The sequence below is a fragment of the Rufibacter sp. XAAS-G3-1 genome (genome assembly GCF_013623775.1).
In the GTDB taxonomy this organism is placed as follows: Bacteria; Bacteroidota; Bacteroidia; order Cytophagales; family Hymenobacteraceae; genus Nibribacter.
In genome coordinates this window covers 173,015-403,700 of sequence record NZ_JABFAM010000004.1, presented here as the reverse complement: position 1 = coordinate 403,700, position 230,686 = coordinate 173,015, and the positions used below count along the sequence as shown (strand labels likewise).

General features: G+C 51.2%; 170 protein-coding genes, 6 tRNA genes, 1 pseudogene, 1 riboswitch and 1 other annotated feature (2 of these 179 cut by a window edge). Of the genes and pseudogenes, 120 read left to right on the top strand and 57 right to left on the bottom strand.

Translation table 11 applies throughout. The features are described from left to right. The 13 genes from nuoD to HHO50_RS04125 form a co-directional block, all read left to right on the top strand. Positions 1–797: the 3' portion of an NADH dehydrogenase (quinone) subunit D gene (gene nuoD, locus HHO50_RS04185; protein WP_181304738.1), read on the top strand. The gene continues 418 nt to the left of window position 1, outside the view; only the last 797 of its 1,215 coding nucleotides appear in the window; the start codon falls outside the window, past its left edge; it ends in the stop codon at positions 795–797. Positions 798–809: 12 nt separating this feature from the next. Next, positions 810–1,103: a nucleotidyltransferase family protein gene (locus HHO50_RS04180; protein ID WP_181304737.1), complete on the top strand. Its 294-nt coding sequence runs from the start codon at positions 810–812 to the stop codon at positions 1,101–1,103. Next, positions 1,093–1,452, top strand: a complete 360-nt coding sequence (locus tag HHO50_RS04175) for a DUF86 domain-containing protein (RefSeq protein ID WP_181304736.1) — start codon at positions 1,093–1,095, stop codon at positions 1,450–1,452. Before HHO50_RS04180 ends, HHO50_RS04175 begins: the two co-directional genes overlap by 11 nt. Before the next feature lie 35 nt (positions 1,453–1,487). Next, entirely contained in the window at positions 1,488–2,027 is a 540-nt protein-coding gene (nuoE, locus tag HHO50_RS04170; protein ID WP_181304735.1) for an NAD(P)H-dependent oxidoreductase subunit E, read from the top strand. After that, positions 2,009–3,352 carry an NADH-quinone oxidoreductase subunit NuoF gene (gene nuoF / locus HHO50_RS04165; protein WP_181304734.1) on the top strand — a complete coding sequence of 448 codons (1,344 nt, stop codon included), beginning with the start codon at positions 2,009–2,011 and terminating at the stop codon, positions 3,350–3,352. Before nuoE ends, nuoF begins: the two co-directional genes overlap by 19 nt. A 334-nt stretch (positions 3,353–3,686) precedes the next feature. Further along, positions 3,687–4,691 carry a 2Fe-2S iron-sulfur cluster-binding protein gene (locus HHO50_RS04160; protein WP_181304733.1) on the top strand — a complete coding sequence of 335 codons (1,005 nt, stop codon included), beginning with the start codon at positions 3,687–3,689 and terminating at the stop codon, positions 4,689–4,691. After that, positions 4,691–5,746 carry an NADH-quinone oxidoreductase subunit NuoH gene (gene nuoH, locus HHO50_RS04155; RefSeq protein ID WP_181304732.1) on the top strand — a complete coding sequence of 352 codons (1,056 nt, stop codon included), beginning with the start codon at positions 4,691–4,693 and terminating at the stop codon, positions 5,744–5,746. The genes HHO50_RS04160 and nuoH overlap by 1 nt, the downstream gene beginning before the upstream one ends. A 119-nt stretch (positions 5,747–5,865) precedes the next feature. Then, positions 5,866–6,327, top strand: coding sequence for an NADH-quinone oxidoreductase subunit I (locus HHO50_RS04150; protein ID WP_219921432.1), 462 nt, complete (start codon positions 5,866–5,868; stop codon positions 6,325–6,327). Between the two features lie 33 nt (positions 6,328–6,360). Beyond that, the gene (locus tag HHO50_RS04145; protein ID WP_181304730.1) at positions 6,361–6,876 is read left to right on the top strand and encodes an NADH-quinone oxidoreductase subunit J; all 516 of its coding nucleotides are present in this window, start codon (positions 6,361–6,363) and stop codon (positions 6,874–6,876) included. A 412-nt stretch (positions 6,877–7,288) separates the two neighbouring features. Next, positions 7,289–7,618 (top strand): NADH-quinone oxidoreductase subunit NuoK, encoded by a 330-nt coding sequence (gene nuoK / locus HHO50_RS04140; RefSeq protein WP_181304729.1) that lies wholly within the window; start codon positions 7,289–7,291, stop codon positions 7,616–7,618. 59 nt (positions 7,619–7,677) lie between these two features. Further along, positions 7,678–9,633, top strand: coding sequence for an NADH-quinone oxidoreductase subunit L (gene nuoL / locus HHO50_RS04135; RefSeq protein WP_181304728.1), 1,956 nt, complete (start codon positions 7,678–7,680; stop codon positions 9,631–9,633). Between the two features lie 11 nt (positions 9,634–9,644). Continuing rightward, positions 9,645–11,093: a NuoM family protein gene (locus HHO50_RS04130; protein WP_181304727.1), complete on the top strand. Its 1,449-nt coding sequence runs from the start codon at positions 9,645–9,647 to the stop codon at positions 11,091–11,093. A gap of 41 nt (positions 11,094–11,134) precedes the next feature. After that, positions 11,135–12,511, top strand: a complete 1,377-nt coding sequence (locus HHO50_RS04125; RefSeq protein ID WP_181304726.1) for an NADH-quinone oxidoreductase subunit N — start codon at positions 11,135–11,137, stop codon at positions 12,509–12,511. Between the two features lie 381 nt (positions 12,512–12,892). Here the strand turns inward: HHO50_RS04125 and HHO50_RS04120 are convergent, their stop codons facing one another. The 4 genes from HHO50_RS04120 to aspS form a co-directional block, all read right to left on the bottom strand. Continuing rightward, a complete protein-coding gene (locus HHO50_RS04120) occupies positions 12,893–13,609 on the bottom strand; it encodes a LytTR family DNA-binding domain-containing protein (protein WP_181304725.1) in 717 nt (238 codons plus the stop codon). Further along, complete coding sequence (locus HHO50_RS04115) at positions 13,590–14,648, bottom strand: sensor histidine kinase (RefSeq protein WP_181304724.1); 1,059 nt, start codon at positions 14,646–14,648, stop codon at positions 13,590–13,592. The genes HHO50_RS04120 and HHO50_RS04115 overlap by 20 nt, the downstream gene beginning before the upstream one ends. A 15-nt stretch (positions 14,649–14,663) precedes the next feature. Next, positions 14,664–15,527 (bottom strand): alpha/beta fold hydrolase, encoded by an 864-nt coding sequence (locus HHO50_RS04110; protein ID WP_181304723.1) that lies wholly within the window; start codon positions 15,525–15,527, stop codon positions 14,664–14,666. A gap of 421 nt (positions 15,528–15,948) precedes the next feature. After that, complete coding sequence (gene aspS, locus HHO50_RS04105; RefSeq protein ID WP_181304722.1) at positions 15,949–17,748, bottom strand: aspartate--tRNA ligase; 1,800 nt, start codon at positions 17,746–17,748, stop codon at positions 15,949–15,951. Between the two features lie 210 nt (positions 17,749–17,958). Between aspS and HHO50_RS04100 the strand changes: the two genes are divergently transcribed. The 7 genes from HHO50_RS04100 (at position 17,959) to HHO50_RS04070 (ending at position 23,312) form a co-directional block, all read left to right on the top strand. Beyond that, positions 17,959–18,612, top strand: coding sequence for a carboxypeptidase-like regulatory domain-containing protein (locus HHO50_RS04100; protein WP_255478585.1), 654 nt, complete (start codon positions 17,959–17,961; stop codon positions 18,610–18,612). Then, positions 18,569–18,952: a hypothetical protein gene (locus HHO50_RS04095; RefSeq protein WP_181304718.1), complete on the top strand. Its 384-nt coding sequence runs from the start codon at positions 18,569–18,571 to the stop codon at positions 18,950–18,952. Before HHO50_RS04100 ends, HHO50_RS04095 begins: the two co-directional genes overlap by 44 nt. An 895-nt stretch (positions 18,953–19,847) precedes the next feature. Then, positions 19,848–20,504, top strand: coding sequence for a hypothetical protein (locus HHO50_RS04090; RefSeq protein WP_181304716.1), 657 nt, complete (start codon positions 19,848–19,850; stop codon positions 20,502–20,504). 157 nt (positions 20,505–20,661) lie between these two features. Continuing rightward, entirely contained in the window at positions 20,662–21,150 is a 489-nt protein-coding gene (locus HHO50_RS21490) for a hypothetical protein (protein WP_370457517.1), read from the top strand. A 52-nt stretch (positions 21,151–21,202) separates the two neighbouring features. Continuing rightward, positions 21,203–21,487 carry a hypothetical protein gene (locus HHO50_RS04080; protein ID WP_181304715.1) on the top strand — a complete coding sequence of 95 codons (285 nt, stop codon included), beginning with the start codon at positions 21,203–21,205 and terminating at the stop codon, positions 21,485–21,487. A 713-nt stretch (positions 21,488–22,200) separates the two neighbouring features. Then, the gene (locus HHO50_RS04075) at positions 22,201–22,809 is read left to right on the top strand and encodes a hypothetical protein (RefSeq protein WP_181304713.1); all 609 of its coding nucleotides are present in this window, start codon (positions 22,201–22,203) and stop codon (positions 22,807–22,809) included. A gap of 110 nt (positions 22,810–22,919) precedes the next feature. After that, on the top strand, positions 22,920–23,312 hold the full coding sequence (locus tag HHO50_RS04070) for a hypothetical protein (protein ID WP_181304712.1): 393 nt from the start codon (positions 22,920–22,922) through the stop codon (positions 23,310–23,312). A gap of 542 nt (positions 23,313–23,854) precedes the next feature. Here the strand turns inward: HHO50_RS04070 and HHO50_RS04065 are convergent. Next, entirely contained in the window at positions 23,855–24,400 is a 546-nt protein-coding gene (locus tag HHO50_RS04065) for an RNA methyltransferase (RefSeq protein WP_181304787.1), read from the bottom strand. Positions 24,401–24,819: 419 nt separating this feature from the next. On the opposite strand from HHO50_RS04065, the gene mutS reads away from it, so the two are divergent. From mutS to HHO50_RS04045, 4 genes are all read left to right on the top strand, one after another. Then, positions 24,820–27,405, top strand: a complete 2,586-nt coding sequence (gene mutS, locus HHO50_RS04060; protein ID WP_181304786.1) for a DNA mismatch repair protein MutS — start codon at positions 24,820–24,822, stop codon at positions 27,403–27,405. A 42-nt stretch (positions 27,406–27,447) separates the two neighbouring features. Then, complete coding sequence (locus HHO50_RS04055; RefSeq protein ID WP_181304711.1) at positions 27,448–27,672, top strand: hypothetical protein; 225 nt, start codon at positions 27,448–27,450, stop codon at positions 27,670–27,672. 424 nt (positions 27,673–28,096) lie between these two features. Then, a tRNA-Gly gene (locus HHO50_RS04050) sits at positions 28,097–28,172 on the top strand. A 71-nt stretch (positions 28,173–28,243) separates the two neighbouring features. Continuing rightward, positions 28,244–28,327, top strand: a tRNA-Leu gene (locus HHO50_RS04045). Positions 28,328–28,398: 71 nt separating this feature from the next. Here HHO50_RS04045 and HHO50_RS04040 read toward each other — a convergent pair. The 3 genes from HHO50_RS04040 to HHO50_RS04030 form a co-directional block, all read right to left on the bottom strand. Beyond that, entirely contained in the window at positions 28,399–29,256 is an 858-nt protein-coding gene (locus tag HHO50_RS04040; RefSeq protein WP_181304710.1) for a hypothetical protein, read from the bottom strand. Between the two features lie 572 nt (positions 29,257–29,828). Continuing rightward, the gene (locus tag HHO50_RS04035) at positions 29,829–31,319 is read right to left on the bottom strand and encodes a PAS domain-containing sensor histidine kinase (RefSeq protein WP_181304708.1); all 1,491 of its coding nucleotides are present in this window, start codon (positions 31,317–31,319) and stop codon (positions 29,829–29,831) included. 246 nt (positions 31,320–31,565) lie between these two features. After that, positions 31,566–32,753 (bottom strand): PAS domain S-box protein, encoded by a 1,188-nt coding sequence (locus HHO50_RS04030; protein WP_181304707.1) that lies wholly within the window; start codon positions 32,751–32,753, stop codon positions 31,566–31,568. A gap of 495 nt (positions 32,754–33,248) precedes the next feature. Between HHO50_RS04030 and HHO50_RS04025 the strand changes: the two genes are divergently transcribed. Further along, positions 33,249–34,007, top strand: coding sequence for a sterol desaturase family protein (locus HHO50_RS04025; protein WP_181304706.1), 759 nt, complete (start codon positions 33,249–33,251; stop codon positions 34,005–34,007). Between the two features lie 90 nt (positions 34,008–34,097). Here the strand turns inward: HHO50_RS04025 and HHO50_RS04020 are convergent, their stop codons facing one another. After that, positions 34,098–35,024, bottom strand: a complete 927-nt coding sequence (locus HHO50_RS04020) for a glycoside hydrolase family 43 protein (RefSeq protein ID WP_181304704.1) — start codon at positions 35,022–35,024, stop codon at positions 34,098–34,100. A 313-nt stretch (positions 35,025–35,337) separates the two neighbouring features. After that, the gene (locus tag HHO50_RS04015; protein ID WP_181304703.1) at positions 35,338–36,879 is read right to left on the bottom strand and encodes an alpha-N-arabinofuranosidase; all 1,542 of its coding nucleotides are present in this window, start codon (positions 36,877–36,879) and stop codon (positions 35,338–35,340) included. A 635-nt stretch (positions 36,880–37,514) separates the two neighbouring features. On the opposite strand from HHO50_RS04015, the gene HHO50_RS04010 reads away from it, so the two are divergent. The 14 genes from HHO50_RS04010 (at position 37,515) to HHO50_RS03945 (ending at position 61,553) form a co-directional block, all read left to right on the top strand. Then, positions 37,515–40,574 carry a TonB-dependent receptor gene (locus tag HHO50_RS04010; protein WP_181304702.1) on the top strand — a complete coding sequence of 1,020 codons (3,060 nt, stop codon included), beginning with the start codon at positions 37,515–37,517 and terminating at the stop codon, positions 40,572–40,574. Positions 40,575–40,610: 36 nt separating this feature from the next. After that, a complete protein-coding gene (locus HHO50_RS04005) occupies positions 40,611–42,164 on the top strand; it encodes a RagB/SusD family nutrient uptake outer membrane protein (RefSeq protein WP_219921431.1) in 1,554 nt (517 codons plus the stop codon). A gap of 190 nt (positions 42,165–42,354) precedes the next feature. Further along, on the top strand, positions 42,355–43,632 hold the full coding sequence (locus HHO50_RS04000; RefSeq protein WP_219921430.1) for an arabinan endo-1,5-alpha-L-arabinosidase: 1,278 nt from the start codon (positions 42,355–42,357) through the stop codon (positions 43,630–43,632). A 161-nt stretch (positions 43,633–43,793) separates the two neighbouring features. Next, positions 43,794–46,163, top strand: coding sequence for a glycoside hydrolase family 127 protein (locus HHO50_RS03995; protein ID WP_181304699.1), 2,370 nt, complete (start codon positions 43,794–43,796; stop codon positions 46,161–46,163). Positions 46,164–46,239: 76 nt separating this feature from the next. Further along, entirely contained in the window at positions 46,240–48,264 is a 2,025-nt protein-coding gene (locus HHO50_RS03990) for an alpha-L-arabinofuranosidase C-terminal domain-containing protein (protein ID WP_181304698.1), read from the top strand. 298 nt (positions 48,265–48,562) lie between these two features. Continuing rightward, on the top strand, positions 48,563–50,437 hold the full coding sequence (locus HHO50_RS03985; RefSeq protein WP_255478584.1) for a glycoside hydrolase family 97 protein: 1,875 nt from the start codon (positions 48,563–48,565) through the stop codon (positions 50,435–50,437). Between the two features lie 150 nt (positions 50,438–50,587). Then, positions 50,588–51,643: an arabinan endo-1,5-alpha-L-arabinosidase gene (locus HHO50_RS03980; RefSeq protein ID WP_181304695.1), complete on the top strand. Its 1,056-nt coding sequence runs from the start codon at positions 50,588–50,590 to the stop codon at positions 51,641–51,643. 84 nt (positions 51,644–51,727) lie between these two features. Further along, positions 51,728–52,915 carry an aldose epimerase family protein gene (locus HHO50_RS03975; RefSeq protein WP_181304694.1) on the top strand — a complete coding sequence of 396 codons (1,188 nt, stop codon included), beginning with the start codon at positions 51,728–51,730 and terminating at the stop codon, positions 52,913–52,915. 352 nt (positions 52,916–53,267) lie between these two features. Beyond that, on the top strand, positions 53,268–53,975 hold the full coding sequence (locus tag HHO50_RS03970) for an NUDIX hydrolase (RefSeq protein ID WP_181304693.1): 708 nt from the start codon (positions 53,268–53,270) through the stop codon (positions 53,973–53,975). Between the two features lie 340 nt (positions 53,976–54,315). Continuing rightward, positions 54,316–56,112 carry a ribulokinase gene (locus HHO50_RS03965; protein ID WP_181304692.1) on the top strand — a complete coding sequence of 599 codons (1,797 nt, stop codon included), beginning with the start codon at positions 54,316–54,318 and terminating at the stop codon, positions 56,110–56,112. A 6-nt stretch (positions 56,113–56,118) separates the two neighbouring features. Beyond that, entirely contained in the window at positions 56,119–56,817 is a 699-nt protein-coding gene (locus tag HHO50_RS03960; RefSeq protein WP_181304691.1) for an L-ribulose-5-phosphate 4-epimerase, read from the top strand. A 76-nt stretch (positions 56,818–56,893) separates the two neighbouring features. Then, a complete protein-coding gene (gene araA / locus HHO50_RS03955) occupies positions 56,894–58,393 on the top strand; it encodes an L-arabinose isomerase (RefSeq protein WP_181304690.1) in 1,500 nt (499 codons plus the stop codon). Between the two features lie 545 nt (positions 58,394–58,938). Then, positions 58,939–59,649 (top strand): 3'-5' exonuclease, encoded by a 711-nt coding sequence (locus HHO50_RS03950; RefSeq protein WP_181304689.1) that lies wholly within the window; start codon positions 58,939–58,941, stop codon positions 59,647–59,649. Next, on the top strand, positions 59,646–61,553 hold the full coding sequence (locus HHO50_RS03945; RefSeq protein WP_181304688.1) for a DUF294 nucleotidyltransferase-like domain-containing protein: 1,908 nt from the start codon (positions 59,646–59,648) through the stop codon (positions 61,551–61,553). The genes HHO50_RS03950 and HHO50_RS03945 overlap by 4 nt, the downstream gene beginning before the upstream one ends. A gap of 607 nt (positions 61,554–62,160) precedes the next feature. Here the strand turns inward: HHO50_RS03945 and HHO50_RS03940 are convergent. The 3 genes from HHO50_RS03940 to HHO50_RS03930 all read right to left on the bottom strand — a co-directional run bounded on the left by HHO50_RS03940 (position 62,161) and on the right by HHO50_RS03930 (position 64,894). Next, positions 62,161–62,841, bottom strand: coding sequence for an HAD family phosphatase (locus HHO50_RS03940; protein ID WP_181304687.1), 681 nt, complete (start codon positions 62,839–62,841; stop codon positions 62,161–62,163). A gap of 128 nt (positions 62,842–62,969) precedes the next feature. Continuing rightward, the gene (locus HHO50_RS03935) at positions 62,970–63,938 is read right to left on the bottom strand and encodes a transketolase family protein (protein WP_181304686.1); all 969 of its coding nucleotides are present in this window, start codon (positions 63,936–63,938) and stop codon (positions 62,970–62,972) included. Between the two features lie 92 nt (positions 63,939–64,030). Further along, positions 64,031–64,894 carry a transketolase gene (locus HHO50_RS03930; protein WP_255478583.1) on the bottom strand — a complete coding sequence of 288 codons (864 nt, stop codon included), beginning with the start codon at positions 64,892–64,894 and terminating at the stop codon, positions 64,031–64,033. A 278-nt stretch (positions 64,895–65,172) separates the two neighbouring features. On the opposite strand from HHO50_RS03930, the gene HHO50_RS03925 reads away from it, so the two are divergent. Beyond that, positions 65,173–65,631 carry a GNAT family N-acetyltransferase gene (locus tag HHO50_RS03925; RefSeq protein WP_255478582.1) on the top strand — a complete coding sequence of 153 codons (459 nt, stop codon included), beginning with the start codon at positions 65,173–65,175 and terminating at the stop codon, positions 65,629–65,631. Between the two features lie 886 nt (positions 65,632–66,517). On the opposite strand, the gene HHO50_RS03920 is transcribed toward HHO50_RS03925, so the two are convergent. Beyond that, a complete protein-coding gene (locus tag HHO50_RS03920) occupies positions 66,518–67,903 on the bottom strand; it encodes an aldehyde dehydrogenase (protein WP_181304685.1) in 1,386 nt (461 codons plus the stop codon). A 280-nt stretch (positions 67,904–68,183) separates the two neighbouring features. Between HHO50_RS03920 and HHO50_RS03915 the strand changes: the two genes are divergently transcribed. Then, complete coding sequence (locus HHO50_RS03915; RefSeq protein WP_181304684.1) at positions 68,184–68,660, top strand: hypothetical protein; 477 nt, start codon at positions 68,184–68,186, stop codon at positions 68,658–68,660. 502 nt (positions 68,661–69,162) lie between these two features. Here HHO50_RS03915 and HHO50_RS03910 read toward each other — a convergent pair. Beyond that, positions 69,163–75,501: a T9SS type A sorting domain-containing protein gene (locus tag HHO50_RS03910; protein WP_181304683.1), complete on the bottom strand. Its 6,339-nt coding sequence runs from the start codon at positions 75,499–75,501 to the stop codon at positions 69,163–69,165. 890 nt (positions 75,502–76,391) lie between these two features. Here HHO50_RS03910 and HHO50_RS21485 point away from each other — a divergent pair. The 19 genes and pseudogenes from HHO50_RS21485 to recO all read left to right on the top strand — a co-directional run. Then, a pseudogene (locus HHO50_RS21485) lies at positions 76,392–76,532 on the top strand (hypothetical protein); the annotation flags it as partial. A gap of 124 nt (positions 76,533–76,656) precedes the next feature. Beyond that, positions 76,657–76,857: a hypothetical protein gene (locus tag HHO50_RS21480; RefSeq protein ID WP_370457516.1), complete on the top strand. Its 201-nt coding sequence runs from the start codon at positions 76,657–76,659 to the stop codon at positions 76,855–76,857. Further along, positions 76,817–77,809, top strand: coding sequence for a MoxR family ATPase (locus tag HHO50_RS03900; protein WP_181304682.1), 993 nt, complete (start codon positions 76,817–76,819; stop codon positions 77,807–77,809). Before HHO50_RS21480 ends, HHO50_RS03900 begins: the two co-directional genes overlap by 41 nt. 1,060 nt (positions 77,810–78,869) lie before the next feature. Beyond that, positions 78,870–80,261 (top strand): hypothetical protein, encoded by a 1,392-nt coding sequence (locus tag HHO50_RS03895; RefSeq protein ID WP_181304681.1) that lies wholly within the window; start codon positions 78,870–78,872, stop codon positions 80,259–80,261. 94 nt (positions 80,262–80,355) lie between these two features. Then, entirely contained in the window at positions 80,356–83,220 is a 2,865-nt protein-coding gene (locus HHO50_RS03890) for a TonB-dependent receptor (protein WP_181304680.1), read from the top strand. 339 nt (positions 83,221–83,559) lie between these two features. Next, a complete protein-coding gene (locus HHO50_RS03885) occupies positions 83,560–84,201 on the top strand; it encodes a heme exporter protein CcmB (RefSeq protein WP_181304783.1) in 642 nt (213 codons plus the stop codon). 44 nt (positions 84,202–84,245) lie between these two features. Then, a complete protein-coding gene (locus HHO50_RS03880; RefSeq protein ID WP_181304679.1) occupies positions 84,246–84,821 on the top strand; it encodes a GIY-YIG nuclease family protein in 576 nt (191 codons plus the stop codon). Between the two features lie 7 nt (positions 84,822–84,828). Continuing rightward, positions 84,829–85,494 carry a cytochrome c biogenesis protein CcsA gene (gene ccsA, locus HHO50_RS03875; protein WP_181304678.1) on the top strand — a complete coding sequence of 222 codons (666 nt, stop codon included), beginning with the start codon at positions 84,829–84,831 and terminating at the stop codon, positions 85,492–85,494. After that, a complete protein-coding gene (locus tag HHO50_RS03870; RefSeq protein ID WP_181304677.1) occupies positions 85,481–85,759 on the top strand; it encodes a CcmD family protein in 279 nt (92 codons plus the stop codon). Before ccsA (HHO50_RS03875) ends, HHO50_RS03870 begins: the two co-directional genes overlap by 14 nt. Before the next feature lie 144 nt (positions 85,760–85,903). Beyond that, positions 85,904–86,332, top strand: a complete 429-nt coding sequence (locus HHO50_RS03865) for a cytochrome c maturation protein CcmE (RefSeq protein ID WP_181304676.1) — start codon at positions 85,904–85,906, stop codon at positions 86,330–86,332. Positions 86,333–86,484: 152 nt separating this feature from the next. Further along, entirely contained in the window at positions 86,485–89,091 is a 2,607-nt protein-coding gene (ccsA, locus tag HHO50_RS03860; protein WP_181304675.1) for a cytochrome c biogenesis protein CcsA, read from the top strand. Positions 89,092–89,273: 182 nt separating this feature from the next. Further along, the gene (locus HHO50_RS03855; RefSeq protein ID WP_181304674.1) at positions 89,274–90,077 is read left to right on the top strand and encodes a Rossmann-like and DUF2520 domain-containing protein; all 804 of its coding nucleotides are present in this window, start codon (positions 89,274–89,276) and stop codon (positions 90,075–90,077) included. Between the two features lie 94 nt (positions 90,078–90,171). Continuing rightward, positions 90,172–90,501, top strand: coding sequence for a 2Fe-2S iron-sulfur cluster-binding protein (locus tag HHO50_RS03850; protein ID WP_181304673.1), 330 nt, complete (start codon positions 90,172–90,174; stop codon positions 90,499–90,501). Positions 90,502–90,653: 152 nt separating this feature from the next. Continuing rightward, positions 90,654–90,893 carry a Fe-S cluster assembly protein IscX gene (gene iscX / locus HHO50_RS03845; RefSeq protein WP_181304672.1) on the top strand — a complete coding sequence of 80 codons (240 nt, stop codon included), beginning with the start codon at positions 90,654–90,656 and terminating at the stop codon, positions 90,891–90,893. 79 nt (positions 90,894–90,972) lie between these two features. Beyond that, positions 90,973–91,467, top strand: a complete 495-nt coding sequence (locus HHO50_RS03840; protein WP_181304671.1) for an HAD family hydrolase — start codon at positions 90,973–90,975, stop codon at positions 91,465–91,467. A gap of 112 nt (positions 91,468–91,579) precedes the next feature. Further along, complete coding sequence (locus HHO50_RS03835; protein WP_181304670.1) at positions 91,580–91,774, top strand: cold-shock protein; 195 nt, start codon at positions 91,580–91,582, stop codon at positions 91,772–91,774. A 109-nt stretch (positions 91,775–91,883) separates the two neighbouring features. Next, a complete protein-coding gene (locus tag HHO50_RS03830; protein WP_181304669.1) occupies positions 91,884–92,729 on the top strand; it encodes a geranylgeranylglycerol-phosphate geranylgeranyltransferase in 846 nt (281 codons plus the stop codon). A gap of 103 nt (positions 92,730–92,832) precedes the next feature. Continuing rightward, positions 92,833–95,148 (top strand): two-component regulator propeller domain-containing protein, encoded by a 2,316-nt coding sequence (locus HHO50_RS03825; RefSeq protein ID WP_181304668.1) that lies wholly within the window; start codon positions 92,833–92,835, stop codon positions 95,146–95,148. A gap of 84 nt (positions 95,149–95,232) precedes the next feature. Further along, on the top strand, positions 95,233–95,943 hold the full coding sequence (gene recO, locus HHO50_RS03820; protein WP_181304667.1) for a DNA repair protein RecO: 711 nt from the start codon (positions 95,233–95,235) through the stop codon (positions 95,941–95,943). A 481-nt stretch (positions 95,944–96,424) separates the two neighbouring features. Here the strand turns inward: recO and HHO50_RS03815 are convergent, their stop codons facing one another. Genes HHO50_RS03815 through HHO50_RS03805 form a run of 3 tightly spaced genes read right to left on the bottom strand, consistent with a single transcriptional unit; the run spans position 96,425 to position 99,002 of the window. Further along, entirely contained in the window at positions 96,425–96,946 is a 522-nt protein-coding gene (locus HHO50_RS03815; RefSeq protein WP_181304666.1) for an FKBP-type peptidyl-prolyl cis-trans isomerase, read from the bottom strand. A gap of 11 nt (positions 96,947–96,957) precedes the next feature. After that, positions 96,958–97,959 (bottom strand): FKBP-type peptidyl-prolyl cis-trans isomerase, encoded by a 1,002-nt coding sequence (locus HHO50_RS03810; RefSeq protein ID WP_181304665.1) that lies wholly within the window; start codon positions 97,957–97,959, stop codon positions 96,958–96,960. A gap of 32 nt (positions 97,960–97,991) precedes the next feature. Then, complete coding sequence (locus HHO50_RS03805; protein WP_181304664.1) at positions 97,992–99,002, bottom strand: bifunctional oligoribonuclease/PAP phosphatase NrnA; 1,011 nt, start codon at positions 99,000–99,002, stop codon at positions 97,992–97,994. 195 nt (positions 99,003–99,197) lie between these two features. Here HHO50_RS03805 and HHO50_RS03800 point away from each other — a divergent pair, with 195 nt between their 5' ends. Further along, positions 99,198–99,617 carry a nucleoside-diphosphate kinase gene (locus HHO50_RS03800; RefSeq protein ID WP_181304663.1) on the top strand — a complete coding sequence of 140 codons (420 nt, stop codon included), beginning with the start codon at positions 99,198–99,200 and terminating at the stop codon, positions 99,615–99,617. A gap of 947 nt (positions 99,618–100,564) precedes the next feature. On the opposite strand, the gene HHO50_RS03795 is transcribed toward HHO50_RS03800, so the two are convergent. The 3 genes from HHO50_RS03795 to HHO50_RS03785 all read right to left on the bottom strand — a co-directional run bounded on the left by HHO50_RS03795 (position 100,565) and on the right by HHO50_RS03785 (position 103,234). After that, the gene (locus HHO50_RS03795) at positions 100,565–101,056 is read right to left on the bottom strand and encodes a DUF4199 domain-containing protein (RefSeq protein ID WP_181304662.1); all 492 of its coding nucleotides are present in this window, start codon (positions 101,054–101,056) and stop codon (positions 100,565–100,567) included. 356 nt (positions 101,057–101,412) lie between these two features. Then, a complete protein-coding gene (locus tag HHO50_RS03790; RefSeq protein WP_181304661.1) occupies positions 101,413–102,474 on the bottom strand; it encodes a lysylphosphatidylglycerol synthase transmembrane domain-containing protein in 1,062 nt (353 codons plus the stop codon). Continuing rightward, positions 102,458–103,234 (bottom strand): segregation/condensation protein A, encoded by a 777-nt coding sequence (locus HHO50_RS03785; protein WP_181304660.1) that lies wholly within the window; start codon positions 103,232–103,234, stop codon positions 102,458–102,460. The genes HHO50_RS03790 and HHO50_RS03785 overlap by 17 nt, the downstream gene beginning before the upstream one ends. Before the next feature lie 758 nt (positions 103,235–103,992). Between HHO50_RS03785 and dxs the strand changes: the two genes are divergently transcribed. Further along, complete coding sequence (dxs, locus tag HHO50_RS03780; protein ID WP_181304659.1) at positions 103,993–105,909, top strand: 1-deoxy-D-xylulose-5-phosphate synthase; 1,917 nt, start codon at positions 103,993–103,995, stop codon at positions 105,907–105,909. A gap of 545 nt (positions 105,910–106,454) precedes the next feature. Then, the gene (locus HHO50_RS03775) at positions 106,455–107,270 is read left to right on the top strand and encodes an alpha/beta fold hydrolase (RefSeq protein ID WP_181304658.1); all 816 of its coding nucleotides are present in this window, start codon (positions 106,455–106,457) and stop codon (positions 107,268–107,270) included. 26 nt (positions 107,271–107,296) lie between these two features. On the opposite strand, the gene HHO50_RS03770 is transcribed toward HHO50_RS03775, so the two are convergent. Further along, the gene (locus tag HHO50_RS03770) at positions 107,297–107,752 is read right to left on the bottom strand and encodes a hypothetical protein (RefSeq protein WP_181304657.1); all 456 of its coding nucleotides are present in this window, start codon (positions 107,750–107,752) and stop codon (positions 107,297–107,299) included. Between the two features lie 529 nt (positions 107,753–108,281). Here HHO50_RS03770 and HHO50_RS03765 point away from each other — a divergent pair. Further along, positions 108,282–111,215, top strand: a complete 2,934-nt coding sequence (locus HHO50_RS03765; RefSeq protein WP_181304656.1) for a glycosyl hydrolase — start codon at positions 108,282–108,284, stop codon at positions 111,213–111,215. A 533-nt stretch (positions 111,216–111,748) separates the two neighbouring features. On the opposite strand, the gene HHO50_RS03760 is transcribed toward HHO50_RS03765, so the two are convergent. Next, positions 111,749–112,189 (bottom strand): response regulator, encoded by a 441-nt coding sequence (locus HHO50_RS03760; protein ID WP_181304655.1) that lies wholly within the window; start codon positions 112,187–112,189, stop codon positions 111,749–111,751. A gap of 313 nt (positions 112,190–112,502) precedes the next feature. On the opposite strand from HHO50_RS03760, the gene HHO50_RS03755 reads away from it, so the two are divergent. After that, a complete protein-coding gene (locus HHO50_RS03755) occupies positions 112,503–113,561 on the top strand; it encodes a hypothetical protein (protein WP_219921429.1) in 1,059 nt (352 codons plus the stop codon). Between the two features lie 334 nt (positions 113,562–113,895). Here the strand turns inward: HHO50_RS03755 and HHO50_RS03750 are convergent, their stop codons facing one another. Next, a complete protein-coding gene (locus HHO50_RS03750; protein ID WP_255478580.1) occupies positions 113,896–115,500 on the bottom strand; it encodes a RagB/SusD family nutrient uptake outer membrane protein in 1,605 nt (534 codons plus the stop codon). Positions 115,501–115,522: 22 nt separating this feature from the next. Continuing rightward, complete coding sequence (locus HHO50_RS03745) at positions 115,523–118,618, bottom strand: TonB-dependent receptor (protein ID WP_255478579.1); 3,096 nt, start codon at positions 118,616–118,618, stop codon at positions 115,523–115,525. Positions 118,619–120,178: 1,560 nt separating this feature from the next. On the opposite strand from HHO50_RS03745, the gene HHO50_RS03740 reads away from it, so the two are divergent. From HHO50_RS03740 to HHO50_RS03730, 3 genes are all read left to right on the top strand, one after another. After that, positions 120,179–123,382, top strand: a complete 3,204-nt coding sequence (locus HHO50_RS03740) for a TonB-dependent receptor (RefSeq protein WP_181304654.1) — start codon at positions 120,179–120,181, stop codon at positions 123,380–123,382. 116 nt (positions 123,383–123,498) lie between these two features. Continuing rightward, entirely contained in the window at positions 123,499–125,214 is a 1,716-nt protein-coding gene (locus tag HHO50_RS03735; protein WP_181304653.1) for a RagB/SusD family nutrient uptake outer membrane protein, read from the top strand. Positions 125,215–125,429: 215 nt separating this feature from the next. Beyond that, positions 125,430–127,013 carry a calcineurin-like phosphoesterase family protein gene (locus HHO50_RS03730; protein ID WP_181304779.1) on the top strand — a complete coding sequence of 528 codons (1,584 nt, stop codon included), beginning with the start codon at positions 125,430–125,432 and terminating at the stop codon, positions 127,011–127,013. 155 nt (positions 127,014–127,168) lie between these two features. Here the strand turns inward: HHO50_RS03730 and HHO50_RS03725 are convergent, their stop codons facing one another. Continuing rightward, positions 127,169–128,158, bottom strand: coding sequence for an aspartate-semialdehyde dehydrogenase (locus HHO50_RS03725; protein WP_181304652.1), 990 nt, complete (start codon positions 128,156–128,158; stop codon positions 127,169–127,171). A gap of 178 nt (positions 128,159–128,336) precedes the next feature. Here HHO50_RS03725 and HHO50_RS03720 point away from each other — a divergent pair, with 178 nt between their 5' ends. The 7 genes from HHO50_RS03720 to HHO50_RS03690 all read left to right on the top strand — a co-directional run bounded on the left by HHO50_RS03720 (position 128,337) and on the right by HHO50_RS03690 (position 142,731). Beyond that, positions 128,337–131,009, top strand: a complete 2,673-nt coding sequence (locus tag HHO50_RS03720) for a lamin tail domain-containing protein (RefSeq protein WP_181304651.1) — start codon at positions 128,337–128,339, stop codon at positions 131,007–131,009. A 10-nt stretch (positions 131,010–131,019) separates the two neighbouring features. Then, positions 131,020–131,775, top strand: a complete 756-nt coding sequence (locus HHO50_RS03715) for a TSUP family transporter (RefSeq protein ID WP_181304650.1) — start codon at positions 131,020–131,022, stop codon at positions 131,773–131,775. Between the two features lie 189 nt (positions 131,776–131,964). Then, positions 131,965–132,996, top strand: a complete 1,032-nt coding sequence (locus tag HHO50_RS03710; RefSeq protein ID WP_181304649.1) for a DUF6588 family protein — start codon at positions 131,965–131,967, stop codon at positions 132,994–132,996. Positions 132,997–133,639: 643 nt separating this feature from the next. Next, positions 133,640–136,771: a TonB-dependent receptor gene (locus HHO50_RS03705; RefSeq protein ID WP_181304648.1), complete on the top strand. Its 3,132-nt coding sequence runs from the start codon at positions 133,640–133,642 to the stop codon at positions 136,769–136,771. 14 nt (positions 136,772–136,785) lie between these two features. Next, entirely contained in the window at positions 136,786–138,276 is a 1,491-nt protein-coding gene (locus HHO50_RS03700; protein ID WP_181304647.1) for a RagB/SusD family nutrient uptake outer membrane protein, read from the top strand. A 348-nt stretch (positions 138,277–138,624) separates the two neighbouring features. Further along, complete coding sequence (locus HHO50_RS03695; protein WP_181304646.1) at positions 138,625–140,298, top strand: amidase; 1,674 nt, start codon at positions 138,625–138,627, stop codon at positions 140,296–140,298. 42 nt (positions 140,299–140,340) lie between these two features. Next, entirely contained in the window at positions 140,341–142,731 is a 2,391-nt protein-coding gene (locus HHO50_RS03690) for a prolyl oligopeptidase family serine peptidase (RefSeq protein WP_181304645.1), read from the top strand. 78 nt (positions 142,732–142,809) lie between these two features. Here the strand turns inward: HHO50_RS03690 and HHO50_RS03685 are convergent, their stop codons facing one another. Together HHO50_RS03685 and HHO50_RS03680 are read right to left on the bottom strand one after the other, a co-directional pair. Then, positions 142,810–143,652, bottom strand: a complete 843-nt coding sequence (locus tag HHO50_RS03685) for a phosphatase PAP2 family protein (RefSeq protein WP_181304644.1) — start codon at positions 143,650–143,652, stop codon at positions 142,810–142,812. Further along, entirely contained in the window at positions 143,652–144,461 is an 810-nt protein-coding gene (locus tag HHO50_RS03680; RefSeq protein ID WP_181304643.1) for a phosphatase PAP2 family protein, read from the bottom strand. The genes HHO50_RS03685 and HHO50_RS03680 overlap by 1 nt, the downstream gene beginning before the upstream one ends. 311 nt (positions 144,462–144,772) lie before the next feature. On the opposite strand from HHO50_RS03680, the gene metK reads away from it, so the two are divergent. Then, a complete protein-coding gene (gene metK / locus HHO50_RS03675) occupies positions 144,773–146,077 on the top strand; it encodes a methionine adenosyltransferase (RefSeq protein WP_181304642.1) in 1,305 nt (434 codons plus the stop codon). Between the two features lie 483 nt (positions 146,078–146,560). Here the strand turns inward: metK and hpf are convergent, their stop codons facing one another. The 4 genes from hpf to HHO50_RS03655 all read right to left on the bottom strand — a co-directional run bounded on the left by hpf (position 146,561) and on the right by HHO50_RS03655 (position 149,256). Beyond that, positions 146,561–146,860, bottom strand: a complete 300-nt coding sequence (gene hpf / locus HHO50_RS03670) for a ribosome hibernation-promoting factor, HPF/YfiA family (protein ID WP_181304641.1) — start codon at positions 146,858–146,860, stop codon at positions 146,561–146,563. Between the two features lie 25 nt (positions 146,861–146,885). After that, positions 146,886–147,764 (bottom strand): tyrosine recombinase XerC, encoded by an 879-nt coding sequence (xerC, locus tag HHO50_RS03665; RefSeq protein WP_181304640.1) that lies wholly within the window; start codon positions 147,762–147,764, stop codon positions 146,886–146,888. Positions 147,765–147,838: 74 nt separating this feature from the next. Beyond that, complete coding sequence (rpsU, locus tag HHO50_RS03660) at positions 147,839–148,033, bottom strand: 30S ribosomal protein S21 (protein ID WP_123127797.1); 195 nt, start codon at positions 148,031–148,033, stop codon at positions 147,839–147,841. An 83-nt stretch (positions 148,034–148,116) separates the two neighbouring features. Then, complete coding sequence (locus HHO50_RS03655; protein ID WP_181304639.1) at positions 148,117–149,256, bottom strand: acyl-CoA dehydrogenase; 1,140 nt, start codon at positions 149,254–149,256, stop codon at positions 148,117–148,119. Between the two features lie 486 nt (positions 149,257–149,742). On the opposite strand from HHO50_RS03655, the gene HHO50_RS03650 reads away from it, so the two are divergent. From HHO50_RS03650 to uvrB, 13 genes are all read left to right on the top strand, one after another. Beyond that, positions 149,743–150,618, top strand: coding sequence for a polysaccharide biosynthesis/export family protein (locus tag HHO50_RS03650; protein ID WP_181304638.1), 876 nt, complete (start codon positions 149,743–149,745; stop codon positions 150,616–150,618). Between the two features lie 4 nt (positions 150,619–150,622). Beyond that, positions 150,623–153,055, top strand: coding sequence for a polysaccharide biosynthesis tyrosine autokinase (locus HHO50_RS03645; protein ID WP_181304637.1), 2,433 nt, complete (start codon positions 150,623–150,625; stop codon positions 153,053–153,055). 80 nt (positions 153,056–153,135) lie between these two features. Further along, positions 153,136–153,813 (top strand): tyrosine-protein phosphatase, encoded by a 678-nt coding sequence (locus HHO50_RS03640; protein ID WP_255478578.1) that lies wholly within the window; start codon positions 153,136–153,138, stop codon positions 153,811–153,813. A gap of 19 nt (positions 153,814–153,832) precedes the next feature. After that, positions 153,833–154,807, top strand: a complete 975-nt coding sequence (locus tag HHO50_RS03635) for an NAD-dependent epimerase/dehydratase family protein (RefSeq protein ID WP_181304635.1) — start codon at positions 153,833–153,835, stop codon at positions 154,805–154,807. 75 nt (positions 154,808–154,882) lie between these two features. After that, entirely contained in the window at positions 154,883–156,283 is a 1,401-nt protein-coding gene (locus tag HHO50_RS03630; protein WP_181304634.1) for a lipopolysaccharide assembly protein LapB, read from the top strand. Positions 156,284–156,290: 7 nt separating this feature from the next. Further along, positions 156,291–157,073, top strand: coding sequence for a phosphosulfolactate synthase (locus HHO50_RS03625; RefSeq protein WP_181304633.1), 783 nt, complete (start codon positions 156,291–156,293; stop codon positions 157,071–157,073). A 26-nt stretch (positions 157,074–157,099) separates the two neighbouring features. Then, complete coding sequence (locus HHO50_RS03620) at positions 157,100–157,744, top strand: DedA family protein (protein WP_181304632.1); 645 nt, start codon at positions 157,100–157,102, stop codon at positions 157,742–157,744. A gap of 32 nt (positions 157,745–157,776) precedes the next feature. Next, the gene (locus tag HHO50_RS03615) at positions 157,777–158,514 is read left to right on the top strand and encodes a shikimate dehydrogenase (RefSeq protein ID WP_181304631.1); all 738 of its coding nucleotides are present in this window, start codon (positions 157,777–157,779) and stop codon (positions 158,512–158,514) included. A 391-nt stretch (positions 158,515–158,905) separates the two neighbouring features. After that, a complete protein-coding gene (locus HHO50_RS03610; RefSeq protein WP_255478577.1) occupies positions 158,906–159,481 on the top strand; it encodes an RNA polymerase sigma factor in 576 nt (191 codons plus the stop codon). Continuing rightward, complete coding sequence (locus HHO50_RS03605; protein WP_181304630.1) at positions 159,462–161,060, top strand: outer membrane beta-barrel protein; 1,599 nt, start codon at positions 159,462–159,464, stop codon at positions 161,058–161,060. The genes HHO50_RS03610 and HHO50_RS03605 overlap by 20 nt, the downstream gene beginning before the upstream one ends. 90 nt (positions 161,061–161,150) lie before the next feature. Then, positions 161,151–161,345 (top strand): hypothetical protein, encoded by a 195-nt coding sequence (locus HHO50_RS03600; RefSeq protein ID WP_181304629.1) that lies wholly within the window; start codon positions 161,151–161,153, stop codon positions 161,343–161,345. Between the two features lie 65 nt (positions 161,346–161,410). After that, entirely contained in the window at positions 161,411–161,779 is a 369-nt protein-coding gene (locus tag HHO50_RS03595) for a hypothetical protein (protein ID WP_181304628.1), read from the top strand. A gap of 176 nt (positions 161,780–161,955) precedes the next feature. After that, on the top strand, positions 161,956–163,992 hold the full coding sequence (gene uvrB / locus HHO50_RS03590) for an excinuclease ABC subunit UvrB (RefSeq protein WP_181304627.1): 2,037 nt from the start codon (positions 161,956–161,958) through the stop codon (positions 163,990–163,992). Positions 163,993–164,207: 215 nt separating this feature from the next. Here uvrB and HHO50_RS03585 read toward each other — a convergent pair whose 3' ends face one another. From HHO50_RS03585 to HHO50_RS03575, 3 genes are read right to left on the bottom strand one after another with little or no spacing between them, the layout of a single operon-like run. Continuing rightward, entirely contained in the window at positions 164,208–166,463 is a 2,256-nt protein-coding gene (locus HHO50_RS03585) for a xanthine dehydrogenase family protein molybdopterin-binding subunit (RefSeq protein ID WP_181304626.1), read from the bottom strand. Between the two features lie 12 nt (positions 166,464–166,475). Beyond that, positions 166,476–167,459, bottom strand: coding sequence for a xanthine dehydrogenase family protein subunit M (locus HHO50_RS03580; RefSeq protein ID WP_181304625.1), 984 nt, complete (start codon positions 167,457–167,459; stop codon positions 166,476–166,478). Continuing rightward, complete coding sequence (locus HHO50_RS03575) at positions 167,456–168,109, bottom strand: (2Fe-2S)-binding protein (RefSeq protein WP_181304624.1); 654 nt, start codon at positions 168,107–168,109, stop codon at positions 167,456–167,458. The genes HHO50_RS03580 and HHO50_RS03575 overlap by 4 nt, the downstream gene beginning before the upstream one ends. A gap of 233 nt (positions 168,110–168,342) precedes the next feature. Between HHO50_RS03575 and HHO50_RS03570 the strand changes: the two genes are divergently transcribed. After that, the gene (locus HHO50_RS03570; RefSeq protein ID WP_181304623.1) at positions 168,343–168,876 is read left to right on the top strand and encodes a GNAT family N-acetyltransferase; all 534 of its coding nucleotides are present in this window, start codon (positions 168,343–168,345) and stop codon (positions 168,874–168,876) included. 313 nt (positions 168,877–169,189) lie between these two features. Here HHO50_RS03570 and HHO50_RS03565 read toward each other — a convergent pair whose 3' ends face one another. Beyond that, the gene (locus HHO50_RS03565; protein WP_181304622.1) at positions 169,190–171,397 is read right to left on the bottom strand and encodes a radical SAM protein; all 2,208 of its coding nucleotides are present in this window, start codon (positions 171,395–171,397) and stop codon (positions 169,190–169,192) included. Between the two features lie 257 nt (positions 171,398–171,654). Between HHO50_RS03565 and HHO50_RS03560 the strand changes: the two genes are divergently transcribed. The 3 genes from HHO50_RS03560 (at position 171,655) to HHO50_RS03550 (ending at position 177,203) form a co-directional block, all read left to right on the top strand. Beyond that, complete coding sequence (locus HHO50_RS03560; RefSeq protein WP_181304621.1) at positions 171,655–172,707, top strand: DUF748 domain-containing protein; 1,053 nt, start codon at positions 171,655–171,657, stop codon at positions 172,705–172,707. Positions 172,708–173,093: 386 nt separating this feature from the next. Continuing rightward, positions 173,094–174,044 (top strand): manganese catalase family protein, encoded by a 951-nt coding sequence (locus tag HHO50_RS03555; RefSeq protein WP_181304620.1) that lies wholly within the window; start codon positions 173,094–173,096, stop codon positions 174,042–174,044. A 507-nt stretch (positions 174,045–174,551) separates the two neighbouring features. After that, a complete protein-coding gene (locus HHO50_RS03550; protein ID WP_181304619.1) occupies positions 174,552–177,203 on the top strand; it encodes a cation-translocating P-type ATPase in 2,652 nt (883 codons plus the stop codon). An 860-nt stretch (positions 177,204–178,063) separates the two neighbouring features. On the opposite strand, the gene HHO50_RS03545 is transcribed toward HHO50_RS03550, so the two are convergent. From HHO50_RS03545 to HHO50_RS03535, 3 genes are all read right to left on the bottom strand, one after another. Further along, positions 178,064–179,503: an alpha-amylase family glycosyl hydrolase gene (locus HHO50_RS03545; protein ID WP_181304618.1), complete on the bottom strand. Its 1,440-nt coding sequence runs from the start codon at positions 179,501–179,503 to the stop codon at positions 178,064–178,066. A gap of 187 nt (positions 179,504–179,690) precedes the next feature. After that, entirely contained in the window at positions 179,691–180,533 is an 843-nt protein-coding gene (locus tag HHO50_RS03540) for a transglutaminase family protein (RefSeq protein ID WP_181304617.1), read from the bottom strand. Beyond that, positions 180,530–181,273, bottom strand: coding sequence for a peptidase (locus HHO50_RS03535; RefSeq protein ID WP_181304616.1), 744 nt, complete (start codon positions 181,271–181,273; stop codon positions 180,530–180,532). Before HHO50_RS03535 ends, HHO50_RS03540 begins: the two co-directional genes overlap by 4 nt. 811 nt (positions 181,274–182,084) lie before the next feature. Between HHO50_RS03535 and HHO50_RS03530 the strand changes: the two genes are divergently transcribed. Further along, complete coding sequence (locus tag HHO50_RS03530) at positions 182,085–183,644, top strand: YdiU family protein (protein ID WP_181304615.1); 1,560 nt, start codon at positions 182,085–182,087, stop codon at positions 183,642–183,644. A 251-nt stretch (positions 183,645–183,895) separates the two neighbouring features. Here HHO50_RS03530 and HHO50_RS03525 read toward each other — a convergent pair whose 3' ends face one another. The 5 genes from HHO50_RS03525 to HHO50_RS03505 form a co-directional block, all read right to left on the bottom strand. Continuing rightward, positions 183,896–184,450, bottom strand: coding sequence for a hypothetical protein (locus HHO50_RS03525; RefSeq protein WP_181304614.1), 555 nt, complete (start codon positions 184,448–184,450; stop codon positions 183,896–183,898). A 298-nt stretch (positions 184,451–184,748) separates the two neighbouring features. Beyond that, on the bottom strand, positions 184,749–184,961 hold the full coding sequence (locus tag HHO50_RS03520) for a heavy-metal-associated domain-containing protein (protein WP_181304613.1): 213 nt from the start codon (positions 184,959–184,961) through the stop codon (positions 184,749–184,751). An 83-nt stretch (positions 184,962–185,044) separates the two neighbouring features. Beyond that, entirely contained in the window at positions 185,045–187,288 is a 2,244-nt protein-coding gene (locus HHO50_RS03515; RefSeq protein WP_219921428.1) for a heavy metal translocating P-type ATPase, read from the bottom strand. A 325-nt stretch (positions 187,289–187,613) separates the two neighbouring features. Then, positions 187,614–187,982 carry a four-helix bundle copper-binding protein gene (locus HHO50_RS03510; RefSeq protein WP_181304611.1) on the bottom strand — a complete coding sequence of 123 codons (369 nt, stop codon included), beginning with the start codon at positions 187,980–187,982 and terminating at the stop codon, positions 187,614–187,616. Between the two features lie 104 nt (positions 187,983–188,086). Next, the gene (locus HHO50_RS03505; RefSeq protein ID WP_181304610.1) at positions 188,087–189,022 is read right to left on the bottom strand and encodes a cation diffusion facilitator family transporter; all 936 of its coding nucleotides are present in this window, start codon (positions 189,020–189,022) and stop codon (positions 188,087–188,089) included. Positions 189,023–189,366: 344 nt separating this feature from the next. Between HHO50_RS03505 and HHO50_RS03500 the strand changes: the two genes are divergently transcribed. Continuing rightward, complete coding sequence (locus HHO50_RS03500; RefSeq protein ID WP_181304609.1) at positions 189,367–191,061, top strand: amidohydrolase; 1,695 nt, start codon at positions 189,367–189,369, stop codon at positions 191,059–191,061. Between the two features lie 860 nt (positions 191,062–191,921). Further along, the gene (locus tag HHO50_RS03495; protein WP_181304608.1) at positions 191,922–194,363 is read left to right on the top strand and encodes a penicillin acylase family protein; all 2,442 of its coding nucleotides are present in this window, start codon (positions 191,922–191,924) and stop codon (positions 194,361–194,363) included. Between the two features lie 108 nt (positions 194,364–194,471). On the opposite strand, the gene HHO50_RS03490 is transcribed toward HHO50_RS03495, so the two are convergent. The 5 genes from HHO50_RS03490 to HHO50_RS21190 form a co-directional block, all read right to left on the bottom strand. Continuing rightward, positions 194,472–194,801, bottom strand: a complete 330-nt coding sequence (locus HHO50_RS03490; protein ID WP_181304607.1) for a four-helix bundle copper-binding protein — start codon at positions 194,799–194,801, stop codon at positions 194,472–194,474. Between the two features lie 165 nt (positions 194,802–194,966). Continuing rightward, entirely contained in the window at positions 194,967–195,536 is a 570-nt protein-coding gene (locus HHO50_RS03485) for an AraC family transcriptional regulator (protein WP_181304606.1), read from the bottom strand. A gap of 68 nt (positions 195,537–195,604) precedes the next feature. Beyond that, complete coding sequence (locus HHO50_RS03480; RefSeq protein WP_181304605.1) at positions 195,605–195,919, bottom strand: hypothetical protein; 315 nt, start codon at positions 195,917–195,919, stop codon at positions 195,605–195,607. Between the two features lies 1 nt (position 195,920). Further along, entirely contained in the window at positions 195,921–196,550 is a 630-nt protein-coding gene (locus tag HHO50_RS03475; protein WP_181304604.1) for a thioredoxin family protein, read from the bottom strand. 171 nt (positions 196,551–196,721) lie between these two features. Then, positions 196,722–197,267, bottom strand: a complete 546-nt coding sequence (locus HHO50_RS21190; RefSeq protein WP_255478575.1) for a hypothetical protein — start codon at positions 197,265–197,267, stop codon at positions 196,722–196,724. A 238-nt stretch (positions 197,268–197,505) separates the two neighbouring features. On the opposite strand from HHO50_RS21190, the gene HHO50_RS03465 reads away from it, so the two are divergent. Further along, on the top strand, positions 197,506–197,835 hold the full coding sequence (locus HHO50_RS03465; RefSeq protein ID WP_181304603.1) for a hypothetical protein: 330 nt from the start codon (positions 197,506–197,508) through the stop codon (positions 197,833–197,835). Positions 197,836–198,091: 256 nt separating this feature from the next. On the opposite strand, the gene HHO50_RS03460 is transcribed toward HHO50_RS03465, so the two are convergent. From HHO50_RS03460 to HHO50_RS03450, 3 genes are all read right to left on the bottom strand, one after another. After that, a complete protein-coding gene (locus HHO50_RS03460) occupies positions 198,092–199,150 on the bottom strand; it encodes a DUF5074 domain-containing protein (RefSeq protein WP_181304602.1) in 1,059 nt (352 codons plus the stop codon). A gap of 174 nt (positions 199,151–199,324) precedes the next feature. Next, a complete protein-coding gene (locus tag HHO50_RS03455) occupies positions 199,325–200,380 on the bottom strand; it encodes a YncE family protein (protein ID WP_181304601.1) in 1,056 nt (351 codons plus the stop codon). A gap of 27 nt (positions 200,381–200,407) precedes the next feature. Beyond that, positions 200,408–202,354: a TonB-dependent siderophore receptor gene (locus HHO50_RS03450; protein WP_181304600.1), complete on the bottom strand. Its 1,947-nt coding sequence runs from the start codon at positions 202,352–202,354 to the stop codon at positions 200,408–200,410. Positions 202,355–202,458: 104 nt separating this feature from the next. After that, positions 202,459–202,660, bottom strand: a riboswitch (cobalamin riboswitch). A 640-nt stretch (positions 202,661–203,300) separates the two neighbouring features. Here HHO50_RS03450 and HHO50_RS03445 point away from each other — a divergent pair. The 3 genes from HHO50_RS03445 (at position 203,301) to HHO50_RS03435 (ending at position 205,220) form a co-directional block, all read left to right on the top strand. Next, a complete protein-coding gene (locus tag HHO50_RS03445; RefSeq protein WP_181304599.1) occupies positions 203,301–204,026 on the top strand; it encodes a DUF4919 domain-containing protein in 726 nt (241 codons plus the stop codon). Positions 204,027–204,132: 106 nt separating this feature from the next. Beyond that, positions 204,133–204,588, top strand: a complete 456-nt coding sequence (locus HHO50_RS03440; RefSeq protein ID WP_181304598.1) for a hypothetical protein — start codon at positions 204,133–204,135, stop codon at positions 204,586–204,588. Positions 204,589–204,599: 11 nt separating this feature from the next. Then, positions 204,600–205,220: a DNA-3-methyladenine glycosylase gene (locus HHO50_RS03435; protein WP_181304597.1), complete on the top strand. Its 621-nt coding sequence runs from the start codon at positions 204,600–204,602 to the stop codon at positions 205,218–205,220. A 400-nt stretch (positions 205,221–205,620) separates the two neighbouring features. On the opposite strand, the gene HHO50_RS03430 is transcribed toward HHO50_RS03435, so the two are convergent. Next, complete coding sequence (locus tag HHO50_RS03430; RefSeq protein WP_181304596.1) at positions 205,621–206,808, bottom strand: class I SAM-dependent methyltransferase; 1,188 nt, start codon at positions 206,806–206,808, stop codon at positions 205,621–205,623. A gap of 162 nt (positions 206,809–206,970) precedes the next feature. On the opposite strand from HHO50_RS03430, the gene ahcY reads away from it, so the two are divergent. Further along, positions 206,971–208,278: an adenosylhomocysteinase gene (ahcY, locus tag HHO50_RS03425; RefSeq protein ID WP_181304595.1), complete on the top strand. Its 1,308-nt coding sequence runs from the start codon at positions 206,971–206,973 to the stop codon at positions 208,276–208,278. A 294-nt stretch (positions 208,279–208,572) separates the two neighbouring features. Here the strand turns inward: ahcY and HHO50_RS03420 are convergent, their stop codons facing one another. After that, entirely contained in the window at positions 208,573–210,108 is a 1,536-nt protein-coding gene (locus HHO50_RS03420) for a glycosyltransferase (RefSeq protein ID WP_181304594.1), read from the bottom strand. A gap of 167 nt (positions 210,109–210,275) precedes the next feature. Between HHO50_RS03420 and HHO50_RS03415 the strand changes: the two genes are divergently transcribed. From HHO50_RS03415 to HHO50_RS03395, 5 genes are all read left to right on the top strand, one after another. Further along, the gene (locus tag HHO50_RS03415) at positions 210,276–210,872 is read left to right on the top strand and encodes a sigma-70 family RNA polymerase sigma factor (protein WP_181304593.1); all 597 of its coding nucleotides are present in this window, start codon (positions 210,276–210,278) and stop codon (positions 210,870–210,872) included. Between the two features lie 29 nt (positions 210,873–210,901). Further along, the gene (locus HHO50_RS03410) at positions 210,902–211,177 is read left to right on the top strand and encodes a hypothetical protein (RefSeq protein WP_181304592.1); all 276 of its coding nucleotides are present in this window, start codon (positions 210,902–210,904) and stop codon (positions 211,175–211,177) included. A gap of 21 nt (positions 211,178–211,198) precedes the next feature. Beyond that, positions 211,199–211,783 carry a guanylate kinase gene (gene gmk / locus HHO50_RS03405; protein ID WP_181304591.1) on the top strand — a complete coding sequence of 195 codons (585 nt, stop codon included), beginning with the start codon at positions 211,199–211,201 and terminating at the stop codon, positions 211,781–211,783. Positions 211,784–211,785: 2 nt separating this feature from the next. After that, on the top strand, positions 211,786–212,364 hold the full coding sequence (gene nadD, locus HHO50_RS03400) for a nicotinate (nicotinamide) nucleotide adenylyltransferase (protein WP_181304590.1): 579 nt from the start codon (positions 211,786–211,788) through the stop codon (positions 212,362–212,364). A 999-nt stretch (positions 212,365–213,363) separates the two neighbouring features. After that, complete coding sequence (locus HHO50_RS03395; protein ID WP_181304589.1) at positions 213,364–213,768, top strand: hypothetical protein; 405 nt, start codon at positions 213,364–213,366, stop codon at positions 213,766–213,768. 466 nt (positions 213,769–214,234) lie between these two features. Then, positions 214,235–214,353: a sequence feature (Thr leader region), on the bottom strand. On the opposite strand, the gene frr is transcribed toward HHO50_RS03395, so the two are convergent. The 3 genes from frr to HHO50_RS03380 form a co-directional block, all read right to left on the bottom strand. Continuing rightward, positions 214,316–214,879 carry a ribosome recycling factor gene (frr, locus tag HHO50_RS03390; protein WP_181304588.1) on the bottom strand — a complete coding sequence of 188 codons (564 nt, stop codon included), beginning with the start codon at positions 214,877–214,879 and terminating at the stop codon, positions 214,316–214,318. (Overlaps the previous feature by 38 nt.) Positions 214,880–214,995: 116 nt before the next feature. Further along, a complete protein-coding gene (gene pyrH / locus HHO50_RS03385) occupies positions 214,996–215,703 on the bottom strand; it encodes a UMP kinase (RefSeq protein ID WP_181304587.1) in 708 nt (235 codons plus the stop codon). 87 nt (positions 215,704–215,790) lie between these two features. Next, complete coding sequence (locus HHO50_RS03380; protein ID WP_181304586.1) at positions 215,791–216,285, bottom strand: acetyl-CoA carboxylase biotin carboxyl carrier protein subunit; 495 nt, start codon at positions 216,283–216,285, stop codon at positions 215,791–215,793. An 81-nt stretch (positions 216,286–216,366) separates the two neighbouring features. Here HHO50_RS03380 and HHO50_RS03375 point away from each other — a divergent pair, with 81 nt between their 5' ends. The 14 genes from HHO50_RS03375 to rpoC form a co-directional block, all read left to right on the top strand. Next, positions 216,367–218,898, top strand: a complete 2,532-nt coding sequence (locus tag HHO50_RS03375) for a M1 family metallopeptidase (RefSeq protein WP_181304585.1) — start codon at positions 216,367–216,369, stop codon at positions 218,896–218,898. A gap of 115 nt (positions 218,899–219,013) precedes the next feature. Further along, positions 219,014–219,096, top strand: a tRNA-Tyr gene (locus HHO50_RS03370). Between the two features lie 74 nt (positions 219,097–219,170). Next, a tRNA-Gly gene (locus HHO50_RS03365) sits at positions 219,171–219,243 on the top strand. Positions 219,244–219,285: 42 nt separating this feature from the next. After that, positions 219,286–219,357: transfer RNA gene (locus HHO50_RS03360), tRNA-Thr, on the top strand. A gap of 75 nt (positions 219,358–219,432) precedes the next feature. After that, positions 219,433–220,620: an elongation factor Tu gene (gene tuf / locus HHO50_RS03355; protein ID WP_181304584.1), complete on the top strand. Its 1,188-nt coding sequence runs from the start codon at positions 219,433–219,435 to the stop codon at positions 220,618–220,620. A gap of 108 nt (positions 220,621–220,728) precedes the next feature. Continuing rightward, positions 220,729–220,801, top strand: a tRNA-Trp gene (locus tag HHO50_RS03350). 23 nt (positions 220,802–220,824) lie between these two features. Beyond that, positions 220,825–221,016, top strand: a complete 192-nt coding sequence (gene secE, locus HHO50_RS03345) for a preprotein translocase subunit SecE (RefSeq protein WP_062543968.1) — start codon at positions 220,825–220,827, stop codon at positions 221,014–221,016. Positions 221,017–221,031: 15 nt separating this feature from the next. After that, complete coding sequence (gene nusG, locus HHO50_RS03340) at positions 221,032–221,589, top strand: transcription termination/antitermination protein NusG (protein ID WP_181304583.1); 558 nt, start codon at positions 221,032–221,034, stop codon at positions 221,587–221,589. Between the two features lie 12 nt (positions 221,590–221,601). After that, on the top strand, positions 221,602–222,045 hold the full coding sequence (rplK, locus tag HHO50_RS03335; protein ID WP_062543970.1) for a 50S ribosomal protein L11: 444 nt from the start codon (positions 221,602–221,604) through the stop codon (positions 222,043–222,045). An 11-nt stretch (positions 222,046–222,056) separates the two neighbouring features. Next, positions 222,057–222,746 carry a 50S ribosomal protein L1 gene (gene rplA, locus HHO50_RS03330; RefSeq protein ID WP_181304582.1) on the top strand — a complete coding sequence of 230 codons (690 nt, stop codon included), beginning with the start codon at positions 222,057–222,059 and terminating at the stop codon, positions 222,744–222,746. A 9-nt stretch (positions 222,747–222,755) separates the two neighbouring features. Beyond that, positions 222,756–223,283 (top strand): 50S ribosomal protein L10, encoded by a 528-nt coding sequence (gene rplJ, locus HHO50_RS03325; RefSeq protein ID WP_181304581.1) that lies wholly within the window; start codon positions 222,756–222,758, stop codon positions 223,281–223,283. Positions 223,284–223,321: 38 nt separating this feature from the next. Beyond that, positions 223,322–223,702: a 50S ribosomal protein L7/L12 gene (gene rplL / locus HHO50_RS03320; protein WP_181304580.1), complete on the top strand. Its 381-nt coding sequence runs from the start codon at positions 223,322–223,324 to the stop codon at positions 223,700–223,702. A gap of 156 nt (positions 223,703–223,858) precedes the next feature. Beyond that, positions 223,859–227,731, top strand: a complete 3,873-nt coding sequence (rpoB, locus tag HHO50_RS03315) for a DNA-directed RNA polymerase subunit beta (RefSeq protein ID WP_181304579.1) — start codon at positions 223,859–223,861, stop codon at positions 227,729–227,731. A 123-nt stretch (positions 227,732–227,854) separates the two neighbouring features. Next, positions 227,855–230,686, top strand: partial view of a DNA-directed RNA polymerase subunit beta' gene (rpoC, locus tag HHO50_RS03310; RefSeq protein ID WP_181304578.1) — the 5' portion only. It continues 1,488 nt past the right edge of the window; the window shows 2,832 of its 4,320 coding nt (coding positions 1–2,832); the start codon lies at positions 227,855–227,857; the stop codon falls past the right edge of the window.

Genomic DNA, 230,686 nt, shown 5'->3' with positions numbered 1-230,686 from the left:
GCTTCCTGTACGTTTTTCAGGAAAGAGAGAAAATCTATGAAATCTACGAGGAAATCTGCGGTGCCCGCTTGACTACCAACATGGGTAGAGTAGGCGGCATGGAACGCGATTTGTCTCCGGTAGCCATCCAGAAGATCAGAGATTTCCTGCGCGACTTCCCTAAAGTAATGACCGAGTTTGAGACCCTGTTCAACCGCAACCGGATTTTCATTGACCGGGTGGAGAACGTGGGGCCCATCACCGCAGAGCGCGCCTTGAACTACGGCTTTACCGGCCCTAACCTAAGAGCCGCGGGTGTGGATTATGACGTGCGCGTCATGAACCCTTACTCTTCTTACCAGGACTTCGATTTCGAGATTCCAGTAGGTACCAAGGGCGACACCTACGACCGCTTTATGGTGCGTAACGAGGAAATCTGGCAGAGCTTGCGCATCATCCAGCAGGCCATGGACAACCTGCCAGAAGGGCCGTTCCACGCCGACGCCCCGGAGTTCTACCTGCCGCCAAAGCAGGACGTGTACCGCAACATGGAAGCACTTATCTATCACTTCAAGATTGTGATGGGCGAGATTGACGCACCGGTAGGCGAAGTGTACCACTCGGTGGAAGGCGGAAACGGTGAGCTTGGGTTCTATTTAGTGTCTGACGGAGGCCGTACGCCGTACCGCCTGCATTTCAGAAGACCTTGCTTTATCTATTACCAGGCCTATCCGGAGATGGTGGTGGGCACCCAGTTGTCAGATGCGATTGTGATCCTTTCTTCCATGAACGTGATTGCCGGCGAGCTGGACGCATAAAATGAAATAGCCATGGAACTGACAGAACAGGAGTTGGAAAAGATTCGGGAGTACTTCAAAGAGCAGCCCGTTTTAAATGCCTACCTGTTTGGGTCTTATGCCCGTGGCGAAGCAGATGCTGGCAGTGACATTGATTTATTGGTGGACTTAGATTACTCTGTACAGATTGGGTACAAGTTCTTCGGAATGCACCAGGACTTACAGAGATTGTTGAAACGGAAAGTAGATGTAGTGCCCTCAGACGGAGTGTCGCGCCATTTGCAGCCTTTCATTGAGAAAGACAAGAAGCTTATTTATGCGAAGTAAGCTGGGTGATGTTCAGCGTCTGCAACACATCGCCGATGCTGTTTCTGAAATAGAGGCCTTCACAAAAGGTGTTACCTTTGAGGCTTTCTCAAGCAACCGCATGATGGTATTGGCCTGTGTGAAATGCTTTGAGATAATAGGGGAGGCAGCAGGCCATCTTTCAGAAGAGACAAAGGCAGAATATACCTCCATTGATTGGCGCAATGTGAAAGCGTTCCGCAATCTGATGGTGCACGAATACTTTAAAGTGAGTGACCGGTTGGTGTGGCAAATCATTGAAAGCAACCTACCTGAACTCAAACGTGTGGTCGCAAATGCGATAGCCGCATTAAATACAAACCTCGATTAATGTTCCTTTAAAGAGCATTAGGAGCAAAAAAATACATGGAGCAAACAGCAAGCGTAAATCAAGTACAGTTCTCGGAAGGGGCTATGGCCGAAATCCGGCGCTACTTATCTCATTATCCTGCTGACCGTCAGAAATCAGCCATTTTGCCCATCCTGCACATCGCGCAAGCGGAGTTCGGTGGTTGGGTAAGCCCAGAGGTGATGGACAAAGTGGCCGAAATCCTGAACATCCAACCCATAGAAGTATACGAGGTAGCCACCTTCTATACCATGTTCAACCTGAAGCCGGTAGGCAAGCACGTGCTGGAAGTATGCCGCACGGGCCCTTGCATGCTGCGGGGTTCTGACCAACTCATTGAGCACCTGGAGAACCGTCTGGGCTGCAAAGTAGGCGAGACCTCGGCTGACGGTAACTTTACCCTTAAAACCGTGGAATGCCTGGCATCCTGCGGCACCGGACCGATGCTGCAAGTTCGCGAGCAATTCTACGAAGACCTAAACCCTGCCCGCGCAGACCAGATGCTGGAAGACCTGAAAGCCTTAACCGTAAGGAAACCATGGGAAGAAAATTATTAACTGAACATATCAACGTTGAAGGCATCCACACCTTTGACGTATATCGCAAGCACGGCGGCTATGCCTCGGTAGAAAAAGCCATTAAAACCATGTCCCCTGAGGAAGTGGTGGAAGAAGTGAAAGCTTCGGGCTTAAGAGGCCGGGGTGGTGCCGGATTCCCTACGGGGATGAAGTGGAGCTTTTTGGCCAAGCCAGAAGGCAAGCCCCGCTACTTAGTGTGCAACGCCGACGAATCAGAACCGGGTACTTTCAAAGACCGGTACCTGATGGAGAAACTGCCGCATTTGTTGATTGAGGGGATGATTACGTCTAGCTACGCGCTGGGTGCCCGCACCTCTTATATCTACATCCGGGGTGAGTTATTGTACGTGCTGCGCATTCTGGAGAAAGCCATCGCGGAAGCGTATGCCAACGGTTTCCTGGGCGAGAACATCTTAGGAAGCGGTTACTCTCTGGACTTGCACGTGCACCCAGGCGGTGGCGCGTACATCTGCGGCGAGGAAACAGCGTTGCTGGAATCTTTGGAAGGCAAGCGCGGAAACCCGCGTAACAAGCCTCCGTTCCCGGCGGTGTGGGGCCTTTACGGGTGCCCGACCGTGGTGAACAACGTGGAGTCCATTGCTACTGTTCCGTGGATTATCACCAACACCGCTGCCGAATACGCGAAGTTCGGGATTGGCCGTAGCGCCGGTACCAAATTGATTTCTGCGGGTGGAAACATCAACAAGCCAGGTGTGTACGAAATTGAGTTGGGGGTTCCCGTAGAGGAATTCATCTACTCAGACGAGTACTGCGGCGGTATCTGGAAAGGCCGTGACATGAAAGCGGTCATCGCGGGAGGTTCTTCCGTTCCGATTCTGCCGAAAGAGTTAATCCTGAAAACCACCAACGGCGAAGACCGCCTGATGACCTACGAGTCGCTTTCTGACGGAGGTTTCGCCACCGGTACCATGTTAGGTTCCGGCGGATTCTTCGTGATGGATGACCAAACCTGCATTGTGCGCCATACCTGGACTTTGGCCCGTTTCTACCACCACGAGTCTTGCGGCCAATGCAGCCCGTGCCGTGAAGGAACCGGCTGGATGGAGAAAGTATTGCACCGCATTGAGCACGGCCACGGCCACATGCGTGACATTGACCTGCTGGTAAGCGTGGCCAAGCAGATAGAAGGAAACACCATCTGTCCGTTGGGTGATGCCGCTGCCTGGCCGGTTGCGGCGGCCGTTCGTCACTTCCGTGAGGAATTCGAGTGGCACGTGAAACATCCGCAGGCAGCTACGGCTCCGGGCGCGGTGTTCAACAAATCTGAATCTGTATTAGCATAAATATCTGTTTCAGACCTGTTTTGGAGAAAGCAGGCCTGAAACAGCTTCATAAAACCTCCCACCTGTCATCCTGAAAGGATCTTGTGGGCAAGCTAGAAAAGCTGACGAGAAACGTCCTTACCGTTCGCCACCAAGATCCTTTCAGGATGACAAAATGGGGAGAAGGGTGTAGTTGACAGTAAAACTTCTCAAAGGTTCTTGCTAGAAAGTTAAAAAGTGAATTGCCGTTTAGAGGCTGTTTCCTAGAAAACAGGCCTAAAACACAAGTATATATAAACAGCCATTTGTTGCGCGTCAAGAGCAATTGACAACCAGCAATCAACAATAATTTGAAATGGTAAAAATTACGTTTGATGGCATAGAGGTGGAGGTTGAGGAAGGAACCACCATCCTCAACGCAGCCCGTAAAATAGGCGGCGAAATAGTGCCCCCGGCCATGTGCTACTATACCCCTTTAAAGGGAACCGGCGGAAAATGCCGCGCCTGTATGGTGCGGGTAGCGGCCGGCTCCGCGAAAGACCCGCGCCCCATGCCCAAGTTGGTGGCGAGCTGCATTACGCCGGTACAAGACGGCATGGTGGTGGAGAACACCACCAACCCCGATGTGCTAGCCGCCCGCAAAGGCGTGGTGGAGATGCTGTTGATCAACCACCCCCTGGATTGCCCTATCTGCGACCAGGCCGGCGAGTGTGATCTGCAGAACTTCTCGTATGAGCACGGCACCTCGGCCACGCGCTACGAGGAAGAGCGCCGCACCTTTGAGAAAATCGACATCGGGCCGCTCATTCAGTTGCACATGACGCGCTGCATTTTGTGCTACCGTTGCGTGTACACCGCCGACCAGTTGACCGAGAAACGTGTGCACGGGGTGCTAGGCCGGGGCGACGCCGCCGAGATTGGGACTTACATTGAGAACGTGATTGACAACGAGTTCTCCGGCAATGTGATTGACGTGTGCCCGGTAGGCGCCTTGACGGATAAGACGTTCCGGTTCAAGAACCGCGTGTGGTTCACCAAACCGGTAGACGCGCACCGCGACTGCCCCACCTGCGCAGGCAGGGTGGTGCTCTGGATGCGGGGGAACGATGTGTTGCGCGTAACGGGCCGCAAAGACCAATACGGTGAGGTGCAGGAGTTCATCTGCAATACCTGCCGCTTCGACAAGAAAGACCCCAACGACTGGACCATTGAAGGGCCGCGCAAGATTGCCCGTACGTCGGTGATTTCCACCAACCACTACGAGTTGCCGGTGCTGAACGTGAACGTGATCCCGAACTTGCCCGGCTCAACCGAAGAAGACTTAGAATCCACTCCTTTTAACCTAGGAAGACACGTATAATGGAGTTAGACATCTTATTAATCAAAGGGCTCATCATCTTTGCCGTATTCGGTATTACGTTGCTGATTGCCACTTACTCCACCTACGCTGAGCGAAAAGTGGCTGCTTTCATCCAGGATCGGGTAGGCCCAAACCGTGCGGGCCCGCTCGGTTTGGCGCAGCCGTTAGCCGATGCGGTAAAACTGTTCTTCAAAGAAGAATTCGTGCCGGCCAACGCGAACAAGTTCCTGTTCATTGCCGGCCCTTCGTTGGCGATGTTAACGGCCTGTATGTCCAGCGCGGTCATTCCGTTTGGCGGCACGTTGCTGATTGGCGGTGAATACATCCACTTACAGGCCATTGAGGTGAACATCGGGATTCTGTACGTGTTCGGTATTGTGGCCTTGGGCGTGTACGGCATCATGATTGGGGGCTGGGCTTCCAACAATAAATTCTCTTTGTTAGGGGCCATCCGGGCGGCTTCCCAGAACATCAGCTACGAGCTGGCCATGGGGATGTCCATCATTGCGCTGTTGCTGGTAACGGGTACGCTTTCCATGCGTGACATCGCGGCGCAGCAAGGGCAGGAGATGTTTGGCGTGTCTGGTATGAACTGGAACATCTTCTATCAGCCGGTAGGCTTTTTGATTTTCATTATCTGTGCCTTCGCCGAGACAAACCGCGTGCCTTTTGACTTACCAGAGTGCGAGACCGAGTTGGTAGGTGGTTACCACACCGAGTATAGCTCTATGGGCATGGGCTTGTACCTGTTCGCAGAGTACGTGAACATCTTCGTGGCCTCGGCGGTAATGGCAACCCTTTACTTTGGCGGTTACAACTTCCCGTTCATGAACCAATTGGGCTTACCGCACAATGTGGTGACTATCTTGGGAACGGTTGTGTTGTTCGCTAAAATTTTCTTCTTCATCTTCTTCTTCATGTGGGTACGCTGGACGTTGCCGCGTTTCCGCTATGACCAGTTGATGAACCTGGGCTGGAAAATCTTGATTCCGTTGTCTATCCTGAACGTAATCGTGACCGGCGGAGCCATTCTGTTAAAGGCAGAGTTGTTCTAAGCACTGTATGAGTAGGAGAGGAGCAGGTGTAAAAGGTTGTTCCTCTGCCCAATCATTTAAAGAGTATAAGAGACATGCAATCACTTAGTAATAGAGCGAAAAAGCTGGAGAAGAAACCCATGAATTTTTCCGAGAGAATGTATCTCCCGGCCATTTTCCAGGGGTTATCTATCACCATGCGTCACTTCTTCAAGAAGAAAGCGACCATTAGATATCCGGAGGAAACCCGCCCCATGAGTACGGTGTGGCGCGGGTTGCACGTGTTAAAGCGCGACGAGAAAGGCAGAGAGCGTTGCACGGCCTGTGGTCTGTGCGCGGTGGCGTGTCCGGCCGAAGCCATTACCATGGTCGCCGGCGAGCGCAAACGGGGCGAGGAGAACTTGTACCGCGAGGAGAAATACGCCATCAGCTACGAGATTAACATGTTGCGTTGCATTTTCTGCGGCCTGTGTGAAGAAGCTTGCCCCAAAGCGGCCATCTTCCTGCAGAACGACAAAACCGCTCCAGCCCGCTACGAGCGCGATGAGTTCATCTACGGCAAAGACCGCCTGGTAGAGCCCATGCCTATTGAAAACCTATAATTCTCGGCCTCGCGCTGTATATCATTTCTAACTATGACGGGTAATTTCTTTTACTTTCTCACTTTCTTAACCTTGTTCGCGGCCATTGGGGTAGTTGCCTCCAAAAACCCCGTGTACAGCGTTCTGTTCATGATTCTGACGTTCTTCGCCTTAACCGGACACTACATTCTGTTGAATGCGCAGTTCCTGGCGGCGGTAAACTTCATTGTGTATATGGGGGCCATCATGGTGTTGTTCCTCTTCGTGATCATGTTCCTGAACATGCGCGAAGACACCGAGCAGCACAAGCCTATGTTAAGCAAGATTGCCGCGGCCATTGCCGGCGGAATCCTGTTTGTGGTGATGATTGCCGCTTTGAAAGACGTGAACACCCAGATGATGCAACCCGCCGTGTTTGACTCCCAGATTGGGATGGTGGAGAACCTGGGGAAAGTGCTTTTCAAGGATTACCTGTTGCCGTTTGAGTTAGCCTCGGTGTTGTTCCTGGCGGCCATGGCTGGTGCCGTGATGCTGGGCAAGCGTGAGCCGGGCGAGCAAAACAGATTCTAAGTCTCCTGCGGGAGGCTGAAAAAGGACAGCTTTTATGTTGTCCTTTTTTAATGTACTAAGAATGAAATTCTACTTTTGGCCTGTTTTCTGAAAAACAGGCCGTAAATGTAGGAGGAGTGAAACCTCACCCTAAATCCCTCTCCCGTGGAGAGGGACTTTCCCGCTACTACGCTTTCGCTCTGTTTTGCCAAAACGAGGCTGTAAACGCAGAAAGGTTTTGCAAAGAAGTCGCTTCAGCTGTTTTCAGCTTGTTTTCTGGAAAGCAGCTCGAAAACAGCAAGGCAGAACTTCCCTCTCCGCGGGAGAGGGGCGGGGGTGAGGTCGTGTTTTATTGTGTTTTACCAAAAAATGGGAATAACTTTGGGCGCTGTTGTCAAGCGCGTCCACCGCTTATTTCACCAACGTCTGTATCATGAATGATATTCCTGAGGTCATAAGGACCATCCCGCTGAATTATTACCTGTTCTTCAGCACCGCTCTTTTCTGTATCGGGATTATTGGGGTTCTCATCCGCCGCAACGCCATCATCATCTTTATGTGCATCGAGTTGATGCTCAACTCCGTCAATCTGTTGCTGACGGCTTTCTCGTCTTATCGCTCAGACCCCAACGGACAGATTTTCGTGTTTTTCATCATGGCGGTGGCTGCCGCCGAGGTGGCGGTGGGTTTGGCCATTATCGTGATGATTTACCGGAACGTGCGCACCACCGACATCAACATCCTGAACAAGCTGAAATGGTAAAGCGGGTTTCCTGCGCTACTGACTCTCTAAAGAATACCGTTCCATTTACGTTTTAACAAATGCAAGAATTTATTTTGCCGGCAAACAACGCTGAGATGACTTGGGTGTGTTTGCTGATTCCGCTCCTGCCGCTAATCGGGTTCCTGATTAACGGGTTGGGTAACCGGAAATTGCCGAAAGGCTTGGCGGGACTGATTGGCTGTTCCGCCGTGATAGGCTCGTTCCTGCTGTCACTGTACCTTTTCTTCGGGTTTGAAGGCTACGGCAACCGTCCGTACACCACCGATATCTTCAACTGGATTCATGTGGGTGCCCTCCGCATACCATTCTCGTTCCAGATTGACCAATTGTCACTGATTATGCTGCTGTTGGTAACGGGCGTGGGTTCAGTGATTCACATTTACTCGGCGGGCTACATGAGCCATGACGAGAACTTCGGTAAATTCTTCTCTTTCCTGAACCTGTTCGTGTTCTCCATGCTCCTGTTGGTGATGGGGTCTAACTACGTGATGATGTTCGTGGGTTGGGAAGGCGTGGGGCTTTGCTCGTACCTGCTCATCGGGTTCTGGAACAAGGTCACGCCGTACAACAACGCCGCTAAGAAAGCTTTCATCATCAACCGCATCGGGGACTTAGGCTTCCTTCTGGGGATTTTCCTGATTTTCCAGACCTACGGCAGCGTAGTGTATGGCGAGGTGTTCAACCAGGCTTCTCAATTGAGCGAAGTAAACGATGGTGTAGTAATTGCAATTACTTTGCTGCTGTTTGTAGGTGCCATGGGTAAATCAGCACAGCTGCCGCTCTACACGTGGTTACCAGACGCAATGGCGGGTCCAACTCCGGTTTCTGCCCTCATTCACGCCGCGACCATGGTGACGGCCGGTATTTACATGGTGATTCGTTCCAACGTGTTGTACACGCTGGCACCGCAAACTTTGGAAGTTGTCGCCATTATTGGTCTGGCTACGGCGTTGTTCGCGGCTACCATCGGTCTTTTCCAAAACGACATCAAAAAAGTATTGGCTTACTCTACCGTGAGCCAGTTGGGCTATATGTTCCTGGCGCTAGGCGTAATGGCGTATTCATCTTCGCTGTTCCATGTGTTGACGCACGCCTTCTTCAAAGCCCTTCTTTTCCTAGGTGCGGGTAGCGTGATTCATGCCATGAGCGGCGAGCAGGACTTGCGTAAAATGGGTGGTTTGAAAAAAGCCTTACCCATCACGTTTATCACCTTCTTAATTGGAACCTTGGCTATCTCTGGTATTCCGCCATTTGCTGGTTTCTTCTCTAAAGACGAATTGCTGGCGCACGTGTTTGTGCATAGCAAAGTGATGTGGGCGTTCGGTCTATTGACCTCGTTCATGACGGCTTTCTACATGTTCCGTCTGTTGTACCTGGCGTTCTACGGAAACTTCCGGGGCACCGAGGAGCAGCGTCATCACCTGCACGAGTCTCCGGCGGTGATGACCATCCCGTTGATTATCCTGGCCATCCTTTCCACCATTGGGGGATTTATGGGTTTACCGCCGGTTTTCAGCGAAAACCACTCATTGGGTAATTTCCTTTCTCCTATTTATGAGTTGGCCCGAAGAGCCGTGCCAAGTGCCTTCACAGAGAACCACTTGTCACATGAACTGGAATACACCTTGATGGCGGTATCGGTGGCAGTGGCCGTGGTTGCTATCATCATGGCGTACTTCATCTACGGCAAGAAACGCACTGTTCCCGCTGAGGAAGGCGCTGCTTTGTCGCCGCTGCACAAACTGGTGTACAACAAATACTACGTGGATGAACTCTACAACGGCTTGTTTGTGAAACCCGTGATGGGCCTGTCTACCGGGCTGTACCGCTTCGTGGAGAAAGGCATCATTGACCCAATTGTGAACGGGTTCGGGAAAGTCACGTTGGGCGGCGGTCGCTCGCTGCGCTATGTGCAAAGCGGAGCCACCGGTTCTTACCTGCTCCTGATGGTGCTGGGCATCACGTTAATCTTATTGCTGAACTTTATTTTCTGATACTGCCAAACATGTTAACCGCTTTAATAATCTTATGGCCCGCGTTGGCCGCACTGCTGGTACTGTTGGTAAAAGGAGACAGCGCCCGCAAAGTCGCTTTCGGGGCTGCCTTGGTGGAACTGGTACTGGGCGTATGGGCCTGGATTAACTTCGCCCCAAACGGAAGTACCCAATTCCTGCTCAATGAACCCTGGATTGCCAATGCTGGCATCATGTTCAAAGTTGGCATTGACGGCATCAGCTTACTCATGGTGTTGTTGACCGTGTTCCTGGTTCCGTTGATTATCCTGTCTACGGCTAAGCACACCTACGAGAAACCATCTTCTTTCTACGCGCTCATCCTGTTCATGCAAACTGGTTTGTTGGGGGTGTTCACCGCGCTGGATGCCTTTGTGTTTTACTTCTTCTGGGAAGTAGCGCTTATTCCCATCTATTTCATTGCTGGAATTTGGGGTGGTGAGAACCGGGTACGTGTTACGTTCAAGTTCTTTATCTACACTGTCTTCGGAAGTTTGTTCATGCTGGCTGCCTTTGTGTATCTGTATTTCCAGACGCCGGGTACGCACAGTTCTGAAGAAGTTGCCTTCTACCAATTAGTGCTGGATGCCGGTACCCAAAGCTGGTTGTTCTGGTTCCTGTTCATTGCCTTCGCGATTAAAATGCCCGTGTTCCCGTTCCATACCTGGCAGCCTGATACCTATACCACGGCTCCGGCCGCCGGGACTATGCTCTTATCGGGTATCATGCTGAAGATGGGTATTTACGGTGCCTTGCGTTGGTTACTGCCGGTGGTGCCCTTGGGCGTGAGCCAGTGGGCGAACGTGGCGCTGGTATTGGCCATCATCGGGATTATCTACGGCGCTATTATTGCCATCCGGCAGCAGGACATGAAACGCCTGGTGGCGTTCTCGTCTATTTCGCACGTAGGCTTGATTGCCGCCGGTTTGTTCACCTTAAACCACCACGGTTTACAGGGCGCCATGATTCAGATGCTGAGCCACGGCGTGAACGTGGTGGGCATGTTCTTCATCATTGACATTATCCAGAGCCGCACCGGTACCCGCGAAATTGCCGCTTTGGGCGGTATCACGCAGAACACGCCGTTCCTATCGGTGACCTTTCTGGTACTTCTGTTAGCAACCGTGGGTCTGCCGTTGACCAACGGATTTGTGGGCGAGTTCCTGCTCTTGATGGGTGTGTACCAGTACAATGCCTGGATGGGTGCCGTTGCCGGCTTAACCATCATTCTGGGAGCCGTGTACATGTTGCGGATGTTCCAGCGCGTGATGTTTGGCGAAAAGAACGAAATCACCCAAGGCTTCACCGATTTGACCTTTAACGAGAAAGCCGTATTGGTGCCGTTGGTGGTGATGGTGTTTTGGATTGGCTTGCACCCGAACACGTTCCTGAGCCTTTCTGAGCCCGCCGTTCTGAAACTACTGGACGTGATTAAACGCTAAACCCTGACGCTTTTTAAAAACCCAGGAGAAATTACCTGCTCATGATCTCAATCATTCTACTTTCCATATTCGGTATTGTGAACCTCTTCGTAGGGTTCATGAAATCTAAAAAGGTGCTTATGCCCGTGGTATTGCTGTTTTTGGCAATAGCGCTGGGGGCTACCTTGCTTGACTGGAATCAGCCGCAAAGCTATTTCAGCAACATGCTGGCCACCGACAACTTCTCCGTGGGCTTTACCGCGGTGATGGTGCTTTCTACCCTATTTATCCTGCCGTTTTCCCGCAGCTACGTAGTGGCCGAGAACTCCAACCTGGCCGAATACTACTCGCTGTTGTTGTTCGCGTTGGTGGGCGGGATCATGATGGTGACCTATGAAAACCTGTTGATTCTGTTTTTGGGCATCGAAATCATGTCCATCAGCATGTACATCATCGCCGGTTCTGACAAACGCAACATCCTGTCCAACGAAGCGTCCATGAAGTACTTCCTCATGGGCTCATTCTTTACCGGGATCATCTTGTTTGGGGTGGCTTTGCTATACGGCGCTACCGGAGCTTTCTACCTGACCGATATTGCCGCCGCCGCTGCCAACATAGATCCCGCCACGTCACCAATGTTATTGATGGGCTTACTGTTGGTGCTGATAGGTGTAACCTTTAAAATCGGTGCCGCGCCATTCCACTTCTGGACGCCAGACGTATACGAAGGAACTCCAACCGTTTTCACCAGCTACATGTCTACTGTAGTGAAAACGGCCGGTATAGCCGCTTTCTATAAGTTGATGTCGGCAGCTTTTGGCGGCGTGTATGAGCAATGGTTCCCAACCGTGGTAGCCATCACAGTCTTGACTTTGTTGATTGGAAACATCGGGGCTGTGGCGCAGACCAGCATGAAACGGATGCTGGCCTACTCCAGTATCTCGCACGCCGGTTACCTGATGATTGCCTTGACCGCCTTCAATGACCGCTCAGAGAATGCCCTTCTGTTCTATTCCCTGGCGTATGCCATCGCCACCATCGCGGCTTTTGGTGTCTTGAAGTACGTAGGCGATGCCCGGGGTACTGATGACTATTCTGCCTTCAATGGCTTGGGCAAAACCAATCCGCTGCTGGCCTTCGTGATGACCGTGGCCATGCTGTCCTTGGCGGGGATTCCGTTAACCGGCGGTTTCTTCGGGAAGCTGTTCCTGTTCTCGGCTGCCCTGGAGCAAGACATGGTCTGGCTGATTATCGTCGCCGTGCTGATGTCAGCGGTAGGTATCTACTATTACTTCCGGGTGATTATTGCCATGTACATGAGAGACGCCGAGGAAGCCCGCATTGCCGTTGACCCGTTAGCTACCTTCACCTTGATTTCTTTGGTGGTGCTGACTGTGCTGATGGGCGTAGTACCGGGTTTGTTCAGCAACCTGCTGTAAGACTTACGCAACTTGTCCATAAATGAGAAGAGGCACCCTAGGGTGCCTCTTCTCATTTATGGCGTTTCGGGGGTGTTTTGATGAAATCAGGCCTGAAACGCAACCTGGTAGCCAGGTAGGGTTCTCTCTTAAGGGGAGCGTTTACAAAGGAGGGCACAAGAAATGTAGGGGCGTATCGCATACGCCCTTTCGCATTCCCGATAAAGTTTTATCGGTTGGTTTGTGGTGGCAATACATAAAGCACAGGTCATTGCAAGGGCGTATGCAATACGCCCCTACCAGACCCAACCTCCGCTCACCTTAATAGACATTGATTCTACTATTAAAACCATACCCCGTTTCAAGCCTGATTCCATCAAAACAGCCCCGAAACGCAAAAACTTACAAACTCATCAATTCCTTGAACACCTGCGTCTGCCTGCGAGAAACTTCCACCTCCTCGCCGCCTCTCAGCTGAATCTTGATGCTGCCGCTGAACCAGGGGTTAATCTGCTCAATGAAGTTGACGTTGATGATCTGCTGTCGATTGGCCCGGAAGAAGACCTTGGGGTCTAGGCGGCTTTCCAGGTAATTCAGGGTCTTGAGGATGCACGGGCGCTCATTCTCGAAGTACAGAAACGCGTAGTTGCCGTTGGACTCCATCATGCGTACCTGTTTCAGGGACACAAACCAGCAACGTTCGCCGTCTTTCACAAACACGCGGTCTTCCTCGCTCAACTGGGAGGGAGGAGCGGCGGGTTTAAAGGCTTCCTGCTGGGCCATGGCTTTCTCCACGGCTTGGCGCAGCCGGGGTTCCTCAATGGGTTTCATGAGGTAGTCCAGCGCATTCCGCTCGAAGGCTTTGAGGGCGTATTGGTCGTAGGCGGTGGTGAAGATGACCTGCGGGGTGTACTCCAGCGCTTCCAGCAGTTCGAAGCCGCTTTTCTGGGGCAAGTGGATGTCCAGGAAAAGCAAATCGGGCCGGAGGCTTTCAATCAAGTCAATGCCTTCCTCGGCGTTTTCGGCTTCGCCGATGAGTTCCAGGTCCGGGAATTTAGCCAAGAGATGCTTCAGTTCCAGGCGGGCCAGCCGCGAATCTTCAACGATGCAGATTTTCATATTCTTTCCAGGGAAGGGTAAGCGTGGCGGTCACGCTGGTATCACTTGTTTGCGAAAGGGTGAAGGTGCCGGGTTGGTCCAGTGAATGGGCCACACGTTCCAGCAGCCGTTGCAGCCCAATGCCTTTAGAAACTGACGACGCGTCTAAAACACCGGTATTCTCTACCTGCACCTGCAAATAGCCGTTCTGCCGGTGAAGGGAAAGCTGAATCCTGCCGCCTTTGGCTTGCGTACCAATGCCGTGCTTGATGGCGTTTTCCACGAGCAATTGTATGCCCAGCGGAGGAATGGCGGCACTTCTGACCGCCTCTTCTACCTGGCAGGAGAACGTCAGCTTGTCTTCAAAGTGAATCTTCTCCAGCGCCACGTAATGGTCCAGGAAGTCCAGTTCCTCGGCTACGGGCACCAGATTATTGCGGTTGTAGCCAATCACGTAGCGCATCATCGCCGAAAGGCGCGTAATCATCTCCCGCGCCTTGTTCTGGTCCACCAGCACCAGTGACCGGATGTTGTTGAGGCTATTGAACAGAAAATGTGGGTTCAGCTGCGACCGGATGGCTTCCAATTCGGCCTCCTTCAAGGAAAGTTGCAGTTTCAGGGTTTCCACTTCCTTGGCCTTCCAGCGCTGGATGGCTTGGAACGCAAAGTAAATGGTGGACCAGAAGCTCAACATCACCAAACCGTTCGCCGAGTACATGACCAGATACCCGAAGCTGAATTCCCGCAAGGTGAACATGCCAATGCCCAGCATGAAAAGGCAAACCAGCAACTGACACGTGATAGACGCCACCGCGTTGTGGGCCAACACCAGCAAGGCCATTTTGCCCAAAGGAAGTTCCAACCAACGGTATTTGCGGTTCAGGTGGCGTTGCAGGTGGGTGCTTAAGAACAAAACGCCGGTTCCCACAAACTGCACGCTGTACATGCCGGTCTGTTTTTTGAAGAACAGGAAGCTCATCAGGAGCCCTACTAAAAGGTAGAAGGTCCAACCAATTGCTTGGCAGACCCAATACCATTTATACTGACGGGAAGTGGTCATGCGTGGCGTGTGCGATTATTTCTTCAGGAAAGCGTCCATCTGGGCCAGCATCCAGGCGGGCTCGTCATACATGATGAAGTGCTTGGCCGTGTCTGCCACTTTTATTTCAGCGGTAGGCAAGTTAGCGAATTGCATCTGAAAGGTGTTGGTGGTCATCTCTTTGGTCACGCCATAATCTTTGTAGCCGTACCAAGCCCCTAACACCAGCACCGGGCTCTTAATAGCCACAATTTCTTTGCGCAAATCTGAGGTGTACATTTCATAAATGGCCTGCCCCGTGGTGGCGTAGTCAGAGGTACGGCCCCAATCAATAATCTTCTTGATGTGCACCGAATCTTTGGCCATAGAGCCCATGTTGGCTTCCTGCTGCTTCTGCGCTACTGGGTTGGGCGTTGCCATCTGTTTCTTGATTTGGTCAGCCATGGGCTTGATGCTCTCTAGCGTAGCGGCAGGGTTTTGGGCTGCGCCGATGAACGGTAAGCCGTCTACCACCACCGTCTTCCCGAACAACTCCGGCGCTTTCACGTTCAGGGCCAACACCATATAGCCGCCCAGGCTATGCCCCACCAGCACGGGTTTCTTAAGCTTGTTTTCTTGCACATAGGCGATAATCTCGTCCCGCACGGAGTTCAGGAAATGCTCCGTCTTCACAGCAGGCTGCCCCGCAAAACCGGGCAACGTCAAGACATAGCAGGTGTAGTTTTTCTGGTAATGCGCCACCGTCTCGTCCCACACTTCGCCCGCCGAGTTCAAACCTGGAATCAAAATCATGGCGGGGCCTTTCCCCGATTTCATTACTTTGAACGACGGGGCTTTGGCCTGTACCTGAATGGCGAGGCACAAGAAGAATACGAGAATAGAGGTAATTTTTGCTTTCATGGCTTTGGTTGTTTTTTGTTACCGTGTTTGATTGAAACAAAGGTGCCACCTGAAAACCTGCAATAGAAGGGAAATATGATGAACGGTTGAAGGGAAGGGTGAATGGCAGAAAAGATTAGAAGTGCGTTTCAAGGCTGTTTTGTCAATAGCAGGCCAGAAACGAAAATGTAGCGTCGTTACCCTGTAACGACGTATCTCCATGAGAAACCTATGATGCACATCAGAACTGTTCTCAAAACAACATTGCTAAAGAAGGTTCTTAACGCCTTGAATTGTTATTGCTGCGTAGAGCCACGTCGTTACAGGATAACGACGCTATATTTCCGTTTTTAAGCTCGCTCTTACTAAATAGCCCTAAAACGAAAAAACCGGTGAGGCCTATAAGCCCTCACCGGTTTCATGCTATTTGAAAAGCTGATGATTACTTTTTCAACCGAACGTCAATCTGTAATTCATCCAGCTGCTTTTGGTCAATGGGCGAAGGCGCATCAATCATCACGTCACGGCCCGAGTTGTTTTTAGGGAAGGCGATGAAGTCCCGGATGGAATCGGCCCCGCCGAACAATGAGCACAAACGGTCAAACCCGAAGGCGATGCCACCATGTGGCGGCGCACCGTATTCAAAGGCATCCAGCAGGAACCCGAACTGCGCCTGCGCTTCTTCTTTGGTGAAGCCAAGCAAGTCAAACATGCGGGATTGCACGACACGGTCATGGATACGGATAGAGCCGCCACCTACTTCTACACCGTTAATGACCATGTCATAGGCATTGGCGCGCACGGCTCCGGGGTTGGTGTCAATCAAATCCATGTCCTCGGGCTTGGGCGAGGTGAACGGGTGGTGCATGGCGTGGTAACGGTTGCTTTCCTCGTCCCATTCCAATAGCGGGAAGTCCAGCACCCACAGGGTAGAGAACGTGTCTTTGTCGCGCAGGCCCAAACGGGTACCCATTTCCAGGCGCAGTTCACTCAAGGCCTTGCGGGTTTTATCTGCTCCGCCAGCCAACACTAACAGTAAGTCGCCGGGCTGGGCGTTGAAGGCCTGGGCCCATTGCTGTAAATCCTCCGGCGAGTAGAATTTGTCCACGCTAGATTTTACGCTGCCGTCTTCCTGCACGCGGGCGTACACCAAACCAGTGGCACCTACCTGCGGACGCTTCACAAAGTCAGTCAGCTCATCCAGTTGCTTTCGGGTAAAGTGGGCGCTACCGCTGGCGTTGATGCCCACCACCAGCTCAGCATCGTCAAATACTTTGAAGCCTTTGTTAGACACTAAATCCGTAGGCAAAGCTCCCTCTCCGTTGGAGAGGGCTGGGGTGAGGTTTTTCAGCTCCAAAAATTGCATTCCGAAACGGGTATCAGGCTTGTCTGAGCCATACAGGCGCATGGCATCGGCGTAAGTCATGCGCGGGAAGTCTGCCAGTTCTATTCCCTTTACGGTACGGAACAGGTGCTTCACCAGGCCTTCAAACGTGTTCAGGATGTCTTCCTGGGTCACGAAGGAAAGTTCGCAGTCAATCTGGGTGAACTCCGGCTGACGGTCGGCGCGCAGGTCTTCGTCTCTAAAGCATTTTACAATCTGGAAGTACTTGTCAAAACCCGACACCATCAACAGTTGCTTGAACGTCTGCGGAGACTGCGGCAGGGCGTAGAACTCGCCGGGGTTCATGCGGCTGGGCACCACGAAGTCACGGGCACCTTCGGGCGTGGATTTGATGAGCACCGGGGTTTCTACCTCAATAAAGCCTTGGCCGTCCAGGTACGAGCGGGTCTGCTGCGCCATGCGGTGGCGCAGTTCCAGGCTTTTGCGCACGGGAGAGCGGCGCAGATCCAGGTAACGGTACTTCATGCGCAGGTCATCGCCGCCGTCGGTTTCGTCTTCAATCAGGAAGGGCGGTAACTTGGCGGGGTTCAAGACCTCCAGCGCGGTTACTTTTATCTCAATGTCGCCGGTGGCGATTTTGTCATTTTTAGACTCGCGCTCAATCACGGTGCCGGTGGCTTTGATCACGAACTCGCGGCCCAGGGTACGGGCCAGCGTGAGCGCCTGCGGATCAGAAATGCCTTCCTCCAGGCTCAGCTGCGTGATGCCGTAGCGGTCGCGCAAGTCAACCCAAAGCATGCCGCCTTTGTCGCGTGATTTCTGTACCCAACCGGTCAGGGTCACTTCCTGACCAATATTCTCGAGGCGCAATTCGCCGCAGGTGTGTGAACGAAGCATGGTATCTGTTCTTTAAAAGGGAGCTGCAAAGGTACTAATTGTTCTGTGATCTGGCGAAACGCGTTTTCGGCCTGTTTTTTCTAAAACGGCTTGTAAACGAGTGGGGCTGTTTGCTGCAGTTGGTAGTGTTTGTTCCACCTGTACGGCTTTTGTGTTTTCGGCCTGCTTTTCTGAAAATAGCTGTAGAACGACTTCACTCTTCCTAACGCTATGTACGCCAAAACATTTACTTTTCTTCTAACCTGCTGGTTCGCTTGTTTGGCCAATTTGGGACACGCTCAGGCGCAGAGTAGATTTGAAATCAAGGGTACGGTCAAAGGCCCTAAAGGGGAAACCCTGGCGGCCGCTATACAGTTGGTGAAAGATTCCAGCCAGGTGCTGGTGAAAGTGGAAGTGTCTGATGCCCACGGTGCCTTCACGTTCAGCAACATCCCCGCTGGGAATTACAAGCTCATGGCGATGCATTATGACTATGCCTTGTACTCCTCGGGAGCCGTTCGGCTGCAAAGCAACACTGATTTGGGAGAGGTGGTGATGCCAAAACGGGCGGTGGCTTTGAAGGAGGTAAAGATTGAGGCGCAGAAACCGTTTGTGGAGCAGCATTTTGATAAGACGGTGCTCAACGTGGAGAACAGCATCTCGGCGGCGGGGAGCAATGTGCTCTGGAGGTGCTGGAGAAAGCCCGGGCTTAATGGTAGACCAAAACGACAACATCAGCATGCGGGGCCGCGCCGGAGTGATGGTGATGATCAATGGCAAGCGGGTGCCCATGTCAGGCACAGAATTGGCGACCATGCTGCGCAGCCTCAACGCCAACGAGGTGGCGAAGATAGATTTGATTACCAACCCTTGGGCCAAGTATGATGCGGCGGGCAATGCCGGAATCATTGATAGTAGGCTAAAGAAAGACACGCGGGTTGGTGCTAATGGCAGCATCACGTCTTCTTTGGGGCAGGGTGAATTGCCTAAAATCAACCAGGGCTTGCAACTGAACCACCGCAACAAGAACCTGAACGTGTTTGGCTCCTACAATTACGTGCACCGCAAAGACTTCAACCGGTTGAATATTTACCGCGAGTTTTTCTCCCCTAATGAAGCGCGAACGTACCAAGGGGCGTATGGCCAGCAGAACAGAATCAGGCACCAGATCAACAGCCACAACGCCTGGGTTGGGTTTGATTATAACCTTACGCCTAAAATCTAGCAGGTTCCGGAGTGGAACTCTAGCTGTTCGGGAGTTCTACTCCCGAACCTGCCTGCTGCGGAGTTCCACTCCGCCGTGAACCACGGGCAGCTTGCTTCCGGAGTGGAACTCCGAAAGAGCGGTCTGATTCTTTAGGATTCTCAGAATATAATTAGCCGCTCATTTTTCCCTGTAAGATTAGCCAAGGAGAGGGGAATATGCCTTTGCTGGGGAATAAAGGTAATGCAACTAGTAACCGTTACAGCCCCTTCCATGGCGCGGATTTACTACATTCCCCAGTTCCAGTCTTCCCCGAGCGCGCCTTGCTTTTGGCCCTGGATAGACAGCTACTAAGAGGAACAGACCTGCCAGGCCGAAAGGGCAGTGCGCGCGGGGAAGACAGGGCTCCGCGGCCATGAGCGCATACCGCCAAAGATGAAACAGCAAAGTATTTGCACCCACGCAACAAACAGCCAAACCTAGGGAACAGCATAAGGCATGCACCTGCCAATCCCTCTCCAAAGAACCCATTTCCAGACAGAAGCCAAAGCACAGTAAAGTTACCTACAGCCCTGAGACGCCTCCGTTTCAGGGCTGTTTTCTTGAAAGAAGGCTGTTTTCGGCTTACGCTGGAAGTAAGGGCGCAGTGGCCTTTGATAGAAGTTCAGCCCTATTCAATTGCATCTTAATAAGAACAGCATTGGATACTACTCTGGCAGTAAAATTTAGTTTTAGCCGAAAGAAGGAAGTTGTTATATTCTTTTAAGAAGTGTTTTGGGTACCCGTGGATAGTTGGTAACTAGCATAAGTTAAGTGAAAGATGATAAGGTGGGGTGAGCCACAGGTGAACTTAGCTTGTCAGAGTAAAAAGGTGAAATAAAGTTAATTAAAGCAATAGCATTAAAACTTATTAGAGATGTTTACTTCTGTTTGGAAAGCGTTGGTATCAGGAAAGTCTAAAAGCAGACTGGATGTGGGAGGTCAAACAAAAAAGGACTATTTTGACAGGGTGAATTATGTGCGTACCGTGGCAAGTATGCGGAATGTGCTCACTGCGCCTAAGCAGCTTCAAGCAAACACGCGGCAGGAGGTTACCTTCAGAGGCTTGGCTTTCGGGGCGACCATCCGGCAGGCGAAGCGGCTGTTGGGCAGACCTGAGTTCCGCGTGCACCAAGAGCTGGATGTGGTGGGGCATGAGGTGCTTTTCTACTTCTCTTACGTGGGGTCTGCTAAAATGACGCAGTGCCTTCACTTTCTGCACGGTAAATTCATCATGGGGCAAACCATTGTGAAAACCCCTAAGCCAGCCAGAGGGCAGGCCATCGTAAAATCAGTTCTTTCCAAGTACAACCTGTTGCCCGAAACCGGGAATGTCTCTCTTGAGGATTCCTTCCCTATTTGTGACGGGGCAAACCACCGGATTGAAATGCACCATGTTTTTGACTTGACCCTTACGTACATCACCGGCGACCCAGAGGTGCTTCCTATGATTGCCAAAGTACAGCCAGTTGAAATACCTAAAGGATCTTACCTGAGACGTGCTTTCCAAGAGCAAGTGCTTAGGCACGTGTAGCCTGGTTCGCCTACCAGATTTTGTTGAAAGCCGATGCCCTGCCTTCCCTGAAGGCAGGGCATCGGCTTTTTGGGTGTCACCAGGGGCAGGGGCGGAGTAGGCGGGTTGTTTAGGGGGTGTTTTCAGAAAAACAGGCCCAAAACAGACCCTAAAAGAAATGCGCACCTTCGCCACGCTACAGGAGGCAGACAGCGGCAGCATCAGGTTAGGTGATCTGGAGGGGTTCTGGGAAAAAGACGAGATGCGGAAAGTGCTAGGGTGTCTGCCGCAGGAATTCGGGGTGTACCCCAAGGTGAGCGCCGAGGAACTGCTGGATTATTTTGCGGTGCTCAAAGGCGTCCACAACAGCAAAGAGCGGAAAGAGACAGTGGCCTCCCTGCTCCAGCAAACCAATCTGTACGAGGTGCGCAAAAAGAACCTGGGCGGCTACTCCGGCGGCACGAAGCAGCAGTACATCCATTACCGCAAAGGCTCGGTGGCGATGTACGCCTTGGCAGATTACATTGGGGAAGACAAGCTGAACGCCGCCCTGAAGGAATACGTGCAGAAAGTGGCTTTCCAGCAGGCACCGTACACCAACTCAGTAGAGTGTATGAGGCTGCATCCGCAAAGCCACGCCAGATTTCCTGCAGTACCTGGTAGATGACATGTTCTAGAACATCACCCTTTATGAGAACAAGGCCACCCAGGCCTGGGCGGTGCAGCAGAAGGATGGCTCGTACAAAGTCACGTTCACCGTAGACGCCAAGAAATTCCGTGCCGATAGCCTGGGCAATGAGACGCTGGATCCTTTGAATGACTTTGTAGACGTGGCGGTGCTCACCCGCAAGAAGATTGACGGCAACTGGCAAGACGTGCCGCTGTACCTGCAGAAACAGCGCATAAAGGCCGGTCAGAACAAGTTGGAGGTCACGGTAAAGGTAAAAACCCCAGAAAGCGGGAGTTGGCCCCTACATCAAACTCATAGACCGAAACCCGGCTGACAACATGAAGGAGGTGACGGTAAAGTCATAGGCAGAAAGCATCTTCAAAAACAAAGGCCCGGCTACTACAGCCGGGCCTTTTTGCGTCTGGCGGGTTCTGCCAGAAATTACCGTGCTTTTAGCAAATGACGCTGTTTAGAGCGTGTTTTTATGAAAACAGCCCTAAAACCAGGTTTCTCAATAAGTTTCAGGATTACTCCTGCTTACAGGAAAAAGAGGAGTATGGTTGAAGTGATTTCAATAAGCTCTAAAACAGGCTGTTTATAAGGAAGTTGTAAGTGAATATTGGTATTGTGTTATGCAGGCTCACGCCTTGGGAAGTAATCCTGAGATAAAATATACTTGGAAAATACTAATTTTTCAGGAGGTTATCCTGTGGAGGTAAGTAGTATGTAACTATATGAATGTATTTTTGAACTGATAGCGCTGAGTTTCTGAAAAAATCATGGTGAGTTAACAAATAGTTGAAAAATTTTTGTAGGTAGAAAGTTGCATTTACAGCGTGTAAAGGCATGTTTTGAAGAAAAATTTATTATTTCATGCATTTTTTTATATCAAGTCTTGTTTTCGTTCTGAATGTTTCTCTATATTTGTCACATTCCTTTAAGCAATTGACATTTTCTGCTAGATGAAGCTGCTGGTCGTTTAAAGGGAATCAATCTGGTACAATCACTTTGTTTTAACCCGAAAGGAGAAGAATGCAACGCTTAAAGATGATAAGCATATTGGTTTTGATGGTAGCTTCTTGGCAAGCTTCCGCATTTACCTTAACTACTCCTTTCAATGCAGGCTCTAAAAACAAAATAAAGGAGCGCTCGCAGCAGATCAACCGACAGCCTGCCAATGCCCAGGCCTATGCCGAGCGCGCCGCAGCCAGAATGGAGACAAGTGATGTCTACGGAGCAATCAAAGATTATTCAAAGGCTTTGCATCTAGCAACTGACAAGAGGGCAGATTTGCTTACCAGCCGGGGAAAGGCGTTTCTGGAGATAGGGGCTTTCAAAGAAGCTTTACAGGATTTTGAGGCCGCCCTTCTGGAAAATGCCTCCTTAGAAGGCTTGTATGGAAGATCGGTGGCCAAGTACCATTTAGATGATATGTTCGGGGCCATTCGTGATCTGGATGCCGTGATTGCGGTTGCGCCGGAGCATTCCAAAGCCTTGTATAACCGGGCCGTGGTAAAGCTGGAGCTAAACAAGGTGCAGGAGAGTATCTCAGATCTGACCCGGTTTCTTGCCTATCACCCCAATCACCCCGAGGCGGAATATGCCTTACGGGTGGCAACAAACCAATTGGAGAAACGATTCGCGAGTCGCTACTAACAGACCCAACAGAAATAAAGCTTTTACACTATTAAACATTCCAGGTGCCCGTAAAAAGGTGCTGCCACTTTATCTAAACCCAAAAAACTAATTTTTAAACTTTTACACCCATGAAAAACTTTACCCTCACCCTTTGCTTTGTATTCGCGTTAGTAATGAACGTGGTTGCCCAGAATGGCCCGGCTAACCCGGCGTTGGAAAAAACCACCCATTCAGTTACCCGCCTCATGATGCAATCCATTGGCTTAAACGAGAGCGAATACATTCAGGTGAAAGCCTTGAACCATGCCCGGTTAACGAAAGCCGCCGAAGTTGCCAAAATGTACAGCAACGACGCTGCCGCCCGTGATGCCCGTCTGCAGGAAATAGATACTAATTTTGAGAATGACTTATTCAAAGTATTGAACAGCCGCCAGGTAGAGGCCTATGCCGAATTCAAAACCAAGCCAGAAGGAAACTTCCTGTCCATGGTACAGGAAGTAACCAAGACCAGCAAAAAATAAGCGGCCACCCATAAAGAAAAGAGGCCTGCCCAGTTCGGGCAGGCCTCTTTTCTTTATGAAAAGGTGCAAAACCGATTGCTCTCCCAATCATTTGTTCATTTATGCGCTTTTACATCTGCTGAAAGCAGGCTTTTTTCGAGGGAATCCCCTCTTGGGAGCCAATCTGGGAGGAAAATTTTAAAAGTTGCTGTTGGGGATTGGAAATCCCCAACAGCGGAACGGGAACTCCCTTCTTTTGCCTCAGATCGCCCTTTCGGAGTTCCACTCCGGAAGCAAGCTGCCGGGAAGTTCCACTCCCTCTCTCTTGCCCGTGGTTCCCGGCGGAGTGGAGCTCCGCAGCAGATAGGTTCGGGAGTTCTACTCCCGAACCGTAAGGAAAGAATCTTTCCCTACAAGCTCAGCTTGGGAGGGGGGTGATACGCATTCCTTAAGATAAGTAAGGAGGCAGAATTAATTTGACTTACTTTCCTATTTGTCCGCCTACTTACTTCGTCTAAAGCGCAGGAACCAGGTGATGTTGGTATCCAGTCTTTTCACGAAAGTTAAGGCAAAGAAGGGCCAGCCAGTGTTTTACTCAGAAAATCCCAGGCCACCACGCCCACCGTCACCGAGATATTCAGGGAGTGTTTGGTTCCAAACTGCGGAATCTCCAGCACGCCATGGGCGGCGGCAATCACCTCTTCCTCCACGCCCAACACCTCGTTCCCGAACACAAACGCATACTTGGCCTCGGCCGCGGGCCGAAAGTCTGCTAAAGAAGTGCTGCCCTCGGCCTGCTCCACGGCCCATACCTGGTACCCGTTCCGCTTCAGGCCTTCCACGGCCTCCAACGTGGACGCCACGTGCGCCCACTCCACTGATTCAGTAGCGCCCAGCGCGGTTTTGTGGATTTCTTTGTTGGGTGGCGTGCCCGTAATCCCGCACAGGTAAATCTTCTCCGCGGCAAAGGCATCGGCGGTTCTAAACGCCGAGCCCACATTATGCAGGCTGCGCACGTTGTCCAGCACCAACACCAACGGATTTTTTTGCTTATTTTTGAAATCCTCCACCGAATCGCGTTGGAGGTCTTCCATGCTTAGTTTACGCATCACAGAAGTAATAAGAGGTTGGGTAGAAATAACTATCTCTTTCTTTGTCATCTTAGAAAGATCTTGGTAGCGAACGGCAATAGCGTTTATTTATAGCTTTTCCAGTTCGCCCACAAGATCCTTTCAGGATGACAAAATAGATAGTTTAATCTGCCGGGTTACTTACATCGGCCACCGGCCGACATGTGCTCAAAGGTAAAGACATTGCAGGAATAGACGTGTTTTTGGTCTGTTTTTCAGGAATTAGGCCTAAAACGGCGGGAGAGCAAAGAGAAGGAGAGGCTGTTTTAAGGCTTTTTTTAAGAAATCGGCCCTGAAACGGGCTGCGTTCAAGAGGAACTTGGGGCAGTACATCAGCATATTAAAAATTAGCACATTACGCTTTGGCCAAATCAGCAGAATTCAGCGCTACGCCGCTGATGAAACAATACAACGCCATTAAGGCGAAACACCCCGGGGCGCTGTTGCTGTTCAGGGTAGGGGACTTTTACGAGACCTTCGGCGAAGACGCCATCAAGGCCAGTAAGATTCTGGGCATCATGCTCACCAAGCGCGGCAACGGCTCGGCGTCTGAGACGGCGCTGGCGGGCTTTCCGTACCATTCGCTGGACACGTACCTGCCCAAGCTGGTGCGGGCCGGCGAGCGCGTGGCCATCTGCGACCAACTGGAAGACCCCAAGACGGTGAAAGGCATTGTGAAGCGCGGCGTGACCGAGTTGGTGACGCCCGGCATTTCGTTCAACGACCAGGTGCTGGAGCAAAAACGAAACAACTACCTGGCCTCACTGCATTTCGGCAAAAGCCAGATGGGAATTGCCCTGTTGGACGCTTCCACCGGCGAGTTCCTGCTGGCCCAGGGCGATGCCGGCTACGCGGCCAAACTCCTCCAGAATTTCGGCCCGGCCGAGGTGCTTTTCTGCAAAGGCCAGAAAGAGAACTTCTTCCAGACCTTTGGGGCAGATTTTTGCCATTATGCGCTGGATGAATGGGTGTATAACTATGATTTTGCGGTAGAGGCGCTCACCAAGCAGTTCAACACCAAAACGCTGAAAGGCTTTGGGGTGGAGGCGTTGACCGAGGGCATCACCGCCGCCGGGGCCATCCTGCACTACCTGGCAGAGACCCAGCACCATGACCTGCGCCACATCACGGCCCTGGGCCGGTTGGAGGAAGACAAATACGTGTGGCTGGACCGCTTCACCGTGCGCAACCTGGAACTGATTTATCCGCAGCACCCCGAGGGCGTTCCCCTGATTGATGTGCTGGATTCTACCATTACGCCCATGGGCGGGCGCTTGCTGCGCAAGTGGCTGGTGCTGCCCCTGAAGGATGCCGCCCAGATTAAGCGCCGCTTAGATACCGTGGAGGCGTTGCAGGCCCGCCCAGATCTGTTGCAGGATATTCAACACTATTTAAAGCAGATAAGTGACCTGGAGCGTTTGATTTCCAAGGTGGCCGTACGCCGGGTAAACCCTCGGGAATTATTGCAATTGGCGCGGGCCTTGGAAGCTACGGTGCCTATTAAAGAGTTGCTGGCGGTCAGCGGCGTGCCCACGTTGCAGAAACTGGCCGACCAATTGTTGCCGTGTGCGTCCATCAGAGATGAAATTCAGCGCACGCTCAAGCCCGATGCGCCCATGCTCACCAACCAAGGCAACATGGTGCAGACCGGCATTGACGCCGAACTGGATGAACTGCGCGCCATTGCGTTCTCGGGCAAAGATTACCTGCTACAGATTCAGCAGCGCGAAGTGCAGAATACCGGCATCTCTTCGCTCAAAATCGCCTTCAACAAAGTGTTTGGGTATTATCTGGAGGTGACGCACGCCCACAAAGACAAAGTGCCCAGCACCTGGATGCGGAAACAGACGCTGGTGAACGCCGAGCGCTACATCACCGAGGAACTGAAAACCTACGAGGAAAAAATCCTGCACGCCGAAGACCGCCTGTACGTGATTGAGCAGCGCATCTTCAACGAACTGGTCTTGAGCACCGCCGAGTTTGTGCCGCAGATACAGCAGAACGCCAAAGCCTTGGGTATGCTGGACTGCCTCGCCAATTTCGCGCACCTGGCCACCCAGAACAGCTACGTGAAGCCCGAGGTCAACGAAAGCACCGTCCTCAGCATCATCCAAGGCAGGCACCCGGTGATTGAGAAGCAGCTGCCGCTGGGGGAGCGTTACGTGCCCAATGACATTCGGCTGGACAATGAGGATCAGCAGGTCATCATCATCACGGGGCCCAACATGGCCGGTAAAAGCGCCTTGCTCCGGCAAACTGCCCTCATCGTGCTCATGGCGCAGATTGGCTCCTTTGTGCCCGCCGAGGCGGCGCAAATTGGCGTCATTGACAAGATTTTCACCCGCGTGGGGGCTTCAGACAACCTGAGCCGCGGCGAGAGTACGTTTATGGTGGAAATGACTGAGACGGCTAGTATTCTGAATAATCTGTCAGACCGCAGTTTAGTTTTGATGGACGAGATTGGGCGCGGTACCAGTACGTATGACGGTATTTCCATTGCCTGGGCCATTGTGGAGCACCTGCACAACGCTCCCAAAGGCCGGGCCAAAACGCTTTTCGCCACCCATTATCATGAGCTGAACCAGTTGACCGAGGATTTCCCGCGGGTGCGCAACTTCAACGTGAGCGTAAAGGAAAGCAACGGCAAGATTCTGTTCATGCGCAAACTGGTGGAAGGCGGCAGTGCCCACAGTTTCGGGATACAGGTGGCCCAAATGGCCGGCATGCCCAACAGCATTGTGATTAGGGCGAACGAGATCATGCACCACCTGGAGCAGGAGAAAATCAGCCATCCGCACCAAGACCCACAGGAAACCCTGAAAAGCCTGCCCAAACAGCCCTACCAGCTCAGCATGTTTGAACTTAACGACCCGCAACTGGTGCGCATCAAAGAAATGTTTGAGAAACTGGACATCAACACCATTACGCCGGTAGAGGCCCTCCTAAAACTGAATGAGCTGAAGATGCTGGTAGACAAAAAATAGTTCTGAGTCTATAGTTCTGAGTCCTGAGGTAGCTCAGATCTTATGCAAGCCGTATTTGGGCTGTTTTTCATAAAACAGCCCAAATACGGCTTTTTTGTGGCCCCTTACTTTGTCGGCCAGCCGTTCTGCCTAAGAGCTTGTTTAAATTTCAGGTTTGCCGGCGAAAATGGCCAGAGAAAGGTTCTGCGGAAGCGTTTTTTGAGCCGCGTAGCAGCGCTACAGTGCGATAAAAAGGCGAACGCAGGTTCTTTTTATGGCTGTTTGTAGCGCAAAAATGAAATTTAAACAAGCTCTAAGAACTACCGACTTCCAGTGTGTGGCTGTTGGTGTGCTTTGCGGCAGGATAGCCGTACGCTTTGCTAAACGGAGCCAAAGCTTCGCCTTTAGATGGCCGGTAAGAATTAAGTATAGCGCTAGACCAGTGGTTTTCGGGCTTATTTCAGAAAAGAGGCCAGAAACGCAGCCGCTTTCCTGTAGAAGAATGACCTGGGTACGGGGAGACACCGCCCGTTTAGGAGTTGTTTTCAGAAAAGCAGGCCCTAAACAGTGGCTGTGGGAAGGCTGGTGAAAAATTTCTGGCTGATTTTCAGAGAGATTACCCTGAAGGGCTGATTTTTTTAGGGCCGATGCTTGACAAAAAGATTTTTGTGCTTACCTTTGTATCACTAATTCAAACAGCGGATTAGTAAACGCGAAAGTAGCTCAGTTGGTAGAGCGCGACCTTGCCAAGGTCGAGGTCGCGGGTTCGAACCCCGTCTTTCGCTCCAAGATAAAAGACGTTACCCCGGTAACGTCTTTTCTTTATCTGCCTATTTCGTTTCTACCCAGAGACGAGGTTGCCGGGATGGTGGAACTGGTAGACACGCAAGACTTAAAATCTTGTTTCCATTAGGAAGTGCGGGTTCGATTCCCGCTCCTGGTACTAAAAGCCGCTCATACTCTTGTATGTGCGGCTTTTTTGTTTTCAAGGCAGCGTGTAGCCCCAGCAACACACTATCTCTTATAAAAATACAGCTGCACCGCAGAGGCTAAGCCTTTCTCGCTTAACGTGAAGTACCCAGAATCGGCGGCGGCAAAGGTGACAGATTCTCCTTGGGGTTCTATGGTGTAGGGCAGAGTCGTAAAATCTTTTAATAAGTATTCTTCCAGAGATTCATTGGCTTTTTGCGCGTAGCGGTACAGCGCGCCGTAGGTCTTGATGATGGCTTCCTTTCCGTTGGGGGAGAGGGCGGCGCTTACCACGTAGGGGTGGGGCAGGTTCCCCACCAGTTTTGCCGTGGTCAGGGAGGTGGAGGCGTACGGATACGTTAGTTTGTAGAGACGGGAGAGGGTATCTGTTTTGGTGAAGATCAGGATGTCCTTGGTCTTGGGATCCACCAGAAAGGCCTCCGCGTCATGGAAGCCGTCGGGGTATTGGTATCTGATCACCGAGACGTTTCTGATGGTTTCTGTAGCGGCAGACGGTTCTTTGAAATGGTAGATAAAGTACTCCCGGGCGGTTTTACTGTTATCCCCAATGTCTGCGAGGTATAATCGGTCACCGGAAAGGGCCATGTCTTCCCAGTCCCTGTTTTCGGCTCCTTTTATGGAAATCTTCTTTAAAACGGCTCCGGTATGCGCCAGCAGATAGAGTTGGGCCGGATTCCCGCTGTCTTCCTGCACCCAAAGATGGCCCGGAACGGTTTTGCTGTCCGCAATGCCAGATGCTTCCTGAATCATGGGCGTGACCAGGGTTTTAGTAGGGGCAACCTGCTGGGTTGGAACCACGTTTGCCTCCTCCTCAGATTTCTGGCAGCCCGCCAGCCCCAGCAGGAAAGAAAAGAAAATGTCAAGCCAAAGGTATGTTCTCATCTGAAAGTCTTCATAGAAACGAGTAAAGAATGCCTGTTTACAGATTCTTTTGCCAGTTATGGGTGCAACAACTTTATAGAAGAACGGCAAGAACACTGCGCTTGTCGCTTCTAAGTAGCAGCACAAATTAAACTATCTCTTTTGTTTTCCTGAAAGGATCTTGTGGGCGAACTGGAAAAGCGGTAAATAAACGCCATTGCCGTTTGCCACCTAGATCCTTTCAGGAAAAAAAGGAGAAGAGATAGTTATTTCCGTCCAATCACTTACATGGTGTCCTTACCCAGTTCTATACGAGAAATATAATTGAGATGCTTCAGAAGTCAATGAGCTCCAAGTAAAAGATATGGCTGGCGGCGGGTTCTAATCTTAAACCCATCAACAAAGCCATGGCTGGGGAAATGAACAGGAGCGTAAGACGAATGCTCCAGATATCTGCCGCTACCAAGAACTGACCAAATTACTTCACGCAGATTGTAGACCAATATAAGCGGTGTTTTTAGGGCCTTTTCAGAAAAATAGGCCGAAAACGACCCGGAGTGTTCGTTAGGGGGCTGCTTTTACAGAAGCGGTTTTTAGGTGTAGGCCTCGTCAAACTCAATGGAGAACTCGGTTCCCTGGTTGATCTCGCTTTGCACCTGGATTTTACCGCCCAATGCTTCTACCTGCGTTTTTACCATAAACAAGCCCATGCCTTTGCCATCGGTATGGAAATGGAACCGTTTGTACAGACCGAAGATCTTGTGCTGGTGGGTTTTCAGGTCTATGCCCAAGCCGTTGTCGCGGAAGGTGATGATCTTCTTCCCGCCTTTTTTACAAGACCAAATCTCAATGGTGGGAACCTGGTGGGCCTGGCGGTACTTGATGCTGTTGGAGATAAGATTGGCGAAAATGCTGTGCAGGTAACTTTTGATGGTATAGAGACTGTCAACATCAGAGAAATTGGTGCTGATGGAGACGTTTTCTTTGGCCATTAGGCCCGAGGTCATGGTTTTTATATCTTCTACCAACTGGTTCAGGTTTACCTGTTCCTTTCGCTCGTTCACTTCCCGCCGTATCTGTAAGACGTTGTTCAGGTCATTGATCACCGCGTCCAGTTTATGGGCCGAAATCTGCAAACCTTCCATGGATTTAAAAAACGTTGGGTTTTCGGGGCCCAGGGTACGCATGAGGTTAGACAGGCCAATGATATTGGCGACGGGAGCTCTGAGGTTGTGCGAGACTATGTAGGCAAACTGCTCCAGGTCCTTGTTCCGTTGCAGCAAATCTGCCGTGATGCGCTCTTTTTCCAGTTGGGCAAGTCTTTCATTGGTCACATCCTGTACAATTCCCAATAGTTTGTCTGGCTGGCCCGGCAGGGAAGGCTCCCTGGTGAATTCATTGAAGAGGTACCGCACATCTCCATTTTTGTGAATGATTCGGCAATGATATTGGCACGATTTCTCGGTAGATCTAATGGTGCTCCTCACGGTTTCCTCCACCATGGCTACATCTTCTGGGTGCACAAATTGCAAGTACGAGGTAAATGTTGGCTGAGTCTCAGCGGGGGTGGTGCCTAAGATCCTGTATATCTCGTCTGACCAGATATTTTCCTCGGCATCAAAAGAGTATTCCCAGCTGCCCATATGAGACAGTGCCTGGGCTTCTTTAAGCTGGGCCTCGCTTTTTTCAAGTTCTTCAAAAGCCTGCCGCAAGGCCACTTCGTTGGCTTTCTGGGAGGTGATGTCCCACCTGATGGACATGTACTGGTACGGAATGCCCGTTTCGTCAAGAATAGGGACAATGGTGGCTTCTGTCCAGTAGTAGGTGCCGCTTTTGCTTTTGTTTTTGATTTCGCCCTTCCAGGTGTTTCCGCCGGAAAGCTTTTGCCGCAACTCTTCTAGTAATTCATCTGAAATGTACTCAGAAGTAGTGAGCCCATAGACACTGCCTATCAGTTCTTCTCTGCTGTACCCAGATATGGCGCAGGCGTAATCATTCGCATAAATGATCACGCCGTTTTCGTTGCCTATGGTTACTATAGCAGATTGATCCAGCGCATACTTGTAGTCGGCTGTTTCCTTCATTCTCTTCGCCACATTTTTCTCTAAGGAGATATTGAGATTCTTTATAAGCTCATCTGCTTCTTTCTTCTGCGTGATATCTGTAAACGCAGTGACCAGGCATTCCCGCCCATCCAGGTTTACTAAATTGGAGTTGATGGAGATATAGCAGATTTCGCCGCTTTTGGTTCTTGTCTCTACCTCCAGAGCCCTAACTGTACCGTTGTTGCGGAGATATCTGAGAACAGCAGGCCTATCGCCCTCTTGGGTCTATAGTTGCAGTTTAGTGCTGGTTCTGCCAATGATTTCTTCCTTCTCGTACCCAAAGAACTTGGTGAAGTTGTCGTTCACATCCAGGTAAATGCCTGTCTCCGCCTCTGAGATAGATTTCATGATGGGGCTTTTGTAGAAGATGGTAGAGAAAAGGGTTTCGCTTTCCTTCTGCTTTTTCTCAGCGGCCTTCCGGTCAGTAATGTCTTCAAAAGCTACGACAAGGCACTCTCTGTTACCTAGCACTACCTTCTCAATGTTGTAAAGAACGTCTTTTACTTCATTTTTGGCTTTTACCTGCGTCTCAAACCTCTGTACTTTTTGGTCTTGGCCCAATTGCAAGATCATCGCTGCCCTGGCAGAGGTGTCCAGAAAAATACCGGCGCTTTCTGCCGTGGTACCTATCACCTGCTCACGGGTATGGCCAAAGAACGCCAGTGCTCTTTCATTGGTGTCCATGATCCTGCCTGTTTCCGCATCTACCAGCGAAAGCATGACCGGACTTTTATAGAACAGGCCTGAGTAAAGCTGCTCCTTCTCCCTCAGGATTGTGGCGGCTTTGTTTTTATTGGTCAGGGTTCTGCTGATAAACCAGTAAGTGGTCATGAAAAAGAAGAACATAAACGCCGAGAAGGCCGCAAATGCGGAGAACGTGCGCTCCGTTTTGACAGTAGCTTCGGTATCGGCGAAATGGAGCCTGCTTCTCTCTTTTTTCTCCACGGCGTGCACCAGAATCTCAATGGCGCTTAGCTGGTTCCTCAACTGGTCTTTAGGGGGCGCGCTGGAAGAAGTGGCCGAAGGCGTACTCACCTGCGAAACCAATTGGCTTGCCACTTGCACAAAGGCTTCCGTCTGGGCGGCTATAGCACTAATCTGGCTTTGCCCCACGCTATCGGTTACACCCGCGCTTTGCAGTTCCCGCAGGCGCAGCGGGTACTGAGAGAAAGCCTCCTGATACTTTAGCAGGGCCGCCTGCTGGCGGGTAGCCCTAAACGAAGTGGCTCCTTCTTCTATGTCCTGCAAGTTCTGGAAGAGAACTTCCACTGATTTAAGTACCCGGAAAGAGACTTTTTCCTGTCGGTCAATCGCTTCGTTTTCCTTCAGGTTGAAATAAGCGACCACCGAGAAGAACAGGAGGCTGAGAAAAGCAACCAGAAAAACGCCAAACAGGCTACGTTGAATGTGCATGCGTTGAAAAGAAAGGTCTTAGCTGATATAATGTTGTTTGATTCTGTTTTGGAGAAGTTTTGGCAAAAAAGCATTCAAAACTCCAGCAGGGATGTTTAAATTGATTAGCGGAGATTCACTTATGATGCTGTAAGGTATAGGTTAGCGCTTGTTTGAATTTGAGGTTTGCCGGCGAAAATGGTCAGAGAAAGGTTCTGCGGAAGCGTTTTTTGAGCCGCGTAGCAGCGCTACGGGGCGACTCAACCGCGAACGCAGGTTCTTTTTATGGCCGTTTGTAGCGCAAAGATGAAATTTAAACAAGCTCTTAGCAGCAGCGGCGATAAATGCGGTATGTAAGTTATTTGTATAAGAATCTGATGAATGAATAAGAAGAGTTCTTGCGTTCTAAGTAGGGTATGTATCTGATATTCAGTAAACTTATCAATAGTATTTAGATGTTTCGCTATTGGCGTCAATTTATTCTGGTTTATTCCTTGATTAACTCAATCTTTTAAAATGAAAGTGCAATTTTGGCTGTTATATGCAGTTTTGGCGGCCCGGTACCTGTTTCTTGCCGGGGTGCCGTTTCTGGTATTTTATATTTTTCTGCCCCGCAAATTTGCCAGGAGAAAGATACAGGCCCTGTTTCCCAAACGGAGAGACTACGTGCGCGAAGTAGGTCATTCGTTTTTCACTTTTCTGGTGTTCGCTTTGTACGGGGTGGTTTTATCTTCTGCGTTGGTCTTGCCGCACACCCAGATTTACACCAACTTCTCTGACCACGGCTGGGGCTATTTTGTGGCAAGTGTGTTGTTGGCGTTGATCATCCATGATACGTATTTCTACTGGACGCACCGGCTCATGCACCACCCACGGCTGTTTAAGCTGTTCCATCTAACGCACCATAAATCGGTGAACCCATCGCCGTGGGCGGCTTTCTCGTTCAGCCCCTTAGAGGCCGTGGTAGAAGGCGGAATCATCTTTGTGGTGGCGCTGCTCATTCCCATTCATCCCTTGGCCATTGTGCTGTTCCTGTTTTTCATGACGGTGTACAACGTGTATGGGCACTTGGGCTACGAGATTTACCCGCAGTGGCTGGTAGAAAGCAAGGTAGGCAAGTGGCTGAACACCTCTACCAACCACAACATGCACCACAAATTCTTCAAAGGAAACTACGGGCTCTACTTCCGGTTCTGGGACGAATGGTTGGGCACCACGCACGTAAAATACCAAGAGACGCTCTCTAAACTGGTAGGCGCAGAAAAGCGCAAATGAAATCAAAAAGCCTCGCCGGATAAACCGGCGAGGCTTTTTGCTGCCCTTTTGTAAAAACAGGCTTAAAACGTCTGGTGCCGTACTGGCCTTTTACTTGGCAGGTTTCACGCCTTCAGAAGTCATGGCCACGCGTTTCATGGTGCCGTCTTTGTTGTAATCCAGGTAATCTATGCAGACCGAGCGCCTGAAGCTTCCGCCTTCTGGCTGGATGCCGCCGTTGTGGTAAATGAAGTAAGATTTGCCCTTGAAGTCAATAATGGCCTGGTGGTTGGTGTTGGAGTTGCCCGCCAATTCATTCAGAATGCCCTTGTATTCCCACGGCCCTTCTATGTTTTTGCTCATGGCGTAAGCAGTTTTCTCTGGGAATTGGTACGCATAGGAAAGGTAGTACCAATCCTTACGCTTGTGTACCCACGGGGCTTCTGTAAAGTGAGGGAGCTTGATGGTGTTGATGGGCCCGTCCAGTTCTGTCATATTCTTTTTTAGCTTGGCATAGTGCAACGTGGTGTTGCCCCAGAAGAGGTAGGCCTGTCCATTGTCATCAATAAACACGGCCGGGTCAATGTCATTCCAATTGATCTTAGTCTCAGTGGTCATGTCATTGGTGATGAGCGCCGTACCTCGGGCGTCTTTAAAAGGCCCCAGCGGACTATCAGACACGGCTACTCCTATGGCTTTCCCCCGGATAGCCGCGTGCTCTACCGTGGAGTACCAGTAGAATTTTCCGTCCCGCTCTATCACGTGCGAAGCCCAGGCCTCTCCTTTGGCCCACGCAAAATCCTTCGCTTTTAAAGGCGATTGGTGCTCCGTCCAGGTGACCATGTCGGGCGAGGAAAAGACCAGCCATTCATGCATCACGTAGCCTTCGCGCTTGGCCGGGGCTTCATCATGGCCAGCGTATAGATACACTTTGTCTTTGTAAACCAACGCCGCCGGGTCTGCGGTGTATTTGTGGGTGAAGATTGGATTGCTGGTGGCTTTGATAGTAGTGTCTGGCACGCTTGGAGCAGAAGCCATAACTGGAGTAGTAAGACAACCAACCAAGGCAGCGCCTAGCCCCAATACGTTAAGAAGGGAGAAAGAAGTGTTTTTCATTTTCGTGAAGCTACAGGTGAATGGAGAAATAAAAACTCCTGGGTTGTTTCTGGCCTGTTTTTCTGAAAAAAGGCCAGAAACAAGAGTAGGAAGGTTGACGTTTTAGGCCTTGTTTTGGGAAAACTGCTGTAAAACGGCTGGGTAGTATTGGATGTAGAAACTGCTGTTTCACAAGTAATCAGCGAGAAGCAGGATCAAAATAGTATGTCCTATCTCTGATCCTGCTTCTCGCTGATTACTTTATTTCCAGCACTACCACAGAAAACGGCGGAAGTTCCACTTTCAGGTTGTTGCCTTTCAGTTTTGCTCCTTTGAAGGCAGATGGCGTAATAAGGTTCGGCTTGGCAAAAGTGTTGTGATCCTGTAACGATTTTGACGTCAAGATTCGGCCCGACACTGATCTGTAGGTAGCGCCATCAATGTTAATGGAAACCTCTTGCTTGTTTTTGGCATCAATGTTCACCAGAGAAACGTGGGTGACACCATTTTTGTCACGGGAAGCAGATCCGTTTACGGCGGGCAATTTCTCAGTGCCCAAGGTGTAGTCGGCGCTTTTAATGGAGAAGGGGAGGTAGGTGGCATCCTGGTGTACATTGTACATCTCCATCACGTGGTAGGTGGGCGTTAACAGCATCTTCTCCTCGTCGGTAAGGATCACGGCTTGCAGCACGTTAATGGCCTGCGCCAGATTGGCCATGCGGACGCGGTCTGAGTGGTTGTTGAAGGTGTTTAAGGTGGAGCCGGCAATCATGGCGTCGCGCATGGTGTTCTGCTGGTACAGGAAGCCGGGGTTGGTGCCGGGTTCCACTTCATACCAGCCGCCCCATTCATCTACTACCAAAGCGATCTTTTTCTCGGGGTCATACTTGTCCATGATGGCGCTGTGTTTCTGCACCAGTTCCTCCATGCGAAGAGCGCTTTTCATGGTGGCGAAGTAGCCCTGCTCTGAGAAAGTAGTAGAAGGGCCTTTTTTGTTCCAGTCAATCACGGCATAATGGTGCAGCGCCACCCCCTCAATCAGGTTCTTAGGCACGTTCTTCATCAGGGTTTCAGTCCAGTTGAAATCACCGGAGTTGGCGCCCGAGGCGATCCGGAACAAACCGCCGGTGTTGGTCCAGTCAGACACGAAGGTGGCGTATTTGCGGTATTCGTTCGCGTAATACTCGGCGGTCATGTTGCCGCCGCAGCCCCAGGCCTCATTGCCGATACCCCAGAACTTCACATTCCAGGGTTTATCCCGGCCGTTTTCTCTCCGGAGCTTAGACATGGGGCTTACGCCTGCAAAGTTGGTGTACTGCACCCAGTCGGCCAGTTCCTGCACCCCGCCGGTGGCCATGTTGCCGGCCAGGTAAGGCTCGGCGCCTATCAGTTCGCACATGTTGAGGAAGTCATGCGTCCCGAAGCTGTTGTTCTCCGTTACGCCACCCCACCAGGTATTCACAATGGTAGGCCGCTGGGCTTTAGGGCCGATGCCGTCTTTCCAGTGGTACGTATCGGCGAAACAGCCGCCCGGCCAGCGCAGGTTAGGTACTTTCAGTTTCTTGAGCGCATCTACCACGTCATGTCTAATACCGGCGGTGTTAGGAATCTTGGTGTTGTCCTCGCCCACATAGAAGCCACCGTAAATACATCGGCCTAAATGTTCGGCAAAATGCCCATAAATGTGTCTGCTGATGGTTCTGTCTGGTTTGGCGGGGACGGTGATAGTGGCTGTGTTCTGCCCATAAACACCAAGGGTGCCCAAGAGGAGGAGGAAACTCAGGATTGCGTTCTTCATACTTTAAAGCTGTTTTAGAAGGGGTTCTCTGTTAATTTTTAAAGTGGGTATCTTCTTGACCGTAAAATTTTCAATAAATATAAGTGTATTTATTACATTTATACAACCAAAATTTTTATGTTTGTCATAAGAAGCTTGCCGAAAGACCACAATGGTTGCCGGCTTGCAGAAACGAGTCAGAACAGATGCACCATAAGGCTATTCTATAGAGAATAGTAAAGCCTTGTTTGTAAGTGAAGCGTGAAACGGGCTAGGAGTTGGTGCAAGACCTGCTGACACCTGTGAGGCAGACTTTGGTTCTGGTAAGAGCGGTGCCTTCCTTCTGCCGTTAATTGCCTGTCTGGTAAAGGAAGCCTTGCTAAAACAACTCCTTTTCTGGAATAGAGACCAAGACTGAGCAAAGCTGATAATGGTATGGCAGTTCTTCTACGGGTCTTTCACCGCAGAAAGACGGTAATTGCCAATTTGGCACTTTAAAAAATAAATAATCTTTTTTTGTTGCTAAAAAATTAAAGCAAGCATACATTTATGTGAAATTAATAAATGTAAAAATAACACTTAATAAAAGTTCTTTACTCCTCCTGAGTCCTGTGTATTCAAATGATTAAGTAAGATCTATCTATAATCAAACTCCTATGAAGCATAAATTACTAATTAAGAAAGGATGGGTTTTGGTGCTCTTCCTATGGTGTGGTTCTATAGTAAGTGCCATGGCGCAGGGGATAACCATAAATGGGAAGGTGACAGATGCAAGTGGAGCGGGCCTTCCCGGGGCATCTGTGGTGCTAAAAGGTACCAGCGTTGCTTCCTCTACAGACGTGGATGGAAACTACAGGCTAACGGTGCAAAGTGGTACAGGTACGTTAGTGGTCTCTTACATCGGTTTCCTTACCAGAGAAGTAGCCGTCAACAATCAAACTTCCCTCAACGTGGTTTTGGAAACAGACGCAAAGTCTCTGGATGAAGTGGTAGTGGTAGGGTATGGTACGCAGCGCAAGTCTGACATCACTGGTTCAGTAGCTGTGGTGGAAGTGGAAGAGATGAAAAAAGTCTCTACCAATGATGTAGGGGCCATGCTTCAGGGGCGCGTTTCAGGCGTAAGTGTCAACACTGACGGTCAACCAGGGGCGTTTCCGCAGGTAAGGATTAGGGGGATAGGGACTTTTGGCAACTCTGACCCTCTCTATGTAATTGATGGTGTTCCCGTAAGTACTGTCCCCAGAGAGTTTAACCCGAATGACATTGAGTCAATGCAGGTATTGAAAGATGCGTCTGCAGGGGCAATCTACGGCTCCAGGGCTGCCAATGGCGTGATCATCATTACTACTAAAAAAGGTAGAAAAGATACGCCTCTGCAAGTAGGCTATTCTGGGTATTATGGAATAGACCAGGTTTGGCAACGTATGCCGGTTACCAACCGCGCCAATTATCAGACGCTGAATAATGAGTCTCGCCTTAATTCCGGTAAGCCATTAGCACCGGCCAATGATCCAATGCATCCATCTTATATTGATGATATTGATACAGATTGGCAAGAAGAAGGGCTTAAAACAGGTGACCGGCAGAATCATAATGTGAGCTTTTCCGGTGGCGGTGCCAATAGCACGTATAACATCTCTCTGGACTACTTTGGAAATAATGGCACCTACGTTGGCAATGGGCCGTCTTATGAACGCTACACAGCCCGGGTAAACACCACCTTAGAGAAAGGCATTTTCAAGGTAGGGCAAGCATTCAACTATGCGCGTTCTAACGAAAATGGGTTGGTAACCGGAGACGGAGTGCTGGCAGGCGGCAGACCGCCTTTGATCAATGACCTGGTGTTTGCCATCCCTACCATGGCTTTGTATGATCCCTCCAATGAAGGAGGGTTTGGCGGTACTTTGTCAGAAAGAGAAGATGCCATCTCCCTTAACGGAATTGGGTACAATAGCCTTGTCAAGAATACCACAGATGTAGACCGAATTTTCGCCAGCGTCTACGGCGAACTGGAGATCCTCAAAGGGCTTAAGTATAGGTTGAATCTGGGCTATGACGCAACTAATATCCGGGACTATAATTTTATTCCTGAATTCAATCTAGGGTACTTTTTCAACAACAACATTGCAAGGTTGAATGACAACTCCAGAAGGCTTCAGACGCTTTTAATTGAAAATACCCTTAACTACGAAAAGACGTTTGGTCAACATTCCTTGGCAGTTCTGGTAGGGCAGATGTACCAGAAAGATGATGGCGTGTACAGACAAGGATCTGCCGAAGGGTTTGTGAAGCCGTATTTGCCTGTTTTATCTAACGGAGCCATAAGTGACGCCTCTGGCACCGAAGATTCCCACGTGCTGGCTTCCTACTTGGGAAGAGTTAACTATAGTTTTGCGGATAAATATCTGGTAACGGCTACGCTTAGAAGAGACGGTTCCTCCAGGTTCTCGCCAGCCAACAGATTTGGTTACTTCCCTTCTGTTGCCTTAGGTTGGAAACTCATCAATGAAGAGTTTATCAACTTGCCTAAAACCATCTTCACGGATCTCAAAATCAGAGCTAGCTGGGGTAAACTCGGAAACGAGAACATTGGGAATTACCTCTACTACCCACTTATCAACTCTAACGTGGTGTATACCTTCAACGGACAACGGGTGTTGGGAGGTCTGCAAACCAACGTGTATGATGAATCAATTAAGTGGGAAGAGAAATCTACCGCCAACGTAGGGTTTGACGCTGTTTTATTCAACGGGGCAGTAGATTTTTCTGCCGAATATTATAACAGCAAAAGCGAAGATGTCTTGGTGAATATTCCTATTCCTGCTTCGGTTGGTTCTGTGAATGCTGCGCCGGTAACCAATGCCGGTACTTTAAGAAACTCAGGGGTTGAATTATCACTTGGGTATAACAAAGAGGCAGGTGATTTCAGATACGGGATCTCAGCCAACTTCACTACCCTCCGTAATGAGGTGCTGGACTTAGGAGATAACGCCCCGGAAAGGTATGGTGTGGGTTCTATCACTGAAGTAGGAGGCGAAGTAGGCCGCCATTTTGGTTGGTTGGCAGATGGTATCTTTCAATCTCAGGAAGAAATTGCAAATCACGCTTTCCAAAAAGCTGGTACCTCTCCGGGAGATATCAAGTTTAGAGACATTAGTGGCCCAGAAGGCATTCCTGATGGTATTATTAACGAAAATGATCGCACGTACTTGGGCAGTGGCATTCCTAAATATACCTATGGCTTAAACTTCAATGCCTCTTACAAGAACTTTGATTTCACTCTGTTTATGTCAGGCAAAGCCGATTATCTCATCAATAGCAGGCTGTATAGATCTCTGATGCACACCGCGGGAGATGACAATTGGCACGAGGATATTCTGGATCGTTGGACTACTGTCAATACAGATACAGACATTCCCCGCCTGGTTCACGCAGACCCAAATGAAAACGGCAGAGACTCCAACAGAGAAGGTTGGTTACAGGACGGTACGCACCTTCGCATCAACACGGTGTCTTTAGGGTACAATTTCAAAGAAGGATTCATCAAAGGACTCTCCAGTGCCAGAGTCTATGTGACCGCTCAAAATCTGTACACCTTCCAGAAATACAAAGGGTATAATCCTGACTTTACTGCCGGTGTTTTTGAGCCTGGCTTTGACAATGGTTCTTTCCCTAGACCTAGAACGCTTATGCTAGGGGTACAAGTTGGTTTCTAAGCTGTTGGTGAAAACGAAACATAAAAGATGTTCAAAATGAAAAAGTTAAAATATTTTATAGTGGCCATGATGCTTCTTTCCAGCTGTGATGATGAACTGGAAATGACGAACCCAAATCAACGGACTACAAGCACCTACTGGGCTACCGAAGATCAAGCTTTTGCCGGAGTAGTGGCCGTTTACAATGCCTTAACTACAGACGGAACCTACCAAAGAACGTTTCCTAGCTTCAGTGACAGCCGCGGAGATGATATGTATGGAGACAGCCCGGCTACTTATCTTGAATTAGGTGGGCAGTTCGCCATCCCCAACAATGCCGGGGAAGTGCAGTGGATCTGGAGAGACCATTACATGGTGGTGTTCCGGGCAAACCAAGTGATTGAGAACGTAGCCAAAATGGACGCAGCCGTTATAAGCGAGGATGCCAGAAACCGGATTTTAGGGCAGGCTTATTTCCTGCGCGGCCTGGCCTACTACAATCTTGCTATTACTTACAAGGCCGTTCCTTTGATTACTGTTCCACCAGCAGATAAAACGGAATATTATCCGGCTACTGCGTCTGAACAAGAGTTGTGGAACCATATCTATAGTGATCTGAGGTTGGCCGAAGAGAAACTTCCTGTTTCCTATGACAATGTGGTAGGGCCAGACAGAGGGCAAAAAGGACGTGCCACCAAAGGCGCCGCTGCGGGAATGTTAGGCAAGGCTTACCTCTACCGGAAAATGTACCCCGAGGCAGAAACGCAGTTTGCCAAGTTCTTCACTGGGCCTTTACAGGGGGTTTACTCCTTAGTGCCTAACTACAGAGACAACTTCACTACCACCAATGAGAACAATGCCGAGTCTTTGTTTGAAGTACAGTTTAGTGCAACCGGTGGATCTATACCTAACTGGACGGGTGAGCCTACGGCTACCTGGCGGCAATTCATTGCCCTTCCGGTAGCCTATGGCATGGACGGCAAAGGTTGGTCAGATTATCAGCCTACCAGATGGATTTTCAATGAGTACAGACAAGAAAAAACCAAGGACGGTAAAACCGACCCCAGGTTAGCGGCAACCATTCTCTTCTATGACCAGGCAGAAGGATTCACTTCCGCTTACGGAACACCTTGGCCAGCTGACAGAAGGAATCAGATTTATCCTAGAAAGTATACCATGGAAGGGTTGGGAGTGCCTATTGAGACTCCGGAAACCGGCGGTGTAAACTACAGGGTTTTACGGTACGCCGATATCCTGTTGATGTACGCCGAAGTCCTGAATGAATTGAACCGCACGTCAGATGCTTATTCTTACATTCAGCAAGTGAGAAACAGAGCCAATTTACCTGATCTGTCTACCGTTAAGCCTGGCTTGAGTCAAGCGCAAATGCGGGATCAAATTGCGCATGAAAGAGCGTTGGAGTTTGCCATTGAAGGACAAAGAATCCAGGATATCATTCGCTGGGGATGGTTGTATGATCCTGCAAAATTGGTCATGTTGAAAGAGCATGATGATGATTTCAACACTTGGACTCCGGGCAATGAATACCTACCTATTCCGCAAACGGAGCTGGATTATAATTCAAATCTTCTACCTAATTCTGCCAACTAAAAGGGCCATGGTTAACGTTTTTAGAAAATTTCTGGTTTTTACGCTGTTGTCAGCTTCCTTCCTCAGTTCTTGCCAGCAAGATGATGATGAACCTCTAACTCAAATTGACCCGGGTATTTTTGCCCAGCCCAATGATACGTACCCTCAGCTTGCCTCTCTTGAGTCCGCAAGCCTATGGGGGCCATACAATGTGCATGATCCTTCCATTCTCAAGGAAGGGGAATGGTTCTACTCCTTCAACACAGATGTTGCTTACGGGGTTGCCCCACGGGTGGGAATTATGGTTCGGAAATCCAAAGACCTGATCAATTGGCAATATGTAGGTTGGGCCATCAATGGGTTGCCAGCGATGGGTGCGCAGTACATCACCTCTAAGGGGGCAACTCCCGTGCAAGGTTTGTGGGCTCCCTATATCATGAAGGCCGGAAGCGAGTTCAGACTGTATTACTCTCTGGCTCCAACCGCGGGCCGTACCAGCGCCATCGGCTTACTAACCTCCAGTTCTATTGATGGGCCATGGACTGAGAAAGGGTTGGCGGTGACATCAGAAAACCAGGGGCCGGGCACAAATGCCATTGACCCCTCAGTGGTAGTGACGCCAGCAGGCCAGCACTGGATGGTATATGGTTCGTCTTGGGACGGGTTGTATGAGGTGCAACTGAATCCGGCAACGGGTCTTGCCCTTACCGCAGGTGATCGGGGAACCCGCATTGCCAGAAGAGGGAGAACCAATGGCCTGGTGAACGGGAACCTGGAAGGGCCAGAAATTATCTATAACCCACAAACCCAGATGTATTATCTGTTTGCCTCGTATGACTGGCTGGCTACTAAGTACAACGTGCGGGTATTCCGGTCTACCAATCCCAATGGCCCATTCCTGGATTGGAACGGGGTAAACGTAGATAACCTGGCAGATAATGGCCCTATGATCCTGTCGCCGTACAAATTTGAGAACCATGGCGGGTGGCAAGGGGTTTCCCACCCGTCTGTTTTCCAGGATAACGGCCAATACTTCATGGCGCACCAGGGAAGACCTTCCGTTGATCCTGCCTTCATGGTAATGCACGTGCGTAAAATTTACTGGACAACAGACGGCTGGCCTTTGGTATCTCCAGAGCGCTACGCAAACGTGGAGCAAACACCTATTGCCGCTGCTGAAATAGCGGGCAATTATGACCAGATTGTTTTAACCCAAACGGTAGTGCCAGGCTTCGGGAACGAGCAAACAGATCCTAATCTTTCGGTTTCCTTCCAAACCACGCTGTCTCCCAACGGAACCATCAACGGTGATCCTAATAACACCTGGAGCTATAATGCTCCTTGGATTGAGTTGAAGTGGGGTGGAGTTTTCATAGACAAACTGCACGTGTCAAGAGAGCGCGATTGGGAAAACAAGAAGCGTAGTACCCTTGTCATGTCTGGTTTCAACGGTGGCGGTCTGGCCATCTGGATGAAAAAGAAACAATAGGCTTCAGAGAGGCAGGTGTACTGAGGATGAAGAATCTTCAGGGCGCCTGTTTCTTTGTACGTGCTGTTTTAGGGCTGTTTTTAGAAAAGAAGGCTTAAAACAAACAACGTCTTACTTGAGCGATAGCGCTGTTTTTAGTTGTTAAAGTTGTACGAATTCTGATGTTACAAAAAGCGTTGAGGGTTGTTGCGATTGCCCTGCTCCCGGTGCTGGGGCATGCCCAGGCCACTAGTAAGCTGCAGCGTTTCCCTTTGTCTTCTGTCCGTCTGCTGGAGAGTCCTTTTCAACAGGCGCAACAGACCGACCTGAAGTACATGCTGGCCTTGGACATGGATCGTTTATTGGCTCCTTTTCAGAAAGAAGCCGGAATCCGGCCCAAGGCGGAGAATTACGGCAACTGGGAAAACACCGGGCTGGACGGGCACATGGGCGGGCATTATCTAACAGCCATATCTTTAATGTACGCCTCAACGGGTAACCCCGAACTCCTGCGCCGCATCAATTACATGGTAGACCAGTTGGAAGCCTGTCAGCAGAAGAGCGGTGATGGTTATTTGGGCGGAACACCCGGTGGCAAGCAGATGTGGCAGGAGATTAAGGCCGGAAAGATAAACGCCGGAAATTTTGATTTGAACAAGAAGTGGGTGCCTTTGTACAACATCCATAAAACCTACGCGGGTCTGCGCGATGCCTACTGGTTTGCCGGTAACGGGAAGGCGAAAAACATGCTCATCAAACTCACCGATTGGTGTATGGACATCACGGCCAACCTCACCGATGCCCAGATACAGGACATGCTGCGCAGTGAGCACGGGGGCATGAACGAGGTATTTGCGGATGTAGCGGAGATTACCGGAGACCAGAAATACTTGACCCTCGCGAAGCGGTTTTCCCAGACCTCGGTGCTTAACCCCTTGCTGCAAGGCAAAGACCAACTAAACGGCATGCACGCCAATACCCAAATCCCGAAGGTGATTGGGTACCAGCGGGTGGCCGAAGTGTCAGGCGACAAAACCTGGACGAGCGCCGCTGATTTCTTCTGGAAAACGGTAGTCAACAACCGGACAGTGTCTATTGGCGGCAACAGCGTGAGTGAGCACTTCCATCCGGCCAACAATTTTGCTTCCATGATGGAAAGCAAGGAAGGCCCTGAGACGTGTAACACCTACAACATGCTCAAACTCACAAAGCAGCTGTACCTGAACAGCGCCTCGGCCAGCTACCTGAACTACTACGAGCGGGCGCTCTACAACCACATTCTTTCCTCGCAGCACCCTGCCAAAGGCGGCTTTGTGTATTTCACCTCCATGCGCCCGCAGCATTACCGGGTGTATTCCAATCCTCAGCAAGATTTCTGGTGCTGCGTGGGCTCTGGGTTGGAGAACCATGGCAAATACGGCGAACTCATCTACGCGCAGTCTGGCAAAGACTTGTATTTGAATTTGTTTATCCCGTCTGAACTGGAGTGGAAAGAGAAAGGCCTCACACTCACCCAAACTACCACTTTCCCCTTTGAAGAAAAATCTGAGGTAAAGCTGAAGTTAAAAAGAGCGAGCAAATTCACGTTCTACATCCGGAAGCCCGAATGGGTGCAGGGAAACCAGTTGAACGTGCTGGTCAACGGAAAAGAAGTACCCACCAGCACCGTCACCAACGGCTACGCAGGCATTGCGCGTAAGTGGAAATCTGGCGATGTGGTGACCGTCCTGCTGCCCATGCAAACCAAAGCCGAGTACCTGCCCGACAATTCTCCCTGGGTTTCCTTCGTGCACGGCCCTATAGTACTGGCGGCAGTTACGGGCCAAGCAGACCTGCCCGGTTTGCTAGCCGATGGTAGCCGGATGGGGCACGTGGCCAATGGCAAGCTGTATTCACTGGAAGAAGCGCCTTTGCTGGTGTCTTCCAGTAAAGACTTAACCACGCACCTGGCACCGTTGCCCGGCAAACCCTTTACCTTCACTTTGTCTGGTATAGCCGGCCAAGGCTCTGGGCAGAAGATGGAATTAGTGCCGTTTTACCAGATTCATGATGCCCGTTATATGGTGTATTGGCCGGTAACTACCCCAGAAGGGTTGGAAGCCAGAAAAGCCGCCATCAAAGCTAAAGAAAGAGAGAAACTCGCCTTGGCCGAAAGAACAGTAGACCAGGTTTCGCCCGGTGAGCAGCAACCAGAGTCAGACCACGGTTTTCAGGGTGAAAAAACCGAAACCGGGGTGCACAGAGACCGCCATTGGCGCCATGCCCAAGGCTGGTTCAGCTATAACCTCAAAAACAAAGGCCAGGGGCCGCGCAAGCTGCGGGTAACGTATTTCGGGGCAGACCGCGGCCGTAACTTCCAGATTCTGATAAATGACAAACTCGTGCAAACCGTGGAAACCGATGGCTCCGGCGGCGACAAGTTTGTGGACGTGGAATACGATATTCCCACTGAGATACTGACCAAAGCCCCTGGCAATACTTTGAACGTGAAATTCATGGCGAAAGAAGGTTCCTCCACGGCCGGTATCTACGAGGTCAGGTTGGTGAAATAATCTTCCCTTGCAAATCAAAGCAGTTTACTTGATGACTGCTTCCTACTTGAAATTGATACTCCCTAATTAGAACCCCATGACGCATAAATCCATTTCCTTTGCGGCCCTGGCTGCAGGCTGTACAATGGCTTTGAATCTGTCGGCGCAGACGGCTTCTTCTCCTAAAACGTTCCAGGTAAAAGCAGACCAGGTGTACGGCGAGATTGCCCCTACTATGTACGGAATCTTCTTTGAGGACATCAACCTGGGGGCCGATGGCGGTATCTATGCCGAGTTGGTAAAGAACCGTTCTTTTGAGTTTGATACCCCTTTAATGGGCTGGAAGGAACAGAAGCAAAACAACGCCGAGGGCAGCCTGCTGGTACACAACCAAGGAGAGTTAAACGGCACCAACCGTAGATTCTTGCGCCTAACGTCTAAGTCAGACAACGGGGGCTACGGCGTGTTGAATGAAGGCTTCCGGGGCATGGGCATCAAGAAAGGGGAGCAATACACCTTCACGGTGAAGGCGCGTCAACAAGCCGGTAGCACAATGCCCCTGGTTATAGAATTACTCACCGCCAAAGGCGAGAAATTAGGCTCAGCCACCATCACCCCAACCGGTACCGACTGGAAAAAGTACGAGGCCAGCATCACAGCCACCGCAACAGACCCTAAAGCCCTTTTGCAAGTGGTGGCCCAAGGAAAAGGCACGGTAGACCTGGACATGATTTCCCTCTTCCCAAAAAATACCTGGAAGCAACGCCCCAACGGCCTCCGTGCCGACATGGTGCAGTTACTGGCGGATATGAAGCCCGGCTTCCTCCGTTTCCCGGGGGGCTGTATTGTGGAAGGCCGTACCTTGGATGAGCGTTTCCAGTGGAAGCAGACCATTGGCGAAGTAGAGAACCGCGCCACGCTGGTGAACCGCTGGAATACCGAGTTCAAGCACCGCCACACGCCAGATTACTTCCAGACCTTCGGGCTAGGCTTTTTTGAGTATTTTCAGTTAGCCGAAGACATTGGCGCCGCGCCGCTTCCAATCCTCAATTGCGGCATGGCGTGCCAGTTCAATACCGGCGAGGTGGTGCCCTTAGACCAATTAGACCCCTACATTCAGGATGCGTTGGATTTGATTGAGTTCGCCAACGGCCCGGTTACGTCTGAGTGGGGTAAGATACGGGCTCAGATGGGGCACCCGGCTCCGTTCAATATGAAATACCTGGGCGTGGGCAATGAGCAGTGGGGCGAGCAGTACGTAGAGCGCTACAAAATATTTGAGAAGGCCCTTCGGGCGAAGTACCCAGACGTGAAGCTGATCACCACCACCGGCCCTTTCCCCGATGGCCCTGAGTTTGACTACCTGAACAAGACCCTACGCAGCCTCAACGCCGATATCATTGATGAGCACTACTACCGGGCCCCAGAATGGTTTCAGGAGAACGTGACGCGCTATGACAGTTATGACCGCAAAGGCCCCAAAATCTTCGCCGGGGAATACGCGTCACAAACCGTAGCCATTGCCAGCCCAGACAACAAAAACAACTGGAAAGGTGCCCTGTCAGAAGCCGCGTTCATGACTGGTCTGGAGCGCAACGCCGATGTGGTGGTGATGGCTTCCTACGCCCCGTTGTTCGCCCACGAAGAAGGCTGGCAGTGGACGCCGGACATGATTTGGGTCAACAATCTGCAATCCTTCGGGACGCCTAATTACTACGTGCAGAAGCTATTTTCTACCAATGTGGGCACGCATTTGGTACCCATTCAGCGTAACAACGCCAACGTCACCGGCCAGGACAAACTGTTCGCCTCGGCCAGCCTCAACCAGAAAACCAACGAGCTCATCCTGAAAGTGGTGAACACCTCAGACAAAGCGCAGGAGGGCGAGTTTGTATTAGATGGCGTGAAAAGCACCCAAAGCAAAGGCACCGTGCAGAAACTGAGAAGCAGCAACCTGGAACAGATGAACTCTTTTGCGAACCCTACGGCCATCAGCCCGGTGCAGCAAACGGTGCAGGTGAAAAACAAACGGGTGAAGCTAACGCTGGAGCCTTATTCGGTGAACGTGATCAAGGTGAAGGTGACTCCCAGCGTGGGCCAGTACTCACAAAACACGAAGTAAAAGAGGGAGCGATGGAGCGGCGTTTTTGGGCTGTTTTGGCAAATTCGGCCTGAAAACGGCCCCGCTTTCATCGCTCCCTTTCTTCTTTTTGCCTATTGCCCAACGGGGCGTTTTAGAGTTATTTTCTGAAAATCAGCTCCGAAATGTTTTGCCGGGAGTTTATCAGACGAGTGTTATACCGTTTTATTACAGAGAAAGAATGACGTCTTGTATTAAGTTTCTTACTAGTCTGTTGCCAATGAGCCTGTTTCTGCTTAGTGCCTGCTCGCAGAAAAATAGCGCTGGGTCTAGTACTGCCTTGGAAAAAGAGTATCTGGTGGAGAGCCCCGATAAAAGCATTGCGGTTACGTTCAGCTTAGCGCCAGAGCAGAGCGCCACGTACGCCATCACCCGCAACGGTGCGCCGGTGCTGCAAAACTCCAAACTGGGTGTCCGGATGGAAGACGCTGACCTGACCAAGGACTTGACGTTAGCTTCGGTTTCTAAGGTAGAATCCGTGAAAGACGATTACCAAATATTAACCGCCAAACGCAAGAACAACAGCTACCGCGCGAACAAGCGCACTTTCCATTTGAAGAACACCCAGGGGCAGCAGATGGATGTCATCTTTCAGGTGTCCAATGACGGCGTGGCGTTCCGGTACTACTTTCCGGGGCAAGGATCAGGGGTAAAGAGAATCAACCAGGAACTGACGTCTTTCAAGTTTCCGGAGAGCGCGAAAGGTTGGCTGCAACCCATGTCTGATGCCAAAACCGGCTGGAGCGAGACCAATCCCTCTTATGAAGAATATTACCTGAAAGGTATTCCGGTAGGCACACCGTCGCCCATTAAAGCAGGTTGGGTGTTCCCGGCGCTTTTTCAGAGTGGCGACAGTTGGGCGTTGATCACCGAGTCTGCTCCGGAGGGAAATTACTGCGGTACCCGCTTGGCGCCAAACGCCCCGGGCGGCGAGTACAGCATCGCGTTTCCGCAGGTGCAGGAGAAAATGCCCGGTGGCGTAGTGAACCCGGAGTCAGAGTTGCCTTGGTACACGCCGTGGCGCATCATTGCCGTGGGATCTTTGAAAACCATTGCGGAGTCTACGTTAGGGACTGATTTGGCAAAACCAGCCATTAAACTGGATCATAGCTTTATCAAACCCGGCAAATCGGCGTGGAGCTGGGCTTTGCTCAAAGATGATTCCACCGTGTATGATGTACAGAAGCGGTTCATTGATTACGCCGCCCGCATGAACTGGGCCTACACGCTCATTGACGCGGACTGGGACAAGAAAATCGGCTACGCCAAAATGAAGGAACTAGCTGATTACGCTAAAACCAAGAACGTAGGCTTGCTGCTGTGGTACAACTCGGCCGGCTCCTGGAATACGGCGCCGTACACGCCCAGAGACAAAATGCTCACGTATGAAAGCCGGATGCAGGAATTCGCCAGAATACGGGATATGGGCATTAAAGGTGTGAAAATTGACTTCTTCGGGGGCGATGGGCAGAGCGTGATGCAGTACTACACCGACATTCTGAGAGATGCCGCCGAGAACAAACTGCTGGTGAATTTCCACGGCTGTACCTTGCCGAGGGGCTGGCAGCGCACCTATCCTAACCTCATGACCATGGAGGCGATCAAAGGCTTCGAGTTCATCACCTTTGAGCAGCAAAACGCCGATGAAGAAGCCGCGCACGCCACGGTGATTCCGTTCACCCGCAACGCCTTTGATCCTATGGATTTCACGCCGGTGAACCTGGACAAAATCCCGAGAATAAACCGCAAAACCACCAAAGGGTTTGAGTTGGCTTTGTCGGTGCTGTTCATTTCCGGCATCCAGCATTATGCGGAAGTCCCGCAGGGCATGGCAAAAGCACCCGCGTACGCGCAGGAGTTCCTGCGGCAGGTGCCCGGCGTGTGGGAAGACTCTAGGTTCATTGACGGCTACCCCGGCAAGCAGGTGGTCATGGCCCGTCAGGCCAACGGCAAGTGGTACGTGGCCGGCATTAATGGTGAGAACTCCGCCAAAACCATGGAGTTAGACTTAGCTTTCCTGAAAGGTAAAAAAGGTTCTTTTATCTCTGACGGAAACGATGCCTCGGGCATGCAGCAGAAGACGGTAGAAATTGCCGCCCACGGCAAAACCACGGTGGACCTGAAACCCAACGGCGGATTTGTGATGGTGTTCTGATAGTTTAGGTTTAAAACCCACACTCGCCAGAGGCGAGCGAGAGCGAATTGTCAGGCTTTTACTTAGGATGCACTCTGGGCTACGGAAGTCTGTTTTCGGTGCATTTTGGCCAAAACAGCCACAAAACGAAAGATAATCACAATAGAAATTATGGTAAGAAACTTCATCTTCAGTATACTCTTGCTCACGGGCATTGGTTCTGTGCAGGCGCAGCAAACGCAGGGGCCACAGGTAGGAGACATTAGGCCGGTGAACAACATGACGGTACACGACCCGGTTATGGCCAAGCAAGGCAAAACGTACTACCTGTTCAGCACGGGGCACGGCATCTCGGTGTGGTCTTCTACGGACATGCAGAACTGGAAAAAGGAAGCGCCTATCTTTGCCTCGGCGCCGGAGTGGGCCACCAAGGCCGTAGCGGGCTTCAAAGATAACCACATCTGGGCCCCGGATATCAGCTTTTACAACGGAAAATATTACCTGTACTACTCCATCTCGGCCTTCGGGAAAAACACCTCGGCCATTGGCTTGGCCACGAACACGACCTTAGACCCGCAGGACAAGAACTTCAAATGGGTAGACCATGGCAAAATCATTGCCTCTATTCCGGGGCAAACCAATTGGAACGCCATTGACCCAAATATTGTGACGGATAACAAAGGCACGCCGTGGATGACCTTTGGGTCATTCTGGGGCGGACTGAAACTGGTGAAAATGAACAAAGACCGCATGAGCGTGGCCGAGGATATCTCTACAATCCCCACCATTGCCAGCCGCAGAAAAGGGTTGACGCTGCAAACCAATCCGGCCCCGCTGCCGGGCAACCCAGCCGATGCGGGCGGAAATGCCATTGAGGCCCCTTTTGTTTTCAAGAAAAACGGCTATTATTACCTGTTCGCTTCTATTGACTACTGCTGCAAAGGCGCAAAGAGTGACTACAAGATGATTGTGGGCCGGGCTAAAAATGTGCGGGGGCCTTATTTGGATAAAGGCGGCGTAGCCATGGATGCGGGCGGCGGCACTATCCTGCTGGAAGGGAACGAGAAGTGGAATGGGGTAGGGCACAACTCGGTCTACACCTTTGACAACACAGATTACATCATCTTCCACGGGTATGACGCCGCAGAGAACGGAAGGCCTAAACTCAGGGTGGAGAAACTGACCTGGGACAAAGACCAGTGGCCCGTGGTAGCAGTAGCGCAGTAATCTGGTGAATTCTTGCTCAGGGCAGAAATCCTGGGAAAAAGTCTTACATTCAAAAAATAATCCGTTTAACCCTATAACTCGTCTATGAAATACGTACTAAGCCCTGTTTCCACGTTGCTGGTAGCTTCCATGCTGCTGGTGAGCGCCTGTAATCAGAACGCCGGCAAACAGGAAACAACTGAGACAGAAAACCAAACTACAAACACTGCCAACGAAGTGAAACTACCTGCCCGCGCTGATTTCCAGAAGACCATAGACGGCAAACAGACCGACCTGTTTGTACTTAAAAACAAGAACAACGTACAGGCCGCCATCACCAACTACGGCGGTCGCGTGGTAAGCTTGTTGGTGCCCGATAAAAACGGAAAGCTAACCGATGTGTCCATCGGGTTTGCCAACGTGGAAGATTACACCGAGGGTGCCGATACGTATTTCGGCGCTACCATTGGCCGGTACGGCAACCGTATCGCCAAAGGCAAGTTCACCCTGGAAGGCAAGCAATACACTCTGGCCACCAACAACGGTGCGAACCATTTGCACGGCGGAGACAAAGGTTTCTCCCGCGTGGTGTGGGATGCGAAGCAGGTAGACGACAAAACCCTGGAACTGACCTATGTGTCAAAAGACATGGAAGAGGGTTACCCGGGTACGCTAACTACCAAAGTGACCTACACCCTCACCGACGGGAACGAACTGAAAGTGAATTATCAGGCCACCACCGATAAAACCACCATTGTGAACCTTACCAACCACACGTTCTTCAACCTGAACGGTGAGGGCAGCGGCGATGTACTGGGTCACACGCTGCAAATAAACGCTGACCGCTACAACCCGGTAGATTCTACCTTAATCCCAACGGGTATTGAGCCAGTAACCGGCACTCCGTTTGACTTCCAGCAGCCAACTGCTATTGGTTCCAGAATCAAAGAGCAAAACCAGCAGTTGCAATACGGAAACGGGTATGACCACAACTATGTATTGACCGGCGGAAACGCGGGCAAGGAGATGAAGTTAGCGGCCACCGTAACCGGTGACAAGAGCGGCATCACCATGGAAATTAGAACCCAAGAGCCTGGTATCCAGTTGTACAGCGGTAACTTCATGGAAGGCGGCCACACCCTTAAAGTCGGTAAAGATGAGTTCAGAACCGCTTTCTGCTTGGAGACCCAGCATTTCCCAGATTCTCCCAACCAATCTGCTTTCCCGTCTACCGTGTTAAAACCCGGCCAGACCTATAACACCACTACCGTGCATAAATTTTCAGCAAAATAGGTTCTTGCCTTTTGCATAACAAGAATCCCCGGATACTCCTGCTGCAGGAATACCCAGGGATTTTTCGTGATTAATGGATAGAGTTTTTGTTTAGTTATGCTGCGAGTTCTACTCGTTTTTAGCCCCTTTTCTTGAAAACAGCTTAAAAATCAGCTAGCTATTTCTTTATTTGCTTCAGAATTGGATTAGGAAAGTATTTCATTTCATACGAGTAATAGCCTCTGGTCTTTCAAAAGAAAGTCCAAAGCTTAAGCACTGGGCAATACCCGCACTGAAAGGCTACCCTAATTGGTCTCTTGGTGTTCTTGCCTCTATTTTGAACTAAGGGATTTCGTAATAAAACAGTAACAGAATGATGGAGTATTCGGGCCAGACAAGGGTTCTTGTTGCGGTAGACTGTATTGTCTTTGGGTTTGATGGAGAAAACTTCAAACTTCTGTTAATTCAAAGAGGCTTTGAGCCGGAGAAGCATAAATGGAGTTTAATGGGTGGTTTCGTGCAATCAGACGAGAGTCTGGAGGCGGGTGCCCAACGCGTTCTGAAACAACTTACCGGCTTAGAAGGGGTATACCTGGAGCAGATACCGGCTTTCAGTGAACCTAGCCGTGACCCCGTAGAGCGCACCATCGTGGTGCCGTATTTCGCGCTTATTGACATCCACAACTACGAAACTCAATTAAGCTCAGACTACCACGCCGAGTGGTTCCTGCTCAGCGAGATGCCAGACTTGATTTTCGACCATAACCAGATGGTGGAAATGGCCAAGATGCGGTTGAGATATAAAGCCGCTTTACACCCCATCTTGTTTGAGCTGTTACCCGAGAAATTCACCCTGCCCAAACTGCAGATTCTCTATGAGAAACTCTACGAAACCACTTTTGACAAGCGGAACTTCAGCCGCAAAGTCTTGTCTACCGGCCTGTTGGTACGCCAGGAGGACAAAGACAAGGAAAGTTCCCGCAAAGGTGCCTTTTATTTCAAACTTGACAAAGAGAAGTACTACGACAACTTTGAGGCTTTCCTGAAGTTTATTCCCAACCCAGAGAAGTTCCTGATGTAGGCCTCAAGCCGTAAGGCAGCGCTTTTCCCTGTTCTAACAAGCAAGAGAAGATTACCCCGATTCCCGTTTAGAGGCTATTTCACAGAAAACAGCCTCTAAACGGGAATCACTGCGTAAGATAAAGTTTAACAGCGGAGGCAAGGCTCTCTTTGACGTTCATAAGCAGGGAGTCAAACATTGGGATATTATTAAGTGTCATATTTACATTTTATAAACTTTATTGCTATACTTGTAAAGTAAATGCTTTAAGGAGTAGTGGAATTTTAAAATCCGTAAAAGTTTACTTCTGCTTATTTGGCAATAGGTAAATAAGCGTTAATTTGACAGCAATAATATAGATATGGCGCAAGATGTTTTTGTGATTGGGGTAGACTACGGCTCAGACTCAGTGCGGTCGGTGTTGGTCAATGCACTTAATGGCGAGGAAGTGGCTTCTTCTGTGTTCCACTATCCGCGCTGGAACAAAGGGGCGTACTGCGTTCCTTCTGAGAACCAGTTCCGGCAGCACCCTCTGGATTACGTAGAAGGGCTGGAGAAAACCATCAAAGAGTGTCTTCAGAAAGCCGGTGCAGACGTGGCAGGTAACGTGAAAGGCATATCCGTGGATACCACCGGTTCTACGCCCGTGGCCGTGAACAAACAAGGCACGCCTTTGGCCTTGCTGCCGGAGTTTGCCGAAAACCCGAACGCCATGTTCGTGCTCTGGAAAGATCACACTGGTGTGCAGGAAGCCGCTGAAATCAACGCGCACGCCACCAAATTTGATACGAACTACCTCAAATACGTGGGCGGCATCTATTCTTCTGAGTGGTTCTGGGCCAAACTGCTGCACGTGCTCCGCGAAGATGCCCAAGTGCGCGAAGCAGCCTATTCCTGGGTGGAGCACTGCGACTGGATTCCATTTTTGTTAACCGGCGGTACTGATGTGGATGCCATGAAGCGCGGCGTGTGCTCGGCGGGCCACAAATCGCTCTGGGCCGAGGAGTTTGACGGACTTCCTCCCAATGAATTTTTCTCTTCTTTAGACCCGGTGTTGGATGGCTTCACTTCCCGCCTGTTCAAAGAAACCTACACGGCAGACCAGGCAGCTGGTCAACTGAGCGCTGAATGGGCGGAGCGCCTGGGCTTGTCCACCGATGTAGTAGTAGGCGTGGGTGCCTTTGATGCCCACATGGGCGCTGTGGGCGGACAAATTGAGCCGTACCATTTAAGTAAAGTAATGGGAACCTCCACCTGCGACATGCTGGTAGCGCCCTTAGAGGAAATAGGTGACACCTTGGTAAACGGTATCTGCGGTCAGGTGCCCGGTTCCGTGATTCCGGGCATGATGGGGCTGGAGGCAGGCCAATCTGCTTTCGGAGACACCTATGCCTGGTTCAAGCGAATCTTGTTGTGGCCGTTGCAGAATCTGTTAGCCAATTCACAGGTAATTGACGCGGCTACCGCCGAGGCCTTGGTGGAGGAAGTATCCGCTAGAATCATCCCTGAGTTGAGCATTGCCGCCGATCAAATTCCTTTGTCTGAAAATAACGAATTCGCCATTGACTGGTTCAACGGCCGCCGCACGCCAGATGCGAACCAAGTATTGAAAGGCGCTATCTCTGGTTTAGGGTTGGGCAGTGATGCGCCGCGCGTGTTCAGAGCTTTGGTGGAAGCCACTTGCTTTGGCGCCAAGAAAATTGTAGACCGTTTCAACGAGCAAGGCGTGCCAGTAAAAGGCCTTATTGGATTGGGCGGGGTGGCGCGTAAATCGCCGTTCATCATGCAGATGATGGCCGATGTGATGAACATGCCCATAAGAATTCATAAATCAGAGCAGACCTGCGCCATTGGGGCGGCTATGTTTGCCGCTACGGCAGCCGGCATATATAATAGAGTAGAAGAGGCGATGGAAGCCATGGGCCAGGGCTTTGACTTGGAGTATTTCCCTAACCCGGAGAAAGTAGACCTGTACGCCAAGCGCTACCAGAAATACACCGAATTAGGCGGCTTCTTAGACAGCCACAGCTCGCCCGCTAAACAAACCACCTTGTCTGATTTGCCCGAGGTGAGCAGCCCGGCCCAAGACGGACAGACCAGAGCCTCCATCCAAAACCAGGAAGCGCTAGAAGGCCTTTCCTCGGTCACCGACAACTAAGCACCCATGAGTTCTTTCCAACACATCAAAGAAGAGGCGTACCAGGCCAACATGCAATTGCCCAAACTGGGGCTGGTGTTATTCACCTTCGGGAACGTGAGTGCGGTAGACCGCTCGCAGGGCGTGTTCGCCATCAAGCCCAGCGGCGTGCCCTATGAAGACCTTTCACCGGAGAAAATGGTGATTGTGGATTTTGACGGCAACACCGTAGAAGGTGCCTTGCGACCTTCGTCCGATACCAAAACCCACGCGGTGCTCTACAAGCATTGGCCCACCATTGGCGGCATTGTGCACACGCATTCTACCTACGCCACGGCCTGGGCCCAGGCGCAACGCGACATTCCCATCTACGGCACCACCCACGCCGACCACCTCACCACCGATGTCCCTTGTGCCCCGCCCATGGACGATGCCATGATTCAGGGCAACTACGAGTACGAAACCGGTTTCCAGATCATGAATTACCTGCAAGAGAAAGGCATGCGCTACGAAGAGGTGGAGATGATATTGGTAGGTAACCACGCACCGTTCACCTGGGGCAAAGACGCTAAGAAAGCGGTGTACAACAGCGCCGTGGTAGAGGAGATTGCGCGCATGGCGTTTCTCACAGAGCAGATCAGGCCGCAGGTGCCGCGCCTGCAAGATTCGCTCATTAAGAAGCATTTTGAAAGAAAACACGGGCCAGATTCTTACTACGGCCAATAACCTACACTAAAAATTAGATACAAGCAGGCCGCGAGTTTCTCCTCCCCAGGAAAATTCCGGCTTTAAACCTTATACCATGATTGACTTAAAACAATTTGAAGTCTGGTTCATCACCGGAAGCCAGCATCTGTACGGCGAGGAAACCCTGAACCAGGTAGCCGCCCACTCGCAGGAGATAGTGAAAGGACTGGACGGCGCTGAGCAGATTCCGGTGCGGATTGTCTTCAAACCTACGGTGAAAACAACCGAGGAAATCTTCCAGGTTTGCCAGGATGCCAACGTTGCCGAAAACTGCATTGGCGTGATTACCTGGATGCACACCTTCTCACCCGCTAAAATGTGGATTAGAGGTTTGTCTATCCTGAAGAAGCCGCTCATGCACCTGCACACCCAGTTTAACCGCGACATTCCGTGGAATTCTATTGACATGGATTTTATGAACCTGAACCAAAGTGCCCACGGCGACCGCGAGTTCGGATTTATGGTGTCGCGCATGCGCAAAGACCGCAAAGTAGTGGTAGGTCACTGGCAAGACCCGGAGGTAATCCAGGAAATCAACAACTGGTGCCGCGTGGCTGCTGGTTGGAACGACTGGCAAGGTGCTAAGTTCGTGCGTTTCGGGGATAACATGCGCTACGTAGCCGTAACCGAAGGCGACAAAGTAGAGGCCGAGCTGAAATTTGGTTTTGCGGTGAACACCCACGGCATCGGTGACCTGGTGCAGGTCATCAACGAAGTGTCTGACCAAGCCATTGACCAACTGGTGCAGGAGTACGAAACCAAGTACACCGTCGCCCAAGGGCTGCTGGAAGGCGGCGCCCAACGTGCTTCTTTGCGGGAGGCTGCTAAAATCGAAATCGGGTTACGTACCTTTTTGGAAAAAGGAGGCTATAAAGGCTTCTCAGATACCTTTGAAGATTTGCACGGCATGGTGCAGTTGCCGGGCATTGCCGTGCAGCGCCTCATGGCCGATGGTTACGGTTTTGCCGGCGAAGGCGACTGGAAAACCGCGGCCTTGGTACGCGCCATGAAAGTAATGGGAAGCGGACTGCCGGGCGCCAACGCCTTCATGGAAGACTACACCTACCACTTCGACCCGAACAACTCGCTGGTGTTGGGTTCGCACATGCTGGAGGTAGACGAAGCCCTGGCCATTGACAAACCTTCCTGCGAGATTCACCCGTTGGGCATTGGCGGCAAAGCCGATCCGGTGCGTTTGGTGTTCAACGCAGGTTCAGGCCCGGCTTTGAATGCCTCGGTAGTAGACATGGGCAATCGTTTCCGGTTGATCGTGAACGAAGTAGAAGCCGTAGAACCGCAGCATGATTTGCCGAACCTTCCGGTAGCCCGCGTGCTTTGGAAACCACTGCCAGATATGAAAACCGGCTGCGCCGCCTGGATTCTGGCCGGAGGTGCGCACCACACGTGCTACAGCCAGAACATCAGCGCCGAGCAATTACAGGACTTTGCGGAGATGGCTGGCATTGAGTGCGTGGTCATCGGCAGAGACACCAAGTTAAGCCAACTGAAGAACGAACTCCGGTGGAGTGAAATGTTCTACCAGATGAAAGGATAAGCAACACGGCATCGGCTCTCAGAAATGGGAGCCGAGGCTGTTTTAGGGCTGTTTTAGGGAAAATGGCTCAGAAACAGTAACAAATCCCTACCCCTCCGAGGAGGAAAATCTGCCATCAACGAAGCAATTGCGCCAAGTCAAAAGACTCTTGCTGTTCGGGAGTTCTACTCCCGAACTTGTCCTCTGCGGAGTTTCACTCCGCCGGGAGCTGCGGGCAAAAGAAAGGGAGTGGAACTCCCCGGCAGTAGGCTTCCGGAGTGGAACTCCAGAAGAGTGGTACATCGGCTCCCATAAACGGGAGCCAATGCTGTTTTGGGCACGTTTTGGCCAAATCGTGCCCAAAACAGCCCTAAGGTAATGCCGCTAACCCAAAAGACCTCGTAGTGTCTGGAAGACCTGCGAGCGTCTGCGCGATACCGTCTCAAAACGCAAGGGCAACCACAAGGGATTGCCCCTACGTTCTGCAATGCCAGCAGATTCTGCCGCAGAATCCGTAAGTTTAGGCGTCTGTTAAGGCAGATGCGCTTAGGAAGTGAGAACAGACCATGCAAGACTACCTGCTGTTTATAGACATAGAATCCTCGGGGTTGCCCCAAAACTGGGAGGTGCCGTACTCAGACGAGGAGAACTGGCCGCATACCGTGCAGGTGGCGTGGCTGGTCTATACCAAAGACGGGCAGCAGGTAAAAAGCGAAAACCACTACCTCCGGCCCGAGGGCTTTGAGGTGAAGCCTTCGTCTATTGCTGTGCATCATCTTACGCCAGAGTTCCTGCAAGCCAACGGAAAAAGCAGGCGGGAAGTGTTGTTACTACTGCAGGAAGAACTGCAGCGCTATCAACCCATGGTTATTGGGCACTTCATGCAGTTTGACTTCCATGTACTGAGCGCCGATTTCTATCGCGAGGGGTTGCCCAGTCCTTTTGAGAATCTGCCTACTTTCTGCACCATGATGGCGTCCTCTGACCTCATCCATCTGCCCCGTAAAAAGTACCTGCGCCTGGGCGAACTTTACAGCCATCTCTTCCACCAATCCCTGGAAAACCAGCATAACGCGGTGACAGATGCCCGGGCGACTGCTGAGAGTTATTTTGAACTTCGCCAACGGCGGATTGTGACGGATAAAACCATTGCCCAACAGCAGGGAAATCGTTACACCACAGACAAACAACCGCCGCCTAAACGCTCTCTCCTTTTCTGGGTAGGAGCGGGGCTAGGAGCATTCCTTTTCATCGTTTTACTTTTCTACTGGCTATGAACGACCGTCTGCAATTTCTGAAGAGCGTAAAGCCGTTCCACTTGCTGAGCGACGACATTCTGCTGGGGGTCATAGACCTGCTGCAGGAAGTGAAATACTCCAAAGACACGCTCATTTACCACCAGGAAGCCACCAAACTGCGGGGCGTAGACCTGATTGTGGAAGGCGAATATGAGTCGTTTTTCTATGACAGTGCCCAAAACAAGCGGGTGCTGGAGCCGCACGGCCCCGGCTATTGCTACGGCGGCATTTCCATGCTGCTCAACCGCAAGAAGTCGTTGCGGACGGTGATTGCCAAGAAAGGCACCCGGGTGTATTTCCTGCACCGCCGGGATTTCCGGGCCCTGGCCAAATCACACGAAGGGTTTCTGCATTACTTCACCCAGGAATTCGGGGTTAGGATGCTCAACGAGGAGTTCGCCCATTTCGTGAAGCGGCCTACGTCTTTTGAGGAAAACTACATCGCCACGGACCAACTGTACTCCCGCCGCATTGAAAGCGTGGAGTACCGTGACATCATCACCTGTCCCAGCAGCACGCCCATCTACACCGCCGCCCGCCTCATGGCAGAACACAAGACCAGCTGTGTGTTCGTGGCGAACGAGGTAGGGAAGATTGCCGGCTACATCACAGACATCACGCTGCGCGATAACGTGGTGGCCGCCCAGGAAGACGTGCGCGGCCCGGTGAAGGAAATCATGGACAACCCCATCGTGTCCATTAGAAAAGACGCGTACGTGTATGAGGCCATTTTGCTCATGTTCCGCACTAAAACCCGGTATTTGCTCATTGAGGAACACGGCGAATACGTGGGCATGATTAGCCGCAGCAAGCTCTTGAGCGACCAGGCGCAGTCGCCGTTCGTGTTCATCCAATCGGTGAAACTGGCGCGTTCCGGAAACGAGTTGCGGGCTAAATGGCAGCGGGTGCCCGAGATTGTGATGCAATTGCTCCTGCGTGGCGCTAAGTCCGAAATCATTAACCAGGTCATCACCACCGTAGCCGATACCATCGCCCAGAAAGTGATTGAGGAGGTGATGGCTATCTGCGGCCCGGCTCCGGCCAAGTTCGTGTTCATGGTGCTGGGCAGCGAAGGCCGCAAAGAACAGACCCTCAAAACCGACCAGGACAACGCCATTGTGTACGAAGACAAAGCCAACGAGCAGCGCGAACTGGTGCGCGCGTATTTCCTGCGGTTTGCCGAGTTAGTCTCAGAAAAGCTAGATTACATTGGCTTCAGTTATTGTACCGGCGGCTACATGGCCAAGAACCCCAAGTGGACGCACTCGCTCTCGCACTGGAAACGCAACTACCACGAGTGGATGCAGGAAATCGTGCCCGAAACCGCCATCCAGTTCTCCACCTTCTTTGACTGCCGCTTCATTTACGGCGACCGAACCATCATGAAAGAACTGGTTTCTTTCCTGGACGAGGAACTGCAAAAACCCATGCCGCGCCTGTTCTATCATATGGCCAACAACGCCCTGCAGTACGAGCCGCCGCTCACGTTTTTCAACAATATCAGAACGTTTACCGTGGGCACGCAGCAGGTGTTTGACATCAAGAAAGCCATGACGCCCATCGTGGATTTGGTACGCGTGTACGCCCTGCAAAACCGCATCTTCAAGACCAACACCGGCGAGCGCATTGAAGCGCTGGCCGAGGCGGGCGTTTTCACCGAGAAGCAGTGCCAGGAACTCATGCAGTCGTACTACTACCTCATGGGCCTCCGGCTCCGCAAACAGGCCAGCCAAATCATGCACGATAAAAACGAGCCAGACAATTACCTGGATCTCCAGAGCCTCACCAAGATAGAACAAGTCACCCTCAAAGAGATTTTCAAAACCATCAGTGACTTTCAGTTAGGCATCAAAGTACAGTTCACGAATAGCTTATTTGGGTAGATAGGAGGAGAGTTTTCTGTTTTCAGGCTGATTTCAGGAAATCAGCCTGAAAACAGAAAATGTAAGACTAACGTGAACTTGGGAATTAAAGGGATACGATAATCCATTTTGTTTCCATTGTTAGCCTTTCTACTAGGCTGTACACGCATTGCGTCCCCCTTTGAAGGGGGTAGGGGGATGCCAAAGGCGGAAGAGGGCGGAAATCCGCCTGTCCAATGGTACATCCTCCCCCTCTTGGAGCTTCCAAAATGCCGTATTCAGCACGAGTAATCATCCCCCTGCCCCCTTCAAAGGGGGACGGAATGCGTGAGAATTTCCGAGTTCACGTTAAGACTATGAATAATGGCAGACGGCTAGGCTTTATGGTTTGGTTCAGCTCTCACTACTCTGCTCACGCTGCTCCACTCTTACACCGCTTTACCCTTACTTTTTTGTCATCCTGAAAGGATCTTGCGGGCGAACGATAATAGCGTTTACTTCCAAGCCATTCTAGTTCGCCCACAAGTCCCTTTCAGGATGACAGAGAGGAGGAGGAGCAGAGTAACATCCGAGGTATAGAAGGTTTCAGGGCTGTTTTCGCAAAATAAGGCTTAAAACCGACCTCCGTTTACTTCTTCTCTCCGGCGAGCAGTTTCTCCAGCATGGGGTCTGTGTAATCTTCCACAAACCCGATGATGTTGTCATAGGCTGGGAACTCGTCTTGGCGGTGCATGGTGGTAATGACCAGGCAATCCATACCGGCGTTCTGGGCGGCTTCCACGCCTTTGGGGGCATCTTCCAGCACCAGGCAATCTTCAGGATTTATTCCCAGCCTTTCGGCGGCTTTCAGGAAGGTTTCGGGGTGGGGTTTGCTTTTGGACACGTCATCGGCGCTCACCAGGGCGTTGAAGTAGTGCCTGAGGTGCAGGTTGTCTACCACAAAATCAATGTTGAAGGTGATGGCGGCGGTGGCAATGGCCATCTGAATGTTCTGCTCTTTCGCTTTCTCCAGGAAACCGTCTAATCCCTTGATCAGCTTAAGGTGCGGGAGGTAGGCTTTCTGGTAGATTTTCTCTTTTTGCACCGACAATTCATCGGCCTCTTCCTGCGTGAACCGGCCTTCCCCGAAGAACCGGGCCAGGACTTCGCTGTTCTTGCCGTACATCTGGGCTGCTACTTCTTCGCGGCTAAAGGAACCCTGTAAATCGTTGTTTAGAATCTGGTGCCACGCCTCGGTATGGAAATCCATGTCGTCAATCATGGTGCCGTTCATGTCAAACAAAAATGCTTTGTAAGTGGGGGTATGCATGTAATGGAAATTAAGTCAGGTGCTGGATATGGGGTTTACGAAAAACGGGCTCTGTGAGAGCCCGCCTTCCTGAAATATTCTTTTCTGTTTCTGCACTGTTTTCCCAAATTGGGGGTAAAATCAGCGGGTTATTTCGCCAGTGCCTGCTTCCGCTCCATTACTTTCTGCACCGCTTTGATGATGTGCTCCTCATCTAAGCCGTACTTTTTCATGAGTTGCTCTGGGGTGCCGCTCTCGCCAAAGGAGTCGTTCACGGCTACGTATTCCATGGGCAACGGCGTGTTCTTGGCCAGTAGTTGCGCGATGCTGTCACCCAGGCCGCCCAGGCGGTTGTGTTCTTCGGCGCTTACCACGCAACCTGTTTTGGCCGCCGATTTCAGGATGGCTTCCTCGTCCAGCGGTTTGATGGTGTGAATGTTGATGATTTCGGCGGAAATGCCCATCTCAGCCAGTTTCTCACCGGCTTTGATGGCTTCCCACACCAGGTGGCCCGTGGCGAAAATACTCACGTCAGTGCCTTCGTTCACCATCCAGGCTTTGCCAATCACAAACTCCTGGTCAGCAGGCGTGAACACCGGAATCACCGGACGGCCGAAGCGCAGGTACACCGGGCCTTCGTACTCGGCGATAGCCATGGTGGCGGCTTTGGTTTGGTTGTAGTCACACGGGTTAATCACGGTCATGCCGGGCAGCATTTTCATCATGCCAATGTCTTCCAGAATCTGGTGGGTGGCTCCGTCTTCGCCCAGCGTTAAACCGGCGTGCGAGGCACAGATCTTCACGTTTTTGTCTGAATACGCGATGGATTGACGGATTTGGTCATACACGCGGCCGGTAGAGAAGTTGGCGAACGTGCCCGTAAACGGAATCTTGCCGCCAATGGTCATACCCGCCGCTATGCCCATCATGTTGGCCTCCGCAATGCCCACCTGCACAAAACGCTCCGGGAATTCCTTGATGAAATCGCCCATTTTCAAGGAGCCAACCAAGTCGGCGCAAAGGGCTACTACGTCTTTGTTTTTTCTACCGGCTTCTACCAGCCCCGCCCCAAAACCAGAGCGCGTGTCTTTAGATTCTGTATAGGTATATTTTTTCATTTCGATGTTTTCAGTTGAAGCCCTGTGATGAGGACAAATTAATGGGTGAGCATTTCAAGGCTGTTTTTAGAAAAGGAGCCTTAAAACGCAGCTTAGTAATCCTGCATGTTGCTGGTGAGTTGACCCAAGGCCAGAGAAAGCTGTTCATCATTGGGCGCCACGCCGTGCCATTTGTGCGACCCCATCATGAAATCCACGCCGTGGCCCATGTTGGTTTGCATCAGAATCATGATAGGTTTTCCCTTGTAGGCTTTGGCTTTGGCCAGTTCCAGCACTCTAATCACGTCTGCCAGGTCATTGCCATTCATTTCCATGACATCCCAGCCAAAGGCTTCCCACTTGGCGCGCAGATTACCTAAATCCAAGACTTTGTTAGTAGGGCCGTCAATCTGCTGGCCGTTCACGTCTATGGTGGAGATGAGGTTGTCTACTTTGTTGTGCGGGGCGAACAACGCCGCTTCCCAGATTTGGCCCTCCTGCAACTCACCGTCGCCGTGTAGCGTGAACACCAGACCTGGGTCATTGTTCAATTTTTTGGTCAACGCCGCGCCGATGGCCACCGATAAACCCTGGCCCAGTGAACCAGAGGCGATGCGTACGCCCGGCAATTCTTCATGGGTGGTGGGGTGGCCCTGCAGACGGGAATCCAGTTTCCGGAAGGTCTTCAGCTCGCTCACGTCAAAGTAGCCTGCCCGGGCCAACACACTGTACCACACCGGCGAGATGTGGCCGTTGGAAAGGAAGAACAGGTCTTCGCCCTGGCCGTTCATGTCGAAATCGGTGGAGTGGATCATAATCCGGAAGTACAGCGCCACCAGGTAATCGGTGCAGCCCAAGGAGCCGCCCGGGTGCCCCGACTGGCAACCGTGTACCATTCTTACAATGTCCCGGCGTACTTGCTTGGCCACTTGTTCCAGCTCCTCTAGCTGCATTGGTGCTTTTTCTTCTATTTGCATATCGGTTTATTTGTCGAAAAACGTTGGGAACAGCCTCTTTCTCAAGGAAAAGTAAAGATGGCTGGGGTTCTAATGGCCGAGATGGAGCCCTTGATTGTTTAATAAGTGTAATAATAACAATTAATTTAATCTTCTGAAATCCCAAGCCGTAAATAAAGATAAAAGGTTTTATGCAAACGTTGGCATAAATTTTTGGTTTTATGAAAGTGGCAAAGAGAAATGCATGGGAGGGAAGAATTATTATTGATGCTTTTGCGCGTATACCCTAGTTTAGTGGAATGATGGACTTCACAATTATCACCAAAGCGTTTGCCGGCCTTTCCCCACAGGAACTCTATGATTTGCTGCAACTGAGAAGTGCCGTGTTTGTGGTGGAACAGAACTGTGTTTTCCTAGACCCCGACGGGTTGGACGCACCCTGCCATCATTTGCTTTTTTATAGAGGCAAAACGTTGGAAGCCTATGCCCGTCTGGTACCCGCCGGTGTGTCTTATCCAGAGCTTTCCATTGGCCGTATTATCACCAGTGCCGCCGTGCGCAGAACCGGCGTGGGGCAGCAGTTGGTTCAAAAGGCCATTGAGGAAACGTACCGGTTGTTCGGGAACGGGCCAATCAAGATTGGGGCGCAGCTGTACGCGAAAAAGTTTTATGAACGCTTCGGGTTTGTGCAATCCAGCGACGTGTATGACGAAGACGGTATTGACCACATCAAAATGATCAAGCCCTATCAAACGTAACGGGGGGAAGCATGGTATGAGGGGCCTGTTTGTTTCAGGGCTGTTTTACCAAAAGTAGGCCTAAAACAATCAGGTTCTTCTATTTATACTTGGAGCACTTTTTGCAAAGTTTTGATGGCGCTTTTTAAGTGTGATGGCTGTTTTTGGCCTGTTTTTTCAAAAAGATGCCTGAAAGAGAAATTTGGCGGAAGTTGCGCTAATTCCCTTTTTGGTTCATCTCTGCGCTTTGGCCTTTGGCTGGAATTGGCTTCTTCGGGGAGGTTAGCAGGTGCACGCAGTTTGCTGTTCCCTTGGCTTTTCCGTTTGTTTCGTGGGTGCAAGTGCAGTGTTGTTCCAGCTTTGGCGGTAAGCGCTCACGGCCGCGGGGCCCCGTCTTCCCCTCGCGCACTGCCCTTTCGGCCTGGAAAGTTTTCTTCTCTTAGCTGAAGTCTATTCAAGGCCAAAAGCGAGGCGCGCTCGGGGAAGACTGGAACGGGGAAAGGAGCAAAGCCCCCTTTTTCTATGGCCCTATGGCGCGGAAGATCCTTTAGGTGATTGGGTAGTAGCTGTTTTTTCTTGCTGTTGGGGAGTTCTACTCCCCAACTTGTCTGCTGCGGAGTTCCACTCAGCCGGGAGCCACGGGCAAAAGAAGGGGAGTGGAACTCCCCGGCAGATTGCTTCCGGAGTGGAACTCCGAAAGAGCGGTATTCGGAAGAGCGGTTTGGTTTTCTGGAAGTTTCAGAAACAAAATAGCCGCTCATTTTTCCCTGCAAGGTTAGCTTGGGAGGGGTAGGTTCTGGATCTCCACCCGTTCCTTCTAAGTTGCACCAATCATCCAGTACCGGTAGGGATATAAATTCAATTCCTACTCAAACTAGCAGCCAAATTATTCCTGTCAGGCAACCGGCTACAGCCATTTGAAGGCCTTTTTTATCCAGTTTAGCTTTTTTCCGTAAGGCGGGTAGCGCAGGGGCAGGTCTGGATGGGCTGGTTTCATGAGCACGCTTTTCTGGTGCGAAAACGCGTCAAAACTGGCTTTGCCGTGGTAGTTGCCCTGCCCGCTGGTCCCCACCCCGCCAAAAGGGAGGTGTGGATTAGCCAAGTGGGAAATAGTATCATTGAGGCACATGCCGCCGCAGGAAGTCTGGTGCAGCACCAGTTCTTTGGCCTTTTTGCTTTCAGAGAAGAAATATAGGGCCAGCGGCTTGGGCCGGGCGTTTATCTGCTGAATAGCCTGGGGCAGCGAAGGATAGGTTAGAACCGGCAGCAGCGGCCCGAAGATCTCTTCCTGCATGATGGGGTGCTCCCAGGTAATGTTGGAAAGGAGGGTAGGGGCAATGTAGCGCGAAGCCGCATCGGTTTGCCCGCCGGTATACACGTTGGCGTGGTCTAGGAGGGAACTCAGGCGCTGAAAATGGCGGTCGTTGATGATGCGGGCGAAGTCTGGGCTTTGGGCGGGCAAGGGGCCGTAAAACTGCGTGATGGTTTGGGTTAGCTTTTCCAGCAACGGGGCGGCCACGCTTTCCTGTACCAGCAGGTAATCTGGGGCCACGCACGTTTGCCCGGCATTCAGAAACTTTCCCCAGACAATGCGTTTGGCGGCCACGGACAGGTTGGCGGTTTCATCTATGAGGCAAGGGCTTTTTCCGCCCAATTCTAACGTGACGGGTATCAGTTGTTTGGCGGCGGCTTGGGCTACAATCTTTCCTACGGGTACACTGCCGGTGAAAAAGATTTTGTCAAAGGGCAGTTCCAGCAGCGCTTGGCTTACCTGGGGGCCGCCCTGCACCACCGTCAGGTACTCCGGCGGAAAATGCTCCTGTATCAAGCGCGCGGTTAGTCCGCTGGTGGCCGAGGTCAGTTCAGAAGGCTTCAGGATGGCGCAGCATCCCGCGGCAAGGGCTCCCAGCATGGGCGACAGCGTGAGTTGAAACGGGTAGTTCCAGGCGCCAATCACCAGGGAAACCCCGTAAGGCTCGGCGTAGATGGCATCTGACGAGGGAAAATTCAGGAAGCTTGATTTTACCCGGCGCGGCTTCGTCCATTGGGGCAGGTGGCGCAGCATGAACTTTATCTCAGACTGCAGAATGGCAATCTCGGTGGCGTAGGTCTCAAACGGCGGTTTCCCGAAGTCTTCGGCCAAGGCCGCCATAATGGCCTCTTCTTCGCGGGCAATTGCCTCTTGCAGACGGCGCAGCATCTGTACCCGGAAGTTTAGCGGGCGGGTCTGCCCCGAGGCGAAAAATGCTTTTTGTCTCTGGACAAGCGTTTCCAGGTGCGGTGGCGAGGTCATGGACGTGGGTGCTTTGGGTTATTTTTAGCTATACTCCGCTCCTCAGAAAACGGCCGGCACCAGAGAACTAAATTCAAATAAATGGGTTCTTACCGCCTCTGTTTTCCTGCTAAGAATAGTAAGAATGGGTTTTAAGGCTATTTTTGCGGAAACAGCTCCAAAGCGGGGCACACAAGAAATTTTACTTATTTGTCGGGCACTTTTTAGAACAGACACGTAAAAAGAAGACCGGCGTACACCAGGGCAAACCACTTTTTTGACAGAATTAAACTTTAACAGTATGGCACCACGCGGCAGTTTCGATGATGAATTTGGCTATGATGAGGATGATCTCAAGAACAGCCACTTTGACGATGAGTTTTCCTTAGACGATGACGACGATGATCTGTTAGGAGACAGGGGCGGTTTTGGCGCGGACGATGACGAGGAAGTGAACCTTCCGTATGAGGGCGAACTTTTCAACGAGATGCTCAGCAAGTTGCACGGTACGCTCATCATGTACGGCGAGGATGACCCAAAACTGATGGACTTACAGGCCGAGCTCCTGCAGATTGACGCCGACAAACTAGGCACCGCCACCGATGATATGTTCTACCTGGAGGAAGCCAGCCATATTGCCAAAGTCCTGAAAAAGCACGTGGGAGAGTCGCCCAAGATCAAGGAGATCCATGACAATTTCATGAAAGACATCACCCGCTTCAGCAATGAATCTGCCGAAGGCCATTCGGGGGACTATTACTTAGAAGACGAAGAATAAAGCGTGATTTGATTCTCCAAAAAAGAGGCCCCTGATTGCGGGGGCTCTTTTTTGGAGAGCAGTGATAGCCGCGACTTGGAGCAAGCCCCAATTGCATAAAGTGCATCTGTTTAGAGTTTTGCAGTAACCGGCTTTTAAAAAAAATTGGATGGGGCAAGCGTTGGCTGGTACCGTCGTTTTTAGGCTGTTTTTATGAAAACAGGCCTAAAACTCTAAACAGGTTCAGGATCTTCTATCACCGTTTCTTCTGGCGTAAGCGTCCGCTTGGGTCTGTATGCGCTTGTGATGATGCAATGTGTGAGGATCTACTATGGCGCGGCTTTGCTTCCGTGACTTTCTAAGCATCCGTAAGCCACGGAAGTAAAGCCGCGCCATAGATGAAAGCGCAAAACCAAGTGATATTGCCTTCACTCAACTTTGTTTTTGCGCTCTTTTTCAAAAAATACCCCTAAAAGGCAGAGGCACCCCATGGGGTGCCTCTGCCTTTTAGGGTGAACTCTGGTTACTGTTTCACCACGCGGAGTACGGTCACCACATTGGCCTCTTTTAGTTTAACCAGGTAGGTGCCTACGGCTACGGTGGTCAGGTCAAGCTTCTGGAGGGAACCACCGGTTACGGTAAGTGTTTTCAGCAGGCGTCCGTTTAGGGCGTAGATGCTGATTTGCACGTCAGAAACAGGCAGTTGGGTAAGATCCAAGTTGACCACGTCTGGTGTTGGGTTAGGATACGCTTTCACCGTTATTGAGGCCGCGCTGGCTTTGGTTTCTAGGGCAACGGTCTTGCTGTACTCAAAGGCACCGTTAGCGTCTACCTGCTTCAGGCGGTAATAGACAGTGCCAGTAGCGGTGTTGCTGTCCAGGAAACGGTAGTCCAGGCGCACGGTGCTGTTTCCGGCTCCTTTTACCTGACCAATGGCGCTGAAGTTCTTTCCGTCAAGGCTTCTCTCTACCTGGAAGTACTCGTTCTCTTTCTCAGAGGCTGTCCCCCACTTCAGTTCTACGCCTCCTTTTTGCGCTTTGGCCGTGAAACTGATGAGGGTTACCGGGAGCGGGGTGACTACTTCCGAAGAGCGGTAGGAGTATTCATTATTGTCTGAGGTCTGCAAGGAGGCCTTTCTGCCGCCGCTGTCTGTGTCAAACAGGTCTACCATACCGTCAAGGTCAGAGTCATGGTAATAGCTGCTCGTTTTGGTTAGGAAGACAGGGTAGGCGTTGGTGAGTTTCAGCCAGTTGGGGACTTCGGTGCCCAACTGGTCGTTTACATAGTAGTTCTTTGCATTTACTTCCTCAAAAACCCGGGCACGTTCCATTAAATCGTCTAGTGACTTACCGTCTGCGTTGTCATCAAAGGCTTCTACATAGTCTAGGGAGAAGTCTCCGTCGCTGTCTCTGTCCAGGTAATCTGGGGTTCCGTCCTTGTCCGTATCTACTGGGATAAGGGCCTGGCCGCCAGTGGTGGCATCATAGCCGTCGCTGAGGCCGTCTGAGTCTAAGTCTATTCCAAAGCCATTGTTGAAATTTTGCGTGAGTTGCGCTTCATAGGTGTCCAGAATGCCGTCGTTGTCTGAGTCAATATCCTGGAAGTCAACAAAGCCGTCGCCGTCTGTGTCTGGGTTTGGAAGCGTGTTCTTTCCGTTGGCGTCTAAGACAGCCAGGGGTATACCAACCTCATTTACCTGGCCAGGGAAGGTGCCGGTTACCGGATCATAGCCCGCTGGCGCTTTGCCGCCGTTTGCTTCAAGCGTATTGGTGATGCCGTCTCCGTCTATGTCAATGTCAAAGCCTCTGATTAAGCCATCCAAGTCCAGGTCAAAGGCATCATGGATGTCATCATTGTTTTTGTCCTGGAAAGCTCCGTACACTGGGTGAACAAAGTCTTTGTCAAGGAAGTTGTAGATACCGTCTCCATCATGGTCGCCGGTAGGGTTTACAGCACCGGGTTCGGTGATGATGCCATCATTGTTGTCATCCCGGTCTATCACATCTGGGACACCGTCGTTGTCCCAGTCGCCGGAGATGGCGTAGGTAAGGGTGTTGCTGGAAACACCCCCTTGGGTATCGGTGGTTTCAATGGTCAGAGTATACGTTCCTGGTACCAAGGCAAACTTATTGTTTACTTCCAGGGTGCCATCGCTTTCTAAGCGCATACCGGCTGGTAAGGTGCCGCTCGCAAGACGGGCATTCTCAATGGGGCCGTCCAAATCTGTTATCTCAATGATGTGGTCACCGGTTTTATAGAAGAACATGTGTTTGCCCGTAAGGACTACCTGTGCCGTTGCTTTACGGTCTTGTATTGTGAAGCTTACGACCGTACTGTTGTTGCCGTTTTGGGTAGTGCCCCCATTAGGGTCAAACTCATTTTGTGCTGATTTGTACCCCAGGCTGTTGAGCGTACCCGTGGTAAGAGGCTCTGCCAGAAACGTGAGCGTTTTGGTTTCATTTACCCCTATGTTGCCAATAGTCCAAATGCTAGAGGCGGTGTTGACGGTTGTTCCTTCAGTTGCCACCTCGCTGTCAGGTACTATCCTTAGGCCCGAAGCTACGCTTGCCGATGAAACCACCCCTGTAGCAGGGTCAGGCCCTAGGTTGGTAGCGGTGATGGTGACCTGGTACTTGCCCCCTACATAGTAAGGGCCCGGAACAATAGAACTGCTTAAAGCGATGTCAGCGGTTTTGCCAACCGTGATGGCGGTGGTGGCACTATTATTAGCCGTGTCATTGTCAAACTCAGTTGCTGTTTTTACGGAGGCCGTAGTAGCATAGGTGACCCCGGCGGTTGGTTTCACTTCCAACACTAAAGACTGGGTTGTGCCAGGCAATACTTCCGTACCCAAAGTCCAGATTCCAGTAGTAGCATCATAGGTGCCCACGGTTGGGTCTGCGCTCACAAAGGTTAACCCGGCAGGTAATTTGTTTAAGATCTGCACTTGGGTAGCCGGATCTGCGCCGTTGTTTCTTACTTTAACTGTAATAAACGTATTCTGCCCGTTGTAGTAAGGCCCATCGGCAGCCGTGTTGGTAATTTGCAGCTCTGCTACCGGTACCACGTTGAGCAAGGCGACTGCTTTGTTGTTTTCGCTGTTCAGATCATGTTGATCTGAATAAGTGATGCTGCCCCCCAAATTGAGGCGGCCTGTTTTATTGGGCTTGCCTTTTACTAGAAGGGTTACGAACTGACCTGGGTCTAAAGAAGGAATAACCCACTTGCCGGTTACAGGGTCATAGCCTTTTCCTTCCTCGGCGTAGGTGAACTCCAGGGTTTCTGAACGGGTGTCATAGCCTACCAAATTGGTGATTTTATCGGGGCCGTTGTTGGTAACCGTCATGATAAAGGTGGCCTCGGTTACCCCATTGTAATAGACGCCATTTACATCTCCGGAAACGGCTAGCGTTACGCTTGGGTCTGCCGCTTTCTGGACGGTTAAAGTGGTAGAGGCAGTGTTGTTCGCTGTATTGGGGTCGGTCTCGTTCGCAGATTTCTTAGTTGCAGTGAAGGTATAGGACTTGTCTCCGGCAACGGCGTGGTCAGGGTTAGGAACCGCGACTACGAGTAGTTCTGTATAGGCATTAGAAGCGATGCTCCCTACTGTCCAGACACCACTGGTAGAGTTGTAGGAGCCTACTTTAGGAGTCGCGCTTTTCAGAGTGAAGCCTACAGGCACCAATGCCTCTAGGGTAACATTGGTGGCGGCATCTGGGCCCTGGTTTTCTGCTTTAACAATCAAGGTAACTTCTTTGCCCGTGTAGTAAGGCCCATCAGATTCAGTGATACTTACCTTTACATCTGCGGATATAATGCCAGTTCCGGATGTGATTGAGGTAGAGGCACTGTTATTCCCATTCACATTGTCATACTGGGCGTGGGTTTGAGTGGCCGTTGTGGTGATAATGGCGCTTTGGGTTACTTTAGCTACCAGGGTGAGGGTAGCGGAAGCTCCTTTTGCCAGAGTACCTACGGGCCAGGTGCCCGTGTCAGCACTGTAAGTTCCGGTTCCGGTAGAGTTGCTGGCGCTTACAAAGTTCAAAGAAGCGGGTAATTTGTTTGTGATGACTACGTTGGTAGCGGTGCTTGGGCCATTGTTGGTAACGGTGACAGTATAGGTAATCTCTTCGCCATTGTCGTATGTTGCTTTAGATGCCGACGTGATGACGTTGGTTACCGCCACATCTGCCGTTGGTTTCACCGTGATGGTGCTACCAGCCGTGTTGTTGTTGCTTTGGGTATCTGTTTCTGTATGCGTTTGCGTAGAGGAAAGTACCACAGTGCCGGTAACCGTTGGTTTGGCCGTGATAGTTAAGGTTTGGGTACCACCCGTCACAACGGTTCCCACTGTCCAGGTGCCGCTCTCTGAGCGAAAGGTGCCTGCGCTGGCTGTGTGGCTAAGGTAGGTTAAACCGGCGGGTAATGGGTTTGCCACCGCTACATTGGTAGCGTTGTTGGGCCCCAGGTTGTTAACTTTGATGGTGTAGGTAATAGCATCTCCCTGGCCGGGGGCCGAATTAGAAACGGAACCGGTGACCGCAACATCGGCGGCTGGTGTGACGGTGATGGTGTTGGAGGCTGTGTTGTTGTTGTCGTTTAAATCCAGCTCATTGTTTGCTCTGCTGCCTGAAGTGGCGGTGGTGGTGATATTCCCTAACTGCGATGCTCTGGCAGTTAACGTCAGGGTTTTGGTTTCATTCACCGCTAAGGTGCCTACCGTCCAGAGGCCGGTAGCAGCATTGTACCCGCTTGGTGTAGTGCTTAATGTGAGCCCGGCAGGTAGCTTGTCGGTTACCGTGACTCCGTTAGCAGCATCGGGGCCTAGGTTTAGGGCCGTTATGGTGTAGGTAACAAGTTCACCGTTGTAAAGACTGGTTTTAGACACGGTATTGCTCACGGCTATATCCGCAGAAGGCTGAACGGTGATGGTCGTACTCATGCTATTGTTTGCCGGTACATTGTCAGCTTCGGTGTGGCTTTGGGCGGCAGTGGTGGTGATATTTCCGGTTACTAGGGGTTTAGCGGTAATGGTCAGCGTTTTTGAGGCTCCCACGGCCAAGGTGCCTACGTTCCAGGAGCCGGTGCTGCTGTTGGTGTACGATGCGTCTGAAGAACTTATGAACTGTAGCTTAGCAGCATCCAGTTTATCGGTCACCACCACATTGGTGGCTGGCATGGGGCCGTTGTTGGTGACGGTGACCGTGTACGTGAATTCTCTGCCCACGGCGTAAGAACCGGCAGGCGCGGTATTCGTGACCGCCACATCTGCGCTGCAGTCATAGGTAAGGGTAGCATCTTGTTGGCTGGAAGAGGTATAGCCGTATGTCCAGGTATTCACCGTTTTCAAGTCACCGGCGGTTCTGGAGGCAGAACCCCAGGTATGAACACCAGCCGTTGATTCTATGCCGAAAAGCTCAGAACGGGTAGGGAATGATGTAGCGGCTAAGTTGATGTCATCCCAGTAAAGCAGGGAATAATCAGGTGTTGTGGTGCCCGGGGCGAGCGGACGTACATCCAGCACCCTGAAACCATCGTTCCACTCGGCATCCCAGACCGGGAAATGAACCGGCGCGCTACCATTCCGGAAGAAGTACTTGAGTGCGGTGCCTTTCGGTACCACTTTCCCTAAGCCATCCAGGCCATTCCATTCTGCAGCCCGGGTTCCTTTGTTGCCCACAGACTCCAAGAGAACATCAGAGGTGTTGGCTTGATACCCGTCTGTCCCGTTCAGGTTGATCAAGACCAGAAAGGTACTTCTCTCTGTTGTGTTCAGGTTGAACAAGGTTCTGCCGCCGCCCGTGGTGGTGTTGCAAAAAGTATTCATGCTAACCGTAAAACTAGGCGCAGTTGCACTTGGCCAGATAGCGGGGTCTGGGTCATTCACAAAGTTGAAGTACTCTGGGTAGTCTGTCTGGCTTAGCTGGCTTTTTCTTCTCTCAGATTCTGTTACTCTGTTAGAAGCAGAAGCAGACCCGGCACTGTTGGTGACAAACCGGAAAAAGTTTTGGGGGGCAATCCCCGCCAATTCAATCTTCTTCACGAAGTACTTTCCAGTTTGATCCTGGCTGGGGATAAGAGGGAACATGTTGAAGTCTTTGGAAAAGACGTTGGCAGTGCCTCCGGCAGAGAAAGACCAGAGCTTGCTGCGCAAGCGGCCTTGTCTCTCATCTCCGTTGGCATCAATCACGGTAAAGTCCCACAGGTCATAGACAGAGAACCGGCGGCCATCATCTGTCCAAGATGTTTCGCCTACCTGCGTGAATTCTACATAATAGTCATAATCTACGTCTGTAGTGTTGTGAATAGATAGGGGTTTATAGCCGTTGCTGACATTTTTGCCATTGACAGACCGGTTAGGGCCGTTTTGAGCCTCCGTAGGACTGTTTATCACTCCGTTCTGACCTGCCACCAGCAGCATGTCTCTGGTAGAAGAGGTGTTTGCTGTAAGTGTATTTGCTTGTGCATAGGCGGCGTCATCTACACCAGTGGCGACATTGGTGCGCCGTAAAGTGATAACCAAGTTTGCCTGGTTAGCGGTAGTTTGATCATGTACCGCCCTGCGTACTCCGTAAAACAGTCTTTCGCCTGCTTTTACTCTAATGTAGAGCCGGTGGTCTTTTGAGTAAGTAGCACCGTTACGGCTGAAGCCAGCTGGTTTTAAGAAACTCAAAGAGGTGATGGCTACCCCCGTTGCACTGGGTAAGTTGGCATCGTGGGCCAGATAGCCCGCCTTGTCATTGAGAGAGCTGGTTAAGGCAGCACCTGATCTGTTGGGGGTAAGTTGCTTTGAACCTTCACCATACATGGTGAGGGGGAATAGGAACAACGCGAAAGCCAGGAAGCGTAAAGTTGAAAACATAAGAACTACTGAAATTGTGTAAGCGGAGATTATTTATCTGCTATTGCAGCGGGAAATTAGATAGGAGGTAGATTTGGATAAGATTTTGATTCTCTTGTTTTTGTTGGCAGCGCAAATTTATGCAATTATTTTGAGAGGGAGCGATTTTTCGATGAAAACGGCCTTTTTAGCCATGAATAGGCTGTTAGGAGGTTGAGTGCTGATTTTTAAGGGTAAATGTAGGATTGAATGAAAGTTTGTAAGGGGTGATAATTGCATTGTTATAATATATTAAATTGATGATGTAAGGAATAGTTATAGTTTATGCGGTTTGATGAATAATATGAATTTTGCATGTTTTTACCTGTCTGTTGATTATGTGGTTGAAGTAATCTGATGCGCGTCTTGTGTTTCTGGCCTGCTTATGTAAGAAGAAGGCAAACGTAAATAGCCGCTTTACTATCCAAGAGGCATCAAGCTTTTCTGGTTAAAGTAACCGGCTTCTTCGGGGAGATGGGTAGGTGCATGCCTTTTGCTGTTCCCTTGGCTTATGCGCTTGTTGCGTGGGTGCAAGTGCAGTGTTGTTCCAGCTTTGGCGGTATGCGCTCACGGCCGCGGGGCCCCGTCTTCCCCTCTCGCACTGCCCTTTCGGCCTGTGGGGTCTGTCTCTCTTAGCTGAGGTCTGTCCAGGGCCAAAAGCGAGGCGCGCTCGGGGAAGACTGGAACTGGGGAAAGTAAAGGCAGCGGTGATGAGAGCCCGTTGAGACAAGGCATGCCTTATCTCAACCACGCATTCCTTTCTTCTTTAAAGGCGCATTCCCCTCCTTGGAGGGTGGGTTTCGTGCTCCGCCATCTTCCTCCAAGGCACACAAATCATGCAAGAGGAGTATAACTAACTTTGCAGGCACCTGATGTTGCGCTATGAAAGCCTTCTACCCCATCTACTTTCTTGCCTTTCCCACCTGTTTATGACCTTTACTTGGTACGGGCACCTGTACTTCAAGAAAATTACCTTCCTGCAGAAACTAGGATTGGTGAATGTTATACTGATAAGCTGGAGATTGGCGTTCTTTGGGTGTGTTTTTCAGATTCCGGCCAATAAACAGGTGCTGCAAGAACGGAGGGCCTTTTTCGCTTTTTGGGCGGCAGGAGGTGATTTCCCTGTCCGTTTTCACGATGGTGGCCGTCTATGTTTTCCGAACCGAGAAGCTGGCATGGAACCATTTAGTAGGGATCGCACTGTTAGTAGGGTCGGTTTTCTTTGTCTTCAAAAAGCGGCAGGCAGAGAGTGTCCAACAGAATGGTTACCTTAGCCCATTCCTAATTGAAAGAGTAAATGCAGACCGAAGAAATCTCATACCAGGAAAAAATTCGTGAGCACCAGCTAAAGATAAAGCAGGTGTTTAGAGAGATGGGCAAAGTGGTGGTGGGGCAGCAGTATATGGTGAACCGCCTGTTGATAGGTCTTTTCACCAACGGGCACATCCTGTTGGAAGGGGTGCCGGGCCTTGCCAAGACCTTGACCATTAACACGCTGTCCAAAGTGCTGCACCTCAATTTCCAGCGCATCCAGTTTACCCCAGACCTGTTGCCCTCAGACTTGGTAGGCACCATGATCTACAACCAAAGCTCCTCAGAGTTTGAGGTGAAGAAAGGCCCCATCTTCGCGAATCTGATCCTGGCCGATGAAGTGAACCGCTCCCCCGCCAAAGTGCAGTCGGCGTTGCTGGAGGCCATGCAGGAGCGGCAGGTAACCATCGGCGAGAAAACTTACCGGCTGGATCTGCCTTTTCTGGTGCTGGCTACCCAGAACCCGGTAGAGCAGGAGGGAACCTACCCGCTGCCCGAGGCCCAGGTAGACCGCTTCATGATGAAAGTCTACGTAGACTACTTGTCTAAAGCCGATGAGCTGGAGGTCATGCGCCGCATGTCTAACCTGTCTTACAGCAGCACGGTCAACACCATCCTCACCAAACAGGACATCTTCGACATCCGGAACGAGATCAACCAAGTGCAGATCTCCGAGACGCTGGAGCGCTACATCATAGAACTCGTGTTCGCCACCCGCCGCCCCGCCGATTACGACCTGACCGACTTCGCGCAATACCTACAGTATGGTGTTTCGCCCAGGGCGAGCATTGCCCTGAACCTGGCTGCCAAAGCCGTGGCCTTCTTTGATGAGCGGGATTACGTGCTGCCCGAGGACATCAAAGAAATCGCCTCAGATGTACTAAGCCACCGCGTGATCCTGAACTATGAGGCCGAGGCCGATAACATTCAAGCCAAAGATTTTGTAGACGCTATTCTTGGAAAGGTACCTATTAGTTAAGGAAGAGCCTGTTTAGGTTTTTCCTTAACCGGCTTTTAAGGCAGTTCCTCTGCCGCAAGTGTCCGCTGGTGCCATCGTTTTTAGGCTGTTTTTATGAAAGCAGGCATAAAACACGAAGCAGCTTCATGTATGATTTTAGCCAAAACAAAGAGGCAGCTTTTAAGGCTGCCTCTTTGTTTTGGCGCTGTTTTCGCGAAAATAGCACCAAAACAGCTGAAGTGATAAGCGAATCTATTGGTTCCTTTCTGCGCTTTGGCCTCTGCCTGGAACTGGCTTCTCTTGAGGGATTAGCCGGTGCATGGAGTATGCTGTTCCCTTGGCTTGTCCGTTTGTTGCGTGGGTGCAGGTGCTGCATTGTTTCATCTTAGGCGGTATGCGCTCACGGCCGCGGGGCCCCGTCTTCCCCTCTCGCACTGCCCTTTCGGCCTGGGACGCCTTTTCCGCTTAGTTTTGCCTGTTCAAGGCCAAAAGCGAGGCGCGCTCGGGGAAGACTGGAACTGGGGAAAGTAAGTAAGGGCAGCGGTGATGATAACCCGTAGAGACCAGGCACTGCCTTGTCTCTCACGCATTCCTTTCTTCTTTAAAGGCGCATTCCCTCTTGGGAAGGGTAGGGGTGGGTTTCTGGCGCCCCACCATCATGTCACAGCAGTTGTGCAATGTCTTACAGGCGGAAGAAGTGGATGTCTGTTTCAGGAGTTGGTGAAGGCTGTTGAGTTCGGCCCAGCAGGAGATTTGCCTGGCCTACAGAGTCCGGCAACTCCCATTGTTAAGCGATAAGCAGAATACAGTTCCTTCTTTATGTGTAGTGGAGCCCTGTCAGAAATGATAGGGCTTTTTTGTGCCTGTTACGCTTGGGTTTAGGTGTAAGTTAATGAAGATGACCTGTTTAAAAACATGGCTTAATGTTTCTATAACATACCAAAGAGAAAGTTAACAATAGGGTAATGAAGGGTTAATTCTCGGGTAAAGTGGCGGGTCTACTTTTGTCAAACAATACACGGGGGCAAGGTTTAGCCTTACAGTTAGAGCTGAAAACCCTTACATCTTTTAACCCATAGTCATGAAAAAGACGAGCAAATTCTTATTCTCACTGTTGATGGCAGGTTCTGTGCTTGCATTCCCATCCTGTGGTGATGATGATGATCCAATGGACGAGGTAGTAGAAGAAGGTGAAAAAATAGTGGTAGAAGCATCTGCCGGAGGGGTTGGTACCACAACCTGGACTTCAGAAAATACTTACATCTTAGATGGTTTGGTGTTTGTGAACGCAGGACAGACATTGACCATTGAGCCAGGCACCGTTATCAAAGCAAAACCGGGCGAAGGTGAAAATGCCAGTGCTCTTATTGTGGCGCGTGGTGGTAAAATCAGGGCTGAGGGTACTGTCGCAGAGCCAATCATTTTTACAGCCGAAGATGACGACCTTTCTAGTACAACTGATCTGGCCTTAGACGCTAACGGGCTGTGGGGTGGTGTGATCATACTTGGCAATGCTACCATCAACAGAACAGGTGGGGAAGCCTCTATTGAAGGAATCTCTACGCTAGAGACCAGAGGGTTATACGGCGGGAATAATGACAATGATGACTCCGGGATCTTTAAGTATGTGTCCATCAGACATGCCGGCACACTTATTGGCGCTAACAATGAAATCAATGGGTTGACCATGGGAGGGGTTGGTAGAGGTACTACCATTGAGTACGTAGAGGTGTTCGCAAATCAAGATGACGGCTTTGAGTGGTTTGGCGGGACAGTAAACACCAAATACTTAGTGTCTGCTTTCTGTGGTGATGACATGTTTGACTACGATCAAGGCTGGAGAGGTCTGAACCAGTTCTGGTTCGGGATCTACAATGACAACGCGGGTGGTACCGGTGGAGAGTTTGACGGCGGTTCAAACCCAGATGACGTTCAGCCATTTGCCATCCCTACTATCTATAATGCCACTATCATTGGAAGCAAGACCAAAGCCGGGCAGAATGCCGTAATGCTGGTAGACAATGCCGGTGGTAAAATCCATAACAGCATTTTCGCAGAGTTCACCGGGGGTATTGTGGTGGAAGATGTGGCTGGTAATGTTGGGGATAGCCGTCAGCGCCTGGAGGTAGGAGACCTTGTTTTTGGAAACAATATCTTCTATAACGTCAACAACAACACATTTGCGGGTATAGCAGGTGTGGCCGCCAACCAAGAGTATCTGCTAAGCCATCTTCAGGCTAACAATAACCGTGTTACCGCTACCAATGTGCTGGGTGGTATTAGTAGAGCAACCAACAAAGGCCTTAATCCTTTGCTTCCTACGGGTAGCGCTGCCTTAACCGGGGCTGCGGCAATGCCTGCCAATGGCAATAACTTCACCTGGATCCCTGCCAACTATGTGGGTGCCTTCAACGGCACTAGCAACTGGATGAAAGGCTGGACTTACCTAGATAAACTAGGTTATCTGCAATAACATTGCCCTTTGGGTTCAGGTGCTGAGTGGGACTTGGTTCAGCACCTGAACCTTTCTTCTTAAGATTTTTCTCACCCAATCTTTCCAATTTTTTATGTTACGAAAAGTACTAAGCTTCCTTAGCTTATACCTCCTTTTGGTAGGTACCGCCCTTGCGCAGAGCGGAATAGTCAGGGGGCAACTCAAAAGCGGCGAAAACAATGAGCCTCTTATTGGGGCGACTGTCCAGATAAAAGGAACGTCCAACGCCGCCGCCACTGACCTGGATGGTAAGTTCAATTTAACCAATCTTGCGCCGGGTACTTATGAAGTAATTGCGTCTTACCTTTCTTATGAACCTAAAACAGTAACCGGGGTTGTTGTAAAAAGCAATGAAGTAACGGTTCTGAACATCTCCTTAGGCGCAGCCGCTACTAATTTGCAAGAAGTAGTGGTGGAAGGCCGAGCCATCAGAAATTCTGAGAATACGCTGCGCAACATGCAGAAGAAATCTGCCACCGTGATGGACGGTATCTCGGCAGAGCAGTTCTCCCGAAGCGGTGACAGTGATGCCGCCGCCGCCTTGTCCCGCGTGACGGGCTTATCTGTAGAGGGAAGTAAGTATGTGTATGTGCGCGGCCTTGGTGACCGTTACGTGAAAACGTCATTGAACGGGGCCGAAATTCCGGGCCTGGATCCCAACCGCAACACGGTGCAGATGGATCTTTTCCCATCTAACCTGCTAGACAACCTAACAGTATCTAAGACCTTTACGCCTGATATGCCAGGCAGTTTCTCTGGTGGTTTTGTGAATATCACCACAAAAGATTTTCCGGACAGATTCACCCTTCAATTCTCTACCTCAATAGGAGTCAACGACCAGACCACTTTCAACAAGAACTTCTTAACCAGCAACAAAGGAAAAACAGATTGGTTAGGGTTTGATGATGGAACCAGAGCAGTACCTGGTGAAATCAACTATGAAATTCCCTTTGAGAGTGCTTCCAGCCAAACCGTTGCTGAGCGCATAGACAGAGCTACCAATGCCTTCAACACAGAGATGGCCCCCACAAGAAATGCGGCCCCTGTCAATCATTCTCACTCTTTCTCCTTAGGTAACCAGACAGAGCTGTTCGGGCGTCAGTTTGGCTATGTGGTAGGGCTTTCTTACCAAAGAGCCTTCTCCTATTATAACAACGGAACGTTTGGCCTGTGGGAATTAACCAGTGCCAATGCAAACGAGCTTCTGGTAGAAAGCCTTTTGGATGATGAAAGAGGCGTAGAAGATGTGTCACTGGGGCTTCTGGCAAACTTCTCTATGAAGTTTAATCCTAACAACAAGATTGCGCTGAACGTGATGAGAAACCAGAGCGGCCAAAACTCAAGCCGGTACCTTAACGGTATCTTCCCAGAGACATCAGGCTTGTATGGTGATGAGTCGCGCCGGAACATCTTTGAATCAAGAGCCCTCCACTATACCCAACGCGCACTTTCCAGCGCCCAGTTAAAAGGGGAGCACGTGCTGCCCGGCTTCAAGAAAAGCGTGGTTGACTGGCTTGCCTCCTTTACCCTGTCACAGCAAGATGAGCCAGACCTGCGTTTCTTTGCCAATGATTACTTTGTAACGGGTGCAGATACGGCTTACAGAATTCAGCCAGCCGCCTACACCTTGCCCGCCCGCTTCTTCCGTGATCTGGATGAGACCAACCTAGATGTGAAAGTGAATGTCACCACTCCTCTTACCGTCTGGAGCGGGTTAGAAGCAAAAGTAAAGTATGGGGCGGCAGCCTTGCGCAAAAACAGAACGTTCCGGGAGAATATTTATCGCTACAGGTTCAACAATGATTACAACTACAACGGAAACATTGCCGACTTTTTTGCTCCCCATCACTTAGGGGTAGTATCACGCCCCGGCGATCCTGAGAATGAGGGTAGGTATGCGTACGGCGTGTACTTACAGGACGGTACCCAGCGGACAAACAATTATGATGGAGAAGAGTCTGTCTATGCCGGCTACGCCATGATTGACCTGCCAATCTCAAAGGAATTGCGGGTAGTGGCAGGCGCCCGGGTAGAGACAACCGATATTTTTGTAGAAAGCTTCAACAGGAATTTAGCGCCAGGCGAGTTGAACCAGGTAGACGTGTTGCCTTCTGTTAACGCTACCTACAGCCTTACAGACAAGATGAACCTGCGGTTTGGTGTATCCAGAACATTGGCCCGGCCTAACTTTAGAGAGATCGCTCCTTATACCTCGTATGACTTTGTGGGTGAGCCAGCCTTTACAGGTAACGCCAACCTTAAAAGAACCCAGATAGACAATATTGATGCCCGGTGGGAATGGTACCCAGAACTGGGGGAGTTTATTAGTGTGAGTGCCTTCTTTAAGAACTTTAATAACCCTATTGAGCGCAGCATCAACACCCTGGCCCTGAACAATGAAATCTTCATTCAGAATGTGAACAATGCCAAGGTGTATGGGCTGGAGTTTGAGGTAAACAAGCGCCTGTCTTTCATTACACCAGCTATGAAGAACTTTTTGGTGGGTGCCAACTTGTCTTTGATTGAGTCCAGGGTAGGTATCTCTGCCAGAGAGTTGGAGCAGATTAGGGCGGTAAGGCCAGAGGCAGAGGCCACAAGACCATTGTTCGGGCAGTCTCCCTTCGTAGCCAATGCCAGCTTAACCTACCAAAATGATCCATTACGCCTCATCGCAACCGCAAACTACAGCGTTTTTGGCGACAGAATCTCGGCTATCTCTGTAGGAGGTACTCCTAATATTTATGAACGCTCCCGCCCTATGATGAGCATGGTGGTTTCTAAAGGATTAGGTCAGCACTTTACGGCGAAAGTGGCGGTAGAGAACATTCTGAACCCAGAGTACAAACACAGCCACGAGTTCAATGGCCAGGAGTTTATCTACAGCGCCTACAAATTAGGCAGAACCTATTCAGTAGGTGTGACTTACCTGGTTTTCTAAGCGCAGGTTTGAATTGCGTTTTTGCAGCGCAAAAGATGAATTTCAAACCTGCCCTAAAATGAATTTGCCGTCAAGATGAATAAATTGGCTATCAATATGGGTGAGATAATATGATAGGCCAATCACTTTGCGCATGACCTAGTCCCTCATGCGTAAAGGGGCCCGCCAGTTATGGCGGGCCTTTCTATTTTGTATGTTTTACACCTGATTTCCTAAAAGTAACCCCAAATCACGCCGCCCCAGCGGGAATAATGACGGAAATCATCTCACCAGACGCATTTGTGTTGTACCTTTGCCCCAAAATAAGAAGAAGTGCTGCTGAAAGAGGTTATCTACCTGATGCAAAAGGATTTTGTGCTGGAATGGCGGCAGAAGTATGCGTTTAACGGCATGCTCCTGTACGTGGGCAGCACCGTTTTCATTTGCTATCTCAGCTTCAGTTTGCGTTTCGGCAGCCTGGAGGTGCCGGTCTGGAACGCATTGTACTGGATTATTCTGCTTTTTACCGCGGTGAATGCCATTGCCAAAGGCTTTGCCCAGGAAAGCCGCGGACGGCTGCTCTATTATTATAGTGTGGTGAGTCCGCAGGGGGTGATTCTGGCCAAGATGATCTACAATGCGGCGCTTATGCTGGTACTGTCACTGCTGTGTTTTACGTTCTATGCAGTGGTGATTGGGAACCCGGTACAGGACGTGGGCATGTTCTTAGTCACCATTGTGCTGGGGGCCATCGGGTTTGCTTCGTCGCTGACCATGATCTCCGGCATCGCGGCTAAGGCGGCGAATACCGGTACGCTCATGGCGGTGCTGAGCTTCCCGGTAATGGTGCCCATGTTGCTCATGCTCATGAAGATGTCCAAGAACGCCATTGACGGGCTGGATCCCTCCGTGAGTCTGGACGAGGCACTGGTCTTGCTGGCGATCAATATGATTGTGGTAACCGTGTCTTATATTCTGTTCCCGTACTTGTGGCGAAGTTGAGTTTAGTAGGTAGTTGTTTGTGTTTAGTGGTTGGTATTTGAAAGATGGAGGTAGTACTGGCTAACTCTTTGAAGGCTCAGGCGGAAAGTTTGAAAAAACAGGCTGTTGCCCTTGAAGCTTTTATACCTACTGCCGAAAGTATAGAACCAAAGGTGTTTAAGTTTACCTTTGCTGATTTATCTGAGGATAAAAGAAATTCTATAGTTATCTCCCAAGTTCCCAAAAAAGGAAAATGGATATACTCATTAACAACAGACCAGCCTGAAACTATTGCTGAGATTTTCGGCAAAATGTCTAAAGAGGACAAGAAAGAATGGAAACTGCCCAGGTATAATGGTTTTAGTGGAAACAATAGCCTGTATGTGGGCAGCTCAAATTCCCTGAGGAAAAGAATTGAAGAACATTGTGGCTTTGGATACAAAGGAACGTTCTCCCTAAAGCTGAATAGATTTGTCTGTGCAGATAATATAGCGTTTGAGTTGAAGTGCTTTGAGATTGAAACCGATAATCAGACTATTTTGCAGAATATTGAAGACGGACTGTGGCGTGAATTGAAACCGATGTTCGGGAAACCGGGCTCAAATAACAGATTGAAGAGGACTTCTCTTACTAGTAACTGAATTGAAAATGAGACTAAGTTGGTGGAAATGGCTTACGATTCTCCTGTTGCTGTATACAGTAGTGGTGGGTATGCTCAGTGAGGTGCCCCGTCTGGCTATTCTGAACGAGACGATCCGCAACCTGTATTTTCACGTGCCTATGTGGTTTGGGATGATCGTGATTTTGCTCGTTTCGGTGGTGTATTCCATAAAATACCTCAGAAACCCCTTGTCCCGGAACGACATCATCGCGTATGAGGCGGCCAAGGTGGGCATTCTGTTTGGCGTGCTGGGCATTATCACCGGCATGGAATGGGCCCGTTTCACGTGGGGCGAGTTCTGGAGCAATGATCCCAAGCAGAATGCCTCGGCCATCGGGCTCCTGATTTACTTTGCTTATCTTATTCTGCGGGGTTCTTTCCAAGACCATCAGCAGCGCGCCCGTATTGGGGCGGTGTACAACATCTTCGCGTTTGCGGCGCTTATCCCGCTCTTGTTTATTCTGCCGCGCCTCACAGATTCCCTGCACCCGGGCAACGGCGGAAACCCCGGTTTCAACGCCTATGACCTGGACAGCCGTTTGCGGGCCGTGTTTTATCCGGCCGTGCTGGGGTGGACGCTCTTAGGGGTTTGGGTGGTGCACCTTCGCACCCGTTTGGAAGTTTTAAAGCAACGATTCTATGAAAATGCATAAATGGCTCCTGGTGCTGCTCCTCACGTGGGCGGCTGGCTTCTCGGTTCCTGCTTCGGCACAGACCGGTTCTGAGGCTACTTCAACGGTAGAGTTCTCTTCGCAGGCCCAAACGGCTTCATCCCCAGAGATGGCCGATGTCATGCGCCGTGACGGTAAAATCTACATTGTGGTGGCAGTGCTGGTAAGCATATTGTTGGGGGTGCTGTTCTACCTGATTAGCTTAGACAAAAAAATTGGCCGACTAGAGCGTGAGCTTCGGCAATAAAAACCGTTTTGGGCCTGTTTTACCAATAAGAGGCTTAAAGCGGTAATCTGTTGGCGGGTGCAAGAAAAAGCACGCAAGCGCGGATTTAATTTTAAATAAGTGTTGTTAAAGAGGCGGGCAAACCCGCCTATGCTTGCATAACCTATGAAAAGAATACACATCATCGGGATTTTAGTCATTGCCGTAGCTATCATGATCATTATGTCTACAGCCTCTGACGCCAGTGTTTACGTTCCTTTCTCTGAAGCGCAGGCCCGCGCCAAGGAAGGAGATGACACTAAGGTACACGTAGTAGGCCGTCTGAAGAAAGACGAAAAAGGCCACATTGTAGGCATGAAGTATGACCCTACGCTAGACCCCAACTACTTCTCTTTCGTGCTGGTAGACACCAACCGTGTGGAGCAGCAGGTGGTGTACTACAGCCCCAAGCCACAGGACTTTGACCGCTCTGAGCAAGTGGTGATTACCGGTAACATGCAGGAAAACGTCTTCGTGGCCGACAAGATTTTGCTTAAATGTCCTTCTAAGTACACCGAGAACGAGGTGAAAGTAGGGAAAACGGCAAGCCTTTAGTATAGTTCTGAGTCTTGAGTTCTGAGTCCTGAGTCTAAGATTTTGCGCAGAGCCAATTCTCCTTTAGTTAAATATCTTTTAAGAGTTTGCGGTTATAGGTTTGGGGTATTACTAACTCAAGACTCAGAACTCAAGACTCATAACTAATTGAAATGGTTAATACTCTAATTGGTGATTTAGGTCACTACAGTGTCATTCTTGCTTTTGTGACAGCGCTGGTTTCGGCCGTCGCGTTCGCGTTCGCCTCCAATGCCAAAGAGCTCTCCCCTGAGCAGAAGGACTGGAAAAAATTAGGTAGGGGTGCCTTTTTTGTGCACGTAGCCGCTGTCTTCAGCATTATCTTCTGCCTCTTCAACATTATTTACGAGCACCGCTACGAGTACCACTACGCGTGGAGCCACTCGTCAAACCACTTGCCGGTGCATTACATGATTTCCTGTTTCTGGGAAGGCCAGGAAGGTTCTTTCCTACTCTGGATTTTCTGGCATGCGTTGCTGGGCCTGGTGCTGATCAGGTTTGCCGGCAACAAGTGGGAAAGTCCCGTGATGGCTGTTTTCTCCTTCGTGCAGCTGTTCCTGGCGTCAATGATTCTGGGCGTGGTGATCGGCGACCTCAAAATTGGCTCTTCGCCCTTCATTTTGATGCGGGACTTCATGACCGATGCGCCAGTCTTCCAGATGGATCCTAACTTTGTGCCGGAAGACGGTACCGGTTTGAACCCACTTTTACAGAACTACTGGATGGTGATTCACCCGCCGGTGTTGTTCCTGGGTTTTGCCGCTACCTTGGTGCCGTTCGCCTTCGCTATTGCCGGTCTCTGGAAAAAAGATTTCTCCTCCTGGACGAAACCTGCTTTGCCGTGGGGCTTGTTTGCGGCCGTGGTGTTAGGCATAGGTATCATGATGGGTGCTTACTGGGCCTATGAAACCCTCAACTTTGGAGGCTACTGGAACTGGGATCCGGTTGAAAACGCCGTGTACATTCCGTGGTTGATACTGGTTGGCGCTATTCACACCTTGCTGGCGTACCGCAAAAGCAGAACTGCTTTACGGGCCACCTTTATCCTGTTCATCACTTCGTTCCTGTTAGTACTGTATGCTACCTTCTTAACCCGTAGCGGTATTCTGGGGAACGCCTCTGTGCACTCCTTCACTGACCTTGGCTTGTCTGGGCAGTTGTTTACGTACCTGGCCGCCTTTGTGGTATTGTCCATTGGTTTGCTGGCCTACCGCTGGAAGAACATTCCGGCTACCGAGAAAGAGATTGCGACCTACTCCGGCGAGTTCTGGGTGTTCATTGGGGCGGCCGTGTTGTGCTTGGGTGCCTTCCAGGTATTGGTGACCACGTCTATTCCGGTGTATAATGCCTTTATGGGCTTCATTGGCGTGAAAACCAACGTGGCCCTTCCGGCCGACCAAATTGCGCACTATACCAAGTTCCAGATGTGGATGGGCATTGCCATTGCCATGCTGTCGGGAACCGGCCAATTGCTGTGGTGGCGCAAAAACAGCGAAGGAAATAAGTTCTCTGACCTGTTCATGGTGCCTTTGATGCTGACGGCTCTGTTTGCCGCGCTTATCTTGTTGGTGAGCAAAATGGGGTACATTGAGCGCATTGACAACCCAGTGTACATCCTGTTGCTGCTGGCGTCTCTGTACGCGGTGTTCAGTAACCTGGCTATCCTGTTGGGTGTGCTCCGTAAAAACGTTTCCATTGCGGGTGGGGCCGTGGCGCACATTGGCGTGGCCTTGATGCTCATTGGGGTTCTGTTCTCCTCTGGGTACTCTAACATCATCTCCAAAAACATGTCTGGTATGGTGTACGCCCGCGAGTTTGGCGATGACATTAACCGGGACAACGTGCTGTTGTGGCGCAACGCCGGCACAGACATGGGGCCTTACAAGGTAACCTACAAAGGACAGTACTTAGAAGTGGAAGGTCTGCCAGACTATGTGAACAAACAACGGCTGTTCCGCATTGAAGACGAGTACAAAGCCATTGCCCGTGGGCCGCTGAAAGACGGTGACAAGGTGCTGTACACCGCCGGCGATACCGTGAACATCTCTCCTGAGAACACTTACTACGAAGTGGAGTTTAAGAACCGCGAGTCTGGCGAGGTCTTCACCTTGTACCCTCGGGCGCAGGTGAACCCAGAGATGGGCTTGCTGGCCTCACCAGATGTCAAGATGTTCGTGACGAAAGACCTCTACACCCACGTCTCCACCATCCCAGACCCTAACGAGGAAAAGGAGTGGGGTGAGTTGAAAGAGTACCAGGTGAAGATTGGCGATACCATCTTCGTGAACGATTACGTAGCGGTGCTGCACGGCATTGAACAAGCCAAAGACACCCTGCTGCTGAACCTGAAACCCGGTGACGTGGCCGTACAAGCCGATATGCAGGTGTTAGGCGAGCGCCACACGTATCACGCCCACCCTATTTATGCCATCAGAGACCGCATGGTAGGCCGCGTGCCCGAAGAGATTGAAGACCTGGGCCTCCGGATCATGCTCATGAACATTGACCCAGAGAAAGGTGCTTTCACCATCGGGATCAATACCACCCAAAAAGACTACATCATCCTGAAGGCGATGGAGAAACCGTTCATCAGCATTCTCTGGATCGGGACTTTGATCATGAGCCTCGGGTTTGTGATGGCCATTGTGCGGCATTACAATGACGGCAAAGGCGGCAATGGCCGTACCCCTAAAGACCCGGCCGGAAAAGTAGCCGTGAAGCGCGAAAAGCAACTGGCGTAATTTCCTGCATGATTTTACAAGCCGCGGAAGAAAACTTCCGCGGCTTTTTTGTGTCCTGTTTTTGGCCTGTTTTAAAGAAAATAGCCTTAAAACGAACTCTGGTAAAGAGGCTATCAACAGAAAGGGAAAGGCCTTCCGGCGAAACCCGCTAACTTAGATTTCTGATCACAGAAAGAGAGAAAATGAAAGTAGGAATTGTGGGCGCGGGCAACGTAGCCACCCATCTGGTGAAAGGCCTGACCCAAGCAGGCCTGGACATCCCGGTTATTTACAGCCGAACACTGGCCTCAGCAGCGGGACTTGCGCAATACGCATCCTCGGCTACGGTCACCAATGCAACAGATTTCAGAGGCTTGCCGCAGGCCGAGGTGTATCTGTTGGCTATTCCAGACCAGGCTCTTTCCTCTTTTCTGCAAAGTGCCGTATTCCCGGAGAAGGCGCTTGTAGCCCATACTTCCGGCACGCAGCCAATAGAGGTGTTAGCTTCTTTGGCAGGCGTTGAAACTGGCGTTTTTTATCCGTTGCAGACCTTCAGCAAAGAGAAAGACGTGGACTGGAAGCGAATTCCCATCTGCGTGGAAGCTTCTTCGGCCAAGGCCGAACAAACGCTTTTGAAACTAGCCAAGGTGCTGAGCGGGCAAGTGGTGCCCATGAACAGCGAAACCAGGCGCAACCTGCACGTAGCGGCGGTGTTCGCCTGTAATTTCACCAACCATTTGTGGGGCGTGGCGCAGGACTTGCTGCAGAAAGCAGAGTTGCCGGTCAATCTGCTGGAGCCGCTGGTGCAGGAGACGGTGCAGAAAGCGTTTCAGTTTCCGCCTTTTACGGTGCAAACCGGCCCCGCCCAACGGGGAGATCAGAACACTGTTCAGGCGCACTTGAAGTTGTTGCAAGATGAACCGCTTTACCGGCAATTGTACCAGACGCTCACAAAAAGCATTCAAACTATGACTGAAAATGAGCCGTTTTCAGGAAAACAGGCGTAAAACGGGTGGTGTCTTGGAAGGAACTGCTTCAAACCGTTCGCGTTTTGTTTAGGGCGGTTGTATGCCTACCTTTGCACTTTAACAATCCACAGGAATGAAAGTAGTAAATATCACATATAAGTTCATGGACGGTAAGCCCGACGAAACCCACCTGGGGGCCGAAGGAGAATCTGTGCTGGACGTTGCCTTGAATAACGGAATTCAGCTGCAGCACAACTGCGGGGGCGTGTGCGGTTGCAGCACGTGCCATATCTACGTAGAGACCGGCATGGATGACCTCCCCGAAATCACCGACGCCGAGGAGGATTTCATTGACCGGGCCGTAAACCCCCGTATCAATTCCCGCCTAGCGTGCCAGTGTGTGGTGCAGGGCGGTCAGGACTTGGTGATCACCATCCCTAAACAAGATTTCTTAGGCCATTAATTTTTATAGTTGTTAGTTGTCAGTTTTTAGTTGTCAGAGGTAGAGAGAAATCTGAAAGCCCTTATCCAGTCTTTGATTCACCGCTTTCCACTACCAGACAACTTTCAAGAAAAACTAACAACTGGCAACTAACAACTGACAACTATACTACAATGAGTAATCTATACGAGCCACCTATGAAGTGGAGCGACCATGAAGACATTGCCATGGCGCTATATGAGAAATTTGGGGATGAGTTTGGCGAAAGCAAAATCTACCGCATCCGGTTCACAGATCTGCTGGAATGGGTGTTGACCCTGCCCAACTTTGAAGGAACCCGCGAGCAAGCCACCGAAGGCCACCTGGAGCAGATTCAGGCCAAGTGGGTGTACGAGTGGCGCGACAACCAATAATCTTTTAGGCGTTTCAGCCTTGTTTCAGCTAAAACAGCGTAAAAACGGAATTTGAGTTTCTTTTCCTGATGTCCTAACCATGCAAGCACTCCCTGATTTCAAGAATATCACCACGTTCATCTTTGACGTGGATGGCGTTTTGACAGACGGCAGCCTGCTGTGCTTCTCTACCGGGGAGCAGGCGCGGGCGTTCAACATCAAAGACGGCTACGCCATCAGGCATGCCCTCAAGAACGGCTACCGGGTGGCCATCATCTCGGGCCGGAACGAGCCGGGCGTACGCAAACGGCTGGAGTCTCTGGATGTGAAAGATATCTACCTGGGCTCAGAAAACAAGCTGGACACCTTTCAGAATTACGTCTATTATTACGGAATTGATCCCGAAACGGTGGTGTTCATGGGCGATGACATGCCCGACCTGGAGGTAATGCAACACTGCGGCATTTCGGCCTGCCCCGCAGATGCGGCCATTGACATCTGTGACATTTCACAGTACGTGGCTACCGCCGAGGGTGGAAAGGGAGCGGTACGCGAGTTGATAGAGATGGTGATGAAGCTGCAGAAACGCTGGTAAGCAGAAATCGTACTTATACGCCTGTTTTTCAAAAATTTATAAATAAAGTTTGCTTTTTGTATAATAATCCTATATTTACAGAATCATTCATTCTTTCAATTTTTAAATTTTTATGAAAACAGGGACTGTTAAATTCTTCAACGAATCCAAAGGCTACGGCTTTATCACAGAAGAAGCCACCAACGAGGATTTTTTTGTTCACATTACCGGCCTCAATGGTGTCCAGATCCAACAGCACGACAAAGTAGAGTTCGACACCAAAGAAGGTAAGAAAGGTATCAACGCGGTAAACGTGAAGAAACTCTAACACTTCTACGCCTCATACTTATTTTGCATTCCCATTGAAAAGCCCCTGCTCCAGGGGCTTTTTTTATAGGTGGATTTTTAAGCGTAACTTCCGCTTTCCATAAACCCCTGTGAAGCAGTTTTTAGCCCTCATTCGGTTCCCCAACTTGATCATCATGCTGTTGGCGCAGCTCATGGTGCGTAAGTTCCTGGTCTTTCCCGAACGGACGTTTCTAGAGGCGCTGTCCTGGTCGTTTGCTATGCTGGTAGTGGCTACCCTTTGCATTGCGGCGGCGGGCTACATTATCAATGATTACTATGATGTCAAGATAGACCTAATCAACAAGCCCGCAAGGGTAGTAGTGGGCAAAGCCCTGTCCCGCCGCAAGGCCATGATGATTCACCTGTATCTGTCGGCGGCGGGAGTGCTGTTGGGAGGCTTGATAGGCTGGCGCATTGGGGCGGTGTTGTTTGGGGTGGCTATGCTGCTGTGGGGGTACTCTGCACAGTTTAAGAAGCGCCCGTTGATTGGTAACCTAACCATCGCGCTGTTGTCGGCAACTATGGTGTTGGTGGTGCCGTTGCAGGCCGGGCAACCTTCGCTGGCTGCTTGGGCCTACGGCGTTTTTGCCTTCCTTATCTCCCTGGTGCGCGAAATCATCAAGGACATGGAAGACGTGCCCGGCGATGCCTCTTTTCGGTGCCGTACGCTGCCCATTGTCTTGGGCTTGCCCCAAACCAAATGGGTGTTGTATGTAGTCATTGCGTTGTTCCTGCTCTACACGGGCTTCATTATGCTGCAGCGCCAGCATGAACCCCTGTTTCTGGTGTATCTTTTTGTAGGGGTGGTGCTGCCCACGCTGGTACTGCTCCGGCAGATTTTCTTCGCCGATAGAAAAAAGGAATACGCGCAGCTGAGTTGGCTTTGCAAGGCCATTATGGTAGTCGGGATCTGTTCCATGATGGTGCTTCGGTAAGTCTTGGCAGGTAACCAGAGCAATGGAAACGAGGCGCGGGCGTTTTCCGCGTGTTTTAGGGAAAACAAAGTAAAAACAGGCTCAATCCTGTGTACCTTTAGATATGACGCTGCCTAGAATAGTCAGGTTTGCAGTGGTGCTGAGTGCTCTTTTGGGGAGTTCAGGAGCCAATGCCCAATCCAGTCAGCTGCCGCTGGGCGGGTGGCAGGTGCATGTGCCTAACCACCGGGCCAAAGCAGTGGCAGAAACGCCTTCATCCGTGTATTGTGCCACCGAAGATGGCTTTTTCCGCTACCTCAAAGAAGACCATACGCTCCAGAAACTCTCCCGAACTAATGGTTTCAGTGACGTCAACCTCAACACGCTCAACTATGATTCAGTATCGGCTACGCTGGTAGTGGCCTACGAGAACACCAACCTTGATCTGCTGAAGGACGGAAAGGTGCATAACCTGACCGAACTGGTACGCAAGCCTATGACGGGGGCTAAGATCATCCATCACCTCTACACCCATAATAAAATGGCCTTCGTGTCTACCTCCTTCGGGCTGGTGGTGGTAGATCTGGTGAAGCTTGAAATCAAAGACACTTACAGCAATCTGGGAGCGAAGGGCGAGGCCGTGCAGGTGTTCTCTTCCACCGTATGGCATGACAGCCTGTACATCGCTTCTTCTAACGGCGTGATGTCCGCAAATCTCAACAACCCCAACCTCCTGGATTTCCGAAGCTGGCGCCGGTTTGACGCCTCTCAGGGGCTACCGGTAGGAATAAGCGCAGACGCTGTTAAAACGATTTCTGCCTTTGAGGGTGGCGTGTATGCAGGCGTAAACGGAACCGGGGTATATCGGTTCAACGGTACCACTTGGAGCAAAGCTGGTTTCTCCACGCAGGATCATCAGTTCAGGTCTATGGAAACCAACGGGAAAAGATTGCTGATAACGGGAGCCCAGGAAGTGCTGGAGGTATCTTCCACGGGGCAGGCTTCCCGCCTTCTTCAGCCGCTGTTCCAGAACCTCCGCATGGCCATTCCCGCCAGAGCGGGCGGGGTATGGGCGGCCAGTTATGAAAAAGGATTGGTGCAGGTTACTAATGCGGGGGCTATCGCGCATGTGCCCAACGGGCCTGCCTTTGTAGATGTGTTTGGGGTGTATGCAGAACGAGGGTTGTTCACCGTTTTAGGTGGCGGCTACAGCCAGGGCTATCTGCAACGTTCTTCCCCGGCGGGGTTCTACCAGTACCAAAACGGGCAGTGGACTAGCTACAACTTTGCCAGTGGCGGCCAGTTCCCCCCCAACGCCAGAGATCTGGTCATGGCCCGCCGCAACCCGGTAAATGGGAAATTATACATTGCCAGTTACGGAGCGGGCTTGTTGGAATGGGACAACCTGAACCAGGTGAAACTTTATAACAACACCAACAGTCCTCTCCTCAGCGCCCTAGACGCGAATGACCGTAATTTCATCAGGGTACCGGGCATCGCTATTGATGCCGCCGGAAGTGTGTGGGTCACCAACAGAAACCAGTTCGCCAATGCTCCGGGACTGTTCGAACTGAAGCCGGATGGCACCTGGAAGTCGCATCCTTTCACCGGCTATAGCTTAGGCAGCGGCCTGGATAAGGTGGTAGTGGATGACAGCGGCTACAAATGGGTTACCATTAGCACCAATGGCACCGATGCCGGCATGGTGGTGTATGACGACCTCACGGCTAAATACGCGTACATTGGCGGTGCCGGACAGGGCGGTTTACCGGGCAAGCAGGTATTTGCATTGGCGGTTGACCAGCAAGGGGAAATCTGGGCCGGTACTAACAGCGGGGTAGCCGTCTTCAGTAGTACCCCAGAGATTTTTACCTCTTCCTACGCCGGGGCCTATCTGCCCATCTATGAGCGCCGCCCTTTGCTGCAAGGACAAGTAATCAGAAGCATAGCCGTTGACGGCGGTAACCGCAAATGGATTGGTACCGATACCGGACTGTGGCTCTTCCATGAAACCGGCGAAGAGATGATCCTCCACTTCACCACCAAAAACAGCCCCTTGCCGTCTGATAAAATCATAGACCTCTGCGTAGATCCTTCTACCGGAGAAGTACTCATTGGTACTGAAGGCGGAATTGCGGTTTTCAGGGGAACAGCCACCCGCACCGAAACTGTGAACAAGAATTGCCTGCAGGTTTACCCTAATCCGGTTCGCATCGGGTTCTCCGGGAACATAGGTATCTCTGGGGTACCTGACAATGGGTGGGTGAAAATCACGGATGTGGCCGGGTTCCTGGTGTTTGAAGGCAAAGCAGCCGGCGGCACCTTTGCGTGGCACGGGCGTGATTACAATGGCCGCAAAGCCAAACCCGGGGTATACATCGTCCTGGCTTCCTCGGCAGATGGAACACAGACGTGCATGACCAAGATAGCCGTGCAGTAGAAGTCATTTTGCTTGTACTTGCGGGAGGATGCCATCTTCAGCCAAAGCGCTTTCGTATCAGGAATCAGAAATTAAGCCCAATCTATGCTGGTAAAAACCCGTGGCATTGTCCTGAACTTCATCAAATTCAAGGAGTCTTCCATTATTGTGCGCATTTACACCGAGGAGCTGGGGCTGCAAAGTTACATTGTGAACAGCGTAAGGAAGAAAGGCACCGCTTCCCGCATTGCTTTGTTTCAGCCGTTCACCTTGTTAGATATGGTGGTGTACCCATCGGGGAAAGGAGGCCTCACCCGAATTTCGGAATACAAATGCAGCTATCCGTTTGCCTCTATTCCTTATGATATTAGGAAGAGCAGTATTCTGCTGTTTCTTTCTGAGATGGTTTCCAGAACAGTGCGGGAAGAAGAAGAAAACCGGCCCTTGTTTCACTTTCTGCACCATGCCATGCTGCTGTTTGACCAGCTGGAGACTGGGTTTGAGAACTTCCACCTGGCTTTTCTGGTACAACTGGCCAATTATCTGGGCTTTGGCGTTCCTTCGGCCGAGGAGGTGATTACCCAGGTAGCCTTTGAAACCGGTGGCGGAGCTGGGTTAGGAAACAGCCTCATGCAATTGCAGCAATTAGAGCCTTACCTCAAAGAGGTCATCAAAGATGCCGAGACCGCTAAACTCCCCAACGGGAAAGTGCGCCGCGAACTGCTGCAATTGCTGGTGCGCTATTTCCAACTGCATGTAGACCAGCTTGGGGAAATCAGATCATTGTCCGTTTTGTCAGAAGTATTAAGTGACTAACGAAGTGGAGTCTTTGTGCTGCCGGTAAGGCTTTCTTAACGTGCGTTCTCCTATAAGAAGGCTAGCCTACACATTGATCTGACCTTACGCCCAGCCTTGCTGGTGGTTCCCGGCGAGTCCGGAGACTCGCATCGCCCCTAGGCACGAGACTAGGGTCTCGCGCCAGATGATTTTAAACCTGTGAGGGTCTCCAATACCTCACAGGTTTTCGCGTTTCCAGCCTGTTTTCCGCAATACCGCCCACTCCAAAGACCTCGTAGCGGCTTCAAACCTGCGAGCGTCTGTGCCAATACCGTTTCCTGCCTCTTTCCCGCAAAGCAGCCCCAAAACGAAAAATCACGCTTCCTTAGTAAATGAGACGAGCATAGCGCTGTACAGCATCCTTTTAGGAGAGGGGAGTAACATGCGTTCATATTTCAGCAAAAAAGAAGGGCCTCCCATGTAGGAGGCCCTTCTTTTTTGCCTTATGCTTTTACAGCTGTTAGAAGTTGATCAGGTTAACTTCAAACATGAGCGGAGTGTTTGGCGGAACCTTTCCCGATCCTCTAAGGCTATAGGCCAAACGTGAGGGAATCAGCAGCACCGCTTTTTCTCCCTTTTGCATGAGGGCGACACCTTCATCCCAGCCCGGAATCACTTGTTTCTGGCCAAGCACAAACTTAAAGGTTTGCGCCCGGTCATGAGAAGAGTCAAACTTCTGACCGCCCTGGATAAACTTACCTATATAGTGCACCTCTACCTGTTTGCCAGCAGTGGGTTTGTCGCCGGTACCTGCCTCTTTTCTTATGTAGTAAAGGCCCGAGGTAGTTTTGGTAAAGTCTGTGATGTTGTTTTGGGTAAGATAAGCCGTAATGATCTCATCTTCCAATTTAGCCTGGGCTTCATGGTCAAAGTTGGCGTAGGGGTCATAAGGGTCATACTGTTCTTCACAGGAAAAAGTGAAGAGTAAGCACACTCCCAGCATCCATTTCCACAAACTGCTTCTTTTCACTAACTGTTGCATACACGTATGAATTACATGCCAGGTACTCCTGGGCCCATAGGGCCAGCAGGGGCTGCCGGAGCATCTTTGATATCTACTAATTCCACTTCAAACCGCAGAACAGAGTTAGCCGGTAAATCTGCACCACGGGCCATAGAGCCGTACCCTAGCGGAGAAGGAATCAACAAGGTGCCTTTGCTGCCTTTGTTGAATTGCTTGATGCCATCTTCCCAGCCTTTGATCACCTGGTTCTGGCCCAACGGGAATTCAATAGGATTGCCACCGTTTGATTTGTCTGAAGAGTCAAACTCTTTACCGTTCAGCAAAGTGCCTCTGTATTTTACGCTCACTACTTTACCATCTGTGGCATTAGGGCCAGTACCTGCTTGGGTGATGGCATAGTACACGCCAGAAGGAGTTTTCTGCACTTGCAGGTTTTCTTTCTTCACGTAGTCCTGAATGAGTTTGTCATCCAGAGGAGCTTGTTTGGCGGCGCGGGCCTCCATCTCTTTCTGCTGACGCTCCATCATTTTAGGATAGTCGGCCATGGCTTCCTGCTCGGTCTGCAAGTTGATCGCTTTCACGAAGAAGGTCAGGTGGCTGCCTTTCTCAATGAACGGCGGAAGCGGGCTTTTGAACGTTTTAGCGAAAAGGGTGTCGGCGTTGATTCTGAACACCGCGCTGTCGCCTTTGTCCAGCATCAGGAACGCTTCTTCAATGCTTCCTTTGTTAGGAGACTCCACCATCTTAATCTGGATGGGCATGGCGTTGTCTTTGGTGCTGAACAGCAAAGAATCTTTGCTGTTGCGGTATTCCATCTCAAAGCTCATTACTTTGTCAAGCTTGGCTTTGTGGGCAGCAGAGTCAGTTTTAGCTTCTTTGGTTTCATATTTGCCTTCTTTGTTCAGGGAATAGAGTTTGTATTCTAACCCAGAAGGGGTCTTCACAAATTCATCTTTGCCTAAGTTGTTGCAAGAGAAGGAAAGAAGGGCCACCGCCATGGCAGGCAGTAGGTACAGTGATTTTTTGAACATTGGTTTTACGTTAGTTAAGCGTCTTTTAAAGGTTAGTTTACTAGTTGTTCCGCGTATTGCGGTAATAGACTCACAAATTTATCCACGGTTTCGTTCAGGGGGAGGTAGGAGATTCCGCCGGCGGCGTTTTTATGGCCCCCGCCGTTGAAATGCGCGCGCGCAAACTCATTCACCGAGATATCACCCACTGAGCGGAAAGAAATCTTCACCGCCTCAGAGCGGTCAATGAACAGAGCGGCAAACCGAACCCCTTCAATGGAAAGGGCGAAGTTAACCAGGCCCTCAGTATCACCGGTTTGGGAGTTGTAGGCCTTCAGTTCTTCGGCGGTCACGGCAATGTAGGCGGTGTTGAACTCCCGCACCACGGTGAGCTTGTCTTTGAGCACGTAGCCTAAAAACCGCAGGCGCGACTCTGAGTAACTGTCATAGATGTTGCGGTGCACCTTGCAGATGTCAATGCCGTTGTGGAGCAGGTCTGCAATGATCATGTGCACGTTGCGGGTAGTGCTGGAGTGCCGGAAAGAGCCCGTGTCTGTCATGATGCCGGCGTAAAGGCACTCGCCAATGGCCACGTCCACCAAGTCCTCATCGCCCATGGCACGAATCACCTCGTACACGAGCTCGGCCGTGGCGGCGGCGCTGGTGTCTGAGAACATGATGTCGGCAAATTGCTCAGGCTGAAGATGGTGGTCAATCAATACCTTGGTGCCGCTAGCCTGCTGGATGTAGTCGCCCAGTTCATTGATCCGGCTAAGGGCACTAAAGTCCAGGCAAAAGATGGCCTCGGCTTCTTTTATGATTTGTTGGGCCTGGGCATCGGTCTTGGGGCTATACACCAACACGTCTTCGTTGCCACTCATCCAGTTCAGGAAAGAGGGGTAGTCTGACGGCGTGATTACCTGCACCTGGTGCCCTTTTTTCTTCAGGTAGCCCGCCAATCCCAGAGAAGACCCCAAAGCATCTGCATCCGGCTTGTGGTGCGTGGTGATCATGATCTTCTTAGGAGACTCTAAAAGCTCCTTTAGCGCGTTGATTTGCTGCATTGTAAACTCACAGTCCGCTTTTTAAAAAATAGCGGATACAAGCTGCAAAATTCTGAAGAATTAAAGTACAAACCAAATTAAATCTGGGAACGGCCCAACGTGCGGGTAATTTTACCGTACAAAATGGGTTTTGCCTTAAAGTATGCTACTTTTGCGGGCTCAACGTCTATTTAAACCGATAACCAAATAAGAAATATGGCTGGAAACGTAACGTTCACCATGATTAAACCAGACGCCGTGCAGGACAACCACATTGGCGGGATCACCAAAATGATGGAAGAGGCTGGCTTTAGAGTAGTAGCCCTGAAAAAGACCCGCCTTACGGAGGAGCGCGCCGGTCAGTTCTACGAGGTGCACAAAGAGCGCCCTTTCTACGGCGACCTGGTGAAATACATGAGCTCTGGCCCCATTGTGGCCATGATCCTGGAGAAAGACAACGCCGTTCTGGACTTCCGTACCTTGATTGGGGCCACTAACCCAGCCCAGGCTGAGGAAGGAACCATTAGAAAGATCTACGCCAAATCAATGGAAGCCAACGCCGTGCACGGTTCTGATTCTGATGAGAACGCCCAGATTGAAGGAAACTTCTTCTTCACTGCCGACGAGCGTTTCTAAGCTCTTTTTCAGAAAAGATAGCAAAAACGCCTGGCCACCCACCAGGCGTTTTTTTGTGGGTGGTGGAGTTAAAACCTAGAAAGCATGGCATTTATGGTCGTTAGCGTTGGACGTGGTGGAGCGCCAAAACCTACCCCTCGCAGGCTAATCTTATAGGGAAACTTTTACGAACGTTGCTGTTCGGGATTTCCAATCTGAAAGAGCGGGAAGGGTAGAAAGCGCCTTTTCTTTCATTAAAATGGCTACTGTTTTTCCCCTTACAACATGATCTCCAAGGAGGGGTGTATGCCCTCGCTGTTCGGGAGTTCTACTCCCGAACTTGTCTGCTGCGGAGTTCCACTCCGCCGGGAACCACGGGCAAAAGAAGGGGAGTGGAACTCCGGAAGAGCGGGTGGTACTTTTACTGCTGCCATTACTTACTTTCCCCAGTTCCAGTCTTTCCCGAGCGCGCCTCGCTTTTGGCCCTAGACAGACCTCAGCTAAGAGAAGAAAACTTCTCAGGCCGAAAGGGCAGTGCGAGAGGGGAAGACGGGGCCCCGCGGCCGTGAGCGCATGTCGGCAGAGATGAAACAATACAGCACTTGCCCCCACGCAGGGAACGGACAAGCCAAAGCAACATCAAAAGGCGTGCACCCACCAATCTCCCCAAAGAAGTCAGTTCTAGGCAGATGCCAAAGCGCAGAATAGGGCAAGAAGCCTAGCGCCGCTAGTTTCTTGCTGGCGCAAGGTATAGAGAAGAGCTAGAGGAAGGCAGGAAAAAACGGGGCTCAAAGTTCCAGAAGTAGTCTCCATGGAATAAACCACGGCAAAGTTCAGGGAAAATGATCCCGTACCGTTGACCGCAAAGCTAAAAACCGCATCAGGGTTGCCGTAGAACACCAATGCGGGTCTGTTTTAGGCCTGTTTTTAGAAAAGCAGGCCTAAAACAGCTGCTGAAAAGGGAAGAATCAATGGTCTTGGGTGTACTTCCCGCCAGACTTATCGAAAGCCATCATGAGGATATAACCAGTCATGGCACCAACGGCCGTGCCCAGAATCACAACGGAGCCTGCCACCATCAAGAGCGGTAACCGGACGCCGTAATAGTCTTGGTTTTGAAGAACGCCGGCATAGCCCGGGTCAATGAAGATGGCGTGGATCAGGATAAAGGCCGCGAAAAGCCCAGCCCCAATCAAGCCCACCAGAAAGCCGATGGCCAGGCCGGGCAGATACGGGATTCGCTTCTGGAGGCCATCATGCTTTTTCTTGAGCGTGCCAATGGCCAGCACCACCGCCCCCAGTATGAAAATATTGCTTCCAAAACGGATAAGCTCACTGTCTTGCAGGCCAAGTAAGTTAATCACGATGTAATAGATGATCATCACCACGGCGGAAAGAACGCCATAACGAACTCCAATACTTTGGGTAGAAGTAGTTGATCTGGTTGCTGTCATGTCCATAGGAGTAATTTATAGTTTTTGAAGTGTCTGACTAGATGCCCTTTAGAAATTAGGCAATACAGTAGATACGTGAGAAATTGAGTTTTGGCTATTTGGCACCTTAAAAGCAGCGGCTACCCATAGAGAAAATCGCCCTCTCGGGAGGCCATCGCCCGCGGCGAAGAGCAGGCCTCTTCTTTTACGGAAGATAGCGCAGGGAGGTGAATGGAAAAGTAGGAGACCGCCGGGCCTCCCGCAAAACAAGGGTAGGTTTTCCGGCGGAAAAGAGACAATGGAAAGGAAGAAGCGCAGGCTATGGGGTGCCCGGCGGAATGGCATTTTGGGCCTGTTTCTGCAAAAACAGGCCCAAAACAGGGCTATTTTTCTTCCTCATCCTCTGGATGCTCGCCAAACACGCGCAGCACCCAGCGGGGCAGGAAGAAAGAACCCAGCACCAGGTACAGGTAATAGGTTACCACGCGGTACAACAGCACAATCACGGTGGTGAAGCGGCCCAGGAACTGCCCGAAGAAGGTTGGGAAAGCGACCTCGGCAATACCGGCGCCGCCCGGCGTGATGGCCACCAGCAACACAATCTTGTAGACCATGTTGCGCGAGAAAATGAGCACGTGGTCATGGAAGCTGATGTCTGTGAAGGCGGCAATGAGGCAGTTGATGACAAAGTAGCGGGCCGTCCAGACGAAGGCGGTGCTGAGGGCGGCATTTGCCCAGTACCCGAACGTGCTGCCCTTCAGTTGCTGCGAGGCCCACACCAGTTCATTCCCGTTTTTGTAGGCACCTGGTCTCCACCGGCGGGTTAATTTAAAAGACGTGGCCCGCAGGAAAAGACGTTTGACGGCGGTAGGGTTGATCAAAAGCCCGTAGGCCATGATAAAGGCGTACAGCGCAATCAGCAGATAACTCACTATGAAGGCAATCTCCAGACTTTGGGTGACAGAAAATTCCATGGCCGAGACCTCGGGGAAAATATCACCGGCGGTAATCAGGAAGACCAGCGGCACCGCAATAATGAAGTACAGGTTGTCCAGCATGGCCGTCACCATCACGTACGCCAGAGACTTGCCCAAACTCAGGCCTTCTTTGTTCAGGATAAACGCGGCCACGGTAGAACCACCCACCACGCTGGGCATCACGCAGGAGGCAAACTCCCAGAGCATGATCACGTCCAGGCTTTTGCGCCAGCTCAGGAATTTCTCGGTCACGTACCTGATGCGGTAAATATACCCGAAGTCTCGGATCACCAGTACCACAAACGTCATGACCAGCCAGAAAGGTTTGGCGTTGTAGAGCGGCGTGAAGTCCATGGAGGCGCTGTCTCTATAGAACATGTACCCAATCACGCTCAACCCAATCACCACGGGAATTAAGATGCGTTGCGGCGTGAAGTACGAGAGCAGTTTCTTACGATTCAGATCCATGGTCAGTGAGTATCAGGTGCTGGTGTTCAGAATAGGGGACAATACGGAAATTGTTGAACCCATCGGCAATCTCCAGGCCAATCTCGTTGAGCTGGAGTAAGTCTAAAATGGCCAGAAAGTTAAAGATCAACCCAATCTTGTCGGGGAAGGCCTGCAACAAGTCAGTGAAATGCACTACGCCCTGGGCGCTCACGCGGTTCTTGATGTACGTGCGTTGCTGGTCTATGGTGTAGGGGTAGGTGACCACCGTGTGCTTGGGACGGTTCTGCTCGTCTTCGTACCGCCGCATGGCCTTGTGGAACGACTGCATGAGGTGGTACAGGTTCAGGTCTTTGAGTTCGTACTCCAATTGGTGTTTGGCGGCAATCTTGCTCAGTTCTTCGTCCGTATTGCCGCGTTCTTCCTGTTGCAGGCGCACGTCTTCCAGCAGACTCAGGTCGCCCAGTACTTCTTTGAAACGCTTGTATTCCAGCAGGTGCTGCACCAATTCCTGGCGGGGGTCAATCTCATTGCCTTCTTCGTCTTTCTCAAAACGGGGCAGCAGCATCTTGGCCTTAATGCGCATGAGCGTGGCCGCGGTGAGAATGAAGTCGCTGGCTACCTCCATGTTCATGGTTTCCAAAGCCCGGATGTAGCCCACAAAATCATTGGTGATCTGGAAGATGGGAATGTCATGGATGTCCAGCTCGTCGCGCTCAATAAAGAAAAGCAACAAGTCAAATGGGCCCTCAAAGAGCGACAGCTTTATCTCAAAACTCACGTGTGGCGGTACGGCATTGGTTTAATTTCCAAAATTACGGATTAGTATCGCCATCTGCCAACGTTTGCCGCAGAAGAACCTGTTTTTGAGCTGATTTCTGAAATTCTGCCCAAAAACGGCGCATCAGTCCAGGATTTGCCAGGAGTGCCCGGCCACCTGGTACGCTGTCCCCAAGCAGATGCTCCGCACCAGTTAGTTTCAAACCTGTGAGGTCTCCAAGACCTCGCAGGTTTCTAGCGTTTCTGGCCCGTTCTCTGCGATGCCGCCCGCTCCAAAGACCTCATAGTGCGCGCAGCTCCTACGAGTGTCTACGCCAATGCCGTTTCCGGCCCATTTTCCGTAAAACAGCCCTAAACCACTGGGGCGAAATCTGCACCCACAGAAAAAACCAACCTTGGAAAGCAATGCGTGTAGGAGACAAGGCAGTGCCTGGTCTCTACCTTTAGGGTACCCCGTTTTAGGCCGGTTTTCCTAAAAACAGCCTTAAAACGCATCAGCGGGCCCCCCCTCTCCGCGGGAGAGGGGCTGGGGGTGAGGTTACAACCAAAACAGGAAGCACAAGCCCAAAAACCACAATTGTGCTGTTTTCAAGCTGTTTTTCACAATTCAGCTTAAAAATGAACGCCCAGCGGCGGGTACAAAAAATGACCTCTCAGAAAAAATCCTTAATTTTACCCTTTGACTGAGTGCGGATACGTATAAGCTAAAACTTTCAAAGGCTTACGTTGTTGCATAAATATCCACCCAAGTGCACCCCTATGATAATTGAACCCGGAGAACTGTTGGCCAAAATTGACTCGCCAGCAGATTTGCGCCAACTGACCGAAGACCAGTTGCTGCAGGTATGCCAGGAATTACGGCAGTTTATCATTGACAACGTGTCCATTTACGGAGGGCATTTCGGGGCGAGTTTAGGGGTGGTGGAGATGACCGTGGCCCTGCACTACGTGTTCAACACACCGTATGACCAACTGGTCTGGGACGTGGGCCACCAGGCGTACGGCCATAAAATCTTGACCGGCCGCCGCGATAATTTCCATACCAACCGCAAGTTTGGCGGCCTTTCGGGGTTCCCCAAAAGAAAAGAAAGCACCTATGATGCCTTTGGCGTAGGGCACTCCAGTACCTCCATCTCGGCGGCGCTGGGCATGGCCGTGGCCTCGCAGTACAAGAAAGAATTTGACCGCCACCACATTGCCGTCATTGGCGATGGCTCCATGACGGCCGGCCTGGCGTTTGAAGCCCTGAACCACGGCGGCGCCTCTGATGCTGACTTGTTGGTAGTCCTCAACGATAACTGCATGAGCATTGACCCCAACGTGGGCGCGCTCAAAGAATACTTAACTGATATCACCACCTCGCGCACCTACAACAAAGTGCGCGACGAAATCTGGAACATTCTAGGCAAAATCAGCAAGTTTGGGCCAAACGCCCAGCAGATTGTAGCCAAGGTGGAAAGCGGCATCAAAGCCACGCTCTTGAAACAGAGCAACCTGTTTGAGAGCCTGAACTTCCGCTACTTCGGCCCCATTGACGGGCACGATGTGAACCATATGGCTTCGGTCTTGAAAGACTTGAAAAAGATACCGGGCCCTAAAATCCTGCACTGCGTGACGGTGAAAGGAAAAGGCTTCGCGCTAGCCGAGAAAGAGCAAACCAAGTGGCACGCGCCCGGCTTGTTTGACAAAGTCACCGGCGAAATCTACAAGGTGCACCATACCACGCCGCAGCCACCCAAGTACCAGGACGTTTTTGGGCACACGTTGCTGGAAATGGCGGAGCAGAACGAGAAAATCATGGGGGTGACCCCGGCCATGCCCAGCGGTTCTTCCATGAACATCATGATGAAGGCCATGCCAGACCGCGCCTTTGACGTAGGCATTGCCGAACAGCACGCCGTTACCTTCTCGGCAGGCTTGGCCACCCAGGGATTGGTGCCGTTCTGTAATATTTACTCCAGCTTTATGCAGCGGGGGTATGACCAAGTGGTGCATGATGTGTGTCTCCAGAACCTGCACGTGGTTTTCACCCTGGACCGCGCCGGTTTCGCCGGGGCCGATGGGCAAACGCACCACGGGTCTTATGACATTGCTTTTATGCGCTGCATCCCTAACATGGTGGTGTCTTCGCCCATGAACGAGCAGGAATTGCGGAATCTCATGTACACCGCCAGCCAAGACGGCATGGGGCCCTTCACCATCCGCTATCCGCGCGGCGAAGGTGTGATGCCGGAGTGGCGCACCCCGCTGGAACTGATAGAAGTGGGCAAAGGCCGCGTGATTCAGGAAGGAGAGGAGGTGGCTATTCTCACCATTGGGCACATAGGGAACTACGCCGTGGAGGTCTGCCAGAACCTGAAACGCGACGGGCTGCGCCCGGGCCACTATGACATGCGCTTCGCCAAACCCTTAGATGCCAACATGCTGCACCACATCTTCCAGACATACGACAAAGTAGTAACCGTAGAAGATGGTTGCCTGCAAGGCGGCTTCGGCAGTGCCGTGCTGGAGTTTATGGCCGACAACGGCTATACTGCCCAGGTAAAACGCCTCGGGATACCAGATGTGGTTGTGGAGCACGGTTCCCAGATGGAACTGCACCGCCTCTGCGGCTTTGACCCCGCCGGCATTGAACGTGCCGTGCGTGAACTCATGGATGTGGCCGTGCGGGTGTAATTATTGATTTGATAGATAAAACAGAAAGGCCTCTCAGGTTTCAAAACCAGTGAGGGCTTTTTGTTTTTAGGCCAATTTCCAGAAAGTAGCCCTAAAGAGGAAGCGTGTATCCTAAGGAGAATGGGAGTAAGAACCCTTTTTGCCGGTAACAAATTCTAAAAAATGGGATCTTCCAGGAAATTATTTCATATTCCTGTGGCATCACCCGCAGCCCTAAGCCAGAGAAAGTCAAGATTTATGATATTTCCTGGCTGCTCGCGCTGGCTATTTACATGATCATTGATCTGCACGTGTCCGCCAAAATGCTTTTCTCCGGGAGCAGATGTCTTTCTCTGAGGAGATCACTACGTTTTATGAAAGAGAAAACCACCTTTTATGGTAATCATGGGGTTTTGATGGCCGGTAGAACCAGTAAGAAAAGAGCCGTGGCTTGTGTTGCGGCAAATTAGAACCACATAGCCTTATGATTACAAAAGGTAATTAGAAGCGGGAAATAACTGTTTTCTGCCTTCTTTCCGTAAACCAAGCTAAAAATAAAAGACCAAATGACTACTACCACCCTTGCCTATACAGACGCCGGTTCTGGCCCCGCCATCGTCTTTCTTCACGGTTTCTGCGAAAGCAAAGATCTCTGGACTGATTTCACCAAACCGCTCGTGCACCAGTTCAGGATTATCGCCCTGGACTTGCCCGGTCACGGCGAAAGCCCCATGGCCCCTGATTTCTCTATGGAGAACCAAGCCCGGCAGGTGCAGGAAACGCTGAAAGCGTTAGAGGTGGAGAAATGTCTGTTGGTTGGGCACTCCATGGGCGGTTACGTAGGAATGGCCTTGGCCGAACTGTTCCCTGACCTGTTGTATGGACTGTGCCTGTTCCACTCCAGCGCCCTGCCAGACACCCAGGAGAAAAAGGAAAACCGCGACAAAACCGCCGCCTTTGTGCAGAAACATGGGGTAGAGAAGTTTATGGACACCCTGGTAGCCCCGCTTTTCGCGGAAAGTAACCGCACTTCCTGTAAAGACGATATCCAGAGAATGCAGGCCATCGGCAAAGCCACGCCTTTGGAAACCATTCTGGGCTGTCTGGAGGCCATGCGTGACCGACCAGATAGAAGTGAGGTGCTCAAGACCACCGCGCTTCCTGTTTTCTTCCTGGTAGGCAAAGAAGACCCGGCGGTACCCCTGGAGGCCGTCTTGCAGCAGTGCCACCTGCCCCAGAACAGCATGACGTATTTTCTGGGGCACGTGGGCCACATGGGCATGTTTGAAAATACCGCCCTCACCCGCCAAGCCTTGCTCAAGTTCGCGGAGGCCTTATACCCGGCCAATACCCAGCGGTACCGGAGCGCTAATTCTTTCTAAGATACGGTGGTGGCTCGGGTAGGAGTTTATTGATAGGTGCCTTTGCCGGTAACGGTGTATTCCCCGCTTTCCACAATGCTGTACACGGTGCAAGTAAAGGTAAAGGATTTTGCCCCTGTTTTTGTGATGCTACCACCCGGTTTAGTGGCCATGAAAATATTATCTGCGTTGATAATGGCAAATGTAGTTCCAGAAGGTTGTCTCCAACCATCACTAAAAGCAACTGTGCCACTGCTGGCGGTAGGTACATTGCTCAAAACCAAAGTGTTGGTTGATGCAGTAGTGGTATGGATGGAGATATCCACCCCAAAGTTACCTATTCCTGATGCCGGTGAGCCAATACACAAACCCGTAAATGTTTTCCCGGCCAAGGTAAACTCCCCGGTGAATTCATCAGGAGTTGGTTCGTTTTCATCATCACTGCCACACTGGGTAAACACTAACAATGACAAGACCAGGAAGAATATTTTAGCTCTATTCATGCGTGTGTTTCTATGATTGAATAAGATAGTGAAGGAGTATAGGCTTTTGAAGCGGAGCAACGTAGAGGCTGCTCCTGTGAGAGAAGCCAGGCTATAGCTAGCAGTGGAAGCGCGCGGGGCAGGAAAACAATCTCCTGGGGCAGGTGGTCCAATAGCCTTAGGGGCTAAACGTAGGGTAAAAGCAAGGTAGACGCTATTTTCTGTGCGTACAATACTGCTTATTAAGTAATTATAGAAAGGACTGTTTCTGGTTGCAGGCGGGCTTACCTAAAAGAAGAAGGGGGAATGCTCCCGGCTCTGGGTAAAAGAACTGCCAGTTGAAACAGGCTTGCTACAAGATAAGCCAAAGCTGTTTTGGGGCTGTTTTCCGGAAAACAGCCCCAAAACAGCTTTCTTTTTCTAGGTGAAGTGATTTGTGGATGAAGGCAAAGACAAACCCCATACCATGTTTCGTTAACTCCCGATTTTCCGCTATTTTCAGATCTCCAAACCCAATCCTAGCTAAACAAAACTACTTCCCGTTCGCCTTATGCTACGCAAACCCTTGTACCCACTCCTGCTCATGGGGCTATTGAGCCTTCCGGCGGTGGCCCAGAAAAAAGAGAAACAGCCCGCCGCCACGCCCGCCAAGGCCCGCTTGCAGGGCTATGGGCAGCGGTTGCAACTGCAGAAAAACTCCCTGGTGAGCAACCTGCCGTTCCGCAATGTGGGCCCCGCCGTCATGAGCGGCCGCGTGGTAGACGTAGACGTGAACCCCGCAGACCCCACCAATTTCTACGTGGCTTACGCCTCCGGCGGATTGTGGCACACCTCCAACAACGGCATTTCCTTTGAACCGCTTTTTGATAATGAAACCGTGATCACCATCGGGGACATCAGCGTGGACTGGAAGACGAATACCATTTGGGTAGGTACCGGCGAATCAAACTCCAGCCGTTCCTCTTACTCGGGGGTGGGTATCTACAAAAGTACAAACGGCGGTAAAACCTGGCAGTACAAAGGCCTGCCGGAAAGCCATCACATTGGCCGCATTATGCAGCACCCCACCGACCCTAATACGGCCTGGGTAGCGGCCTTGGGTCATTTGTATTCCCCCAACCCAGAGCGCGGCGTCTACAAAACCACCGATGGCGGTACCACTTGGAAGCACGTCCTGAAAGGCGGGGACGACAACACCGGAGCGGTAGATTTGGTGATAGACCCGTCTAACCCCAATACCCTATACGCCAGCATGTGGCACCGCGAGCGCCGCGCCTGGAACTTTGTGGAAGGCGGCAGCACCTCGGGCATCTTTAAAAGCACCGACGGCGGAAATACCTGGCAGCGCATCACGGGCGGTACCAGCGGATTTCCAGCCACTGGAGGCATTGGAAGGATTGGCTTGAGCATCTTCCCGCAGAACCCCAACATCCTTTACGCCAGCGTAGATAACCAAGACCTGCGCCAAGAGGTGAAGCCCGCTGTAGCTGCCGGTAACAGACTGCGCAAAGAGCAATTCAAGGACTTCTCCAAAGAAGATTTCCTGAAACTGGATGATGCGGCCATCAATACTTTTTTAAGCGAGAACAACTTCCCGCGCCAGTACACGGGCAGCACCGTGAAAGAGATGGTGGGTTCAGATAAGATCAGACCGGTGGCGTTGTCAGATTTTCTGGTAGATGCCAATTCCATGATGATTGAAACGCCGGTGACGGGTGCGCAGGTCTACCGGTCAGACGATGCCGGAAAAACCTGGAAGAAAACCCACGAGGGTTACCTAGATGACCTGTATTATACCTACGGCTATTATTTCGGGGTAATAAGGGTGTCACCGTTGAACGCGAACCACGTGTACGTTCTGGGCGTGCCTTTGCTCAAATCTGAAGACGGCGGTAAAACCTGGCGTGAGATTAGCGGCGACAACGTCCATTCAGACCATCAGGATTTATGGGTGAGCCCTACCCGCCCGGGGCATTTGGTGAACGGCAACGACGGCGGTATCAACATCACCTATGACGATGGCAAATCTTGGTTCAAGGCCAATTCTCCGGCCGTAGGGCAGTTTTACTCCGTGACCGTTGACATGGCGCAGCCTTATAACGTGTATGGCGGTTTGCAAGACAACGGCGTGTGGGGTGGCCCCAGCACGTACCAAGCCAGTTCTGCCTGGACAGACAACGGCCGTTACCCGTACCAGCGCTTGGGCGGCGGTGATGGCATGATGGTGCAGGTAGATTACCGTGATAACAATACCGTGTACACCGGCTCACAGTACGGCGCGTATTTTCGCCTGAACAAAGCCACTGGGCAGCGGTTGTCCATCCAACCCAAGCACCAACTGGGTGAGCGTCCACTGCGCTTTAACTGGGAAAGTCCCATTCTGCTGTCACGCCACAACCAAGATGTCCTGTACTTCGGGTCTAACCGTTTCCACCGCTCCCTGAACAAAGGCGAGAACATGGAAGCCCTGTCCGGTGATTTGACCAAAGGCGGCCGTCCCGGCGATGTAGGCTACGGCACGCTCACCACCATTGAGGAATCGCCTAAAAAGTTTGGGTTGCTGTACACCGGCTCAGACGATGGCCTCCTCCACGTAAGCCGTGACGGGGGCTATACCTGGACGAAGATTTCTGATAAACTGCCGAAGGACATGTGGATTAGTGGGCTGGCCGCCTCGGCGGAAAACGAAGGCGCCGTTTACGCCACCTTGAACGGGTACCGCTGGGATGATTTCACGCCTTACCTGTACGTGTCACAGGACTACGGAAAAACCTGGAAGCAAATTGGCAAAGATTTACCAAAAGAGCCGCTAAACGTGGTGCGGGAAGACCCTGAAAACCCGAACATCTTGTATGTAGGCTCAGACAACGGCCTTTATGTGTCATTAGACAAAGGACAAACGTTTCAGGCACTGGGCGGTGATGTGCTGCCTGCGGTGGCAGTGCATGATCTGGCAATCCACCCGCGGGAGAATGATCTGGTGGTGGGTACGCACGGCCGTTCGCTGTACATAGGCAATGTGGCGCACCTGCGGCAATTGACGCCAGAGGTGCAGAAGAAAGGAGTACACGCCTTCCAGATTACGGCCCCGCAATATTCAGAGTGGTGGGGGCAGAAATACGGGGCCTGGAACGAGCCTTTCACGCCAGCGTTGACTATTCCGTACTTTGTGAACGCCGCCGGTACCACCACCGTGCGCGTGAAAACCGAGAAGGGGCTGGTGCTGAAGGAATTGAAAGACCAAAGCGAACGCGGCTTGAATTACGTTGCTTATGACCTCACGTTAGACGCAGCCAACACCAGCGCCTATGAGCAAGCCCTGCACGAAGGCCGCAGATCTGGCGACCCAGAAAAGGTGATGCCTGCGGCCAACCAGCTTCTGTATCTCCGCCCGGGAAAATACGTGGTGGAAATAGAGGCCAACGGAAACAAAACCTCACAGGAATTCACGTTGGGAGCCCCAGAGCGCCGAGGCAGGGAATAGTACCCCATCAGCATACCTCTGGCGCAAGCGTCCGCTTGCGCCAGACAATCAGTAAAAGCAGGTAAATACTGGTTGGTATTGGTTCTTTCCTGAAATAAAGACATCCGCTTTTGGTCTGTTTTCTGTAAAACTGGCCAAAAACGGATGTCTTGTTTATAAACAGAATATTCTCCCGCTCGCCTCCCGCGAGTATGGGCTACCTTCGGCGTCCCGCCGCTTTGAAAACACCACAAATAAGTCTGGAGACTACCTTCGTTTGGCCTGCTTCTTTGTTGTCCTCCTGGACGGATCTTGGTAGCCAACGGTAATTGCGCTTACTACAAAGATGTTCTGCCCACAAGATCCTTTCAGGATTGACAATAAGGTAGGACAGTAGAAATAGAAAGTACTCTGTCTGGGTACTTATGCCAAGAAGCGGCCAGAGGTCGCAGGTAACCCACACTCGTGGGACGCAAACGAGGGAATATTCTAGTTTATCACTACTTTTCCAAAACTACCCAAGAAACAGGGCGGTGGTTCTTGCCTTCAGGGGGCTACGATTCTAAAGGAGTGGCATCTTCGTCAGATGACCTGAAGAAGTGCTCTTTGATCAGGTGAGTGGCATCGGCTTGGGTGAGGGGCTTGGAGAGGTGGCCGTTGACATCTGGAAAGTCCTTGAGGCGGTGCAAGTCATAGAAACTGGCCGAGGAGGACAAGGCAAACAGTTTTTTCGCCTTCCGTTCAGGGGCCAGGTGTTGGTAGCGTTCCAGAAAATCAAAGCCATCCATCACACTCATTTTAATATCCACCAGAATCAAATCCAGGGGTAGGTCAGCCTGCAGGTGCTCGGGGTTGCTCAAATAGGTGAGGGCCGCCTGTCCGTCAGTGACCACATCAATCTGCCGCGCAATCTCGGCTTTGTTGAGCACGCGCGTGTTCATGTAATTCGTGATGTCATCGTCGTCAATTAACAATACACGGTTGATCTTTTCCATGGCGGGGCGCTTTGTTTCCGGTAAAGGTACTGTATACGAAAAGAAGGAAGGCAAGTAAGGAGAATATCTCCGGAAGAAAGGCGGGTTCCAGCCAATATGCCGTTTCGGGGCGCCGAATCCGATGAAAGAAGCAGCGGTTTCTGAAGGGGGCGGGTAGCCGCCAGGCAGGCAACCAGAGGCATTGGTTAGCTGTGCCTATGGGCTGAATGTAGCAAGAATGGGGCATTTTCTGTGGAGAAGCAAATGAAAAGGAGTATCTTCCTGACGATTAAAGAGGGAAACCGCCTATCTTGCTTTATCTATTTTGTACCGCATGAACTTGAAAATGATGAGAAAAGGCAACCGCCTGCCGCTATGGTGCGCCGTTGGTATTGGGTTGCTTACCGCCTGTAATTCTGAAGGGACACAAAAAGAAACAAACGGCGCCCAGGCCGCCGTGGCTTCGGCCAGCCATACCCCCGCCACAGATACGACTAAAAAAGTAGCCGCCGTTCCGGCCCCGGCAGATTCTACCGCCGCCGGTGATTCTACGGCGGCAACTGCTCCCGCCGAAGCTCCTATAAGAGATGAGGCCGCCGACAACCCGGGGGCTATTCTTCCGCACAAACGGATTGTGGCCTTCTACGGAAACCCGCTCTCCAAACGAATGGGGATTCTGGGCGAGATTGCCCCTGATAAAATGCTGGCTAAACTGGACGGTGAGGTGAAAGCCTGGCAAGCCGCTGACCCTGGTACGCCCGTGCAGCCCGCGCTTCACCTGGTCTTTGTCACCGCGCAGGGGAAACCAGGCAAAGGAGGCACGTACCGCCTAAGAATGAGCGACCACCTGGCAGACACCGTCATTGCCTGGGCCGCCAGAAGAAACGCCCTCGTGTTCCTGGACATCCAGATTGGGCGCAGCACCGTGCAGGACGAAATACCAAGGCTGGAGCAATGGCTGAAACTGCCGCAGGTACACCTGGGCATTGACCCCGAGTTCGCGATGAAGAACGGAGCGATCCCAGGCCGTAAGATTGGTACGCTGGACGCGAAGGAGATCAACTACGCCACTAATTTCCTGAATGATATTGCCGTGAAGTATAACCTGCCGCCTAAGATCCTGGTAGTGCACCGGTTCACGCAGCGCATGGTCACCAACTACAAAGACATCCAGCTTAGGCCCAACGTACAGTTTGTGATGCACATGGACGGCTGGGGCGACCGGGTTCTGAAAAAGAGCACCTACAACGCCTACATCAAAAAGGAGCCCGTACAGTACACCGGCTTCAAGATTTTCTACCACAATGACACCAAAAAGCCGGGTTCCAAGCTGTACCCCCCCAAAGAGGTGCTGGCCCTCACGCCCAAACCCATGTACATTCAGTACCAGTAGCCTTTAAGCAGAAAAGCTGAAATTGGCTTGTTTTAGGAAAAGTAAGGCAAAAACAGCAGAGGCGCTCATTGAGCGCCTCTGCTGTTTTCTGGTGAGTTCACTAGGTTCTGCGCTTAGTAGGAAGGATAAAGATGACACTGGTAGGTTGCTCTGAAGCTGAAACTGGTTAGGATTTCGTGAATTGGCGGCAACTTTATTTAGACATGTTTTTCGCGAAAGTAAGCCTAAAACAGAGCTGCCAACAACTGCTGAGGCAAAGGAATCCAAGAATTGCAATAGATACAATGGTTAACAAAACAGCCTACTAACTTAGTAGGCTGTTTTGTTAAGGAGATTAGTAGTTAGGATTCTGCTGGCCTGCTAGAACCGGATTAGCAGAGGTCTCGCTGGTAGGAATAGGCCAGATAAACCTGAAATCTTCGTAAGGCACCGCCGGTACCGCAAAGGCTGCTGCTCTCACGGTGCCACTAGCGGCAGCGTAGTCGGCGGCGGTAGTGTTGCCTTTTGTCACTTTAGCAGGAATGCCTTTGTACACATAGACACCCTCTACGGCTAACCGGAAGATGTCTTTCCAGCGTAAGCCCTCTGCCAGGAACTCTATTCTACGCTCATTCACAATGGCCTGAATGAGTTTCTGAGGAGTATTCAAGGTCGCCTCAGTATAGACATCAGTGGTAGCTCTTCCTCTTACGGCATTCAAAAGTGCCAGGGCTTTAGGAGTTGCCCCAGCAGTACGGGCAATGGCTTCAGACATGTTCAGCAATACCTCGGCATATCTGATGATAGGGGTGTTGTCGGCCCAGGTTACCTTGTCACCGTTGTACTTGGTGGTGTACAGGTAGTTGTTGGTGCTTACATCTGTCAACTGGGTTCTTCTCTTATCGGACACCGGCCAGAACGCCTGGTTCCAGATAACGGGGCTGATAGCCACAAGTGCCCGGTTTGGAGCTGATCCGTACATCTGTGGCAAGGCACCGTTGGTAGAGGCATTGTCAATGGCAGAATTAAGAATAGAGAAAATAGACTCTGTGTTATTTTTGTTGTTGGCACCAAACGGCCCAGATGGCTCAGCGGTTAATTTATACCCGCCAATTGGGCTGGTGAAAGGAGCCGCATCGCCGGTGACCAGCTTAGAGGCTTCGGTTACCACATTGGCATAATCTCCTTTGTGGAGCAATACCCGTGTTTTAAGCGCAATGGCAGCCCCTTTGGTAGCCTTGGTGATTTGGAAAGTGCCTCTGGTGGCCGGAAGCGCTGTCTCGGCGGTATTCAGATCTAACAGGATCTGGTCATATACTTCCTTTACCGTGTTGCGGCCCTGGGTTTTCGCTTCATCTACGCGGGCGGGCGTGTTTACCGCCGTTAGCCTGATAGGAACGCCCAAATGCGACGCATCTGCGGTATGGTTGTAGGGGCGGGCAAAGTTGGTGATCAACTCATGCAGCGCCAACGCTCTCAGAAATTGGCATTCGGCTACGTACTCAGCGGCTGTCTGCTCTGTGATGATGCCTGAAGTGGCGGCACCCTTGATTCCTTCAATAGCCACGTTGGCCTTGTTGATGAGCGCGTACAGCGTTTCCCACATGTACTGGTTGTTGGCTGTGGTAGGGTTGTACAGGTTCTCATAGGTGGCTTGGTAAAAGGCCTCCATGTTGAGCATGTCTTCGCCCCTGGTATCTCCCTGGGCGGTGCTTGCCGCCCCAAATGGATACCCCCTCACCGCGCCTGCGGCATAGAACCCGCTCTGGGCGGCATCATAGACACCGTTCATCACCAGTTGAATTCTGGCCGCCGACTCAAAGGCTCCCACCTCAGTATATCTGTCTGGGGCCTCCAATTCTATTACCTCGTCTTCACAGGAAGTCATTGCGAAGGACAAGGAAAACAAAGGTGCCACTAAGGCAACTTTTAAAATCCGTTTTATGGTATGATTTTTCATTTTGAAAGTTTAGATCTGAAAATTAAAACCCAAGGTTTACGCCAAGAGAGAAGACTCTTTGTTGCGGGTTTGTATTGTAGTCAACCCCAATGGAAGAAGACATTTCTGGATCCAGGCCTTTGTACCCGGAAAAGGTGAGCGCGTTTTGCAATTGGGCAAACACCCGCACTCTTTCAAGATTGAATTTCTGGGTAAACGTTTTTGGCACGGTATAGCCAAGCGTCACATTGCTTAATTTCAGGAAGTCACCGCTTTCCACAAACCGGGAAGAGGCCTCGTTCTCTGTGTTGATGATGAGTTGTCTTCCTTGTCTTAGTTTGGGAGTCTGCCCATCACCCGGGTTCTCTGCGCTTTGCCATCTGCCTAAGATCTCAGTGCCATTGTTCTCAAACAACATGGTTAAAAGATCCTGGCGGGTGCGGTTCATGATTTTGTTCCCTCCAGAGAAACGGAAGAAAACATTCAGGTCAAAACCGGCATACTTAAAGTTGTTGTCAAACCCACCAAACCAGGTTGGCAAGGCACTGCCCAACACAACTTTATCCCCCGCGCCTAAAGAGGCTGCCTGAGAAACATCTGTTGGGTTGGCTGGGTTATATACTTTGTAGGAATTGCCGTTGATATCGCCCTGTACTAGAGAACCGTTGGCTTTCTTGAAGATAGGGTTTCCGTTTGCCATGTTCACACCCTCATACACGTAGCCGTAGATAGACTGGAAAGACTCGCCCACTCTAATGATGTTGTAGGCGCCAATAATGTCCTGGCCGTCTACCAACTCTTTTACCTCATTGTTCTGGGTAGAGAAGTTCACGCTTGAGTTCCAGGTGAATCTGGAAGATTCAATCACGTTACCGCTTAACGCAAACTCTAATCCATCATTGACCATTCTGCCAATGTTTCTGTAAATAATGTTGCCGGGTACTCCTAATGACGGAGGAGTTGGAGCTCCTAACACAATGTCATCATTGTCTTTCTTCCAGTAGGCAAACTCAAAGTTTACTCGTCCGTTCAGGAAGCCCAAGTCAAGGCCGATGTCAGATATCTTTTGGGTTTCCCATTTCAACAGCGGGTTACCGGTGTTGCTGAAAGAGATACCGCTTTCTCCGCCGTATTGTACAGAGCCAAAGCTGCCCAAATAACCATAGTTACCGCTGGTAATACCGCTGTTGCCAACTTCAGCGTAGCTGCCTCTGATTCTTACGTCACTAAGGACGCTAATGAACGCTGAGTTCTTGAAGAAATCTTCCTCAGAGATTCTCCAGGCCGCAGATACGCCAGGGAAATAGCCCCAACGGTTGTCAGGAGATAGTTTTGACAAACCATCTGCCCGAATAGAACCTCCCAGGTAGTACTTTCCTTTGTAGTTGTAGTTTACCCTGGCCAGGTAAGAGGCCAAACCGTTTTCTTCCAGGTCACCAAAGATCTGCTGGGTAGTCAACGTTCCGGACTGGATGTTCTGATTGAAGAATCTGTCAGACAGGGTGGTACCGCTTGCCTGGAAGAAAGAAGAGCGGCTTTTGGTGTATTCGGCCACTAAGGTTGCGTCAAAGTTGTGGGTGTCCTGGAAAGACTTGTTGTAAGAAAGAATATTCTGCCAGTTCCAGGTGTAGAAAGGGCTGTAGGCCTGGGAAAGCGTTCCGCCGGAAGAGAGACCATCGCCATGTCTGGGGTCTGTGTAGTTGAAATCCTCAATAATACTGAAGTCCGTACCTATTAACGTTTTAAAATTCAGGTTTTCAATGATGTTCACGTTCAAAGAGGTATTTCCTACAAAGCGGTAGGTTTTACCTTTCCGGCGGTTGTTCTCCAGTACAAACATCTGGTTAGGAATGCCGTTGGCAATGGTGATGAGGTTGGATCCTCTGCCTAGGGAGCTGCGGGTGGTGGCGTCAATGTTATAACCGGTAGGGTCATTTGGGTTATACACTGCCACGTTAGGCAACATGCGGATAACAGAGAATGTGTTCGCAGACAAGCTGTTGGTGCCTACCAGAGGGCCTAAGTTATCTTGGTGCGAAAGTCCTGTCTGCACATCCCAGGTGAGCCTTTTTGATATTTTCTGGTTTAAGTTGGCTCTCAAGCTGTAACGCGCTAGGCTGTTGGCCACCGCAATTCCTTCTTGGTCAGTGTACCCTAAAGACACGTAATACTTGGTTCTGTCTGTTCCGGCACTGGCAGATAAGGTGTGGCTTTGCTGAAACGCTGTTCTGTACACGTAATCATTCCAGTTGGTGTTGGTACCGTCATAGACGGCAGGCAAAGAGGTAGAGCCTGCGTTGCGGTACTTTTCATTCTGGATCTCTACAAATTGCTCGGCATTCAGGAGATCGTGCAATTCTGTCGCTTTAGACCAACCTGTCCAACCGTCATAGTTGAATTTTACCTGGCCCTGTCTTCCTTGTTTGGTGGTAATAAGGATTACCCCGTTAGAAGCGCGGGAACCATAGATAGCGGTAGCGGCCCCATCTTTCAGAATCTCGTAGGAATCAATGTCGTTCGGGTTAATGTCTGCCAAAGCGTTTACACTGGTGAAAGCACCTACGTTGCCAGAAGAAGCAGGCACTCCGTCTATCACAATCAAAGGCGAGTTGTTTCCTGAAATGGAGTTCACCCCTCTGATTCTGATGGTGGGAGGAGCGCCAAGAATACCCGAAGGCTGCTGTACTACCACCCCCGCTGCCCGGCCAGATAACTGCTGGTCAAAGCTGGGGGTTGCCAGGTTAGCGATTGCCTCGCCTTTTACCTGAGAGATGGAGCTAGTCACATCTCTCTTTAGCTGCGTACCGTACCCAACCACCACAATCTCGTCCAGTGCCCGGGCATCTGATGCCAGGCGCACGTTAATGGTCGTTTGGGTTCCTATGGCTACCTCTTGATTTACATAGCCAATAAAGGTAAACACCAGCGCACCACCAGCCGAGGGAATACTGATGGAGTAGTTTCCGTTTACGTCTGTAGGAACAGCCGTGCTGCTTCCTCTGAGTTGGACGGTCACGCCAGGCATTCCTTCGCCGGTGGCTGCGTCCGTTACCCGTCCTGTTACAGTTCGTCCCTGCGCCCATACTTGCCCGGCAAGTGTCAGCAGCAGCACGAAGCTTACTAGTAAGTTTTTCATCATGTGGTTTTTGGTTTGTTAGGTTTTAGGAACATTTGTGTTTCTAAATATATATGTAAAAAAGTGCTCTGCAAGCGTTTGACTTTCTTGGGTTTGGAGGGGTGAGGGACTTTGTAACTTACTTTTATTTGAAGATGGTAGAATATGTGTAAGAAAATTAAGGTTTTGATAATATCTGGGTAATGTTTCTTGGCGATTTTGGAAAAAGATTAGGGAACGTTGGGGTAAAAAAAATTTGAAGGATAAAAAGAATAGATATTATAACCCTGCTATTATAAGTTGCTTATGCAGGTATATATAAAGGAGGCCTGCCGGAAGAGTAGGAGAGAGGCTGATTTATCTGCCCATGCGGCTTTACTTATCGTTCGGGTTCTACTAGGCAAAGCCTATTGGCAGGTGACCTTTCTATGCCCTCTGTCTGCTCTGCCTCCTAGCTTATTCATCCTTTGAAGAGGAGCAAATCTACCAGACTTGCGAGGTAGCCAGCCCAACGCAGGAGACTGGATGGCGGCGGGTAAAAGTGCTGGAACTGCAGTGTTTAGAGTACTGTTAGTTTATGAAAGGCGGCAATCTGAATGGCCAGCCAGTTTTGTGCTGGGCAATTGCACGCCGTACATCAACTCCATTGATCAATATATGACGGTGACGGCAGCCTGCTATGCCACGGAGGAGGTGAAACCTGCCCCGATTCTTAAACCACGCGAAAGCCTTATCCTGTTTTGGGTAAACTACATACGCTTCTAAAACCTGTGTTTTTGTCTGGGAGCGAACAATCCTTCTTCTGTTCTCCCTTTTACAAAACACCAATGCTGTCTAGCGTTTTCTGCCTGTTTTTATAAAAATAACCTGAAAACGGAGGTACAAGTGGGGGATGCTTACGCCAGTGTGCAAATAAACCTCTTGTTTTGGCCTGTTTTCATAAAAGTAGCCTGAAAGCGACAGAACAAGCGCAATTGCTTTAAATACTGGTGAATGAGAAGCTTTAAAAAAGACTCACTCCCTTAACTCCAGTCCTGTCATTTCGGCTTCTATTGCTGCTTTGATACATCAGGGCTTTGCTTCACCCTTTTCTGCGATGAGGGTGGCATTACTCCCTTGCTCCAGTTGATCCCAAAAATACTTCGTCTGTCCATCTCCTTTGGTAAGGGAAGGGCATTGTAGCCTCAACCCAGCCTAAGAGCATGTTTAGCTTTAGATACTGCCAAAGGATGGTTATGTTTTTGTTAAGTTTTTTCAGATTGCCTCCTGTTTCTTAATAGTCTCATAATATACTATAAATATTGAGGTAACCCCTGCCGCCTAGTTTTGCCTTAAATCTTACAAGGCATATGGTAGAGCCAAGCAGCGGTAGGACACTAATAAGAAATTGCGAAAAAGCCTGTACAAGTGGGCCCCATGGTTTTGGGGAACAGGCGTTCTATGGCACTAAGCCTTATTCCTTTTCCTCCTTTCTATTCCACCTTCTCCCTCTCTGTTTTCCCTGCTGTTCTTGCCTTCCTTCCATTGCTCTGGTGAGATTTCTTACGGACAAGACAACAAATTCACTTTTAATAAAGCGTAACAATGAGATTAAAATTACCAGAAAACAGCAAGAAGGGCTTCTGTTACAGGTATTCCCTGTTGCTGTTGGCAATGCTTGGGGCTTCCCCGGGACATGGGGTCGCAAAGGAATCTGAGGGTTCTGCCACCAGTGGGTCTTTTTCTGAACTCTGGAACCAAGACCGGCAGAGCAGAAGAGTGTCTGGGGTGGTGAAAGATGCCGCCGGGCAGCCCTTGGCGGGTGTGTCGGTTTTTCTGAAAGGGACTTCCACCGGAACCTTCACTGACGTGCAAGGGGCGTTTTCCATGACTATTGCCGAGATGGACGAACCGGTGTTGGTCATTTCCTACATCGGGTATGTTAAGCAGGAGGTAGCCCTGGGGAGCCAGACTTCGCTTAACATAGTACTCCAGGAAGACGCCAAGGCCTTGGGGGAGGTAGTAGTGGTGGGCTATGGCACCCAAGAAAAGGTGAATGTAACCGGGGCGGTGGAGTCCATTAGCGCCGAAGCGCTGGAAAACAGGCCTGTAACCAATGCGGCGTCTGCTTTGCAGGGCCTGGCGCCAGGCCTCACCGCCGTGAGTGCCTCGGGCTTCCCGGGGGCATCAGGCGCCACCCTGCGCATACGGGGCGTAGGCACCCTGAACAACTCTGAGCCTTTTGTGGTGGTAGACGGCATTCCAGACGTAGACATCAACTCCATCAATCCAGATGATATTGAAAGCGTGTCTGTCTTGAAAGATGCGGCCTCTGCCTCTATCTATGGGTCAAGGGCGGCCAACGGCGTGATCTTGATCACCACCAAAAGCGGTAAATTCAATCAGTCACCTGCACTCAACTATAGTGGGTACTACGGAGTGCAAACCCCCACGGCGCTGCCTAAGATGCTGGGCTCAGCAGAATACATGGAGATGCTCAATGAATCTCAGCGCAATGTGAACCTGCCCACCACGTATACCAAAGAGCAAATACAGGTGGCACGGGAGGGGTCAGACCCCAATTACTTTGCCAACACCAACTGGTCTGAGGAGCTCTTTAGAAAGTATGCCCCTCAGCAAAACCACAACCTAAGCCTGAACGGCGGATCTTCTGATTTGAGTTATTATGCCTCCTACGGACGGCTGAGCCAGGAAGGGTTGGTGGAAGGAGACCAATACTGGGCCAAACGTAATAATGCCAGGCTCCGCCTGAACGCGCAGAAGCTTTTCGGCCGGCTGGATCTGGATGCCAATTTCAATTACATAGACCGGTCGCAGAACCAACCGGCCGGGGGCACTGACCATAATTCGGGGCCCATCTATACTACGTTAACCATGTCGCCTCTTGATCCGGTAAGGTTTCAAAACGGTAACTGGGGGTACGGCGGCGGCTCCAGCAATCCCCTGGCCGTGGCTATAGATGGTGGTTACAACAACTTTACCTCCCAAGAGTTTTATGGCAGCGTGGCGGGTACGGTTCACCTCCTGAAGAACCTAAGCCTGCGGGGCCAATACGGCCTAAATTCCATCAATCAGCTCAGATCCACCTTTTCGCGCAAGATTGACTACTTCTACCCAGAAACGGGAGATTTCTGGTACAGCAACCGAACCGATAACCAGTTGGAAAACCGGGACTACAAAGAAAGGAAAGAGCTGCTGTCTGGGCAGTTGAACTATGAGGCCAACCTGGGGTCGCATAACCTGAGGGTGTTGCTGGGGTATCAGCAGGAAGAGTTCCGGTATGATTCCTGGTATGCCTCTAAAATGGGTTTCGTGAGCGATGAGGTGCCGGTGTTCAGCCTGGGAAGCATAGACCCAAGAGCCACCGGAGACGCCTACCAGTGGGCGTTGCGGTCTTATTTTGGAAGAATCAACTATAGCTTCAAAGATAAATACCTGCTGGAGGTGAATGCCCGGTATGATGGGTCGTCCCGGTACCTTCCTTCGCGGCGGTATGGGTTCTTTCCTTCCGGCTCTGTGGGCTGGCGGTTTACCCAGGAAAAATTTGTGCAGGAGAGTACCGGTCTTGCTTGGCTGAGCGAAGGAAAGCTACGGGTCTCTTACGGTGATTTAGGGGGCCAGTACGGGGCAAACGGGGCTGCCTATTCAGAGTGGTATCCTTACGTTCCGGTGCTTACCTCCGTCACCACCATGCCCATTGGCAATGCGTTGACTTCGGGGCTCGCCCAGCAAGTACTGGCGAACCCTTTGCTTGAATGGGAAACGGCAAGCATGGGCAATATTGGCCTTGACCTGGGATTCCTGAACAACCGGCTCACGTTTACGGCCGATTTGTTTGACAGAAGAACCAAGAACATCCAACTCAAAGTGCCGCAGCCAGACATTCTAGGCTTGCAAGTACCCGACCAGAATGCCGGCGAAGTTTCAAACAAAGGCTGGGAAGTTAGCCTGGGCTGGCGCGATCAGAAAAAGGAGTTCAGCTATGGATTCACGGCGCAACTGTCTGACGTGAAAAACGAAGTAGTGAACCTGGGGGGCGCACCGCCTACCGTTGGCAACCTCATTCGGCAAGTGGGTTACCCCATTGATGCGTACTATGGGTATAGAACGGCAGGCTTGGCCCAGGAAATGGATTTCACCAAGGATGAGAAAGGTGTTTTGACACCCCTGTTCCCCATTTTTGACGCTGATAAAGGCAAGGTGGGCCCCGGAGACCTGAAATTCGTGGATTTAGACGGAGATGGGAAAATCACCGCAGATAAAGACCGTACGGTAATTGGGGATGCGTTCCCCCGCTACACGTTCTCTTTCAGGGGTGACTTTGCTTACAAGGCGTTTGATTTTTCCTTCTTCCTGCAAGGCGTTGGCAAGGCGAACGGCTACATATCAGGCCCTGGTATCCATGCCTTCCACGTGAACGGAGCCTTTCCGCAGGAAGTGCACCGCGACCGGTGGACCCCGGAGAACACTGATGCGTGGTACCCCCGGTTCACCTATTCAGACACCCGCAACGCTACTATGCGCTTGTCTGAGCATTGGTTGCAAGATGCCGCCTACCTGCGCCTGAAGAACATTCAGGTAGGGTACACTCTCCCCAACCTCCTAACCACCAAGTTTAGGATTGACCACCTCCGGGTGTATGTGTCGGCAGAGAACCTGTTTACCAGAACAGACTACTTCTACGCCTATGACCCTGAAACCGCCGGTTTGGGAGGAGCCACCACCAACGGAGGCATGTACCCGCAGGTGAAGACGTTTATTGTGGGCCTTAATGTAAGATTCAAGTAATACGGCTGGCAGGGAAGCGGCGGCTAACCCAAGCGCTAAGGCAGTGCCTATTGCGCAGGCAAACCAATTAGGTGGTGCCCGCTGCCCTTTTTCCGCCCATTTTTTTAAAGAGTATCATGAGACATAAATATATTCCCAAGATTTCAAGTGCGTATCTCCGCAAGGCCTCTGCTGGGGTAACCTCCTTTGCTTTAGCGGTTGTACTAGGTGCCTCTTTGAGCAGTTGCGAAGATGACTTTCTGGAACGCAAACCCCTAGATGCCATCACAGACGTTACCTTCTGGAAAACCCAGGATCAACTGGAACTGGCCGTCAACGGCACGTACGCTTCTCTGAAAGGTAAAAACTTTGTGGACATGGAGAACCTGGGCGATAACACCATCTATCCGCCCCGGTCAGATTACCAGGCCATCTCCAGCGGTAACTTTGATTTTACGGCCGGTACCCTCAACAGTGAGTGGACGGCCCAGTATGACGGTATCAGGAGATGCAATCACTTTCTGGAAAACTACCAGAAAGCCGAAGGCGTGGTAGACCCCAAACTACTAAACCAATACGTGGGGGAGGTTAGGTTCATGCGCGCCTTTCTCTACAGCTACCTCTCTTTTTTCTACGGAGATGTACCATTGGTAACCAAAACCCTGAACATTGGTGACCCCGAAATCTACGGGAAAAGAACCCCACGGGCCGAAGTAGTAGATTTCATTCTGAGGGAACTGGACGAGGCCGCCCAGGGGTTGCCAGCTACTTATGGCGCAGCCAACCTGGGCAGAATCACCAAAGGAGCCGCCCTGGGCTGGAAAGCACGGGTAGCGTTGTTCTACGGCCGGTATGAGGTGGCAGAGGCTGCCGCCAAGGCGGTGATGGATCTTGGCGTCTACACCTTATACTCCAACGGAAACCCCACCACCAGCTACAACGAGCTCTTCACCGATGCCGGCAAACTAGCGGCGGGCAAGAACAAAGAAACCATTCTGGCCCGCATGTTTTTAGAGAACGTGTCTATGCACAACATGAGCCGCGAAACCCAGGTGCCAGACCAGACCGCCCGCTTTAGTCCCACCAAATCATTGGTAGATGCTTACCTGGCCAGCGATGGGTTACCCATAGACGTTTCGCCCTTATATAGTGAAGCTACTTACGGAGATGTTTTCAAGAACCGTGATCCCCGCATGAAGCAGACCATTCTGGCGCCGGGTGCCAAATGGGGCGGAAAAGACGACGGTGACCAGGACGACAAGCCCAGCGATGTCTTCAACCTGCCTAAGTTCAACGCCGACAAAAAAGGAACCGTGACGGGCACCGGGTTCTACTTCACCAAATACGTGGATTTAGCCGCCGTGGGCACCTATAACAAAGATGATAATGACATTCACCTGCTTCGCTACGCCGAGGTGTTGTTAACCTACGCCGAGGCCCGGTTGGAGCAAGGCAAGCTCACGCAGCAGGATCTGGATAAAACGGTCAATAAACTGAGAGACCGGGTAGGCATGGTACACATGAACATAACTACCCTGGCCGCCAACGGGCTGGAGCTGCGCACTGAACTCAGGAGAGAGCGCCGGGTAGAACTTGCCCAGGAAGGCCAGCGGTACTTTGACCTTCTGCGCTGGAAACAGGGGCACCTTCTGGCTCAGGATGTGAAAGGGGTGAAGAAGAGCCTGATCCCTAGCTGGAGCCAAACCTACGTAGCCAGTTTCCCTACTGATGAGAAAGGATACCTGATCATCAACACCGGCAGAAGGTTTGAGGAAGGTAAAAACTACCTCTGGCCTGTCCCATTCAACCAGTTGCAGCAAAACCCTAACTTAGGCCAAAACCCAGGTTGGTAAGCGTAAGAAACCTTATTCGCCTTTTAGAAGCTGGGGCCGCCTTTGGGGTGGCTTCCTGCCTTCACGCCCGGCAGCAAGTTCAGCGTTTCTGGGCACCGGGTACTTGCCTCTGACCACTTACCCGGTGGTGGCCGTGATGACTCTGAGAAAGCGAATTTTAAGCTAGCGGGCCCCCGCATAATCCCCTTTATTTCTACTCTCTTTTTATAAAAATGATGAAGAAACAGTTTTTATTGATGGCCGGTCTGTGCTTTTCCCTTACCCTGCAGGCGCAAACCACCGCCAACGGCTACGTATTTGCTGACACCAACGGAAACGGCAAGAAAGACCGAACCGAAAAAGGCATTGCCCAGGTGGCGGTCTCCAATGGCCGCGAAGTGGTGTTAACGGATAAAAATGGAGAATATGCCCTACCCGTAGGGCAGGACAACATCCTGTCGGTGATCAAGCCCAGCGGCTACCAGGTTGCCCTTAACCAGCAGAACCTGCCCCAGTTCTATTACATTCATAAACCTCAAGGTTCACCGGCCCTCAAATTCAAAGGAGTGGCGCCCACCGGTAAGCTTCCTAGGTCAGTAGATTTTGCGTTGTTACCGGTCAGGGAGAAAGAAGACTTTACGGCCCTTATTTTTGGTGACCCCCAGCCCTATACCAGAGAAGAAGTGGATTTTTTTGCCCGGGGCATTGTCTCTGAGGTAGAAGGAATCAAAGAGGTGCCTTTCGGGCTTAGCCTGGGAGATTTGGTGGGAAACGACCTCAACCTGTTCAACCCCTACATTGAGGCGGTGAAAAAGGCGGGTATCCCGTGGTATAACCTGCTGGGTAACCACGACCTGGATTTTGATGCCCCCGCCGACTCCCTGTCTGATGAAACGTTTGAGGCGCACTTTGGGCCGGCCAACTACGCCTTCAACTACGGCAAAGTCCATTTCATTGTGCTGGATGATGTGCTTTACCCAGACCCTCGGGACGGCAAAAGTTATTGGGGCGGTTTCCGGAAAGACCAGCTGGACTTTGTGGAGAACGACCTGAAATTCGTGCCCAAAGACCACTTGGTGGTGCTGGCGTTCCATATTCCGTTGAGCGAACCAGACGGAGACGCCTTCCGCGACGAGGATCGGCAACGGCTTTTTGATTTGCTCAAAGATTTTCCCCATACTCTTTCCCTTTCAGCGCATACGCATTTGCAGAAACAGGATTTCTTCACGCAGGCAGAAGGCTGGCGGCAACAAAAGCCGCACCACCATTACAACGTGGGCACTACCTCCGGTGACTGGTACTCAGGCAAGCTGAACGAAGCGGGCGTGCCCGTCTCTACCATGCGTGACGGAACCCCCAAAGGCTATGCCTTCCTCCGCTTCAAAGGCAACCAATACGTGGTGGACTACAAAGTAGCCGGTAAACCCGAAGAGTACCAGATGGAGGTTTTTGCCCCCAAAGTGGTAGAACAAGGCAGAAACACCTCGGCCGGCATCTATGTGAACTTCTTCATGGGCAGTGAGCGGGATACGGTGATGTACCGGGTAGACAACGGTGCGTGGCAAAAGATGGAGTACCAGAAACAACATGACCCTACCTTTCTGCACAGCCTGCAGGAGTGGGATTACGCAGAAGAACTGATGCCCGGCCGACGGCCCTCAAACGCCGTTCAGTCTACGCACGTATGGCGGGGCAGTATTCCCACCAAACTACCTGTTGGGGAACATACCATTGAGGTGAAAGCCACAGACATGTTCGGCAGAACCTTCACCCAGAGAAGCAGCTACAGAATTGACCTCAAGAAGACGGTGAAGCAGTAAGCTCGCCTGTTTTAAGGCTGTTTTTCCAAAAACAGCCTTAAAACAGCTCCTTGAATGAGGTGCTTTGCGTTAGTTGTTTTAAAACTTGATGGGCAGAAATAGGAAAGGCCACCCCTAAAGGTGGCCTTTCCTATTAGTTAACTAGATGGACAACGTTACACCAGTTTGTGCGCTACCAAGTATTCAGCAATCTGGACGGCATTGGTGGCGGCGCCTTTCCGAAGGTTATCAGCTACCACCCACATGTTTAAGGTGTTGGGCTGGGTTTCGTCTAGTCTGATGCGGCCTACCAGTACCTCGTCTTTGCCGTGGGCATCCATGGGCATAGGGTATTGCAGGTTGGCGGTATCGTCTACCACCACTACGCCGGGAGTTTCCTGCAGCAGGCGGTACACCTGTTCCAGGGTGAAATCCTTCTCAAACTCCACGTTCACCGATTCTGAGTGTCCGCCCATCACCGGAATACGCACGGCCGTAGCCGTTACCCTGATGCTGTCATCGCCCATGATCTTCTTGGTCTCGTGCACCATTTTCATTTCTTCCTTGGTGTATCCGTTGGCCTCAAACACATCAATGTGCGGAATCACGTTCAGGTCAATGGGGTAGGCGTACGCTTTCTCGCCTTCTTTCCCGGCGCGCTCGTTCATTAACTGGTCTACCGCTTTTTTGCCGGTACCCGTCACGGACTGGTACGTGCTGACCACAATGCGCTTGGCTTTGAGGGCCTTGTGCAGAGTGTTCAAGGCTACCACCATCTGAATGGTAGAGCAGTTAGGGTTGGCAATGATCTTGTCTTCGGGGGTCAACTCAGAGGCGTTGATCTCGGGTACCACCAGCTTTTTGGTAGGATCCATGCGCCACGCAGAAGAATTGTCTACCACGGTAGTGCCCGCCTCGGCAAACTTGGGGGCCATCTCCTTGCTCACGCTTCCGCCCGCCGAGAAAATAGCGATCTGCGGTTTCTGCGCGATGGCTTCCTCCATCCCGATCACGGTATATTCCTTGCCCTTGAAACTCATCTTCTGGCCCACCGATTTCTCAGAGGCCACTAATAACAATTCGTCTACTGGGAAGTTACGCTCCGCCAGGACTTTCAGCATTTCGCCACCCACCAAGCCGGTGGCACCTACTACAGCTACTTTCATGTAAGGGTGTGTAAATTGTAAATATCACGTTGAACCCGAAGGAAAACACAGCCGTGTCTACCCCCAGATGTCTAGCCCAAAGCGTTTTCTGCTTGTTTTCTGAAAATCAGGCAGAAAACGCTCTAGGTCAGCTGCAAAGTAAGCCAACTTTTCATGATAATTAAAGTACAGGCTATGCATGCGGCAATTGTTTCTTATATTATTTATATACTTAGCGGTTATACCGGCTCTACAGGCCCAGATACAGGAATCTTTCACCGACGGAGACATCACCCAGAACCCGGTTTGGGCTGGCGACAGGCATTTTTTCCAGGTGAACGCCGCCGGACAATTGCAGAGCAAAGGCCCGGCTGTAACGGGTACGGTGCTGCATTTGTCTACCCAAAACAGGGTAGCCGTTGGGGCGCAGTGGGAGTTCTATGTGCAACTGGGGTTTGCCACTTCCTCGGGCAATCTGGCCGAAGTCTATCTTACTTCTGACCTGCCAGATTTGGAAGGAGCGTTACGCGGCTACTTTGTACGGATAGGCGATACCCAGGATGAGGTAAGTCTCTACCGCAAAGACGGCACCTCCGCCGCCAAGATGATAAACGGGGCAGATAAAACCGTAGGCACCTCAGATAATAAAGTATGGGTAAGAGTTTCCCGTTCCGCCACCCACCAATGGACGCTGGAACTGGACATGACCGGTACCCGGCAAAAGTATGAAGTACAAGGCACTGTGCAGGACGCGCGTTACACCACTTCGGCTTACGCCGGAATTCTCTTCCGGTACTCTCAAACCAACGCCCAGCGGTTCTATTTTGATGATTTTACGGTCAAAGATATAGGGGTTGCCAGTCTGGTAAGCACCATCGCTACTGATTCCAGAACTCTGGAGGTAACCTTCTCAGAACCTATACAACAAACAGATGCCATTCAGTTGTCTAATTACCGGCTAAACGGGAGCGCATTGCCGGTTGCCGCAGATTGGGACGCCACCACCCCGCACATAGTGCGCCTACAATTCAGCCAGGATTTTACAACCGGTAGCAACCAGATAGAAATTCTGCGCGCGGTAGACGCAGCGGGCAATCTCACGCAAAACCTGACTGGTTCGTTTGTCTTTTCCCCTTCGGCCCAGCCGGGTGCTGTGCGGATCACCGAGGTGTATGCCGATGTCAACCCCTTGCAGGATTTGCCCGCCGCCGAGTTTATTGAACTTTACAACCGAAGCAACCAAGCTTTTAACCTGCAAGGGTGGCGGTATTCAGATGCCACCAACAATTCGGGTACTTTCCCCAATTATGTACTGCAGCCGGGTGCCTACCTGATTGTATGCGCCGCCACTGATACCGCGCTGTATCGGCCGTTTGGGCCGGTGCTGGGGCTTGCTACTTTTCCCTCCCTCAATGACAGCGGTGATGATATAGAGATATTCAATGCCGCCGGGCAGTTGATAGATTTGGTGCGCTATCACAACGCTTGGTACCGTGAAACCGCTAAAAGAGAGGGAGGCTGGAGTTTAGAGCTTATTAATATAGAGAGTACTTGTGCCGGTGCCTCGCAGTGGAAAGCCTCTGTGCATCCGCGCGGCGGAACTCCCGGTCAGGCTAATTCTGTGCAGGAGGTAGACCAAACGCCACCGGTTTTTCAGCAAGTAATAGCGGCTAACCCTACCAGAATTCTGCTTTCGTTCAATGAGCCGCTGGATAGCACCCAAGCCGCGCAGGTGAACAGGTACGCCATTTCCTCTGGGGTTTCCATCCAAAAAGCGGTGGTTTTGTCTCCGGGGCTAACGGAGGTAGAGCTAACCCTTTCAACGCCTTTGCGGGAAAACGAGCAATATACGGTAACGGTACAAAACCTGAAAGACTGTGCCGGGAACGCCCTTGTGCCGCAGCAACAGACGGTACTTCTCCCCGCCATTCCCGCCCCAAGCGATATGGTCATCAATGAAATCCTGTTCAATCCCAGACCCAGCGGGGTTGACTTTGTGGAACTGGTAAACAGGTCTGCCAAACACCTGAACCTGCGAAACTGGAAATTGGCAAACCGGGCAAATGGCGGTGCCGTGGCGAATGTCCGTGAAATCACCAGCCAGCATGTTCTCCTGGCGCCTGGCGAATACCTGGTGTTCACCACCAGCCGCACCACGCTGCAAAGCGAGTACCCCGCCGGGCACGCTAACCGGTTCCTTGAAATGCCTTCTTTGCCGCCCTACCCAGACGAAGCCGGTACCGTGGTGTTGCTTTTACCTGATGGCACCGTGATGGACGAGGTGAGCTACCAAGACGACCAGCATTTCAAGCTTATTTCTGATGCCGAAGGGATTTCTTTGGAACGCATTTCCCTTGCTGGGCCCTCCGTAGCGGCAAATTTCCATTCGGCGGCAACAGACGTGAAGGCTACGCCGGGCTATGAAAACTCACAGGCCCGGGAAAGCGTGACTACAACTGAAAAGCTAACCCTACAGCCCAAAATCATTACGCCAGACGGAGACGGGATAGATGATGCTTTGCTATTGCAGTTCAGGTTGCCGCAAGCGGGATTCGTGGCTTCCGTCACCATCTTTGATGCGCAAGGGCGGCACATCCGGAAACTCTCGGCCAATACCCTGTTGGGGGCCGAGAGCGTGTTGCAGTGGGATGGCCTGACCGAAGCCGGTTCCAAAGCGGCCATCGGGTATTACGTGATACTGGTAGAACTCTTTAACTTGCAGGGGCAGAAGGAAGTACTCAAGCAAACAGCGGTAGTGGGCGGGCGTTTTTCTATAAATAAGCCAAAATTGCTTCTTCCGTTGTGGACGGTTTTGATTAGCCCGTACATTTTCAGAATATTTGCGGTTTCATCTGCCCCAACGCTGGCGTAACTCTTCAACCTTGGATATCCTGTACCTGTGCCTGTTCGCTTTTCTGGCGGGCTTGATTGATTCTGTAGTAGGCGGCGGCGGATTGATCCAGTTACCGGCCTTGTTTGTGTTCTTGCCCCACGTGCCTGTCCCCACGGTGTTTGGCACGGGCAAACTCTCCAGTATTGCGGGAACCTCCGTCTCTATGTGGCGCTATTCCAGAAACGTGGAAATCAACTGGCGCGCGTTGCTGCCCGCGGCGGTGACGGCTTTCGTGTTCTCGTTTCTGGGAGCGCGGGCGCTCAGCCATTTTGATACCGCCCTGCTGCGCCCCTTGATTCTGGTGCTCCTGATCTCGGTGGCGGTGTACACGTTCTTCCGGAAAGACTTCGGGGCTATTCATGCCCCTAAGCTGGCGCAGACCAAAGAAATCTGGTACGGGGTAGGCGTGGGGCTGGTGATCGGGTTCTATGATGGGTTCTTCGGCCCCGGAACCGGCTCTTTTCTCATGTTCATCTTCGTGGGCATCTTTGGGTTCAACTTCCTGGCGGCCTCGGCCTCAGCCAAAGTAGTGAACGTGGCCACCAACCTGTCGGCCTTGCTGTACTTCGGCTACAAAGGCTACATTTTGTACCACATTGGTATTCCCATGGCCATCAGCAGCGTGATTGGTTCCATGGTGGGCACCCGCATTGCGCTCGCCAAAGGTTCTGGCTTTGTCCGGAAGCTGTTTCTGGTGGTAGTGACGGGTATCATCCTCAAGTTCGCCTATGACACGTTCCAATAAACGTCCGTTTTTGGCCTGTTTTCAGGAAAACAGGCCAAAAACGGACGTTTATTGGAAGGAAAGTCTCTCCCGATATTTGAATTATTCTTATTTATGTAGAAGTTTGAGGGTTTTCAATTATTTGAATGTATGTTGTTTGCTTATTCTTTTCCGCAGGCTCTCTTTAGATTTTGCTTAGTGGCGTTGCCGATGGCTGGTATAGTGCTGGCTCCATTGTCCGCACAGGCCCAGCAATCTTTTGGCGAGGTCATAAAAGCGGGCACCAAAGACGCCAATACCTTGATAAGGGTTTATTTTGAACCCGGCGGGAAAGCGGTGGGGCACGCGCTCAATGGCGGCTGGTTCAACTCGGGCAAAGCCATGGGCTTGGGCAGGTTTGACGTGCGTCTTTTTGCTACCGGTGTGTTTGTGCCCAAAGACCAGACTACGTTTGATATCTCTACCCTGGAGTTGGAAAAGATAAGGCTGTCACCTGGCCAATCTCCTATTGCCCCCACCATTTTTGGGGAAGACGAAGAAGGGCCGCAAATGGAAGTAGAGACAACCGGGGCGGGAGAGAAAGCAACTTTCAGAACTCCGCCGGGTATTGGCTACCGCAATGTGCCCATTCCTATGGCGCAGGTGAGCCTTGGCCTTGTCAAAGACACCGAAGTGGCGGTGCGCTATGTGCCGGAGGTGAAGTATGAAGACTACTCCACCAAACTCTGGGGCGTAGGGGTGAAGCACGGCCTCAAGCAGTGGATTCCCGTCATCAGCGCCATTCCCGGGTTTGACATCGCCGCTTTCGGCGGATATACGCAGTTGGAAGCCAACGCCGCCCTGAATTTGGAACCAGATCCTGCCGCCGCCAAAACTGCGCAGCAGCAACAGCCCGGCTATTATGATAACCAGGCTTTGGTGTTCACCACCAAAGCCTGGACTGTCAGCTTGGTCGCCTCTAAAACCTTAAGCGTCATCACCGCCTACGGCGGCGTGAAATACAGCCACGCCACCACCGATGTCAACGTGAACGGCCGCTTTCCTGTCACCACGTTCAGGGGGACGCCTCCTGCCAGAGAAATCGTTGACCTAGTAGACCCTGTTGTCTTGAATGTGGAGGACAGCCAGTTTGGGCTCACCGCCGGGTTTCGCCTGAAGCTATTGTTCTTCTCTGTCTACGGCGAAGGAACGCTCGCCAAGTCCCCTTCGGCCACGGCCGGGGTTGGGTTTGGGTTTAATTAACCGTTTGAGAGAAACAAGAGAGAACCAGGAAGCCCTCCGTCAATGAATGACAGAGGGCTTCCTGGTTTAGGACGTTTGAGTCAAGTTGCCTGCAAAGCCGGATTCTGGTCTTTTAATCTAGTGATTGGTTTTCAGGCTCCTTTTTCAAAAGTACGCCTTAAGCAAGGCTTTGGTGTCAGTCTGCTTATTCCACGCGGAGATCAGTGGCCATGATGCTGTTCAGGCTTGAGATAGAAAGGAGTTTAAGGGGTATGATTTTGGTAAGCTTTGCCAAACGCAGAATGCCGGTTAGGAGGAAGTGCCCTAATTGTTGTGCTTTGTTCCAGAACTGAAGCACAAAAGAAATCTTTAAAGAAGAAAAATAGTGTTGAGGTATTTAAATTATAATGCTTGCGGTTTAAGGTTGTAAAAGCCTTAATGCATTCATTGTTTTTATGATGGATTTGCAAATTTTTGTCTAATGTGAGCGGTTTAGATTCAAATATCTAATTTTTGGAATATGTAAAAGGGGCGCTTATACGTCCTCTGGCTTTTTTTTGTTCAATGAATTAGCTTGAAAGTAATGTTAAGAGTTTGTTAAGATATCTTTTAAGGTTATATTTGGTTATCAAACAGTAATATCTACAAACAAACTCAAAAACACATGAAGAAAACTTTACTTTTCAGCTTCGTCTTGATGCTGGCGCTTGTAACACAGGCGTGGGCACAAAGCCGGACTGTAACAGGACGGGTGACTGACGCCGCAACAGGAGAGGGAATGCCTGGCGTGACAGTACAACTCAAAGGAACCACTACTGCTGCTCCAACAGATGTAAACGGCTCCTATACGATCTCGGTGCCCAATGCGGGCGGAACCCTGGTGTTCTCTTTTATAGGCTATCTTAATCAAGAGGTAGGCATTGGTGCTCAGTCAACAATCAATGTGCGGATGGCCACTGATGCACAACAATTAGCTGAGATTGTAGTGCAGGTGCCTTACGGTACAGCAGACCCAGCCACATTTACCGGTTCAACAGCTACGATTGGTGCTGAAAAACTGGGTCAGCGACCAGTTACAAACATCACAAACGCCATTGCCGGACAGGCTCCAGGTGTGCTGGTGTCTGGAGGTAGCGGACAGCCCGGCGGTGGGCCTGACATTCAAATCAGAGGTTTCAGCTCTATAAATTTTTCAAACTCTCCTCTTTATGTGGTGGATGGCGTGCCTTATACAGCAGGTTTGTCAAACATAAACATGGAAGATGTTGAAAACATCACCATTTTGAAAGATGCTGCTTCTACTGCGCTATATGGAGCTCGGGCAACAAATGGTGTTGTCATGATTACTACCAAAAAAGGGCGGAAGGATAGAAACAGAATCAACCTTAGAGCCATGCAGGGGGTTACTTCAAGAGCTGTTCCAGAATATGAGCGGGTAAATGCATATGAGTACTACCCTCTCATTTGGGAAGGTTACCGTAACGGCTTAATCAATGCAACTACCACCAGAGAACAAGCCAATCAGAAAGCAACAGCTGATGTCAAGGGCTTACTAGGGTATAATCCTTTTAATGTGCCTAATAATCAGATTGTTCGCCCAGATGGAACCATCAATCCAGATGCCCAATTGCTATGGGAAGATGACTTGGATTGGGAGAAAAACCTGACGCGTAGCAGCTCAAGATCTGATTATACCTTAAGCTTTAGTGGTGGCACTGATAAAACAGATTACTATGTGTCTTTAGGTTACTTGAATGATAAAGGCTACTTGATTAGATCTGACTTTGAGCGCTATTCAGGTAGAGTAAACATCAATAGCAAGGTTACCAATTGGTTTAAAACTGGCCTTAACCTGACTGGTACTCTTTCCAACTCTAACCAGGCAAGTACCGGAAGTGCTACGGGATATGTCAATCCCTTCTATTTTAGCCGAAATATAGGGCCTATATATCCTGTTCACATGCATGATCCAACTACAGGAGAGTATATCCTTGATGAGAACGGAAATAAGCGATATGACATTGGGACGACCGCGGGTATGACTCGTCCTGCAGGTGCAAGTGCAGGTAGACACGTAGTTGCTGAAACGGAATGGAATAAGTTTTTATACAGACGCAATGTGGCTGGAGCAAGAACCTATGGAGAAATCACCTTCCTGAAAGATTTCAAGTTCACTACCAACCTTACAGTTGATATTACCAACTATGAAGAGCAAGGTTACGAGAATACAATTGTAGGCGATGGTGCACCTGCCGGTAGAGCTAACCGTACCATGTACAACTTGACAAGCTACACTGTCAACCAATTGCTTAACTACAATAAAACGTTAGATGCACATTCTATTGATTTATTGGTTGGGCATGAGAATTACAGCAGAACTCGTGATTACTTGTATGGGATGAAGCAAGGTGAAGTGGTGGCGAATAATACAGAATTAATAAACTTTGGTACCATCAATGATCTCTATACATATAAAGAAGAACATAAAATAGAATCATTCTTTGCTAGGGCAAATTATACCTTCAGTGACAAATACACCTTGTCAGGCTCTTTCCGTAGAGATGGTTCCTCAAGGTTCTTTGAAGATGTGCGCTGGGGTAACTTCTGGTCTGTTGGGGCTTCCTGGAGATTAGATAGAGAAACCTTCTTTGCAATGCCTGAATGGGTTGAGATGATCAAGTTAAGATCGTCTTATGGACAAGTGGGCAATGAAGATGTAGATGATTATTACGCATGGCAGGCATTATATTCACTTGGTTATGAAAATGCTTCAGAAGGAGGGTTCCTGCAATCAACTTTAGGAAACAGAGAGTTGCATTGGGAAAAAAACAACTCCTTTGACGTGGGGGTTGAGTTTGCTCTATTCAAAAACAGATTAAATGGTTCCGTTGAGTACTTCTTCCGGGAGTCTGAAGATTTGTTGTTTGCAGTAAAGCAGCCTTTATCAAGTGGTGTTGATGAGGTAATTCAAAACATTGGCTCTATGAATAACAAAGGAGTGGAACTCCGTTTGGCTGGAGACATCATTAGAACCAATGGATTTACTTGGAACCTGGATGTAAACTGGACTTCTTATAAAAATGAGATCACCAAGATGCCTCCTTTGCAACCAGAATTGGTAAGCGGAACTAAAAAATTGAAAGAAGGCGAGTCTATAAACTCTTTCTGGTTACGTGAATTCTATGGGGTTGATCCTGAAAATGGAAACAGTCTGTACCGGGCCAATACTTACAATGAGACTAACAGCAAAATCATTGGTAATGATACTGTAACCTGGATAGCTAATAATGCAAGGTTCCATTATGCTGGTACTGCAATCCCTGACTTCTCTGGAGGTATTACCAACACCTTCTCCTATAAAGGGTTTTCATTGTCAGCTTTGTTAACGTACCAAGTAGGTGGCAAAATTTATGATAGTGAATATGCCGGTTTAATGAACCCATCCTATGGGTCAGCTTTACACAGAGACATATTGAATCGTTGGCAGAACCCTGGTGATATAACGGATGTGCCTAGATTACACCCAGGTAACACTGATCTTAATACCGCTTCTGATCGGTGGTTAATTGATGCCTCTTACCTGAACTTCAGAAATGTGACGTTGAGCTATAATGTTCCAGCAACTTTTGCCTCAAAGCTTAAACTGCAGAACGTCAATATTTTTGCATCAGGAGAAAACCTGGCAATAATTTCAAAACGGAAAGGAATGAATGTTGGACAGAACTTTATAGGTACTACATCGGCGGTGTATACCCCTGCCCGGGTTCTTTCATTAGGGTTGAATCTTTCTTTGTAATAACTTAAGTAAAAATGAAAAAAGTAATATATAGTGTTTTCTTGATGGCCGGGCTGCTTACTTCTTCCTGCAGCGAGGATTATCTGGATACAGTGCCTACTAGCGATGTGACAGAGGCAGATGTATTATCAAGTACTGAGAATGCCTACGCCGCGCTGAATGGAATTCACCGGATGATGTACTCCCAGCATAATTCAAGGCAGAACCAAGGAGGTGAAGGCACCAATAAAATTTTCATGGATGCCTTGGGTGAAGATTGGGTGCAGACAGCCCAAGGGAATGGATGGTTTAATGGCGAGCATAACTGGACCTCTCACCGCAATGCTACTTCCACTACTACTTATAACCATGCTTGGTATTATTTCTACTATAGAATAATTGCTAATGCCAATATGCTTATCAATGGACTAGATAATGCAACTGGTTCTGAGGCTGAAAAAGAAATGGTGATAGGTCAGGCGTTAGTGTACCGGGCTTGGGCACATTTTCAGCTGGTACAGGCTTTTGGTGAGCGGTATGATGCCTCTAAAACTAACAGCCAGCTAGGAATACCATTGGCACTTACTAATACAACGGAAGGTCAGCCGCGTGCAACCGTTGAGGAGGTTTATGCCCAGGTTAACCAAGATCTGGATCTAGCTATCACAAAACTTGCCAATGCTCCTGCACGTGCAGAAAAGTCTCATTTTAATGTGTGGGTAGCAAAAGGCGTAAAAGCCAGAGTAGCCTTAACAATGCAAAATTGGGCCTCAGCGTCAAGCCTTGCGAAAGAAGTGATTGCGGGGAGTGGTGCTTCTTTGATGACGCAGCAAGAGTATTTAGGAGGGTTTAATAGCGTAGGTAACAGAGAATGGCTTTGGGGAAGTAAAATGATTCCAGACCAAACTTCTTACTTCTACTCCTTCTTTGCTTATATGTCGTCTAACTACAATTCTTCCTATATTAGAACTAACCCTAGAAGAATTAATTCATTGCTGTACGACAAGATTGCTGAAACTGATGTACGCAAGAAAGTATGGTCACCAACTGGAACAGGAGTAACTGTTCCTTCTGGAGGTGTTAAACCAACCTACATACAAAATAAATTCAGGGTTGCTGATACCGGATCAAGTATTGGAGATGTGCCTCATATGCGCTTAGCAGAGATGTACTTAATTGCTGCCGAGGCAGACGCTCGCAGAGGCGAAGACGCTTTAGCACTTGGAAGCCTTAATACTTTGTTAATTGCCCGCGGTGCTCCAGCCTCAACGAAGGCAGGTAAAGATTTGATTGATGAAATACTCATTCAACGCCGGATTGAGTTGTGGGGAGAAGGCTTCCGGTTCTTAGATTTGAAGCGTACTAACAGCCCGCTTGATAGAACTGGTGCGAATCATCCCGCTACATTTGCCTGGGCCATCACAACCAATAATTTTGTTGTGCCTGCAGGAGCAAAAGAATGGCAATTCTTATTTCCACAAAGGGAAATAGATACTAATAAAGCAATCGTGCAGAACCCACTTTAATTTAGCCATCTTCCTTTATAACAAAAGAGCCGTCTCTCAAGACGGCTCTTTTGTTATAAAGGAAGATGGCAGTGAAGCTGTGTAGAATTTCCGAAACATGGCTAGCACAAGCGTTTGATGGGGTCGCCTTCTGGTTGAAAATTTCTGTTTAGAAGCTGCTTTGCGGAAAATAGCCTCTAAACAGAAGGTATAGCGGCGTTTTCACCAAGGGGATGTGTGTAGCTATAGAACAAGAAAACTCTGCTCAAAACTGTAAACAGCTTCAGTTATAAACTTAAAAGTCCTTATAAGTTCATAGCATATTTGCAATAAATTGTCCTTCAAAGAAGATAATAAACGTACATAAGCATGATTAAAAGCAAGCATAAAACGTTAGTTCTCTCCAGCCTTGGAGTGGCGCTTTTCTTTACCGGTGCCTTTGTGGGGAGAAGGTTGGAGGTAGCAAAGATAACCGTGCCAATGGTGCAGAGTGCCCAGCAACTATTAGGGCTCAACTTTAAGCCAGCCCAACTAGATACCGCCTTAGCCGAGTTAACCGATCTTAGGAATAGTTACGGACGTTTAAGGACTGCTAAAATTGGAAACGACGTGCCCCCGGCGCTTATGTTTAACCCACTGCCGGTCGGCTTCACATTTGAGCGGGAGAAAGAGAAATTCAAGCCATCCTCTTTAAATAAGGTAGAGCTTCCGGCCAACAGAGAAGATCTGGCGTTTTATTCCGTGAGGGAGTTGGCAGAGCTCTTAAAGGCAAAGAAGATTTCTTCAGTAGAGTTGACGCAGTTTTTTCTGGAACGCCTGAAGAAGTACAATCCTAAACTACAGTGTGTCACCTCCTTCACAGAGGAACTGGCCATGCAACAAGCCAAACAAGCAGATGCTGAAATCAAAGCCGGAAAGTACAAGGGCCTATTGCATGGCATTCCGTTTGGGGTAAAAGATTTGTTGAGTACCAGAGGCTATAAAACCACCTGGGGCGCGGTGCCTTTCAAAGACCAGGCCATTGAGGAAGATGCCACGGTGGTTGTGAGGCTGAGAGAGGCTGGGGCAGTGTTAGTCGCTAAAATGACCTTAGGGGAGTTGGCCATGGGCGATGTCTGGTATGGTGGAAAAACACGTACCCCCTGGGATATTGCCAGAGGCTCCAGCGGCTCATCGGCGGGCTCAGCCTCGGCGGTAGCCGCAGGTCTGCTGCCGTTTGCCATTGGGACAGAAACCCTAGGCTCCATTGTCTCTCCCTCTACCGCTTGTGGTACCACAGGGCTTCGGCCCACATATGGCCGGGTGAGCCGCCATGGGGCTATGGCCTTGAGTTGGTCAATGGATAAGATAGGCCCCATTGCCAGAACGGTAGAAGACTGTGCCATTGTGTTCAATGCTATTTATGGCCCAGACGGCAAAGACCAGTCCGTCTATGACGCTCCTTTCAATTATGACGCGAAACGGAACCTCAAGAAACTGCGCATTGGGTACCTGAAAACCGATTTTGAGCGCGACTACCCAACCAAAGCGCAAGACCAGGCTACGCTAGCGGCATTGCGGAAAGCAGGGCACGAACTTATTCCTATAGAACTGCCCAAAATGCCGGTAAATGACCTGGTAATGACCATCTCAGTGGAAGGTGCGACGGCATTTGATGAAATCACCCGCAACGGAAAGGTAGATTTAATGGTGAACCAGGATAAAAATGCCTGGCCCAATACCTTCCGGAGTGCAAGGTTTATTCCTGCCGTAGAGTATCTTCAGGCCCAGCGGGTACGCTATCAGTTGATTCAGGAAATGCACAAAATGATGCACCAAGTAGATGTGTACGTATCACCAGCGTTTGCGAGCAGCAACCTGGTTATCACAAACCTGACAGGCCACCCCTGTGTGGTGGTGCCAAACGGTTTTAACAGCAGAAACCTGCCTACCACCATTACTTTTATTGGAAAGTTGTTTGGGGAAGCAGAACTGTTGGCTTTTGCCAAAGAATACCAAGATGGAACAGATTTTCACAAAAAACATCCATCTTTGAATTTCTAATCTCTTTCCTTTTTGACGTGTTTTTCAAAAATAAGCTTAAAAATGCATCTCATTAAAGCAACTTGGGTACTAATGGTGGCCTTGGTACTACCCCTATGTACCATTAACGCCCAAACCAAACCAACGCTCACGGTTGATAAGATCATGCAAGATCCCGCCCAGTGGCTTGGTACTTCGCCTAGTAACATCTATTGGTCTGATGATAGTAGAAATGTCTATTTCCAGTGGAATCCTGAGAAAGCGAAACGAGACTCTTTGTACACGGTGCAGGTAAAAGGCACAAAAGCAACCAAAGTATCGGCCGCTGCCCGCAGGAGATTATTCACGCCCGGGGGAGTGTACAACCAGAAGAGAACCCACCGGGTGTATGAGCGGGGAGGAGACCTCTTCCTGTTAGACGTAAAGAGTGGCAAGCTGAGGCAACTCACCAAAACCGTAGAACGCGAGTCGTCACCGGGGTTTGCATTTGATGAGCAGGAAGTAACCTACGTGAAAGACGGCAATCTCTATGCCTGGAACATCGCCAATGGCCAAACACGGCAATTAACCGATTTCAGGAAAGGCAGAAAGCCCGTAGATCCAGACTTGGTAAGGGACAAGCAGGAACGTTTTCTGCGCGAGCAGCAGGTAGAGTTGTTGCAGATCATCCAAAAGAGAGAGGAAGCCCGGAAACAGCAGCGCTTGGCCCAGAGAGAAACGGCCAGCAGCAGACCCAAAGAGATCTACCTCGAAGACAAATTGGTAGATAACATCATCCTGAGCCCAGATGAGCGGTTTATCACCTACCGCTTAGTGGCAAGACCCGCCAACAGCAAGATTGCACAAGTGCCTAACTATGTCACGGCATCGGGCTACACCGAAGAAATTGCCACCAGAACCAAAGTGGGCGATGAGCAGGCGACCTATGAACTGGGGCTGTATGACCTCACGCGGGATACTACCTACCTGGTTTCTTTCAAAACGTTGCCTGGCATTCAAGACCGGCCTGCTTACCTACAGACAAATCAAAAGACGGGCAAAGCGGACTCTGCACGTTCGGCCGCTGGCCAAAGGAAGATCATGATGTTTGGGCCGTATTACTCGCCCAACGGCAAGAAAGCCGTGCTGGTAGCCAGATCTCAGGATAACAAAGACCGTTGGATCATGGGTTTCGATCCCGCTACCCGGGCAATCAAACTCCTGGATCGGCAGCATGACGATGCCTGGATCAACGGCTATGGTGCCGGTGAGATTGGCTGGCTGCCAGACAACGAGAAGGTGTGGTTTCTCTCTGAGGAAAGCGGCTATGCGCACCTATATACGGTAAATGCTACAACCGGAAACAAAGCTGCCCTGACCAGCGGTAAGTTTGAGGTGCAGAGCATCCAAATGTCCAACGATAAAAAGTACTGGTTTCTCACCACCAACCAGGTACACCCGGGCGAGCAGCATTTCTACCGACTGCCGCTGAAGGGCGGAAAAATGGAGCAGATCACCAGAATGACCGGGGCGCATGAAGTAACCATATCGCCAGATGAAAAGAACCTGGCCATCCGCTACTCCTATTCCAACAAGCCCTGGGAGCTATACCTCATGGAGAACCGGCCCGGTGCCAAACCGGTGCAAATCACCAAATCTACTACCGCTGAGTTTAATGCCTATCCTTGGCGCGAGCCGGAAGTGATCACCTACAAAGCAGCAGACGGAGCCGAGGTGCATGCCAGACTGTACCGGCCAGAGAATGCCTCGGGAACAGGGCCTGCCGTCATATTTGTGCACGGCGCGGGGTATCTGCAGAACGCCCATAAATGGTGGAGTACCTACTTCAGGGAGTACATGTTCCATAATCTTCTGGCAGACAAAGGCTATACCGTTTTGGACATTGATTACCGCGGCAGTGCGGGTTACGGACGTGACTGGCGCACGGGCATCTACCGTCACATGGGCGGAAAAGACCTGAGTGACCACGTAGACGGGGCGAGGCTGCTGGTGGAGAAATACAACGTAGACCCCCAAAGAATTGGCATCTACGGCGGTTCTTACGGCGGGTTCATTACCCTCATGGCCATGTTTACCCAACCAGATGTTTTTGCCGCCGGGGCCGCCCTGCGCTCTGTGACTGATTGGGCACACTATAACCACGGCTACACCTCCAACATCTTAAATGAGCCCCAAAGCGACAGTCTGGCCTACGTGCGCAGCTCACCCATCTACTTTGCCGAAGGCTTGAAAGGAGCCCTCCTCATGTGCCACGGAATGGTAGACACCAACGTGCATTTCCAGGATATTGTGCGGTTATCACAGCGCTTGATTGAGCTGAAAAAGGAAAACTGGGAGCTGGCCGTTTACCCCATAGAAGACCACGGGTTTGTAGAGCCCAGCAGCTGGACAGATGAGTACAAGCGTATTCTCAAGCTTTTTGAGGCTAATTTGAACAAAACAGGCCCAAAATAGAATAACTGCCTCTAAAACAGGAAAGCCAGCCCCACGGGGCTGGCTTTCCTGTTTTAGAGGCAGTTTTAGAAAAGTAAGCTAAAAACGCTTTGTTAGCGCCACGCCTTGCAGAAATTCTCCCGGCAACTGCTCGGCGGCGGGAATAAGTCTCCAGCCCATCTGGTTGTTCTTCTTATGCAGTTCTGGCACCAGAATCCCGATGGTGGCCCCCACGGTATAACCTACAATATTATCGCTCAGGAAATGCTTGCCCGCCCTAAGCCTTAAATACCCTACCGTGGCCGGCACTGCGGCGGCGGCTCCCCATACCACCGGGCGCCAGGGCGAATCTGGGTGCAGGTCATGGAAGACTTTGGCCGTGAAAAAGGCAACACTGGCCGTTGCGGCGGTATGTCCCGCAAAAAAAGAGTTCTCGGCATACTTATGCAGCCTTTCCTCCAGCGGAGCGTGGGTGGCGTAGACATTGGGCCTTTTCCGGTTGGTTAAGCCAGCGGTTAAAGCATAAAGCCCCCCGGCCAAAGACACGGTTTCAGCATAAAGGAAGTAAATGTCCTTAAGGTGCGGAGTAGCGGTTTTATCAGCCAGAAAAAGCAAGGGCAGGGCGTACGACGTGTAGAAAAAGACATCGCTGGCATCTTTGGCTTTCTTGCTGTAGTTGCCGGCGGCCCATCGGTCAAACCTATTTACCTGGTTTTTGTCTAGGGTCAGCAGGTCTGCTTCCGTCAGTTGCTCTTTGTTGGTGAGCAGCAAAGAACCTGCTACCGACATGGTAACCCCTCCGGCGGTAATCAGCCCATCGCGCAGCAAATCTGTGTGGTACAGGCGGTTCACCGTGCTTTGCGCCTGTACCGGAGCAAAGGCAAGCTGGAGCAGGGTCACACACGCCAATAGGTACTGAAAGGACGTAGACAAGCGGCTCATTAGAATTTATACTGAAGGCTTACTCCGTCCAGGTTTTGGCCAAGCACCGGAATCACGGTAGGGGCTACAGAAAGCCCTATGTCTTTCTTGTGCAATTGCGGCACCAGAATACCCACTGCAGCACCTACACCATAGCCCACCAGGTTGTCGCTGAGGAAATGTTTTCCGGCCTCCAGGCGCAAGTAGCCCACCACAGCGGGAACCACGGCAGCCCCGGCCCACACAAAAGGCCTAGCTGGTGAGTCTGGGTTGTAGTCATGGAATACTTTGGCGGTAAAGAAAGAGATAGTGGAGACCGCCGCCGTATGCCCTGCGAAGAAGGAATTCTGGGAGTTAGCCCGGGTTTTCTCCCCAATTTCTACCGCTGGGCTGTAAGTCAAAGGCCGGGCTCTGGGAAACGCGGCTGAGCTCATGGTGAAGAGCGTACCGGTGATGGCCATGGTCTCTACGTAAAGCGCCAGCAACTGCCCAGTGTTATCATTGATATCAGAGTCAAACAAAAGTAACGCCGGCGCCGCTAATGAGCCATACAGCATAAAGTCGCTTACTTTTTTCGCGCTTTCACTGTGGTTACCCGCCGAGAAACGGTCAAAGCTATTCACGTCGCTTTTCCGCAGCGCCAATGCTTCTGCCCGGGTGAAAGGCTCCTTCTGCTGCATCAGGTACAAACCCAATCCGCTTAAACCCATTCCAGCCACCGTAATAGGAGCGTCTACCTTAAATGAAGTTTTATAAGGAGAAGTAGATTGGGCAAACGTCTGAGTAATAGCGAAAAAGCTAATTAAAAGAGTATAAAGGTGTTTTTTCATAGCTGGAAGGAATAGGTAAAATATGAATTATAAGATGTTTCTGAAACGGGAAGAGGTTTAAAAGGTTTCTGCCCGGGATTGTATGGCCTTCAAAGCTGTTGAGACTCAGGGGCAATCTGGTTTTTAGGCTGTTTTCTTAAAAAGTGCCTAAAAGCGGGGAGAGGCCAGATAAGCCAGATTTCTTCTAAAAGAAAAGATGGCAGAATTGCCCATTTGCAAGGTATGTTTTTGCATCTCCGCCAATTAAACTAAATTTGTCACTTGCGGGCCAAGTGCTGTGCCGCCTTGTTGTTGAAATAATAATCTAGATAATGCCTTATCTTTTTACATCTGAGTCGGTATCGGAAGGACATCCGGATAAAGTGGCCGATCAAATTTCTGATGCCCTGTTGGATGAATTCCTGAAACAGGATCCTCAGTCAAAAGTAGCCTGTGAGACCCTGGTGACCACTGGTTTGGTGGTGCTGAGCGGCGAGGTGAAATCATCGGCCTACGTTGACGTGCAGAAAGTAGCCCGTGAGGTGATCCGCCGCATTGGGTATACCAAGTCAGAGTACAAGTTTGATGCCGAGGCGTGTGGGGTGATCTCTACCATCCATGAGCAATCTGGAGACATCAACCAGGGCGTTGAGCGCGAGAACCCCGAAGACCAGGGAGCCGGTGACCAGGGCATGATGTTCGGCTATGCCACCAACGAGACGGACAGCTACATGCCGTTGGCGCTGGAGATTTCCCACCTGCTGCTGAAAGAATTGGCCGCTGTGCGGAAAGAAGGCAAAGAAATGACCTACCTGCGTCCTGATGCCAAATCGCAGGTGACCATCCGTTACTCAGATACCCACGTACCCGAGAAGATTGACACGGTGGTGATCTCCACCCAGCACGATGAGTTTGAAAGTTCAGACGCCAATGACCGGGCTGCCTCTAAGCAGGCCGAAGAGAAAATGGTTTCCAAAATCAAGGAAGACGTTTTGAACATTCTGCTTCCTAGGGTGAAAGCCCAATTGCCCCAGCGTACGGTTGATCTATTTTCCGATGATATCACCTACCACATCAACCCAACGGGTAAATTCGTGATTGGAGGCCCGCACGGCGATACGGGTTTGACGGGCCGTAAGATTATTGTGGATACCTACGGGGGCAAAGGCGCTCACGGCGGCGGCGCTTTCTCCGGGAAAGATTCTTCTAAAGTAGACCGTTCGGCCGCTTACGCCGCCCGCCATATTGCCAAAAACTTAGTGGCTGCCGGGGTGGCAGACCAGGCCTTGGTGCAGGTAGCGTACGCCATCGGCGTAGCCGAGCCCGTTGGATTATATGTAACCACCTACGGCACCACCAAAGTGAAAGGAGCCAACGGCGAAACCATGACCGACGGTGAGATCGCGAACAAAGTGAATGAGTTGTTTGAGATGCGCCCGTATGATATTGTGAAGCGTTTTGGCCTGCAGAACCCTATTTTCTCTGAGACTGCCGCTTACGGACACATGGGCCGTGCGTCTGGCGTGAAAAAAGTAGTGTACCAGGTGAACGGTACAACTGAAACAAGGGAGTTTGAGACCTTTACCTGGGAGAAATTAGACTACGTAGACAGAATCAAAGCTGCTTTCAATTTGTAAGAGGTGTGATTATCGCCTGTTTTAACGAAAAGAGCCCTAAAACGGGGCTCTTTTTCTATATAGCGGTATTTGTATTTTTGGTGCCATTGTTGGTGTTATCACCAACAATTCTTTATCGGTTCCTTTCTCAAAACTACCATCAAACTGAACTGAGTAGAAGTTGTGAGTGAGAACACCATAGCTGTCAGGCTAAGAGGGGAAACCCCCATTTTTGCAATGCCTAAAAGGCTTCTACCATACCCAAAGCCATCTTGCTTGTTGGTGAAAACACGCAACAAGGGCGGGCGGTAAAGCTTTTGTATAGGTAGACTCTTGGTAATATCCCCTTAGCCTGACAGCTATGGTGAGCACACCAACAACGGCACGGGGAATACGGCCATAAGACTTTTGTGGGTAATTTGGTGTAAGAGACTCGTTTATAGCCTGTTTTAACGAAAAGAGCCCCAAAACGGGGCTCTTTTTGTATATATGAACATCTGTATTTTAGTGAGTAGTCAGCTTGTCTTTGTACCTGATCAGCTGCTTTTTCATGTCTTCCACGGCTTTGTCGGTGGCAGTCTCAAAGGTGCCGGCCTCTTCTGAGCAGAACAGGGTAGCACCGGGCACAAACAATTTCACCTCCACTAACTTATTATCATGAGACTCTGGTTTTAGCACACGCAGAACCACTTCGCCGCTTACTATTCTATCAAAATAGGTGTCCAGCTTGTCAAGCTTTCTCTGAAGGAAATCTAACAGACTTTGGTCTGCGGTGAAGTGTACAGATCTGATTTGCAGTTTCATAGTTTACTTCTTTAGGTGTTACGAATTACGCTTTGGGATGAGCTTTCTCAAAGACGGCTTTAAGTTTTTCAATGGAATTATGGGTATAGACCTGCGTGGCCGCCAAACTGGAGTGGCCCAGCAACTCTTTGATGGCGCCCAGATCTGCCCCTCTGTTCAATAGATGGGTGGCAAACGAGTGACGGAGTACGTGCGGACTGTTCTTGATGGCAGTAGACACAGAACTCATGTACTTGGTGACCACCCGGTATACATACTTGGGGTAGAGGGGAGCCTCTTTATCCGTAACGAAGAGAAAAGGAGAATTGTTATTAGGAAAAGTAGCCCGTCTTGCCTGTAAGTAGAGGGTCAGTGCCTGTACCAAGGAAGGGTTCAAAGGCAGGATACGCTCTTTGTTGCCCTTGCCTAACACTTTCAAGGTGCTGGCAGAGAGATTGATATCCCCTAGTTTCAGGTTGGTTAATTCTGCTAAGCGCATGCCTGTGCCATACAGCAGTTCAAGGATCAATTTTTCCCGTTGGCCTTTGAAATCAGCAGAAAACTCGCTTTGATCCAAGATTTGGGTGAAAGCCTCCTCCGGAAGGAAGGCCGGCAGCTTCTTGGCTAATTTAGGTGCTTTGATGCGAACGGTGGGGTTGCTTTCCAGCACGCCGCGTTGTACCAGAAAACGAAAGTAGGAGCGTAAAGAGGCAATTTTACGGGTAATGGTACGGCTGTCCAGATCCTTCTGGACTAGAGTAACCACCCAAGACCTGATGATGGCATGGTCTGCCGCCTGAATGTCTTCCAGTTCATACACCTCCTGTAGGTACTCTTTGAACTGCTGAAGATCTGTCTGGTACGAGGTAATGGTGTGCGGGCTGAAGCGCTTCTCGTACTGGAGGTACTTAAAAAATAATTCCATAAACTAGTAAGTAGCCGCTGGTAAGCGGTACGCACTAATTTATGGAATTACCACGTAAATTCTAGGGATAAAGACTAGTAGTTGTCGTTGGCGAACAATTGTTGCTTGTAGATGGCTCTCTCTTTCTGCTTTCTTTTAGACACAGAAGGCTTCTGGAAGAAAGTTCTAGCGCGTAATTGTTTCAAGACACCAGTTCTCTCGAATTTCTTTTTGAATCTTTTTAAGGCTTTGTCTACAGACTCGTTATCCTTTACGTTGATGATGATCATATAATAGATTGATTTTAAAGTCAGTTGTTTTAAGGATTGCAAAGGTATTTACAATTATACTCCAAGTCAATACCTTTCCCTAATTATTTTAATACTGCTCTGGAGATAACAAGTTTCTGGATTTCTGAAGTTCCTTCGCCAATGGTGCAAAGTTTTGAGTCACGGTAGTATTTCTCAGCCGGATAATCTTTGGTATAGCCGTACCCGCCAAAAATCTGAACCCCTTCGTTTGCTGCCCGCACGCACACCTCAGAAGCGTATAGTTTAGCCATCGCCGACTCTTTGGTTACGTTTTCGCCCCGGTTTTTCATAGCGGCGGCCCGGTAGGTAAGCAAGGCCGCGGCCTCAATCTCGGTGGCCATGTCAGCTAGTTTAAAGGCAATGCCCTGGAACTGAGCAATAGGTTTGTTGAACTGCTGGCGTTCCTTTGCATAGGCCAAAGCGGCTTCGTACGCACCCTGCGCTATTCCTAAGCTCAACGCGGCAATGGAAATACGTCCTCCGTCCAGCACTTTCATGGACTGGATAAACCCTTCGCCTACGTTGCCTAAGATGTTCTCATGGGGTACCCGGCAATCTTCAAAGATTAATTCCGTAGTCTCAGAGGCGCGCATCCCCAGTTTGTCTTCCTTTCGGCCCGCCGAAAAACCTTGAGTGGGTTTCTCAATAACAAACGCCGTCATGCCGTGCGAATCGCCTACTTCGCCGGTTCTGGCAATCACCACGGCAATGTTGCTGGATTTTCCGTGGGTGATAAAGTTTTTGGCGCCGTTTAGAACCCAATGGTCTCCGTCTCTTACTGCTACCGTACGCATGTTACCCGCGTCTGACCCGGTATTAGGTTCGGTGAGACCCCAGGCCCCAATCCACTCAGCGGTCGCTAACTTAGGCAGCCACTTTCTTTTTTGTTCTTCACTGCCGAACTGTAGGATATGGCCGGTGCACAAAGAGTTATGGGCCGCCATAGACAAACCAATAGAGCCATCTATCTTAGACAACTCGGCAATGGCCGTCACATATTCCAGGTATCCAAAGCCAGACCCACCGTATTCTTGCGGCACCAGCACGCCCATAAGCCCCAGTTCACCTAATTGCTTAAACACGTGAACGGGGAATTCCTGAGACTCGTCCCATTTCATCATGGCAGGTTTTATGGACTTGGCACCAAAGTCACGGATCATGTCCGCAATCATTTGCTGATTCTCATTGTAGGTAAGTTGCATATAGGAGTCTGTTTTCTTAAGTCAATTTTCCATAAAATTAGCAGAAAAATAACTTCCTACCTAACGTATGTTAGGGGTTTTGGTTGGGAAGTTTCTTCTATCTGTGTAGCTTCTGAATTAGTCCTGCTTCCATTAGGAGCGGTTTGGGTTTTCGGCCTGTTTTCATGAAAATAGCCTAAAAACGGCGGTGCAAGCGGGTGCTTGTGCCAGTGCACAGACAAACCTTTTGTTTTTGGCGTGTTTTCATAAAAGTAGCCTAAAAACGGCGGTACAAGCAGAGGCTCTCAAAGACCGTGCTTACTACAAGTATATTTCAATGCCTGCGTTTAGGGGAACGAGTGAGGTGTTTGCATGGGTAACTCAATTCCTTGCCTTCTGGTTTTTGGCGTAGCCATTACTTTTGCCTTACTTTGTAGTTAGCTTTATCTGTACATAGCCCAGGTAATGTTCAGGTGTTTATTTCTAATCAAGGCTCTTCTGTTAAGTATGTCTTCTGCCTTACGCAAATCTTTTTTCTATCTGTTTCTTTTGATTGGGGTCTCGCAATTGAGTTCCTGTAATGTTTACCGGCAGAACGTGATGTTCAGGACAGATGGTGATGTAAACGCTGATTTGCTTCGGGCTTCTATGGCAGAGGCTGGGCGTAACTACAGAATTCAACCTAATGATGTTCTGAACATTAGAATTTATACCAATAAAGGAGAGATATTAATTGATCCTAACAGCTTCTTGCGGCAGGAATTAGGGTCTGGCGGTAATATAACTGGCGGCGGCGCGAACCGGGGGAACAGAGCAGGGCAGACCAATAATACCTATCAGCAAGGCGGACAACAGCAGCAGCAATACGGGCAGGAGTATACTGTGCTGCCCAATGGCGAGGTGAAAGTGCCTATGATTGGGTTTGTGCAAGTGCAGGGATTGACAGTAGCACAAGCAGACAGCGTCTTCCAAAGCCAATTTGAAACTTATTATAGAGACACCTATGTTTATTCTCAAGTAGTTAGTAGGAGAGTGGTGGTGCTGGGGGCTACGGGAGGAAGTGTGATTCCGCTTACAAACGAAAACATTAATGTGGTGGAAGTTCTGGCGTTAGCCGGAGGTATCCCAGAAGACGGGAAAGCCCAGAATATTAGATTGATAAGAGACATTGCCACAGACAAACCTATTGTGCATGTGATTGATCTCTCTACCATTGCCGGTTTGCAGAAAGCCAGCCTTAGGGTTCAGCCCAATGACGTCATTTATGTGGAGCCCGTTAAAAGGGTGTTCAATGAGTCTCTTAGGGATGTTTTAACCGTAATAGGTGCTGTTTCAAATGTGCTCACCTCCTATATCGTTATCAGAAATATAATTTCAGAGTAGTTCCATGAGTGTAAAAACAGCCAATGATCTGGATGAACTGGATCATCGTTTGGGTAGTGTTGAAGAGGAAGAGGATGATGGCGGCACAAGCATTGATTTCGTCACTCTTTTACATGTAGTTCGGCGTAGCATTCCATGGGTAATATTGCTGATCATCTTGGGCGTGTCTGCCTCTTACCTTTATTTAAGGTACACCAAAAAAGTATATGAATCTTCGTCTACCATTAAGTTAGACGAGCAGTCTGAAGCAGGGGTTCTTGGACTGGAGAACAATGGCCTGAAAGTAGAGTCTGGTATTGGAAAGCTGCAAGGCGAAGTAGACCTGATTAAGTCTAACATTGTGTATGAAAGACTAAAGGGGACAATGCCCTTGCAGGTAAGCTATTATGTAGAAGCGCGCGTGCTGGATGCGGAGCTGTACAAAGACAGCCCCTTCTCCGTGACGTATGACACTGCCAGCTTCAGCTTATACGATCAGAAGATCTACGTGACGTTTACTTCCCCAAGTAAATTTGAGATAGCGCTAGGCAAAGAAGGAAACCGTACAACCCATTCAGTGGGTGCTCCTTTACGGCTTTCTGACAACCACATCACGGTCAATACTTCCCCTTCGTTTGGCGGTGCCCAGGTAGGGGAAACCTATTACTTCATTGTGCATAGCAACGGGTATCTGAAAAGGTACATTGATGAGAATCTAACCACCGCTATCCTTAACCCAGAGTCCAAGACCATCCAGATTTCATTCAAGGATTTCAATAGGTTCAAAGCCCATGATATTGTCAATAATATTGATGCAGTTTACCTGCAGCATAAACTTGAGCGCAGCAATCAGGCCAGTAGACAGACTCTTAGTTTCTTGAATGAGCAATTAAAGGAAACAGAAGACAGCCTCAGAAAGGCTGAGAATGACATTGAGCGGTTTGTAAGGCAGAACAAGTCGTATGATATCAAGTCTAACCTCCAGGAAGCGCTGTCCCAGGTGCAGGAATTAGAGAAAGAGAAGCTGGAACTACGGTTCCAGTTATCGCTTTTGAATACAATTCAGGGCAAGGTGCAGCGGAATGAGGATTTGGCTCTGATTGTAACCGGGCTGCAGGGGCAGGAAAACCAAGACCCTCAGTTAGCGGAACAATTATCTGAGCTTAGCTATTTACAGGCCCGGCAAAGAACAACGAGCAAGACCAGCAGAGGCAATACCCTTTCTGATGCGTTAGTGGAAGATCAGTTAAGTCTTGCTCAAAGTAGAATAAACGCTATTGTCAGCAGCAGCAGAGCACTGGTTCAGACTAAGATTGAGAACATTGACAGAAACCAGGCGGAGCTTACCGGCAAGATTCTACAGGCTCCTTCCAAGGAAACAGAGCGGGCCCGGCTGGAGCGTATCTTCGGGCTCTATGAAAGCTTCTTCACCCAGATCCTGAACAGACGGGTGGAGTACGGCATCGCCATGGCCGGGACAACGCCAGACTTTCAGATCCTGTCCCCAGCCAGCCTGCCCGGGGAAGAAAGCCCTATCTCCCCTAACACGTTCATCATCTACGCCATAGGCATTGCCGGGGGCTTGTTCCTGGGTGTTGGTTTGATTGCATCTCGGTATCTGATGCATGATACGGTGACCAATGTGAGGGAGTTGGAGCGAAATACTTCCATTCCTGTGCTAGGCGTGGTGCCGTCCTATGACAAGCAGAAGATGCCTTTCTCCAAGTTGGTGGTGAATCAGAACCCAAAGTCGGCTCTAAGTGAATCCATTCGTTCTGTAAGAACCAACCTGGAGTTCATGAGTGCCTCTAAGAAGAAAAGGATTATCTCCGTTACCTCCACCATAAGCGGAGAGGGGAAAACCTTTGTGGCGGTAAACCTGGGCGGGATTATTGCCATGTCTGGGTTGAAAGTGGTTATCCTTGATTTGGACATGCGCAAGCCTAAAGTGCACATCGCCTTAGACGGGGACAATGCGAAGGGAATGAGCACCATCCTGATTGACAAGCATTCAGTGGTGGAAAGCGTGCAGAACACCACAATCCCTGACTTAGATTTTATCTCTGCGGGGCCAACCCCCCCCAACCCGTCTGAGTTGATCATGGGTGGCCGTTTTGACAGTGTTTTAGAGGAACTGCACCAAATCTATGACATCATTCTGGTAGATAGCCCGCCGGTTGGTTTGGTCACGGACGGGGTTCTGATCATGCGCAAAGCAGACATTCCTTTGTACATCGTTCGGGCCAATTATTCTAAAAAGGCCTTCTTAAAGGGCATTGATAAATTGGTGCGCACCAACCATCTTTCAAACATGGCCGCCATCTTGAACGATGTTAACGGTGGAAATATGTATGGCTACGGTTACGGGTATGGCTACGGCTATGGCTACGGGCAAGGATACTACGATGAAGAAGAAAAGCCTTCCGTTGGAAATAAATTGAAGTCTATCTTTAAATAGGATCTATGTGGGATAGCCTTCGTAAACTCTGGGGTAAGAACGAGCCAGCAATCTCTTCTTTTGCCAACTTGCAGGCGGATATGCACTCGCACCTACTGCCCGGGCTAGATGATGGGGCCGTCACCCTGGAAGAGTCCATGCAACTTCTGGAAGCCCTCCAAGCCCTGGGTTTCAGAAAGCTGTGCATGACTCCCCACATTATGGGCGATTTTTACAAAAACACCCCAGAAACGATCAGGGCAAAACTACAGGAAGTGCAAGGGGCGGCTACCGCGCGTGGTTTTGAAATGGAGCTTTCCTGCGCAGCAGAATATTACCTGGATGAATGGTTTTTCTCTAAAGTAGAGAATGGCGAAGAGCTTTTGACCTTTGGCGGGGAACGTAAGTTTCTTTTAATGGAGACCTCTTACATGAACGAGCCCGCCCATCTCAGGCAAGTGATCTTCGCTACGCAGGCTGCTGGATATACCCCGGTGTTGGCACATCCTGAGCGGTACACGTACTTTTATGGCCGGGTAGAGGCGCTCATGTCTTTAAGAGAAACGGGGGTGTTGTTTCAGGTGAACGCCAATTCATTAGCCGGGTATTATTCCAAGCAGGCCAAAGAAGTAGCCCGCCAACTCATCAAAAGAAAGGCAGTTGAGTTCCTGGGCACCGATACCCACTCCATGAAGCACATTGCGGTGCTGGAGAAAGTGGTAAAAGAGCCTTTGTTCCAGGAAGCACTTAAATTGCCGCTTTTAAACGCTACCCTATAATCCTAAGCAGAAACCTCCTTTGAAACACGTACTGGTAACCGGTGGTAGTGGCCTTCTAGGCCATTTTCTTTTGCAGCGTCTGCTGGAGGAAGGCTGCGCCGTAACGGCAATCTATAGAAAGACTGTTTCGGAACTGGCCCATCCAAATTTACAGTGGGTAGCCGGAGACATCCTGGATACGCTGTTGCTCAGGTCGTTGGTGCAGGAAGTGGAGGAAGTCTACCATTGCGCCGGTTTTGTGTCCTATGCGCCGCAGGATGCCGCATTGCTTCAGCAGATAAACGTAGACGGTACCACCAACGTAGTAGACGCCTGCCTAGCCAAACCGGGAGTGCGTTTGTGCCATGTCAGCTCCATTGCGGCTATAAACCGAAAAAGAGGCGAAAAACGCATCCAGGAAGAGGTGAAGTGGGATCCGGCGGCGGAAAGGTCAGTGTATGCGTTCTCTAAACATTACGCCGAGATGGAGGTTTGGAGAGGGATTTCTGAAGGACTGCAAGCCGTCATTGTGAACCCGTCGGTTATTCTGGGGCCCGGCGATCTGGGACGGAGCAGCACCCAACTGTTCAAATATATTGCAGACGAGCGGGCTTTCTATACGCAGGGGTATGCTAACTTCGTAGACGTGCGGGACGTGGTAGAGGCCATGCTGCTTTTAATGAACGGAAACCATTGGGGCGAACGTTTCATCATCAACGCCCACCAGACCACTTACCAGCAATTCTTCCAGCGTGTAGCGGTGTTGATGGGTAAAAAGGCCCCCTCTGTCAAGGTGCCGTACTGGGTGGCCGAAATAGTGTGGCGGCTGGAAAGTGTGAGAGGCAAACTAACGGGGGTGAAGCCGTTGATAACCAAAGAAACCGCCAGAATTGCGAAAGAGGAACACTTTTACTCCAATTCAAAAATAAAGGCGGCAACTGGCATCATGTTCCGGCCGTTGGAAGATACCCTGCGTTGGAGCTGCGAAGGACTTGCGAAGACAAGAACCACCTAAGGCACTTCTTGGCAGGGTAAATGTGTTGTACAGAGAAGGGCTATTTGCTTAGCCCGTGTTGAGATTTACTTGTAGATGAACGATAATTTTGAAGATTTCTCCAGCGAAGACCTAGACCTTGTGCAAAGGTTTGAAAGCATGCTGGAGGCTAATACCACCGTATTTTTTGATCTCTCAGATTACGAGAGTATCATTGACTATTATGCCAATAGCTTTAACTACAGCCAAGCCCTGAAAGCCTGTGATGTAGGCATTACGCAATATCCTTTCTCTACCGAACTGTTGATTGACAAGGCGCAGGTATTGGCCATGCTGGGAGCCTTTGATGAGGCACTGCATTTAGTAGAGGAAGTAGCCCAGATGGAGCCAGACAATGAGGATATTCCCTTAACCAAAGGCATTATCTTTAACCAGAAAGGCGATTTCGCTTTAGCCATTGATTGTTTCAAGCAGGCCGTTGACCAGTCTGAGATAAAGGATGACATCTATTTCAACATAGGTCTCTCTTACCAGAGTTGGGGTAAGTTCAAGGCGGCCATGAAGTACTACAAGAAGAGCCTGCTCCTGAACATGGAGAACGAGTTAGCGCTTCAGGAACTGCTGTATTGCCTGGAAATCACCGGCGAGGGCGACGATGTCATTGCTTTCTTCCAACGGTTTGTAGACGAAGATCCCTATTCGGCCATGGCTTGGTTTAACCTCGGGCTAGCCCAAAGCAGGCTGGGTAACCACGAGAAGGCCGTGGGAGCGTATGAATATGCCACGCTTATTCAGCCAGACCTGGCCCCGGCGTATGTGAACCTGGCCAACAACTATGTGTATTTAGGCGAATTCACCAAAGCCATTGAGTCTTTTCAGGCCGCTTTGGAGCAAACAGAACCTAATGCAGACATCCTTTGCAACATAGGGGAGTGCTATGAAAAGCTCTCGCAGTGGGACTTGTCTCATAAGTACTACCAGAAAGCCATTGATCTTTCTCCCGAAATGGATGAGGCGTGGTTTGGGATTGGCGTGATCTTAGACCTGCAGGAAAAATGGATGGAAGCCGTTCATTTTTACCGCAAAGCCATCTCGTTTTACGCCGATAACTCAGAATACTGGTTGGCTCTGGCCGCCGCCGAATACCAGATGGGAAACATTATCTCCAGCGTAGAGGCGTATGAGCAGGCCAGCGTGCTAGCCCCAGAGAACAAAGATATCTGGCTGAACTGGTCTATTATTCTGTACGAGCAAGGCAATTTTGAAGGAGCTATCGACCTTCTTCTGAATGCGTTAGAGCTACAGCCAGACGAAGCAGAGCTCCAATACCGGCTCTGCGCGTACAGCCTGGCGGCAGGAAAGTATAAACAGGCATACAATTATTTAGAAAATGCCTTAATTTTGGACTTCGATAAGCATAGGCTTCTCTTTGATTTCTTTCCTGAACTGGAATCGCAGCGGGCACTGGCCCGGCTCATTGACCAGTATCGCAAATAACCATTTCATGAACTACGAACTTTCCCACCTTCCCCAACGCACCTCTAAACCTAGAGAGAGCGGTTTCACCATGGCCATGGACAAAGGCCTGAGCTTAAGAGAAACAGAAAATTTTGTGGAGGTAGCCGGAGAGTACGTAGACATTGTCAAGTTGGGCTGGGCTACCTCTTTCGTGACCCCGCACCTAGACAAGAAAATCGATATTTACCGGGCCGCCGGTATTCCGGTGTACCTGGGTGGTACCTTGTTTGAGGCCTTTATCGTGCGTGGTCAGTTTGACGACTACCGCCGCTTACTGGATAAGTACCAACTCACCTACGCCGAGATTTCTGACGGGTCTATTGAAATGGATCATGACCTGAAGTGCCAGTACATCCGCACCCTGGCCGAGCAAGTGACCGTACTTTCTGAAGTAGGATCCAAGGACGATCAGAAAATCATTCCGCCCTACAAGTGGATTAGCCTGATGCAGGCCGAATTGGATGCTGGAGCCTGGAAAGTGATTGGCGAATCCAGAGAAGCCGGAAACGTGGGGCTGTTCCGGTCTACCGGGGAAGTGAGAAGCGGCCTGGTAGAGGAAATCCTGACCAAGATCCCGTTTGAGCGAATCATCTGGGAGGCTCCCCAAAAATCACAGCAGGTTTTCTTCATTAAATTACTAGGGGCCAATGTGAACCTGGGGAACATCTCGCCTAATGAGATTGTGCCGCTGGAAACCATCCGTCTGGGCCTGAGAGGGGATACCTTCACCCACTTCCTTGACAAAGATTTATTAGGCAAACTGATCTAACCTCCCTTAGCTACACGTTACACTTCATGGAGTTACTCCGCCAGTTCATCGACTTATTCTTGCACCTGGACCAGCACCTCAGCCAGATCATCTCTGACTACGGTACCTGGACTTACGTCATCCTCTTCCTTATCATTTTTGTGGAAACGGGGGTGGTAGTCATGCCTTTTCTGCCCGGAGATTCCCTTTTGTTCGCCGCCGGTGCCTTTGCCGCTACCGGAGTGCTGAATGTCTGGGTCTTGCTGGTCTTACTTTTCATAGCCGCTTTTCTGGGCGACACCCTCAACTACCTCATCGGCGATTACTTCGGCCCCAAGGTGTTTAAACGGGATTACCGGTTCCTGAAGAAGGAGTACCTGCTTAAAACCCAGGGCTTCTATGAGAAACACGGCGGCAAAACCATCATCTTTGCCCGGTTCATTCCCATCATCCGTACGTTTGCCCCGTTTGTGGCGGGCGTAGGAACCATGAAGTACAGTAAATTTCTGTCTTACAACATCATAGGCGGTCTTCTGTGGGTGGTTGGCTTTGTGGTGGCGGGCTTTGTCTTCGGGAACATTCCGGCCGTGAAGAGCAACTTCTCCTTGGTGATTTTCGGCATTATCCTGATTTCCATCATTCCGCCTATCATTGAGATTGTAAAGCAAAAGATGGCCCCTAAAGGGCAATAAACGAAGTAACATAGCCAACCCAAGCTGCCTATATGGAAAATGTGTACGGACTAGTTGGTTATAAACTAAGCCACTCTTTCTCTCAGAAATACTTCACAGAGAAATTTTTGTCAGACGGCATCAAGGACAGTGTGTACCATCTTTTTGAGTTGGACAGTATTTCTGAACTACCCGCGCTGCTACAGGCGCATCCTAACCTGAAAGGGTTAAACGTTACTATTCCGTACAAAGAAGTAGTCATTCCTTTTCTGGATGAGCTGGAACCGGTGACCGCTAAAATTGGGGCGGTAAACGTGATTAAGTTTGAGAATGGCCGTCTTGTGGGCCATAACTCAGATTACCAGGGGTTCATGCAGTCGCTCCAGAACTTCTATCCCTGTTACTCCCAGTCGCAGGCGTTGGTGCTGGGAACGGGCGGAGCGGCGAAGGCAGTGATGGCGGCGCTGGAGTACCTGAACATTGGCTTCAAGGTAGTTTCCAGAGAGAAAAAGCCGGGTTTTCTGACCTATCAGGAGCTCACGCCCAACTTCATGTCCTCGGTCTCCCTTATCATCAATGCCACGCCGGTAGGCACTTTCCCCAAGCAAGACGAAGCCCCGCCAATCCCTTATGAGCGGCTTTCATCGCACCATTACCTCTATGATTTGGTGTACAACCCCGCCGAAACCCTTTTCATGAAGCGCGGGAAAGAAATGGGGGCCAAGACCATCAACGGCTATGAAATGCTCTGCCTTCAGGCCGAAGTAGCCTGGCAGATCTGGCACAGCTAATCGCGTTTTAGGCGTGTTTTCTGAAATTCAGCCTTAAATCAAAAGGCTACTCCTCTATTTATTCCCGTATTTACTCCCGCTTCCCCGGCCTATTGCCAGACAGGACGGAAGAAAAGCGTCTCAGCCTGCCCTTTATATACGTTGGCTTGTCAGGGGACAAGCCAAGGAAAGGACTTTCCAAGTACGAAACAAGTTCTCTGTTTTGCCCCTGTTTTTCAAATTTCAGCCCTAAAACAGGGCTCCTCCTTTCTAGTATCCAGATGATTTTCCAGGTATCTTTCTTCTGCGCCTAAGTTGGTGAAAAGAATTTTATCATCTTAGGGGAAGGCGATGCAACCTTTGTGGCACGGCAAGGCTCTTACCGGTAGAAAATAATACAAGTGGCCCATTGTTGAAGATTCTGAAACCTAAAAATCCCACTGAGGCAGACCTGGTCAAAAGGGCTGTTGACGGGAAGCGGGACGCCCAGCAACTGCTGTACCAACAGTACGCAGGCAAGATGCTGGCCGTGAGTAAACGCTATGCCCGTACGGATTTTGAGGCCGAGGATATTCTGCAGGACTCTTTCGTGAAGGTGTTCCTGTACCTGAAGAACTTCAAAGGAGACTGTCCGCTGGAGTTCTGGGTGAAACGCATTGTCATCAATACGGCCCTGAAGTACCAACGCACCAACCGGCACCTCATGGTCACCGGCCAGGACGAAGAGTTAGACGATGTCTCTGAGCAGGATAACCTGGACAGCCAGTTTGCCTATGAGGAACTGCTGGAGCTGGTTCGAGGGCTACCGCCCCGCTACCAGGCCGTTTTCAACTTGTATGCCATTGAGGGCTTCTCCCACAAAGAAATAGGCGAGATGCTGGAAATAACCGAGAGTACCTCCAAATCACAATATTCCCGCGCCCGCGCCAGCTTACGGCAGGCGTTGCTGCGGCTAAAACAGCAGAACCATGAAAAAGTCACCGGCTGAGAAAAAGCAAGGCCAGTCTGTGGAAGATGTCTTCCGGAATGGCTTTGCTGAGGCTGAGAGCACCCCGTCTCCCCGTGTCTGGGAGAACGTAAACCTGGAACTGGAAAACCATGAACTGCACCGTTACCGCAGACAAGTGAAATGGTACCGTTCTATGGCGGCGGCTTTCCTGTTCCTGTTGGTTTCTGCGGGGATCATTCTGTGGCGGCAGGATTCTGCTTTGGTGGGGCCGCCGGAAACCGGATTCGCTACGCGGCAAGAGACCACCAGCAGAACTGCGCCCGGCGGTTTGGCGGCCAAAGAACCTGCGGCAGCGTCTTCTGTGGAAAAAGAGCCGTTCAAAGAGAAAGCACCTGACCCGCTCGCTGCCGTTTCAAGGGTGTTTTCAGAAAACCAGCCTGAAAACAGAAACCAGAAAATTACTTCTTCAAGGGCCAGAAACCAGCACTTGGCGCAGAATGAAGAAACTCCGGAGGCACGCATCGCGCAGCAAAACCCCATGGCCGGGGCTTCCCATACAGAATCCACCGCTGCGCTTGCCAAGTTGGAAGAAAAGAAAGTGACGGGCGGAGAGGCAGTAGAAAGTCAATCTGTTTTTCCAGGGAACATAGAGGCGAAACCTTTTCCCGGGTCCTTGGCCAATAGCTTGGCTGCCTCCCAAAGTTTGCCCTCGCTGCTAGATTCTCTTCCGCCGGCACCTAAAAGAAGTATTCTGGTGCAGAAAGAGGCCGAACCAGCCCTGGCACCGGCACCGCCAACTGAGAAAGGCCATGAAAGCGAAACCGCTCACGGGAGCAAGTGGAGTGTGACCATGGCCTATAGCCCGCAGTACGCGTACGCGCCGGTTAAAATAGGGAACAATGCTGCCATGAACGAAAGAGCCTCCCTGAGCCAGGCACCACAAGCGTATCGGCAGTATCAGGAAGCGGTAGAGGAATACAACAGCAGTTACGCGCCTGCTTACTCCTATTCTGCCACGGTGGGTGCCAGTTATAAAATCAACGATAAATGGCAACTGGAAAGCGGGGTCATGTACACGCAGAACGAAGCGACTACCACGCAATCTTATCTGTTTTATGATGGCTACATGGCAGGAGGGGCACCAGTGAACTTTGCATATAGCAAGAGTACCCCCTTGGTAGCCAACGCCTTTGTGGCCGAAGCTGCGGGGCAGGCTATCTCTGTGGTTAGGACAAACGAATACAGCACCAAGTATAAGTACCAGAAGATAGGCCTTCCGCTGCGCTTGGCGTACCGTCTAGATCTGAGAAAGGTGTACGCTCTTTTCTCCGGCGGAGTGAACATGAATTTTCTGGTGCAGAACGCCATTGTGCCCGAGACAAACCAGGTGCAGGCCGTGAAGTTCGGGCTCAATGACAAAGACTCTCCCTTCAGAACGTTGCAGTGGGCCACCACTACCTCTATTGGGGTTGGTTATCACGTGACCAGCAAGATGAGCATTCTAGTCGCCCCTGAGTTCACGTACTCACTCTCGCCCCTACTGCGGGAAGAACAGCACCAGGAGAATACCTATCAACTTGGCGTGAGTATAGGCGGCAGATGGCGCCTGACTAAATAAATAGCTTATTTTTTACAAATGAGAATAGGGGTAAGCCTGCGTGGAGCGGTCTCTCTATTCGGCATCCTCTTACCCTGTTCGTTTACCATTATGAACAAAACGTGCTCTCTCCCCAAAGTAGTAAGAACATGGGCGTTGCTGTTGTCTATTCCGTTGTACGTTGGCACTTCGGCCTTATGGCTCAAAGAAGAAATTAAGGAAGTAGTCAGCGAAAAGGAAGAAAACATGATGGCCGCCATGAAAGAGCAGTTGCGCAACGCACTGGCGAACAATAAGATGAGGTGAATTTTTTGTATTCCCCTTGCTTGTTTTTTCCTGGTAAATAGTAACTTCATTATTCCAAACACTAAGTGATAGGATTCATGCAAAGCGGAAGGCTCGTTTCTCTAGGGCTTGCTGGTGTACTCGCTTTTACCAGTTGTGAAGACGAGGAAGTAGTAAGTGCTTGTCTGGAGGCCGTAGTGTTAGACCAAGGCTGTGGCACCGTGTTGGCTGTGTTGGACACCGCCGCCGCCAACATTGTAAATGCGAAACCCAGCAATGACACCGTGTACGTGAACACGTTTAACCTGCACCCGGTCTACCAGGTGCCCGGCAAGAAGCTCTACATTACCATGCAGTCTGTGCCTGAGAATGAAGCCCCAGACTGCCCCGGCTTTATTCCCGTCATTTATCCGCATATAAAAGTGCTCTCGGTAAGTGAGTCGCCTTGCCAGTAATCAGAAGATTGTACAGCATCCTATGAAATCCGGAAACGCCGCTTTGCTACAAGCGGCGTTTTTTGCTTTGTTTTAGTAAAGTAGCCGTAAAACACCAGTATATTTAGCCGCTTGCTAAACTCTCTTGCGCCGCTTGGTGTTATAATACGTTACCTTTGATCGTATTTATTTCCGCTATGGATTTTCAATTAACCTCAGAATTCCAACCTACCGGCGACCAGCCCAAAGCCATCCAGGAACTGGTACGCGGCATAAGAACCGGGGAACACGCCCAGGTGTTGCTGGGGGCCACCGGTACCGGTAAGACCTTCACCGTGGCCAACGTGATACAGGAGGTGAAAAAGCCTACGCTGGTGCTGTGCCACAATAAAACCCTGGCCGCGCAGCTTTATGGCGAGTTCAAGCAGTTCTTCCCCAACAACGCGGTGGAGTACTTTATCTCGTACTATGACTACTATCAGCCGGAGGCCTACATTGCTTCTTCTGACGTGTTCATTGAGAAAGACTTGGCCATTAACGAGGAAATTGAGAAGCTCCGGCTGCACTGTACCTCAGCACTGCTCTCGGGCCGACGTGATGTGATTGTGGTGGCCTCGGTGAGTTGTATTTACGGTATCGGGAATCCCGAGGAGTTCGGGAAGAACGTGATTCCGCTGGCCCCGGGCATGAAAGTGAGCCGCAATAACCTGCTCTACCAGTTCGTATCCATTCTCTACAGCCGCACCGAGGTGGAGTTCACACGTGGAACGTTCCGGGTGAAGGGCGATACCGTGGACATTTATCCGGCGTACGCCGATTTCGCTTACCGCATCTACTTCTGGGGCGATGAGATTGAATCCATCCAGCGCATCGACCCGGAGTCCGGTAGAAAAATTGCCGACGAGGAAGGCATTTCGCTGTTCCCGGCCAACCTCTTCGTGACGGGCAAAGACACTTTGAACCAAGCCATTAACGAGATTCAGTTTGACATGGTGGCCCAGCACGAGTATTTCCTGAAAGAAGGCCGCGACAACGAAGCCAAACGCATTAAGGAGCGCACCGAGTTTGACCTGGAGATGATCCGGGAACTGGGCTACTGCTCCGGTATTGAGAACTACTCCCGTTACTTTGACCGCCGTGAGCCCGGCGCCCGCCCCTTCTGTCTGCTGGACTATTTCCCCGATGATTTCCTGATGGTCATTGACGAGAGCCACGCTACTCTTCCGCAGGTGCGCGCCATGTGGGGCGGTGACCGCTCGCGTAAAACCGCGCTGGTGGAATATGGTTTCCGGTTACCTGCGGCCATGGACAACCGCCCGCTTACGTTCAACGAATTTGAGGGCGTGATGCACCAGGTATTGTTCGTGAGCGCCACGCCCGGCGACTATGAGATTCAGAAATCTGAAGGTGTGATCGTAGAGCAAATCATTCGGCCCACCGGCTTGCTAGACCCAGAGATTGAGGTAAGGCCCAGCCAGAACCAGATTGATGATTTGCTGGACGAGGTGGACAACCGCATCAAATCCGGCGACCGTATTCTGGTGACCACGCTCACCAAACGCATGGCCGAGGAACTCACCAAGTACATGGAGCGCCTCAACATCAAGGTCAAATACATCCACTCTGAGGTGAAAACCCTTGACCGGGTAGAGATTCTGCGGGAACTGCGCCTGGGAATTATTGACGTGCTCATTGGCGTAAACTTGCTTCGCGAGGGGCTTGACTTACCCGAGGTGAGCTTGGTAGCCATTCTGGATGCCGACAAAGAAGGCTTCCTGCGCGACCAGCGTTCCCTCATCCAGACCATCGGCCGCGCCGCCCGGAACGAGAAAGGGAAGGTCATCATGTACGCCGATAGAATGACCGGTTCCATGCAGCGCGCCATTGACGAGACCAACCGCCGCCGCGCCACGCAAGTGGAATATAACCTGGAGCACGGCATCACGCCTAAAACCATCTTCAAGTCCAAGGAAGCCATCATGGAGCAAACCTCCGTGGCCGACTCTAACCGCCCGAAAGAACCGAAAGCCTACGCCGGCCCAGACGAGAGCCTCATGTCCGTCGCCGCCGACCCCGTGGTGCAGTACATGAAGAAGGACGAACTGGAGAAAGTCATCAAGAAAACCGAGAAGCAGATGGAAGCCGCCGCCAAAGAACTGGACTTCCTGCAAGCCGCCAAGTTCAGAGATGAGCTGGCCGAGCTGCGCAAGTTGCTCAAGAGCAAGAAGGATTAACGCAAGCGCCTGTTTTAAAGTCAAAATTTGGAAATCGGCTCAGAAACGGTATCGGCAGCTCCTACGAGTGTCTCCGCCAACAGCTACAAAAAGACCTCACAGGTTTTCAAAACCTGTGAGGTCTAGTCCCCCATTTTCAGCCTCTTTCTCTGGAAACAGCCCATAAACGGAAAAGCCGCTCTGCACAGTAGAACGGCTTTTCTGTTTTCTAGGATTTACACCATCATCAGCTTATCCGGCGTAATCGGTAATTCCCGTATCCGTTTACCAGTGGCGTTGAAGATGGCGTTGGCAATGGCCGGGGCTACGCCGATGATCGCGATTTCCCCGATGCCTTTAGTGCCGTTCGGGTTATTGATCAAATCGGGTTTGTTCACGAACGCAGCCGAAATATTTGGCGCATCGGCGTGAACTGGCACGTGGTATTCGGCGAAGTCTTTGGTCACGTACCGCCCGAACCGGTGGTCTATCACGCCTCCTTCCGTAAGAGCCATACCTAGACCACCTACCGCGCCGCCAATCATCTGGTTACCGGCGGTCTTGGCGTTGATGATGGTGCCGGCATCGGCGCACGCCACCATGTTGGTCACGCGAACCTGACCCGTTAACGGATGCACCTGCACCTCGGCAAAATGCACTGAGAAAGAGTACATGGAGTATTTAGACCGGAGACTGGCGTCAGGAGAGGATTCTTCCGTTACTTCCAGTTCGGGTAAATTCTGCTGTTTCAGGACATCAGCGAAAGAAAGTCTAGCCGAAGGAGAGGCAGTTACGGAAACATATCCGTCTTTGAACGTCAGGTTCTCCACGGTGGCACCCTTAAAGCTGGTGTCTGCATTACCCGCTACCATGCCAGCTATCCGTTGCTTCAATGTCTGGCACACGGCATGCACCGCCGAACCCACCGTAGCCACCGTAGCGGAACCACCTTGGCTGGGCGAAGGCGGATACAAAGAGCTACCCAGCTCAAATACTATTTTTTCCGGTGGTAAGCCCAGGTTCTGCGCCGCAATCTGCACCATGGCCGTCCCGGTTCCGGGGCCAATATCTGTAGTGGCGCTTTGCATCACCAGTGTACCATCTTTGTGCAGAGTGGCTTTTACCTTGGCGCGGCCGCGGTTCGCCCCGAAGGTTCCCACGCCCATGCCGTAGCCCACCAGCCACTCGCCGTTCTTTACCTGTCCGGGTTTCAACTGGCGTTTGCTCCAGCCAATCTGTTCGGCGCCCATTTGCATGGCTTCCTTCAGATACTTGGTAGACCAGGGCAGGTTTTTCTCGGGGTCTTTGTCGGTGTGGTTAATTAAGCGGAACTCCAGCGGGTCTATTCCTAGTACGTAGGCCATTTCGTCCATCGCACTTTCCAGGGCAAAAGCACCCGTTGCCTCGCCGGGGCCGCGCATCCAGATGGGCGTACTTACGTCTAAGGGCAGAATGCGGTAACGGGTGGTCACGTTAGGGCTGGTGTACATCATGCGCGTCTGCTGCAAGGTAGACTCGGTGAACTCCTCGTAGGTGGACGTCTGCCCAATGGCCTCGTGCGTGATGGCAGTAATCTTTCCGTCTTTGGTGGCGCTCATGCCCACTTTCTGCCAGGCGTGCGGCCGGTAGCCCACCATGGTAAACATCTGCTCGCGCGTCAGCATCAACTTCACGGGACGGTTCACTTTCTTGGCGGCAATAATGGCGGCAGTCTCGTGGGGCCAGGTGTGCAGCCCGTTCCCAAAGGCGCCGCCCACAAACGTGGCAATCACCTTCACGTTCTCCACCGGAATTTTCCAATCCTTGGCAAAAGCGTTCTGGGTTCCGATTACCGCCTGCGTTTTGTCATAAACCGTGAGTTTGTCAGCGGCTTCCCAGTGCGCGATGATGGACTGCAACTCCATGGGGTTGTGGAACTCCGTAGGGATCACGTATTCGCTTTCAATCTTAAGCGCCTCGTTTTTGTACGCGTCTTCTTTGCCCCTAGTGTAGTCATTCAGTCCGTGCTTGGGATTGCGTTTGGCGGCCGTGGGAAGGAAAGCCTTGGGCACATTCTTATCAAAGTCGGTGGCGTGCTCGTCTACGTTGTACTGCACCTTCACCAAACGAGCCGCGTACACGGCTCGCTCCAGGGTATCGGCCACTACTATGGCAATGGGCTGGTCGTTGAAGTGAATCTGGTTATCAATGAACACCTGGAGGGGCTTGCCCGCCGGTTTCGGCTCGGTGGGGTGCGCCTCTTGGGCATAGCCGGGCACCTTGGGTGAGTTCTGGTAATGTAGCACCGCCAACACACCCGGGGCGTTCTCGGCTCTTTTGGTATCAATGCTTTTGATGCTGCCTTTGGCGATGGTGCTGCCCACCAATATGCCGTGCGCCATGTTGGGTAACTCGTACTCGGCAGAGTATTTGGCGGCACCCGTCACTTTCTGGCGGCTATCTACCCGATCCATCGGCTTACCAACGGTATCTTGGAAGAAATAATCTTTCATAAGGAAGGAGGGTTAAACGGCGCCTGCCGCGTTTTTCAAGGCCTGCACAATGGTGTTAGGGCCCATCTGTAATTTAAATTTATTGTGCTCAAAAGCTTTCGCGCCGCGCATGGCAATCTCGGCGGCCTGCCGAAATGTTGCTTCATTGGCAGTTTTACCAGCCAAGAACTGCTCTGCTTCGTTCAAACGCCACGGTTTGTGCGCCACGCCACCCATGGCTAATCTAGCCGATTTAATGGTACTGCCGTCCATATCCAGCGCCGCGGCCACCGAAACCAGGGCAAAGGCATAAGAAGTCCGGTCGCGTACTTTGAGGTAATGGACGTGTTTGGTGTAAGGATTCTCCGGAATCTCTACCGCCATAATCAACTCGCCTTGCTGCAGGTTCGTGTGGATTTGCGGCGTATCGCCGGGCAGCCTATGGAACTCCGCAAACGGGATTTTCCTGTCGCCTTTAGGGCCGGAAACCAGCACTACGGCATCCAGCGCCACCAAGGCTACGTTCATGTCGCTGGGGTTCACGGCAATGCACTTTTCGCTGTGCCCGAAGATGGCGTGCATGCGGTTGAAGCCTTGCAGCGCTCCGCAGCCGGTGCCGGGTTCACGTTTGTTGCAGGGCATGGCGGTGTCATAGAAATAAGGGCATCGCACACGCTGCATGATGTTTCCGCCCACCGTGGCCATGTTCCGCAGTTGCGCACTGGCCCCCGCGTTCAACGCCTGGGACAGCAGCGGATGTTTCTCCATGACCAACTTGTCCTCCGCCACGGCTCCGTTCAACGCCAAAGCGCCAATCCGGACATTGCCGTTTTCTCGTTCTATTTTCCGGAGCGGAAGCTTGTTAATATCCACCAGCTTCTCGGGCGTCATCACGCCGCGCTTCATGAGGTCTACCAAGTTGGTGCCTCCGGCGATGAACATGGCCGTTTGGTCTTTGGCTACCGTGTCAATGGCGGCCTTGGGTTTGCTGGGCTTTACGTATTGGAAGGGAATCATACGCGCTGTCCTCCGTTTTTAACTTCTTTGATGGCGTTCACAATGTTGGGGTAGGCGCCGCACCGGCAAATGTTGCCGCTCATGTATTCTCGGATTTCGTCTTCAGAATCGGCGTGGCCTTCTCTGATGCACGCCACCGCACTCATAATCTGGCCCGGGGTGCAGTACCCACACTGGAACCCATCGTGCTTGATGAAGGCTTCCTGCATGGGGTGCAGTTTTTCGCCGTCGGCGAGGCCTTCAATGGTGGTCACTTCTTTGCCGTCTGCCATGGCTGCCAAGGTGAGGCAGGACAGCACGCGCTGCCCGTCTACGTGTACCGTGCAAGCGCCGCACTGGCCGTAGTCGCAGCCTTTCTTGGTACCGGTGAGGTGCAGTTGTTCGCGCAGCAAATCCAGCAGCGTGGTACGCGGCTCCACGGAAAGCTTCTGCTTTTTGCCGTTGATGCCCAGGGTGACCTTCACCTGCTCGAACACCGCCGCCACTTTCTCCTCATATTTCAGCTCGGCGGCTTTGAGGGCCGCGCTGGGAGCCAACGCCAACGCCGTTAACAGCGAGGACTGCTTTAGAAAGGTGCGCCGCGCATCTGAATGCGAGGAGCCGCTCTTCTCTTCCGGAAGGTCTGGGTTGGGGAATTTACTTTGACACATATAAAAGGTCGTTGGATTTCTGATTCACCTACTAGTATACGCACATACCCAATTAGAAAGTATCTAAATAAGGGGGGAGCCTCGGGTTTCATCGTGCAAAGGAAGTTTTGCTTTTTTGGGTTTTAAGGGCTGATTTTAGAAAAACAAGGATAAAACGTTTTGCTTTGGAGGTTTAGTTGAGGCCAGAACCAGGGCTGAGGTTCTTCTTCGTATCTTTGCTTCAAAAACGCTGCATGCCCGCTTTCGCCACTGATACATTCACCTTCCGCCGGGGAACTCCCGCTGATGCTGCATTACTCGCCGATTTAGGCTGGCGCACCTTTGACGAGACGTTCGCCGCCTATAATACCCCCGAGGACATGGCCGCTTTCAAGCCCACCATGTACACCCCAGCCCTGCAAGCCGCCGAGTTAGCCGACCGCCACACGGAGTTCCTCATTGTGGAAGCAGCAGGGGAAGCGGTGGCTTACGTGAAATGGAACACCAGCCCGGCTCCCGCCGAAATTACCGGTCAAAAGCCTTTCCAGATTAGCCGTTTGTATTTGCTCCAAGCTTGTACAGGCCGCGGGTTAGGAGATACGTTGATGAAAATGAGCCTGGAACGCGCGAAGCAAAACGGCCATGACGTGGTGTGGCTTACCGTGTGGGAAAGCAACGAACGCGCCATTCGGTTCTACCAGAAGTACGGCTTTAGAGAAGCGGGTGAGTTGACCTTTGTCTTAGGCGAAGACGTGCAGCGCGATTTGTACCTGCAGCGGGAGGTTTAAGCCTGTTTTAGGCCTGTTTTCCAGAAAATGGGCTGGAAACGGCATTGGCGCAGACACTGGTAGGAGCTACGCACACTACGAGGTCTTTTGAGTAACAGACAATGGTAAATCTAAACTGATAATAGACTTAACTTCATCTAGGGTAGGTTCTGTCTCTTATTCAAATAAAAACCTCACAGGTTTCCAAAACCTGTGAGGTTTAATGCAGCAATACCGCTTACTCAAAAGACCTCGTAGTGCCTGCAAGACCGGCGAGTGTCTCTGCCAACGGTCGCTTTTAACCTGCTTTCTGCGAAACAGCCCATAAACGCTTTTACACCACCAACAACCCCCGCTCCCGCAGATCCAGCCACGTATCGGTAATCAGGAATTCCTGGAAGGTGAACATTTGGCTTTCGGGGTAATCAGCGGCCATGTCTTTGAGCAGGAACTTGGTGCCGTAATCCTCTGAAAGGCGGGTGAGCCAGGTGTGCAGCCATTGGCCTACCTCCGGGGAGGTTCTGATTTCGTATTCCTCCGTTTTCTCGGTGAAAGTGAGAACGGCGTTGTGGAACGTGCGGCCTTTCTTGGTTTTGGTCACCACTTCTACCTCCGGCGCATTGCCCAGCCACAAAACGCGCAGGTTCTGTTTCTCAGAATCGGGTTTCCCGAGGGCTTCTACCGCTTGCGCGATCAGGTTTTTGGGCAGCGAAACGCGCGGCACCTTGAAGTCAAACCAAAACGAAAGCGGCTCTTCCAGCCCGATGCCGTGCATGTAGTTGTACAGCGCCTTCGCCAAACCAGCCCCGAAAAGTTCATGGTCAGCGCCTTGCGGGTCGTCGTGCCACAAATCATTATCGGCAAAAAGGCCGGGTGCGGGGCCTGTTTTCACCACGCCGTATTTCTCCGGGTTCTTGCCCACCGGGCTGTGCGCCGTCATGGAGAAGCGGTGCCAGTACCCAGACTGGATCACGTTCTGGGCAAACAACTGCCGTACCACTTCCAGGGAGTCCATGGTTTCCTGCGCCGTCTGCGTTGGGAAGCCGTACATGAGGTACGCGTGCACCATGACCCCGGCGGCGGTGAAATCTCTGGTCACTCTTGCCACCTGGGCAATGCTCACGCCTTTCTCCATCTTCGCCAGCAGGCGGTCAGACGCCACTTCCAACCCGCCGGACACGGCAATGCAACCGCTGGCCGCCAGCAGACGGCATAAATCAGCGGAGAAGGTTTTCTCAAAGCGGATGTTGCCCCACCAGGTAATCTTCACGCCCCGGCGCAGCAGTTCAATGGCCAAATCACGCAAAGCCAGCGGTGGTGCGGCTTCATCCACGAAGTGGAACCCGGTCTGGCCGGTCTGTGCGATAATCTGTTCAATGCGGTCTACCAGCAGGGTGGCGGGCGCGGTCTCGTAGCGGGAAATGTAATCTAAGGTGATGTCACAGAAGGAGCAGCGTTTCCAGTAGCAACCGTGCGCCACGGTGAGCTTGTTCCAGCGGCCGTCAGACCAGAGGCGGTGCATGGGATTGAGCACTTCCACCACGCTCAGGTACTCATGGATTTTTAAATCTGAATAGTCGGGCGTGCCCACTTCGATGTGCGGAATATTAGCATCGGCAGCGCCGTTGAGGAATTGCACTTCGCCGTTCAGCAGCAGGAAGGTGCGTTGCAGTTGCGCTACTTCGCGCTGGCCTTGGAAGTATTCCAGGAGGCGCAACCACGGGCCTTCACCGTCATCTAAGGTGATAAAATCAATGTAGTTGAAAATGCGGGGTTCGCGCAGAGTCCTCAACTCAGTATTAGGGTAGCCGCCGCCCATCAATGTTTTCACGTGCGGGTACTTCTGCTTAATGAACTGCGCCAGCCGCAAGGCCCCGTACAGGTTGCCGGGGAAAGGCACGGTGAAACCCACCACCTCGGGCTGTGCTTCCTGCAGGCGCTGGTTTAAAATACCCAGCAATATCTGGTCTACCAGATTGGGCTTGGTTTGCAGTTCCTCTTCTAGCGGGTCAAAAGACGTGGCACTCATGGCCAGTTTATCTGCGTAGCGGCTAAAGCCGAAGTGCGGGCACACGGTTTCCTTGATCAGATCGGCTAAATCCTCTAAATATAAAGTAGCCAAGTGACGTGCTTTGTCAGAAATGCCCATGGTACCGAAGGCTTCCTCCAAATCTGCCAGCTGTAGAAACCGGCTGGCTTCCGGCAGAAAAGAACCCAGGGCAATGGGGTGCGCCAAGGTGCTGTCGCGGCCCTGCAGGAACTTGATGACCGGCTCAATGGTGTCCAGGTACGATTTGCGCAGGCGCAGCATCCGTTGGCTGTTCTCCGATAATTCATAGGTGCCGTCCAGAATAGCCTGAAACACCTGAGTTAACCCTTTTCTTGAAAATAAACGCAAAACCAGTTCCAGCCCGAAATCGGCCTGCGTGACGTCAAAACCTCGGCCGCATAGAAAACCTTTGAGGTAGGCCGTGGCCGGATAAGGCGTATTCAACTGCGTGAGCGGCGGGGTAATGAGCAGGATTTTGGGCGCGGTGTTCAAAGGATTCGGTTTTGGGCAAAGGTACTAAATGGAGTTCTGAGTCTTGAGTCCAGAGTTCTGAGTTTGCGTTTTGGGCGGGTTTTTAAAAAAACAGGCCCAAAACGCAGCTCTAAATGGTAAGGAAGAAACAGCCTTTGCCGGTGATGAGTTCAGTAGGGAGAAGGACGGCCGATAGGCTATTCTAACTGTGGCAGTAGCCTTGCGTATTAAGATGGCAGGAAAAGAAAAATGACTGTTCCAAATTTATATGGGTTGTTATGGCTATCACACTCACAAAACCATTGAAGATAGGGCTCACGGTAGTGGCACTGCTGCTGGCCTTCCGGATTGCGCTCCCGTACATTGTGAAGAATTACGTCAACAAGACGCTGGATGAGTTGCCGGGCTATACCGGGCACGTGGAAGACATTGATATCGCCCTCATCAGGGGGGCGTACCAGATTGACGGGTTGATCTTGCGGGAAGAGAAAGGAAATCCCAAATACCCGTTCCTGAGCATCCCCGAAACCGATTTGTCTATTGAATGGAAAGCGTTGTTCAAGGGCAAACTGGTAGGCGAGGTAGTCATGGCCAGCCCCGTGCTGAACATGGTGGCCGGCGCTTCCTCGGGTTCACAGGAAGACCCTACCATGGATCACTGGACGGACGTGGTGAAAGACCTGATGCCCATCACCATCAACCGCTTTGCCGTGCATAACGGAAAGCTGGCCTTCATGGATTTCAGCGCCTCGCCCGACGTGAAGCTGGACATTCACGCCATGGAACTGGTGGCCTTGAACTTAGCCAACGTGGAGAAAGTGGCCAAGAAACTGCCATCCTCGGTGACGGTGACCGGTAAGTCCATTGGCGGCGGAACGCTGAAGGGCAAGATGCAGGTGAACGCCCTCAAGGAAATCCCCGATTTCGACTCAGATTTCCAACTGACGGGCGTAGACCTCACCAGCCTGAACAGTTTCATCAAAGCCTACGCCAAGTTTGACGTGGAACGCGGTAAGCTGGACATGTACGCCGAACTGAAGTCCACGGACGGTAAACTGGACGGCTACATCAAACCTTTCTTCGAGGAAGTGAAAGTGCTGAACTGGAAGAAAGACAAGAAGGAAGGCGGGGTGCTGAGTGCTGTGAAAGAAGCCGTGATCGGGATCTTCGCAGAAGCCGCCGAAAACCAGAAGCGTGACCAGATAGCCACCCATGTTCCCATCAAAGGTGATCTCAGCAACCCGCAAACCAACGGCTGGAAGACGTTTATCAATGTGCTGAAGCACGCCTTTATCAATGCCTTTAGTAAAGGAATAGAAAACAGTCTGTAATAAGTGCTGAGTCTTGGGTTCTGAGTCCTGAGTGGGGAATGGTTTGGGCCTGTTTTCTGTGAAATGGCTCCGAAAGGCATTTCAGACTAGGAGGAATACTGGAAGACTTTAGGATAAGAATAGGAACTTTCGTAGAAGGGGAGAAAAGCTCGCGCATTGCTTAGGTTAAGAATGCATTTGTAAGCTGCTACTGCAGAAAGGGATAGGTTTATTTTGCGTGTGTAACCGCTTTGCCGCGTGTGTATAGCAGGGCAAAACGAAAGGATCTGACTTGAACATACCTCAGTAGAAACCGTTTCAGAATAGAGAAAAGTACTGTGTTTTGCCTTGTTCTTTATGTGGAAGATACGTAGCAAAGCATGGTCTAACCTCCTAAACCTAGAAACATGTTTCATCACTCAAAAGACCTTCAGTTTAATGCCCGGGTGTCTAAACCAGACCCTCGCTTTGCCACGTTGCTGCTAGAGCAGTTTGGCGGCGAGAACGGTGAATTAGCCGCGGCCATGCAATATTTCAGCCAGGCCTTTGCCGCCAAGCAGCCCTTCCCAGACAAGTATGACCTGCTCATGGACATCGCCACCGAGGAGTTCAGTCACCTGGAGATTGTGGGTGCCACCATCCAGATGCTTTTGAAAGGCGTGAACGGTGAGTTAAAAGATGCCGCTGACCAATCTGAAATCATGGGCGTGCTGGACGGAAAGGCCGCCAAAGAAAACATCATCCACCAAGCCATGTCTAACCCGCAGTTCGGAGTGTTGAGCGGTGGTGGCCCAAGGTTAACCAACAGCCAGGGCGTGCCGTGGTGTGCCTCTTATATTCACTCCAATGGTGATTTAACGGTTGATCTACGCTCCAACATCGCGTCTGAGTCGCGGGCGAAACTGGTGTACGAGTACCTGATGCAGTTCACCGACGACCCTTACGTGAAAGACACGCTGTCATTCCTGATGACCCGCGAGGTAGCCCACTTTGAGATGTTCCAGGCGGCCCTGGCCACCATTGAGCCCAACTACCCCCCGGGAGTGCTGCAGGCCGACCCGCGTTTCACGAACCAGTACTTCAACCTGTCGCAAGGCGAAAGCGCCCGCGGCCCTTGGAACGAAGGCAACATGCCCATCACCGGCAAAAGCTGGGATTACATCGCTGAGCCCCTTGCCCACGTGAAAGAAACCCAAGGTCTGCAAGACCGCGAGAAAGGCATTGAGAAGGAAATGAAGCTCACTGAGAAAATGAACAAAGAGCTCAGCAAAATCAAAAGCGCCGAAATCACCAGCGCCGAGCCCAAGGGAGTAGCCCAGTGGAGCAACTACGACGGCAACGGCCAGGAGAAAAGCTAGTCTACCCTCTCCAGACCCAGTAGAACACAGAAGCGGCTGCCAGGTGCAAAAACCTGGCAGCCGCTTCTGTGTTCACGTAAAGGCGAAAGAGGGAGAAACCGGGTTTTTGCCGTAGATTTAGGAACTGCCGATACGCAGAAAGCCTCACCCCCTCTCCCGGCGAGAGGGAGGCCCCGCTGATGCGTTTCCAGGCTGTTTTACGGAAAACAGCCTGGAAACAGCCCGGGTGCATCTCCTGCGAGTGTCTGCGCCCCAGGCTGTCTCTGCCTGCGGTTTTCCTGGTGGGGCTAACCGCGGCCTGAGTCGCGTTTTACGGCTGTTTTCAGGAAAACAGGTGCAAAACAGAGAAAGGGAAGCACGCGCATCGCACCTCAAAAGAATTTTATGGGCGTTTTTCAGAAACAAGCCCAAAATCTTCGTAGAAGCAGTAACGTTCAAAAAAGAGAAGCCAAGAAGGGAGACTTCAGTTGAAGTGCTTTCTGGAATCATTAGCCAAGCCGTTGTTCCATGGAATTTTACCAGCGTTCTGCAGACCAAATTTTAGAAGAATTCAATACAACTGCCAAAGGCTTGACCAGCGCCGAGGCGCAGCAGCGGCGGGAGACCTACGGCTACAATGAACTGTCTGAGGCGGCCAAAGTCCCCGTCTGGAAGCTGTTTCTGGAGACCTTCAAAGACCCCATGGTCATTGTGCTGCTCATTGCGGCGGCGGTGCAGTTGGTCTTGGGTGAGGTCATTGAGGCGGTCATCATCTTCGCGGTGCTTGTCCTGAACGCCGTGGTAGGCGTGGTGCAGACCAAAAAGGCCGAGGGTGCCTTAGACGCGCTCCGGCAAATGTCGGCGCCGTCTGCCAAGGTGCTGCGCGACGGCGTCACGCACACCATGGCCGCGCGCGAGCTGGTGCCCGGCGACGTGGTGGTGCTGGAGGCGGGCGACTTCGTCTCGGCCGACGGCCGCCTGCTGCAAAGCAAATCGCTGCGCATAGAAGAAGGCATGCTCACCGGAGAGTCGGTGCCGGTGGAAAAACACATTGACACCATTGACGGGGAAGTGGCCCTGGGCGACCGCAAGAACATGGTGTTCAGCGGCGCGCTGGTGGTGTACGGCCGCGGGAAATTCGTGGTCACCGGCACCGCCGAGAAAACCGAGATAGGGAAAATAGCCGATTTACTGGCCTCGGCCGAAGCCAAACAGACCCCGCTCCAGCGCAAACTCGCCGATTTCAGCAAGAAACTGGGCTGGTTCATTCTGGCGCTGTGCGTTGTCATTTTCGGGGTGGAGGCTTTCCGCGTCTGGGTAGGCACTGACACTGGCGACATGACCGGTGCGCTGCTCAAAGCTTTCATGTTTGCCGTGGCTGTGGCCGTGGCCGCCATCCCAGAGGCGCTTTCTTCCATCGTGACCATTGTGCTGGCCATGGGCACCAACAAGATGGCCCGCCGCCACGCCATCATCCGCAAACTGCCCGCCGTAGAGACCCTGGGCTCCACCAGTGTCATCTGCACCGACAAAACTGGCACGCTCACCCAGAACAAGATGACCGTGGTGGATTTCTACGTGCCCGGCGAAAACACCGAGGAATTCACCGAAGACCCGGCCCAATGGTCTGTCTCTGAGCGGCGGCTCCTGCAGGTGGCCGTGCTCTGCAACGATGCCCAGATAAACGAAGACGGCTCCCAACTGGGCGACCCCACCGAGGTGGCCCTCATCGCGTACAGCAACCAGAAAAAGCAGCCGTACCAAGAACTGCGCAAACAGTACAAACGCGAGGCCGAACTGCCCTTTGACTCAGAGCGCAAGCTCATGTCTACCGTGCACACCATTGACGGGCAACGGCTGCTGCTCACCAAAGGCGGGCCAGATGTGGTGTTCTCCCGCTGCACCCGCGTGCTGGTGGAAGGCGAGGAGAAACCCCTCACGGCAGAACTGTTAAACGACATCCAGAACCAGAACGAGGATTTCTCTGACCGGGCCCTGCGCGTGCTGGCCTTCGCCTACAAGCCGCTTCCCGCCGCCGGCGGAGTTTCCTTTGCCGACGAGAACGATCTGGTGCTGGTGGGCCTGAACGCCATGATTGACCCGCCCCGCGAGGAAGTGTACGGCTCCATCGCCGAAGCCAAGAAAGCGGGCATCCGGACGGTCATGATCACCGGCGACCACAAAACCACCGCCCAGGCCATTGGCCGCGACATAGGGCTCATGGATGAGAACGATATCGCCTTAACCGGCCAGGAACTGGACGCCTTGTCAGAAGAGGAGTTGGACCGGAAGTTGGAGGACATTGCCGTGTACGCTCGCGTCTCGCCGGAGAATAAGATCAGGATTGTGCGCGCCTGGCAGCGCAAAGGCAAGATTACCGCCATGACCGGCGACGGCGTGAACGACGCCCCGGCCCTTAAGCAAGCCGACATCGGCGTAGCCATGGGCAGCGGCACCGATGTGGCCAAAGACGCCTCGGCCATGATTCTGACCGATGATAACTTTGTCTCCATCGTGAGCGCGGTGGCCGTGGGCCGTACCGTGTTTGACAACATCAAGAAAGCCATCGCCTACTTGTTTGCCGGAAACTTGGGAGCCATCATCGCCATTCTGTTTGCCCTGGCGCTGGATTGGGTGAACCCGTTCACGCCCATCCAGCTGCTGTTCATCAACCTGCTCAATGACTCGCTGCCCGCCATTGCGCTGGGCATGGAAAAAGCCGAGCCCAACGTGATGCAACGCAAACCCCGCGACATTAACGAAGGAATCTTCGCGGGCGGCACCCTGCGGAGCGTCATCATGCGCGGGATTCTGATTGGCGTGGCGGTGATTATCTCGCAGTACATCGGGTTGCAGCACTCTGAGGGAATGAGCATCGCGATGGCGTTCACCACCTTGATTCTGGCCCGTACGCTGCAGACCTTCGCGGCCCGTTCTAACACCCAAACGTCCATTGGCGCCGGTTTCTTTCAAAACAAATACGTGATAGGAGCGGTCATGCTGTGCTTCGGCTTGTATGGGCTTACCGTGTTGCCGGGTATTAGGGGAATCTTCACCATTCCCGCAGACTTCGGCTGGGATCAGTGGAAGATAGCCGCCGGGTTGGCCTTCGGAGCCGTGATCTTGATGGAACTCTGGAAGTTGATGCCCTGGGCCTCGGGGAAGAAGGGAACGAACTGATGCCAATTGACCTTGATCTGGGGCAAACCTCTATTTCCGTCAGCGGCGTTTTAGGGCTGTTTTGGGTAAAATAGCTCTAAAACCACTTGCTGTTTTACGGGTTAGCACAAGCATATGATCTCCCTCGTTCGCCTCTCAGACGCGTGTGGGCTACTCCGGCGTCTGGCCACTTTGGGTATTTGATTCCTTTTTGCCTCTGCCTGGAAGTGGCTTCTTTGGTGAGATTGGTGCATGCTTTATGCGTTCCCTGGCTTGTCTGCTTAGAGCTTGGATATTAGTTTGTGCATGCCTTATGCTGTTCCCTTGGCTTTTCAGTTCATTGCGTGGGTGTAGGTGCTGTATTGTTTCATCTTTGGCGGTATGCGCTCACGGCCGCGGGGCCCCGTCTTCCCCTCTCGCACTTCCCTTTCGGCCTGAGAAGGTATTCGCTCTTAGCTGATGCCTGTCCAGGGCCGAAAGCGAGGCGCGCTCGGGGAAGACTGGAAACGGGGAAAGTAAAGGTAGCGGTGATGAGAACCCGTAGAGACCAGGCATGCCTGGTCTCTACGGGTTTTTTTTCTCCTTTATAGGCGTATTACCCTCCTCGGAAGGGAAGGGGGTGGGTTTTGGTGCTTCCCCACTATGGTGCGGATTTACATTCCGTGACTTACGGTTACTGCTTAGAAAGTGTCCTCCTGTAAGAATTTTGATTGCGAACGGCAAATACGCTTCGTAAGCGCTTTTCTGGTTCGCCAGTAAGATCCTTTCAGGAGGACAGAATAGGTTAGTGTTAATCCGTTCTACTACTTGCCAAGAATTGGGCAGAGGCGAGGGTATGCCACACGCGTCTGAGAGGCGAGCGAGCGAGAGGATAAGCACATTTAAATGGGTTCTGGGCTGTCACTGTGCAGAACCAGGTATTTCCAAGGGGCCAAGGTAAGGACATCCTCTCCTTTTAACTGATAGCTGTTACCGGTGAAAAGCTCTTTGTATCTACCTGCCTGCAGTTTGGAGTTCAGCTTTACTTTTACCGGTTGGCTGCTGAAATTGAGGATAGGGATTACTTTGTCACCGTTTTTCTCACGGTAGAAGGAGATCACTTGTTCGGGCTTGTCATTGTGAATCCGTACCATTTCGCCGCCCCAGGCACCGTTCCAGAGGGCTTGGTTCTGGTGTTTCAGTTCAAACAGTTTCCGGTAGATTTCTGCGTTGCGGTGCTCCTTCCAGATAATGGTGTCTTTTTCAAAAAACTTCAAAGAACGGTTGAGGCCCGCTTCCTGCCCGCTGTAGACCAAGGGCATGCCGCTGACCGTGGAAGCCATCACCATGGCGGTTTCCAGCCCTTGCCCGAAGTTCGTGTACTGGTTGCCTCCCCAGGAATTCTTGTCGTGGTTTTCGGTGAAGGTCATGCGGTAACCGTTTTTGGGGAAAGAGTTCACGTCATGGGCCATATACTCTACCAGGCCGCCCAGGCTTTTCTTGCCCGTAGTGACTTCATGCAGGTGGTTCCAAAGGCTCCAGGAATAGGTCATGTCGAAGGCGCGTTTGTGCAGGTCTCTTGACTCCCACTCGGCCAGCATGAAAACCGGTTTGACGGCGTCCAGCTCGGCGCGGGCGTTCTCCCAGAAATCAAGGGGCATGAAGCCGGCCACATCGCACCGGTAGCCATCAATGTCTGTTTCCTTCACCCAATGGACCAGGGCCTCGGTCATGTATTTCCTGATGCCGGGTTGCTCGTAATCAAAGTCTACGATGTCTTCCCAGTCATACCAGGGGGTAGGCTGAAAGTTTCCTTCGGTGGTTTTGGTGTACCACTCGGGGTGCTGCTGGGTGAGCGGGTTGTCCCAGGCCGAGTGGTTGGCTACCCAGTCCAGGATGACGTACATGCCCATGCCGTGGATCTTGTTCACCAGTTCCTTGAACTCCTCCTTCGTTCCAAACTCGGGGTTCACGCCGTAATAATCTTTCACCGAGTAGTAGCTGCCCAACGTACCTTTGCGGTTCTTTCCCCCAATGGGGTGAATGGGCATGAGCCATAGAATGTCTACGCCCATTTCCTTTAGCCGGGGTAAGTGCGCCTCAAACGCCTTGAACGTGCCCTCTGGCGTGTACTGCCTCAGGTTCACCTCGTAGATGGTCGCATTTTTGCTCCACTCGGGGTGGTGCAGTTCTACATACGGGTGGGGCGTATAGCGGTCATCATCGGCTTTCTTCTCTTTGATTACAGCAGCGGGGGCGGCGGTTTCTGGTTTAGTTTTGTTGCAACTCCATAGAAACAGCGGCAGGAGTAAGAACAGAAAAGCGAAAGGGGCTCTACTCATAGATAGATGGTTTACAGAGAGGGCTATGAAACGGTCAAAGGGGCGGCCCTAAACCCTTGCTTACGGGGTACAGGATAGGAGGGTTCCTGAGGAATAATGCTGGTGTTGGCCGCAGGCTGACCTTGGGCGAAAGCGGTAGAAATGAATAGACAACCAGTACCGTGGCACTAACCTCTGGACACAAACGTCAGAAAAACGAATACCCTTGCGTAGTGCTGGTGCTGTCTACCGCTTCAAAATTGGGGTCTAGCAGTTTGACGCTTACCTCATGTTCCTGAAAATGGAGGTTGCCAAAGGTGCTGGCGAAAGCGGTTTCGGCGGCATCGGTGCCGGTGGCTATTTTCGCCATGCCGTTGAGGGGCACCATCTTGGTGGCGTCAAAGAGAACCCAGTGCCCGCCCAGGTACGCCTCAAAGCAAGCGTGGAAGTCTGCGGGCTGTAATTGGTAAGAGTAGCCAGTGAAATAACGGGCCGGAATGGTGAGGGCCCGGCACAGGGCAACCCCCAGGTGCGCAAAATCACGGCACACGCCCACCTGTTCGGTAATGGTGTCAAACGCCGAGGTGTGCGAGTTGGTGCGTCCGCCGCTGTATTCCACGTTTTCATGAACCCAGTCGCGCACGGCCATCACTTTGTCAAACGCGTGGGGAATGTGCCCGAACTTATGGTGGGCGAACTTGTACAACCGGTCTGACTGGCAGTACCGGCTGGGGGGCAGGTACCGCAGCACCGGGGCGGGCATCAACGGAATAGCCACATCCACTAACTGTTCGCTGGGGATGGCCTGAATCTCGTTTTCTACCTTGGCCGAGAAAGCAAACGTGATATCACCGGCGTCTGGCACGTCAATAATCTTCATCCGCTTCTCGCCGGCCGCCGCCTGTACTTCTTGCATGGTTACCCCAGGCACGGCCTGAAAGGCTTCATCCCATACTTTTTGCTTGTTAGATTTGAAGGGCAGTATGCTCAAGATGACAGAGGAAGAGGAAATGATGTCATACCTCATCTTGACAGTTACCGCTAGTTTCATAGGTGGTTTTGGGTAGGCACAGGAATCTTATTGAAAGCAGCCTCCATCCAGGTGTCCGGAAGTTTGTTTAAGGCAGATTTCAGTTCAGAGGCCCATTGCTCAGATACGCTTTCCAGGTCTTTTTTGGTGTACCGGTGTTCTACCATCTCAAAGCTGTTGGCGCGGTAGAGCACTACATCAATAGGAAAGTCTACGTCATTGGCGCTTACGCGGGTAGAGTCAAAAGATAAAAATCCGGTTTTTAACGCCATTTGCAGGGAAGATTCGTCGGTGATGGCCCGGTTGAGGATGGCTCTGCCGTGCCCCGAGTTCCCGATGACCACAAACGGGGCGCCCTGGCCCAGTTCCACCCAATTGCCTTCGGGGTACAGCAGAAAGAGTTTATGCTCTTCGTCGTCTTGCAGCTGTCCGCCAATGATGGTGTGCAGGTTGAATTTGAGCCCGGCATGTTCCAGGGCCTCCCGGTCTTCCTTGGCTACCCGCTTCACCTGCGCCCCAAAGTCATTGACGGCTTTGTACAGTTTGTTGTGCTCGGCCCCGTCTTCAATCAGTTCCTTAAAGTATAACACCGCTTTGTCCCGCACAGACCGCAGGCCGCTGGTCATGATGAAGAGCGAATGCTCACCGTGTTGCTGAATGTAGATTTTCTTTTTCTCGGTGGTGTCAGAGCCCGCGGTAATTCTGGTGTCTGCTATGGCTACCAGCCCTTCTTTCACTTTTATTCCTAAACAGTACGTCATAATAGAGCTTCCCTTCTGCCAGTAGATACGTCTTGTAAACAAATTGATATTCTAAACTGGCTTTAGTTAAAATATTGTAAATAAGACTTCTAATGGCTTATAAAGATAGGAAAGAGTAACGTAAGTATTTACCGCAACCTTCATGTTTTTGAGGAAGCTAAATACTTAAAGTCCCATTTTTGTTCAGAAGAAATGATTTCGCCTCTTTTACAACCGGCAACTTCTACTGGTGAAGAGCGGTTGCTTATGGCAAAACAGGAATTCAGGGACTTGGAATGTTCCTTTTAGCTGGTGACTGACGGTATGCCCTGCTTCCGGTGGTTCCCGGCGAGCCTGGAGACTTGCTTCATCCTAAGTCACGAGACTAAAGCCTCGCGCCAGTACTTTTTCCAAAGCCTGCTCCCGTAGTACCGCTCGCTCTAAAGACCTCGTAGTGCGCGCAGCTCCTACGAATGTCTGCGCCAATGCTGTTTCAGGCCCGTTTTCTGCAAAACAGCCCCAAAACGCCGAGACGAAGGGAGGATGTCTGCCCTCGCAGGGAAAACTAACCGTAGAAAGCAATGCGTGCCCGAGACAAGGCAGTGCCTGGACTCTACCGGAATTTTATGATAGCGGTGTTGGCGTTTTAGGCCCGTTTTCCGCAAAACAGCCCCGAAACGTATCAAAGCGACTTCCCTGCGGAAGGCGGTACAGAAAAAGATAGCGGCTAAACTCAACTACTTTCGCTTTATTTCTGTTAAAAGAATGCTCCGTTCGTGCGCCCTTTTTGAAAAACACCCCTAAAACGGAGAGCACTTACCTCCAGAAACCTATGCCCTCATTAAGCGAAAAAGAATATAAAAACGAGTTTGTGGCCACTTTCCCCGGCGATGACAGCGGCAATACCAAACCGCGCCAGACGCCCGGCGTCTTGTACAGCAAAGCCATACCAACCCCGGTTAAGAAACCCGAGTTGTTGGCCTGGTCTGAGGAACTAGCCCAGGAACTCGGTATTGAAAAGCCCACCAACCAGAAAGACATTGACATTCTGGGCGGAAACCACGTGGCCCCTTCTATGTACCCCTACGCCGCTTGCTACGCCGGGCACCAGTTCGGGAATTGGGCTGGTCAGTTAGGTGATGGCCGGGCCATTACGCTGGGCGAATGGGAAGCGCCGAGCGGGAAGTCCTGGGAACTGCAGCTGAAAGGCGCAGGACTCACGCCGTACTCGCGCCGGGCCGATGGGAGGGCGGTGTTGCGTTCCTCGGTGCGGGAATACCTCATGAGCGAGGCCATGCATTTTCTGGGCGTACCTACTACCCGAGCCCTGAGTTTGGTTTCTACCGGCGACAAGGTGCTGCGCGATATGTTCTACAACGGCAACCCCGCCTATGAGCCTGGGGCCATTGTCATGCGGGTAGCACCCAGTTTGCTGCGTTTCGGGAGTTTTGAGATGCCTGCCGCGCGCCGCGAAAACGAGAACCTGCAGAAACTGGTGGACTGGACTATTGACCGTTACTATCCGCACTTGCAGGGCGAAAACCGGATTCTGGCCTGGTTTCAGGAAATCATGGAAAGAACCGCCAGCCTCATGGTGGACTGGATGCGCGTAGGCTTTGTGCACGGCGTCATGAACACTGACAACATGTCTATCCTGGGCCTCACCATTGACTACGGCCCCTTCTCCTTCCTGGACGACTACGACCCCGATTTCACGCCCAACACCACCGATTTGCCGGGCCGCCGCTACGCCTTCGGGAAACAGGCCTCCATTGCCTACTGGAACCTGGGTTGCCTGGCCAGCGCCATCGCGCCTTTGCTGCCGGGCACCGAGGAATTAGTAGCTATCCTGGAAACTTACAGCGATATTTTCCACGAGAAGTATTACCGGATGATGGCCAATAAATTAGGGTTGGACGAAGTAAAGGAAGGCGACCAGGAACTCATCACCCGCTTCACCTATACGCTCTCTACTCTTAACCTGGACATGACCATTTTCTTCCAACTGCTCATAGATTTGCCTCAAAATCTGGAAAACGAAGCAGAAACGGAAGCCCATTTCCAGGACAGTTTCTACCGCCCCTTGGAGAAAGGAGAACGCCAGACGCTGCATACCTTGCTAACCGATTACCAGACGCGCCTGCAAGCCAACACCAGCTCCCGCGAGGAAACTGTTCAGATGATGCAGAAGGCCAACCCCAGAATTATCCTCCGGAATTATCTTTTGCACCAAGCCATAGAACAACTGGAACGTGGGGAGAACACGCTGTTCCTGAAACTACAAGCGGCCATGAAAGACCCGTATTCCCGCAACTTTGATGAGTTCTTCGCCAAAAGACCAGACTGGGCCAGCCAAAAAGCCGGTTGCTCTATGCTGTCTTGCAGTTCATAAGTAGTTAGGCCTTCACGCATTCCGTCCCCCCTTTGAAGGGGGTAGGGGGATGATTTCTCATGCAGATAATGGCATTCCCCGAGTTTCATAAAGTTGAACCGCACTTTCAAAGCAGTCGGTTCTTTTTGCCGCCCTGTCATCCCCCTACCCCCTTCAAAGGGGGACGATATAAGTGTAAGAAGAATTGCGTTTCGGGACTGTTTTTCGGAAAAGAGGCTTAAAACAGAAATGGACGCGGAGGTCAGAAGAGGTTAGTACATCTCAATGACTTTCAGCGTCCATTTTTGATTGATTTTGTAGGTGCCCTTCCGGAGAACGTGCAAGCCTTCCCCGATGCCGTACAGCGCGAGGGCTGCGGCCGTGGTTTGCAGGCCATCTTCCCGGTCTAGTTTGTCTTTTGCCTTTAGGTTCGTGAGGGTATTGATGACGCCCACCGTGGTGAAGACCACGCCGGCCGTCTTCAGGAAAGCGCCCGCAAAGCTGGCTACTTTCCGGCCGCCGGTATGGTTCCGGAGCCTGATTTTCTCTACATCCTTCAGCGGCACCTCCAGCCCTTCCACAAAGAAAGAATTTCCCCGGATGTCCAGCACTACCCGGGTTTGCAGTTTCTTGTCCTGGAAACGCTTGAAGGTAATAGATTCCCCCATCTGAATCCGGAAACGCGAAATAGTGCCAGTTTTAGACAGGAGCAGGTAGCGGTATTTGCCCGAGGTGGTAGCAGTTGGTTCAGTGGTTTGGGCGTGGCATGCAGAAGAAAAAGCACAACTGAAGAAAAGGACAATCCCGAACAGAAGATGTTTGAACATGCCGAATGGAGTAATTTACCTGTAAACGATGCGCCGGTAAACTTATGATAAATCGCACACTTACGGCTAAGTTATTTGGCAGGAAAACCTAGGCCCTTCTTTCTTCTTTGCCATCTTCTCCCTTCTTTGTCATCCTGAAAGGATCTTGTGGGCAAACTAGAAAAACCATGAATAAACGCCACTGCCGTTCGCCACCTAGTTCCTTTCAGGAGGACAATCTATTTTTAATGTTTTCACTATATTGAAAATGAAAGCAGAACGGCCTCTCTAATTGAGTGGCCGTTCTGCTTTCAGCAACTTAGTCGTCTATTTTGGTGGCGGTGTAGCCCGCGAGTTCCACCGCCTGAATCACCGTGTCAGAAGAAGCGTCGCCTTCAACGGTTAAGATTTTCTCTGGATTAGCGGTGTCCACCTGCCATTGGTAAATACCCGGCGTGTTGTCCAGCGAAGGCGTCACGGCCTCGATACAGCCGCCGCACTTGATGTTGGTTTTGAATTTTTGAGTGCTCATATTTTAAGTAGGAAGTAAAAATTAACAAGTAAGAATCGGAACAGGCAGGAATGCGGGCAATCAACAAGTAACCATCAGTAATCCTACAATTTAAACGTCCGGAGGCGCAAACTGTTGGTGACCACCGAGACGGAACTCAGCGCCATGGCCGCACCCGCCAACATAGGGTCTAGCAGAAATCCCCACACGGGGTACAGCAAACCGGCCGCTACGGGTATCCCGATGACGTTGTAAATAAATGCCCAGAACAGGTTTTGGTGGATGGTACGCACGGTAGCTTTGCTCAGTTTGATGGCTTTGGCAATGGCGTTGAGGTCTGAGTGCATGAGCGTGATTTTGGCCACATCCATAGCAATGTCGGTTCCCCGGCCCATGGCAATGCCCACATCGGCGAGCGCCAAGGCCTGTGAGTCGTTGATACCGTCGCCTACCATGCCCACCACGTGTCCCTGGCGTTGCAGTTCCTGGATGAAATCGGCTTTGTCCTGCGGCATCACCTCGGCTTTGAAGTGTTGCAAACCTACTTGCTTGGCCACCGCCGCCGCAGTTTGGGTATTGTCACCGGTAAGCATGTACACTTGTAGCCCAAGGTGCTGCAACTCTTGAATGGCTTGCGCCGAAGTATCCTTAATCGCATCCGCGATGGCAATAAGGGCGACTACCTGCCCCTGGGTTCCCGCGAAGACCACCGTTTTGGCCTCGGCTTTGAGTTTTTGAGCCGTTTCTTCTAAATCAGGGGTAAACCGAAGGTTGTTCTCCTGCATCAGTTTCTCGTTGCCCAGCCAATAAGTCTGGCCTTGGTGCTGCGCCCGTACGCCCCGCCCGGTGACGCTTTCAAACTGCGCTAGCGCCGCCGCTTTTATGCCGTTTTCAGTAAGATGCTTGGAAACTGCCTCGGCCAGCGGGTGCTCTGACTGGTTTTCCATGGCCAGCAAGACGGGAGCCAAAACCTGTTGGGCCTCGGCAGGCACGGCCCAGACCAGTTCGGTGACCTCGGGTTTGCCTTTGGTGATGGTGCCGGTTTTGTCCAGCACGATGGCGGTGAGTTTATGGGCCGTTTCCAGACTTTCGGCGTCTTTGATGAGGATTCCGTTCTCAGCCCCGCGGCCCACGCCCACCATGATAGCGGTTGGCGTCGCCAAACCAAGTGCGCACGGACAGGCAATTATCAGCACGGTAATCAAAGCCAGGAGCGCATGCGTCACGTTATTGTCGCCGCCCAGGAAGTACCAGGCTACGAAACTGAGCAGGGCAATTCCTATCACGATGGGCACGAAGATGCCGGCGATCTTATCGGTGAGTTTCTGTACCGGGGCTTTGGAGCCTTGCGCTTCCTGCACCATTTTGATAATCTGGGCCAAAAGCGTCTGCGCGCCCACTTTCTCCGCCGAAATCTGCAAACTGCCTTTCTGGTTGATGGTGCCGGTGAACACCTGGTCGCCCGCTTTTTTCTCCACCGGAATCGGCTCGCCGCTAATCATGCTCTCATCCAGAAACGAGGAGCCGCTGACCACCCGGCCATCCACCGGAATCTTCTCGCCCGGACGAATCACCAGCACATCGCCCACCAACACGTCTTCCACAGGCAGTTCTATTTCCTGGCCGTTCCGAACCGCTTTCACGGTTTTCGGCTGCAAGCCCATCAGCTTTTTGATGGCTCCCGAGGTGCGGGATTTGGCCCGTTCCTCCAGCAGTTTGCCTAAAAGAATGAAGGCGATGATGACGGTAGCGGCTTCATAATACACGTGCGGCTCCAGCCCCCTAGAAAGGAAAAACTGTGGGTAAAACGTGTTAAAGGCACTGAACAGAAACGCGATGCCGGTGCTCAGGGCCACCAGCGTGTCCATGTTTGCTTTGCCGTGGCGCGCCTGTTTAAAGGCGTTTGCGTAGAAGTTTCTCCCAAACCAGAACACCACCGGCAGGGTGAGGGCCAGCATAATCCAGTTGCCGTAGGGCATGTGGTGGAAAAACATACCAATGACCGCCACCGGCAAAGACAAGGCGGCGGCCCAGAGGGTTTTGGTTTTTATTTGGCTGTAAGCTTCCTGCTCGCGGGCCTGTTGGGCTTCTTGGGTGGCTTCCTCTTTCTCCAGCAGCAGGTCATAGCCAATGTCTTGGATGGCTTTCTGCAGAGAGTGAAGGTCAGTGCCCGGAGCATATTCTACCAGCGCGGTTTTGTTTGCGTAGTTCACGGCGGCGCTCTGCACGCCGGGCTGGGCCTGCAGCATAGATTCTACGCTCACGGCGCAGGCCGCACAACTCATGCCATCAATGGGAAAGCTATTTTTTATGGCAGAGGTCGGTTTTTCTTTGGTGAGGGTTGCCATGGTGGTTTTCATTAGGTTCAAAGTATACTACAAAGATACGGGCACCAGACGGCGAGGGCGTTACAGCATTGTGTATGCGGTGTTATAAAATTCCATTGTATCTATGTAGGGGTAATCCCTTGTGGTTGCCCTTTTCTGTTTCCCCGCACCAGAAAGGTTCCAGATTGATGGGTGAATCCTGTTATTCTGCCTATTGATACGGCTACTGTTTAAGGGCAACCACAAGGGATTGCCCGTACAAAAACGAAGAAGCTCCTACTGTAGAGGAGCTTCTTCGTTATAGGGCTTATTTCCTGGAAACAGGTTAGAAACGGATGGTCAAGGGTTAAGAGGCTGAGGCGTACAGCAGGTCAGCGACGGGGTCAGATTTAGGGATGAGTTCCTGGCAGACTTCAATGCAACGGCGGCAGGCTTCGGCGCAGGCCTGACAGTGGTCATGGGCATGGCGTTCGCATTCGATGGCGCAGGCTTCGCAGATTTCCACGCACTGTCGCAGCACCAGGCGCGCGTGCTCAGAACCTTTGGACAGGAACGAAGCCGTGAGACTACAATACGCAGAGCAGTCCAAATCCAGGTGAATGCAGCGCGCTATCTTTTTCACTTCTTCTTCCTGCAGGCAGGCGGTGGCGCAGTGGTCGCAGGCCGCGATGCACGCGAGCAACGCATCTATGGCCGGTTTATACTCAGAACGCATAGGCTTGACGTTTGGTGAACCTTTTTATACGTGATTCAGAAAATTGGGGGTACCGTTTAGAGCACCCTTTTTAGGAAAGAGCCCCAAAACAGCATAGTTCTTTCTTAATGATACACCCCGGCCTCGGTACAGCTTGCGGCACTGCGTTCTACCTGCAGAGTCACGTGCGGAATATGGAAATGGTCGCGCAGCCCGGCGGTAATCTTAGAGAGTTGGGGTTCTGAGGCCTCGTCTTTTACGACCAAATGCGCGGTGAGGGAGTTTTCGGTGCTGCTCATGGCCCAGACGTGCAGGTCATGCACCTCGGCCACGCCGGGTACTTCCAGCAGGTAAGCCCTGATGGCGGCCAAGTCAATTCCCTGCGGCACGGCATCTAAACTGAGGCGCAGCGACTCTACCAGCAAGCCCCAGGTGCTCCAGACAATCACCACCACAATCACTAGGCTCATGGCGGCATCTACCCAGAACCAATTGGTGTAATACATGACCAGGCCAGATACCACCACGCCTAGACTGACCAACGCATCGGCGGCCATGTGCAGGTACGCGCCTTTCACATTGATGTCATGGTCTTTGTCGCGGAAGAAAAGGAGAGCGGTGCCGGCGTTGATGAGAATACCAACTCCGGAGACGATGGAGATGGCCGTTCCGTTAAGAACGGGCGCGGTACCCAGCCGTTCAATGGCTTCCCACCCGATAGCGCCCACCGCCAGCAGCAACAGCACCGCGTTGAGCAACGAGACCAGCGTGGTGCTTTTGCCATAGCCGTAGGTAAACCTATCAGTGGGTTTGCGCTGGGCCATCTTGAGGGCGAAAAAGGCCAGCAGCAGGCTGATGACATCGGTGAAGTTATGCCCGGCATCGGTGAGCAGCGCGAGCGAATTGTACCACCATCCGGCCCCGGCCTCCACGGCCACATACAGAAGGTTCAGGGTAATGCCCAGCAGAAACGCTGTGTTCAGGTGCCCAGAGGCGGGTAAGCCGTGGCCGTGGGAATGCCCGGGGTGGTGGGCGTGCGAGTGTCCGGGAGAATGCGCCATAAGAATCTGCGGGTAAGGGAGGCGGATAAGGTGCAAAGAAAGATACGGAAGTACGCGGAAATCTTACATGATTTGCTGTATACGTTACAGAATTTTGATTCTCCGGCCCGGCGTTAGAAAGGCGTTTTTACCCTGTTTTTCGGAAAACAGGCCAAAAACGCCTCCGCAGGTTCTTTTTAGGATTGGTTGCCGCCCAAAGATGGAATCCCAACGGGCTCTTAGCCTTGTTTCAAGAAAAAGAGGCTAAAACGGGCTCCATAAATCGCTCGTTCTGCGCGCAATCTATAGAAACCTTTCTATATTGATGATCTAACGGAGACCCTTTCCTTATACCCTGCAACCTTATGAACCAAACTGAACCACGAACGCCGCCTAAACGTCTTTGGCAACTTTTCCTATGGGTCGGCATCGTCTTGTCCCTGGGTTGCTCAAGAGAGAACAGCACCAACCAAAAAGCGGCGATGGTCGTGCTGAACGGCAAAATCTGGACCGGGAACGAAGCGCAGCCTTGGGCCGAGGCCATGGCGATAGGGGGAGATTCCATCTTGCTGGTAGGTTCCACGGCCCAGGTGCGCGCCCTGGTGGGCGACAGCACCCAGGTCATAGAGGCGAGGGGGCAGTTGGTTACCCCGGGTTTCATAGACACCCACGTGCATTTTATTGACGGAGGGTTCAACCTGGGGTCGGTGCAGCTCCGCGACGCCAAGAACAAAGAAGAGTTCATTTCGCGGGTAGCCGCCTTCGCCAAAACGGTGCCGCCCGGCACCTGGATCACCGGCGGCGACTGGGACCATACCAACTGGGGCGGCGAGCTGCCGCAAAGCGCCTGGATTGACTCGGTCACGGCAGAGCACCCGGTATTCCTGCAGCGCCTGGACGGGCACATGGCCCTGGCCAACCGCAAAGCCATGCAGGCGGCCAAGGTCACCCGCCACACCAAAGATGTACCCGGCGGTACCATCGTGCGCACCCCGGCCGGTGAGCCGGCCGGGGTTTTCAAAGACAACGCCATGAATCCGTTCTACAGCGCCATCACAGACCCGCCGGCCCCGTTGAAAGACCGCGCCCTGGCGGCGGCCATGCGCTACGTAGCCGAGCAGGGGGTCACGTCGGTGCACAGCATGGGTACCTGGGCAGATCTGGAGGTATACCGGCGCAACAATAAGCAAAACCGCCTCCAGACCCGCATTTACGCAGTGGTGCCGCTGGCCTCCTGGGAAGAGCTGCGCGACGAGGTGCAGAAAGAAGGCCGGGGCGATAAATACCTGCAGATTGGCGGCCTCAAAGGCTTCGTGGACGGCTCCCTGGGCTCCCACACCGCCGCTTTCCTGCAACCCTTCACTGACGCCCCCGCCGACAGCGGCTTTTTCGTGACCCCGCCCGCCGAGCTGTACCAGCAGGTGGCCGGGGCCGACAAAGCGGGGCTGCAGGTCATGGTGCACGCCATAGGCGACCGGGCCAACCACGAGCAGCTGAACATCTTTGCGCGCGTAGCCCAGGAGAACGGCCCCCGCGACCGCCGCTTCCGCATAGAGCACGCCCAGCACATAGCGCCCCAGGACATTCCCCGGTTCCATGCCCTGCAGGTCATTGCCAGCGTACAGCCCTACCACGCCATAGATGACGGCCGCTGGGCCGATGAGGTCATTGGGGAGGAGCGCAGCAAAACAACCTACCCCTTCAGGAGCCTATTGGACAGCAAGGCCAGAATAACCTTCGGAAGCGACTGGTACGTGGCCCCGGCCACGCCGTTGGAGGGCATTTACGCCGCCGTCACCCGCCGCACCATAGATGAGAAGAACCCCACCGGCTGGGTGCCCGAACAAAAGATAACCGTAGAGGAAGCCCTGCGCGCCTACACCGCCAGCGCCGCCTTCGCCTCGTTTGAGGAAAACCGGAAAGGAACCCTTTCCCCCGGCAAGCTGGCCGATTTCGTGCTCTTGAGCCAAGACATCACTACCATGGCACCGGAGGCCATCAAAGGCGCGAAAGTGGTGCTGACGGTGGTAGGCGGGAAAGTGGTGTACGAGCGGAAATAAGACGGGGGCCGAAGTGCTTTTCACCCCTTTGCCCTGCCCTTAGAAGCTTGGCTGCATCCGGGGATTACGGGTAGTGCTTCCCGCAGGAAAGAGACCTCACCCCCAGCCCCTCTCCCACGGAGAGGGGAGCCCCGTTGATGCGTTTAAGGGCTGTTTTAGGGAAAACGGGCCCGAAACGCGAAAACCTGTGAAACACCGCCCAACCGCTCTTTCGGAGTTCCCCTCCGGAAGCAAGCTGCCGGGGAGTTCCACTCCCCTTCTTCTGCAACACCTGCCCGTGACTCCCGGCGGAGGGGAACTCGGCAGCAGGCAGGTTCGGGAGTAGAACTCCCGAACAGCAAGGGCTTTGCTGATGTGTTTCGGGGCTGTTTTGCGGGAAACAGGCCGGAAACGGCATGGGCGCAGACACTCGTAGGAGCTGCGCACACTACGAGGTCTTGGGAGCGGGCGGCATCGCGGAAGCAGGCAGGCAGTTGGAAAGTAAACTGGCGCAGGACTTTCGTCTCGTGCCTTGTGAGGAGGCGGGTCTCGGGCCTCGCCGGGAACCAGGGGCAGGAGCGCCGAACGTGAGTGGATGAGTAATGAACCTGCTATTCATTCACCTCTGGCGCAGCACCCGCTTGCGTTGGTTCTGGCTGGGAGGGCCTTCTGTTTTTGGCCTGTTTTGGTGAAAGGAGAACAGTTTGATACGCCCCAAGGTGATCCGTAATCCAGAGAGTAGGGAAAGGAGAATGGCAGGTTGCTTGCGGTCTTACCGAGAACTACTTATAAAATAAGCGGTGATGTAGAAGTAAGAGAACATTTCCCTGTATACTTGTACTGTCACGTTCCATCCTTGTCACCGTAAAACCCTCTCCATCATGCGCCTTTCGTTTTACTCCTTCTATTGCTGGGTGTTTCTGTTGTCAATGTTGCTTTGTAACAGAGATGCCGCCGCCCAAACCAAGAAAAAGCTTGTCACGGCTGGCCTGCACGCCCCCGTAGAGATCCTTCGGGATCAATGGGGGGTTAACCACATCTATGCCGCTAACCAGCATGACCTTTTTTTCGCGCAAGGGTACGCCGCCGCCAAAGACCGCCTGTTCCAGTTTGAGATGTGGCGCCGCGAGGCCACCGGCACCGTGGCGGAGCTGCTGGGGCCAGATGAGGTGAAAAGAGACATGGGGGCCCGTCTCTTCAAGTTCAGGGGAGACCTGAAAAAGGAACTCAACCACTATCATCCGCAGGGCGAAGCCATCATCAACGCCTACGTAAAGGGCGTGAACGCGTACATTGATGAAGTGGCCCAGAAACCGGAACTGCTTCCCGTAGAATTCAAACTGCTCTCCATCCGGCCCGGCAAATGGACGCCTGACGTAGTCATCTCGCGGCACCAGGGGCTGTTGGGCAACGTCACCGAAGAGTTGAGCATAGGGATGGCCGTGGCCAAAGCCGGGGAAGCCAAGGTGAAAGACCTCATGTGGTTCCATCCCAAAGAACCTAACTTGGCGCTGGACAGCAGCATCAAGGGGGCGCTTCTCTCAGAAAAGATCCTGGAACTGTATGAGGCGTATCAGAAAGACATTGTGTTTAAGTCCACCCACCTCAACCCCGCCGCCAAAGACCTGGTGGGCCAGGCAGACATGCTGAACCGCCAGTTGTCCAACCCCAAGAAAGAACCTTTTGAGCACGGGCTCCTGGGTAGCAACAATTGGATTGTGAGCGGTAGCAGAACCGCCAGTGGCTACCCCATGCTGGCCAATGACCCGCACCGCAGCATAGCCGTTCCTTCTTTGCGGTACATGGTGCATTTGGTGGCCCCGGGCTGGAACGTGATCGGGGGCGGCGAACCTGTCATTCCGGGGGTGTCTATTGGTCACAACGAGCACGGCGCCTGGGGGCTCACCATCTATGAGACAGACGGCGAAGACCTCTACGTCTACGACCTGAACCCGGCCAACTTGAGGCAATACCGCCACAAAGGCAAGTGGGTGACCATGGAGGAACTGACCGAATCCATTCCGGTGAAGAATGCCCAGCCCGTCAGCGCTACCTTGCGGTACACCGTGCACGGGCCCGTCACTTTCATTGACTCAATCAACCACAAAGCCTACGCCGTGAAATGCGCCTGGCTGGAGCCGGGCGGCGCCCCCTATCTGGCCTCCCTGCGGATGAACCAAGCCAAAAACTGGGAGGAGTTCAGGGAAGCCTGCAGTTACAGCCACATACCGGGTGAGAACATGATCTGGGCCGATAAGAAAGGGAACATTGGCTGGCAGGTAGTGGGCATTGTGCCCGTCAGGAAAAATTTCAGCGGCATGGTGCCCGTACCCGGTGACGGCCGGTATGAGTGGTCTGGCTATCTGCCCATCAAAGAGAGGCCGCATATGCTCAACCCCCAGAAAGGGTTCTTCGCCACGGCAAACCAGAACGTCACCCCAGAAACGTACCAACATTGGGAGGCCGTGAACTATACCTGGGCAGACCCCTTCCGCGGAGACCGCATCAACGAGGTGCTGGAGAAGAACCCCAACGTAACCATGCAAGACATGGAGGCGCTGCAAGCAGACTATTTCTCTATTCCGGGGAGAACGCTGGTGCCCCTGCTACGGCCCTTTACCTTTGAAGATAAATTAACCCAGCAGGCCAAAAACCGGCTCTTGGAATGGGATTTCATCCTGCAGGGGGAGTCCATCAGCGCAGGCATTTACGCTATGTGGGAACGGCAGATCATGCAGGAGGCCCGGCAGCAGTTCATTCCCCAGGAACTAAAAGGATTGGTGGGCTTACAGTTGACCAAGGTGATTGGCTGGCTGCAAAAGCCTGACCAGCGGTTTGGGGCTACTCCCCAGGCGGGCAGAGACGCTTTCCTGAAGAAGACATTTGGGATGGCCGTGGCGGAACTGCAGAAAAAACTGGGGAATTCCCTGGAGAACTGGCAGTACGGCCAGGAGAAGTACAAGCACGTAACCTTGGTCAACCGCTTGCCCGGGCTGGCGAATGACCAGTGGAAGAAAAGGGCCGACGTTGGGCCCGCCCCCCGGGGCGGGAACAGCCACACCCCTAACTCTACCGGCGGGTATGATAACCAGTCCAGCGGGGCCAGTTTCCGGCTGATAGTGGATGTAGGCGATTGGGACTCTGCCCGCATGATCAATACGCCCGGCCAGTCAGGCGACCCTACCAGCCCGTATTACAAAAACCTTTTTGAGCTTTGGGCCCAAGACGGCTATTTCCCGGCCTATTACTCAGAAGATAAAGTCAGAAGTGTCACCAAAGAGACCACCCTCCTGTCGCCTTCGGGCAAAAAAGGAAGAAAATAAGACCAGCCCTGCTTTGGGTTCTCACCCGTGCCTTGCCTATGGAAGGGGAACCCAAACCAAAACAGCCGGAACAAGCCCGGCTGTTTTGTCTTTTTACGGGAGAATGGATTACGCGGCCAGTGACTGGCAAGCCTCGGCGCAGCGGCGGCAGGCTTCGGCGCATTGCTGGCAGTGGTCGTGGTCATGCTGTTCGCACTCGGTGGCGCAGGCTTCGCAGACCTCAATGCATTCGCGTAAGAGGTGTTTGCCGTGCTGCGAACCTCGGGCCAGCAAGGTAAGGGTGAGGCGGCAAATATCGGCGCAGTCGCGGTCTGTTTGGATGCAGCGGGCCATCATGTGCACGTGTTCTTCCTGCAGACAGGAAGTGGCGCAGTGCTCACAGGCCAAAATACATTCGTGCAGGGCGTCTAAGACGGGTCTGATGTGTGAGTTGTGCATAGAATTGGTTTTAGGTGGAACAAAGTATAATCACATTCGCACTCTGTATTCCTGTTCAATTGCCAGGTTTGATTCCCTTGGTTGATCAGGGTCACCATCATTCATACGCCGTCAGGCAAGCAGCGTTCTTATAAAATTCAGCGTTGAGATGTGTACAATTACCGTCTAGGCCAGATTGTCCAGCGCGGTGCGGTCAATGGAGGGGTTCTTTTTATAGTCGGTGACGGAGAGGCCGGTCACTTTCTTGAACTGGTTGGAAAGGTGCTGTACGCTGCTGTACTGCAGTTTGAAGGCGATTTCGCTCAGGGTTAGCTCACCGTAGGAGATGAGTTCTTTCACGCGCTCAATCTTGAGCCGGATGAGGTATTTCTCAATGGTGGTGCCGGTGTGCTGCGAGAAAACCTTGCTCAGGTGCTGGTAAGACATGCCCAGTTTCTCGGCCAAATACACCGAGGTGGTGATGGGTTGGTATTCTTCCTCCAGATGGCGCTGGTATTCCAGGAGGGTGGTTTTGATTAACTCGGTGAGCTGCTCGTCTTTCTCCTGCAGCAGCTCAAACCCGTGCGCCTGCAAGGCCTCAGAAAGAACCGAGGTGTCTGCCTCCTGGTCTCCGGCGATGACGGCTTCGCCGAGCTTTACCTCCTGCACCGCCCAGCCCTGCTGGCTCAGTACCTCCGTAACCGTGGCAATGCAACGGGGGCAAACCATGTTCTTGATGTAGAGGCGATGTTCCATATTGAAAGAGTTCTGAGTCTTGAGTCCTGAGTGCTGCGTTTTGAAAATCCTGACTCTAGACTCAGGACTCAGAACTCAGGACTCTTTTTTGGCAGGTTGCGTTTGGGGGCGGCTACTTTGGGGACTGCTTTGGCGTTTTTGGGTCGTTTTCCAGAAAACCGCATGAAAACCCAGTTCACGGAGGGCACAATCACAAACGCGGTTCCGGTAATCAGAATAAAAATACCAAAAAAGGCATTAAACAGCCGGAAAATAAAATCACGGGGTAACCCAAACGTGTAGAGCAGCAGCGCCATGGCCAGCAGCATGCTGATGAGGGCGGCAATGAGCAGGTCGCGGCGCCAGTCCCGCTGGAACGGATGTCTTTTGACTGCTTTGGCCATGTTACGCTGGCGAAACTCTAACCCATTGGGGAATCAGTTGCAGGAGCTCGGCCTGCAGGGCCTGCCCGTTGTCGGCCGCTGAGTATTCTAGGGCTTTCTTGATGAACTCGGGCATGGGAAGTTCCTGCTTTTTCAGGTTGAGCACATACTCCTGCAGCACCTGTGGCCGGGGCCCCCAGGAACCCAGTGGTTGCAGGGTATGGGCGTTGAGGGCAATCAGTTTGGGAATGCTTTTGCCGCCGTTGGTGAGGTACGCGTCCATGACGGTGGGCTGCTCGGTGCGCAGAATTGTCCTTAACTCCACCTCGGGCGACTGCTCTGCCAAGGCCGCCAGCACGGGCAAGTGCACGGCGGCATCGCCGCACCAGCCTTCGGTGAGCACCAGCCACAGTTGTGGTTGTTCTAAGGCTTGCACCATTTCCACCAACTCCGGAAGGAGCGGGGTTTGGTAGGTGCGCTCCATAATGACCAGGTTGTCTTTGGTGTACTTCGCCAGCGCATTGGACTGGTCTACCCCGGTGGTTTTTCCTTGGGCTACGGCCTCGCGAACCAAAGCCATATAGCCCTCAAAAGAAAGGCTTTGCGCTACTACACTGGGGGTGATCACATTGTCATTGGGTTGTGCTTCCATACGTGAATTGTTAAAGTCTGCCAGAACAGACGGTACCGCGAAGATACGGCAAAGCTGGTTTCCGGCCCAACGTACCCCGCCCATAGAAAAAACAAAAGACCCGGTCGTTTTCCGGGTCTTTTGCGGAAAACAGGCCCAAAACGCCTGCCGCCTTTCTGCCAAAAAAAGAGCCTATTCTTTCTCGTTGCCCAGGCCTTCTTTGTCTTTGTGGCCTTTGAGGGTGCTGGCGTTGGGCTGGTTGTTCCGGAACTCCTTGTCTGAGGAATCTGCGCCGCGGGTGTCTGAGGGGTTGGCGTTGGAGCCCTGCGGGGAGTGTTGCTCAGGGTCGAACTTGCCTTTTTTAGCGCCGCCGCCGTGTCCTTCCCGGGAGGGTACGTTCTCGCCCCGGGTGTTATCGGCGCCGCCAGCCACGGGGCCGTCCTGGAAGTTTGGCGGGTTGTTGCCCTGGTCTGGGTTGTGGTTGTGCTCGTTGTTGGGCTGTCCGCTCACGCCGGCCCCGGTATCCAGGCCGCCTTGGTCATTGTTGCTGGATTTCTGGTTTCCGCTGCTATCGCCTTGGGGGTTGGAGCGCGTTTCGGGGGAGCCCTCGTAGGGCGGGTTGTTGTTGTGCCGGTTGCTGTTGTTGAGCTGGTCGTCCTGGCTGTTGATGTCGCGGTAGCTTCTGTCTTGGTCTGGTCTATGCTGCTTTGGGCTATTCTCGCCTTTTCCTTTGGTCATGATTTCTTCTCCTTTAATTGAAGTGAAACTTATACAAATGATTCTGTTGGGTTGCCCCCAGTTTTCTGTTGTACGGAGAGAGGGTTCATTAAGGTTAGCCCAAGCGAACGGGAAAGCAAAATGTGGCGGAAAGGAACGGCCGGGTTAACTCAAAGCCGATGAAGCGCGTACTATCCTTAGAGCAGGCCCCAGGTATTCGGGCTGGCCCGCCTAATTGCTAAACTACTGACCCATATCTATGAGAAAGCTATTCATTCCCATAAAACGTGTTTCCTGTTCTTTGTTTCTGGGAGGCGCATTACTAGTAGGTACCGCCGCCTGCAGCACTGGCACCAGCGAGGGTGAAGTGAACGTAGAGGAAAGTGACTTCAAAGACAAAAGCCCCACTGAGAACAATCCTGGAGGAGTGTCAGACAATACACAGGATCCCGTAGGCAATACTTCCCAGGATTCTGCTAACCAGGCCATCTATGACCAGCAGGAAGACAAAATGAGAGCGCGTAATGGGGCTAGCAACCAAGGAGTTGGCGGCGCGGCCGAAAGAACGCAGAACAGAGACAATCATTGAGAGCTTGTTTACATTTGAGTTTTGCGCTGCAAACAATCCTAAAAAGAACCTGCGTTCACGGTTGCGTCGCCCCGTAGGGTTGCTGCGCTGCTCAAAAAACGCTTCCGCAGAACCTTTCTCTGGTTAGTTGAGCCGGCAAACCTCAAATTCAAAAAAGCTCTAACTCAGGAAAAGAATAAAACAGGAAAGCCTGCCTCAAAATAAGGCAGGCTTTTCTGTTTTAGGCCTTCTTTCAGGAAAACAGGCTAAAAAAGGTCTACCGGAAACCGAAGCCGGTTGGAATACCCTGCACCTGAAAGGAATCTACTGCGGCCCCCGTGGGGCGGTAACGGATAACCCAACCAGAGATTCCGTCTGAATCTGTCCGCGAAGTGTACAGAAGCCCATCGGTGGGGTCTTGGCCTAACGCCTGGAACCTGCGGGGAATGAGGGGTTCTTTTGGCAGGGCCGTGGCGGCGGTCTCCATCACGTACACCCCGTCATACACAAAATAAAGCCGGTTCCTGGTAATGCTTAAGGCCAGGTTTCTGGGTTGGAAAGCGGCACCCGGAAACTCAAACACTCTGGGTGCGGCCCTGAGGTTGGTGGTGGTTATCCTTATCAAACGGCCTCTGGTGTTGTTCCCCGGATTGGTGGCATCAACTTTTCCGGCGCATAAAACCCAAAGGAATCCGGAGGCGTCTACCACCATACTGTTAGGGTTGTCTCCTACGGTGAGGGTGGTGTCAGTTCTGTCGTTGGTGGTATTGATGACGCTGATCTTGTTGTGGCCATTGGCCACGTAAAGGCGGGTTCCTACCAGCGCCATGGCCCCGGGGTTCTTGCCCGTAGTAATGGTGTCGGTTATCTGATAGGTGCTCAGGTTTACCTCCATCACCCTGCCCGACGTAGCTGACGCCGCCCCCGCCTCTGAGACAAAGCCGAGCCTGTTGCTGAACGCAACAAACCTTTGCGGCGCAGTCAGGCCCTGGATAACCCCCGCCGAGGTAAAGGTGCGGGTGTGCAGGACTTCAATCTTTTGGTTACTGGTGATGAGGTAGGTTTTCTCAAACGCCGAGGCCATGGTCATGACATTGCCCTCCAAAGACCGGCCGTTTACTTTATTGAAAAGGTCTGGCTCTACGGTGCCAGTGGCTCGGTCATAATAGCTGACGCTTCCGCCCGGCGTATTGGTGGCGCTCCCGTTAGAGATCAATACCCCCGCCTCATACACCGGTAGCACTACTTTTTCTTCCTCTTTGCAAGAAATGGGGAAGAAAGCAGCGGCACCTAGCAGGCCACCCAATACTTTTTTGGTGAGGGAAAGACGTTTCATCCTGCTAAGGTAGAAAATTAGCAGGAATTGCATGGAACGGCACGGGTGTGAAGAAAAATGCCTTGTTCATGGGGGAACCGATAATAATGCTGTTAAACGCAACGAAGCCAGCCCCAAAAAGACCGGCTTCGTTGCGTTTTAAGCTAATTTTTATAAAAACGGGTCTAAAACGGATTACCTGAAGGTGAAGCCGTTGGGCGCAATCCTTACCTGGAAGGAGTCAATGACAGTGCCTGAAGGTTGGTACCGGACGGCCCAGCCATTAGACGTAAATCCGCCTATCCCCAGATACAGGATGTTGGTTTCTGGGTCAACACCCAGGCCATACGGACTGCGGTTGATGAGGGCGGTGCCGGGGGCGGAGGTGGCCGTGGTAGACATGGCGTAGACTTTGCCGCCGTAAGAATAGTACAGCGTGTTTTTGGCTCCGTTGATGGTTAAAAAGCCTGCGCCGCTGGTTCCCGCCGCGAAATCATAGGAAGTAAGGGCATTGTTATTGGCCGGGTCAATTTTCACCAAAGCGCCGGGTGAAGAGTAGCCGCCCCGCAGTACCCAGATTTTGTTGTTCGCATCCAGCACCAGGTGCTTCGGAGATTCGCCCACGGTAATAGTAGACTCTACCACCTCTGTCGCGGTATTGATCACCGAAATGGTGTTTTCACTGCTGTTGGCCACGTACAGTTTTCCGTTGTAAATCAATAAGCCTTCGGGCAGCAGGCCAACGTTGATGGTTTTAGTGACGGTGTTGGTGGTTAAATCCAAAACAGATACCCTACCCGTGCCGGTGTACCCGAAAAAGTCGTACCCCACATACTCGGTCACATAGGCTTTGTTGTTGCTGAGGGCCGCCATGTATCTGGGAATCTTCAAGCCGTTGATGACCCCCACAGAGGCAAAAGTACTGGCATTGACCACTTCAATCTTCTCGCTGGCATTGACGGCAATGTAGGCTCGGTCTCCAATAAAGGTGGTAGACTGGGCGGCGTTGCCGAGCGGACGGTTATTCACCTGCTGAAACACATCTGGGGTAAGGGTTTTGGTATCTCTAGAGAGAAAGCTGATTTCTGCGTCGGGTGAGGTGAAGGTGCCTTCGTTAGTAATAAACACACCGTGCTCGTAAGCTCCTTTGGGCGTATTTTCGTCATTGTCGCTGTCACAGGAGGTGGCAAAAATGGTACTGCTGCCTAACAGCACATACAGGAGGTACTTTTTAAATGGGGATACTTTCATAGTAATGGTAAAAGTGTAGTGAATTAATTAAGGGTGAGCGGAAGTGTTTTGAGGTTTAGCCCACGTCAAAGAAACCGCCAGGCGGAAGTTGCGCGGCGGCATGGCGCGGTAGGCCATGGTTTGGTACACGGTATTGGAAAGGTTCTGCACCTGCGCCAGAATCTGGGTCTCGAAGGAGTTCCACCGGAAGGTTTTGCCCAGACTGGCATTCACGAGCGCGTAGCCAGGCAGCCAGTTGTTGTTGTCATTATCGGTGAACCGGCGGCCGGTGAAGGTGGCATCTCCCGTGAGCCACCAGGTACGGTAACGGGCTTCGGCCCAAAGAGCGGCTTTGTGTTTGGGTACGTAGAACAACTGCCGTTCCTGTAGCTGCGCTCGGGCATCTGGTAATTTCTGCTGCGAGATGGTATAAGCGTACGCCAAGCCTCCGGCGAAAGACCAGTCTCTCTCTAAAGCAATCTGCCACCGGCTGTCCATCTCGGCCCCGTGGCCGCGCACGTGTTGTAGGTTGACGGGTTCAGAGTAATTTCCTGTTGAAGAAGGTTGCCACTGAATCCAGTCTTTTACCTGTACGGCATAAACCGTGAGTTCTGAAGTGCCGCTGAATTGCCCCTTTTTATATTGATGCTCCAAACCACCTTCGTAGCCCCAGCTGCTTTCGGGTTTTAAGGCCTGATTCCCGCCCGGACGCCAGTAACGGTCGTTTAGGGTAGGCACGCGGTAGCTGCGCGATACATTCGCCTTCGCGGTAAGTGTGTTCCCGTTCTGTTCCAGTATTCTGACGTTCGCGCCCAGCGTAGGCGTAAGCGGCGGATTAAAGCCCTGTACCCAGGCTTGCCGCACGTTCAGGCTTAGCTGAAGTTTCGGTAGCGGGTCATAGCGCAGCCAGCCGTACGTGGAGAACCGCTGTTCGTCTACTTTTCCGCCGTAACCGCCCACATTGGCTTTGAATAACTGACCCTCAGCCCCAACCTGTAGCAGAAGATTCGGCAGCAACGTGCGCTCGTGTTCTACCTGGGTTTGGTAGGTATTAACGGTAGAAAGGGAAAGCGAACCGTCATCCTGGTAATCCAGGCGGTCTTTGAAGTAGGCGGCTCTCACGGTGGTGGTACCTCCGGCCAACTGGCCTTGCCATTCGCCCATGAGGCGCAGGTTTTCATCGTCCTGCTGGGCGTGGGTGTTGGCGCTGCCCATGGAAGGTTGTATCTGCCGATGCGTTTTCACGTACCAGCCCCGCACCGAGAGCCGCTGCGCCGGACTTAGCTGATAATGTACTTCCTGCGCCAGGCTGGTCTGGTCAAAGGCGGCATTCTGCTGCGTTTCCCGCGGCGACCCGAAGGCGGTGGTGTTCTCAAACCGGAAATCATTGTCGGCTGAGGTTCGGGTGAAAGAGGAGGTGAGGGCAAGACGGCCGTTGGAGAAAGAACCCGCGGCGGCGGTGCGGCGTTGCCCGAAACTGCCTATTTCCTGCTGCCCCTGTACCTGTTGCTGAGGGGCAAAGGAAACCGGGTTTTCCAGCAGAACAGCTCCTCCCACCGCCCCGCTGCCGTGCAACGCACCGCTGGGGCCGTGCTGAAGGCTCACCTGCGTATTGATAGGTGGGGGAAGTAACGCGAAGTCTGACAAACCCAGGGTAGGAAGCGCAATGTTGAACCCGTTCCAAAGCACGGCGGTATGGCTGGAGGAAGTACCCCTGAACGCCACGGTGGCGGTCATGCCATTGCCATAGCTTTTGAGGTACAGCGGGCTGCGTTGCTGCAGCACATCGGCTAGCGTGATGCCGGGCCTGCGTTGCAGGAGCAGGGAGTCTACCGTCTGCACTCGGGCTCCAGCGGCATACTTGGTGTAGCGATGACCCGATACAGTAACGGGGGCCAACTGTACTGTGTCTTGCAGTTGGGCATAGCTTTCCGGCGGAGCCAGAAACTCCGTGCTGACCAGAACCCACGCAAACAGAAACAGACAACGGAACATACCCTCGGCTTTTAAAGCAGAGGAGACCCCAACGAAAGAAATACACGAAAACGCCAGCCCACGCGGGGCCACCATCCTTGCTGCTTTTTTTCCCGAAAGCCTCCAGGTGAAAGTTTGACGTTGGCAGGTCTCCTGGCTCTCTTCTTCGGCCCGGCCTTCCCATCTGTAAAACAGACAGTGGCCTGCGGTGGGCAGAACGTAAAGGAAGATAACAGTTGCGGGAACAGCTCAGGTTTTTCACCTGATTCCCTTTTAAGACATCTTCGGCAGAAGGCCGAGGCTGTCACCAAAATCAGGGCAAAGGTACGGGAAGTTTGGAAAGCGTGCTATGCATGATGGGAAAAATTACCAAAACTCGTTTCTAAGCCGTTTTATCAGAAACAGGCTGTAAACAGAAATCAGATTCCTATAGAGACCAGGCACTGCCTTGCCGCTCACGCATTGCTTTCTTCGGCTGGTTTTTCTGCGGGTGCGCACAGCAGTCCTTCGTCTTGGCGTTTATGGCCTGTTTGCGGGTAAACGGGTGCTAAATGCGAAAACCTGTGAGGTCTCCAAGACCTCACAGGTTTAGAACCGTTTCTCAGTAAACGGACTTGAAACGGCCTCGGCGCAGACTCTCAGAGGAACTATGCACACGACAAGGTCTTTAGAGTAGGCGGCAGGATGAAATTCCTAGCAAGTTACTTTGCGTAAAAGCCTTCTACAGGAGAAAGCCACCCTATCTTAATAAGGCCACACTATTTTAATGTGGAAACAAAGCATGTTTTTAAAACTGGTCTGCCCCGCATAATTCGTCCGTTTCTGCGTTGTTTTACCAGAAACAGGCTCAAAACAGATTCCCTTATAAAAAGGCCGCCGCTGGGGGGCGCAACTTTTTTGCGGGGCCGCAGGTTTTTAGCACTGTATTTGCCATTGGCTTGTTAGTACCACTTCCCTTTATTTCTACATGAAACAAATTTTATTTTCAAGTATCCTGTTCCTCAGTTTCGTCTTTCAAAGTCAGGCGCAGACTGGCTCCAAACAACCAAAGACCGTTTCTAAACATCCGCAGACCACCGCCTCTAATCAGGCGCAGGCGGTTTCCAAAATAGATTATACGGCCATTAAAACCGCGGTGACTTCCCCCAAGTCCAAGATGTATTACCCCACCTTGCTGAAACGTTACCAAGCCAACGACCCTAACCTTACCCTGGAGGACTACAAACACCTGTACTACGGCTGGACTACCCAGGCCGGGTATAATCCCTATCGGCCCAATGACCAGTCCGATGCCCTCAATGAGATGTTGCTCTACGAGCGGTTCCCTGAGATCATCACCACCGGCAAGAAACTGTTGGCCACAGATCCCTTCAACCTGGACGTGATGTACCTCCTGCACATGGCCTACGGCGAGCTGAACAAAAAGGCGGAAAGTCAGCAATGGCTCACCAAGTTTGAGGGACTTATGGCGGCCATTAAAGCCAGCGGCAACGGCCGAAGCAAGGAAACCGCTGTTGTGTTAAATGCGCCCCGCGATGAATATATGTTCTTGACCGTGGTGGGGCTTCGGCAGAAAGGCCGTCCGCAGTTAGTGGATAACAAATATGACCTGGTGACGCTGCAAACCCCCAATAAACTGAACCTCACGGAGCTGTACTTCAACATCCAGAAGGCTGTGGAGAAGAAACGCTAAGGACGGTAAATGAATTGAAAACCGAGGGAAGGGCGGCCAAAAGAAATCAATTTGGCCGCCCTTCTTCTTTTTGCGTTCTTGCTGATGCGCTAAACGTACGCTGTCTATGAAAAAACTACTTGCTGCGGCCCTGGTCTCGGGACTTTTCGCCTCCTGCCAGACCAACGGAGAAAAACCTACGGATACTTCCTCGGGGCAGGGCGAACGCGCCGGAGCGGGGGTCACGCTCTGTGAGTTCTCGTCCACAGACTCGGCCACGGTTGTTTCCAGGTTACCCGGCAAGTGGGAGTTGCGGGGCCTGCAAACCAATTACATGGGCGCACAGGAAGACGAGTTTCTAACCGGTGCGCAGCTAGGCGAAACCAAATCGCTCACGTTCTATGAAAATGGCGAGTACGAAGAACGCGTGAACGGGAAACTCCAGGGCGAGAGGCAACGGTACAACCTGGTAGGCCAAAGCTTGACCCCAGTAGGCTACCAATTCTGGTTCTGTGACGAGAATACGCTGGTGATCAACAACGTCATCGCCGACGGGGCCACCGAAGTCTTCGTCCGCCAATAACGGCTTCCTCTATGGCTCTCCAGCAGAAACTCACCGCAGATTTCTTTACCCGTCCAGATTCCGTCACCATTGCCCGCGACCTGCTTGGTAAGTACTTCTTCACCAGTTTTGACGGCGTTCTTACCGGCGGCAGGATTGTAGAAACAGAAGCCTATTCGGGGCTGAATGATGCTGCCTGCCACGCCCACCTGGGCCGCCGCACCAAGCGCACCCAGATCATGTACCAGCAGGGCGGCGTGGCGTACGTGTACCTCATCTACGGCATTTATTCGCTGTTCAACATCGTGACCAACACAGAAGGCACTGCCGATGCCGTCCTGATCAGAGCCATTGAACCACTTGAAGGAATAGAAGAAATGCAGCTCCGCCGAGGTCTGGCCAAAGCAGAAACCCGCCTCACCGCTGGCCCCGGTCTCTTGACGCAAGCCCTCGGCATCTCCACCCAGCACAACGGCACAAATGTCACGGGAAACGAAATCTGGTTTGAAGACCGAGGCATGCCCATCTCCGATGACCAGATAGTAGCGGGCCCCAGAGTTGGAGTCGCCTACGCCGGCGCCGATGCCCTCTTGCCCTGGCGGTTCAACCTCAAAGGCAACCGCTGGGTGAGCAAAGCCAATCCGAAATATTGATTGTCACAGGTAGTTGTCAGTTGTCAGTATTCCCTCTGGCGCGAGTCTCCAGACTACCCCCGCTGCCCCGCAGCGACAGTACGCATTGCTGAGAATCAGTGCTTGTTGCTCCGGTTACGGCTTTTTACCACCCCGCCCTTCGGGCACCCCTCCTATTTTAGGAGGGGAGTTTTTGCTAGCCGCCGCTATAGCGTTGCTCAAAAAGCCTCGTAGCGTCTGTGCCGATTACTTGCCAATCAGGAGATTGGCTGCCCGTTGGTGCGTAGAGCGCTTACGCTAACTCTACGCACAGCAATATTATTTCGGTGAGGCTAGAAACAACAGTCCCGCGACTTGGGAGAACACTGACAACTGACAACTAACAACCAACAACTAACAACTGACAACTAACAACCAACAACTAACCTACCTTCCGGCAGAGCAGCAGAATAGGCTTGTTGTTCAAATCGGTGGTAGCAAAGAGGTAATCGTCTCCGCCTTCCTTCAATTTGACTTTCTCCCGTAATTGCGCCACCGTCAACGGATAATTACGTACGGTGATGTTGGCCTTTTTGGCGGGAAGAAGTTGGTACAGTTCTTTGGCGTTGGCCTTCGGTTGAGCCGTGATTTCAAAAATACGGCCCGGAAACGCCGCTTGCAGTTCAGTGGAGGTATAGAGATGGCTATTACGATGCAGTTTGTTTACGCCAAATTCCTCTGACAGCCATTTGTAGGCGCCGGCTTTGAGCAAGGCCGTGTTGGGTTCGTATAGGTACCGCTGCGGTTCAGAGAAAGTAACCCGGGCATTTTCTTCGGCGCCTTTGGTGAAGGTCAAGGGTTCTTCGGGTTGTTCTGGTTTCAGGTTGACGGCGGTAATCAAAGGAGCAGCAAAGGCATCGGGTTTAAGTAAATACAAGACCTCTTTGCATTCGTTCTGCACCGCGATCACCCACACCTGCACTACGTTGGTCAACTGCTGAAGCGCCAGGTCGATGTCCAACATGGGAGCGGTTTTCAACAAAACGGCTTTGCTTTTCTGCAAAAGAAGCGGCAACAGACGCAGCACGTCCGGTTCGCAGTCCTGCAGCAGATGCACCCGCTCCTGGCTTTGGCCGCGACGGGCGGGATCTAGAAAAAGCACATCAACGGGCTCTTCCAAAGTACTTAGGAAAGCCTCGGCATCTGTGGGGTATACCGTAATGTTTTTTGCCTCCAGCTGAGTGAAGTTGAAACCGGCTAGCAAAGCCAGCTCCGGTTGTCTTTCCACGTAAGAAACGTGCCTGAACCGTCTTGAAAAAGCAAAAGAGTCTATTCCGAAGCCCCCGGTCAAATCCACCAACGTCTCGCCCGAAACCAGATTCGCTTTGTAGGTGGCCGTCACCTCAGAGGAACTCTGCTCCACCGACAGGTTCGCCGGGAAAAGCAAGTCCAGGTTAGCCACCCAGCTGGGCATCTTGCTTTTCGCCTTTTGTCGCGCTCGTATCTGTTGCGCTAGTTTAGGAATGTCCAACGCGGGCCACTTTTTAGCCTGCAAGACAAGTTGCGCCGGGTCAGCGGTCAGGTGTTCGGCAACAAAGGCACGTTCAGCGGGGGAAAGCGGAAGAGGCATGGGCTTGGATGGGTAGAAGATGGGCTGCGTAATAAGATTTACCTGAATTCCGTTTCTAGGTCGTTTTACAGGAACTAAGCCAAAAACGCTTGTCAATCATGTAATTGAAGAAGATAAACTTATTGCGTACTTTTGCGGTTCTTCTGTAAAAAAAGAACTACAATGGTAGAAACGTATCTGAAGTACAAAGTAAAAGATATTTCCCTGGCCGAATGGGGAAGAAAAGAAATTAAACTGGCCGAGGCCGAAATGCCGGGTTTGATGGCCATCCGGGAGGAGTACGGCCCTAGCCAACCCTTGGCCGGTGCCCGCATTGCTGGTTGCTTGCACATGACCATCCAGACGGCCGTGTTGATTGAGACATTGGTGGCGTTGGGTGCCGAGGTGACCTGGTCTTCCTGCAACATCTTCTCTACCCAAGACCACGCTGCCGCTGCGATTGCTGCCGCTGGTATCCCGGTATTTGCCTGGAAAGGCATGAACGCCGAGGAGTTTGACTGGTGCATTGAGCAGACCCTTTTCTTCGGGGAAGACCGCCAGCCCTTGAACATGATCTTAGACGATGGTGGTGACCTGACCAACATGGTGTTTGACAAATACCCAGAGTTGGCCGCCGGCATCAAAGGTTTGTCTGAGGAGACGACCACGGGTGTTCACCGCCTGTACGAGCGTATGAAGAACGGCACTTTGTTGATGCCGGCTATCAACGTGAACGACTCCGTGACCAAATCTAAGTTCGATAACAAATACGGCTGTAAAGAATCCTTGGTAGACTCCATCAGACGCGCTACGGACGTGATGATGGCCGGCAAAGTAGCCGTAGTGGCTGGTTACGGTGACGTAGGAAAAGGTTCTGCCGCCTCGTTGCGTGGGGCCGGTGCCCGCGTGATCGTGACGGAGATTGACCCAATCTGCGCCTTGCAAGCTGCCATGGACGGTTTCGCCGTTCGTAAAATGGAGAACGCCATCAAAGAGGCTGACATTGTGGTAACCGCCACCGGTAACTTCAACATCATCCGCCGTGAGCACTTCCTGGCCCTGAAAGACAAAGCCATTGTCTGCAACATCGGTCACTTTGACAACGAGATTGACATGGCCTGGTTGAATGAGAACTACGGCCACACCAAAGACACCGTAAAACCACAGGTGGATTTGTATACCCTGGAAGGCAAAGACATCATTATCCTGGCCGAAGGCCGTTTGGTGAACTTAGGTTGCGCCACGGGTCACCCTTCTTTTGTGATGTCCAACTCCTTCTCCAATCAGACGCTGGCTCAGATTGAACTGTGGACGAACGCTGATGCCTACGAAAACAAAGTGTACACCCTGCCTAAGCACCTGGATGAGAAAGTAGCCCGTCTGCACTTAGCCAAAATCGGGGTTGAACTGGAGGAACTGTCTGCTGAGCAAGCTGCGTACATTGGCGTAGAGGTAGAAGGCCCGTTCAAACCGGAGTATTACCGTTACTAAGCTATCGTTTCCGGCCCGTTTTCCGGAAAATACCCTAAAAACGCCCGGCTTCTGCAGCGAAGCCGGGCGTTTTGTTTTAGAATCCCTTCACTTTGTCATCCTGAAAGGATCTTGTGGGCGAACGGTAGTAGCGCTTGTTCCCTGTTGATGCTGCTTTCTTTTGGAAAAGCCTTCTCAAGGCAAAGAGGCCTTTCTAGTTTGCCCACAAGATCTTTCCAAGATGACAAAGAAGGAGAGGAGCTTCTGGAAAATGCAGTAATGTTTAAGCAGTAAGTTTAAGGAAGGAGCTTCTCTCTACACCTGCAGATACTTACTGATGCCGTTCTCGCACCATTTGGCTTTCTGTTCAATGGCATCGGCTAGAATCTTGTCGTTCTCTGGGAGCGAGGTGCGGGCGTTTTCTGGGTGGTACAGGTGATACCCCACGCCTCCGAAGGGGAGGTTGCGGCGCTCTATACCGGCGTTCAGCATTCTAATGGCGAATTCACTGTCCTCGCGGCCCCAACCTTGTATGTTCTCGTTGAACCCGTTGATGCGCAGCACATCGGCGCGCCAGAACGCCATGTTGCAGCCCCTGATGGCTCTAATATCTGACCGTTTCTTGGAGCCGAGTTTTGCCAGTGTTTCTGAGGAAACAGCGTTAAAACGGTTGATGATGCCCGAGGAGAACGGCGTAATGCGCCACTGTCTGGTTTGCAGAATCTGCTGGGTGAGCTGGGGTTGCAGCAACACGCGTTTGCCCTGGATGAAGGTGTTGGCCCGGGCCATGCGTTTATGGCTCTGCACAAAGTCGGGGTGCAGCACCATGTCGCCGTCTATGGAGAGAAGGTATTCGCCGGTAGCCATGGCCATGGCTTTGTTGCGGATAGCGGCCAGCCTAAACCCGGTGTCTTCGTGCCAGCAATGGCGAAGCGGGACGGGAAAGTTCTGCTGGAATTTCTCAATAAGTGCTTTGGTTTCAGCGCGGGAACCGTCATCGGCAATAATCACCTCATCTGGTAATTCACGCTGCAGGGCTACGCTTTTCAAAACCACTTCCAGAGCCTCGGGCCAATTGTAGGTGGAGATGATGAGGCTGGTGGTCATGGAACGGTTGGCCTCGTGCAGTTTCATGTACTTGTAGAAAGCGCCGTTCGCATTGCAGGCCGAAATGAGGAATCCCTCAAACCCGTACAGAAAGCCCCGTTTCAGGAAATAGTTGCGGATAAACGTCCAGGCAGCTTTGTAAGTAGCCTTAAAGGCCGAGGACTTTTTCTGGAAACGGTTTTCCTGGGCAAAGAGGGTGGTGTACTGGTTGAGTTTCTGCAGCAGTTCTGTGGCGTTCTTGAAGGAATAATGGTTCAGGAGGCCGGGCAAGGTTTCCACCGTAACCGCATCGGTCATAATCCCTTCGTGTACCTCACGGTTGGTGAATTGGGTTGTTTTGCGGTTAAAAAGCCGCAGCACGTAATCGTTGTCCCAACCACAGGCGTTTATGAGCCGTTTTCCGTAAAAGTTATGACGCAAGAACTGGTACGCTTTGGCGTTATCTAAGGGGTGGGTTAGAATAGTCTGGGTTAATTGGGGCGTGATGACCTCATCGCTGTCAATGGAAAGCACCCAGTCATGCGAGGCGTAAGAGGCGGCCAGGTTCTTGAGCGGCCCAAACCCGATGAACGGAGAGTGGAACACCTTCACGTTGGGGAATTGACTGGCGATGGAAACGGTGGCATCCGTAGAGCCGTTGTCCAGCAGAATCACCTCCGGGAATTGGGCTAACGCCCGTAGGCATTGCGGCAGCAATTCCTGGCTGTTTTTGGCGAGGATGGTAACTGAGATAGGTTGAGGCATGCAGCGCAGAAACAAAAAAGAGAGGGAGATAAATTCCTCATAACAAGCTTTGGATTGGGTAATGTAAACATATGCCCTAATATTCGTATGTACCTATGTATATTTAATTTCTATATTTGCGTATAGGTATTTTTATCCCCAAGTGTAAAAGTACAAAATCAAGACCAATGAGCGAACAGAGAGCGAATTCCATGACGAAAGAGGAGAAAGACGCCCGGTTTGAGGCGGAACTGATGCCAGTTATCTCGCCTCTCTACAACTTCGCGTTCCGTCTAACCCTGGACGAAGATGACGCCAATGACTTGGTACAGGAGACCTATCTCAAGGCGTATCGCTTCTTCGATTACTTTGAACCCGGAACTAATGCCAAAGCCTGGCTGTTTCGCATCCTAAAGAACTCGTTCATAAACGACTTCCGGAAAAAGAGCAAACAACCTGCCAAAGTAGACTACTCTGAGGTGGAAGGTTACTACAATTCTGAAGACGTGGACGCAGAGGGCGACAGTTCTGGCGGTACTACTGACTTGCGCATGGAAAGTGTGCAGGACCTGATTGGCGATGAGGTGGCGGGAGCGCTCAACTCATTGCCGGTAGACTTCAGAACCGTGATCATCCTGTGCGATTTGGAAGGGTTCACCTATGAGGAAATGGCCAAGATTCTGGACATTCCCATAGGAACGGTACGGAGCCGCCTGCACCGGGCCCGGCATTTCCTCAAGGAGAAGTTGGAGCAATATGCGAAGTCAATGGGTTATAATGGATAAAAGAAATTAAAATGATGGGGACTACTACAATGACTGATGAATTGATGGGGGCAAATGCCTCTGAGGAGAGCCGTGAATCTGATTGCGAAAAGGTACAGGGCGTGTTTGAGAAATGGCTGGAAGGCGTTGCCACCAGCGAAGATGAAGCCTTTCTTGCCGAACGGGCCGACGAATGTTCGCCCTGTTTTGAAAGCATTGACAAACAACAGCTATTTGTGAAATTCCTGAACGCGTCATTGCGCCGCCCGGGTGCCCCCGCCACATTAGCAGACACCATCAAATCAAGAATCCACCAACTAGCTTAGTTTTAAGCTTTCCCACCCCGGATGCAAGGTAAAATCATCATCTTTTCGGCCCCCTCCGGGGCCGGTAAAACAACAATTGTCCGTCATTTAGTAAACGTTCTCCCAGAGCTAAGTTTCTCTATTTCAGCCTGCACCCGCGACCGCCGGGGGCGCTCTGAGGTGAACGGCAAAGACTATTATTTCATCACGCCAGACGCGTTCCGTGAGAAAATCGTGAACGAGGAGTTTGTGGAGTGGGAAGAAGTATACGAAGGCGCCTTTTACGGTACCCTCAAATCTGAGATAGAACGCATCTGGGCCGAAGGCAAACACGCTATTCTGGATGTAGATGTGAAAGGCGGCTTGAGCGTGAAGCATTTCTACGGAGCCCGCGCCTTGGCCGTCTTTGTGAAGCCCCCTTCCATTGAAGAACTTTCCAAGCGCTTGGTGGCCCGTAACACAGACTCTGCCTCCAGCATTTCCAGCCGGGTGTTCAAGGCTAAGTTTGAGCTGAGCTTTGAAGATCAGTTTGATGAAGTGATTGTGAACGAGAATCTGGAGGAGGCCTTCGCCCAGGCAGAGAAACTGGTGCGGAACTTCATCCATCCGGAAGAACCAATCGTGTAGCCATGCGGGTAGGATTGTTGTTTGGATCCTTTAACCCCATCCACGTAGGGCACCTGATCCTGGCGAACTACATGGCCGCCAACACTACCCTGGACACGGTCTGGTTGGTGGTGAGTCCGCAGAACCCGTTCAAGCCCAGCAGCAGCCTGCTGCACGAGTTTGACCGCCTGCACATGGTACGGCTGGCCATCGCCGATAACGCAGACCTGGGCGTCACCGACATTGAGTTCAGGATGCCCAAGCCCAGCTACACCATAGATACGCTTACCTATCTAACAGGAAGATATCCTACCTACCAGTTCGTGCTCATTATGGGCGAAGACAACCTGGCCACTTTGCCGAAGTGGAAGAACTATGAGCAGATTTTGGAGCAATACGAGGTGTTGGTGTACCCCAGGCCGGGAAGCGGCAAGATTCCTGATGCGGTAAAAGAACACCCCAAGATAACAGTGGTTCCGGCTCCTTTACTGGACATCTCTGCCACCTTTATCCGGAAATGCCTCAAAGAAGGCAAATCTACCCGCTACCTCTTGTCAGAGCCCGTAGCAGAGTATATCCAGGCCAAGAAGCTTTATCAGTAAAGAATAGCTTCATCCTTCCGCAGGAACGTCACACACAACCGTAATCAATTAACCTTCTGTAGGGAGGCTACTTTAAACGGGCGTTTTGGGCTCACTTTTACGAAAGTGAGCCCAAAACGCCCGTTTAAAGTAGCAGGATAAATGATATTGATCTTTTGTTTTCCTAAAGGGATCTTGTGGGTGAACTGGAAAAGCGGTAGATAAACGCCATTGCCGTTCGTCACCGAGATCCTTCCAGAGGACAAGGAGAAGGGATGGTTATTTCTGTCCAATGCTTACTCGCGTTTCCGGTCACGGATTCTGTTTTCAGCCTGTTTTTCAGAAGCAAGGCTGAAAACAGAAATCCCCCCACCACTGAGCAGTCCCTCTCCCGCGAAGAGGGGGGCCCCGCTGATGCGTTTAGAGGCTGTTTTGCGGAAAATAGGCCCAAAACGGCCTTGGCGCAGACGCTCGTAGGAGCTGCGCGCACTACGAGGTCAATTGGAGCGGGCGGCACCGCGGAAAACAGGCCTGAAATACGGAAACCTGTGAGGTCTTCAAGACCTTCACAGGTTTAGAACCAACTGGCGCGAGACTGAAGCCTCGTGCCATGGGATGAAGCGAGGCTCCAGACTCGGCGGGAACCACCGGCAGTTTTGCGGAACGTCAGCTCCTTAGTTCTACTGCGCCACAACGCGCTAACTTATTTTTTTCATTGGAGTTTGCCTTTCAAGGGAAAATATTTTCTTGCTCTATGGCCTATGGATCAACCTTTGTTCAGGGGGAAGAGATTCGGTCTTGGGAAGGTGTTTTTGTTAAAGTCTATTGAAATATTGGTATTTAAGGCACTTTCAGCAAATAGTAATAACCTTTTACAAGTGAATGCGTTTATAAGTAGTTTGGACAGTGATTTTATTTGAATAATCCAATAATTACTGTGCAAAAGCTTGGTAAGATGGGGTTTGAAACGTAATTTGCCATCTTTTCAGACAGACACAACAGAGGGACTTTCTTGAGGCAATGCGTACCGAAGTTATATTTCAAGACACCTATATTTCTATCATATACAACCAGGAGCAGCATTTTATCCATGCAGACTGGATCGGTTTCCAGACGAAACAATCGGTGCAGGAGGGGTGTGAGCGCATACTGGAAACGATGGGGCACTTGGAGTGCTTCAAAGTGATCAATGACAATACCCACGTGGAGGGGATCTGGTCTAGCGCGGCCGAGTGGGTGGGAACGGACTGGTTTCCCAGAATGCGTCAGGCCGGTATGGCTTCTTTTGCTTGGGTGTACTCTCCCAGTATGTTCAGCCGCTTGTCTGCTGATAAATCTTTGCGCTTTACGTATGACACCACGGGCATTGAGGTGTTTGATAGCGTGGAGGAAGCCACAGCATGGTTGGCGGCTACTCCCACTTAAACCCGGTCTGTTCCTGGAGCACACTACCAACATTACCTGATTTCTACGCTTTAAGCGAACTAAGTACCGAGACAGCATTACATTATACTCTTTGGTTGTCCTCCTGGAAGGATCTCGTGGGCAAACTAGAATAGCTTTGATGGGGCGCAATTGCCGTTCGCCACCGAGATCCTTCCAGGAGGATGACAAGAACAATAAGTCAAACTAATTTTGTCTGCCTACTTATCCTAAACAAGCTCTTAAACCCATCTCTACCCCTTTCTCTGTAAGAGAAGCAAGCTTTAGGTAGATTCGAAAGCGCAGAAATGAATCACTATTATACCATCATCGGCTGATATGTTCGCATTGGAGTTGAAGTAATGGCAGAACTCCAGCAGAGGAATTCCTCTCTTGGGAGGGGTAGGTTCCACGCTCCATCATTTCCTGCAAAGGCGCATAAATCATTCTATATTGGTAGTAGCATATAAACAGAAGGCCCCGCACTTGCAAGTGCGGGGCCTTCTGTTTATATGCTGTTTTCCTAAAACCAGGCAGAAAACGATGTTTTTTAGATGGTCATGATTTCGGCCTCTTTCTTGGAGAGAAGCTCGTCCAGCTTTACAATGTAGGCATCTGTCAGTTTCTGCACTTTGGCCTCGGCATCTTTCACCGCGTCTTCAGAAGTACCTTCCTTTTGCAGTTTCCGCAAAGAGTCATTTACGTCTTTGCGGATGTTGCGCACTCTGATTTTGCCGCTCTCGGTTTCGTTTTTGGCTTGTTTCACCAGATCCCGGCGGCGCTCTTCGGTGAGGGCCGGAATGTTCAACCGGATTCCGTCGGCTTCCACCATGGGGTTCAGGCCCAGGTCGCTGTTTTTGATCGCTTTGCCAATTTCGGCTACCATGTTTTTCTCCCAGGGCTTGATCATAAGCGTGCGGGCGTCTGGGGTCATGACGTTGGCTACCTGCGAGATGGGAGTAGGCGTGCCGTAGTAGTCTACGCGCAGGTCTTCTACCATAGACGGTGAGGCTTTGCCGGCTCTGATTTTGGTCAATTCTACACTCGTGTGCTGCACCGATTTCTGCATAGATTCCTCGGCTTCGCTCAAATAAAAATTAATTTCTTCGGTCATTGGGATTTCTGATTTAGAAAGATGACTACATGGTACGGCCGTAGCAAAAGCCAAAGGCGGCACAAATTTCTGATTTTATTCCGTAAAATCCACTGTGGGCAGCAGACACTTTTAAATTACATAGAAACCAGGGTTCCTACTCGCTCGCCGTCAATTAGCCTGGCCAGGTTGCCGCGCTTGTTAATGTCAAACACTACAATGGGTAAGTTGTTTTCTTTGCAGAGGGTAAAGGCGGTCATGTCCATCACGTTCAGGCCTTTTTCAAACACTTCTTCAAAGGTAATGTCAGTGTAGCGGGTGGCGGAGGGGTCTTTCTCCGGGTCGGCGGTATAGATGCCGTCCACGCGGGTTCCTTTTAGCACCACATCGGCCTCAATCTCAATGGCACGTAAACTGGCGGCAGAATCGGTGGTGAAATACGGGTTACCGGTACCGGCCCCGAAGATGACCACGCGGCCTTTTTCCAGGTGGCGCATCGCCCTCCGGCGGATATACGGCTCGCATACTTGTTGGATGTTGATGCCGGACAAAAGCCGGGTGAACACGCCCACTTTTTCCAGCGCGCTCTGCAAGGCCATGCTGTTGATGACGGTGGCCAGCATGCCCATGTAGTCACCCTGCACACGGTCTAATCCTACCGCCTCGGCCTGCACGCCCCTGAAAATGTTGCCGCCGCCAATGACCACGGCCACCTCGGCCCCCATGTCAACGGCAGATTTGATTTCCTGGGCGTATTGCACCAGCATCTTGGTATCAATCCCATACTGCTGTTCGCCCATAAGGGACTCTCCGCTGAGCTTCAATAGAATTCTTTTGAATCGCATGCTTATTTAGATAGTAATAGTTAGTGACATTTGGCTATACGCGTTTAGGGCCTGTTTTACAGAAAACAGGCCCTAAACGGCATTCATTTAAAACACGATCAATACTTGGTTTTTCTCTACGTTCTGCTTCACATTTACCTTTACCGCAGAAACTACGCCGTCGCCGGGAGACTTGATGATGTTCTCCATTTTCATGGCCTCCAGAATAAGAATGGGGTCGCCTTTCTTTACTTCCTGGCCGGGTTCAACCTTAATATCCAGAATAAGGCCGGGCATGGGCGCTTTGATATCGTTTATCTTCTGCGCTAGTGCCTGGCCCATGCCCAAACTCTCCAGAAGCAAATCCATCCTGTCCTGCACCTGCAACGTATGCACATTGCCGTTTATCTTGATCTGGAAGGTTTTGGTCTCTGGGTCAGTTTCCAGCAACTCGGCGGTATAGGAACGGCCGTCTTTTATGATATGGAAGGAAGTAGGACTGAGGGGAAGCAAATCCCAGGTAAAAGGAGCATCGTTGAGAAGAATCTGGTTTTTCTCCAGGACTACTTGCCAGGTGGAAGTGGCCGATTTTACCTGTAGCATGTGGGCAGGGTTAGAAGCAGTAAGTACCGTACATGTGAAATAAATTCACAACTTGAGTTCCCAAAGTTAATAAATCATTACATGAATCACATTGTTTCCCGTGGCTTCTTGTTCTTTCTGTTATGCGGTACTGTTACTGGGTGCGCCGTAAAGCAGCCGGTTGCCCCCGTGGTGGCCTCAGAAGAAGTCAGTTCTGCCCTAGATACAACCGTCACAGAGCTGGTTCCGGTGACCAGCAAGGGGCCTTACCAGCCAGCCGCCGAGCGCCTGATAGACCTGTTGCACACCAAACTGAACGTACGGTTTGACTGGGCGAAGCAGCATTTGTTAGGGGAAGCCACGCTTACCCTAAAGCCGTATTTCTATCCGCAAAACCAGGTGGTGTTAGATGCCAAAGGGTTTGACGTGCACAAAGTAATGCTGCTCAAAGGGAAACAGGAGGTGCCTTTGACCTATGACTATGACCAGCAAACACTAACGCTGCGGCTAGATAAAGCCTATACCCGAACAGACACCCTGCAACTGCTCATCTCCTACACGGCCAAACCCAATGAGCTGCAAGCCAAAGGCAGCGCCGCTATTCAGGCAGACAAAGGCCTGTACTTTATCAATCCGCTAGGAACGGAGGAGGGCGTGCCCCAGCAAATCTGGACGCAGGGCGAGACCGAGGCAAGTTCGGCCTGGTTCCCCACCATTGACAAGCCCAATGAGCGCATGACCCAGGATCTTTTTATCACCGTGGAAAGCCGTTTCAAAACGCTGTCAAACGGGGTGCTGGTTTCGTCCAGAAATCTGAAAAACGGCCTGAAAACGGATCACTGGCGAATGACCAAACCGCACGCCCCTTATTTGGTGATGATGGCCATTGGGGAGTATGCGGTGGTCAAAGACAAGTGGCGCAATATGGAGGTGAGTTACTGGGTAGAGCCGGAATACGCCGCCACCGCCAAGGCCACCTTCGGCAGAACGCCTGCCATGCTGGAATTTTTCTCCCAGAAACTAGGCGTGGCCTTTCCCTGGGATAAATATGCGCAAGTGGTGGTCAGGAACTTTGTCTCTGGGGCCATGGAGAACACCACCGCCTCTACGTTTATGGAGTCTTTGCACCAAGACCGCCGCGAACTGCTGGACAAGAACTGGGATCACATCATTGCGCATGAGCTCTTTCATCAATGGTTTGGCGATCTGGTCACCACCGAGTCTTGGGCGAATCTACCGTTAAATGAGTCTTTTGCCGATTATTCTGAATACCTGTGGGCCGAGCACCGGTATGGGCCCGATGAAGCTGCATTGACGCACCAATCTGCTTTGCTGGAATATCTGGGCGAAGCCAGAACCAAGCAAGAGCCGCTCATTAGGTACCATTATCTGGACAAGGAAGATATGTTTGACAGCCACTCCTACGCCAAAGGCGGAAGGGTGCTGCACATGCTTCGGCAGGAAGTAGGGGATGAGGCTTTTTTTGCTTCTCTCAACCTGTACCTACGGGAGAACAGAAACAGTTCAGTAGAAATAGATGAACTGCGGTTAGCCTTTGAGGAAATCACCGGACGGGATTTGATTCCTTTTTTCCGGCAATGGTTCCTTACGCCCGGTCACCCGGAGTTAAAAGTGACGCATTCCTATCAGAATGGAGCCTTGACCGTGCAGGTTACCCAAACGCAGGATACGGCAAGGACAGCGGTGTACAAGATGCCTTTGACAATGGCTGTTTTGCAAGCCGGTAAATGGCAGGAAGAACAAGTGGAACTTAGTCAAGCGAACCAGACGTTCACTTTCCCGCTGCAGAGTGCCCCGCAAGCTGTAGTCATTGATCCTGCGCAAAAACTGTTGGCTAATATCAACCACGAAAAATCTTTAGAGGAATGGGCCACCCAGTTTCTGAATAGCACCGCGTACGCGGCCAAAGCCAATGCCCTGGAGCATCTGAGAGATACTGCGCACGTAGCCGTAGACCAGGTGCTGCAGAAAGCACTCCAGGATTCCTTCTGGAAGATAAGGGTTACCGGGTTGGAGATTCTGGTTTCTACCAGTGCGATGGAGAACCCTCAAACCCAGAACCAAATCCAACAGATGGCAGAAAAAGATGAGAACAGTTCGGTAAGAGCTACGGCTACTTATGTCTTGAGCACCTTGAACGGCTTGCCCCGGGAGATCATAGAAAGCAGGTTGCAGGACAGTTCTTACCAGGTAGTGAGCGCCGCTATCTTCGCCTGGAACAAAGGAGGACATGACCTGAACCGATTACAACCATTCTTGGCCTATAAAAATCCGGACGTGGTAAACGCTTTGGCTTCTGCCTTTACCGCCAGTGAACAAGAGGAGCTTTACGCCTGGTATCTGCAAAACGCCCGAAAACTACGGGGAGGAGACTTGTATTTCTTCATCCAGAGCTTTGGAGCCTTCCTGCTGAAAAAAAATATTGACCGGCAGGAAAGGGGGTGGCAGGCATTGGTGCAGATAGTAGAACAAGAGACCCTGCAAGAGGTAAAACAAGCAGCGTTTCAAATGCTTACGCTCATGGCCGAAACCGAAGAACGAAGAGAAAAGCTGCAGGAATTGGTGGAAAAAGACCCAAAACTGGAGCCATTAATGAGCATGCAAACAAAATGATTGAAAAAATATTTGACTAAATATTTGACATGGAAGAAAAAGACACTAGTTTTGCATCTCCTTAGAACGGAATCATTGAATGAAGACGGGAAAAGGGTTCTTTGAAACAGGAAAAGGGGAGGTTCCAGAGTGGCCAAATGGGACGGACTGTAACTCCGTTAGCGTAAGCTTTCGAAGGTTCGAATCCTTCTCTCCCCACAAACATTGCTCAGGAATTGAAACAAGGTTACAGGTTGTTTCGCAAAGGTTTCTGAGATTTTACCAGTAAACAAGCGGGAGTAGCTCAGCTGGTAGAGCGACAGCCTTCCAAGCTGTAGGTCGCGGGTTCGAACCTCGTCTCCCGCTCTCTTAAGAAATAATGCAGCGCAAGCTGCATTATTTTGTTTTGCCGACGTAGCTCAGGGGTAGAGTACTTCCTTGGTAAGGAAGGGGTCGTGGGTTCAATTCCCATCGTTGGCTCAAGCGGTATTATGATTGATTTGTAGTATAAACAAAAATTACACCGTTTCACCTAAGAACTAAATACTTTCTAAAATGGCTAAAGAAAATTTTGATCGCTCCAAACCGCACGTAAATATCGGTACAATTGGGCACGTTGACCACGGCAAAACAACCTTGACTGCTGCTATTACTCAGGTTTTAGCGGGCAAAGGTCTAGCCGCAAAGAGAGATTTCTCTTCTATTGACAACGCTCCGGAAGAAAAAGAGCGTGGTATCACTATTAATACGTCTCACGTTGAGTACGCTACTGAGAACCGTCACTACGCGCACGTTGACTGCCCTGGTCACGCTGACTACGTGAAAAACATGGTTACCGGTGCTGCTCAGATGGACGGTGCTATCTTGGTGGTTGCTGCTACTGATGGCCCAATGCCACAAACTCGTGAGCACATCCTTTTGGCTCGTCAGGTAGGTGTTCCTGCCCTTGTTGTGTTCATGAACAAAGTGGACATGGTAGACGATCCAGAATTGTTGGAACTGGTTGAAATGGAAATCAGAGAGCTTCTTTCTTTCTATGATTTCGACGGTGACAATATTCCTGTTATCCAGGGTTCTGCTCTTGGTGGCTTGAACGGAGATGCCAAATGGGTGAAAACCATTGAAGAATTGATGGATGCGGTTGATAACCACATTCCAATTCCTGCTCGTTTAACTGACCTTCCATTCTTGATGCCAGTTGAGGACGTGTTCTCCATCACTGGTCGTGGTACAGTAGCTACTGGCCGTATTGAGCGTGGTATCATCAACTCTGGTGAGCAAGTGGATATCTTGGGTATGGGTGCTGAAGGCCTGAAGTCTACAGTAACTGGTGTTGAGATGTTCCGTAAGATCCTTGACAGAGGTGAAGCTGGTGACAACGTAGGTCTGTTGCTGCGTGGTATTGAGAAAACCGATATCCGTCGTGGTATGGTTATCTGCAAGCCAGGTTCAGTAACTCCTCACATGAAGTTCAAAGCTGAGGTTTACGTTCTTTCTAAAGAAGAAGGTGGACGTCACACGCCATTCTTCAACAACTACCGTCCACAGTTCTACCTGAGAACCACAGACGTTACTGGTATCATCACGTTGCCAGAAGGTGTTGAAATGGTTATGCCTGGTGATAACATCACCATCACTGTTGACTTGATCAACAAAGTAGCGATGGAAAAAGGTCTACGTTTCGCTATCCGTGAAGGTGGTAGAACTGTAGGTGCCGGTCAGGTAACTGAAATCCTTGACTAATTCCTGAAATCATAAGTCCGCCTTGCTGAAAAAGCAGGGCGGACTTGTTTTTTTAAGAAAAGAATAATACATTTGCACTCCATTTGAATGAATGGCGTGCATTTTTTTACGGGAGTAGCTCAATTGGTAGAGTAGTGGTCTCCAAAACCATTGGTTGTAGGTTCGAGTCCTACCTCCCGTGCAAATAGAGTTAATAGCATCAGAATGGGAAAACTGACAAAATTTTTCAATGACGCTGTAGAGGAGATGCAGCACAAGGTTACCTGGCCAACCTACTCAGAACTTCAGAAGAGTTCTATCTTAGTATTGGTAGGGTCTGTTGTGTTTGCGGTCATTGTAGGTGCTATGGATTTTGTTTACGACTCCACCCTGGAATGGTTTTACAACCAATTCTAATTTAAGCTGGAGAAAATGGCAGATTTAAAGTGGTATGTAGTACGTGCGGTTTCAGGCCAGGAGAAGAAAGCAAAAGCTTATCTTGAGAATGAAGTTGCTCGTCATAATCTAACGGAGATGGTGCCGCAAGTGCTTATTCCGTCTGAGAAAGTATACGAAATGCGCAACGGGAAGAAACGCGTGAGAGAGCGTAGCTTTTTTCCTGGTTATGTATTGGTTTATGCAGACATTACCAATGGAGAAGTAGAACACTTAATTACAAGTACCCCGGGTGTGATTGGCTTTCTGGGTGCAGGTAATGGCAACACTTCTGCTAAACCCGTTCCCTTGCGCATGGCTGAAGTGAACCGAATCTTAGGGAAGGTTGATGAAGCAGCAGAAGAGACAGAAACCCTGGAGACTCCTTTCATTGTTGGCGAAACAGTAAAAGTAATGGATGGTCCATTTAATGGATTCTCTGGAGTAGTAGAGGAAGTGTTTGAAGAGCGGCGTAAGCTGAATGTGATGGTGAAGATCTTCGGGCGGAACACGCCGGTAGAGCTTAAGTACGTTGAAGTAGAAAAAGAACAGTAGTAATAAATAATAATGGCAAAAGAAATAAAAGGTTATCTGAAACTTCAGGTAAAGGGAGGCGCCGCGAATCCAGCACCGCCGATTGGACCTGCACTTGGATCTAAAGGTCTTAATATTATGGAGTTCTGCAAGCAGTTTAATGCTAGAACCCAGGATAAGGCCGGCCAAGTATGCCCAGTTTTGATTACAATGTACACAGACAAGTCTTTTGACTTCGTAATTAAAACTCCTCCCGCTCCAGTATTGTTGATGGATGCTGCGAAAATCAAATCTGGCTCAAAAGAGCCTAACCGTAACAAGGTGGGTTCTGTAACCTGGGATCAGATTCGCGAAATAGCTGAAATCAAAATGCCTGACCTGAATGCATTTAAAGTTGAGGCGGCAATGAAATTGGTAGCTGGTACCGCGCGCAGCATGGGTATCACAGTAAAAGGAACTGCTCCCTGGAGTGAGTAATTAAAAAGCAAATGGCTAGAATTTCTAAAAACAGAAAAGCAGTCTTAGCGAAGTACGACCCTAAAAAAGAGTACTCTTTGTTAGATGCAGCAGGCGTAGTGAAGGAAATCACCTTCACCAAGTTTGATGCTTCCGTAGACATTGATGTACGCTTAGGTGTTGACCCGCGCAAGGCTGATCAGATGGTGAGAGGGGTTGTGACTCTTCCTCATGGAACTGGTAAAGATGTACGTGTATTGGTACTTTGCACACCTGACAAAGAGCAGGAAGCAAAAGATGCTGGTGCAGACTTCGTAGGTCTGGATGAGTATATCCAGAAAATCGAAAAAGGCTGGACTGATATTGATGTTATCATCACTATGCCAGCGGTGATGGCGAAAGTAGGTAGACTTGGACGTATTTTAGGCCCTCGTAACTTAATGCCAAACCCTAAAGCGGGTACTGTTACAACAGATGTAGCCAAAGCGGTGAGAGAAGTGAAAGCTGGTAAAATTGACTTCAAAGTTGACAAAACCGGTATCATCCACACCAGCATTGGTAAAGTTTCCTTCGGTACAGATCAAATCGCGGCCAACGCGTCTGAGGTAATCGCTACCTTGAACCGCTTAAAGCCATCTTCCGCAAAAGGAACTTATATTAAGAGCATCACATTGTCAAGTACAATGAGTCCTGGTGTAGTAGTTGACAAAAACTCAATTTAACGAGAAGAGATGACACGGGAAGAGAAAGAAATCATTGTACGCGACCTGAGCGAAAAGTTTGCTCAAAACCCCTTCGTCTACATTACTGACGCTTCTGATTTGACGGTAGCAACTATCAATAGATTCAGAAGAATGTGCTTTGACAGAGGCATTGAGTACAAAGTTTACAAAAATACTCTGATTCGTAAAGCCTTAGATACTTTAGATACTGATACATCTGCCTTAGATGTAGCTTTAAAAGGTTCTTCAGGAATCCTGTTTGAAGCCACCACTGGTAACGCACCAGCAAGATTGCTTCTGGATTTCCGGAAGACAGGCAGTAAGAAACCTGTCTTGAAAGGTGCTTACATTGATGCAGGTATCTATTTAGGCGATGACCAATTAGATACGCTGAGCAAGCTTAAATCAAAAGAAGAGCTTGTTGGCGAAATCATTGGCTTACTTCAATCTCCTGCTAAAAACGTTATTTCTGCCCTTCAGAGCGGTGGCAATATCTTGGCAGGTTTGGTGAAAACATTATCAGAGAAAGAACAATAACATTTCAATTTTAAAACAACTTTTAATTACTAATAAAAATGGCAGATTTGAAAGCATTCGCTGAGCAGTTGGTTAACTTAACTGTTAAAGAAGTTAATGAACTTGCTACGATTCTTAAGGATGAGTATGGTATTGAACCAGCAGCTGCTGCTCCTGTAATGGTAGCTGGTGCTGCCGGTGGAGACGCTGGAGCCGCTGTAGAAGAGAAAACATCTTTTGATGTAATCCTTAAGGCTGCAGGTGCCTCTAAACTAGCAGTTGTGAAGCTAGTGAAAGAACTTACTGGTCTTGGCTTGAAAGAAGCGAAAGAGCTGGTTGATGGTGCTCCAAAACCATTGAAAGAAGGTGTTGCTAAAGATGAAGCAGATTCATTGAAAAAGCAATTGGAAGAAGCTGGTGCTGAAGTGGAGGTTAAGTAATCCACACACTACCTTCCATTACCACAAAGGGTTAGACCTGGCATTTTCGTCAGGTCTTTTCCTGTTTGTACCTAGAAAAGATTTTTCTAGAAATTTCTGCCTCTGAAGAAACTATTCAAAGGCACGACAAAGTTTAAACGTAAAATTCAGACAACTTTGGCTACAAATAAAACGACAGAGCGGATCAACTTTGCGTCCATAAAGTCGGTAATTGATTACCCAGACTTTCTGGACGTTCAGCTACAATCTTTCCAAGACTTTTTCCAGTTGGAAACCGCTGCCGAGAACCGCACGGAAGAAGGTCTTTTCAAGGTGTTTGCTGAAAACTTTCCGATCTCTGATTCAAGAGAGAATTTCGTTCTGGAATTCGTAGACTACCACGTAGACCCACCCAAATATTCAGTTGATGAGTGTATTGACCGTGGGTTGACATATTCAGTTCCGTTGAAGGCAAAGCTTCGTTTGATCTGTAATGATACGGACAACGAAGATTTTGAGACGATTGAACAGGAGGTGTTCTTAGGAAATATTCCGTATATGACTGAGAAAGGTTCATTTGTGATCAATGGCGCCGAGCGCGTGATTGTATCTCAGTTGCACCGTTCGCCAGGGGTGTTCTTTGCCCAAAGCAAGCACACCAATGGTACTAAATTATATTCAGCCAGAATTATCCCTTTCAAGGGATCATGGATAGAATTCGCGACGGACGTGAACAACGTCATGTACGCGTACATTGACCGTAAGAAAAAATTCCCGGTAACAACTTTATTACGTGCTATTGGTTACGGAACCGATAAAGACATCCTGGACTTGTTCGGTTTGTCTGAAGAAGTGAAGGCTGATAAGAAAACGTTGAAAGGCGTTGTAGGTAGAAAACTGGCGGCACGGGTTCTGCGCACCTGGACAGAAGACTTCGTGGATGAGGATACCGGCGAAGTGGTATCTATTGACCGGAACGAAGTTCTGTTGGAGCGTGACTCTGAAGTGTCAGAAGATGACTTAGACGTAATCATTGATTCAGGGGTGAAATCTATCATCCTGCACCGTGAGAACGTAAACATCGCTGACTACAACATCATCTACAACACCCTGCAGAAAGATAACTCAAACTCTGAGCAGGAAGCCGTTGAGCAGATCTACCGTCAGTTGCGGAACACGGAAGCACCAGACGTAGAAACTGCCCGTGACATTATCCAGAAGTTGTTCTTCAGTGATAAGCGTTATGACCTGGGTGATGTAGGACGCTACAGAATCAACAAGAAACTAGGCCTTGACAAGAACTGGGATGCCAAAGTATTGACCAATGAGGACATCGTCCTGATTGTGAAATACCTGATTGGCCTCATCAACTCAAGAGCCGTGGTGGATGATATTGACCACTTGAGCAACCGCCGGGTAAGAACGGTGGGTGAGCAGTTGTACGCGCAGTTTGGGGTAGGTCTTGCCCGTATGGCCAGAACCATCAAAGAGCGGATGAACGTGCGCGATAACGAAGAATTCAAACCGGTTGACTTGATCAACGCGCGGACGCTTTCTTCGGTGATCAACTCGTTCTTCGGAACAAACCAGCTGTCTCAGTTCATGGACCAGACCAACCCGCTGGCAGAAATCACGCACAAACGTCGTGTGTCTGCCTTAGGGCCAGGAGGTCTTTCCCGTGAGCGCGCTGGTTTTGAGGTGCGTGACGTTCACTATACCCACTACGGCCGTCTTTGCACCATTGAAACGCCAGAAGGCCCGAACATCGGTCTGATCTCTTCTTTGTGCGTGCACGCTCGCGTGAACAGCATGGGCTTCATTGAAACTCCTTACCGCAATGTAGTGGAAGGGAAAGTAGATGTAACCCACCAGGTAAAATACTTGACCGCTGAAGAAGAAGATACCCACCACATCGCGCAGGCCAACGCCATCATTGATGATGAAGGTAACTTTGTGAATGACAAAGTGAAGGGCCGTTTTGAGGGTGATTTCCCAGTAGTAGAGCCAGAACGCTATACCTACATGGACGTTGCGCCCAACCAGATTGTGTCGGTAGCCGCTTCGTTGATTCCGTTCCTGGAGCATGATGATGCAAACCGTGCCTTGATGGGATCAAACATGCAGCGCCAGGCTGTGCCATTAGTGAAGCCCCAGGCTCCTATTGTTGGTACAGGGCTGGAATTAAGAGCCGCTCTTGACTCAAGAGCATTGGTAAGAGCGGAAGGCGAAGGCTACGTTCACTTTGTGGATGCCGATAAGATCATCATCCGCTATGACCTCTCTGAAGGAGATAAGTTAGTGAGTTTTGATGCTGAGTTCGTGACCTATGACCTGATCAAGTTCCGTCGTACCAACCAGGATACCTGTATCAACTTGACCCCATTGGTGAAGAAGAACGAGCGGGTAACCAAAGGCCAGGCGCTTTGCGAAGGGTATGCCACCAACCAGGGAGAACTAGCCTTAGGAAGAAACCTGCAGGTGGCGTTCATGCCTTGGCAAGGATACAACTTTGAGGATGCCATCGTGATCTCTGAGCGGGTGGTGAGAGATGACGTGTTCACGTCAATCCACATTGAAGAGTTTGAACTAGAAGTTCGCGAAACGAAACGTGGGGAAGAGGAATTAACTTCTGAGATCCCGAACGTGAGCGAAGAAGCCGTTCGTAACCTTGATGAGAACGGAATCATCCGCATTGGTGCCGAGGTAAAAGAAGGAGACATCCTGATTGGTAAAATCACTCCTAAGGGAGAGACCGATCCAACTCCAGAGGAGAAACTTCTTCGGGCCATCTTCGGGGACAAAGCCGGTGATGTGAAAGATGCTTCCTTGAAAGCGCCGCCATCCTTGAATGGGGTTGTGATTGAGACGAAGTTATTCTCTCGTCCTAAAAAAGATAAAAACCTCCGCGCGAAAGCGAAGAAAGAGGTGGAAGAGCTGAAAGCAAGATACAACAGTGAACTCAAAGCCGTGAAGAACGTGATGATTGAGAAGCTGGTGACTTTGCTGGAAGGCAAAACAAGCCAAGGAATACGTCACCGTTTCGGGGACGAAATCCTGACCAAAGGCGCGAAGTTTGGTAAAAAGAACATCAGCGAGGCACTTTTCCCTGACAAGAACCCTTACAAGGACGAAAGTAACTACGCCGTTCCGGAAGAGGTGAATATGTTCAAGGATCTGATTCTGGAAGGATGGACTGCAGATGAGCAGGTAAACAAAATGTTGCTGGAACTGGTGAAAAACTACACCAAACGCCGCAACATGATTTCTGCCCGTTTCAAACGCGACCGCTTTACCTTAGAAGTAGGAGACGAACTTCCGGCAGGTATCGTGCAATTGGCCAAAGTATACATCGCGAAGAAGCGTAAGCTGAAAGTGGGTGATAAGATGGCTGGTCGTCACGGTAACAAAGGGGTGGTGGCCCGTATCGTTCGCGAGGAGGATATGCCCTTCCTGGAAGACGGAACGCCAATGGACATCGTGTTGAACCCACTTGGGGTACCATCCAGGATGAACATCGGTCAGATTTACGAAACAGTATTAGGCTGGGCTGGCTTGAAGTTGGGACGTACGTATGCGACACCAATCTTTGACGGCGCTACCGAAGACCAAGTTTCTGCAGAATTGGCTGAAGCTGGGTTACCTAAATTTGGACGCTCTTATCTGTACGATGGGTTAAGCGGTGACCGTTTTGACCAACCAATTACCGTAGGGGTAATCTACATGCTGAAACTGGGTCACTTGGTAGATGATAAAATGCACGCCCGTTCCATTGGGCCATACTCACTCATCACGCAGCAGCCATTGGGTGGTAAAGCCCAGTTCGGTGGTCAGCGTTTCGGTGAGATGGAGGTGTGGGCGTTGGAGGCCTTCGGGGCCGCTAACGTGCTGCAGGAAATCCTGACGGTGAAGTCTGATGACGTGATTGGTCGTGCCAAAGCCTACGAAGCCATTGTGAAAGGTGACGTGTTGCCGAAGCCAAATATCCCTGAGTCATTCAACGTGTTGATCCATGAACTCAGAGGCTTGGCCTTGGAGATTACGCTAGACTAATAGGCTGTTTTAGAGGAGATTTCAGGAAAATAGGCCAAAAACGCCTTCTTCTGAAATCTCCCTTTTACGCGTTAGTTGAGCCGTTTAGTAAAAAGGAAACTTACATATCTAGCAACACATAACATGGCGTTAGCAAGAAATAAAAAATTAATCCAAGACTTCTCTAAAGTGACCATCTCGCTGGCCTCTCCAGAATCTATTCTGGAAAGATCAAACGGGGAGGTAACGAAGCCTGAAACCATCAACTACAGAACCTACAAGCCAGAGATGGGTGGTTTGTTCTGCGAGCGGATCTTCGGGCCAGTGAAGGACTGGGAGTGCCACTGCGGAAAATACAAGAGAATCCGCTACAAAGGGATTATCTGTGACCGTTGCGGCGTAGAAGTAACGGAGAAAAAAGTGCGTCGTGAGCGCATGGGCCACATTGAACTGGTGGTACCGGTAGCACACATCTGGTACTTCAAGTCGCTGCCAAACAAAATCGGGTATCTGTTAGGCTTACCAACCAAGAAGCTTGATCAGATTATCTATTATGAGCGGTACGTAGTAATCCAGCCAGGTATCTTGGCGGAAGATAACGTGACCACGTTAGACTTCCTGACCGAAGATGAGTATCTGGACATGATTGACAAGCTTCCGCGCGAGAACCAGATGTTGGACAACCATGATCCAAACAAGTTCATCGCCAGAATGGGAGCTGAAGCCCTTCAAATGCTATTGGAGCGCATCAACCTGGATGACCTTTCCTATGACTTGCGTTACTCTGCTGCCCATGAGACTTCTCAGCAGCGGAAAGCAGAAGCGTTGAAGCGTCTACGTGTAGTAGAGGCTTTCCGTGATGCGTCAACCAGAATTGAGAACAAGCCTGAGTGGATGATCATCCGCATGGTGCCAGTGATTCCACCGGAATTGCGTCCATTGGTTCCGTTGGATGGTGGCCGTTTCGCTACGTCTGACTTGAACGACTTATACCGTCGGGTTATCATCCGTAACAACCGTTTAAAGCGTCTGATCGAGATTAAAGCGCCAGAGGTGATTCTCCGTAACGAGAAGCGGATGCTTCAAGAGGCGGTAGACTCCCTGTTTGACAACTCACGTAAAGTGAACGCCGTTCGGGCAGAAGGTAACCGCGCCCTGAAATCCCTTTCTGACATGCTGAAAGGAAAGCAAGGACGTTTCCGTCAGAACTTACTTGGTAAGCGGGTGGATTATTCTGGTCGTTCCGTAATTGTGGTAGGTCCAGAGCTGAAACTACATGAGTGCGGTCTGCCTAAGAACATGGCGGCTGAGCTTTTCAAACCGTTCATCATCCGTAAGCTTATTGAGCGCGGTATTGTGAAGACGGTAAAATCTGCGAAGAAAATCGTAGACCGGAAAGACCCGGTGGTTTGGGATATTTTGGAAAACGTGCTGAAAGGACACCCCGTTCTGTTGAACCGTGCTCCTACGCTCCACAGATTAGGTATTCAGGCTTTTCAGCCGAAACTGATTGAAGGAAAAGCGATTCAGCTACACCCCTTAGTAACCACAGCCTTCAACGCCGACTTTGACGGTGACCAGATGGCGGTACACGTTCCCCTGGGGCCGGCCGCAATCCTGGAAGCCTCTATGTTGATGTTGGCGTCGCACAACATCCTGAACCCTGCCAACGGCGCCCCAATTGCGGTACCTTCTCAGGACATGGTGTTGGGCTTATACTACGTAACCAAAGGCAAGCGCTCTACTGAGAATGAGAAGATTCAAGGGGAGGGTATGTCTTTCTACTCTGCCGAAGAAGTTATCATCGCGATCAACGAAGGCCAGCTTTCCAAGCATGCTTACATTAAGGTGCGGGTGAAAATATTGGATGAGAACAACGAATTAGTAACGAAGCTCATTGAGACCGTTGCCGGTAGAGTGTTGTTCAACCAGTTCGTGCCAGAGGAAGTAGGATACGTAGACGAGCTTCTGTCTAAAAAGAAATTGCAGCAGATCATCTCCCGCGTGTTCAAAGTAACCGGTATGGCGAGAACTGCTCAGTTCCTGGATGATATCAAGACCCTAGGATTCCAGTCGGCTTACAAAGGCGGTCTGTCCATGGGCTTGGGTGACATCGTGATCCCGAAAGAGAAAGATATACTGGTTGGTCAGGCTAAAAAAGATGTAGACGCTGTTTGGGCAAACTACTCTATGGGTCTGATCACGGATAACGAGCGTTACAACCAGGTAATTGATATCTGGACGCGTATCAACAACCAGATCACCGAGACGTTGATGAGCCGCCTTGAGAAAGACGACCAAGGCTTCAACTCCATCTTCATGATGATGCACTCCGGCGCCCGTGGTTCCAGAGAGCAGATCCGTCAGCTAGGTGGTATGCGGGGGCTGATGGCGAAGCCTCAGAAGTCCTTGCAAGGATCAGTAGGGGAGATTATTGAAAACCCAATTCTATCTAACTTCAAAGAAGGTCTGGATGTAATTGAGTACTTTATCTCTACCCACGGTGCTCGTAAAGGTCTGGCCGATACCGCCTTGAAAACGGCGGATGCGGGTTACCTAACCCGTCGTTTAGTGGACGTTTCTCAGGATGTGATCGTAAACGAGGCTGACTGTGGTACCCTGCGGGGGCTTGAGGTAAGCGCCTTGAAAGACAACGAAGATATCGTGGAGTCTCTGTCTGAGCGTATCCTGGGTCGTGTGAACGTGCATGACATCATTGATCCGATCACCGGAGAACTGATCCATGAGTCAGGAAACGAGATCACCGAAGAAGTAGCCAGAATCATTGAGAACTCAGCTATTGAAAGTGTGGAGATTCGTTCAGTTCTTACTTGTGAGACCAAACGCGGTATCTGTGCCAAGTGCTACGGCCGTAACCTTTCAACTGGCCGAATGGTGCAGAAAGGGGAAGCGGTTGGGGTAATCGCAGCACAGTCTATTGGTGAGCCAGGTACGCAGTTAACGCTTCGTACTTTC

What these genes read in the sequence shown, in the direction of transcription:
- HHO50_RS04180 (WP_181304737.1), top strand. Translation starts at nt 810, where the DNA reads ATGGAACTGACAGAACAGGAGTTGGAAAAGATTCGGGAGTACTTCAAA.
- HHO50_RS04175 (WP_181304736.1), top strand. Translation starts at nt 1,093, where the DNA reads ATGCGAAGTAAGCTGGGTGATGTTCAGCGTCTGCAACACATCGCCGAT.
- nuoE (WP_181304735.1), top strand. Translation starts at nt 1,488, where the DNA reads ATGGAGCAAACAGCAAGCGTAAATCAAGTACAGTTCTCGGAAGGGGCT.
- nuoF (WP_181304734.1), top strand. Translation starts at nt 2,009, where the DNA reads ATGGGAAGAAAATTATTAACTGAACATATCAACGTTGAAGGCATCCAC.
- HHO50_RS04160 (WP_181304733.1), top strand. Translation starts at nt 3,687, where the DNA reads ATGGTAAAAATTACGTTTGATGGCATAGAGGTGGAGGTTGAGGAAGGA.
- nuoH (WP_181304732.1), top strand. Translation starts at nt 4,691, where the DNA reads ATGGAGTTAGACATCTTATTAATCAAAGGGCTCATCATCTTTGCCGTA.
- HHO50_RS04150 (WP_219921432.1), top strand. Translation starts at nt 5,866, where the DNA reads ATGAATTTTTCCGAGAGAATGTATCTCCCGGCCATTTTCCAGGGGTTA.
- HHO50_RS04145 (WP_181304730.1), top strand. Translation starts at nt 6,361, where the DNA reads ATGACGGGTAATTTCTTTTACTTTCTCACTTTCTTAACCTTGTTCGCG.
- nuoK (WP_181304729.1), top strand. Translation starts at nt 7,289, where the DNA reads ATGAATGATATTCCTGAGGTCATAAGGACCATCCCGCTGAATTATTAC.
- nuoL (WP_181304728.1), top strand. Translation starts at nt 7,678, where the DNA reads ATGCAAGAATTTATTTTGCCGGCAAACAACGCTGAGATGACTTGGGTG.
- HHO50_RS04130 (WP_181304727.1), top strand. Translation starts at nt 9,645, where the DNA reads ATGTTAACCGCTTTAATAATCTTATGGCCCGCGTTGGCCGCACTGCTG.
- HHO50_RS04125 (WP_181304726.1), top strand. Translation starts at nt 11,135, where the DNA reads ATGATCTCAATCATTCTACTTTCCATATTCGGTATTGTGAACCTCTTC.
- HHO50_RS04120 (WP_181304725.1), bottom strand. Translation starts at nt 13,609, where the DNA reads ATGAAAATCTGCATCGTTGAAGATTCGCGGCTGGCCCGCCTGGAACTG.
- HHO50_RS04115 (WP_181304724.1), bottom strand. Translation starts at nt 14,648, where the DNA reads ATGACCACTTCCCGTCAGTATAAATGGTATTGGGTCTGCCAAGCAATT.
- HHO50_RS04110 (WP_181304723.1), bottom strand. Translation starts at nt 15,527, where the DNA reads ATGAAAGCAAAAATTACCTCTATTCTCGTATTCTTCTTGTGCCTCGCC.
- aspS (WP_181304722.1), bottom strand. Translation starts at nt 17,748, where the DNA reads ATGCTTCGTTCACACACCTGCGGCGAATTGCGCCTCGAGAATATTGGT.
- HHO50_RS04100 (WP_255478585.1), top strand. Translation starts at nt 17,959, where the DNA reads ATGTACGCCAAAACATTTACTTTTCTTCTAACCTGCTGGTTCGCTTGT.
- HHO50_RS04090 (WP_181304716.1), top strand. Translation starts at nt 19,848, where the DNA reads ATGTTTACTTCTGTTTGGAAAGCGTTGGTATCAGGAAAGTCTAAAAGC.
- HHO50_RS21490 (WP_370457517.1), top strand. Translation starts at nt 20,662, where the DNA reads ATGCGCACCTTCGCCACGCTACAGGAGGCAGACAGCGGCAGCATCAGG.
- HHO50_RS04075 (WP_181304713.1), top strand. Translation starts at nt 22,201, where the DNA reads ATGATAAGCATATTGGTTTTGATGGTAGCTTCTTGGCAAGCTTCCGCA.
- HHO50_RS04070 (WP_181304712.1), top strand. Translation starts at nt 22,920, where the DNA reads ATGAAAAACTTTACCCTCACCCTTTGCTTTGTATTCGCGTTAGTAATG.
- HHO50_RS04065 (WP_181304787.1), bottom strand. Translation starts at nt 24,400, where the DNA reads ATGCGTAAACTAAGCATGGAAGACCTCCAACGCGATTCGGTGGAGGAT.
- mutS (WP_181304786.1), top strand. Translation starts at nt 24,820, where the DNA reads ATGAAACAATACAACGCCATTAAGGCGAAACACCCCGGGGCGCTGTTG.
- HHO50_RS04055 (WP_181304711.1), top strand. Translation starts at nt 27,448, where the DNA reads ATGCAAGCCGTATTTGGGCTGTTTTTCATAAAACAGCCCAAATACGGC.
- HHO50_RS04040 (WP_181304710.1), bottom strand. Translation starts at nt 29,256, where the DNA reads ATGAGAACATACCTTTGGCTTGACATTTTCTTTTCTTTCCTGCTGGGG.
- HHO50_RS04035 (WP_181304708.1), bottom strand. Translation starts at nt 31,319, where the DNA reads ATGAAGGAAACAGCCGACTACAAGTATGCGCTGGATCAATCTGCTATA.
- HHO50_RS04030 (WP_181304707.1), bottom strand. Translation starts at nt 32,753, where the DNA reads ATGCACATTCAACGTAGCCTGTTTGGCGTTTTTCTGGTTGCTTTTCTC.
- HHO50_RS04025 (WP_181304706.1), top strand. Translation starts at nt 33,249, where the DNA reads ATGAAAGTGCAATTTTGGCTGTTATATGCAGTTTTGGCGGCCCGGTAC.
- HHO50_RS04020 (WP_181304704.1), bottom strand. Translation starts at nt 35,024, where the DNA reads ATGGCTTCTGCTCCAAGCGTGCCAGACACTACTATCAAAGCCACCAGC.
- HHO50_RS04015 (WP_181304703.1), bottom strand. Translation starts at nt 36,879, where the DNA reads ATGAAGAACGCAATCCTGAGTTTCCTCCTCCTCTTGGGCACCCTTGGT.
- HHO50_RS04010 (WP_181304702.1), top strand. Translation starts at nt 37,515, where the DNA reads ATGAAGCATAAATTACTAATTAAGAAAGGATGGGTTTTGGTGCTCTTC.
- HHO50_RS04005 (WP_219921431.1), top strand. Translation starts at nt 40,611, where the DNA reads ATGAAAAAGTTAAAATATTTTATAGTGGCCATGATGCTTCTTTCCAGC.
- HHO50_RS03995 (WP_181304699.1), top strand. Translation starts at nt 43,794, where the DNA reads ATGTTACAAAAAGCGTTGAGGGTTGTTGCGATTGCCCTGCTCCCGGTG.
- HHO50_RS03990 (WP_181304698.1), top strand. Translation starts at nt 46,240, where the DNA reads ATGACGCATAAATCCATTTCCTTTGCGGCCCTGGCTGCAGGCTGTACA.
- HHO50_RS03980 (WP_181304695.1), top strand. Translation starts at nt 50,588, where the DNA reads ATGGTAAGAAACTTCATCTTCAGTATACTCTTGCTCACGGGCATTGGT.
- HHO50_RS03975 (WP_181304694.1), top strand. Translation starts at nt 51,728, where the DNA reads ATGAAATACGTACTAAGCCCTGTTTCCACGTTGCTGGTAGCTTCCATG.
- HHO50_RS03970 (WP_181304693.1), top strand. Translation starts at nt 53,268, where the DNA reads ATGATGGAGTATTCGGGCCAGACAAGGGTTCTTGTTGCGGTAGACTGT.
- HHO50_RS03965 (WP_181304692.1), top strand. Translation starts at nt 54,316, where the DNA reads ATGGCGCAAGATGTTTTTGTGATTGGGGTAGACTACGGCTCAGACTCA.
- HHO50_RS03960 (WP_181304691.1), top strand. Translation starts at nt 56,119, where the DNA reads ATGAGTTCTTTCCAACACATCAAAGAAGAGGCGTACCAGGCCAACATG.
- araA (WP_181304690.1), top strand. Translation starts at nt 56,894, where the DNA reads ATGATTGACTTAAAACAATTTGAAGTCTGGTTCATCACCGGAAGCCAG.
- HHO50_RS03950 (WP_181304689.1), top strand. Translation starts at nt 58,939, where the DNA reads ATGCAAGACTACCTGCTGTTTATAGACATAGAATCCTCGGGGTTGCCC.
- HHO50_RS03945 (WP_181304688.1), top strand. Translation starts at nt 59,646, where the DNA reads ATGAACGACCGTCTGCAATTTCTGAAGAGCGTAAAGCCGTTCCACTTG.
- HHO50_RS03940 (WP_181304687.1), bottom strand. Translation starts at nt 62,841, where the DNA reads ATGCATACCCCCACTTACAAAGCATTTTTGTTTGACATGAACGGCACC.
- HHO50_RS03935 (WP_181304686.1), bottom strand. Translation starts at nt 63,938, where the DNA reads ATGAAAAAATATACCTATACAGAATCTAAAGACACGCGCTCTGGTTTT.
- HHO50_RS03930 (WP_255478583.1), bottom strand. Translation starts at nt 64,894, where the DNA reads ATGCAAATAGAAGAAAAAGCACCAATGCAGCTAGAGGAGCTGGAACAA.
- HHO50_RS03925 (WP_255478582.1), top strand. Translation starts at nt 65,173, where the DNA reads ATGATGGACTTCACAATTATCACCAAAGCGTTTGCCGGCCTTTCCCCA.
- HHO50_RS03920 (WP_181304685.1), bottom strand. Translation starts at nt 67,903, where the DNA reads ATGACCTCGCCACCGCACCTGGAAACGCTTGTCCAGAGACAAAAAGCA.
- HHO50_RS03915 (WP_181304684.1), top strand. Translation starts at nt 68,184, where the DNA reads ATGGCACCACGCGGCAGTTTCGATGATGAATTTGGCTATGATGAGGAT.
- HHO50_RS03910 (WP_181304683.1), bottom strand. Translation starts at nt 75,501, where the DNA reads ATGTTTTCAACTTTACGCTTCCTGGCTTTCGCGTTGTTCCTATTCCCC.
- HHO50_RS21480 (WP_370457516.1), top strand. Translation starts at nt 76,657, where the DNA reads ATGGTGGCCGTCTATGTTTTCCGAACCGAGAAGCTGGCATGGAACCAT.
- HHO50_RS03900 (WP_181304682.1), top strand. Translation starts at nt 76,817, where the DNA reads ATGCAGACCGAAGAAATCTCATACCAGGAAAAAATTCGTGAGCACCAG.
- HHO50_RS03895 (WP_181304681.1), top strand. Translation starts at nt 78,870, where the DNA reads ATGAAAAAGACGAGCAAATTCTTATTCTCACTGTTGATGGCAGGTTCT.
- HHO50_RS03890 (WP_181304680.1), top strand. Translation starts at nt 80,356, where the DNA reads ATGTTACGAAAAGTACTAAGCTTCCTTAGCTTATACCTCCTTTTGGTA.
- HHO50_RS03885 (WP_181304783.1), top strand. Translation starts at nt 83,560, where the DNA reads ATGCAAAAGGATTTTGTGCTGGAATGGCGGCAGAAGTATGCGTTTAAC.
- HHO50_RS03880 (WP_181304679.1), top strand. Translation starts at nt 84,246, where the DNA reads ATGGAGGTAGTACTGGCTAACTCTTTGAAGGCTCAGGCGGAAAGTTTG.
- ccsA (WP_181304678.1), top strand. Translation starts at nt 84,829, where the DNA reads ATGAGACTAAGTTGGTGGAAATGGCTTACGATTCTCCTGTTGCTGTAT.
- HHO50_RS03870 (WP_181304677.1), top strand. Translation starts at nt 85,481, where the DNA reads ATGAAAATGCATAAATGGCTCCTGGTGCTGCTCCTCACGTGGGCGGCT.
- HHO50_RS03865 (WP_181304676.1), top strand. Translation starts at nt 85,904, where the DNA reads ATGAAAAGAATACACATCATCGGGATTTTAGTCATTGCCGTAGCTATC.
- ccsA (WP_181304675.1), top strand. Translation starts at nt 86,485, where the DNA reads ATGGTTAATACTCTAATTGGTGATTTAGGTCACTACAGTGTCATTCTT.
- HHO50_RS03855 (WP_181304674.1), top strand. Translation starts at nt 89,274, where the DNA reads ATGAAAGTAGGAATTGTGGGCGCGGGCAACGTAGCCACCCATCTGGTG.
- HHO50_RS03850 (WP_181304673.1), top strand. Translation starts at nt 90,172, where the DNA reads ATGAAAGTAGTAAATATCACATATAAGTTCATGGACGGTAAGCCCGAC.
- iscX (WP_181304672.1), top strand. Translation starts at nt 90,654, where the DNA reads ATGAGTAATCTATACGAGCCACCTATGAAGTGGAGCGACCATGAAGAC.
- HHO50_RS03840 (WP_181304671.1), top strand. Translation starts at nt 90,973, where the DNA reads ATGCAAGCACTCCCTGATTTCAAGAATATCACCACGTTCATCTTTGAC.
- HHO50_RS03835 (WP_181304670.1), top strand. Translation starts at nt 91,580, where the DNA reads ATGAAAACAGGGACTGTTAAATTCTTCAACGAATCCAAAGGCTACGGC.
- HHO50_RS03825 (WP_181304668.1), top strand. Translation starts at nt 92,833, where the DNA reads ATGACGCTGCCTAGAATAGTCAGGTTTGCAGTGGTGCTGAGTGCTCTT.
- recO (WP_181304667.1), top strand. Translation starts at nt 95,233, where the DNA reads ATGCTGGTAAAAACCCGTGGCATTGTCCTGAACTTCATCAAATTCAAG.
- HHO50_RS03815 (WP_181304666.1), bottom strand. Translation starts at nt 96,946, where the DNA reads ATGCAACAGTTAGTGAAAAGAAGCAGTTTGTGGAAATGGATGCTGGGA.
- HHO50_RS03810 (WP_181304665.1), bottom strand. Translation starts at nt 97,959, where the DNA reads ATGTTCAAAAAATCACTGTACCTACTGCCTGCCATGGCGGTGGCCCTT.
- HHO50_RS03805 (WP_181304664.1), bottom strand. Translation starts at nt 99,002, where the DNA reads ATGCAGCAAATCAACGCGCTAAAGGAGCTTTTAGAGTCTCCTAAGAAG.
- HHO50_RS03800 (WP_181304663.1), top strand. Translation starts at nt 99,198, where the DNA reads ATGGCTGGAAACGTAACGTTCACCATGATTAAACCAGACGCCGTGCAG.
- HHO50_RS03795 (WP_181304662.1), bottom strand. Translation starts at nt 101,056, where the DNA reads ATGGACATGACAGCAACCAGATCAACTACTTCTACCCAAAGTATTGGA.
- HHO50_RS03790 (WP_181304661.1), bottom strand. Translation starts at nt 102,474, where the DNA reads ATGGATCTGAATCGTAAGAAACTGCTCTCGTACTTCACGCCGCAACGC.
- dxs (WP_181304659.1), top strand. Translation starts at nt 103,993, where the DNA reads ATGATAATTGAACCCGGAGAACTGTTGGCCAAAATTGACTCGCCAGCA.
- HHO50_RS03775 (WP_181304658.1), top strand. Translation starts at nt 106,455, where the DNA reads ATGACTACTACCACCCTTGCCTATACAGACGCCGGTTCTGGCCCCGCC.
- HHO50_RS03770 (WP_181304657.1), bottom strand. Translation starts at nt 107,752, where the DNA reads ATGAATAGAGCTAAAATATTCTTCCTGGTCTTGTCATTGTTAGTGTTT.
- HHO50_RS03765 (WP_181304656.1), top strand. Translation starts at nt 108,282, where the DNA reads ATGCTACGCAAACCCTTGTACCCACTCCTGCTCATGGGGCTATTGAGC.
- HHO50_RS03760 (WP_181304655.1), bottom strand. Translation starts at nt 112,189, where the DNA reads ATGGAAAAGATCAACCGTGTATTGTTAATTGACGACGATGACATCACG.
- HHO50_RS03755 (WP_219921429.1), top strand. Translation starts at nt 112,503, where the DNA reads ATGAACTTGAAAATGATGAGAAAAGGCAACCGCCTGCCGCTATGGTGC.
- HHO50_RS03750 (WP_255478580.1), bottom strand. Translation starts at nt 115,500, where the DNA reads ATGAAAAATCATACCATAAAACGGATTTTAAAAGTTGCCTTAGTGGCA.
- HHO50_RS03745 (WP_255478579.1), bottom strand. Translation starts at nt 118,618, where the DNA reads ATGATGAAAAACTTACTAGTAAGCTTCGTGCTGCTGCTGACACTTGCC.
- HHO50_RS03740 (WP_181304654.1), top strand. Translation starts at nt 120,179, where the DNA reads ATGAGATTAAAATTACCAGAAAACAGCAAGAAGGGCTTCTGTTACAGG.
- HHO50_RS03735 (WP_181304653.1), top strand. Translation starts at nt 123,499, where the DNA reads ATGAGACATAAATATATTCCCAAGATTTCAAGTGCGTATCTCCGCAAG.
- HHO50_RS03730 (WP_181304779.1), top strand. Translation starts at nt 125,430, where the DNA reads ATGAAGAAACAGTTTTTATTGATGGCCGGTCTGTGCTTTTCCCTTACC.
- HHO50_RS03725 (WP_181304652.1), bottom strand. Translation starts at nt 128,158, where the DNA reads ATGAAAGTAGCTGTAGTAGGTGCCACCGGCTTGGTGGGTGGCGAAATG.
- HHO50_RS03720 (WP_181304651.1), top strand. Translation starts at nt 128,337, where the DNA reads ATGCGGCAATTGTTTCTTATATTATTTATATACTTAGCGGTTATACCG.
- HHO50_RS03710 (WP_181304649.1), top strand. Translation starts at nt 131,965, where the DNA reads ATGGCTGGTATAGTGCTGGCTCCATTGTCCGCACAGGCCCAGCAATCT.
- HHO50_RS03705 (WP_181304648.1), top strand. Translation starts at nt 133,640, where the DNA reads ATGAAGAAAACTTTACTTTTCAGCTTCGTCTTGATGCTGGCGCTTGTA.
- HHO50_RS03700 (WP_181304647.1), top strand. Translation starts at nt 136,786, where the DNA reads ATGAAAAAAGTAATATATAGTGTTTTCTTGATGGCCGGGCTGCTTACT.
- HHO50_RS03695 (WP_181304646.1), top strand. Translation starts at nt 138,625, where the DNA reads ATGATTAAAAGCAAGCATAAAACGTTAGTTCTCTCCAGCCTTGGAGTG.
- HHO50_RS03690 (WP_181304645.1), top strand. Translation starts at nt 140,341, where the DNA reads ATGCATCTCATTAAAGCAACTTGGGTACTAATGGTGGCCTTGGTACTA.
- HHO50_RS03685 (WP_181304644.1), bottom strand. Translation starts at nt 143,652, where the DNA reads ATGAGCCGCTTGTCTACGTCCTTTCAGTACCTATTGGCGTGTGTGACC.
- HHO50_RS03680 (WP_181304643.1), bottom strand. Translation starts at nt 144,461, where the DNA reads ATGAAAAAACACCTTTATACTCTTTTAATTAGCTTTTTCGCTATTACT.
- metK (WP_181304642.1), top strand. Translation starts at nt 144,773, where the DNA reads ATGCCTTATCTTTTTACATCTGAGTCGGTATCGGAAGGACATCCGGAT.
- hpf (WP_181304641.1), bottom strand. Translation starts at nt 146,860, where the DNA reads ATGAAACTGCAAATCAGATCTGTACACTTCACCGCAGACCAAAGTCTG.
- xerC (WP_181304640.1), bottom strand. Translation starts at nt 147,764, where the DNA reads ATGGAATTATTTTTTAAGTACCTCCAGTACGAGAAGCGCTTCAGCCCG.
- rpsU (WP_123127797.1), bottom strand. Translation starts at nt 148,033, where the DNA reads ATGATCATCATCAACGTAAAGGATAACGAGTCTGTAGACAAAGCCTTA.
- HHO50_RS03655 (WP_181304639.1), bottom strand. Translation starts at nt 149,256, where the DNA reads ATGCAACTTACCTACAATGAGAATCAGCAAATGATTGCGGACATGATC.
- HHO50_RS03650 (WP_181304638.1), top strand. Translation starts at nt 149,743, where the DNA reads ATGTCTTCTGCCTTACGCAAATCTTTTTTCTATCTGTTTCTTTTGATT.
- HHO50_RS03645 (WP_181304637.1), top strand. Translation starts at nt 150,623, where the DNA reads ATGAGTGTAAAAACAGCCAATGATCTGGATGAACTGGATCATCGTTTG.
- HHO50_RS03640 (WP_255478578.1), top strand. Translation starts at nt 153,136, where the DNA reads ATGCACTCGCACCTACTGCCCGGGCTAGATGATGGGGCCGTCACCCTG.
- HHO50_RS03630 (WP_181304634.1), top strand. Translation starts at nt 154,883, where the DNA reads ATGAACGATAATTTTGAAGATTTCTCCAGCGAAGACCTAGACCTTGTG.
- HHO50_RS03625 (WP_181304633.1), top strand. Translation starts at nt 156,291, where the DNA reads ATGAACTACGAACTTTCCCACCTTCCCCAACGCACCTCTAAACCTAGA.
- HHO50_RS03620 (WP_181304632.1), top strand. Translation starts at nt 157,100, where the DNA reads ATGGAGTTACTCCGCCAGTTCATCGACTTATTCTTGCACCTGGACCAG.
- HHO50_RS03615 (WP_181304631.1), top strand. Translation starts at nt 157,777, where the DNA reads ATGGAAAATGTGTACGGACTAGTTGGTTATAAACTAAGCCACTCTTTC.
- HHO50_RS03605 (WP_181304630.1), top strand. Translation starts at nt 159,462, where the DNA reads ATGAAAAAGTCACCGGCTGAGAAAAAGCAAGGCCAGTCTGTGGAAGAT.
- HHO50_RS03600 (WP_181304629.1), top strand. Translation starts at nt 161,151, where the DNA reads ATGAACAAAACGTGCTCTCTCCCCAAAGTAGTAAGAACATGGGCGTTG.
- uvrB (WP_181304627.1), top strand. Translation starts at nt 161,956, where the DNA reads ATGGATTTTCAATTAACCTCAGAATTCCAACCTACCGGCGACCAGCCC.
- HHO50_RS03585 (WP_181304626.1), bottom strand. Translation starts at nt 166,463, where the DNA reads ATGAAAGATTATTTCTTCCAAGATACCGTTGGTAAGCCGATGGATCGG.
- HHO50_RS03580 (WP_181304625.1), bottom strand. Translation starts at nt 167,459, where the DNA reads ATGATTCCCTTCCAATACGTAAAGCCCAGCAAACCCAAGGCCGCCATT.
- HHO50_RS03575 (WP_181304624.1), bottom strand. Translation starts at nt 168,109, where the DNA reads ATGTGTCAAAGTAAATTCCCCAACCCAGACCTTCCGGAAGAGAAGAGC.
- HHO50_RS03570 (WP_181304623.1), top strand. Translation starts at nt 168,343, where the DNA reads ATGCCCGCTTTCGCCACTGATACATTCACCTTCCGCCGGGGAACTCCC.
- HHO50_RS03560 (WP_181304621.1), top strand. Translation starts at nt 171,655, where the DNA reads ATGGCTATCACACTCACAAAACCATTGAAGATAGGGCTCACGGTAGTG.
- HHO50_RS03555 (WP_181304620.1), top strand. Translation starts at nt 173,094, where the DNA reads ATGTTTCATCACTCAAAAGACCTTCAGTTTAATGCCCGGGTGTCTAAA.
- HHO50_RS03550 (WP_181304619.1), top strand. Translation starts at nt 174,552, where the DNA reads ATGGAATTTTACCAGCGTTCTGCAGACCAAATTTTAGAAGAATTCAAT.
- HHO50_RS03545 (WP_181304618.1), bottom strand. Translation starts at nt 179,503, where the DNA reads ATGAGTAGAGCCCCTTTCGCTTTTCTGTTCTTACTCCTGCCGCTGTTT.
- HHO50_RS03540 (WP_181304617.1), bottom strand. Translation starts at nt 180,533, where the DNA reads ATGAAACTAGCGGTAACTGTCAAGATGAGGTATGACATCATTTCCTCT.
- HHO50_RS03535 (WP_181304616.1), bottom strand. Translation starts at nt 181,273, where the DNA reads ATGACGTACTGTTTAGGAATAAAAGTGAAAGAAGGGCTGGTAGCCATA.
- HHO50_RS03530 (WP_181304615.1), top strand. Translation starts at nt 182,085, where the DNA reads ATGCCCTCATTAAGCGAAAAAGAATATAAAAACGAGTTTGTGGCCACT.
- HHO50_RS03525 (WP_181304614.1), bottom strand. Translation starts at nt 184,450, where the DNA reads ATGTTCAAACATCTTCTGTTCGGGATTGTCCTTTTCTTCAGTTGTGCT.
- HHO50_RS03520 (WP_181304613.1), bottom strand. Translation starts at nt 184,961, where the DNA reads ATGAGCACTCAAAAATTCAAAACCAACATCAAGTGCGGCGGCTGTATC.
- HHO50_RS03515 (WP_219921428.1), bottom strand. Translation starts at nt 187,288, where the DNA reads ATGGCAACCCTCACCAAAGAAAAACCGACCTCTGCCATAAAAAATAGC.
- HHO50_RS03510 (WP_181304611.1), bottom strand. Translation starts at nt 187,982, where the DNA reads ATGCGTTCTGAGTATAAACCGGCCATAGATGCGTTGCTCGCGTGCATC.
- HHO50_RS03505 (WP_181304610.1), bottom strand. Translation starts at nt 189,022, where the DNA reads ATGGCGCATTCTCCCGGACACTCGCACGCCCACCACCCCGGGCATTCC.
- HHO50_RS03500 (WP_181304609.1), top strand. Translation starts at nt 189,367, where the DNA reads ATGAACCAAACTGAACCACGAACGCCGCCTAAACGTCTTTGGCAACTT.
- HHO50_RS03495 (WP_181304608.1), top strand. Translation starts at nt 191,922, where the DNA reads ATGCGCCTTTCGTTTTACTCCTTCTATTGCTGGGTGTTTCTGTTGTCA.
- HHO50_RS03490 (WP_181304607.1), bottom strand. Translation starts at nt 194,801, where the DNA reads ATGCACAACTCACACATCAGACCCGTCTTAGACGCCCTGCACGAATGT.
- HHO50_RS03485 (WP_181304606.1), bottom strand. Translation starts at nt 195,536, where the DNA reads ATGGAACATCGCCTCTACATCAAGAACATGGTTTGCCCCCGTTGCATT.
- HHO50_RS03480 (WP_181304605.1), bottom strand. Translation starts at nt 195,919, where the DNA reads ATGGCCAAAGCAGTCAAAAGACATCCGTTCCAGCGGGACTGGCGCCGC.
- HHO50_RS03475 (WP_181304604.1), bottom strand. Translation starts at nt 196,550, where the DNA reads ATGGAAGCACAACCCAATGACAATGTGATCACCCCCAGTGTAGTAGCG.
- HHO50_RS21190 (WP_255478575.1), bottom strand. Translation starts at nt 197,267, where the DNA reads ATGACCAAAGGAAAAGGCGAGAATAGCCCAAAGCAGCATAGACCAGAC.
- HHO50_RS03465 (WP_181304603.1), top strand. Translation starts at nt 197,506, where the DNA reads ATGAGAAAGCTATTCATTCCCATAAAACGTGTTTCCTGTTCTTTGTTT.
- HHO50_RS03460 (WP_181304602.1), bottom strand. Translation starts at nt 199,150, where the DNA reads ATGAAACGTCTTTCCCTCACCAAAAAAGTATTGGGTGGCCTGCTAGGT.
- HHO50_RS03455 (WP_181304601.1), bottom strand. Translation starts at nt 200,380, where the DNA reads ATGAAAGTATCCCCATTTAAAAAGTACCTCCTGTATGTGCTGTTAGGC.
- HHO50_RS03450 (WP_181304600.1), bottom strand. Translation starts at nt 202,354, where the DNA reads ATGTTCCGTTGTCTGTTTCTGTTTGCGTGGGTTCTGGTCAGCACGGAG.
- HHO50_RS03445 (WP_181304599.1), top strand. Translation starts at nt 203,301, where the DNA reads ATGAAACAAATTTTATTTTCAAGTATCCTGTTCCTCAGTTTCGTCTTT.
- HHO50_RS03440 (WP_181304598.1), top strand. Translation starts at nt 204,133, where the DNA reads ATGAAAAAACTACTTGCTGCGGCCCTGGTCTCGGGACTTTTCGCCTCC.
- HHO50_RS03435 (WP_181304597.1), top strand. Translation starts at nt 204,600, where the DNA reads ATGGCTCTCCAGCAGAAACTCACCGCAGATTTCTTTACCCGTCCAGAT.
- HHO50_RS03430 (WP_181304596.1), bottom strand. Translation starts at nt 206,808, where the DNA reads ATGCCTCTTCCGCTTTCCCCCGCTGAACGTGCCTTTGTTGCCGAACAC.
- ahcY (WP_181304595.1), top strand. Translation starts at nt 206,971, where the DNA reads ATGGTAGAAACGTATCTGAAGTACAAAGTAAAAGATATTTCCCTGGCC.
- HHO50_RS03420 (WP_181304594.1), bottom strand. Translation starts at nt 210,108, where the DNA reads ATGCCTCAACCTATCTCAGTTACCATCCTCGCCAAAAACAGCCAGGAA.
- HHO50_RS03415 (WP_181304593.1), top strand. Translation starts at nt 210,276, where the DNA reads ATGAGCGAACAGAGAGCGAATTCCATGACGAAAGAGGAGAAAGACGCC.
- HHO50_RS03410 (WP_181304592.1), top strand. Translation starts at nt 210,902, where the DNA reads ATGACTGATGAATTGATGGGGGCAAATGCCTCTGAGGAGAGCCGTGAA.
- gmk (WP_181304591.1), top strand. Translation starts at nt 211,199, where the DNA reads ATGCAAGGTAAAATCATCATCTTTTCGGCCCCCTCCGGGGCCGGTAAA.
- nadD (WP_181304590.1), top strand. Translation starts at nt 211,786, where the DNA reads ATGCGGGTAGGATTGTTGTTTGGATCCTTTAACCCCATCCACGTAGGG.
- HHO50_RS03395 (WP_181304589.1), top strand. Translation starts at nt 213,364, where the DNA reads ATGCGTACCGAAGTTATATTTCAAGACACCTATATTTCTATCATATAC.
- frr (WP_181304588.1), bottom strand. Translation starts at nt 214,879, where the DNA reads ATGACCGAAGAAATTAATTTTTATTTGAGCGAAGCCGAGGAATCTATG.
- pyrH (WP_181304587.1), bottom strand. Translation starts at nt 215,703, where the DNA reads ATGCGATTCAAAAGAATTCTATTGAAGCTCAGCGGAGAGTCCCTTATG.
- HHO50_RS03380 (WP_181304586.1), bottom strand. Translation starts at nt 216,285, where the DNA reads ATGCTACAGGTAAAATCGGCCACTTCCACCTGGCAAGTAGTCCTGGAG.
- HHO50_RS03375 (WP_181304585.1), top strand. Translation starts at nt 216,367, where the DNA reads ATGAATCACATTGTTTCCCGTGGCTTCTTGTTCTTTCTGTTATGCGGT.
- tuf (WP_181304584.1), top strand. Translation starts at nt 219,433, where the DNA reads ATGGCTAAAGAAAATTTTGATCGCTCCAAACCGCACGTAAATATCGGT.
- secE (WP_062543968.1), top strand. Translation starts at nt 220,825, where the DNA reads ATGGGAAAACTGACAAAATTTTTCAATGACGCTGTAGAGGAGATGCAG.
- nusG (WP_181304583.1), top strand. Translation starts at nt 221,032, where the DNA reads ATGGCAGATTTAAAGTGGTATGTAGTACGTGCGGTTTCAGGCCAGGAG.
- rplK (WP_062543970.1), top strand. Translation starts at nt 221,602, where the DNA reads ATGGCAAAAGAAATAAAAGGTTATCTGAAACTTCAGGTAAAGGGAGGC.
- rplA (WP_181304582.1), top strand. Translation starts at nt 222,057, where the DNA reads ATGGCTAGAATTTCTAAAAACAGAAAAGCAGTCTTAGCGAAGTACGAC.
- rplJ (WP_181304581.1), top strand. Translation starts at nt 222,756, where the DNA reads ATGACACGGGAAGAGAAAGAAATCATTGTACGCGACCTGAGCGAAAAG.
- rplL (WP_181304580.1), top strand. Translation starts at nt 223,322, where the DNA reads ATGGCAGATTTGAAAGCATTCGCTGAGCAGTTGGTTAACTTAACTGTT.